The sequence below is a fragment of the Bacillus sp. AG4(2022) genome, from assembly GCF_031844465.1.
Taxonomy (GTDB): Bacteria; Bacillota; Bacilli; order Bacillales; family Cytobacillaceae; genus Bacillus_AB; species Bacillus_AB infantis.
Genome location: NZ_JAUZVH010000006.1, coordinates 1 through 230686, shown reverse-complemented (window position 1 = coordinate 230686; position 230686 = coordinate 1). Strand labels below are relative to the sequence as shown.

Annotated in this window: 188 protein-coding genes, 1 tRNA gene, 1 other RNA gene, 8 pseudogenes and 6 riboswitches (1 of these 204 cut by a window edge); of the genes and pseudogenes, 41 read left to right on the top strand and 157 right to left on the bottom strand. The window is 45.6% G+C overall.

Features of this window, described 5'->3' with window-relative positions; translation table 11 throughout:
- The 6 genes from Q9R36_RS17385 to Q9R36_RS17360 form a co-directional block, all read right to left on the bottom strand.
- On the bottom strand, positions 1-235 hold the 5' portion of the coding sequence (locus Q9R36_RS17385; RefSeq protein WP_009793096.1) for an ABC transporter ATP-binding protein. The gene continues 911 nt to the left of window position 1, outside the view; 235 of the gene's 1146 nt are visible here — the first part of the coding sequence; its start codon is at positions 233-235; its stop codon lies beyond the left edge, outside the window.
- Positions 236-1111: 876 nt separating this feature from the next.
- Entirely contained in the window at positions 1112-2671 is a 1560-nt protein-coding gene (locus Q9R36_RS17380; RefSeq protein WP_311225623.1) for a histidine kinase N-terminal 7TM domain-containing diguanylate cyclase, read from the bottom strand.
- A 171-nt stretch (positions 2672-2842) separates the two neighbouring features.
- On the bottom strand, positions 2843-2995 hold the full coding sequence (locus tag Q9R36_RS17375; protein WP_009793092.1) for a DUF1540 domain-containing protein: 153 nt from the start codon (positions 2993-2995) through the stop codon (positions 2843-2845).
- Positions 2996-3138: 143 nt separating this feature from the next.
- Complete coding sequence (gene opuFB, locus Q9R36_RS17370) at positions 3139-4656, bottom strand: osmoprotectant update ABC transporter permease/substrate-binding subunit OpuFB (protein WP_253618316.1); 1518 nt, start codon at positions 4654-4656, stop codon at positions 3139-3141.
- Positions 4649-5605, bottom strand: a complete 957-nt coding sequence (gene opuFA, locus Q9R36_RS17365; RefSeq protein ID WP_311225622.1) for an osmoprotectant update ABC transporter ATP-binding subunit OpuFA — start codon at positions 5603-5605, stop codon at positions 4649-4651. Before opuFA ends, opuFB begins: the two co-directional genes overlap by 8 nt.
- A gap of 242 nt (positions 5606-5847) precedes the next feature.
- Positions 5848-6174, bottom strand: a complete 327-nt coding sequence (locus tag Q9R36_RS17360) for a thioredoxin family protein (RefSeq protein WP_129613369.1) — start codon at positions 6172-6174, stop codon at positions 5848-5850.
- 130 nt (positions 6175-6304) lie between these two features.
- Between Q9R36_RS17360 and Q9R36_RS17355 the strand changes: the two genes are divergently transcribed.
- Positions 6305-6844 carry a flavodoxin family protein gene (locus tag Q9R36_RS17355; RefSeq protein WP_311225621.1) on the top strand — a complete coding sequence of 180 codons (540 nt, stop codon included), beginning with the start codon at positions 6305-6307 and terminating at the stop codon, positions 6842-6844.
- Between the two features lie 37 nt (positions 6845-6881).
- On the opposite strand, the gene Q9R36_RS17350 is transcribed toward Q9R36_RS17355, so the two are convergent.
- The 7 genes from Q9R36_RS17350 to secG form a co-directional block, all read right to left on the bottom strand.
- Positions 6882-7781 carry a helix-turn-helix domain-containing protein gene (locus Q9R36_RS17350; protein WP_009793087.1) on the bottom strand — a complete coding sequence of 300 codons (900 nt, stop codon included), beginning with the start codon at positions 7779-7781 and terminating at the stop codon, positions 6882-6884.
- Positions 7782-7865: 84 nt separating this feature from the next.
- Positions 7866-8324 (bottom strand): DUF2269 domain-containing protein, encoded by a 459-nt coding sequence (locus tag Q9R36_RS17345; protein WP_311225620.1) that lies wholly within the window; start codon positions 8322-8324, stop codon positions 7866-7868.
- A 287-nt stretch (positions 8325-8611) separates the two neighbouring features.
- Positions 8612-8970: a transfer-messenger RNA gene (gene ssrA, locus Q9R36_RS17340) on the bottom strand.
- Positions 8971-9146: 176 nt separating this feature from the next.
- Positions 9147-9614: an SsrA-binding protein SmpB gene (gene smpB, locus Q9R36_RS17335; RefSeq protein ID WP_009793084.1), complete on the bottom strand. Its 468-nt coding sequence runs from the start codon at positions 9612-9614 to the stop codon at positions 9147-9149.
- Positions 9615-9729: 115 nt separating this feature from the next.
- Positions 9730-12072 (bottom strand): ribonuclease R, encoded by a 2343-nt coding sequence (gene rnr / locus Q9R36_RS17330; RefSeq protein WP_148948926.1) that lies wholly within the window; start codon positions 12070-12072, stop codon positions 9730-9732.
- Positions 12073-12099: 27 nt separating this feature from the next.
- Positions 12100-12846, bottom strand: a complete 747-nt coding sequence (locus Q9R36_RS17325; protein ID WP_009793082.1) for an alpha/beta hydrolase — start codon at positions 12844-12846, stop codon at positions 12100-12102.
- 172 nt (positions 12847-13018) lie between these two features.
- Positions 13019-13252 carry a preprotein translocase subunit SecG gene (secG, locus tag Q9R36_RS17320; protein WP_009793081.1) on the bottom strand — a complete coding sequence of 78 codons (234 nt, stop codon included), beginning with the start codon at positions 13250-13252 and terminating at the stop codon, positions 13019-13021.
- A 250-nt stretch (positions 13253-13502) separates the two neighbouring features.
- On the opposite strand from secG, the gene Q9R36_RS17315 reads away from it, so the two are divergent.
- Positions 13503-14471, top strand: a complete 969-nt coding sequence (locus Q9R36_RS17315) for a nuclease-related domain-containing protein (protein ID WP_009793080.1) — start codon at positions 13503-13505, stop codon at positions 14469-14471.
- A 228-nt stretch (positions 14472-14699) separates the two neighbouring features.
- On the opposite strand, the gene eno is transcribed toward Q9R36_RS17315, so the two are convergent.
- The 10 genes from eno to Q9R36_RS17265 form a co-directional block, all read right to left on the bottom strand.
- Entirely contained in the window at positions 14700-15995 is a 1296-nt protein-coding gene (gene eno, locus Q9R36_RS17310) for a phosphopyruvate hydratase (protein ID WP_009793079.1), read from the bottom strand.
- 25 nt (positions 15996-16020) lie between these two features.
- Positions 16021-17556, bottom strand: a complete 1536-nt coding sequence (gpmI, locus tag Q9R36_RS17305; RefSeq protein ID WP_129613363.1) for a 2,3-bisphosphoglycerate-independent phosphoglycerate mutase — start codon at positions 17554-17556, stop codon at positions 16021-16023.
- Positions 17549-18310 carry a triose-phosphate isomerase gene (gene tpiA, locus Q9R36_RS17300; protein WP_009793077.1) on the bottom strand — a complete coding sequence of 254 codons (762 nt, stop codon included), beginning with the start codon at positions 18308-18310 and terminating at the stop codon, positions 17549-17551. The genes gpmI and tpiA overlap by 8 nt, the downstream gene beginning before the upstream one ends.
- Positions 18311-18337: 27 nt before the next feature.
- On the bottom strand, positions 18338-19522 hold the full coding sequence (locus Q9R36_RS17295; protein WP_101549481.1) for a phosphoglycerate kinase: 1185 nt from the start codon (positions 19520-19522) through the stop codon (positions 18338-18340).
- 196 nt (positions 19523-19718) lie between these two features.
- Positions 19719-20726, bottom strand: coding sequence for a type I glyceraldehyde-3-phosphate dehydrogenase (gene gap / locus Q9R36_RS17290; protein ID WP_311225619.1), 1008 nt, complete (start codon positions 20724-20726; stop codon positions 19719-19721).
- Between the two features lie 57 nt (positions 20727-20783).
- Positions 20784-21806 carry a sugar-binding transcriptional regulator gene (locus Q9R36_RS17285; protein ID WP_009793074.1) on the bottom strand — a complete coding sequence of 341 codons (1023 nt, stop codon included), beginning with the start codon at positions 21804-21806 and terminating at the stop codon, positions 20784-20786.
- Between the two features lie 154 nt (positions 21807-21960).
- Positions 21961-22215: a glutaredoxin family protein gene (locus Q9R36_RS17280; RefSeq protein ID WP_224949684.1), complete on the bottom strand. Its 255-nt coding sequence runs from the start codon at positions 22213-22215 to the stop codon at positions 21961-21963.
- A 17-nt stretch (positions 22216-22232) separates the two neighbouring features.
- Entirely contained in the window at positions 22233-23564 is a 1332-nt protein-coding gene (rpoN, locus tag Q9R36_RS17275) for an RNA polymerase factor sigma-54 (protein ID WP_311225618.1), read from the bottom strand.
- A 193-nt stretch (positions 23565-23757) separates the two neighbouring features.
- Positions 23758-23829: transfer RNA gene (locus Q9R36_RS17270), tRNA-Arg, on the bottom strand.
- 96 nt (positions 23830-23925) lie between these two features.
- A complete protein-coding gene (locus Q9R36_RS17265; RefSeq protein WP_022544379.1) occupies positions 23926-24432 on the bottom strand; it encodes a DUF6241 domain-containing protein in 507 nt (168 codons plus the stop codon).
- 334 nt (positions 24433-24766) lie between these two features.
- Here Q9R36_RS17265 and clpP point away from each other — a divergent pair, with 334 nt between their 5' ends.
- On the top strand, positions 24767-25372 hold the full coding sequence (gene clpP, locus Q9R36_RS17260) for an ATP-dependent Clp endopeptidase proteolytic subunit ClpP (RefSeq protein ID WP_009793069.1): 606 nt from the start codon (positions 24767-24769) through the stop codon (positions 25370-25372).
- 114 nt (positions 25373-25486) lie between these two features.
- On the opposite strand, the gene Q9R36_RS17255 is transcribed toward clpP, so the two are convergent.
- From Q9R36_RS17255 to hprK, 20 genes are all read right to left on the bottom strand, one after another.
- Positions 25487-25744: an HPr family phosphocarrier protein gene (locus Q9R36_RS17255; protein WP_009793068.1), complete on the bottom strand. Its 258-nt coding sequence runs from the start codon at positions 25742-25744 to the stop codon at positions 25487-25489.
- A gap of 30 nt (positions 25745-25774) precedes the next feature.
- Positions 25775-26725 carry a DNA-binding protein WhiA gene (gene whiA / locus Q9R36_RS17250; RefSeq protein WP_009793067.1) on the bottom strand — a complete coding sequence of 317 codons (951 nt, stop codon included), beginning with the start codon at positions 26723-26725 and terminating at the stop codon, positions 25775-25777.
- A gap of 41 nt (positions 26726-26766) precedes the next feature.
- Complete coding sequence (locus tag Q9R36_RS17245; protein ID WP_094768526.1) at positions 26767-27750, bottom strand: gluconeogenesis factor YvcK family protein; 984 nt, start codon at positions 27748-27750, stop codon at positions 26767-26769.
- Positions 27747-28640, bottom strand: a complete 894-nt coding sequence (gene rapZ, locus Q9R36_RS17240; protein ID WP_009793065.1) for an RNase adapter RapZ — start codon at positions 28638-28640, stop codon at positions 27747-27749. Before rapZ ends, Q9R36_RS17245 begins: the two co-directional genes overlap by 4 nt.
- A gap of 29 nt (positions 28641-28669) precedes the next feature.
- Positions 28670-29128 carry an 8-oxo-dGTP diphosphatase gene (locus Q9R36_RS17235; protein WP_094768572.1) on the bottom strand — a complete coding sequence of 153 codons (459 nt, stop codon included), beginning with the start codon at positions 29126-29128 and terminating at the stop codon, positions 28670-28672.
- Between the two features lie 569 nt (positions 29129-29697).
- Positions 29698-30648, bottom strand: coding sequence for a thioredoxin-disulfide reductase (gene trxB / locus Q9R36_RS17230; RefSeq protein ID WP_009793062.1), 951 nt, complete (start codon positions 30646-30648; stop codon positions 29698-29700).
- Between the two features lie 217 nt (positions 30649-30865).
- Positions 30866-32365 (bottom strand): tetratricopeptide repeat protein, encoded by a 1500-nt coding sequence (locus Q9R36_RS17225; RefSeq protein ID WP_311225617.1) that lies wholly within the window; start codon positions 32363-32365, stop codon positions 30866-30868.
- Between the two features lie 467 nt (positions 32366-32832).
- A complete protein-coding gene (gene hisIE / locus Q9R36_RS17220; RefSeq protein ID WP_311225616.1) occupies positions 32833-33468 on the bottom strand; it encodes a bifunctional phosphoribosyl-AMP cyclohydrolase/phosphoribosyl-ATP diphosphatase HisIE in 636 nt (211 codons plus the stop codon).
- A complete protein-coding gene (gene hisF, locus Q9R36_RS17215) occupies positions 33465-34223 on the bottom strand; it encodes an imidazole glycerol phosphate synthase subunit HisF (protein WP_148948931.1) in 759 nt (252 codons plus the stop codon). The genes hisIE and hisF overlap by 4 nt, the downstream gene beginning before the upstream one ends.
- A complete protein-coding gene (gene hisA / locus Q9R36_RS17210) occupies positions 34223-34954 on the bottom strand; it encodes a 1-(5-phosphoribosyl)-5-[(5-phosphoribosylamino)methylideneamino]imidazole-4-carboxamide isomerase (RefSeq protein ID WP_148948932.1) in 732 nt (243 codons plus the stop codon). Before hisA ends, hisF begins: the two co-directional genes overlap by 1 nt.
- Complete coding sequence (hisH, locus tag Q9R36_RS17205; protein WP_311225615.1) at positions 34951-35589, bottom strand: imidazole glycerol phosphate synthase subunit HisH; 639 nt, start codon at positions 35587-35589, stop codon at positions 34951-34953. The genes hisA and hisH overlap by 4 nt, the downstream gene beginning before the upstream one ends.
- A gap of 1 nt (position 35590) precedes the next feature.
- Positions 35591-36178, bottom strand: coding sequence for an imidazoleglycerol-phosphate dehydratase HisB (gene hisB / locus Q9R36_RS17200; RefSeq protein ID WP_094768519.1), 588 nt, complete (start codon positions 36176-36178; stop codon positions 35591-35593).
- Positions 36179-37459: a histidinol dehydrogenase gene (gene hisD / locus Q9R36_RS17195; RefSeq protein WP_101549445.1), complete on the bottom strand. Its 1281-nt coding sequence runs from the start codon at positions 37457-37459 to the stop codon at positions 36179-36181.
- Between the two features lie 27 nt (positions 37460-37486).
- The gene (gene hisG / locus Q9R36_RS17190) at positions 37487-38128 is read right to left on the bottom strand and encodes an ATP phosphoribosyltransferase (protein WP_101549443.1); all 642 of its coding nucleotides are present in this window, start codon (positions 38126-38128) and stop codon (positions 37487-37489) included.
- Entirely contained in the window at positions 38125-39309 is a 1185-nt protein-coding gene (locus tag Q9R36_RS17185) for an ATP phosphoribosyltransferase regulatory subunit (protein ID WP_022544382.1), read from the bottom strand. Before Q9R36_RS17185 ends, hisG begins: the two co-directional genes overlap by 4 nt.
- Positions 39310-39674: 365 nt before the next feature.
- Positions 39675-40208 (bottom strand): acyltransferase, encoded by a 534-nt coding sequence (locus tag Q9R36_RS17180; RefSeq protein WP_009793051.1) that lies wholly within the window; start codon positions 40206-40208, stop codon positions 39675-39677.
- On the bottom strand, positions 40205-40858 hold the full coding sequence (gene ppaX, locus Q9R36_RS17175) for a pyrophosphatase PpaX (protein ID WP_311225614.1): 654 nt from the start codon (positions 40856-40858) through the stop codon (positions 40205-40207). The genes Q9R36_RS17180 and ppaX overlap by 4 nt, the downstream gene beginning before the upstream one ends.
- Positions 40855-41802 carry a nucleoside recognition domain-containing protein gene (locus Q9R36_RS17170; RefSeq protein ID WP_311225613.1) on the bottom strand — a complete coding sequence of 316 codons (948 nt, stop codon included), beginning with the start codon at positions 41800-41802 and terminating at the stop codon, positions 40855-40857. The genes ppaX and Q9R36_RS17170 overlap by 4 nt, the downstream gene beginning before the upstream one ends.
- A gap of 34 nt (positions 41803-41836) precedes the next feature.
- Positions 41837-42655 (bottom strand): prolipoprotein diacylglyceryl transferase, encoded by an 819-nt coding sequence (gene lgt, locus Q9R36_RS17165; RefSeq protein WP_094768515.1) that lies wholly within the window; start codon positions 42653-42655, stop codon positions 41837-41839.
- 57 nt (positions 42656-42712) lie between these two features.
- The gene (gene hprK / locus Q9R36_RS17160; RefSeq protein WP_009793047.1) at positions 42713-43642 is read right to left on the bottom strand and encodes an HPr(Ser) kinase/phosphatase; all 930 of its coding nucleotides are present in this window, start codon (positions 43640-43642) and stop codon (positions 42713-42715) included.
- Positions 43643-43889: 247 nt separating this feature from the next.
- Between hprK and nagA the strand changes: the two genes are divergently transcribed.
- The 4 genes from nagA (at position 43890) to Q9R36_RS17140 (ending at position 47581) form a co-directional block, all read left to right on the top strand.
- Positions 43890-45065, top strand: coding sequence for an N-acetylglucosamine-6-phosphate deacetylase (nagA, locus tag Q9R36_RS17155; protein WP_311225612.1), 1176 nt, complete (start codon positions 43890-43892; stop codon positions 45063-45065).
- Complete coding sequence (gene nagB / locus Q9R36_RS17150; RefSeq protein ID WP_311225656.1) at positions 45065-45790, top strand: glucosamine-6-phosphate deaminase; 726 nt, start codon at positions 45065-45067, stop codon at positions 45788-45790. The genes nagA and nagB overlap by 1 nt, the downstream gene beginning before the upstream one ends.
- Before the next feature lie 12 nt (positions 45791-45802).
- On the top strand, positions 45803-46528 hold the full coding sequence (locus Q9R36_RS17145; protein ID WP_311225611.1) for a GntR family transcriptional regulator: 726 nt from the start codon (positions 45803-45805) through the stop codon (positions 46526-46528).
- Between the two features lie 399 nt (positions 46529-46927).
- The gene (locus Q9R36_RS17140; RefSeq protein ID WP_311225610.1) at positions 46928-47581 is read left to right on the top strand and encodes an N-acetylmuramoyl-L-alanine amidase; all 654 of its coding nucleotides are present in this window, start codon (positions 46928-46930) and stop codon (positions 47579-47581) included.
- A gap of 1142 nt (positions 47582-48723) precedes the next feature.
- Here the strand turns inward: Q9R36_RS17140 and Q9R36_RS17135 are convergent.
- From Q9R36_RS17135 to Q9R36_RS17100, 8 genes are all read right to left on the bottom strand, one after another.
- On the bottom strand, positions 48724-49080 hold the full coding sequence (locus Q9R36_RS17135; protein ID WP_311225609.1) for a phage holin family protein: 357 nt from the start codon (positions 49078-49080) through the stop codon (positions 48724-48726).
- A gap of 65 nt (positions 49081-49145) precedes the next feature.
- Positions 49146-50264 (bottom strand): DUF4097 family beta strand repeat-containing protein, encoded by a 1119-nt coding sequence (locus Q9R36_RS17130; RefSeq protein ID WP_311225608.1) that lies wholly within the window; start codon positions 50262-50264, stop codon positions 49146-49148.
- A gap of 27 nt (positions 50265-50291) precedes the next feature.
- Positions 50292-50612: a magnetosome magnetite crystal formation protein family gene (locus tag Q9R36_RS17125; RefSeq protein ID WP_009793036.1), complete on the bottom strand. Its 321-nt coding sequence runs from the start codon at positions 50610-50612 to the stop codon at positions 50292-50294.
- 376 nt (positions 50613-50988) lie between these two features.
- On the bottom strand, positions 50989-51315 hold the full coding sequence (locus Q9R36_RS17120) for a hypothetical protein (RefSeq protein WP_009793035.1): 327 nt from the start codon (positions 51313-51315) through the stop codon (positions 50989-50991).
- 81 nt (positions 51316-51396) lie between these two features.
- Positions 51397-52116 (bottom strand): SGNH/GDSL hydrolase family protein, encoded by a 720-nt coding sequence (locus Q9R36_RS17115; RefSeq protein WP_311225607.1) that lies wholly within the window; start codon positions 52114-52116, stop codon positions 51397-51399.
- A 126-nt stretch (positions 52117-52242) separates the two neighbouring features.
- The gene (gene uvrA / locus Q9R36_RS17110) at positions 52243-55122 is read right to left on the bottom strand and encodes an excinuclease ABC subunit UvrA (RefSeq protein ID WP_311225606.1); all 2880 of its coding nucleotides are present in this window, start codon (positions 55120-55122) and stop codon (positions 52243-52245) included.
- Positions 55123-55129: 7 nt separating this feature from the next.
- Positions 55130-57109 (bottom strand): excinuclease ABC subunit UvrB, encoded by a 1980-nt coding sequence (gene uvrB / locus Q9R36_RS17105; RefSeq protein WP_311225605.1) that lies wholly within the window; start codon positions 57107-57109, stop codon positions 55130-55132.
- A 500-nt stretch (positions 57110-57609) separates the two neighbouring features.
- A complete protein-coding gene (locus Q9R36_RS17100) occupies positions 57610-57843 on the bottom strand; it encodes a CsbA family protein (RefSeq protein WP_009793031.1) in 234 nt (77 codons plus the stop codon).
- A gap of 239 nt (positions 57844-58082) precedes the next feature.
- Between Q9R36_RS17100 and Q9R36_RS17095 the strand changes: the two are divergent.
- A pseudogene (locus Q9R36_RS17095) lies at positions 58083-58360 on the top strand (alpha/beta-type small acid-soluble spore protein).
- A 42-nt stretch (positions 58361-58402) separates the two neighbouring features.
- Here the strand turns inward: Q9R36_RS17095 and Q9R36_RS17090 are convergent.
- The 4 genes from Q9R36_RS17090 to Q9R36_RS17075 are packed head-to-tail and all read right to left on the bottom strand — an operon-like array spanning position 58403 to position 62175.
- Positions 58403-59614, bottom strand: a complete 1212-nt coding sequence (locus Q9R36_RS17090; RefSeq protein WP_311225604.1) for a M20 family metallopeptidase — start codon at positions 59612-59614, stop codon at positions 58403-58405.
- A 43-nt stretch (positions 59615-59657) separates the two neighbouring features.
- Positions 59658-60488, bottom strand: a complete 831-nt coding sequence (locus Q9R36_RS17085; RefSeq protein WP_009793028.1) for a MetQ/NlpA family ABC transporter substrate-binding protein — start codon at positions 60486-60488, stop codon at positions 59658-59660.
- 15 nt (positions 60489-60503) lie between these two features.
- Positions 60504-61154 (bottom strand): methionine ABC transporter permease, encoded by a 651-nt coding sequence (locus Q9R36_RS17080; RefSeq protein ID WP_009793027.1) that lies wholly within the window; start codon positions 61152-61154, stop codon positions 60504-60506.
- Positions 61144-62175: a methionine ABC transporter ATP-binding protein gene (locus Q9R36_RS17075; protein ID WP_311225603.1), complete on the bottom strand. Its 1032-nt coding sequence runs from the start codon at positions 62173-62175 to the stop codon at positions 61144-61146. The genes Q9R36_RS17080 and Q9R36_RS17075 overlap by 11 nt, the downstream gene beginning before the upstream one ends.
- A 76-nt stretch (positions 62176-62251) precedes the next feature.
- Positions 62252-62354, bottom strand: a riboswitch (SAM riboswitch).
- A 127-nt stretch (positions 62355-62481) separates the two neighbouring features.
- Positions 62482-62581: riboswitch (SAM riboswitch) on the bottom strand.
- A 323-nt stretch (positions 62582-62904) separates the two neighbouring features.
- Here Q9R36_RS17075 and Q9R36_RS17070 point away from each other — a divergent pair.
- The 3 genes and pseudogenes from Q9R36_RS17070 to Q9R36_RS26165 all read left to right on the top strand — a co-directional run bounded on the left by Q9R36_RS17070 (position 62905) and on the right by Q9R36_RS26165 (position 65800).
- Positions 62905-64332 (top strand): PAS domain-containing sensor histidine kinase, encoded by a 1428-nt coding sequence (locus Q9R36_RS17070; RefSeq protein ID WP_022544390.1) that lies wholly within the window; start codon positions 62905-62907, stop codon positions 64330-64332.
- Between the two features lie 151 nt (positions 64333-64483).
- Positions 64484-65038 (top strand): annotated as a pseudogene (locus Q9R36_RS26170) (protoglobin family protein); the annotation flags it as partial.
- Positions 65033-65800 (top strand): methyl-accepting chemotaxis protein, encoded by a 768-nt coding sequence (locus Q9R36_RS26165; RefSeq protein WP_374703157.1) that lies wholly within the window; start codon positions 65033-65035, stop codon positions 65798-65800. The pseudogene Q9R36_RS26170 and the gene Q9R36_RS26165, both read left to right, overlap by 6 nt.
- 61 nt (positions 65801-65861) lie before the next feature.
- Here the strand turns inward: Q9R36_RS26165 and Q9R36_RS17060 are convergent, their stop codons facing one another.
- The 3 genes from Q9R36_RS17060 to Q9R36_RS17050 all read right to left on the bottom strand — a co-directional run bounded on the left by Q9R36_RS17060 (position 65862) and on the right by Q9R36_RS17050 (position 67371).
- Positions 65862-66002: a hypothetical protein gene (locus tag Q9R36_RS17060; RefSeq protein ID WP_306009907.1), complete on the bottom strand. Its 141-nt coding sequence runs from the start codon at positions 66000-66002 to the stop codon at positions 65862-65864.
- A gap of 55 nt (positions 66003-66057) precedes the next feature.
- The gene (locus tag Q9R36_RS17055; RefSeq protein ID WP_306009908.1) at positions 66058-66831 is read right to left on the bottom strand and encodes a class I SAM-dependent methyltransferase; all 774 of its coding nucleotides are present in this window, start codon (positions 66829-66831) and stop codon (positions 66058-66060) included.
- A gap of 87 nt (positions 66832-66918) precedes the next feature.
- Complete coding sequence (locus tag Q9R36_RS17050; protein WP_311225602.1) at positions 66919-67371, bottom strand: GNAT family N-acetyltransferase; 453 nt, start codon at positions 67369-67371, stop codon at positions 66919-66921.
- A gap of 161 nt (positions 67372-67532) precedes the next feature.
- On the opposite strand from Q9R36_RS17050, the gene Q9R36_RS17045 reads away from it, so the two are divergent.
- Positions 67533-67829: a hypothetical protein gene (locus Q9R36_RS17045; RefSeq protein WP_009793018.1), complete on the top strand. Its 297-nt coding sequence runs from the start codon at positions 67533-67535 to the stop codon at positions 67827-67829.
- A gap of 19 nt (positions 67830-67848) precedes the next feature.
- On the opposite strand, the gene Q9R36_RS17040 is transcribed toward Q9R36_RS17045, so the two are convergent.
- From Q9R36_RS17040 to Q9R36_RS17030, 3 genes are all read right to left on the bottom strand, one after another.
- Positions 67849-68832, bottom strand: a complete 984-nt coding sequence (locus Q9R36_RS17040) for a Gfo/Idh/MocA family protein (protein WP_311225601.1) — start codon at positions 68830-68832, stop codon at positions 67849-67851.
- 120 nt (positions 68833-68952) lie between these two features.
- A complete protein-coding gene (locus Q9R36_RS17035) occupies positions 68953-70146 on the bottom strand; it encodes a PDZ domain-containing protein (protein WP_224949641.1) in 1194 nt (397 codons plus the stop codon).
- Positions 70147-70309: 163 nt separating this feature from the next.
- Positions 70310-71764, bottom strand: a complete 1455-nt coding sequence (locus tag Q9R36_RS17030) for a S41 family peptidase (RefSeq protein ID WP_311225600.1) — start codon at positions 71762-71764, stop codon at positions 70310-70312.
- A 194-nt stretch (positions 71765-71958) separates the two neighbouring features.
- Here Q9R36_RS17030 and Q9R36_RS17025 point away from each other — a divergent pair, with 194 nt between their 5' ends.
- Positions 71959-72996 (top strand): STAS domain-containing protein, encoded by a 1038-nt coding sequence (locus Q9R36_RS17025; protein WP_311225599.1) that lies wholly within the window; start codon positions 71959-71961, stop codon positions 72994-72996.
- 52 nt (positions 72997-73048) lie between these two features.
- Here the strand turns inward: Q9R36_RS17025 and Q9R36_RS17020 are convergent, their stop codons facing one another.
- The 5 genes from Q9R36_RS17020 to Q9R36_RS17000 all read right to left on the bottom strand — a co-directional run bounded on the left by Q9R36_RS17020 (position 73049) and on the right by Q9R36_RS17000 (position 77719).
- Positions 73049-74407 carry a murein hydrolase activator EnvC family protein gene (locus tag Q9R36_RS17020; protein ID WP_311225598.1) on the bottom strand — a complete coding sequence of 453 codons (1359 nt, stop codon included), beginning with the start codon at positions 74405-74407 and terminating at the stop codon, positions 73049-73051.
- Positions 74408-74571: 164 nt separating this feature from the next.
- Positions 74572-75465, bottom strand: coding sequence for a permease-like cell division protein FtsX (ftsX, locus tag Q9R36_RS17015; protein ID WP_022544394.1), 894 nt, complete (start codon positions 75463-75465; stop codon positions 74572-74574).
- Positions 75455-76141, bottom strand: a complete 687-nt coding sequence (gene ftsE / locus Q9R36_RS17010) for a cell division ATP-binding protein FtsE (protein ID WP_022544395.1) — start codon at positions 76139-76141, stop codon at positions 75455-75457. Before ftsE ends, ftsX begins: the two co-directional genes overlap by 11 nt.
- A gap of 342 nt (positions 76142-76483) precedes the next feature.
- Positions 76484-76801 carry a cytochrome c551 gene (gene cccB, locus Q9R36_RS17005; protein WP_009793010.1) on the bottom strand — a complete coding sequence of 106 codons (318 nt, stop codon included), beginning with the start codon at positions 76799-76801 and terminating at the stop codon, positions 76484-76486.
- A 45-nt stretch (positions 76802-76846) separates the two neighbouring features.
- Positions 76847-77719 carry a YitT family protein gene (locus Q9R36_RS17000; RefSeq protein WP_180827294.1) on the bottom strand — a complete coding sequence of 291 codons (873 nt, stop codon included), beginning with the start codon at positions 77717-77719 and terminating at the stop codon, positions 76847-76849.
- Between the two features lie 292 nt (positions 77720-78011).
- Between Q9R36_RS17000 and Q9R36_RS16995 the strand changes: the two genes are divergently transcribed.
- Complete coding sequence (locus tag Q9R36_RS16995; RefSeq protein ID WP_311225597.1) at positions 78012-78533, top strand: hypothetical protein; 522 nt, start codon at positions 78012-78014, stop codon at positions 78531-78533.
- An 89-nt stretch (positions 78534-78622) separates the two neighbouring features.
- Here the strand turns inward: Q9R36_RS16995 and prfB are convergent.
- From prfB to Q9R36_RS16970, 5 genes are all read right to left on the bottom strand, one after another.
- Positions 78623-79727 (bottom strand): peptide chain release factor 2 gene (gene prfB, locus Q9R36_RS16990; RefSeq protein ID WP_311225596.1). Its coding sequence is split into 2 segments (ribosomal slippage): positions 78623-79654 and positions 79656-79727, totalling 1104 coding nucleotides; the frame shifts between segments, so codons are not numbered across the junction.
- Positions 79728-79822: 95 nt separating this feature from the next.
- Positions 79823-82336, bottom strand: coding sequence for a preprotein translocase subunit SecA (secA, locus tag Q9R36_RS16985; protein ID WP_311225595.1), 2514 nt, complete (start codon positions 82334-82336; stop codon positions 79823-79825).
- Between the two features lie 650 nt (positions 82337-82986).
- Positions 82987-83271: a hypothetical protein gene (locus Q9R36_RS16980; protein ID WP_148949662.1), complete on the bottom strand. Its 285-nt coding sequence runs from the start codon at positions 83269-83271 to the stop codon at positions 82987-82989.
- Positions 83272-83286: 15 nt separating this feature from the next.
- Entirely contained in the window at positions 83287-85191 is a 1905-nt protein-coding gene (locus Q9R36_RS16975; RefSeq protein ID WP_311225594.1) for a YecA family protein, read from the bottom strand.
- A gap of 96 nt (positions 85192-85287) precedes the next feature.
- A complete protein-coding gene (locus tag Q9R36_RS16970; protein WP_311225593.1) occupies positions 85288-86130 on the bottom strand; it encodes a DUF1028 domain-containing protein in 843 nt (280 codons plus the stop codon).
- A gap of 130 nt (positions 86131-86260) precedes the next feature.
- Between Q9R36_RS16970 and Q9R36_RS16965 the strand changes: the two genes are divergently transcribed.
- Positions 86261-87253, top strand: a complete 993-nt coding sequence (locus Q9R36_RS16965; protein WP_311225592.1) for a BMP family lipoprotein — start codon at positions 86261-86263, stop codon at positions 87251-87253.
- Between the two features lie 13 nt (positions 87254-87266).
- Positions 87267-88925: a methyl-accepting chemotaxis protein gene (locus Q9R36_RS16960; RefSeq protein WP_311225591.1), complete on the top strand. Its 1659-nt coding sequence runs from the start codon at positions 87267-87269 to the stop codon at positions 88923-88925.
- A gap of 44 nt (positions 88926-88969) precedes the next feature.
- On the opposite strand, the gene Q9R36_RS16955 is transcribed toward Q9R36_RS16960, so the two are convergent.
- Together Q9R36_RS16955 and Q9R36_RS16950 are read right to left on the bottom strand one after the other, a co-directional pair.
- Positions 88970-89500, bottom strand: a complete 531-nt coding sequence (locus tag Q9R36_RS16955; protein WP_224902637.1) for a chromate transporter — start codon at positions 89498-89500, stop codon at positions 88970-88972.
- Complete coding sequence (locus tag Q9R36_RS16950) at positions 89497-90069, bottom strand: chromate transporter (RefSeq protein WP_311225590.1); 573 nt, start codon at positions 90067-90069, stop codon at positions 89497-89499. Before Q9R36_RS16950 ends, Q9R36_RS16955 begins: the two co-directional genes overlap by 4 nt.
- Before the next feature lie 710 nt (positions 90070-90779).
- Here Q9R36_RS16950 and Q9R36_RS16945 point away from each other — a divergent pair.
- Entirely contained in the window at positions 90780-91169 is a 390-nt protein-coding gene (locus tag Q9R36_RS16945; RefSeq protein WP_306009926.1) for a sporulation protein, read from the top strand.
- Positions 91170-91626: 457 nt separating this feature from the next.
- Here the strand turns inward: Q9R36_RS16945 and hpf are convergent, their stop codons facing one another.
- From hpf to Q9R36_RS16800, 30 genes and pseudogenes are all read right to left on the bottom strand, one after another.
- Positions 91627-92181 (bottom strand): ribosome hibernation-promoting factor, HPF/YfiA family, encoded by a 555-nt coding sequence (gene hpf / locus Q9R36_RS16940; RefSeq protein WP_094768487.1) that lies wholly within the window; start codon positions 92179-92181, stop codon positions 91627-91629.
- A gap of 238 nt (positions 92182-92419) precedes the next feature.
- On the bottom strand, positions 92420-92806 hold the full coding sequence (locus tag Q9R36_RS16935; protein WP_129613333.1) for a DUF8042 domain-containing protein: 387 nt from the start codon (positions 92804-92806) through the stop codon (positions 92420-92422).
- 8 nt (positions 92807-92814) lie between these two features.
- Entirely contained in the window at positions 92815-93156 is a 342-nt protein-coding gene (gene fliT, locus Q9R36_RS16930; protein WP_311225589.1) for a flagellar protein FliT, read from the bottom strand.
- Positions 93156-93557 carry a flagellar export chaperone FliS gene (gene fliS, locus Q9R36_RS16925; RefSeq protein WP_311225588.1) on the bottom strand — a complete coding sequence of 134 codons (402 nt, stop codon included), beginning with the start codon at positions 93555-93557 and terminating at the stop codon, positions 93156-93158. Before fliS ends, fliT begins: the two co-directional genes overlap by 1 nt.
- Positions 93558-93599: 42 nt before the next feature.
- Positions 93600-95696, bottom strand: coding sequence for a flagellar filament capping protein FliD (gene fliD, locus Q9R36_RS16920; protein WP_311225587.1), 2097 nt, complete (start codon positions 95694-95696; stop codon positions 93600-93602).
- A 16-nt stretch (positions 95697-95712) separates the two neighbouring features.
- Positions 95713-96075, bottom strand: a complete 363-nt coding sequence (gene flaG, locus Q9R36_RS16915) for a flagellar protein FlaG (protein ID WP_311225586.1) — start codon at positions 96073-96075, stop codon at positions 95713-95715.
- Positions 96076-96263: 188 nt separating this feature from the next.
- Positions 96264-96524, bottom strand: a pseudogene (locus Q9R36_RS16910) (flagellin); the annotation flags it as partial.
- A 1539-nt stretch (positions 96525-98063) separates the two neighbouring features.
- Positions 98064-98471, bottom strand: a pseudogene (locus Q9R36_RS16905) (flagellin N-terminal helical domain-containing protein); the annotation flags it as partial.
- Positions 98472-99090: 619 nt separating this feature from the next.
- Positions 99091-99207 (bottom strand): annotated as a pseudogene (locus Q9R36_RS16900) (flagellin); the annotation flags it as partial.
- A gap of 341 nt (positions 99208-99548) precedes the next feature.
- The gene (locus Q9R36_RS16895; RefSeq protein ID WP_396137122.1) at positions 99549-101186 is read right to left on the bottom strand and encodes a flagellin N-terminal helical domain-containing protein; all 1638 of its coding nucleotides are present in this window, start codon (positions 101184-101186) and stop codon (positions 99549-99551) included.
- Between the two features lie 259 nt (positions 101187-101445).
- The gene (locus Q9R36_RS16890; RefSeq protein WP_311225584.1) at positions 101446-102219 is read right to left on the bottom strand and encodes a hypothetical protein; all 774 of its coding nucleotides are present in this window, start codon (positions 102217-102219) and stop codon (positions 101446-101448) included.
- A 14-nt stretch (positions 102220-102233) separates the two neighbouring features.
- Positions 102234-103091 (bottom strand): tyrosine-type recombinase/integrase, encoded by an 858-nt coding sequence (locus Q9R36_RS16885; RefSeq protein ID WP_311225583.1) that lies wholly within the window; start codon positions 103089-103091, stop codon positions 102234-102236.
- Between the two features lie 140 nt (positions 103092-103231).
- Positions 103232-105811, bottom strand: a complete 2580-nt coding sequence (locus Q9R36_RS16880) for a hypothetical protein (RefSeq protein ID WP_311225582.1) — start codon at positions 105809-105811, stop codon at positions 103232-103234.
- A 96-nt stretch (positions 105812-105907) separates the two neighbouring features.
- A complete protein-coding gene (locus Q9R36_RS16875; protein ID WP_311225581.1) occupies positions 105908-106384 on the bottom strand; it encodes a hypothetical protein in 477 nt (158 codons plus the stop codon).
- 652 nt (positions 106385-107036) lie between these two features.
- Positions 107037-107906 (bottom strand): tyrosine-type recombinase/integrase, encoded by an 870-nt coding sequence (locus tag Q9R36_RS16870; protein ID WP_311225580.1) that lies wholly within the window; start codon positions 107904-107906, stop codon positions 107037-107039.
- Between the two features lie 254 nt (positions 107907-108160).
- On the bottom strand, positions 108161-108460 hold the full coding sequence (locus Q9R36_RS16865) for a hypothetical protein (RefSeq protein ID WP_311225579.1): 300 nt from the start codon (positions 108458-108460) through the stop codon (positions 108161-108163).
- A gap of 132 nt (positions 108461-108592) precedes the next feature.
- Complete coding sequence (locus tag Q9R36_RS16860) at positions 108593-108805, bottom strand: hypothetical protein (protein WP_174751972.1); 213 nt, start codon at positions 108803-108805, stop codon at positions 108593-108595.
- A gap of 441 nt (positions 108806-109246) precedes the next feature.
- Positions 109247-109360, bottom strand: a pseudogene (locus Q9R36_RS16855) (flagellin); the annotation flags it as partial.
- Positions 109361-109717: 357 nt separating this feature from the next.
- Positions 109718-109870, bottom strand: a pseudogene (locus Q9R36_RS26220) (flagellin); the annotation flags it as partial.
- A 912-nt stretch (positions 109871-110782) separates the two neighbouring features.
- Positions 110783-111139, bottom strand: a pseudogene (locus Q9R36_RS26215) (flagellin N-terminal helical domain-containing protein); the annotation flags it as partial.
- Positions 111140-111281: 142 nt separating this feature from the next.
- Positions 111282-111515 carry a carbon storage regulator CsrA gene (gene csrA / locus Q9R36_RS16845; protein WP_311225577.1) on the bottom strand — a complete coding sequence of 78 codons (234 nt, stop codon included), beginning with the start codon at positions 111513-111515 and terminating at the stop codon, positions 111282-111284.
- Positions 111516-111947 carry a flagellar assembly protein FliW gene (gene fliW / locus Q9R36_RS16840; protein ID WP_311225576.1) on the bottom strand — a complete coding sequence of 144 codons (432 nt, stop codon included), beginning with the start codon at positions 111945-111947 and terminating at the stop codon, positions 111516-111518.
- 17 nt (positions 111948-111964) lie between these two features.
- The gene (locus tag Q9R36_RS16835) at positions 111965-112525 is read right to left on the bottom strand and encodes a DUF6470 family protein (RefSeq protein ID WP_311225575.1); all 561 of its coding nucleotides are present in this window, start codon (positions 112523-112525) and stop codon (positions 111965-111967) included.
- 52 nt (positions 112526-112577) lie between these two features.
- Positions 112578-113441, bottom strand: a complete 864-nt coding sequence (gene flgL, locus Q9R36_RS16830; protein ID WP_311225574.1) for a flagellar hook-associated protein FlgL — start codon at positions 113439-113441, stop codon at positions 112578-112580.
- Between the two features lie 11 nt (positions 113442-113452).
- A complete protein-coding gene (flgK, locus tag Q9R36_RS16825) occupies positions 113453-115051 on the bottom strand; it encodes a flagellar hook-associated protein FlgK (protein ID WP_311225573.1) in 1599 nt (532 codons plus the stop codon).
- Between the two features lie 17 nt (positions 115052-115068).
- Entirely contained in the window at positions 115069-115551 is a 483-nt protein-coding gene (locus Q9R36_RS16820) for a flagellar protein FlgN (protein ID WP_311225572.1), read from the bottom strand.
- Between the two features lie 18 nt (positions 115552-115569).
- On the bottom strand, positions 115570-115836 hold the full coding sequence (gene flgM / locus Q9R36_RS16815) for a flagellar biosynthesis anti-sigma factor FlgM (RefSeq protein WP_311225571.1): 267 nt from the start codon (positions 115834-115836) through the stop codon (positions 115570-115572).
- Between the two features lie 103 nt (positions 115837-115939).
- Positions 115940-116356: a TIGR03826 family flagellar region protein gene (locus tag Q9R36_RS16810; protein ID WP_311225570.1), complete on the bottom strand. Its 417-nt coding sequence runs from the start codon at positions 116354-116356 to the stop codon at positions 115940-115942.
- 38 nt (positions 116357-116394) lie between these two features.
- Entirely contained in the window at positions 116395-117114 is a 720-nt protein-coding gene (locus Q9R36_RS16805; protein WP_311225569.1) for a ComFC family protein, read from the bottom strand.
- Positions 117095-118588, bottom strand: a complete 1494-nt coding sequence (locus Q9R36_RS16800; protein WP_396137119.1) for an ATP-dependent helicase ComFA — start codon at positions 118586-118588, stop codon at positions 117095-117097. The genes Q9R36_RS16805 and Q9R36_RS16800 overlap by 20 nt, the downstream gene beginning before the upstream one ends.
- A 383-nt stretch (positions 118589-118971) precedes the next feature.
- Here Q9R36_RS16800 and Q9R36_RS16795 point away from each other — a divergent pair, with 383 nt between their 5' ends.
- A complete protein-coding gene (locus Q9R36_RS16795) occupies positions 118972-119901 on the top strand; it encodes a manganese-dependent inorganic pyrophosphatase (protein WP_311225568.1) in 930 nt (309 codons plus the stop codon).
- Between the two features lie 36 nt (positions 119902-119937).
- Here the strand turns inward: Q9R36_RS16795 and Q9R36_RS16790 are convergent, their stop codons facing one another.
- The 4 genes from Q9R36_RS16790 to Q9R36_RS16775 form a co-directional block, all read right to left on the bottom strand.
- On the bottom strand, positions 119938-120777 hold the full coding sequence (locus Q9R36_RS16790) for a DegV family protein (RefSeq protein ID WP_311225567.1): 840 nt from the start codon (positions 120775-120777) through the stop codon (positions 119938-119940).
- 140 nt (positions 120778-120917) lie between these two features.
- The gene (locus Q9R36_RS16785) at positions 120918-121070 is read right to left on the bottom strand and encodes a sporulation histidine kinase inhibitor Sda (protein ID WP_009792970.1); all 153 of its coding nucleotides are present in this window, start codon (positions 121068-121070) and stop codon (positions 120918-120920) included.
- Positions 121071-121195: 125 nt separating this feature from the next.
- Positions 121196-121879, bottom strand: a complete 684-nt coding sequence (locus Q9R36_RS16780) for a response regulator (protein WP_311225566.1) — start codon at positions 121877-121879, stop codon at positions 121196-121198.
- A 178-nt stretch (positions 121880-122057) separates the two neighbouring features.
- Positions 122058-123200, bottom strand: coding sequence for a sensor histidine kinase (locus tag Q9R36_RS16775; protein ID WP_009792966.1), 1143 nt, complete (start codon positions 123198-123200; stop codon positions 122058-122060).
- 412 nt (positions 123201-123612) lie between these two features.
- Here Q9R36_RS16775 and Q9R36_RS16770 point away from each other — a divergent pair, with 412 nt between their 5' ends.
- From Q9R36_RS16770 to Q9R36_RS16750, 5 genes are all read left to right on the top strand, one after another.
- Entirely contained in the window at positions 123613-124248 is a 636-nt protein-coding gene (locus tag Q9R36_RS16770; protein ID WP_224949562.1) for a YigZ family protein, read from the top strand.
- An 86-nt stretch (positions 124249-124334) separates the two neighbouring features.
- Positions 124335-125381 carry an LCP family protein gene (locus Q9R36_RS16765; RefSeq protein ID WP_306009866.1) on the top strand — a complete coding sequence of 349 codons (1047 nt, stop codon included), beginning with the start codon at positions 124335-124337 and terminating at the stop codon, positions 125379-125381.
- Positions 125382-125745: 364 nt separating this feature from the next.
- The gene (locus tag Q9R36_RS16760; protein WP_311225565.1) at positions 125746-126624 is read left to right on the top strand and encodes a helix-turn-helix domain-containing protein; all 879 of its coding nucleotides are present in this window, start codon (positions 125746-125748) and stop codon (positions 126622-126624) included.
- Positions 126625-126776: 152 nt separating this feature from the next.
- The gene (locus Q9R36_RS16755; protein ID WP_311225564.1) at positions 126777-127439 is read left to right on the top strand and encodes a hypothetical protein; all 663 of its coding nucleotides are present in this window, start codon (positions 126777-126779) and stop codon (positions 127437-127439) included.
- A gap of 14 nt (positions 127440-127453) precedes the next feature.
- Complete coding sequence (locus tag Q9R36_RS16750) at positions 127454-128692, top strand: efflux RND transporter periplasmic adaptor subunit (protein WP_311225563.1); 1239 nt, start codon at positions 127454-127456, stop codon at positions 128690-128692.
- Between the two features lie 200 nt (positions 128693-128892).
- Here Q9R36_RS16750 and Q9R36_RS16745 read toward each other — a convergent pair whose 3' ends face one another.
- The gene (locus tag Q9R36_RS16745) at positions 128893-129954 is read right to left on the bottom strand and encodes a glycosyltransferase family 4 protein (RefSeq protein WP_022544412.1); all 1062 of its coding nucleotides are present in this window, start codon (positions 129952-129954) and stop codon (positions 128893-128895) included.
- A gap of 392 nt (positions 129955-130346) precedes the next feature.
- On the opposite strand from Q9R36_RS16745, the gene secA2 reads away from it, so the two are divergent.
- Both secA2 and Q9R36_RS16735 read left to right on the top strand, forming a co-directional pair.
- Positions 130347-132701: an accessory Sec system translocase SecA2 gene (gene secA2, locus Q9R36_RS16740; RefSeq protein ID WP_311225562.1), complete on the top strand. Its 2355-nt coding sequence runs from the start codon at positions 130347-130349 to the stop codon at positions 132699-132701.
- A 15-nt stretch (positions 132702-132716) separates the two neighbouring features.
- Positions 132717-133634: an accessory Sec system S-layer assembly protein gene (locus tag Q9R36_RS16735; protein ID WP_148974093.1), complete on the top strand. Its 918-nt coding sequence runs from the start codon at positions 132717-132719 to the stop codon at positions 133632-133634.
- Positions 133635-134114: 480 nt separating this feature from the next.
- Here the strand turns inward: Q9R36_RS16735 and Q9R36_RS16730 are convergent, their stop codons facing one another.
- From Q9R36_RS16730 to Q9R36_RS16720, 3 genes are all read right to left on the bottom strand, one after another.
- On the bottom strand, positions 134115-137627 hold the full coding sequence (locus Q9R36_RS16730) for a S8 family serine peptidase (protein ID WP_311225561.1): 3513 nt from the start codon (positions 137625-137627) through the stop codon (positions 134115-134117).
- A 290-nt stretch (positions 137628-137917) separates the two neighbouring features.
- Entirely contained in the window at positions 137918-139000 is a 1083-nt protein-coding gene (locus Q9R36_RS16725) for a hypothetical protein (protein WP_311225560.1), read from the bottom strand.
- A 12-nt stretch (positions 139001-139012) separates the two neighbouring features.
- Positions 139013-140458, bottom strand: coding sequence for an MBOAT family O-acyltransferase (locus Q9R36_RS16720; RefSeq protein ID WP_306009861.1), 1446 nt, complete (start codon positions 140456-140458; stop codon positions 139013-139015).
- Between the two features lie 164 nt (positions 140459-140622).
- Between Q9R36_RS16720 and Q9R36_RS26160 the strand changes: the two genes are divergently transcribed.
- Positions 140623-142326 (top strand): S-layer homology domain-containing protein, encoded by a 1704-nt coding sequence (locus Q9R36_RS26160; RefSeq protein WP_396137118.1) that lies wholly within the window; start codon positions 140623-140625, stop codon positions 142324-142326.
- 112 nt (positions 142327-142438) lie between these two features.
- Here Q9R36_RS26160 and Q9R36_RS16705 read toward each other — a convergent pair whose 3' ends face one another.
- From Q9R36_RS16705 to Q9R36_RS16690, 4 genes are all read right to left on the bottom strand, one after another.
- Positions 142439-144445 carry a phosphodiester glycosidase family protein gene (locus Q9R36_RS16705; protein WP_311225559.1) on the bottom strand — a complete coding sequence of 669 codons (2007 nt, stop codon included), beginning with the start codon at positions 144443-144445 and terminating at the stop codon, positions 142439-142441.
- 172 nt (positions 144446-144617) lie between these two features.
- A complete protein-coding gene (locus Q9R36_RS16700; protein ID WP_009792950.1) occupies positions 144618-145886 on the bottom strand; it encodes an S-layer homology domain-containing protein in 1269 nt (422 codons plus the stop codon).
- Between the two features lie 210 nt (positions 145887-146096).
- Positions 146097-146261, bottom strand: coding sequence for a YwzD family small protein (locus Q9R36_RS16695; RefSeq protein ID WP_156917022.1), 165 nt, complete (start codon positions 146259-146261; stop codon positions 146097-146099).
- A 149-nt stretch (positions 146262-146410) separates the two neighbouring features.
- A complete protein-coding gene (locus tag Q9R36_RS16690) occupies positions 146411-148519 on the bottom strand; it encodes an S-layer homology domain-containing protein (RefSeq protein ID WP_311225558.1) in 2109 nt (702 codons plus the stop codon).
- Positions 148520-148750: 231 nt separating this feature from the next.
- Between Q9R36_RS16690 and Q9R36_RS16685 the strand changes: the two genes are divergently transcribed.
- Positions 148751-149554 (top strand): hypothetical protein, encoded by an 804-nt coding sequence (locus Q9R36_RS16685; RefSeq protein ID WP_306009858.1) that lies wholly within the window; start codon positions 148751-148753, stop codon positions 149552-149554.
- A gap of 249 nt (positions 149555-149803) precedes the next feature.
- Positions 149804-150730, top strand: coding sequence for a polyisoprenyl-teichoic acid--peptidoglycan teichoic acid transferase TagU (gene tagU / locus Q9R36_RS16680; RefSeq protein ID WP_306009857.1), 927 nt, complete (start codon positions 149804-149806; stop codon positions 150728-150730).
- Positions 150731-150776: 46 nt separating this feature from the next.
- Here the strand turns inward: tagU and Q9R36_RS16675 are convergent, their stop codons facing one another.
- A complete protein-coding gene (locus Q9R36_RS16675; RefSeq protein WP_022544416.1) occupies positions 150777-150911 on the bottom strand; it encodes a hypothetical protein in 135 nt (44 codons plus the stop codon).
- Positions 150912-150934: 23 nt separating this feature from the next.
- A riboswitch (cyclic di-GMP riboswitch) is annotated at positions 150935-151020 on the bottom strand.
- Between the two features lie 182 nt (positions 151021-151202).
- Here Q9R36_RS16675 and Q9R36_RS16670 point away from each other — a divergent pair.
- Positions 151203-151358 carry a LytR family transcriptional regulator gene (locus tag Q9R36_RS16670; RefSeq protein ID WP_311225557.1) on the top strand — a complete coding sequence of 52 codons (156 nt, stop codon included), beginning with the start codon at positions 151203-151205 and terminating at the stop codon, positions 151356-151358.
- Between the two features lie 112 nt (positions 151359-151470).
- Here the strand turns inward: Q9R36_RS16670 and Q9R36_RS16665 are convergent, their stop codons facing one another.
- Positions 151471-152604, bottom strand: a complete 1134-nt coding sequence (locus tag Q9R36_RS16665; protein ID WP_224949532.1) for a M20 family metallopeptidase — start codon at positions 152602-152604, stop codon at positions 151471-151473.
- 178 nt (positions 152605-152782) lie between these two features.
- Between Q9R36_RS16665 and Q9R36_RS16660 the strand changes: the two genes are divergently transcribed.
- Together Q9R36_RS16660 and Q9R36_RS16655 are read left to right on the top strand one after the other, a co-directional pair.
- The gene (locus Q9R36_RS16660; RefSeq protein ID WP_306009855.1) at positions 152783-153247 is read left to right on the top strand and encodes a hypothetical protein; all 465 of its coding nucleotides are present in this window, start codon (positions 152783-152785) and stop codon (positions 153245-153247) included.
- A 244-nt stretch (positions 153248-153491) separates the two neighbouring features.
- A complete protein-coding gene (locus tag Q9R36_RS16655; protein ID WP_311225556.1) occupies positions 153492-153980 on the top strand; it encodes a sigma-70 family RNA polymerase sigma factor in 489 nt (162 codons plus the stop codon).
- A 214-nt stretch (positions 153981-154194) separates the two neighbouring features.
- Here the strand turns inward: Q9R36_RS16655 and Q9R36_RS16650 are convergent, their stop codons facing one another.
- A complete protein-coding gene (locus Q9R36_RS16650) occupies positions 154195-154926 on the bottom strand; it encodes a glycerophosphodiester phosphodiesterase (protein WP_311225555.1) in 732 nt (243 codons plus the stop codon).
- A gap of 143 nt (positions 154927-155069) precedes the next feature.
- On the opposite strand from Q9R36_RS16650, the gene Q9R36_RS16645 reads away from it, so the two are divergent.
- The gene (locus tag Q9R36_RS16645) at positions 155070-155930 is read left to right on the top strand and encodes a glycerophosphodiester phosphodiesterase (protein WP_311225554.1); all 861 of its coding nucleotides are present in this window, start codon (positions 155070-155072) and stop codon (positions 155928-155930) included.
- 528 nt (positions 155931-156458) lie between these two features.
- Here Q9R36_RS16645 and Q9R36_RS16640 read toward each other — a convergent pair.
- The 10 genes from Q9R36_RS16640 to Q9R36_RS16595 all read right to left on the bottom strand — a co-directional run bounded on the left by Q9R36_RS16640 (position 156459) and on the right by Q9R36_RS16595 (position 184585).
- Complete coding sequence (locus Q9R36_RS16640; protein WP_311225553.1) at positions 156459-156884, bottom strand: hypothetical protein; 426 nt, start codon at positions 156882-156884, stop codon at positions 156459-156461.
- Between the two features lie 345 nt (positions 156885-157229).
- The gene (locus Q9R36_RS16635) at positions 157230-158474 is read right to left on the bottom strand and encodes an exo-beta-N-acetylmuramidase NamZ family protein (protein ID WP_396137121.1); all 1245 of its coding nucleotides are present in this window, start codon (positions 158472-158474) and stop codon (positions 157230-157232) included.
- Positions 158475-158605: 131 nt separating this feature from the next.
- Positions 158606-160690: a glycoside hydrolase family 3 protein gene (locus Q9R36_RS16630; RefSeq protein WP_009792936.1), complete on the bottom strand. Its 2085-nt coding sequence runs from the start codon at positions 160688-160690 to the stop codon at positions 158606-158608.
- A 13-nt stretch (positions 160691-160703) separates the two neighbouring features.
- Complete coding sequence (locus Q9R36_RS16625) at positions 160704-162401, bottom strand: serine hydrolase domain-containing protein (RefSeq protein ID WP_022544419.1); 1698 nt, start codon at positions 162399-162401, stop codon at positions 160704-160706.
- Between the two features lie 546 nt (positions 162402-162947).
- Positions 162948-163035, bottom strand: a riboswitch (cyclic di-GMP riboswitch).
- A gap of 221 nt (positions 163036-163256) precedes the next feature.
- Complete coding sequence (locus Q9R36_RS16620; protein WP_022544420.1) at positions 163257-164426, bottom strand: toxic anion resistance protein; 1170 nt, start codon at positions 164424-164426, stop codon at positions 163257-163259.
- Positions 164423-165079: a 5-bromo-4-chloroindolyl phosphate hydrolysis family protein gene (locus tag Q9R36_RS16615; RefSeq protein WP_094768624.1), complete on the bottom strand. Its 657-nt coding sequence runs from the start codon at positions 165077-165079 to the stop codon at positions 164423-164425. The genes Q9R36_RS16620 and Q9R36_RS16615 overlap by 4 nt, the downstream gene beginning before the upstream one ends.
- Before the next feature lie 276 nt (positions 165080-165355).
- A complete protein-coding gene (locus Q9R36_RS16610; protein WP_311225552.1) occupies positions 165356-176836 on the bottom strand; it encodes an S-layer homology domain-containing protein in 11481 nt (3826 codons plus the stop codon).
- Between the two features lie 295 nt (positions 176837-177131).
- Entirely contained in the window at positions 177132-183692 is a 6561-nt protein-coding gene (locus Q9R36_RS16605) for an S-layer homology domain-containing protein (RefSeq protein ID WP_311225551.1), read from the bottom strand.
- A gap of 215 nt (positions 183693-183907) precedes the next feature.
- A complete protein-coding gene (gene sinI, locus Q9R36_RS16600) occupies positions 183908-184057 on the bottom strand; it encodes a DNA-binding anti-repressor SinI (protein ID WP_224949511.1) in 150 nt (49 codons plus the stop codon).
- Positions 184058-184072: 15 nt separating this feature from the next.
- Positions 184073-184159, bottom strand: a riboswitch (cyclic di-GMP riboswitch).
- Between the two features lie 198 nt (positions 184160-184357).
- Complete coding sequence (locus tag Q9R36_RS16595; protein ID WP_311225550.1) at positions 184358-184585, bottom strand: hypothetical protein; 228 nt, start codon at positions 184583-184585, stop codon at positions 184358-184360.
- Between the two features lie 98 nt (positions 184586-184683).
- A riboswitch (cyclic di-GMP riboswitch) is annotated at positions 184684-184766 on the bottom strand.
- 163 nt (positions 184767-184929) lie between these two features.
- Between Q9R36_RS16595 and Q9R36_RS16590 the strand changes: the two genes are divergently transcribed.
- Positions 184930-186438: an alpha/beta hydrolase gene (locus Q9R36_RS16590; protein ID WP_311225549.1), complete on the top strand. Its 1509-nt coding sequence runs from the start codon at positions 184930-184932 to the stop codon at positions 186436-186438.
- 77 nt (positions 186439-186515) lie between these two features.
- Here the strand turns inward: Q9R36_RS16590 and Q9R36_RS26155 are convergent, their stop codons facing one another.
- Positions 186516-187268: a methyl-accepting chemotaxis protein gene (locus Q9R36_RS26155; RefSeq protein WP_396137120.1), complete on the bottom strand. Its 753-nt coding sequence runs from the start codon at positions 187266-187268 to the stop codon at positions 186516-186518.
- 904 nt (positions 187269-188172) lie between these two features.
- Between Q9R36_RS26155 and Q9R36_RS16580 the strand changes: the two genes are divergently transcribed.
- Complete coding sequence (locus tag Q9R36_RS16580) at positions 188173-189411, top strand: helix-turn-helix domain-containing protein (RefSeq protein WP_009792925.1); 1239 nt, start codon at positions 188173-188175, stop codon at positions 189409-189411.
- A gap of 1 nt (position 189412) precedes the next feature.
- Positions 189413-189565 (top strand): hypothetical protein, encoded by a 153-nt coding sequence (locus Q9R36_RS16575; protein ID WP_009792924.1) that lies wholly within the window; start codon positions 189413-189415, stop codon positions 189563-189565.
- Between the two features lie 111 nt (positions 189566-189676).
- On the opposite strand, the gene Q9R36_RS16570 is transcribed toward Q9R36_RS16575, so the two are convergent.
- Positions 189677-191326, bottom strand: coding sequence for a M4 family metallopeptidase (locus Q9R36_RS16570; protein ID WP_009792923.1), 1650 nt, complete (start codon positions 191324-191326; stop codon positions 189677-189679).
- A 463-nt stretch (positions 191327-191789) separates the two neighbouring features.
- Between Q9R36_RS16570 and Q9R36_RS16565 the strand changes: the two genes are divergently transcribed.
- The gene (locus Q9R36_RS16565) at positions 191790-192452 is read left to right on the top strand and encodes a hypothetical protein (RefSeq protein WP_311225547.1); all 663 of its coding nucleotides are present in this window, start codon (positions 191790-191792) and stop codon (positions 192450-192452) included.
- Between the two features lie 63 nt (positions 192453-192515).
- On the opposite strand, the gene Q9R36_RS16560 is transcribed toward Q9R36_RS16565, so the two are convergent.
- The 11 genes from Q9R36_RS16560 to Q9R36_RS16510 all read right to left on the bottom strand — a co-directional run bounded on the left by Q9R36_RS16560 (position 192516) and on the right by Q9R36_RS16510 (position 205898).
- Positions 192516-193067: a 3D domain-containing protein gene (locus Q9R36_RS16560; RefSeq protein ID WP_022544423.1), complete on the bottom strand. Its 552-nt coding sequence runs from the start codon at positions 193065-193067 to the stop codon at positions 192516-192518.
- Between the two features lie 187 nt (positions 193068-193254).
- A complete protein-coding gene (locus tag Q9R36_RS16555) occupies positions 193255-193494 on the bottom strand; it encodes a hypothetical protein (RefSeq protein ID WP_009792920.1) in 240 nt (79 codons plus the stop codon).
- A gap of 314 nt (positions 193495-193808) precedes the next feature.
- Positions 193809-195485: a DUF4855 domain-containing protein gene (locus tag Q9R36_RS16550; protein ID WP_311225546.1), complete on the bottom strand. Its 1677-nt coding sequence runs from the start codon at positions 195483-195485 to the stop codon at positions 193809-193811.
- A gap of 357 nt (positions 195486-195842) precedes the next feature.
- On the bottom strand, positions 195843-196697 hold the full coding sequence (locus Q9R36_RS16545; RefSeq protein ID WP_311225545.1) for an MraY family glycosyltransferase: 855 nt from the start codon (positions 196695-196697) through the stop codon (positions 195843-195845).
- Between the two features lie 300 nt (positions 196698-196997).
- Positions 196998-198467, bottom strand: coding sequence for a sucrose phosphorylase (gtfA, locus tag Q9R36_RS16540; protein ID WP_311225544.1), 1470 nt, complete (start codon positions 198465-198467; stop codon positions 196998-197000).
- A 12-nt stretch (positions 198468-198479) separates the two neighbouring features.
- Positions 198480-199436 carry a carbohydrate kinase family protein gene (locus Q9R36_RS16535; RefSeq protein ID WP_094769708.1) on the bottom strand — a complete coding sequence of 319 codons (957 nt, stop codon included), beginning with the start codon at positions 199434-199436 and terminating at the stop codon, positions 198480-198482.
- Between the two features lie 200 nt (positions 199437-199636).
- Positions 199637-201307 (bottom strand): glycoside hydrolase family 13 protein, encoded by a 1671-nt coding sequence (locus Q9R36_RS16530; protein ID WP_311225543.1) that lies wholly within the window; start codon positions 201305-201307, stop codon positions 199637-199639.
- 273 nt (positions 201308-201580) lie between these two features.
- Entirely contained in the window at positions 201581-202417 is an 837-nt protein-coding gene (locus Q9R36_RS16525; RefSeq protein WP_311225542.1) for a carbohydrate ABC transporter permease, read from the bottom strand.
- Positions 202417-203298 (bottom strand): carbohydrate ABC transporter permease, encoded by an 882-nt coding sequence (locus Q9R36_RS16520; RefSeq protein WP_009792913.1) that lies wholly within the window; start codon positions 203296-203298, stop codon positions 202417-202419. The genes Q9R36_RS16525 and Q9R36_RS16520 overlap by 1 nt, the downstream gene beginning before the upstream one ends.
- A gap of 84 nt (positions 203299-203382) precedes the next feature.
- The gene (locus Q9R36_RS16515) at positions 203383-204699 is read right to left on the bottom strand and encodes an ABC transporter substrate-binding protein (protein WP_311225541.1); all 1317 of its coding nucleotides are present in this window, start codon (positions 204697-204699) and stop codon (positions 203383-203385) included.
- Between the two features lie 176 nt (positions 204700-204875).
- Positions 204876-205898, bottom strand: coding sequence for a LacI family DNA-binding transcriptional regulator (locus Q9R36_RS16510; protein ID WP_311225540.1), 1023 nt, complete (start codon positions 205896-205898; stop codon positions 204876-204878).
- Positions 205899-206198: 300 nt separating this feature from the next.
- Between Q9R36_RS16510 and Q9R36_RS16505 the strand changes: the two genes are divergently transcribed.
- The 5 genes from Q9R36_RS16505 (at position 206199) to Q9R36_RS16485 (ending at position 213335) form a co-directional block, all read left to right on the top strand.
- A complete protein-coding gene (locus tag Q9R36_RS16505; protein WP_311225539.1) occupies positions 206199-207515 on the top strand; it encodes a hypothetical protein in 1317 nt (438 codons plus the stop codon).
- Positions 207516-207785: 270 nt separating this feature from the next.
- Positions 207786-209084: an amidohydrolase gene (locus Q9R36_RS16500; protein ID WP_311225538.1), complete on the top strand. Its 1299-nt coding sequence runs from the start codon at positions 207786-207788 to the stop codon at positions 209082-209084.
- Positions 209077-210324: a M20 family metallo-hydrolase gene (locus tag Q9R36_RS16495; RefSeq protein ID WP_311225537.1), complete on the top strand. Its 1248-nt coding sequence runs from the start codon at positions 209077-209079 to the stop codon at positions 210322-210324. The genes Q9R36_RS16500 and Q9R36_RS16495 overlap by 8 nt, the downstream gene beginning before the upstream one ends.
- Positions 210325-210360: 36 nt before the next feature.
- The gene (locus tag Q9R36_RS16490; protein ID WP_311225536.1) at positions 210361-211797 is read left to right on the top strand and encodes a M20 family metallopeptidase; all 1437 of its coding nucleotides are present in this window, start codon (positions 210361-210363) and stop codon (positions 211795-211797) included.
- Positions 211794-213335, top strand: coding sequence for an AbgT family transporter (locus tag Q9R36_RS16485; protein WP_101549169.1), 1542 nt, complete (start codon positions 211794-211796; stop codon positions 213333-213335). Before Q9R36_RS16490 ends, Q9R36_RS16485 begins: the two co-directional genes overlap by 4 nt.
- A gap of 215 nt (positions 213336-213550) precedes the next feature.
- Here the strand turns inward: Q9R36_RS16485 and Q9R36_RS16480 are convergent, their stop codons facing one another.
- The 16 genes from Q9R36_RS16480 to Q9R36_RS16405 all read right to left on the bottom strand — a co-directional run bounded on the left by Q9R36_RS16480 (position 213551) and on the right by Q9R36_RS16405 (position 230253).
- Positions 213551-215806 carry an S-layer homology domain-containing protein gene (locus tag Q9R36_RS16480; protein ID WP_311225535.1) on the bottom strand — a complete coding sequence of 752 codons (2256 nt, stop codon included), beginning with the start codon at positions 215804-215806 and terminating at the stop codon, positions 213551-213553.
- A 355-nt stretch (positions 215807-216161) separates the two neighbouring features.
- Complete coding sequence (gene hxlA, locus Q9R36_RS16475) at positions 216162-216797, bottom strand: 3-hexulose-6-phosphate synthase (protein ID WP_311225534.1); 636 nt, start codon at positions 216795-216797, stop codon at positions 216162-216164.
- Between the two features lie 52 nt (positions 216798-216849).
- Entirely contained in the window at positions 216850-217686 is an 837-nt protein-coding gene (locus tag Q9R36_RS16470; RefSeq protein WP_311225533.1) for an SDR family oxidoreductase, read from the bottom strand.
- Positions 217670-218758: a mannonate dehydratase gene (uxuA, locus tag Q9R36_RS16465; RefSeq protein WP_311225532.1), complete on the bottom strand. Its 1089-nt coding sequence runs from the start codon at positions 218756-218758 to the stop codon at positions 217670-217672. The genes Q9R36_RS16470 and uxuA overlap by 17 nt, the downstream gene beginning before the upstream one ends.
- Positions 218755-219390, bottom strand: coding sequence for a bifunctional 2-keto-4-hydroxyglutarate aldolase/2-keto-3-deoxy-6-phosphogluconate aldolase (locus tag Q9R36_RS16460; protein ID WP_009792900.1), 636 nt, complete (start codon positions 219388-219390; stop codon positions 218755-218757). Before Q9R36_RS16460 ends, uxuA begins: the two co-directional genes overlap by 4 nt.
- An 11-nt stretch (positions 219391-219401) precedes the next feature.
- A complete protein-coding gene (locus tag Q9R36_RS16455; RefSeq protein WP_311225531.1) occupies positions 219402-220421 on the bottom strand; it encodes a zinc-binding alcohol dehydrogenase family protein in 1020 nt (339 codons plus the stop codon).
- A gap of 12 nt (positions 220422-220433) precedes the next feature.
- Positions 220434-221708 (bottom strand): TRAP transporter large permease, encoded by a 1275-nt coding sequence (locus Q9R36_RS16450; protein WP_009792898.1) that lies wholly within the window; start codon positions 221706-221708, stop codon positions 220434-220436.
- Positions 221705-222199, bottom strand: a complete 495-nt coding sequence (locus Q9R36_RS16445) for a TRAP transporter small permease (protein ID WP_009792897.1) — start codon at positions 222197-222199, stop codon at positions 221705-221707. The genes Q9R36_RS16450 and Q9R36_RS16445 overlap by 4 nt, the downstream gene beginning before the upstream one ends.
- Positions 222200-222291: 92 nt before the next feature.
- Positions 222292-223293, bottom strand: coding sequence for a TRAP transporter substrate-binding protein (locus Q9R36_RS16440; protein WP_224949436.1), 1002 nt, complete (start codon positions 223291-223293; stop codon positions 222292-222294).
- A 23-nt stretch (positions 223294-223316) separates the two neighbouring features.
- Positions 223317-224327 (bottom strand): ureidoglycolate dehydrogenase, encoded by a 1011-nt coding sequence (allD, locus tag Q9R36_RS16435; RefSeq protein WP_224949433.1) that lies wholly within the window; start codon positions 224325-224327, stop codon positions 223317-223319.
- Between the two features lie 10 nt (positions 224328-224337).
- The gene (gene hxlB / locus Q9R36_RS16430) at positions 224338-224883 is read right to left on the bottom strand and encodes a 6-phospho-3-hexuloisomerase (RefSeq protein ID WP_022544428.1); all 546 of its coding nucleotides are present in this window, start codon (positions 224881-224883) and stop codon (positions 224338-224340) included.
- A gap of 10 nt (positions 224884-224893) precedes the next feature.
- Entirely contained in the window at positions 224894-225850 is a 957-nt protein-coding gene (locus tag Q9R36_RS16425) for a sugar kinase (RefSeq protein ID WP_009792893.1), read from the bottom strand.
- Between the two features lie 12 nt (positions 225851-225862).
- Positions 225863-226873 carry a LacI family DNA-binding transcriptional regulator gene (locus Q9R36_RS16420; RefSeq protein ID WP_224949431.1) on the bottom strand — a complete coding sequence of 337 codons (1011 nt, stop codon included), beginning with the start codon at positions 226871-226873 and terminating at the stop codon, positions 225863-225865.
- Between the two features lie 274 nt (positions 226874-227147).
- Complete coding sequence (locus Q9R36_RS16415) at positions 227148-228080, bottom strand: polysaccharide deacetylase family protein (RefSeq protein WP_311225653.1); 933 nt, start codon at positions 228078-228080, stop codon at positions 227148-227150.
- Positions 228081-228082: 2 nt separating this feature from the next.
- Positions 228083-229432, bottom strand: coding sequence for a glycosyltransferase family 2 protein (locus Q9R36_RS16410; RefSeq protein WP_311225530.1), 1350 nt, complete (start codon positions 229430-229432; stop codon positions 228083-228085).
- The gene (locus tag Q9R36_RS16405; protein WP_306009830.1) at positions 229429-230253 is read right to left on the bottom strand and encodes a glycoside hydrolase family 16 protein; all 825 of its coding nucleotides are present in this window, start codon (positions 230251-230253) and stop codon (positions 229429-229431) included. Before Q9R36_RS16405 ends, Q9R36_RS16410 begins: the two co-directional genes overlap by 4 nt.
- Between the last annotated feature and the right edge of the window lie 433 nt (positions 230254-230686).

Below are 230686 nucleotides of genomic sequence, written 5' to 3'. Positions count from 1 at the left end.
CGATATCCCTGCGCAGCTTCACAGGATCCTTTTTGGATATGTCTTCTCCATTGATAAAAATCTGGCCGCTGGACGGCTCAATAAGCCGGTTGATCATTTTCATGGTTGTCGTCTTTCCGCAGCCGCTCGGCCCGATCAGGGCAACCAGTTCCCCTTCTTCTATATGGAAATCAATATCCTTGAGGGCAACAAAGCCATCCGGATATTTCTTTCCTACATGCTTAAACGTAATCAATAATCAACGCCTCTTTCATTATGTAGTGCTGCTAGGTTTAACATGCCCAAAACAGGCAGCTTGAATGAATGCACAGAAAAAACAGGCTGTAGCATCATAAGCAGCCAGGTATATACTATTGGATTTGCAAAATGGTATTAGACAAGAGTTCTGCGATTAGCAGATGCAGATAAATGCGGGAATTTCAAAGACAGGTAGATCCTGAAAGATTGATTTGCCTTATATGGCGCTGAGGATTTTGGCCATAAAATCGCGGATTCAGCAAATCAATGTATTGAGCAGGCTTTCGCCGTTCCCAAATACTCAGCAGCATGATGCGGTGGAGACCGCCAGAGCTGCCTGCCCTAAACAGGGCTGATGCAAAAAAATGAAATCCCAATAGCAATAATTCTTTGTAGCCTTCCCTCCTTTATATAGTCCAACTTTTTACCCATCTCTATTTAATTGTAAACATAAATGACACAGTTTTTCAAATTTATTTGAAATAACGACTGTTTTAACTTGATGCTGAATTCAATTTTCAGTGGTTTCTTAGTGAATGAAGCTGCGATTTAAAAACACAGCACAATAACTGCCAGCTTACATATTGTTTTTTAATCAAACGGACATGGATTCTACCAAATCCGACTTTAATTTCACCAATTGAGCTTATATTCTACCAAATTGGACAAGGATTCTACCGAATCGGCCAAATATTCTGCCGATTGAATATCCCCCCTGCTAAACAGACTCTTTTTTAACTCATCTGCACGCCACGCCATTTATTTGCCAATTAATCACCATCAGCCAGCTTTTCCATGTTGGAATCCAGCACGTTTTCCGCAATTTCAGTCCCGGCTTAATAAAGCAAAAAAGGCCGCCATTAAGGCAGCCAGGCTAGGATACGGAAACAGGTGATTCGCAGCATGTAACTCTGTTTCTGCCTCCATTTTTTGATTGATATAAAGCAGTGTCTGCATTGTGAAGCAGCCGTTCGAGCGTCATTCCCGGTGCTGCTTCTGCCGCTCCAAAACTCGCGGTCAATGAAATCATTCCCGTTTCAGAAGGCAGAAAAACCTCTTCGATTCCGGCCCTGATTTTTTCCGCCTGATCAGCCGCTGACTCTAGATCGGCACCAGGAAGGCAGATGACAAATTCCTCTCCTCCGTAGCGTGCAAAAATTGAACCTCCCCCCAGCAGGCTTCCGCTGACCCGCGCTATATGCCGAAGCGCTTCATCGCCCTGCAGATGTCCATACTGATCATTGATATTCTTAAAATAATCGATATCAAACAAAATGACTGACATGGTTCCCCCGGCAGCTTCCGCTTCCTTAAGAAGCCTGCCGCTCTGCTCAATGAAATAGGTCCGGTTATAAATGCCTGTCAGCCCATCTTTAAAAGCAAGCTCCTCCAGTTTCTGCCTTAGCTGTACTTCCTGGGTGATATTGCTGAGGATCACCGTAGTACCGGCCAATTCGCCGCTGCTTTTTTTTATCGGGAAAGAATGGATCTGGATATAAGTTTCTGCCTCGCTCTCAAACTTATGGATGCCGGAATAGCTGCCGCCATCAGCCCCGGTCCCTGAATATGCTGCAGCCGGCTGGAGAACTACCTTCATCTTTTCACCGATTGAGCTGGAATCAAGCCCTGGCAGCATTTCCTCTGCAGCCGGGTTAAAGTCCACAAGTCCATCATCCTGGGCAAAAACGAGAACACCATCTCTCATGCTTTCAAAGACCCGTTCCTTTGCGATCGGTGCGGCTGTCAGCCTGTCCATAAAAAAGGCGCGCAAATATAAAAAGGATGTCAGGCACATCACCATCGGAACAGGATCCATGCCGTAAGGGGAATATCCCATTAAATAAAGGAAAGAGGCTGTCATGGGGATCGTCAGTCCCGCGAACATGGTCATCAGCTGCCTTCTGTAGGCGAATCCTGCCCTCTTCCAATACCATACAACCATGCAAGCCCCTGCAAAAAGGCTGCCGAAGGTAAAGCTGCCATGAATCACATACCAAAAGCCAACATCCATATCTACAAGCAGATATGACCCCTCCCGGTGCAGATGATATCCGGTGTAAAAAAGGCCATGCCAATCATTTGTCAGCACCATAACCATGCTGATGAAAGGAATGGTGTATAAAAGAATAAGATTGAGGGTGGTCAAATATCTGTCCAAACCTGTGAATCTCATGATCATGACTAATGTGATAGGGGAAATAAAGGGCAGGCCCGCATATTGAAAGGCAATCCAGAACTTGATTTCTGCCAGCGAATCAGCTGTCAGTTCAAAAGCATGCCCGAATATGTAGATGGCCGAGGTAACCGCTATCCAGACAAAGGTTTTGCCGGCTGAAAAGGTCTTTCTTTTAGCAAAGGCATACATGCCCAAAATGCTTGTCAGGACTCCGGATACAGAGATCAGAACCATATAGCTGAAAATATCTGAGTTCATTATATTCACCAGGTTAATTTTTTGCTTTAATGGTACCATAACCCGGATAGAAAAAGAATATAAACCGGAAAGATGGAATTTTGTTTAGTTGTAATCAGAAAAAACCTGCCTGGACTTTTGTCCGGCAGGCCGTTATGTAGCGGCAGCCTTCATCCAAGGCTGCCATAGTGCTTATTGAGGCTCAAAAGTTTTACAGTCGGTTTCTTCATTGGTGCTCGCTTTCTTTCCGGTGATCGCCCCGACAAAAATCTCATCCGCCCCGCATTTCCTGCCGTTGCGGTTAAACTTGCAATTGACTACTTCACATAATACATCCTGTGCCACTCTAACCACCTCCTGTGAGATTTGTAAAGTGAGACTAGTGTTTCTGATTAAGTAGCACTTAATAGTCTATTCCCGTATAGAGGCATTTTAAACGCTTTTAAACGGAACCCGCGGGGCTGCCGGTCACCTGATTCAGTATGCCGCTACTCTATAAGCCCTTCATTTTTCAGGAATTCCCTGGCTGTATCTTCAGCACTCATTCCATCAACATTGACTTTATAGTTCATTTCCCGCATCTGGTCGTCTGTGATTTTTCCTGCCAGCTTGTTCAAAGCATCCGCGATTTCCGGATGATCATCAAGCGTCTCTTTCTTTAAAAGGGGAGCCCCCTGATAAGGCGGAAACAGATTTTTATCATCTTCAAGCACCTTCAGATTGTAGGCTTCCAGCTCACTGTCCGTCGAATAGGCATCCACCATATTGATATCGCCGGTTTCAACGGCACTATAGCGAAGCTTAGGCTCCATTGTTTTCACATTAGGAAACTCTATGCCATACAGCTTTTGAATACCCCGGTAGCCATCTTCCCTGTCGGAAAACTCCAGCGTAAAGCCCGGGTTGATATTCTGCTGAACCGCTTTTACATCTGAGATCGTTTCAAGTCCATATTGTGCAGCCAGCTCTTCCGGCACAGCCAGTGCATATGTATTGTTATAGTCCATCGGCTCCAGCATCTCCAGTTCAAACTCTTCTGACATGCCGTCCCTTGCCTGCTCATATACTTCCTGCCGGTCTGTGCTCACTGCCGTTTCTTTTAAAAATTCCGAAATGGCTGTTCCTGTGAACTCAGGGTAGATATCAATATCACCTGAACGGAGTGCATTGAACACAAAAGAAGTCTTGCCAAGCCCTGGCTGCAATTCAACGCTCATATCCGTTTCCTCTTCAATGAGGAGTTTGTACATATTGATCAGGATCTCCGGTTCAGAGCCAAGCTTTCCGGCAATCACGAGATCTTTTTCTCCCTTGCCTGAAACAAACGGCAGAACCATGATGATAATGGCTGCAAGGGCAATCGCCCCGAGCGGGATCAGTGATTTTTTGAATGAAATCTTTTCGAACCTTTTCAGCAGCAGGTCAAATAATATGGCCAGCAGCGCTGCCGGGATTGCTCCCAGTACAATGAGGGATGTATTGTTCCGGTCAATCCCGAGAAGGATGATATCCCCAAGGCCTCCTGCACCGATCAAAGCTGCAAGCGTTGCTGTCCCGACGATCAGGACCATTGCCGTCCTGATCCCTGCCATGATCACTGGCATGGATAGAGGCAATTCAACTTTAATAAGCCGTTTCCAGCTGTTCATCCCCATGGCCCTTGCCGCTTCAATAAGCGAAGGCTCCACTTCTTTTATGCCTGTGTACGTATTCCTCAAAATCGGCAGAAGTGCATAGACGATCAGCGCGATGCTTGCAGGCACTTTCCCGATCCCGAACAGCGGGATAAGGAGCCCTAGCAAGGCGAGGGAAGGAATGGTCTGCAGCACCGCTGTAACGCCGATGACTGCCTCAGCTGCTCTTTTATGCCGCGTCAGATAAATTCCGAGCGGGATTGAAATCAGGACAGCGAAGAAAAGCGCAATGAATGAGATTTGTATATGTTCAATGAGTGCACTGAAAAGCTCTGATTGCCTCTCTTTAAAAACACCGGCCAAATCATTCATTTAGAGCCCCCCTTTCTCCTAAGCTTCCCGCCACATGCCTGATGGCTTCCCTGCGGCTGATTGAACCGACGATGGTCCCGTCTTTTTCAACAGGTATCTCTTCCCTGTCAGTCAGCAGTTCCAGCACTTCCTTTAAACTGGCCGAAGCTGCGACCGCTTCAGAAGACACACTTTCGGCATATCCGGCTTTCATCATTTTTTCAGCTGTAATCTCGCGGCCGCCTCCAGCCTGCGCACCGACAAATTCACGCACAAATTCATCTGCCGGATTTGCAATGATTTCCTCAGGCGCAGCCAGCTGCACAATCTTCCCTTCCTTCATGACGCAAATTCTGTCTCCCAGTTTAAGAGCTTCCTGCATATCATGCGTCACAAACACGATCGTCTTCTTAATATTGCGCTGCAGATCCAGAAGATCATCCTGCAGCTTTTCCCTGCTTAAAGGGTCAAGTGCACTGAAAGGCTCGTCCATCAGAATGATTTCAGGGTCGGCTGCGAGGGCACGGATAACACCGATCCTCTGCTGCTGCCCGCCGGAAAGCTCGCTCGGCTTCCTCGTCAAATATACATCCGGCTCCAGCCCGACCATAGTCAGCAGCTCTGCCGCCCGCTTGCGGATCTTTTCCCGCTCCCATTTTTTCAATTCCGGGACTATAGCGATATTTTCTTCGATCGTCATATGCGGAAAGAGCGCGATTGACTGCAGCACATAGCCGATGCTCCATCGTAATTCATGGATATCATACTCACTGATCCTTTTCCCCTCTATCCTGATCGTTCCCTTCGTGAGATCGATCAGCCGGTTGATCATCTTGAGCGTCGTTGTCTTCCCGCACCCGCTTGGCCCGATCAGCACGAAGAATTCCCCTTTCTTTATCGTAAAATCCAGGGACTCTACCGCCTTCGTTCCGCCGGGGTACTCTTTTGTCACACCCTCAAACTCTATCATGGCTTCTCTCCTTTTCATCGTCCTGTTTACTCTTTATGTATAAACACCATTTTTATTATTGCCTTTTTTGAGCTGTCTGCGGCTCCTGCACCCAGGAAAATTTAACCACCTCACTCCATTAACTCTATTACCTACCCTGTTGCCCATTTTTCCAAACATAGCATTTTTCACTGCCAGCTTCAATTCTCAGTTCTCTTACAAAAAGTAAAAAAGCCGGGAGCAGTCTCCCGGCCTTTATTTGTTTATTTGCTATAATACTCGCCAAGGTATTCTGATACCTGTTCCGGTGTCTTCGCATTTGCGCTGTGAAGATGCCCAAGCTTTTCATCGTTCTTGAATACCAGCAGACTCGGAATGCCCATCACATTATATTCGGCAGCCAAATCAGGCAGTTCGTCTTTGTTCAGCTCATATAGAGGAAACTCCTGAAATTCCTCCAGCACGCTCGGCATGAACATATCCATCCGTTTGCAGTCCGGGCACCAGCCCGCAAAAAACTTTACAGTCACTGTTTCCCCGCTGCCGATTATTTCCCTGAATTCTTTTTCTGTTTTGATCAAATTTGCCATTCTCATCAACCTCCTGCCCTCATTATATACAAAACGTTTCTGCTTATCCTCAAACTTGCTTTCCTTCGAAAATAAGGTATTTCCGTGTTACACTTAAGCATAAAAGAACACAAGTGAGGAGCATGTAACGATGAAAACTTTATGCTTGCTGGGAAGCACCCGCAAAAATGGTAACTCAGAATATTTGGCAGGAAAAATTCTTGAAGGAACAGACCATACTGTTGTTCACCTGGCTGATAAGCATATTGAAGCCATCCACGACCAGCGCCATGCTGAAGGCGGTTTTGATCCGGTCCACGATGACTATGACGAATTGATTGAGCTGATTTTCAGCCATGATGTCATCCTGTTTGCTACTCCCCTGTACTGGTATGGTATGAGCGGCCCAATGAAGAATTTTTTTGACAGATGGTCACAGTATCTTCGCGACGAGCGCTTTAATTTAAAAGAAGAGCTTGCCAGAAAAAAAGCTTATGTAGCCGTAACAGGCGGCACAAGCGCAAAAATCAAGGGACTGCCGCTCATCCAGCAATTTGAATACATATTTGAATTTGTCGGCATGGAATTTGCAGACTATATCATCGGCGCAGGCGTCAAGCCCGGCGAGGTGAAGGAAGACCAGATTGCGCTGGCCAAGGCAGAGGTTTGGAATAAAGGATTGCGCTCATAATAGAAAAGGACCTGCTGGGAGGGCAGGTCCTTTTCTGCTAAGATTTCTTCACTGACTTATTAATATTCTCGATTTTGCCTTCAATGAAAGAAACGAATCTATCATCCTTCTGCGCTTTAAAAATGCTAATCGTTATATCATAGTGCTCAATCGCCTGATTGTATTCTTTTAAGCCTTCATAGCTTATGCTCAGATAATAATAGAGCTCCCCTAAATAGTCCAGCAGATTCGCCTTCACGCACCAGTTAATGCCTTTATAGCAGCACTCTATTGCCTCTTTATATTGTTGAAGGGCCCATAAGCTTCTTGCTTGATTATACAGTACTTTAGTTTTCAAATCCTTATTTTGCAGCTGCGGCAGCTCTTTAATAACCTGAGACGCTTTTTTCAGCAAATCATAGCACTGCTGGAATTCTTTTATATCATAGTGGAAAATGCCCATGCTGATATAAATCTCGAGCTCGGATTCCGTCCAGATCGAAGCATTTTTATGGGTAAGATCAATCGCTTCCTGCAATATTGAAATACTTCTCTCAAAATCTTTTTCCAAGTAAAAGGTGTAGATTCCTTTATTCCAGAGAAGCACCTGGTGGTATTCGGGATTTTCCAGAATTCTAGGATTCTTTTCCTCGACTTTAACAATATCCCTTACCTGGTCATACTCCAGCTTTTTCCGGGCATTATACAGCTGTGTCATTACTTCTTCAACATACTCATTGCTGGCAATGCCGTTCATCCCGAAAAAATAGGAAATATCCACTCCAAGCCTCCGGGCGATAAGATAAAGAGTGGAAGAAAGCGGGATGATATCCCCCCGCTCAATCTTGCTGATCTGCGCCTGTGTGCAGATGCCTTCAGACAGTTCACTCTGCTTAAGCCCTCTTGAAACTCTTAAATCTTTAATTTTTTTCCCAAGATTGCTGCCAAAAATATTCAAACTATCACGTCCTGGATTATCTTTTATTGTAGAATAGCAATAAATCCAGCAAAATAGAAATGATTTATCCGCGGTCAGCTCATATTAAAATGGCTTCATTACCATTAGAACAATCAAAACAACTGCTGCTAAATGTGTATATAAGGTGAATGGCTGCTGTTCTTTGTTTATGCGGTGGTAAGAGTCAGGCAGTGATTCGTCCTTGCCTTCATGATTAGCAAGAAGCTCCTGCTGTGCTTTGACTTTCTTCGGCAGTACTGCTGCTACAATCGGCTGAACAGATATAAAGATTATGATGGAAATGATATACCAGACCTGTTTGAATAAAGCAGGATTCAAAGCTCCAAAAATCAAACCGGTGATCAATAGTATAATACTCCCGTATTTTGCGAGCTTCTCTACTCTCTCATTGATTGAAATACAAAGCATAGCCTGTGAAACCGTTTTTGGAGCCTTTGAAATGATGGGCTGCGCAAAAGCAGCGCCAAGGCCGCACACTGCGGCAATGATATGCACTGTAAGCAGGATGGAATAAAAAGTCAAAGATAAGTTCCCCTTTCAAACTAAATATTTTATATCTCTCTTGTATAATAATACATTTTTGTTAAAATATGAGTATTTCTTACCAATTTAATGGGTAATTTTTCTATTTTATTGAGTCATATACATGAACGACCATTATCATGAGGGTGTTTATAAGGAAATTGGCATGTGTTTTCTTATGCGAAGAAGGTATATATGGAGGTTTTTTAAGCAAATAAAAAAGCCTGAATCCTCCATCAGGAAAATCCAGGCTTTATAATTTAAGATTTAATCCACCAAAGTATGTATGGTGGAGACGGTGGGAGTCGAACCCACGTCCAGAAACATCGCCACTTAAGCTTCTACGAGTGTAGTCAGCATATTTGCGTTTCGCTGCATCTTATGCCTGCTGACAGGCGTCCGTGCAGCTAGTCTGGTTGTTCTCTTCCTTCATCCTCAGACGGTGGAATCCGGCGTAGTCCACTTAGAGTGAGTCCCTTACCCTACCACATGGACGATGGAGGGAGGAACCGCTTAGCGCTATTAGGCAGCTAGAGCGAAGTTGTTTTGTTGTTTGCCAGTTATAGGCTTTGACGTTTTAACGAGGCCGATCCCCTCGACTCGCAACCTAAGCTCGAACTATCCCTGTCGAATCCGTAACGTCCCCATATTGGGCAATGTGCATAACGCATCATTTCCGCTGAGAGCCGGTGCGAATCTTATTCTGCTACTCGGTTTGACGCCAGGAGCGCTCGAAATAGAGGAGCGTAAGTCAGATAGCATCGCTGCTACAATACTTATTATATCATATACAGCACGGATATCAATTGTTAAGTCTTGGATTTACATTTTCTGCCGTTCGCGGAATGCCCGCTCAATATCCCGGCCTGCTTCTTTCTTTTTCAAGGTTTCGCGTTTATCATAATTCTTTTTACCCTTGGCCAGGCCGATCAAAACTTTCGCAAAACCATTTTTCAAATACATTTTCAGCGGTACGATAGAATAACCGGCTTCCTTTGTTTCGCCGATCAGCTTGCTGATTTCTTTATTATGAAGCAGAAGCTTCCTGGTTCTGAGCGGATCATGGTTGTACCGGTTCCCCTGCTCATAAGGGCTGACATGCATGTTGATCAGGAATACCTCCCCGCTGATGATCCTTGCATAAGAATCCTTCAGCTGCACCCTTCCTGCCCGGATAGCCTTAATCTCTGTACCTTGCAGGACGATTCCCGCTTCATAGGTGTCTTCTATAAAATAATCATGATACGCTTTTTTATTTTGGGCGATAACCTTGCCCGTTCCCTTTGGCATATGAATTTCCCCCTCGATCTCTTACACTGATTTTAACAAAAATCTCTCCCAGCAACAATCATGACCCTATATCGGAAAGGAGAGCCACTTGGATGGCTCTCCGGGTTCCAGCTTTTTAGCGTTTCTTTTTCTTACGCTTGGCTTTTGGCGCATTTTCAAAGTGCTTTTTCTCTTTCCGGGCAGGTCCGCCGCTTTTGCCTTTCGAGCTGCCGCTGCGTCCTTTTGGGCCTTCGCCTGCTTTGCCTCTGCGCGGCTTCTTTTCTGTGCTGCCCGTCTTGAACACTCGCGGCGCATCCCGATCATCACGCTTCCGGGGGCCTTTCATGCCGACGATTTCAAAATCTATGGAGCGCTCATCTTTGTTGACATTAATGACGCGTACTGTAATTTCGTCGCCAATCCGGAACACATTGCCGGTTTTCTCGCCGATCATCGCGAAATGGCGTTCATCATAGCGGTAATAATCGTCCGTCATATAGCTGACATGGATCAGACCTTCAATCGTGTTCGGCAATTCGACGAACATGCCGAAGTTTGTAACTGAGCTGATGATGCCATCATATTCTTCGCCAATTTTATCAGCCATATATTCTGCTTTCTTCAGCTCATCTGTTTCCCTTTCAGCTTCGACCGCGCGGCGCTCCATATTGGAGGAATGCTCGGCAATATCAGGAAGCCTTGAATTCATCCGCTCTCTTGTTGCCTGGCTTAAATCGCCTTCAATCAGGTAGGTGCGGATGAGCCTGTGGACAACCAAGTCCGGATACCGGCGGATCGGTGATGTGAAATGAGTATAGAACTCAGTCGACAGTCCAAAGTGGCCGAGGCTCTCAGGATCATATTTCGCCTGCTGCATCGAGCGCAGCATGACGGTCGAAATTACCATTTCCTCAGGTGTACCCTGCACCTCTTCAATGATTTCCTGGAGGGCGCGCGGATGCACAGAGTTTGCCGTGCCTTTTACAATGTAACCGAAGTTTGTAATAAACTCGAAGAATCTTCTCAGCTTATCTTCCTTCGGATCTTCGTGAATACGGTAGATGAACGGCACATCCATCCAATGGAAATGCTCGGCGACCGTTTCATTGGCTGCAAGCATGAATTCCTCGATGAGGCGCTCTGCCACAGAACGTTCGCGGAGTACGACATCACTTGGCTTTCCTTCTTCATCAACAAGAACCTTTGACTCTTTAAAATCAAAGTCGATGGCGCCGCGGCCCATCCGTTTCTTGCGGAGCACCGCTGCCAGCTCTTCCATAAGCTGAAACATCGGGACAAGCGGCTCATAGCGCTTCATCAGCTCTTCGTCTTTATCGGTCAAGATCTTGTTAACGTCATGATAAGTCATACGCTCTGTTGTTTTAATGACACTCTGGAAGATTTCATGATTAACCACTTCACCGGAGCTGTCCATTTCCATTTCACAGGAAAGGGTCAGGCGGTCAACCTGCGGATTAAGGGAACAGATGCCATTGGATAATCTGTGCGGGATCATCGGGATGACCCGGTCCACCAAGTAAACACTTGTCGCCCGTTCTTCCGCTTCCTGATCGATCGGTGTATTCTCGCGCACATAATACGTCACATCGGCAATATGTACTCCGAGCTTATAGTTTCCGTTTTCAAGCTTTGTAACAGTTACCGCATCATCCAGGTCCTTCGCATCAGCGCCGTCAATCGTGACGATTGTCTGGTCGCGGAGATCGCGCCGGTTCTTGATTTCACTTTCATCAATGCTGTCAGGTGTATCATTCGCCTGCTCCAGCACTTCTTTCGGGAATTCCATCGGCAGCCCATGTTTGTGGATGACAGACAGGATATCCACGCCTGGATCATTTTTATGGCCAAGGATCTCAAGGACTTCCCCTTCAGCACTCTTGCGCCCCTCCGGATACGTCGTCAGCTTGACAACGACCTTATGTCCTTCTATTGCCCCTTTAGAAGCTGATTTCGGGATAAAAATATCGCTGGTGAACTTTTTGTCGTCCGGGAGCACAAAGCCGAAATTTTTACTTTCAACATATGTCCCGACAATCTGCTGGACACCTCGTTCGAGAATGCGCACGACCGTCCCTTCACGCCTCTGGCCGGAAGATTCAGAAGAAACCCTTGCAAGGACAATATCGCCATGCATAGCATTATTCGTCTCATTCGGCGGTATAAAGATATCATCAAGGCCAGGCTCTTCAGGAATGACAAAAGCAAAGCCTTTTGCATGGCCGGACAGCTTACCTTTGATCAGATTCATCCTGTCCGGCAGGCCGTAGCGGTTGCTCCGTGTCCGGACAACAAGCCCTTTCTGCTCCATGACCACAAGGGCCTTCACAAAGTCTTTAAAATCGGAAGAATCCTCGATTCCGAATGCCTCTTCCATCTCCTGGACGGTCAGTGGCTTATATGCTTCATCTTTCATAAAGTGGAGAAGCTTATCCACGATTTGCTTAATATTATTTTCCATCTATGCTATCCCTCCTAAATAAAGGATTTAAACAGTCCAATCCAGCGATTCCAGGAACTGATATACATCCTCATGCAGCTGATCCTTTTCCTTGTCCAATGTGATGACGTGGCCGGACTCTTCATACCATTTCAGCTTTTTATTATCATTCTCCACTTCGCTGAAGATGATGTTCGCGCTGTCGGTATTGATCATGGCATCATGACGGGCCTGAGCCACAAAGGTTGGGGAATAGATCATATCCACATGATTCCTCACATCGGCGATCAGCTCCTGCAGCGCTTTAAGTGTCTCCATCGGAGTTTTCCTGAATTCAGCCATTTCCTGTTCAATCTGCTCAGGGGATTTGCCTTCAAGCCTCTTATACTCGCTGGCATAGTGAAGGATGCCCTGATACATGACTTCCTCGCTCTTAATATACATTGGTGCACACATTGGAACGATACCCTTTATAGGAACAGTGTAACCTAATTTCAAGGAAAATACCCCGCCAAGCGAAAGCCCGGCAACTGCAATCTCTTCATAGCCCTGTCCCTTCAGCAGCTCATAGCCTTCCATAACATCCTTCCACCAGTCCTCAGGTCCGGTATGGACCAGCTCTTCAGGCGGCACCCCGTGTCCCTTATACTGTGGCGCATGGCAGGTATACCCCTTGGTCTGCAAAAACCGTCCAAGCATCCTGACATCCGCAGTATTGCCTGTAAAGCCGTGCAAAAGCAGGACAGCCCTTTTTCCGCCTTCAAAGGTAAATGGTTTCGGTGCAACAATCTTCATTTTGAAAACTCCTTTTGCTATGTAAATGATTTCTTTGATAAGTTCAGCTTCCTTATTTTTAGCAAAGCCGCGCCCAACAATCCACTAAAACGGCTTATCGGCAGCTGCAGGAAAAATATTCCGTTCAGCGGCAAATAAAAAACCTGACCTTCTGGGCCAGGCAGCAGCTTTATTATTTTACAAAATAAGCGACAGCAATTGTTAAAACAAAAAACAGTACAGATAACACAATCGTCACACGGTGGAGTATAAGATCAAGCCCGCGCGCCTTTTGCTTGCCGAAAAGCTGCTCGGCACCACCTGAAATCGCGCCGGAAAGACCCGCACTTTTTCCTGATTGAAGAAGTACAACAACTATAAGAGCAACTGAAACAATAATCAACAGCGTAATTAATAATGTGTACATGAAGTCCACCTCCTGAAACGTACAATCACATTATTCTTAATTTATCATATTTTGGCGGATTGGACAATAGCAATGTTGGTTTGCGGAAGATTGAGCGGGTGTTATTTGAGAAGGGAAAAGACGGTGCCGGATGAATTGGAGCACGTGGAGGAAGGAGCATTGGGTGTGGGGGATTTAGTTAGCAGCTCAAGAAGGAGGACAGGACATGGGGGACGAAATAATTAAATAATACATTTATAAGGAGGAAGATATGATTGTTAAAGAATTAACAGTACCAAAGCGGATATTAGCCCTGGAAGCTCTGCTGCGCCGGCTGGAGGAAGGGAGTCCTGACTGGCACCGTGTTAAGGAAGATCTTGCGAAACGCTGGGCGGGCTACTATGGTGAATTGTCTTTGGATTATTATTTGCAGATGCTGCCGGAAAAAGAGTATCTGGTACTGCATGATCTGCGACTCGGCCTGTCCGGCAGCTTTTTTCAAATTGATCTACTTGTGCTGCATGCTCATTTTGCATTAATCCTGGAGGTTAAAAACATACTTGGCACCCTTGTATTCGATAAGCAATTCAGCCAGATGATCCGCACCCAGGATGAAAAAGAAGAAGGCTTCCCCGATCCGATCGCTCAGGCAGAACATCATAAAAAACAGCTGGCCCGCTGGTTAGCGGAACGCAGCATCCCTCTCCCCGTCGAATCCCTCGTTGTTATCAGCAAACCATCCACTGTCCTCAAAGCGAACTCCCCAGCCATCAGCAGAACGGTCATCCACAGCCACCGCCTCCTTGGGAAGATAGAAGACTTGAGCGGCCGCTATCAACAAGCGCTCCTGGATGCGAGAGAGCTGAGAAAAACCTCTAGATTGTTGATCAAACACCATACACCTGAAAAAATTGATATTCTGTCCAGGATGAGAGTCAGCCGGGAGAATGTGAGGATGGGTGTCCATTGCGGCGGCTGCGGCCATATTCCGGTTATAAGGGTATATGGTACTTGGTTTTGCCCGAAATGCGGGTTGAAGGACAAGTCAGCGCATATCGCAGCTTTGAAGGACTACTTCCTTTTGTTTGGGAAGGAGATTACGAATGGGGGATTTCGGGAGTTTGCGGGGGTGGAATCCGTCCATACAGCTTCAAATATACTAGCAAGCTCAAATTTAGTGGTCTCAGGCAGAGGAAAAGGGCGCAAATACAGCGCACCAGCAGATTGGTGGAATGGGTAAAAAGCGTTTATTAGCAACTTTTTCCGTATATTAGCAACTTTTCAAATTTATTAGCAACTTTTTTGTTTTATTAGCAACTTTCAGGATATATTAGCAACTTTTGGATTTTATTAGCAACTAGCCCTGAGCGCGGCCACTAAACTCCAACCAGGTACCATGTATCAGCTCGAAAAACCAAAACCCAAAAAAACACCAGCCCCCAAGGCTGGTGTCTCCCCCAAAAAAGAATTACTTCTTCAGGTTATAAAAAGATTTCAGTCCATCATATACAGCCAGATCGCCAAGCTCGTCTTCAATGCGAAGAAGCTGGTTGTATTTCGCGATGCGGTCTGTACGGCTCATAGAACCAGTTTTGATTTGGCCTGCGTTTGTTGCAACAGCGATGTCAGCGATTGTGGCATCTTCTGTTTCACCTGAACGGTGGGATACAACTGCAGTGTAGCCTGCGCGCTTAGCCATTTCGATTGCTTCGAAGGTTTCAGTCAGTGTACCGATCTGGTTCACTTTGATCAGGATGGAGTTGCCAACGCCCTGCTCGATACCTTGTGCAAGCTTCTTAGTGTTAGTTACGAAAAGGTCATCTCCGACAAGCTGAACTTTTCCGCCGATGCGGTCAGTCAGAAGCTTGTGGCCTTCCCAGTCGTTTTCATCCAGTCCGTCTTCGATTGAAAGAATTGGGAATTCGTTTACCAGCTCTTCGTAGAAGTTAACCATATCTTCTGAAGATAAGCCAGTGCGGCCTTCGCCTGCAAGATCGTATTTGCCTGTTTCTTTGTTGTAGAACTCAGAAGAAGCAACGTCCATGCCAAGAAGAATGTCTTTGCCTGGCTCATAGCCGGCACTCTTGATTGCTTCGATGATGACTTCAAGCGCTTCGCGGTTAGAACCAAGGTTTGGAGCGAATCCGCCTTCGTCGCCGACTGCTGTGTTAAGGCCTTTGCCTGAAAGAACTTTCTTAAGCGCGTGGAATACTTCAGCACCCATGCGGATTGCTTCCTTGAAAGTAGGAGCTCCTACAGGAAGGATCATGAATTCCTGGAAGTCAACGTTGTTGTCAGCATGTGATCCGCCGTTGATGATGTTCATCATTGGAGTTGGAAGCTGCTTCGCGTTGAATCCGCCAAGGTAACGGTATAATGGCAGGCCTACAGATTCAGCTGCAGCGTGCGCACAAGCCATGGATACGCCAAGGATTGCGTTAGCGCCCAATTTGCCTTTGTTTTCAGTACCGTCAAGCTCGATCATTGTGCGGTCGATTCCGACTTGGTCAGTTACATCCATGCCGATGATCGCTTCTGAGATCAGGTTGTTTACGTTGTCCACTGCGTTTTGAACACCTTTTCCAAGGTAGCGGGACTTGTCTCCGTCGCGAAGCTCAACTGCTTCATGCTCGCCTGTTGATGCTCCTGAAGGAACGATTGCTCTTCCGAAGAATCCTGATTCTGTCAATACTTCTACTTCTACTGTTGGGTTACCGCGGGAATCTAATACTTCGCGGGCATAAACGTGCTGGATAAATGGCATAGTAAAATCTCTCCTTAAAATGGGATTATTTTTTTAAAATCGTTGTACCGGTCATTTCTACCGGCTTGTCAACTCCGAGCAGGTCAAGCATGGTTGGGGCAAGATCAGCAAGGATTCCGTCCTCGCGCAGCTCATCCCCTTCTTTTGTTACGATGACAGGCACCGGATTCGTGGTGTGTGCTGTCATTGGATTGCCTTCAAGGGTGACAACTTCGTCTGCATTTCCATGGTCAGCTGTGATGATGGCATGACCGCCTTTTTGAATGATCAGGTCAACAATGCGGCCAAGGCATTCATCCACAGTTTCGATTGCTTTCACTGTCGGCTCGAGCATTCCGGAGTGCCCGACCATATCAGGATTAGCAAAGTTCAGGATGATAGCATCAAAGTTATCTGCTTCTATTTCTTTCACGAGGGCATCGGTTACTTCATATGCACTCATTTCAGGCTGAAGATCATAGGTTGCCACTTTTGGCGAATTGATGAGGATCCGTTCTTCGCCTGGGAATTTCTCTTCACGCCCGCCGCTCATAAAGAATGTTACGTGCGGGTATTTCTCAGTTTCAGCGATGCGCAGCTGTTTAAGATTGTTCTGGGCCAAAACCTCGCCGACCGTGTTGTCCAGGTTGTTTGGCTTGAACGCTACATAGCCGTCAACGGTTTCGCTGAAGTGGGTGAAGCAGACAAAGTGCAGATTCTGCGGGTGCCCTGGGCCCCTGTCAAAGGATCTGAAATCTTTGTTTGTGAATGTATTGGAAATCTGGATCGCACGGTCAGGGCGGAAGTTGTAGAAAATGACAGAGTCATTGTCTTCAATGGTTGCCACCGGTTCTCCGTTTTCCCTTGTAATCACGGATGGAATGACGAACTCGTCAAAGATTCCGTTTTTGTAGTTGTCTTCGACAAGATCAAGCGGATCGGAATAAGATGGTCCATCTCCGTACACCATCGCACGGTAGGATTTCTCCACACGATCCCAGCGCTTGTCGCGGTCCATGGAATAGTAGCGCCCTGAGATGGTCGCAAATTCGCCTACTCCATATTCCTTGATTTTTTCCTGTGCTTCTTTGATATATTTCTCGGCTGTTTTCGGACCGACGTCTCGGCCGTCAAGGAAACCGTGGATATATACCTTTTTTAGTCCCTCATCAGCTGCAAGCTTCAGCAGGGCGTACAGGTGGTGGATATGGCTGTGGACACCGCCGTCGGACAAAAGGCCAAACAGATGGAGAGCTTTATCGTTCTCCTTCGCATGGTTAATTGCGTCTAAAAAGGTTTGATTCTTTTCAAACTCGCCTTCACGGATGGCCACATTCACCCTTGTCAGGCTCTGGTAGACGATCCTTCCGGCACCGATATTCAGGTGTCCTACTTCCGAGTTCCCCATCTGCCCTTCAGGAAGGCCGACTGCTTCTCCGCTTGCCTGCAGGGTAGAGTGGGGATATTTGTTCCAATAACGCTCAAAGTTCGGTTTGTTCGCTTGAGCAACTGCGTTTCCCATCCGTTCACCGCGCAGGGCGAATCCGTCCAGGATAATCAGTGCTACTGGGGATTTACTCATTCTTGCCTGCCTCCAGTAATTGAAGGAATGAGTTCGGCTCAAGGCTCGCCCCTCCGACCAGTGCACCATCGATATCAGGCTGGGCCATGTATTCTTTGATGTTTTCCGGCTTAACGCTTCCGCCGTACTGGATGCGGACTGCCTCAGCTGCCGCAGTTGAGAACTCCTCGCCTACCACCTGGCGGATATGGGCGCAAACTTCGTTTGCATCCGCAGAAGTGGAAGATTTGCCTGTCCCGATTGCCCAGATAGGCTCATAAGCGATAACAGTCTGCTTCACCTGGTCTTCTGTCAGGCCGGCAAGGGCTTTTTTCACCTGGCTGCCGACGATTTCAGTTGTTTCGCCGTTTTCGCGCTGTTCGAGCGATTCGCCGACACAAACAATCGGTGTCAGGTTGTAGTTGAACGCAGCCAAAGTCTTTTTGTTAACAGCTTCGTCTGTTTCGTTGAACATTTCACGGCGCTCTGAGTGACCAAGCACTACATAAGATACACCAATGTCCTGAAGGGCTTTCGGGCTGATTTCGCCTGTGAAAGCACCGCTTTCTTCAAAGTGCATATTTTGGGCGCCGATTGCGACGTCATGGCCTTCTGCACTTTCAACAAGTCGCTCTAAGAATAAAGCTGGAGCACAAACGACTGTATCAACATCTTCCTTTGAAGGTACAAGGCCGTTGATTTCCTCTAAGAAGCTTTTCGCTTCAGGCAGGGTTTTATGCATTTTCCAGTTGCCTGCAATAATTGATTTACGCATTCCGGCACATCCTTTCAACTCTTTTGCTTATTTATCATTTAAAGCCGTTACACCAGGAAGCTCTTTTCCTTCGATGAATTCGAGGGAAGCGCCGCCGCCTGTTGAGATATGGCTCATTTTATCAGCAAGATCAAACTTTTCGACTGCAGCCGCAGAGTCTCCGCCGCCGATTACCGAATATGTATCCTGGGATTCAGCAAGGGCTTCGGCTACTGCTTTCGTTCCGCCTGCAAATGCATTCAGTTCAAACACACCCATAGGGCCGTTCCAGATGACAAGCTTGCTTGATTTGATGACATCCTGATAGATGGCACGTGTCTTCGGACCGATATCAAGCGCTTCCCAGTCTGAAGGGATTTCTTCAATGGAAACTTCTTTAATATTGGCATCCTCGGAGAAATCATCCGCAACAAGCACATCGACAGGCATATAGAATTTAACGCCTTTTTCCTCTGCCTTTTTCATGAACGAATTGGCAAGATCGATTTTGTCTTCTTCAAGAAGGGATTTCCCGATTTCATGGCCTTGTGCTTTAACGAACGTATAAGCAAGACCTCCGCCGATGATCAGATTATCTACCTTATCAAGCAGGTTTTCGATAACACCGATTTTGTCCTTTACCTTCGCTCCGCCGACAATTGCCGTAAACGGGCGCTCCGGATTGGACATCGCTTTTCCAAGAACGTCCAGTTCCTTTTCCATCAGCAGGCCGGAAACAGCCGGAAGATGGTGTGCAATGCCTTCAGTTGAAGCATGGGCACGGTGGGCAGCGCCGAATGCGTCATTTACATACACATCCGCAAGTTCTGCAAACGCCTTTGCCAGCTCAGGATCATTCTTTTCCTCACCAGGGTAGAAGCGGACGTTTTCAAGAAGGAGAACATCGCCCTCAGCCATTTCGGAAACCAACCCTTGTACAGCTTCACCGTAGGCTTCGTCTGCTTTCTTTACATCCTTGCCCAACAGCTCTGATAAGCGCTTGGCAACTGGTGTAAGGCGCAGTTCTTCTACTGCCTGGCCTTTTGGACGGCCAAGGTGGCTTGCAAGGATGACTTTAGCTCCCTGTTCAGTCAAGTACTGAATGGTAGGAAGAGCTGCTGTGATGCGAGTTTCGTCCGTAATAGAGCCATCTTTCATCGGCACGTTAAAGTCCACACGGCAAAAAACGCGTTTACCTTTTAAATCAATGTCTTTTACGCTTTTTTTGTTCACGGCAAAGGACCTCCCAGTTTCTGATAGTGTTCAAAAGAAAAGGGAGAGGGAATTGTTTCCCGCTCCCCTTTTCCCCATCATTATAGATGTTCGCTATTTTTTTATCCAATAAAACAGGGTTTTAAAGGAAAGCTTCGGTTCCCGGAGTTCATACAGGACCAAACAATAGCTTATTTATTGTTTTAAATCGTGCCTATTAAAGGCCTTGCTTTCCAATGTAGTCTACAAGGTCTACAACGCGGTTAGAGTAGCCTGACTCGTTGTCATACCAAGAGATTACTTTTACCATGCTGCCTTCCATAACCATTGTTGACAATGCATCAATAGTAGAAGAAGCAGGGCTTCCGTTGTAGTCGCTTGATACAAGCGGCTCTTCGCTGTAAGCAAGGATTCCTTTAAGGTCGCCTTCTGAAGCTGCTTTGAATGCTGCGTTGATTTCTTCAGCTGTTACGTCTTTGTCAAGCTCAGCAACAAGGTCAACAAGAGAAACGTTTGGAGTTGGAACACGCATAGCTCCGCCGTTCAGCTTGCCTTTCAGTTCAGGCAATACAAGGGAAACTGCTTTTGCAGCACCAGTTGTAGTTGGGATGATGTTTTCAGCAGCTGCACGCGCACGACGGTAGTCTTTGTGCGGAAGGTCAAGGATCTGCTGATCATTTGTGTAGGAGTGAACAGTAGTCATCATACCGCGCTTGATGCCGAACTTGTCGTTCAATACTTTAGCGAATGGCGCTAAGCAGTTTGTTGTACAAGATGCATTTGAGATAACGTGGTGGCTTCCTGCATCATATTTGTCATGGTTAACACCCATAACGATTGTGATATCTTCGTCAGAAGCTGGAGCTGAGATGATAACCTTCTTCGCGCCTGCTTCTAAGTGTTTAGCTGCATCGTCGCGCTTTGTGAAGCGTCCAGTAGATTCTACTACTACTTCAACGCCAAGGTCTCCCCATCCAAGCTGAGCAGGATCGAGCTCTGCAAGAACCTTCACTCTTTGGCCGCCTACTACCAGGAAATCTCCGTCTACAGAAACTTCTTCGTTAAGTGTGCCGTGAACTGTGTCATATTTTAAAAGGTGTGCAAGCATGTTTGCATCTGTAAGGTCGTTTACCGCTACAACTTCTACTTCTGAGTTCTTAAGTGCTGCGCGGAATACGTTGCGCCCGATTCTTCCAAATCCATTAATACCAACTTTAACTGCCATGTTAATATTTCCTCCTTTAGATAGTAGGGATATTTGTTAGTTTTATATTAAAGGGGATTACCCTTTTAACAACTGTTTTGCTGCGCCTTCATCCGTGATCAGGATCGTTGAGGACGGCGCCTGTTTCATATAGGCCCTTATTGCCTTTGCCTTCGAAGACCCTCCGGCAACTGCAATAACATGTTCGATATCTGCCAGGTCTTTGAGCTGAAGCCCTATGGTCTGCACTTTATGGACCACTTCGCCCGCTTCATCGAAATAATAGCCGAATGCTTCTCCTACTGCTTTCCGCTCCTGAATCTTCAATAAGTCCTCCGGTGTCGTTTTACGGCGCTCCGCCATTGTTATAGCGTCTCCAATTCCATGTAAAACCATTCCAGCGGATTGTATCAGATTCAATACTTCATTAATAACGGGTTCCTTCATGATTGTCTCGTACATCGTCTTGCTTACCTGATCCGGGACATGAAGGAATTTGTGGCGGGAGGCTGTGTGCTCCGCCATCATGGCGCAGATGGTATTCGCCTGGTTTTTGACCTCCTCGCCGATGCCGCCCCGTGCAGGGACGAACAGCAATTCGTCGTCAAAGAGATTGGGCGTCAGCATCTCCGCCACGGCCGCCATGGTCGATCCGCCCGTTACAGCAACGGTATTCTTCCCTTTAAGCCGCTGTTTCATACTGGCCGCACAGGCCCTGCCAAGCTCGCTTTTCACCCATGGTGATTCATCGCTGTTGCCGGCAACCACAATCACCTGCCGGACGCCAAGGACTTCTTTCAGCCTTGCTTCCAGTATGTCTATACCCGTTATGTCTCTCATTATGCTTTCAAGTCTTTCCAGTAAATCCTTGCCTTCGGCTGTCAGGTTCATACCTGAACTTGCTACAGAGATAAGATTTTGATTCTTTAGGAAATCAACCTCGCTTCTAAGCACTCTTTCCGTTGATCCAAGGCTCACTGCCAGACTTCTTCGGCCCACCGGCTGCATAAAACCTATGTACTGAAGAATTTGGTAGCGTTTTTGCATAACAGTAAGTAAATCAGGCAATAATCTTTTTTGTATATCGATCAATGAGTCCATCGCATGCCCCTTTTTTAGAAGTATTCCACATAGGAACGTTCTAACGTGGTCAATTTCTGTCCCGCATAGACATATTATGTCCCGCTTGAACCAAAAAAAATCACCCCTGTGTTACAATTACATTCTAGCAGGAGTGATTTGCGAATTCAACTGATTAGAACCGGTTTTTTGCTGTAAGCGCTTCATATAGCGTAAATTGATCAATCCGCCCAAACTGGACCTCTTCCCCATCCAGTTCCACGACCGGAATCATAAGCCCGTACCGTTCAGTCAGATCATCGCTGGCGCTGATATCCACTTCCTCAAGCTCAAATTCATGCTCTGCTTGAAGATCCAGGATTAATTTTTTTGCATTATCGCACAAATGGCAGCCTTCTCTTGTATATAATCGCATCTGTCGATCTTTCACTATACTTCCTTCTTTCTTCATTCATATCTTTTGCGTTTCACTGAAGAGGGGATGCCCAGCTGGTCCCTGTATTTGGCGACCGTCCGCCTGGAAATGACGATAGCATCCCCCTTCTCCAGTATGCTCATGATCTCCGAGTCAGAAAGAGGCTTCAGTTTATCCTCAGCTTCTACCATGGCAGCAATCTTCTTCTTCACACTTGCTGACGAAGCACCATCGGCACCGGTAGTCTTTACCGCGCTTGTAAAAAAGGTCTTCAGCTCAAATGTGCCAAAAGGAGTCTGGACATACTTTTCGCGGACCGTCCGGCTTACTGTCGACTCATGGATTTCCAATTCATCCGCGATTTCTTTCATTGTCATCGGTCTCAGCTTTGCAGGCCCTTCAATGAAAAAATCCTGCTGTTTTTCTACCAGCTTCATTGTAACCTTTTTAATCGTATCTTTCCTTTGTTCCAAACTGCGGACAATCCAATTATAGTCCTGCGACCGGTCCTGGAGGTATTTCCTGACCTCTTTGTCGCCAGTGCTTTTAAAGCTTTCATAATACTGGCTGTTAAAGCTGACTTTTGGGAGCAGCTCATCCTGGACGGTTATCAGGAAAGAGCTGCCGTCCCAGCTGACAGCCACATCAGGAACAATATAGCCTGCACTTTCTTTTGAAAAAGCCGCTGCAGGCCTTGGATTGAGCGTTCTGACTAAATCGGAGACACGCTGGATATCCTTCAGCTCCACACCAAGGAGCGAAGCCAGCTGCTTCCACTTTTTATCGGCGAACCATTCGAAATGCTCTTCCATGATCACTTCAGCGAGATCATCCGGGCGCAAAAGCCGCTGCACCTGCAAAAGGAGGCATTCCTGCAGTGTCCGCGCCCCAATGCCCGCCGGCTCCAGAAGCTGAAGCTCTGCGAGTGCTTCAGCTGCATCGCCTTCACTGACGCAGAGCTCATCCGCAATTTCTGTGACACTTTCACGCAAGTAACCGTTTTCATCTATACTTTTAATAATCCTTCTGATGATCTTGTCCATCAGAGGAGATATATATTTAATTTCAAGCTGTGAGATCAAATAATCCTCAAGCAGATTGTCTTTTGCCCTGATCTGCTCGATCCACGATCTGTCATCCTTTTTCAGCTTGCTGCTTGCACCTCTGACTCTGTCGCGGCGCGGATCCATCGCCCTTACATTTTCTGTCTCTATCTGCATAAGGGGATTTTCAAGCGCCCTGCTCTCCAAAAAGGCCGTAAGCTCAAGCGCAGAATATTGAAGGAGCGCAATCGCCTGGGACAACTCCTGTGTCATCGCCAATTTAAGCGACTGCTGCTGAAATAAACCTGCATTCATGTTCATTGCACATTCCCCCTTCTTCTATTTTACATGATGGAAGGGGAATGGTGAATGGGAATATAGATAAAGAAAGCAGAAGCTTTTCGCATTCCGGACTATGGCAGGTGATTCCATGATGTTCATCCCGCGAAGCTGTAAAGCATCTTTCAAACGAAAAAAAGCCTCCAGCCCTATAACAGGCAGGAGGCTTTTGGTACGCCCTCGGCAGGAATCGAACCCACATCTCAAGAACCGGAATCTTACGTGCTATCCGTTGCACCACGAGGGCAAATCATACAAGTCTTCTATAAGACACTAGTATATAATACTAAAGCCGGCCGCTTTTTGTCAATGGTTAAACAATAATTGACTATAGCGGCCGATTTTATTTAAAGTTTTTCTCGATATACTTCTGTTCCTCTTTTTCGCTCAGGAGTCCTTTGGCTTCCCCGACAGTACCGCCCTGGAGCTTCCAGATGCTGTTATGGTCCCTGGCTGCAGACGAAAAGTCGCCCTCACTCCATCTTTTAAGGATATCCAGGTATAAATCTGAATGCTGGTAGTTCATTTCATTGGCTTCCACCACATAGATCAGCCTGCTGATCCTGTCAGGAGTGATCTGCAGTGCGCCCCATTTATTTTCCGCTTTCACCTTTTGATGGCTCATATCATGGATGGCCTGCTGTACAGCTGATTCTTCCATATTGCCCGGGAACAGCTTTTTCAAGTCCTTTTCCCCTTTGGACGAAGCTGACCTTTCTTCCGCAGCCCGTTCTCCCTTTCCTAGTGAAGTATAATTATAGGCAGCATATCCGGCCAGTGCCAGGATGATCAGGCCCAGCCCTGCAAGCCGCAGCTTATTATGAAAAAATGATTTCTTTTTTTTAGACAAAATCGCAGCCTCCAGCATTAATTTACATGCCCGTATCCCCACTTCAATTTTCAGCTTCCTTTGTTTAAAAATAGAAGAGGTGGGTATGATGGTTATGGATAAGGAAATTTTTATCAATGCAATTATTATACCGCATTAAGCAGGTATATCCTGCTAAAGAGAGAATAAAATGATTGCAGCATATATTGGATTTCCATAAGCGATTTGTTTGACCTTTATTGACCATCAGTGTATCATAATGATTACATACAGAACCCAAAATATTTCTTCTTATGGAAGAACATGCTTTAATCCGTTGTATGTTGGATCTTTATCTTGAAGGAGGAACTGACAAATGAATTTAATCCCTACAGTTATTGAACAGACAAACAGGGGCGAGCGCGCATACGATATTTATTCACGCCTTCTGAAAGACCGCATCATCATGCTTGGTAGTGCGATCGATGATAATGTGTCAAACTCCATTGTAGCTCAGCTGCTATTCCTGGAAGCAGAAAACCCTGAAAAGGATATCACTTTGTACATCAACAGCCCTGGCGGCAGCATCACTGCCGGTATGGCGATTTATGATACGATGCAGTACATCCGTCCGAAGGTTTCCACAGTCTGCATCGGGATGGCCGCTTCCATGGGTGCATTCCTTCTGGCAGCAGGCGAGAAAGGCAAGCGTTTTGCCCTTCCAAACAGTGAAGTCATGATCCATCAGCCGCTGGGCGGAGCTCAGGGCCAGGCAACAGAAATCGAAATTGCCGCAAAGCGCATTCTTTTCCTTCGCGAAAAGCTGAACCAAATCCTTTCAGAACGCACAGGCCAGCCGCTTGAAGTGATCGCTAAGGATACTGACCGCGACAACTTCATGACAGCTGAGAGAGCATTGGAATACGGCCTGATCGACCAGATCATCAGCCGCAATGTCCTGGAAGAAAAGAAAGACAAGTAAAGAGAGCAAGAGGGCTGACAGGTTCAGCCCTCTTTTTTATGGTTAAAGAGATTATGGTGTTAAACAAAGAAAAAGCGCCCTGCACAAATGCTCAGGGTGCCTTTTCAGTTTTTTTCAGCTTTCCTGCTGGATATATTGCGAAAGCTCTTCGAGTGCTTCCTCTTCATCACTTCCATCAGCCACCAGGTTTACAACAGAGCCGGTGCTGACTGCAAGGCTCATAAGGCCCATGATGCTCTTCGCATTGACCTTCTTTCCGTCCTTCTCCAAAAAGATATCTGAAGAAAAGCGGTTTGCTTCCTGGACAAACAAGGCGGCAGGTCGGGCCTGCAGGCCGGTCCGCAGCTTTACTTCCACTTGTTTTTCAACCATTTCTCTCTAACCTCCCATATTATCTTATTTCTAATTGCCTGTTATGGATTCACCTAAACGCAGTTTTTCTGCTATTTCATCTATTTTTCTAAGCCGGTGATTAATGCCTGATTTGCTGATATGGCTGCCTGACACCATCTCCCCAAGCTCCTTCAGGGTTACATCCTGATAGGCCACCCGAAGCTCTGCAATTTCCCTGAGCTTTTCCGGGAGTATATCAAGGCCGACCGTATCCTTGATATAACGGATATTCTCGACCTGCCTGAGAGCCGCGCCGATTGTTTTATTAAGATTGGCGGTCTCGCAGTTTACAAGCCTGTTCACCGAGTTCCTCATATCCCTGACAATCCGGATATCCTCAAAGCGCAGCAGCGCTCCGTGGGCACCGATGATGTTCAGGAATTCGGTGATCTTCTCGGCTTCCTTCAAATACGTGATATAGCCTTTTTTTCTTTCAAGTGTCTTGCTGTTCAATCCAAATGTATTCATTAATTCACACAAAGAATCATTATGCTCTTTGTATAGTGAAAAAATTTCCAAGTGATAAGATGATGTTTCAGGGTTGTTCACCGAGCCGCCGGCAAGGAAGGCGCCGCGCAGATAGGAGCGCTTGCAGCATTTCTTTTTCACAAGCTCCTCTGAAATATCATGGGTAAAATCAAATCCCTCTTTCAGGATCTTCAGGTCGGCGAGTATTTCCTGCGCCTGCTGCGCCAGTCTTACAATATAGACGTTATTCTTTTTCAGGCGCATCTTTTTTCGTACAAGCAGCTCCACTTGAACGGTGTAATTCTTTTTCGTCAGTGTATAAATTCTTCTCGCTATAGCGGCATTCTCTGTCTGGATATCCACAATTAGTTTCCGGCTGGAAAAAGAGAGTGATCCGTTCATCCGAATAAGCGCTGATAATTCAGCCTTGCCGCAGCAGTCTTTAACTTCAAGGTTGGTTAGTTCCTTTTTCGTTTCCGAAGCGAAAGACATACCTTCACCCCCCGCCCAGACAAACGCTTGCACATTTATATTTACGCTTTATATCGCTTGCTGGTTTCATTTATTAGTAAAGAAAATAAAATATCTGCTACTTCCTGTGTATCATGGCGGATGACGCCGCCGTCCAGGCTGACGATTTCGCCGTGGACAACCTCGAGGCCCAGCCCCTGCAGGTTGGCCACATCATAATGGACAGGCTTGGCCAGTTCCTCGCTGTACCGCTCCTGTACTTTTTGCGGAATATCTTCCTTATTGACAAGGATCGTATTGATAAAAGAACAGTTCATATGGTCATATATGGCCTTTACATGATCGCTCGCCGTAAAATCAAGCGTCTCCCCTGCCTGCGTCATCAGATTGCAGATATAGACCTTTTTGGCCTTCGCATTGCAGACCTCTCTTCCCAGGTTCGGAACAAGGAGGTTTGGAAGTATGCTTGTATAAAGGCTGCCAGGCCCGATGATGATCAGATCCGCCTGCCTGATGGCCTGGATGGTCTCCGGCAGGGCATTGACATCCTCAGGGCTCAGGAAGACTTTTTTAATTTTTTTCCCTGAGTATGGAATCTTGGATTCTCCCGAAACAATTGTCCCATCCTCCATCTCAGCATGGAGGACGACACTCTGGTCTGCAGCCGGAAGAACCTTTCCCCTAACATTGAGAACCTTGCTCATTTCCTGGATGGCATGAGTGAAATTGCCTGTGATCGAGGTCATAGCAGCAAGGATCAGGTTGCCGAGTGAATGGCCGGAAAGCTCATTCGCGGTGCTGAACCTGTGCTGGAACATTTCCTCGATGAGCGGCTCCACATCAGACAGTGCAGCTAAAACATTTCGAATATCCCCAGGGGGAGGAATCTGCAGTTCATTCCGGAGGCGGCCCGAGCTCCCGCCATCATCAGCCACCGTCACGATGGCTGTGATATCTGCAGGATGCTTCTTCAAACCGCGCAGGAGGACCGGGAGCCCTGTGCCTCCCCCTATGATGACGATTCTAGGCTGTTCTGTACCTGTCATGTTGTTTTATCCTTTCTCCTCTCGATATCGCGATGAGTGATATGTGTATGGTAATCCGCTTCATAAAAGCGGGCAATATACTCAGCTAGTGCTACAGAACGGTGCTGGCCGCCTGTGCAGCCGATCGCGATCACCAGCTGGGCCTTGCCCTCGCGCTTATAGTGAGGGAGCATGAAGCTCAGCAGATCTGTAACCTTTTCGAGAAATTTATTGGTTTCATTCCATTTCAGTACATATGTCGACACATCTTCGTCCAAGCCGGTTTTCGGCCTCATGCTCTCGATGTAATGGGGATTCGGCAGAAATCGTACATCAAACACAAGATCTGCGTCTATCGGCAGGCCATGCTTAAAGCCAAATGACATTACATTGACGGTAAACGTCGTCTTCCGGTTGACTGAAAACTGATCAAGGATTTTTTCCCTCAGCTCCCGCGGCTTCATGTTTGATGTTTTATATATCAGCTGGGCCCTCCCCTTCAGCTCCTCCAGAAGCTCCCTTTCAAGTTTGATGCCTTCAAGAGGCAAACCTGACGGAGCAAGGGGATGGGAACGACGCGTTTCCTTGTAGCGCCTGACCAATGTAGAGTCATCCGCATCCAGATACAAAATCTGCGGAGCCACCCATGAAGTTTCGGCCAAATCGTCCAGCGCCTTGAATAGATGATCAAAGAACTCCCTGCCGCGAAGGTCCATGACCAGTGCAACCTTATTCATCTTATTCCCTGATTCCTTCATCAGTTCAAGAAATTTCGGAAGCAGAGTCGGAGGCAGGTTATCCACACAGAAAAAGCCAAGATCCTCAAAACTCTGGATCGCCACTGTTTTCCCTGCTCCCGACATCCCAGTTATTATGACCATTTGTGTATCAGTCGCCGCACCGCTGCTCATTCCTATTCTCCCCCTGTAATCTATATTATTTAACTCGGGTCCAGCCGGTAGCTTAGAAGCTCGAAATTCGGCGTATACGTAAACGTCCCGTAAATAATTCCATTTCCATGAATCATATATTCAAGAATGTGATAATCGCCGGCAGCCATCGGCAGATTCTTAATATCATCAAAATCATGCCAGGCCAGCTTCCCTTCCTCCGACTCATCCAGATTGATGCCATCAGACTCCCGTGCAAGGAAAGTAAACATCATCCATTCAGAAAGCACCTTATCCCCGTCTTTCATAATGAAGGTAAAGATCCCCTTCAAGCCCGGGTTTCTTAAGTATATGCCTGTCTCCTCGCGGAATTCCCTGATGCAGGAATCCCGGACTGATTCACCCGGCTCCATCTTTCCTCCGGGCGCTACCCACCAGCCACGTCTCGGTTTTTGTAAAAGCAATACTTGATTTTCCTTCAACAGCACACAATTCGTGACCCGCTGCAACAGCCTCACCTCAGCATTTCCTTCTCATGACCGCCGTACAGGCAGTCCTGTCGAATATATTCCTTTCATTATACTATTTTTGTCATGCAGCCACAATGAAATGAAAAAATGAAATGCGGAGGCGGCTCGCCCAGAGCCGACAAGCATAAGACGCAAAAGAATAAAAGGCGTTCTTTGCCTTTAATTCTTTTGTGGCTTATGACTCGAGGCTCCGCCGGAGCTGGACAAATTGAAATGCAAAGGCGTCTTGCCTCCGCCCAAAAAAAAGAGCACAGGCTATGTAGGCCTGTGCTGCACAAAGGATTATATCTTAAAAGGGGGTCAATTTCTATTCCTATATTACCCGATGTTTATTGCACTACTGTTACAGTACGATTAAAACAAAATGACTTTTTAAAATTCTCGTAAAAATCTGCCCAAAACCCTTATATATTGCGGCTTTTGGCCTATTACCCCAGCTGGATGGAAGCGGCATCTTTTTTGCTTTTCCCTCTTTAAAAAATCTTATCCGCCCTGACAGTGAATGAAAAAAACGCCCATCTTAGGAATGGACGTTTTTTCATTCAATATTAAGCTTTCGCCTTTAAAGATTCCATCAATTCTTCCACAAAGTGCTGGGCACTTTGTGCGGCAATACTGCCATCGCCTGTTGCTGTCACGATCTGGCGAAGCATTTTCTCACGGATATCTCCGGCAGCGAAAATGCCGGGAACCTTCGTTTCCATGCGTTCGTTCGTTTCGATATAGCCGTTCTCATTGGTGATGCCAAGGCTTTGGAAAGGTTTGGACAATGGCACCATGCCAATGTAGATGAATACGCCATCTGCCTTGAATTCGCGCTCTTCCCCATTTTCAGTAGAAACAAGCGTGACGCTTCCCACCTTGCCTTCGCTCTCGTTGATTTCTTTAACTGTAGAGTTCCAGATGAAATCAACCTTCTCGTTGTCAAACGCGCGCTGCTGAAGGATTGCCTGTGCGCGCAGCTCGTCGCGGCGGTGGACGATGGTTACTTTTTCCGCGAAACGGGTCAGGTAGACGCCCTCCTCGACAGCAGAATCTCCTCCGCCGACAACAACAAGCTCTTTGCCTTTGAAGAACGCGCCATCACAGACAGCACAATATGATACACCGCGGCCGCCGAGTTCTTTTTCACCCGGAACACCGATTTTTTTATATTCAGCACCCGTTGTAATGATTACAGCACGGGCTTTATATTGTTTTGATCCTGCAACCACGGTTTTGTATTCTTCACCGTCGATGATTTCTTTGATATCGCCATATGCATATTCGGCGCCGAATTTCTTGGCGTGGTCGAACATTTTAGTAGACAGGTCAGGGCCCAGGATATGATCGAAACCAGGATAGTTTTCGACTTCTTCTGTGTTGGCCATTTGCCCTCCCGGCACGCCTCGTTCAATCATCAATGTAGACAGGTTGGCACGGGATGTATACACAGCAGCTGTCATTCCGGCCGGTCCTGCGCCAGCGATGATGACATCATAAATTTTTTCTTCTGTCATCTTGCTCCACTCCTTCACTAGGACTTGCTGATTCCCCCTGAGAAATGCTTTTTCTATAGTATATTACCGCTCTGAAAAAATTGCCTTTACCGCCTCGGCGGGCAGAAGGAACTGATGGAGCAGTGCGTTTATTCCCAAGAAAAACAGCGTTGTTTCAATAGTATTTCCTTACTAACCATATCCTATAAAACAATAAGGATACAGTCCAAGAATCTGCTCATTTCAGAAAGCTGCTGACTGATTTTACATACTTTTGCAGCGTGGAAGCAGAAAGTCCGTACTGTGCTGCGACGCTTTGCTGCGAGACTTTTTCACTGCGCTGCTTTCTCCAGACATATTCCACGGCACCGGCCCATGCTTTTGCATTCCTGGCAAGGAGCCCCTGGCCTTCGGCTTCATTGAAGACAGTAAACCATGCCAGGTACAATCCGGCTTCAACCGTTCCGATCGGCTTGTGGTGTTTGTATAAGAGCTCTGCCGTTTCATGGGCAATATTCACACTGTTTTTTTCTGGTGCGCCCTTTTCAATCAATGATGCATATTCCCTGTCAACGCTGGTGAATTTCGGATTCTGCTTAACATCCTTGCTTGCAAGGATCTCATCTTTGCTGCCTGATTTTGAAGCAAGGAAAAGGGCAAATAAGCGTTCCTCCGCATATTCACTGTTCATTTTTTTATAGATGGAATCCAGATGGTCCTCGAAACCCGCTGTTTCCGGCTTATCTTCATTCCATGGTTCAAGGCCCGCCTTCTCAGGGCTGTATTCCAGCACCCGTTTCCAGAAGTTCCTGGCCTGGTCCTCTTTCCCCGAAAAGTAGGAAGAATAAGAAAGCCAGTAATAAAAGGCGCCATCCCCCTCGTAGCCTGACTTGTGAAGCTTGCGCAGCCACTTGTAGGCAGGCTCATATTCACCGACAAGCGCGAAGGTGGCCCCCAGCTTGAACTGGTGATCAATCAAAAGCGGCTGAATTTTCTTCAGCGTTTCAATTAAAGCCTTTACCTCTTCAAGATCATGCTGATAGTAGGCAAACACAAGCTTATTGCAAAGCGCATGAAGATTGCCCTGGTTGCGTACAAGCACCTCGTCAAGGATATCGTTCGCCTTGTTCACTTCTCCCAGGTAAAAATGGGCAAGAGCCAGGTTATTGTAGGCTGACCAATATTCCGGATAATCCTCAATCACTGTGCTCAAAATTTCCACTGCTTTCGGGAAATGCCCTGATTCAAGAAGCTCTCTTGCCTGCTCCTGCTTGGTGATCAGGTCGTCCTGTTCATACAGCTCTTCATCCAGATCTTCTGCTTCCAGTGTCAAAAGTTCCAAAAGATCTTCCGTATCCTCAATGAACTCTCCATCAGGCTCGAGCTCCAAATACGTATTGGCATGCTGGTAAGCATCCTTGAAGAATCCCAGGTGGGCATAATTATTGGCAAGGAAGTAATGGCATTCAGCCATTTCCTCGTCAAGCTCCTCCAGGACAAGATGCAGCAGCTTATTCGACTTCTGGTATTCATTCAATTCTGTATACACGATCGCCAGCTGGCAGGCAATCATCGGCTCGCCCGGCTCCAGCTGCATCGCACGCTGCAGATATTTGCTTGCTTTATGAAAATCCCGGCGGTGAAAGGATTTGATCCCTTTTGAAAAATAATACTCGCCAGTCGGGATGAATGTAAGTAGTTTCCCCATCGGTTGTCTTGCTTTTGAGTCTTTGCTCATGTAATCCCTCATCTCTAGGCAGCAGGCCAACCACTCGCACACCTGCGCCAGCCTTAACTACAGTAGTATATCACATGTGCAAGCCGCCGGAGAAGAGCAGAATGAGATTAGTATTTTTCAGGGGATTGTATTCAATCGGCGCAGTGCCGGATGCAGTGGAATCAAGGCTAATCCCTGGCGCTCACGACTGTTTGGACCTGCCTTCTGCTGGTTTCTGCCAAATATGGATGAGGTTTCGGACTAAAGGTCAGATTTTCGCAGCAGCTTTGGAGAATTCTGCTGAATTTTTCTATTGTTCTATTTAAAAACAACCTTGATTCTACCTAAATTTGGCTTTATTCTACCTAAATTCCTCATGATTCTACACAAATTTACCGTTTTTCTACATAAAATCGGCTCCATTCTACCAAAAATACATTTTTTCCCAAACCAAAAAGGACCGGCCCTCAGACCGGTCCTTCCTCTCATCAACCTTTTTCATGCCGCTCTTTCAGCACACCAAGCACTTCCTCGAATGGCAGCTTCTGCTCGCGCAATAGGACGAGCAGGTGGTAAAGCAGATCGGCGCTTTCCCATTTGAGCTCTTCCTGGTCGCGGTTTTTTGCCGCGATGATGACCTCTGCGGATTCCTCGCCAACCTTTTTCAGGATTTTATCCACACCTTTTTCAAACAGATAGGTTGTGTAGGCCCCTTCCGGACGCTCTATTTCCCGCTGCTCGATTACCCGCTCCAGCTCGGCAAGGATGCTGTAGCTGTCCTGTATACCTTCTGTCAGTCCTTCTGCTTGATAGACAGTTTCATTAAAACAGCTGACGGCACCTGTATGGCATGCAGGCCCGGCTGGCTCAACAAGCACGACGAGTGCATCCTGGTCGCAGTCATATTTGATTTCAGCGATCCTCTGCTTATTTCCGCTGGTTGCTCCTTTATGCCACAGCTCCTGGCGGGATCTGCTGTAGAACCATGTTTCGCCGCTTTCAATGGAAAGAGACAGTGATTCACGATTCATATAGGCCAGAGTCAATACTTCCTTCGTTTTCCGGTCCTGGACAATCGCCGGAATCAGCCCGTTTTCATCAAATTTCAGTTCTTCCAGATTCATCGGACCGTCACCCCCTTTTCTTTTAAAAATTGTTTTACTTCGCTGACTGATGTTTCTTTATAATGGAAAATCGACGCAGCAAGGGCCGCATCAGCCTTCCCTTCTGTAAAGGCATCAGCGAAATGGGCGCTGTTGCCTGCTCCTCCCGATGCGATGACCGGAACGCTGACAGCCTCGCTCACTGCTTTCGTTAATGAAAGGTCAAACCCGTTTTTACCGCCGTCGGCATCCATGCTGGTCAGCAGGATTTCCCCGGCCCCAAGCTCAACCGCCTGCCTTGCCCATTCAATCACTTCAAGGTCCGTCTCTTTGCGACCTCCATGAGTGTACACTCTCCAGGATCCAAGCTCAGGATCATACTTCGCATCAATTGCGACAACGATGCACTGTGACCCGAAGAAGCTTGCTCCTTCCCTGATCAGGTCCGGATTATTTACAGCTGCCGTGTTCAAGGAAACTTTGTCAGCTCCAGCCCTGAGGATTCTTTTCATATCTTCAAGTGCATTGATTCCGCCGCCGACCGTGAAAGGGATGGCCAGCTCTGAAGCGACCGCCTTCACCACTTCGGTCATCGTTTTTCTGCCTTCATGTGATGCTGAGATATCAAGGAACACAAGCTCGTCAGCCCCCTGCTGGTCATAAAAGCGGGCCAGTTCGACCGGATCGCCGGCATCGCGGAGCTGTACGAACTGGATTCCTTTTACAACCCGGCCTTCCTTAACATCCAGGCATGGAATGATTCGTTTTGTCAGCATCAGCGGGTCACTTCCTTCAAGGCCTGTTCAACCGTGAACCGGCCTTCATAGATGGCTTTCCCGACAATCGCGCCGGAAACGCCCTCAGCCTCATTCTCCTTCAATGCTGCCAAATCAGCAAGGCTGCTTACGCCACCTGAAGCAATGACGCTTTTTCCGGTTGCTGCCGCGAGCTCCCTGACCGCCTCGGCATTTGGTCCGGACAGCATCCCGTCTGTTGCGATATCGGTAAAAATAAAGGTCTCTGCTCCAGCATCAGCAAACCGCTTCCCAAGCTCAACCGCCTTTACACCGGAAGTGTTAAGCCATCCGTGTGTCGCAACATAGCCATCCTTCGCATCAAGACCGACCGCAATTTTATCGCCGTACTTGCGGATCATTACTTCAGCAAATTCAGGATCAGAGACCGCAATGCTGCCGATGATCACACGGGATACGCCATTATCGAGATAGTGGGCGATATCCTCCTCTGTCCGGATCCCCCCGCCTATCTGGACCTTTGCACCAAGCTCCTGCGCAGCCTTAATGACAAAAGAGTCATTCACACGCTTGCCATCTTTTGCGCCGTCAAGGTCGACCATATGTATCCATTCTGCGCCTGCATCGGCAAAAGATTTGGCCATATCGAACGGAGAATCGCCGTAAACCGTTTCCTTCTCATAATCTCCCTGGAGCAGGCGGACACATTTGCCTGCTCTCATATCAATGGCCGGATAGATGGTAAAGCTCATTGAGACTCTCCTCCTTTGCTGGCTATCGTCGTAAAATTCCGCAGCAGCTCCATGCCAAGGGAACTGCTTTTTTCCGGGTGGAACTGCATCCCGAAGACATTGTCCCTGCCGACCACAGCAGGAACTTCCTTATCATAAAAGCTTCTTGCTATGACAACTTCATGATCACCCGGCTCTGCATAATAGGAGTGGACAAAATAAACATATCCTTCTTCCACATTCTTCAGAATCGGTGAAGAGTTGATGAACTCAAGCCTGTTCCAGCCCATATGCGGGACCTTGTATTTTTCCCCTTGTTCATCTTCTCCTGGAAAACGGACAATCTTTCCAGGCAAAAGTTTCAAGCCTTCTGAATAGCCATTTTCCTCACTGTTTTCGAACAAAAGCTGCATGCCTAGGCAGATGCCGGCAAGCGGCTTGCCTGCCGCGGTATATTCCTGAATCATCCCTGTCAGCCCGGTAGCATTCAGCCGGTCCATCGCATCCTTGAAGCTGCCTACTCCAGGAAGGATCAGCCCATCCGCTTTTTTCAGCTCTTCCTGGTCTTCTGATAGAAAGTAAGGGACTTCAAGCCGCTCTAGCGCTTTGCTGACGCTGAACAGATTACCCATTCCATAATCAATGATGCCGATCATTTTATAACATCCCTTTCGTTGACGGAACTCCTTTAATTCTTGGATCGATTGTCGTCGCTTCATCAAGCGCCCTTGCAAGCGCCTTGAAAATGGCTTCGATAATATGATGTGTATTTTGGCCATAGTGGACGATCACATGCAGATTCATCCGCGCTTCAAGGGCCAGCTTCCACAGGAATTCATGGACAAGCTCTGTATCGAAGGTGCCGACCTTCTGGCTCGGGAAGTCTGCCCTGATTTCCAGGTGCGGACGGTTGCTCAGGTCGACAACAACTTGCGCTAATGCTTCATCCATCGGCACAAATGCATTTCCGTAGCGTTTGATGCCTTTTTTATCCCCTAGTGCTTCCTTTAAAACCTGGCCGAGGCAGATGCCGATATCTTCTGTTGTATGATGGTCATCCACCTCTGTGTCGCCCTTCGCATCTACTGTCAGATTGAATTGCCCGTGCTTGGCAAAAAGGTCGAGCATATGTGTCATAAATGGGACAGGCGTTTCCAGCTTGGATTGTCCTTCTCCATCAATTTCGAGGGATAGAGCTATTTGTGTTTCGTTTGTATTCCGTTCAACAGATGCCGTTCTTGCCATTTATTTTTCCTCCTTGTTATTCAAGCGCTCCTCGATTGCCCGCGCATGGGCTTCCAGGCCTTCAAGCCTGGCAAAGGCAGCGATTTTTGCTCCATTTTCCTGAAGCGATTTTTTACTATAATAAACGATGCTCGATTTTTTCTGAAAATCCTCCACATTGAGCGGACTGGAGAAACGGGCTGTCCCGTTCGTCGGCAATACATGATTCGGGCCGGCAAAATAGTCGCCGACAGGCTCAGGGCTGTATCTCCCCAGGAAGATGGCCCCAGCATGCCTGATCTGGCCGAGAAGCTCCATCGGGTTTTCCGTCAGCACTTCGAGGTGCTCAGGTGCCAGACGGTTCACCGTTTCTACGGCTTCTTCCATAGTTTCCGCCACATAAATCATACCGAAGTCTTCAATTGATTTCCCGGCAATTTCCCGGCGGGGGAGATCTGCAAGCTGCCGTTCCACCTCTTCTGCTACCTTTTCAGCGAGAATTGAGGAGGCTGTAACCAGAACACTGCAGGCCATCGGATCATGCTCTGCCTGTGACAGCAGATCTGCAGCCACTTCGTTTGCTCTCGCCGTTTCGTCGGCGAGCACGGCAATTTCACTCGGGCCGGCAATCATATCGATATCAACATCTCCAAATACTTCCCTTTTGGCAAGAGCTACGAAAATATTACCCGGTCCAGTAATTTTGTCTACAGGCTTAATGGATTCTGTTCCATAAGCCAATGCAGCAATGGCCTGTGCACCGCCGATTTTATAGATCTCTTCTGCTCCTGCTTCCTTAGCAGCTACAAGTACTGCAGCCGGGAGCTTTCCGTCCCGGCCTGGCGGGGAGGTGATAACAATCCTTCTGACTCCAGCCACTTTTGCCGGAATTACATTCATCAGGACAGAGGATGGATAGGCTGCAGTGCCGCCCGGAACATACAAGCCTGCTGAATCAAGCGGTGTCACCTTCTGGCCTAGCATCGTCCCGTTTTCATCCGTGGTCATCCAGGATGGCCGAAGCTGCTTCTCGTGAAAGCTGCGGATATTGGCTGCGGCCTCCTTGATTACCTCGAGGATTGAAGGATCAATTGTACTGTAGGCTTCCTCTACTTCAGCAGAAGTGGCCGCGAAGGAGGAAAGCTGGATCCCGTCAAATTTTTCTGTGTAGCTGCGGACGGCCTCGTCACCATTTTTGCGCACTTCGGCAATGATGCTTTTAACAGCATACCTTTGCTCTTCCGTACCGCTATCAACCGATCTTTTAATAGAAATCTCTTCTGATACTCTGATGATTTTCATCCTGTTTCCCCTCCCTGAAGCAGCAAGCTATTGAGCTGCCTGTTCATTCACGACCCTGCTGAGCTTGCCGACAATCTCGCTGATGCGCTTGTCCTTGATCCGGTAGCTGACCGGATTGACAATCAGCCTGGATGTGATGCCGACGATCTGCTCATACTCGACCAGTCCATTTTCTTTCAGTGTCCTGCCTGTTGACACGATATCGACGATCCTGTCCGACAGTCCGATCAGCGGGGCAAGTTCAATGGAGCCGTTCAGCTTGATGATTTCAACTTGTTCCCCCTGCTCGCGGAAATATGCCGCGGCCACATTCGGATATTTAGTTGCCACTTTTGGCGCCACTTCATTCATTTTTGTACCCGGAATTCCTGCTACAGCAAGATAGCAGGCACTGATTTTCAAATCAAGCAGCTCATATATATCACGCTCTTCCTCGAGCATAACGTCTTTTCCTGCTATCCCGAGGTCCGCCACCCCATGCTCCACATAGGTCGGTACGTCCATCGGCTTTGCAAGGATAAATTGAAATCTTTCTTCTTCCACATCAATGATCAGCTTGCGTGAGTCATCAAATTCGGGCGGCAGATCGAAGCCGGCCTGGCGCAGCAGCTCTGCAGCCTCCTCAAATATCCGCCCTTTCGGCATCGCAATCGTCAGCAGGTCCTTCATTGCTGCTCCTCCTTCCCGGCTTTTCCAACTAAAAAGGTAATATCATCATATTGGCTTGTGCACGCATCCAGGTTTTTGACGCCGCTGATATCCTGAAGCACAGCCTTGATCCCTGATTTCCTCATAACCTTTGCTTTTTCATATGCCTCGCGCCTGCGCTCCGAGCTGAAGATGATGCAATGGAGCGGCTCTTTTTCCCCTGCTCCGCCTAGAGCTTCAAGCAGGCGGTCAAGCCGGATGGCAAAGCCGGTCGCCCCTGAAGATTTTCCGAACTTTTTCAGCAGAAGGTCATAGCGGCCCCCATTGCCGATCGGAAAGCCGACATTCCCTGCGTATACTTCAAATAAAATTCCGGTGTAATAGCTCATATGGCTGACAAGCGTCAGATCAAGCTTGATTTTTTCACCTTCGCCAAAATCGGCCATCGTGTCCCACAGACGTTCAAGCTGGACGATCGCTTCCCTGCCCTTATTATTTTCAATAAGGCTGAACGCCTGCTCAATCGCTTCGCGGCCGCCCCTGAGCTGAAGGAAATCCAGGAGGCGCTGCTTATCTATAGAAGATAGCGGGAGATTCTTCACATGCTCCCGGTACCCGACATAATTTTTTTCATAAAGAAATCTCGTTAATTCATTGGCCCTTTCTTCTGTTCCAAGAACCTGGCGGAAAAACTCCTGTACAAAGCCGATATGGCCGACAGACAGCTGGAAGTCCTCCAGGCCCGCTTTTTTCAGCGAGCTGATGAGGAGAGCCAGGCCTTCGCCATCCGCGCTGATTGAATCATCGCCAATCAGCTCGACGCCGATCTGTTCAAACTCAGCCGGGCGGCCGCCTTCTCTCTGCTGGGCCCGGTATACATTGGCTGAATAGGCGAGTCTCAATGGAAGATCTTCTTTCAAAAGCCTGGATGCAGCCACCCGGGCAATCGGGGCTGTCATATCCGGCCGCAGCACAAGAGTATGGCCCTGCTGGTCCAGGAGCTTGAACAGCTGCTGATCAAGTGTCGCCGAAGCTGAGCCGACGGTTTCATAATATTCTAGCGCCGGTGTTTCCATAAATTGATAGCCCCAGCTCTTCATCTCCTCTTCAATGGAAGAGCGGACCCTGCTTTTTGTTTCATATATTTCAGGCAATGTATCACGCATGCCTAATGGCTTTTCAAACATAAATAAACGGCTCATCGTATTCCACCTCTAAATCAAAAGTTCCGAATCCTTTAGTTCGCTAATATGTTATCGAATTGAAGTTATTAGTAGTTTATCGCTGTTTCCAGCATGCGTCAACCATTAATGCTTATTTTCTGAAAATCGGGGGGATGTATCCGTGGAAAAGCTTTTGAGGCAGTTGAGTACTGGGCTTGGAACCGGTATATGCAGGGGTTCTATGGTTTTTATTTGCGGGAATCTGATTATATTTGCGAGTTTCCAATTTTATTTGCGGCTTTTCCGATATATTTGCAAGTTCCCATTTTTGCAGCTTTCACGATTATACCTGTCCCCTTCTCCTATCAAAAAAGCTCCATCAACCGAAGTTAATGGAGCTTTTCTCACTCAGCCTGGCCGTAGATCGGATCATCCTGCCAGCGCTTTTGCAGTTCTTCTTTTGTATAAATGACGCGCATCGGGTTTCCCCCGACGAAACTGCCGGGCGGGACGTCCTTGTGGACAAGGGTGCCGGCGGAGACGATCGCACCGTCGCCGATCGTGATTCCGGGCAGCAGAGTTGAGTTGGCGCCGATCATGACCTCGCTGCCGATTTTCACCTCACCGAGGCGGTATTCGCGGATTAAATATTCGTGCGCCAGGATGGTCGTGTTATAGCCGATGACCGTGTTGCGTCCGACGCTTATTTTTTCCGGGAACATCACATCCAGCATGACCATAAGCGCGAACGAAGTCTGATCGCCGACCTTCATTTTCAGGAATGTACGGTACAGCCAGTTTTTCAATCCGAGAAAAGGGGTGTACCGGGCCAGCTGTATGACGATGAAATTTTTTACAACCTTCGCGAACGGGACCGTTTTGTACACATGCCAGAGGGAATTGGCGCCCTCAACCGGATGCCTGACTGTCTTCCTCATCCTTTATAATCCTCCAGGATATCAAGGAGGTCAGCCATATTCTCCAGCATAAAATCAGGCTTGTACTGCATCAGATGCTCCCTGCCCTTAGCAGACCAGGCGACAGCGGCTGATTTGGTGCCTGCATTATGCCCGGCAAGAATATCATGGTGGTTATCCCCCACCATGATAGCTTCTTCCGGACGGGAGCCGAGGAGCTCAAGCGCCTTGTAAATCGGCTCCGGATCAGGCTTAGCTTTTTCAACATGGTCCAGTGCCACGACAACTTCAAAGAACTGGTCCAGATTCGTCAGCTTCAGCCCTTTTTCCACGACTGGCATAACCTTCGTCGTAACAATCCCAAGCTTGTAGCCTGATTCCTTCAGGGTCCTGACTGTATCAAACACACCATCAAACTCTTTGACAAGCACATCATGGTTCGCAAGATTGAACTCGCGGTATTTGCCGATCATCTCTTCAACCCGTCTTTCATCAATGCCGGCAAAAGTCTCATGCAGGGTCGGACCCATGAACGGAAGCACATCCTCCCGCTTGTATTTGTTCGGATAATACGCTTCAAGCGTGTGGAGGAATGAGCTGATGATCAGTTCATTTGTATCAATCAATGTTCCGTCCAGATCAAATAAAATCGTGTTTATGTTTTTGTTCACAAAGCAGCTTCCTTTCTATTGCTGGCCACTTGGGAGCGGCGGTTCCAGAAAAAGGCGACCGCCAATGTCAGTATAATGGCTGTGCCAAGGCGTATCAGGAGCAGCGGCAGCACCGGAATGCCCAGCGGGAGGAAAATAAGTGTATCTTCGATTACCGCATGGCATGCGACCAGGAAGATGAACGCGATGGTTACATCCTTCCTGCTGACTCCGTCCTCTTTGACAGCCTGTATCATGACTCCCGCCCCGTATGCCAGGCCAAAAATCAGGCCGGCAGCCAAAGTGGTCGAGGTATTCTCTCTCATTCCCAGCGCCCTTGTTGCAGGCGCCATCCATTTTGAAAAAACATCCAGCCATTTCAAGTCTTTCAGCAGCTGTATCCCAATCATCAGCGGAATGACGATGATGGCGAGCTGCAGAATCCCGAGACCCGCCTTGGTTACCGCTTCTAAAAGAATGGCAGAAACACCTGATGCCTGTTCTTCCTTGGCCGGGATCAGGCCGTACTGTGCAAGCTCAGAGCCGCCGCGCCATACCAGATTGATCACAACGGCAGACAGGATGGCCAGGCCGAAACGGACGGCCAGGATAATCCAGAGCTTAACGCCCACCTTGAGCGCCACACCGGATTCAATCAGGATATTATGCGAGAAGGACAGCATAACCGCAATGATGAATACTTCCTTCACCGAAAGATCCAATGTCAGGATGGCCCCGATGGCTGCGTACAGATTCAGGAAGTTCCCGAGCACAAGCGGAATGGCGGCATCACCGGATAGTCCAAGCAGTCCCATCAGCGGCGTTATCACCTTAATGACCCAGGGAAGCACAGGCGTATATTGAAGCAGCGCAACGATCAGCGTGACAGGGAAAATGATTTTCCCCAGTGACCATGTCGTTTTAAGCCCTGCAGCTAATCCTCGTTTGAGCGTGCCGAACAGCATGTTTCTCTCTCCCCTTTGTTTTTATACTATGAGCTTAAGCACTCTTATCCAAATACCTTTTATCTGCATAACCCTTTGTTCTTCTGATAACGATGAGCACTATGGCCCCGATGACCAGGACGATGGATATAAACTGCGCCATGCGGAGACTCTCAGTCAGCATCAGGCTGTCCGTCCTCATCCCTTCAACGAAAAAGCGGCCGATGCTGTACCAGATCACATACGTAAGGAAAAGCTCGCCCCTGCGCAGATTTACTCTTCTTAAAGACAGCAGGATAACAAATCCGGCTATATTCCATAATGATTCATACAGGAAGGTCGGGTGGTAATACGTTCCGTTTATGTACATCTGATTTATGATGAACTCCGGAAGATGAAGATTTTCCAAAAACGAACGTGTCACTTCACGGCCATGTGCTTCCTGATTCATAAAGTTGCCCCAGCGGCCGATGGCCTGGCCAAGGATGATGCTCGGCGCGGTGATGTCAGCCAGCTGCCAGAAAGAAATGCCTTTTTTCTTCGCAAAAACATACGCAGTGATGACAGAGCCGATCAGTGCCCCGTGTATAGCGATTCCGCCATGCCAGATCTTTATGATTTCGGCAGGGTTTTGTGCATAATAGTCCCATTCAAAAATGACATAATACAGCCTTGCAGACAAAATTGCGATCGGAATCGCCCACAGCATCAGATCAGCAAACAATTCCTTCTGCAGCCCGCGCTTTTCCCCTTCGCGCATGGCCAGCCATAAAGCAAGCGCAATCCCCGTACCGATGATGAGCCCGTACCAGTGAACCTGGATGGGACCGAGCGAAAAAGCAATCGGATCAAGCGGCTGGATATTTTCTTCCATAATCATTCTCCTTTTTGCAGAATCCCCTTACAGAAACTCTCTATTTATTTGGGTATACTAGTCGTTGTCCCCGTCCTCGATCACATCAGAAAGGCGGCTTGTAAATTGTTCTGCGGCATTGACGCCCATTCGCTTCAAGCGGAAATTCATCGCCGCCACTTCAATGATGACAGCCAGGTTCCGCCCCGGACGGACCGGGATGGTCAGCCTTGTGATATCTGTGTCAATGATCTTCATTTTCTCTTCATCAAGGCCAAGACGGTCATATTGTTTTTTCTGATCCCACAGCTCAAGATTCATAACGAGGGAAATGCGTTTATTGCTGCGGACAGCACCTGCACCGAACAAGGTCATCACATTGATGATGCCCAGTCCCCTGATTTCAAGCAAGTGCTCAATCAGTTCCGGCGAAGTACCGACAAGATAATCTTCATCTTCCTGGCGGATTTCCACGCAGTCGTCAGCAACAAGGCGGTGGCCTCTTTTCACAAGCTCAAGGGCCGTTTCACTTTTACCGACGCCGCTCTTGCCCGTAATGAGCACGCCAACTCCGTATATATCGACTAGCACGCCATGCACCGCGGTCGTCGGGGCCAGCTTGCTTTCAAGGAAATTTGTCAAAAGGCCGGAGAACCTCGTCGTTTTCTGCTTGGAACGCATGACAGGCACCGCTTCCCTTTCCGAAGCCTCAATCAGCCCTTCCGGCACTTCCATATCCCTTGTAATGATGATGCCTGGCGTGATATCAGTGCAGAGGGATTCCATCCTGTTCTGCCTGTCTGCATCACTCAGCTTTTCCGCAAAGCTCATCTCTGTCTTCCCTATAAGCTGGATGCGCTCTGCAGGGTAATAGTCGAAAAAGCCCGCCATTTCAAGCCCGGGTCTGGAAATATCACTGGTGGTAATCGGACGGCTGATCCCTTCCTCCCCGCTGATCAGCTCTAAATTAAATTTCTCAATGATGTCTTTTGTTCGCACTTTTGCCACGCTGTTGTCCTCCTTTTGCGGAATGCGCCTGATAAGGTCTATTATAATGAATGGTTTCTTTCGATTGGAGAAACTAGACAATAAAGTTTCATCTTATTGTAGCATTTTTCCCCGCAGAACCAAATTGTGCTATCTGATTTTTTCAAAAACCTTTACATAAAGGATACAAAATTGGTATAGACAACTATATGTGTTTATTTTATCATGGAAATATAAAATATCAGGATTCAGAACGGAGATGTGAGGCATGAGTTCCCTACTTTTAAAAAACAGCAGAGTGCTGACAGAGGATGGAATAATTGATAAAGGATATATATTGGTTGAAGACGGCAAGATTAAAAGCTTCGGCCCGGCGGATGAGCTTGGCGGCCAGTCTGCAGACAAGACGATAGAGCTGGATGCCGGTGCAACCCTGGCGCCGGGCTTTATCGACCTTCATATCCACGGTGCAGGCGGGGCCGATACGATGGACAGCACACCTGAAGCATTACAGACAATAGCCCGGACCCTTCCCGCCGAAGGGACGACAAGCTTCCTCGCGACCACCATTACACAGGAAAGATCCTTGATCGAAAAGGCATTGGCAAATGCAGCGGCATACAAGCCGGAAGGAACTGAGGCCGAAATGCTCGGCATCCACCTGGAAGGCCCATTCATCAACGAAAAACGAAAAGGCGCCCAGCCGCTCGAGCATATCCTGAAAAGTGATGTCGAGTTATTCAAGGCTTGGCAGGAAAAATCCGGACAGCTGATCAGGCTCGTCACCCTTGCACCTGAACTCGAGGGCGGAAAAGAGCTGGTCCGCCATCTGGCCGAAACAGGCGTTATCGCTTCCATCGGGCATTCTGATGCTGACTATGAAGAAGTCAGTGAGGCTGTTGAAGCAGGTGCGACCCATGTAACCCACCTGTTCAATGGCATGAAGGGACTTCATCACCGTGAACCAGGCACAGCAGGCGCAGCTCTCCTCTTCAAAGAACTGATTGTGGAAATGATTGCAGATGGAGTCCATGTGCGTCCAGAAATGATCAAACTTGCATTGAACAGCAAAGGCATGGACGGAATGGTGCTGATCACCGACTCAATGAGGGCAAAATGCCTGAAAAACGGCACCTATGATCTCGGCGGCCAGGATGTTACTGTCAAGGATGGGATGGCCTTGCTTGAGGACGGCACACTGGCGGGAAGCATCCTGAGAATGAAAGACTCTGTTAAAAATATGACCAAGTTCGCGGATATCACATTGGCTGAGGCAGTCAAGCTCGCCAGCGAAAATCCGGCAAAGCAGCTGAAAGTATTCGACCGCAAAGGCAGCATTGCAGAAGGAAAAGATGCAGATCTTACTGTACTGAACGAAAACATGGACATCGTACTGACGATCTGCCGCGGAAAAGTCGCATATAATCATTTGGAGGTAGAATGATGAAAATCGTCCAAGCAAAAAACTACCAGGATATGAGCTCGATTGCCTGCCAGATCATCCTGGAAAAAATCAAATCGGCTCCTTCCCTCACACTGGGCCTTGCAACCGGCAGCACACCGAAAGGGCTTTACGATTGCTTAGCAGCAGATTATAAGGAAAACCGGACTTCTTATAAAAATATCCATACCGCCAATCTTGATGAATATATCGGCTTCCCGAAGGAAGATAAAAACAGCTATCATACCTTCATGAATGAAAACCTGTTCAAGCATATCGATATACCTTTGAGCCAGACTTATATTCCGAATGGCCTGGCTGCTGACCTGACAGAGGAATGCAGGCGCTATGACAGGCAGATCAAAATGCTTGGCGGAATTGACCTTCAGGTGCTTGGCATCGGCCAGAACGGCCATATCGGCTTCAACGAACCAGGAACCCCCTTTTCAAGCAGGACCCATGTCGTAGACCTTGATAAAAGCACAATCGAAGCAAACAGCCGATTTTTCTCCAGCATAGAAGAAGTTCCGAACCAGGCCATCACAATGGGCATTGCCTCTATCCTGGACAGCAGGGAAATCCTGCTGCTTGCTTCCGGAAAATCAAAGGCCGAAGCCGTCTATCACCTATTGAACGGAAAGCCGGATGAAAAATTCCCTGCCTCCGCCCTCCAGCTGCATCCGCAAGTGACAATCGTGGCTGACGCAGAGGCACTGCAAAAGGTATAAGGAGACATTCATATGATTGATAAAAATTCACCGATCCCCATCTATCATCAGCTGGAAGAACAGCTGAAAAAGCAGATCAGGGAAGGCCTCCTGCAGGAAGAAGAAGCCATCCCATCTGAACGGGAATATGCCGAGCAGTTCCAGATCAGCAGGATGACCGTCAGGCAGGCCATCAGCAATCTTGTGAGGGAAGGCCTCCTATATCGGGAAAAAGGCCGCGGCACATTCGTCAACAAACAAAAAGTAGAGCAGGAGCTTCAGGGGCTAACAAGTTTCACGGAGGATATGCAGATGCGCGGGATGAAGCCGAGCAGCCGCACCCTTTCCTTTCAGACACTGCCGGCTCCAGGCGGCATAGCATCACGCCTCCAGATTGCCGAGGGCAGCCCAGTCTATGAAATCTCCAGGATCCGCCTGGCCGACGGACTCCCCATGGCACTGGAAACCAACTATATCCCTGAAGCGCTCATGCCCGGCCTGACCGAAGAGGACCTGGGCCATTCCCTTTACGAATACGCTGAAAAACGCCTATCCCTGTCCATTGCAGAAGCAGAACAGGAAATCGAAGCAGCCGGCGCCAAAAACCGGGAGGCAGGACTTCTCTCCATACAAGAAGGCTCCCCCATCCTCCTCATCCTCCGCACAACCCGGCTCTCCGACGGCACCCCCTTCGAATTCGTCCAATCGGCATACCGTGCTGACAGGTATAAATTTATCCATACAATGCGGAGGGTGTGAGGGTTCAGCGGTTATTAAATCAGTATAGAATGGGGAGGATGTGCTTCTTCATGGGGGCGGGTTAAGTTACTCAACTCGGAATGCTGTCATATTTAAGGGAGTTTAAGGGAGCCTTTGAAAGCAGCTTTAGGTTGCCCAATCAATTTCAGAAGCTCTGTTGATCGGAGTGGAAGGCACGAAGACTCCTGCGGGATTGCAGCGGCAAAGCTGACACCCCGCAAGAGCTCGCTCTGAGGAGGCTCAGCGCCGCTTGAAAGTGAAGTGCCTGGAACGCAGATCAACAGACTACATCCAAAGAACCAAACTACATAGTTCCTAAAAATTTTTTCTCCCTCACCATGTCCTAAATCCCCATTTCCCCCTATATAGTAAATGAACAAATTATTAGGAGGGAAACAAATGAAAATCATACTCGACGCAGGACACGGCTACGAAACCCCTGGAAAAAGAAGCCCCGAAGGCTTCAGAGAATACGAATTCAACCGCCAGGCCGCCCACCACTGCCGCAAACTCCTCGAACAGGCCGGATTAACCGTCATGGACTCTCATTCCGACGAATGGGACATCCCATTATCCGAAAGAACCGGAATGGCCAACCGCTGGAAAGCAGACTGCTATGTCTCCATCCACGCCAACGCCTACGGAACAGGCTGGAACAGCGCAAACGGAATCGAAACATACGTCCACACCTCCCGCCCTGCAGAAGCAGTAAAGCTAGCCCAATCCGTCCAGGCACAGCTCGTAAAAGAAACCGGCCTGGCCGACCGCGGCGTCAAAACTGCGGACTTCCATGTACTAAGAAAAACCACCATGACAGCCATCCTCATCGAATGCGGATTCATGACCAATAAAACAGAATGCAGTCTGCTGCAATCCAAAGAATACCAGCAGCTCTGCGGAGAAACCATCGGCATGGCACTCCTATCATTTTACAAACCAGCCGGCGGCCTCTACAAAGTCCAGGCCGGAGCCTTCTCCCAACTAAAAAACGCCCAATCCCTCGTCGGAAAACTAAGAGAAAACGGGGTACCGGCTTATATTACTTATTCCTAGGAATCAAAATAAAGAGCGGGCCCACATGGGAAGACCCGCTCTTCTCAGTAGAAAAAGGGTACGGTGTTAGGAACTTCGGCACCCTTCAAACTTTACATCTATTTATTACAACTAACTGTGTAGTTAATGGTTATACGACTGCTAGGAGTGCCAATAAAGTTTAAAACCCTGTTGATTGGAGTGGAAGGCACGTAGACTCCTGCGGGAAATAGCGGCAAAGCTGAGACCCCGCAAGAGCTCGCTCTGAGGAGGCTCAGCGCCGCCCCGCGGAAAGCGAAGTGCCTGGAACGCAGATCAACAGCCCCAAATCAAAGGGAGCATGGGTCTCTTTCTATGATCTTATGCACCACATAAATTTTAAAAACCCTATTGACTGGAGTGGAAGGCACGCAGACTCCTGCGGGAAATAACGGCAGAGCTGAGACCCCGCAAGAGCTTGCTCTGAGGAGGCTCAACTCCGCCCCGCGGAAAGCGTAGTGCCTGCAGCGCAGATCAACAGCCTCATTCAAAGAGAGCTAAGGTCTCTCCTTTTTGCTAATGAAATAAATTTTAAAACCCCTGTTGATCGGAGTGGAAGGCACGCAGACTCCTGCGGGAAATAACGGCAGAGCTGAGACCCCGCAAGAGCTTGCTCTGAGGAGGCTCAACTCCACCCCGCGGAAAGCGAAGTGCCTGCAGCGCAGATCAACAGCCCCGTTCAAAGAGAGCTAAGGTCTCTCCTTTTGCTATTACAAATAAATTCTAAAAACCCCGTTGACCGGAGTGGAAGGCACGCAGACTCCTGCGGGAAATAGCGGAAGAGTTGAGACCCCGCAGACGCGCAGCGGCGAGGAGGCTCAACTCCGCCCCGCGGAAAGCGAAGTGCATGGAGCGGAAATCAACAGCACCATTCAAAGAGAGCTTTGGTCTCCCCCTTTGGCTAATGCAAATAAATTCTAAATCCCTGTTGACCGGAGTGGAAGGCCCGCAGACTCCTGCGGGAGATAGCGGCAAAGCTGAGACCCCGCAAGAGCTTGCTCTGAGGAGGCTCAGCACCGCCCCGCGGAAAGCGAAGTGCCTGCAGCGCAGATCAACAGCCCCATTAACAGCAGCAACCTAACTATTTTTCATAAAAAGACGGGCTTATGGCCCGCCCTCTTTAGCTAGTTTTCCTTCCGATCCATAACCGTCCTCTGAATAACCAAATTAACAACCGCCATAATCACAGCCAAAAAAAAAGCCATCCCAAACCCATCAATCTCAAAAGAGCTCCCCATAATTCCATCTGTCAGAAGCAAAGTAACAGCATTGATAACAAATAAAAACAAGCCAAGCGACAAAAGCGTCACAGGCAAAGTCAAGATAATCAGAATCGGCCGCACCAGCACATTCAGCAGCGACAAAATGAAGCTTGCCCCCAATGCTGCACCAAAGCTTTCTAAATAAAACGAATCACGGAAAAATCCTGCCAAAGCGGCAAATAAAACAGCATTGATCAAGATGCCTATCAGCCATCTCACAGTCCATCACCTCTTTTATGGATAAAAGCCAGAAGCATCGCTTCTGGCCGCAGCTTATTCTTATATTATTTAACAAAATCACCAGTTTTAACAGCAATTGAACCTGTCTTGGTCTTAGCCCTTAAATCAATGGCAGCTGCAGGATCTTTAACAGACTGAAATTTGAGCAGCTTCTGCACCATTTCTGATTTTTCCTCTACTACCTGGATTCCATCCAGCTCAAGCTGGAAGCCTCCAAGATTGGTTCTCAGATCACCATTCACAGGCGTTCCGGATGGAAGATACACGTCGACTGTACCGGTGACAGCTTCCGCTTCGAGCCGTTCACATCTGTCGCCTTTAACATGAACCTGGATATTACCATTAAAAGATTGAAGATCAGCACTTTTATAATCACCAGCAACTTTTATCGCCCCATTGACGGTCTCTGCTTCAATATGATCCAGTGTGCTGCCAGTCACTGTGATCTGGCCATTTCCTGCCTCAGCTTCAAGATGGCTGGCATTAAGCTTATCCAGCGTAATTTTTCCGTTCGCTGACTTGACCTTCAGTTTTGTCACGGCCAGGTCGCTGCCTTCTACCGGCCCATTGAACATCCTGATTCGGATGCTGTCATACTGCTCCTTTGGAATATGCACAGCGGCCTCAACTTTCATCCACTTCTGCTGCGCAGAAAACAGCAGCCGGCCATTGTCCGCCGTAAAAAGGACATCCCTTAAAAAGTTCTGGCGGGCTTCATCTTGGGTTTCACCGCGGTACACCTTAGCCCAGCAGTCAATGCGGACATCATTCTGTTCCCAGGGAATCAGCGTCAGTTTCCCATTCGCCACTTCCATTTCAATTTCAGACAATCTGACATCGTTCTGCTGGAACACATGAGATATTTCAAATGCAGGGCCGAAATTAAAATCCAGATCGGCATCCTTAATCTTCTGGAAAGCAGTATCTACAAACTCAATGATTTTTTCTTTGGCATAGTGGAATTTATATTGGGCCGTGTCCTGCTGCTGTTTCTTCGCTTCTTCAAAATAGGTCTGGTTTCCCCATTCACTATGCAGCTTTTCTTCTTTTTTCTCCATCGTTTTCGACGCCTTTTCAAGCTCCTCAAGCAGAAGAAGTGCCTCCTCAGCACGCAGGCTTCCGTCCTCGACCATTTTTAAAATCCTTTTTCTTTCATCTTTCATGTTATTGCCTCCTCGATATAGTATTCACTATTCACTTGCAGCCAATATCTGAACGCCTTTGACAATATTCCAGACTACAACAATCAAGCTAAGAATTACGGAAAGGCCGATTCCAATCAGGAAAAAGACCGGAACTTCGTTTGGATTGGAAAAAATCTCAAAAGGGATGGCCAGAAAAATGACCGGCAGCGCAATCAAAGGGATCAGATGCGACAAAAATGCCTTTTTAGCATGCACTTTTACAAAAGGATTTTCAGATGCAAAGAAAACCACGAGCGGAAAAATAAATCCTGCAAAAAACACACTAAAATAACTTAATGCCGAAAGCACCTTTTTAGAATCCATCATTTTCAACTCCTTGATAATACTTACGCACGGGCGCTTTAAAAGTTTCACTGAAGCTGAAAATAATGAGGGTAATCATAATTTATAAAAAAGGAAAGAAATGAAAGAATTCGTAGTACTTTCATAAAATTAACCCTAAAAGAGGATAAATTAATGTACGTTTGCAGTATCGTAATACCTGGAGTAATATTTATTAGCAGCTTTTTCTTTTTATTAGCAAGTTTCCCAATATATTAGCAACTTTTTCTTTTTATTAGCAAGTTTCCCGATATACTAGCAACTTTCACGTTTTATTAGCAACTAGCCTAAATCAACACAGTCCCAGCCCCAGCTGACAAATAAAAAAGCACTGATTACCAGTGCCCCTTCGAAAGTCAGCTTAAACCGTTTTCGCTGCTCCCTTCCTGCATACTTCATCAATTTTATGGACAAACATCTGAAATACCTTGCGCTTTTCTTCCAAATCCCGGATTGAGCCCTTCAGCTCATTATATTTTTCTTCAAATGGGCGGTGGTACTGCTCGCGGATGGTTTCAATGATCTCATCATTGACCGTTGATTGTATAACCTGCTTTGTTATCCCGTATTTGTATGTATACACCTGCAATTCCCTTTTGACCTCTTCATAATCCTGATTAATCTGGTCCAACACCTTGGAAATATCTTCTTTCCATTCATTAAGGGAATCTTCGATATAAGAATGCATGGGCTGCCCCCCTGAAACTCTTTTTCTTTATTATAAAGGCTGCAGTTTACAGCCCTTTTTCTTTTCGTTTACAGAGTGGTGTCAATCTTCCTGCAGCCTGGCATATTCCTTGGCAACCCGGTCTGCAATCAGGTCATATCCGCGGTCATTGGGATGCAGGGAATCATAGAAAAAGAGATTTTTCTCCTTGCCCTTAAACAAATCGTCAGTAGGAACCCATCTTACCTGATGATTGCTCGCAGCTGCTGCTTTTACTTTCTCGTTCCAGCCCTCTATGATGCTGCCGATTTTTTCATTGCCTGGATAGGGATTATAGAGGCCAAGCAAAAGGATTGGACTCTCAGGATTATTCCGCTCTGTCCACCGGACTATTTCTTCCAGGTTTCCCCTATAAATTTCTTCTGCCTTCTTAAGCCTTTCTTTGTGTAGTGGTGCCAGATCCCCGCCATTTGCATGAAGCAGGTCATTTGTGCCGATAAAAATGATGATTGTGTCTGCCTCCTGCACCTCTTTTAAAACAGCCGGGGTATTCAGCTGTTTTTTGACGTTCAGTGTATCCTGTCCATAGATTCCAAAGTTTTCAACTTCAACGTTTTCCTCATAAATCTTGTCCAATCTTCCCTCAAGCCTTCCGGTATACCCTTTTCCGTTTTTATCGCCATACCCATAGGTGAGAGAATCCCCGAGTGCCACGATTTCTTTCTCGCCATCATGCGAAACAGTATTTTTTGCCTGGATGGCGACAGCAGAGCCAATTAACAGTATAAAGCCGATAATAATCCAAATATATTTTTTCATCATGAACCTTCCTTTTCTGATTAAGGTTCATTTACCCGATTCAGCGGCAGGCAATCTGGCAATATTCAGCAGGAATTCCATCATCCTAAAAAAGCGAGCCCGCAGTAAATGCGGAACTCGCTTTTGGGTTTATGCTTTTGATACGCTTGTTTCTCTTTCTTTGACCAGCTTCTGCATGCGAATGCGGTCTCTGTCCAGGATTGGCTTTAGATATTTGCCGGTATAAGAGCCTTCTGCTTCAGCCACTTTTTCCGGGGTGCCCTGGGCAATGATGGTTCCGCCTTTATCGCCGCCTTCTGGCCCAAGATCGACAATATAGTCGGCAGCCTTGATGACATCGAGATTATGCTCGATGACCAGGACTGTATCCCCGTTTTCGACAAGCCGCTGCAATACAGTGAGCAGCCTGGAGATATCATCGACATGCAGTCCGGTCGTCGGTTCATCCAGTATATAGAAAGAGCGGCCGGTTGACCTGCGGTGCAGCTCTGAAGCCAGCTTCACACGCTGAGCCTCCCCTCCGGACAATGTGGTTGCCGGCTGGCCGAGCGTGATATAGCCCAGGCCAACATCATAGATTGTCTGGAGCTTTCGGCTGATTTTTGGAATATTTTCAAAGAATTCAAGTGCATCCTCGACTGTCATATCAAGGATATCTGATATATTTTTCCCTTTATACTTAACTTCAAGAGTTTCGCGGTTATAGCGTTTCCCGTGGCAGACCTCGCATGGGACATACACATCAGGAAGGAAATGCATCTCAATCTTAATGATTCCGTCTCCCCGGCATGCCTCGCATCTTCCGCCTTTAACGTTAAAGCTGAAGCGTCCCTTCTTATATCCGCGGACCTTTGCTTCATTCGTAGAGGCGAAAACATCGCGGATATCATCAAAGACACCGGTATAGGTGGCTGGATTGGAACGCGGTGTACGTCCAATCGGCGACTGGTCGATGTCAATGACCTTATCAAGATGCTCAATTCCTTTGACATCTTTATGCTCGCCTGGCTTTGTTTTGGCTTTATGGAGCTTTTGCGCCAGGGTTTTATGAAGTATTTCATTGATCAGCGTACTTTTTCCTGATCCTGATACACCAGTGACGGCAGTAAACGTGCCAAGCGGGAATTTGACATTTACGTTTTTCAGGTTGTTTTCCTGTGCACCCTTGATTTCAATGAAGCGCCCATCGCTTTTTCTCCGTTCAAGCGGCAGCGGGATAAACTTCTTCCCTGACAAATACTGGCCGGTCAAGGAATTCGGATCATCCATTACCTCTGCCGGTGTCCCCTGGGAAACAATCTGGCCGCCGTGGACGCCGGCTCCCGGGCCGACATCGATAAGGTAGTCGGCTGCAATCATCGTATCCTCATCATGCTCTACGACAATGAGCGTATTCCCGATATCACGCATATTCTTGAGTGTATCGATCAGCCTGTCATTGTCGCGCTGGTGAAGGCCGATTGACGGCTCGTCCAGGATATACAGGACACCAGTCAGGCGGGAGCCGATCTGAGTGGCAAGACGGATGCGCTGAGCTTCCCCTCCTGACAGCGTGCCTGCTGCCCGGCTTAGTGTCAGATAGTCCAGTCCCACATTGATGAGGAATCCGAGCCTTTCTTTTATCTCCCTAAGAATCAGGTTGGCAATCTGCCTTTCTTTCTCAGAGAGAATCACATGTTCAAAGAAGTCTTCTGCCTCTTCAATGGACAATGATGTAATCTTCCCAATATGCTCCCCTGCAATCAGGACAGCAAGACTTTCCTGTTTCAGGCGGTTTCCTTTACAGGCCGGGCAAGGGTGCTGGGCCATATACTTTTCCATCTGTTCGCGGATATAGTCAGAGCTTGTTTCCTTGAAGCGCCTTTCCACATTGCGGATCACACCCTCAAACTCAATAAAGTTTTCCCTTACCTGGCCAAAGTCGTTTTCATAGCGGAAATAGATTTTTTCCCCTTTTGCTCCGTAAAGAAGCTTGTCAAGCAAATGCTTCGGTATATCCTCTACAGGCATATCCATGTCAATTCCCAAATGGCTGCTGACTGCCTCAAGCAGCTGCGGATAATACTGGGAGCTTGTCGGCTCCCATGGTGCGATGGCATGCTGTCTTAAAGATAGTCCGCGGTTTGGGATGACAAGGTCAACATCCACTTCAAGCTTGCTGCCAAGACCATCGCAGGATGGGCAGGCGCCGAATGGGCTGTTGAAGGAGAACATCCTCGGTTCAAGCTCGCCGATGGAGAAGCCGCAGTGCGGGCAGGCATGGTTTTCGCTGAAGAGGAGCTCTTCCTCTCCGATTACATCAATGATGACTTTGCCTTCACCGAGCTTAAGCGCTGTTTCAAGGGAGTCAGCCAGCCTTGCTGCTACGCCCTCTTTTACGACCACGCGGTCAATGACCACTTGTATGCTGTGTTTCTTATTTTTTTCCAAGGTGATGTCTTCGCCCAGGTCATGCATTTCGCCGTTGACTCTGACACGGACATAGCCTTGCTTTTTCACATCCTCAAGAACCTTGACGTGGGTCCCCTTCCTGCCCTCAACGACCGGAGCGAGGATCTGCATCTTCGTTCTTTCCGGATATTCCATGATCCTGTCGACCATCTGTTCGATTGTCTGGGAGGATATCTCCACATTATGAATCGGGCATGTCGGACGGCCGACCCTGGCGAACAGCAGCCTCAGATAATCATAGATTTCCGTCACGGTGCCGACAGTCGATCTTGGGTTCCTGCTTGTTGTTTTCTGGTCGATGGAGATTGCCGGCGACAGCCCTTCTATGGCATCGACATCAGGCTTATCCATCTGGCCGAGGAACTGGCGCGCGTAGGCGGAAAGAGATTCCACATAGCGGCGCTGCCCCTCTGCATATATCGTATCAAAGGCCAAGGATGACTTCCCGGATCCGGAAAGCCCCGTCAGCACCACAAGCTTATCCCTCGGGATGGTGACATCAATATCCTTCAGGTTATGGGCCCTGGCGCCTTTTACAATCAGTTTTTCCATTGCCATCAGTTCGTCATCCTTCCGCTTTCAGCTCTAATAATAGATCACGAAGCTCGGCCGCCCGCTCGAAATTGAGCGCCTTGGCAGCTTCCTTCATTTCCTTTTCCATATTTGCGATCAGTTTGGCGCGTTCTTTCTTCGTCATTTTTGCCGGTTTGGCTGGTGCAGCATAGTCGGCCTGCTCCTCGGCAGCGTGGGTGGCGCGGATCACATCGCGGATTTCCTTCTGGATCGTCTGCGGTGTGATGCCGTGCTCCTCATTATAAGCTTCCTGGATTTCCCGGCGCCTTTTCGTCTCGCTGATCGCCAGTTCCATTGAATTGGTGATCTTGTCTGCGTACATGATGACATGGCCGGAAGCATTCCGGGCCGCGCGCCCGATTGTCTGGATGAGGGACCTCTCTGAACGGAGGAAGCCCTCTTTATCTGCATCAAGTATGCTGACAAGGGAAACCTCCGGTATGTCGAGCCCCTCCCTCAGGAGATTGATCCCGATCAGTACATCATATTTTCCTAGGCGGAGCTCACGGATGATCTCAATCCGCTCCAGCGTCTTGACCTCTGAATGGAGATATTGCACCTTTATGCCGATTTCCTTCAGATAGTCGGTCAAGTCCTCTGACATTTTTTTCGTCAAGGTCGTAATGAGGACCCTCTCATTCTTCTTTACCCGATCATTGATTTCGCCAATCAGGTCATCAATCTGTCCTTCAATCGGGCGCACCTCGATCGTCGGATCAAGCAGCCCTGTCGGCCGGATGATCTGCTGGATCATTTCCGGCGTATGCTCTATTTCATATGGACCCGGGGTTGCGGAAACATATACAATCTGATTGATATGCTTTTCGAATTCCGGGAAGGTGAGCGGCCTGTTATCCATCGCGGATGGCAGCCTGAATCCATGATCCACAAGGACTGATTTCCTGGCCTGGTCCCCGTTGAACATCCCCCTGACCTGAGGGATCGTTACATGTGATTCATCGACGACCATCAGGAAATCGTCAGGGAAATAATCAAGCAGCGTATACGGCGTTGATCCGGCCGGACGGAGAGTCAGATGGCGCGAATAGTTCTCGATCCCTGAGCAAAAGCCCATTTCCCTCATCATCTCCAGGTCATAGCGCGTTCTCTGCTCCAGGCGCTGAGCCTCAAGAAGCTTGCCGTTTTCACGCATTTCCTCCAGGCGCTCTTCCAATTCCTTTTCGATATTCCCTATCGCAATTTTCATCTTTTCCTCGCGTGTTACGAAGTGGGAGGCCGGGAAGATGGCAACATGTTCGCGCTCGCCCATGATTTCTCCGGTCAGTGCATCCACCTCCCGGATCCGGTCAATCTCATCACCGAAGAATTCCACCCGCATGCAATGCTCATCCCGTGAAGCCGGGAAGATTTCCACCACATCGCCGCGGACTCTGAAGGTCCCCCTCCGGAAATCAATATCGTTCCGCTCATACTGGATATCAACAAGGCGGCGCAGAAGCTGGTTCCGCTCAATTTCCATCCCTGTCCTCAAAGAGAGAACAAGCTCCTTGTATTCCTCAGGTGAACCGAGGCCGTATATGCAGGAAACACTGGCGATGATGATAACGTCCTTCCGTTCAAAAAGCGAAGAAGTTGCTGAGTGGCGCAGCTTGTCAATCTCATCATTGATGCTTGCATCTTTTTCGATGAATGTATCTGTCTGGGGCACGTATGCCTCAGGCTGGTAGTAATCATAATAACTGACAAAATACTCTACAGCATTGTTCGGGAAAAAATCCTTGAACTCACTGTAAAGCTGCCCTGCCAGGGTTTTGTTATGGGCTATGACCAATGTAGGCTTGTTAACCTCTTTAATTACATTGGAAATGGTAAACGTCTTACCAGTACCAGTTGCACCCAGCAGGGTCTGGTGCCGCTTGCCGGAGCGGATGCCCTCGACAATCCTGCTGATGGCCTCTGGCTGATCGCCCTGCGGCGAATATTTTGAGACTAATTCAAATTGGTCCTTCACAAAAAAAGCCTCCTGTTCAAGAAGTTGATTTTAACATTTTATCTATATTTGCAGGCAGGCATACCAGTAAGCAAGCACCTTGCTTCTGTTGCCCCTGTTCTTTTAATGGTTAAGCGGTCCTGAATGCACGTGATGATCCCTGCTGAAGTTATATTATAGAAGAAAAAGGTCTGAAGCCTTGTACGAAGCTGAAAAACTCATATCCTCATTCTACCACAAAGCACATGAAAGAAACCAGGAATATGCGAACGGATATTCGTTTTTCATGAAATAGCATGTGATGAGTAAAAAGGCTCCTGCCAGGAACGGCTCGATTCCTGCCGAATAAAGGTTAATCAAACGTTTGATTAAATGGTGGACCGGCCCTTTAAAGCTGGAATATTTCCCGCGAAATATGTCGGCAGGAAATATGGATGGAGATGACAGCTGAAAGTCTTGCTTGCCAAATAAAATAACCTGCCCGATTAAAACCAGGCAGGTTTTTGAGAATCATTATAAAATCAAGCTCGCTTCTTTGCTCTTTGTTTCATAATCTGCGCATACCAGAAACCGGCAGTCAAAGAAAAGGCATCAACAACAATAAGCCCCCAGCTGTCTGTATAGCCCTTGTAGACGGAGGCGGCAATCAGGGCGACTGTCAGAATGAGCCCGATTACATGATTATACGTCACCCTCGTAAAGAACATGACAAGCAGTCCGGGCAGCAGCAGGGCTGAAAGATACTTTAGCGCCACTTTTTCACACCTTCTTTATGATAGATTCACTATGAATTGCGGACAAGTATAACATTAGAATAGCGGTTCAAACTATATGATACAAGCAATTTCAAAAATATGCCGCTGTATTTTTTTGCTTAGGGCATTGTTGTCCATTCATCGATTTCTGTTTGCAGCTGATTATATGGACGGGCTTCGCTTAGAAAAAGGCTGTTTGCAAAATACTATCCATAATGAACGGAAAGGAGGTTTGCATAATGTCCAGAAGAAGGAGGCGCCCCCTAGTTCCAGAATCCCGTGAAGCCCTCGACACATTGAAGGCACGTGTTATGGCTAACCAGGGCTATAAGGTCGGACCGGATGCGCCGGAGGAAGTAAAATATGAGGTGGCCAGGGAAAAGGATGTTCCGCTTCAGCATGGATATAACGGCAGGCTGACATCGCGCGAGGCCGGCAAAGTCGGCGGCCCGATCGGCGGCAGCATGGTGAAGGATTAATCCGGCTGGCCCAGGAAAGCCTCAACAAAAAGCAATAGTATAATGGAAAAATGGAGCCGCCATATAGGCGGCTCCATCCTTTATTTTTGCGCTTCTTTGTTCCTAGCGAACTCTTCTTTAATGGAAGCAAGCAGTTCAGGCTCCGTGATAAGCCGGAATGCGGTTTGTGCCAGCGCCTTTGCACCTGTGAGCAGGGCTTCATCGCCTTTTTCCGACCGTGCAGCTTCACGGAAAGGTACAGTATGGGCAACAAGATCATCGCTGCCGATCTTGATATAAGGGTGGATCGTCGGTACCTGCTGGCTGATGTTGCCTGCATCTGTTGAACCGATTCCTTCCCTTCCTGACTGATCGACCTCTTCCCCCAGTTCCTCGATGACTTCACGGAACGCTTCATCATACGCTCTATTTAATAGGAGATTATCGACTTCATTCTGGAATGCAATTACATTCAATTCAGCGCCTGTTGCAAGGGCGGCAGCTTCTGCCACCTTCTTCACTTTTGCTGTAACTTCATTTAGATAGGTTCTTGTCGCTGCCCGGATGAAGAAACGCGCTTTGGCATATTCCGGAATGATATTTGGTGCGTCTCCTCCATGGGTGATGATGCCGTGGATCCGCACATCATCCTTCAGCTGCTGTCGCAGGGCATTGATGCCGGTGAAGAGCTGGATGACCGCATCAAGTGCATTGATGCCTTCGTGCGGTGAAGCCGCAGCATGGGCAGGCTTGCCGATATACTCAAAGTCCAGCGGATCCACCGCCAGGGAGGAGCTTGTCAATGCCGTCCTGCTTGAAGGATGGATCATAAGCGCCGCATCAATTCCCTCTGTCAGGCCGTGCTTCACGAAGCTGCCCTTTGCACTGCCGTTCGGACCGCCTTCCTCGGCGGGGGTTCCGAATACGACGACCTCTCCGCCTGTTTCTTCAATCACCTTGCTTAAAGCAATCGCTGCCGCTATGCTTGTTGTGCCGATGATATTATGGCCGCAGGCATGGCCGATTCCCGGCAGTGCGTCATATTCGGCAAGGAAAGCGATGGACGGTCCCGGTTTGTAGGATTTTTTCCTTGCAGCAAAGGCTGTTTCATGGCCGGCAACAGCACGCTCAACCTCAAAGCCCTCTTCTTCAAGAATTCCTGAGAGCAGCCCGGATGCGAAAAATTCCTGGTTGCCGATTTCCGGCTTTTCATGAATCTGGTGGCTTGTTGAAAGGTAAAGCTCCCTTCCAGCTTCCACACTTTGATTGATTCTTTCCTTCAGCTCGGTTACAGATTTAGCAGGTGCTGACATAATGATCTCCTCCTTGGGTTATAGCGGTGCCAGGCACCGGTTATTATTCTCCGATTTCACTAAGCGGAACGAATGTCGGGATTGTGCTGCCTTTGTATTCTTTTTCAATGAATTCAGCTACATCATCTTCCTGATACAGTTCTCCGAGGCGCTTCAGTGTCTCATTGTCTTTGTCTTCTGTTCTGGCGGCAATGATGTTGATATATGGAGTTGCTGTTGCACTTTCATGGAAGATAGAGTCTTCTACAGGGTTGAAGCCAGCATCAACAGCGATTCCATTATTGATGATGGAGGCAGCTACATCCGGCAGGACGCGTGGTGTCTGGCCCGCTACTACAGGGACGATTTCCAGGTTTTTCGGGTTGTCGACGATTTTGTCGATGCTGCCATTTCCGTCAAAGTCTTCAGGCAGCGTGATCAGGCCGGCTTCCTGCAGAAGCAGGAATGATCTTCCCATATTGGTTGCTTCGTTCGGCACGGCAATCTTTCCGCCTTCCGGGATATCTTTTACATCTTTATATTTTTCAGAGTAGATCCCCATTGGTGCAATAACGGTTGTCGCGATTGGTGAAAGATCCAGATCATGCTCCTTTTTAAAAGCGTTGAAATAAGAAATGGTCTGGAAGGCATTGGCATCAAGCTCTCCCTCTGCTAGAGCGATGTTTGGCTGGACATAATCAGAGAAACGGACGATTTCCACTTTGATTCCTTCTTTTTCAGCCTTCTTGGCTACAAAGTCCCAAATGCGGTTGTCTGACCCGCTGACCCCGATTTTCACTTCTTTTTCTTTTTCCTTGCCGCTTGTTGATGATGAGCAGGCTGCACTGAAAACCGCCAGTGCGAGGATGATTGCCGTTAATAATAGTTTTTTCATGGATGATTCCTCCTGTTATCGTCTTCTGATTTTTTTGGATAAAATATTGCCGAAGCTTTGCAGCCCCTGGACCATAATGACCAGGATAGCGACTGTTATGAGCATGACCGTTGTATCAAAGCGCTGATAGCCATAGGTAATGGCCAAATCGCCAAGCCCTCCGCCGCCGACAGCCCCTGCCATGGCGGATGCTCCGACAAGTCCGACGGTTGCAATGGTCAGTGCCAGGACAAGTGAGCTGAGTGCTTCCGGTACGAGAAACTTAAAGATGATCTGTGCCGGAGTCGCTCCCATCGCTTCCGCTGCCTCGAGGACACCAGGATCAACCTCGAGGAGTGAGTTCTCGATTAATCTTGCAATATATGGGCCGGCATAGAATACTAGCGGTACGACAGCAGCCGCCGTTCCGATTGAGGTGCCTACTAAAAGGCGCGTCACCGGGATGATTGCGACCATCAGGATGATGAATGGAACAGAGCGGAATATGTTAATGATCCCATTCAGCACGTTAAAAACGGGCAGATTCTCCAGCAGATGGCCTTTTCTCGTAATAACCAGCAGGATGCCCAGCGGCAATCCGAGGATGGTTGAGAAAAGAAGCGAGAAAGCCACCATTTGAATGGTTTCGATGAGTGCTTCTATGATTTGCGTGTGATCAACTAGCATGTGCTTTCACTTCCTTGATTGAGACTTTTTCCTGATGAATATACATAAGCGCGCGCTGCACTTCCTGGTCGGTTCCCTGGAACTCGACAACAAGGTTTCCAAAAGGGATTCCCTGAAGCTCGGTTATATTCCCGAACAGCACGTTGATATCAATATCGAACTTCTTGGCAAGTCTGGAAAGCAGCGGCTGTCCGGCTGACTCGCCGACGAAATTGATCCGGAAGATCCTTTCCTTTCCATCGTTTTTCTCTACAAGCTGCTTTACAGATTCAGGGATTGAATCATTCATGACAGAGCTGACAAAGTTCTGGGCCGTCTGTGTTTTCGGCGCCGAGAATACATTGAACACTGACCCTTCTTCAATAATTTTTCCTGCCTCGATCACTGCCACCCTGTCGCAGATTTCCCTGATGACCGTCATTTCATGGGTAATGATCAGGATGGTGATGTTGTATTCTGCATTAATTTTTTTCAAAAGCTGAAGGATGCTGCTCGTCGTCTGTGGATCAAGGGCCGATGTCGCTTCATCGCATAGAAGAATCGATGGCTGTGTCGCAAGCGCCCTGGCAATCCCGACCCTTTGCTTCTGGCCGCCCGAAAGCTGATCCGGATATTTATCCGCTTTATCGGCAAGGCCGACAAACTCAAGCAGTTCAGCGACCCGTTTGCGGATCTGCTCTTTCGGCAGCTTTGCCAGTGTGAGCGGCATGGCTACATTGGCGAACACCGTTTTTGAGTTGAGCAGATTGAAATGCTGGAACACCATGCCAATATTCCGTTTAACTTCCCTCACCTCTTTGGGCGAAAGCGAGGTTAGATCATGGCCATCGACGATCACCTTGCCCGAGGTCGGCCTTTCGAGCAAATTCACACAGCGGATCAGCGAGCTTTTTCCCGCTCCGCTAAAGCCGATGACACCAAAAATTTCTCCTCTTTCTATTGCTAGATCAATCCCGTTGAGTGCGGCAACCTGCTGCCCGCCGCTTTCATACACCTTTCTGAGATCCTGAAATTCTATCATTTTGCTTCACCCTCCATATCAAATAAAAAACCCTCTTCTGAGAACAGAAGAGGGCATGCATCATCAGCATTCGCTCTTCTTATCTCCCAGGCTCACACCTGCTGGAATTGGCACAGTACTCATAAGAGTCCGCTGCCGAGGCTTCATTGGGCCAGTCCCTCTGCCTCTCTGGATAAGAAATTATGGTTTTCCTATAAAATTAATTGGTTTTAACACTATAGCTATGCAGCATCACGCACTTTTATTCCGGAAAACAAGAAAGCCCTCTTCAAAAAGAAGAGGGCAGAATAATAGGCGTTCGTCCTCTTCTTATCTTTCAGGCAATCTGCCTGCTGGAATTGGCACGGTTCATCAGTCCGCTGCCGAGGTGTCATAGGGCCAGTCCCTCTACCTCTCTGGATAAGAAGCTATCGTATTAAGTTTATTTGCTTGATTAATTGTTTTTTACTTTACACGCGTTTCAAAGTTCTGTCAAACCCTTTTTTAAATTTTTCGGATAAAAATTCTTATCCACAATTTTTGAAAACCCTTACTTATTTTTGTAGAGTTTTGAAAAAATAAAACTCCATCTGCTGTGGATAAAGGAGGTTTTCCACATTTTTTCCTCCCCTTATCAACATTCTCCCCAGACTTCACACAAGAAGAGGGAGTTTACTCCTATATTTATGCCCGCTTGTCTATTGTATAATAGTGGAAAAGAGCAAATTGAACTGCATTCCGGGAGGGAGAATGGTTTTGATTGCAACAAACAGAGACTATCAATCTGAATTATTTGTGGACAAAGTTGAAGCAAAGAATCTCGAACTGGCTCTGAAGCATTCGGCAGACCTGATTTCAAGGCATACAAAAGAAGGCATCTTTTTATATGTTTCCCCATCCTGCAGCACCCTTTTGGGCTATTCACAAGAGGAACTGTACAAGGACTGCATTCTGGCCTACTGCCACCCCCAAGATAAAGAAATCCTCAAAAAAGAATTCCGCGGGCTATCCCCGGGCAGCAGCTCACGCATTTCATTCCGGTTCCGCCGCAAGGAAGGCGATTATATCTGGCTGGAGACCAGCATCAGCACACTCGGCGACGGCCAGGAAGCTATGTGCATATCAAGAGATATGACCGAGCGCGTCAATATGGAAGAAGAAAACATGGAAACCCAGGAAAAGTACCGTTTCCTTGTCGAATACAGCAGGGATACCATTGGCATGACAACCGAGAAAGGCATATGGACCTACATGAATGATGAAGGCAAGAAGGTGTTCGGCTTTACTTCAAGCAAGGAAATTATAGGCGCTTCTTTGTATGACTATGTTTCACCTTCTGATCATGGCTATCTGAAGGATTTTTACCAGGCGAACCAGACTGTCTCTTTTGAATTGAATATCATCAGGAGTGACGGGAACACCCGGAAGGCCGCTATCCAGCTGATCCCCACCGTTTTTAAGAACCGGAAGCTTTTCCAGATCATCATCAAAGACGTCACCGGCCAGAAAAAGACCGAAGAAAAGCTTCATAATGCAGAAAAGCTCTCTGTCGTCGGGCAGCTTGCCGCAGGAATCGCCCATGAAATCAGAAATCCCCTTACCGCCATCAAAGGCTTTACCCAGCTTCTTACAGAGCGTAAAACAGAAAAATATGCAGATGTAATCCTTTCCGAGCTCGAACGGATTGAAGAAATCGTCAATGACCTCCTTGTCCTCGCCAAGCCTGTTGTGACAGAGGCTCAGGAAACCAATCTGGTGAATATAGTCAAGAGCGTCGTCACCCTTTTAAACACACAGGCGCTTATCTATAACATCATGATAGATGTAAAATACTCTCTATCTGAAATCAGCGTCCGCTGTGAAATCGATAAAATCAAGCAGGTGCTTATCAATGTGATCAAGAATTCAATTGAAGCCATGCCCCATGGCGGAAAAATCAGCATTGAGGTCAGGCAGGATAACAGCTTTGCGATGATCAGCGTGAAGGATGAAGGGATCGGCATTCCCGAGGAAAGGCTGCCGAAGCTCGGTGAACCGTTCTACAGCACGAAGGAAAAGGGGACAGGCCTTGGGCTCATGATCTGCAACCGGATCATTAAGAGCCACGGCGGGAATATATATATAACAAGCAAAGAAAATGAAGGAACCATCGTGAAACTGCTGATTCCTGTGGTCTGATTGAAGCCTCCGGCGTTCCTGCCCGGGGCTTTTTTGATTCTGCTCCAGCTTCTCGCTGCAGACCTTCTTGAAAACAATTGTACTTCTGTTTAAACAATAGTAAAAACTTCCCCTATATTGCCGATATAAAGCAGGATAATAGATATAGAAAATGGGAGTGTTTCAAGTGCTTTTTACGAAAACAGCAAAACCGAAATCGTTTGACCTTGAAAGCCTGATTCAGAAAGAACTGGAACATGCAGTACAGGAAACTGAATTTGATCAGGATTTAAAGCTTCAGATTGAAGTGATGGGCCTGACAAAAGAAGATTTGGCTATTTTGCGGGCAGTGCGCCCGATTGCCGAAAAGCATATCAGCGCCGTTTACAATAAACTTCTCACTTATGAACAAGAGGATGTCAGGAAAATAACCGATATTTCGAAAATTGGCGTGACTACAGAGATGAGCCAGCAGTATATCCTCAGTCTGTTCAATGGCATAGTTGACGGCGAATTCGTTGAACGCCGCAGAACAGCAGCAAAAGCTTATGTGCAGATCGGGGTGCAGATTCACTGGTATATGTCCATTTACCAGCTGCTTATGAAAAACATCTTGGAAATTGTCCTGCAGGAGCTGGAACTGTCATCGAAAGATCAAAGCCGCGTGACTTTTGCGATGGCGAAGATTTTCAATCTTGAAATCCAGCTATGCATTTCCATCATGCAGCAGACGATGGAAGCATTCTCAGCCGAAAGGGAGAATCAAGCGAAGGTCGAGCTGAAAAGCTATGTCGGGGAAATCGTTGAAAATCTGGCTGCCATGTCAGAGCAGACAGGCGCTTCTGTAGAACAGATTGTGCATCAGTCCCGTCAGATATCCGGCAATGCAAAAGATGGCGCCGCTTCTTCGACTGAAATGGAATCTCGTTCATCCAAAGGCCGCGACCAGCTGAATCGGGTTGTCGATAATATGCATGAGCTGAAAAGCAATGTGAATGAAATTACCAGCACCATCAGCAGCCTGGAAAAAACCTCGAACCAGATCGGCGAGATTGCCGGCGTGATTACAAGCATTGCAGACCAGACCAATCTGCTCGCCCTTAATGCTGCCATTGAGGCGGCCAGGGCAGGCGAGCATGGAAAGGGATTTGCCGTTGTTGCCGATGAAGTCAGAAAGCTGGCAGAACAGACAAAAGACTCATCCTCTAACATCACCTCACTGCTGAACAGCACAATCAGGCAGATTTCAGAGGTGATTTCGCAGATTGGCACCATTGATGGAATAGTCGTGAACGGGAATAAAGAGATCGAAAACACAGGAAATGTCTTCAAAGAAATCCTGTCGGCAAGCACAGAAAGCAAAGATAAAAGCCGCCAGATCGAAAAGGACATCGAACTTCTTACCGGCCTTCTTTCCGAAATCAGCAGTGCAGCTGCCAAATTATCCGATTCCGCTGAAGAACTAAGCTTAACAGTGGCTAATTTTTAAAAATGCAAAAGAGAAGCATAGGCATCACCGCTTCTCTTTTTTTATGTTGATAGCTTTCTGTTCACTGCACAAATTTAAATAGGGAACGGATGAGAAACCGGGACAGAAGGTATATCGGCTCTATCAGATCGATTGCAGCATCAATCGCTTCAAGCTTGTTATTCTTTTTCTTTTCTTTCTTCCGCTTTATTCTGAATTTCAAAATACCGCCCCCCCGCCTTTATTTGTATATATTTTACAGCAATACGTTTACTTTGTCATTTCACAGCGAGCCAGATGGTCCAGCAATCCTGCTCCGTAATTTTCCCTGCATCTGTCAGCCTGCTTTCAATATGCTCCACGAGCTCTGCCAGCTCGCTGTCATTCAGCTCATGAAGGATGGAGCGCCCTGTCCTTTCAAGGAGATCATGGCGCAAACCGCTGATATCGCTGTACGTCTTCCTTACTTCCCATAAGGAAATCTCTTTGACGGATGAGAACCCTGCCTCCTCCAGCGCCGATTGTACAGCTGAACTGCTATATCTCCGGGATATCTCTTTCTCCGCCAACTCCGGGAATTTTTCAAAAAAGAACCCTCTGATATGTGTCCTGCTGCCAGGAAGCAGGCAGTCCTCCGGTGTCCGGTCCTGAATCAGGCAGAATCCGCCTGGGCGCAGCACCCGGAAGCATTCAGCAAAGGCGTCCGGAAGCCGGTCGAGATGATGGATGACAGCCCTTTCAAGCACCATATCATAAGCATCTCCCTCCAAAGTGGTTTCGTACGCATTTCCATGCACAAATTCTATTTGCGGATAACCATCTGAAGCCCGGTCTGCCGCCTCAAGCAGCTCCCGTGAGAAATCCAGTCCTGTCACATGTGAGGCTCCCATATCGGCCAGAGCTCTTGAGTAGATTCCCCCTCCACATCCAATGTCGAGAACACTTTTTCCCCTTAAATCAAACTCTTTCCCAACCGTTTTTATCCAAGTTGAGTCAGCTTTCCGGGAAGAATAGGCATCCTGATTCATTTTATCGTGAAAATTGATTGGCATTGGAATCCCCTCCTTATTAGTTTTATTATAAGGCAGGGTGATGAAAGGAAAAATATTGAAATTCCGATCGTATGTGATAGGTTTTGCTTATTCTTTTTCCAGGACCGTCAGCTGCACGCCTGGTTCAGGCTCCAGCTCACCTTTTTCTTTAAACCCGAAACTTATATACAATTGAAGGGCTGGCATATTCCCCTTCCCGGTCAGTACCCTCCATTTTCTGCCGGTAAATTCACTGGTTAAATGAGCAAGCAAACTCTTTGCAATCCCTCTCCGGAAAAACGATGGATGAACGGTCAAACGGCTGATGACCACCCAATTTTCATCCTCTTCATAAGCAAGAACGCCGGCCAGCCTGCCATCCAGGCACATTCCAACAAAACTTTCACGGGAGGCCATCAAGCTTTCAGCTGTATCAAACAGCTGCGGGATAGCATCAAAGCCTATAATCTCAGCTTCTATTTTATAGGCTGGGATCTGGATGCCAAGGACCTCTTCTGCTGTCCTTCTGTCTTTAATATTAAGAACCTGGATATCTCCCACTTTCCCTATTGCCCCCTTTCATTGCCAATCCGCTAGAGGAAGCTAGCCAATATGACCTATGATAATAGCATCCTTTTAAAAAGGAATTCCAAACCGCCTCTTTATTAAAAGATAATCGGGTATATTACAATAAATCCCTCTTTTAGAAAGGCGGAATAACCATGAAAGAAACTTCTGGAATCCCCTATGAAAGCATGCTGACGACCAATGAGATTAAAGATTTGCTCTCCATGTATATCACGCCTTTTCGGGACATGTGCATCAGAACATCAGAACAATCTGAGGTGAAAATCAGCAAAGGCCGCGCCATCAGCCTTATGCTAGACAAGCTGAGCAAGGTCCAGCTTAATGAACTGATCAACCAGCTTTACCTTATGCGCAAGAAGAGGCAGAATGAACTCTGTTATATTCAATATATTTTAATAGCCATTTTGGGCCGAGAACGCCAAACCGGGTAACCTGGCGCCAGTGACTTTTTCAAAGGTCTGCCGGGTATACGACGCCCATCTGTTTTCTGGCTTCATCCAGCATTTCCATGACCAGCAAGCTGTTCTGGAAAGTGTTAATATCTGATTCTGTTTCCCCCGCCTTTACGAGGCGGATAAATTCCTGGAGCTCATAGAAAAGGCTGTTATTATTCTGGGCAACAGAGATGATTTCAGGCTCCTGATTGCGCAGCTGCAGCTCCACTACATCCATTGTGGAAATCCGGTCTATTTTTATTGAGCCTTTTTCACCCTGTATTTCGGCCGGCAGGGAGGAATCGGTGATTTTTGAAAAAAGGACAGCCGCATCCATATTTTCATAGGTAAACACAATGCTTCCGGACGCATCTGATCCGGTTTCCAGCAGAAATCCGCTTGCCTGGAGGCTTTTCGGCTTACCGAAAAGAACCAGCATCGGAAAGATCGCATACACGCCGACATCCATTAAAGCGCCGTTCGACAGCTTCGGATCAAAGGCATTCGCCTGCCTTCCTGCCTTGTAATCTTCGTACCTGGAGTCATACTGGCAATAGTGGGCGAAATATTGCCTCACCTTCCCGATTCTCGGCAAATGCTCCCTGATCTGCTGGAAGTTCGGATAGAATGTCGTTTTCATCGCTTCCATGAACAGCACATGATGTTCTTTAGCAGTCTGGATCATCCTTTTCAGCTCAGCCGTATTTGAAGCTGCCGGCTTTTCACAAAGCACATGCTTCCCATTTCGCAAAAACAGCTCTGCCTGACCGCTGTGAAGCGAATTCGGGCTTGCAATATACAGCGCATCAATCACTTCGCTTTTGGCCATATCCTCTAAATCTGTGAATATATGCTCTGCACCAAATTTCTCTGCGAACCTCTCGCCTTTATCCCGTGTTCTTGAATAGACTGCTGCCAGCTGAAAATCCTCCAGCTCTTTCCCGGCAAGAACTAATTTTTCCGTGATCCAGTTTGTACCGATGACGCCGAATTTGACCATGAGCAGGACACCCCTTTTCTTTTTTTGATAAACTAATTCCAGTGTATACCAGCAGGGAGAATGGAGTCTATGCAAAAAAGCCGGCTGCGTTAAAATTGCAGCCGGCTTTTTATTTGGCCATCAAACGGCCCGCTCATCTTTCTTCCATTCATCCTGCACAAACAGAATGCCGAGCTCATGATGGTCGCCTTCATATAATGCCTTCTGGACAAAGCGGATCTGTCCATTGACGTCGAATACTTCCAATTTGCAGTGGGCTCCGTTGCGCTGAAGGGCATTGTATAAATCATTTTCATCGTGAACCTTCAGTCCATTCACCTTTGAAACCAGTTCACCAGTTTTAAGGCCCATCGATTCTGCGGGCGTGCCAGGCTTCACTCCTAGAACAACAAGGCCCTCGTTCCTTCTCGAGAAAAAGAAAGACTGGTTCCTGTCATATACCTTTTGGCGGTATGTGATAAATTCCCTTCCAATCACAGCCAGTGCAGCAACCCCGATCGATGCCAGCGGATACCAATAGCCTGCTGCCGAAAGCAGGAGTAGGATGATAGAGAAGACCAGCAGCCTTCTGCCTGTCCGCTTGGCAGCCGTATCCGGCAGCATGCCCTGAACCTGTTGAGAGAACCCAACTGAAAATGGAACTAAGATGATTGCATAAGAGCTGTCTCCTATGGAAAACAGCGGCCACCAGCCAAACAACCCAGAGATTGCATCACCAGGGATAAGCAAAAATAACGGAAGCAGCCAAAGCCTTTTCGTTTCATGGACACCGATGGTCTGTCCCCTCTTGCTTTTAATGAGCTTCGGAGACGTTGCCCGGCCGCCGTTCCGCAGAATTAGGTAAGCTTCACCAATCATCAGAAGAGCGAGCAGAGATGCACCTGCGGGGAACAGCATCTCCGCCGTCCAATTGCCTGTCCCTTTAATGAGCGGGATACTAAAACCCCTGTCGATGATATAAATGCTTGCGAAAAATGCTGCGCCCACTGTGTAAGCCGGGGCAAGCAGCCGTACCTTTCCTGTCAGACTCCAAAGAATGGTGAATGCAGCTGTCAGCCACACAAGCTCTATCGGGATCACCATGCCGGTTCCCAGAGTAATCACGGAAAGAACCAGACCTGCTGCAAGTCCAGCAGGGATCAGCTGGCGAAGCTCAAAGTAAGCATTTTCCACCCTGATATGAAAATTCTTGCGCTCTCGCTTCACTCTGGAAACCCCAAGCAGCGCCGCTAAAAAGAACAGATAATAAAACACGGGATTCAGCAAAAGCTTTCCCGCACCCTTTGCCAGCTCCAAAAGCCACTCCTGAATCAAATCCTCCCACCAACCTCTAGTATAAAAGTTTCTATTACTTCTATTCTATCAAAAAAACAGGGCAGCAGGCACCTGTTATATTCGATATGGCGAATATTACTGATGCCTGCTGCCCTTTGATAAATTCGACAAAAATTGGGAGGTGCCTGTCACCGCTCTGCGGTCACCTGCTTAGATAGCGGATAGCGGCCTGCAGCTGAATATCATTTTCTTCTTTCTTGGTTTCCGCGATGATAGCCTGCTCAAGCGCGGCAGCAGTTTTGCTGTCAACCTTGCCTGTTGCCTCCAGTCCCTGATGCTGCTGGAAGGCTTTGACCGCCGTTTCGGTCGCTTCACTGAAATAGCCGTCCTTCCGGCCTGGCGACAGCCCGAGTCCATCAAGCATGATCTGTGCATTTTTGACCTGCTCATTATTCATATCCAGCACAAGCGGCTTTTCCAGATTAAGCGGGTGGGTATGGAAGATTTCCGGCTGGACGACTTCAATCGTCGGCTTGATCCCTTTCCTATGAATCCAATTTCCATCCGGCGTAAGCCATTTAAACAATGTCAGTTTAATATTGCTTCCATCTCCCATCGGAACGGGCTGCTGGACGGTCCCTTTTCCAAAGGTGGATTCTCCGATGAGCGGGTAGCCTGCCCCTTCCTCCAGCGCTCCGGCAAGAATTTCAGACGCAGATGCACTGCCTTTATCAATCAAAACGGCTACCGGATAGTCTTTTTCTTTCTCAAGCTCTGAGAAATATCTTGTTTTATCTCCGTTTCTTTTTTGAATCTGAACATACGGCTTTTCTTTAGTAACAAGACCTTTCAGAATTTCCTCGACGCTGGACAGCAGTCCCCCCGGATTGCCGCGCACATCAATGATCAGTCCATCCAGTCCCTCTTTCTCAAGCTTTTTCAGCTCCCTGGTGAATTCCTTTGCTGTATCCTCTGAAAAAGTCGTAATTTCAATATGTCCGATTCTTTTATCGTTTTCTTCTTTCATTTCCGCATAGACAGTAATCTGCGGAATTTCATCTCTTTTCACCTTTACCGAAAGCGGCTCCTGAAGGCCCTGCCTCCGTATTTCCAGCATAACATTGGTTCCTTTTTCACCGCGGATTTTCAAAGTGGCTTCATATAAATCAAGGCCATCAACGCTTTCACCATCCACCTTCAGGATCTGGTCGTTCGGCTTCAGGCCGGCTTTTTCTGCTGGTGAATCTTTAAATGGAGATACAATGATCACCTTGCCATCTACCATGCTTACTTCCGCTCCGATCCCTTCAAACGATGACTCCAGTGTTTCATTGAATTGCCTGGCCGTTTCCTCGTTCATATATACCGAATAAGGATCATCCAATGTTGAAAGCATCCCCTGGATGGCCCCTTCTGCCAGCTGCTCTCCCTCTACCTTCTCTACATAGCTTCCGAGGATCAGCTCATACGCCTGGCCTACCTTCCCGAGCTCCTCGGGTGCTCCGCTGCCTGGATCTTCCTTGCCCTCCAGCCCGGCTTTAGGCTCAAGGCCGGCCTCTTTTTGCGAATGATAGAACCACTGCATCCCTGCATACGTTCCTCCCGATCCGGCCAGCAGTGATCCGGCCATAAAAAAAGCGATCACTCTTCGATTCATAGGTATCTTCCTTTCATAAGCCTGTTAAGCTTGATACTTCACTATATGAAAGATAGGGACAGGTTATGATGGAATCCACTTTCCCCTTAGATTTAAATCGCATTCTTTCCCTTTTTATTGGTATTCACCCCCGCTAAAGGGTAAAATGGTAACGAAGTTTATGAATAACTTGCTGGCTGAAGGAGGAAAGGTTTTTGGAGGAGAAGACTAATAATGAGTATAAAATCGGGCAAACGACCATCCAATGGAATGAAAGCAGCGGTTCCCTTGATTTTGAAGGGGATGATGCTATTCTCCTTTGGACCAAAACAGCCCTGAAAACCTTTATGAATACAATTGAAGAAATAGCTGGAGACGATTCCGCCAGGCTCGTGCTTGAAACAGCAGGCTACAGGACCGGTGAGGATGTAAGCAGATTTTATAAAAGCACAGGCAAAAGTGTAGAAGCAATCATTGAATATCTTCCGCCGCTTTATAGCAGTGCCGGATGGGGGCAGGTGGAAATTACCGAATATTCCATGGATAAAAGAACGGCTGCACTCCGGCTGAAAAATGATTGGGAAGAAAGGGTCATCCGCGCCCAGGGAAAAAGCACGGCAGGAGCCTTCATTCCTGGCCACTGGGCAGGAGTGCTGTCAGGCCTTTTCGCTACAAGCATCTGGTATGAAATCACAGCGAGCACCTTTGAAGGAAGCACCTATACGGAAATCAGCTATTTCCCTTCTCAAATCACTCCAAAGGACAATATCCATGACAGCATCCGAAAGAAAGAGCAGCAGGCAATTCTCGAGCTGGAAAGAAAAGTCGATCAGCGTACAAGAGAATTGAGCGAGCTGGTGAATGATCTGTCTTCTCCGCTTATCCCCGTAATAGATGGCATTACAGTCCTTCCTTTAATGGGCAAATTTGAGGAGAACCGTTCATCACAGCTCATCGAAAAGGTTCTTTCCGGCCTTTTGCTTCATAAGCCCTCTACACTGATTGTGGATATTACGGGCATCAACTCAGTTGATGACTATATTCTGGAGCTAATAAATAATCTGACAAAAACAACCACCCTGATGGGGGTTAAGCCTTTCATTGTAGGCATCTCCCCGCAGATCAGCATCCAGCTGACCGAGCGGAATATCACGCTGAATGACCAGCACTGTTTTGCCACACTCAAGCATGCCATCAATGAGGCACTGAGCATGGAAGGGCTTGAGATTGCACCTGTAAAAAAGACTGACTGATCTTTTTGCAGATAAAAAAAAGGAAGAAGCATCTAAGCTTCTTCCTTTTTTATTACATCGGTACGATCCCGATCGGATTGATTGCATTGGATTTAGATGCGTTCCAAGGGCCTCTGTGCAGTTCGAAGTGCAGATGCTGTCCTTGTGAATCACCGGTGTTGCCCATGATCCCGATCTGTTGTCCTTTTGAGACAGTCGCTCCAGTGCCGATTGAGCGGCTGCTCATGTGAGCATATACTGTCGTGTAGACTTGTCCGTCAATGGAATGGGCGATGAATACAGCATTGCCATAGCTGCTGGAGAAATAAGATCTGATGACAACACCATCTGCAGCTGCTACGATTGGAACTGTCCCGCTCTTAGCAATATCAACACCCGCATGGAAGGTTCCCCAGCGCTGTCCAAGTCCTGATGTCACAACCCCTGCAGCAGGCTTCGTAAAGTTGCCTCCCGAAATCGAAGGTGCGGATGATACTGGGCCGCCGCCTCCACCGCCGCTATTGCTGCTATTACTACTACTACTACTACTACTACTACTACTTCCTGATGAGCTGTTTTTCTTGGCAGCCGCTGCTGCAGCCGCACGTCTTTGACGCTCAAGCTCAGCCTGCCTTGCCAATTCTGCCTGGTGCTTTTTCTCAAGCTCTATTGCCTGCTTGATGGCAGCTTCCTGGGCAGCAAGCAGTTCATTTTCTTCTTCAAGGTTCAGCTTTTCAGCATGCTTGTGTTCTTCCTGATTCTTTAAGCTGGCCATCAGCTTGTTCTTTTCAGCCTTCTGTGCATTCAGCTGCTTTTTCATGCTCTCAAGGTCGGTGCGCATCTTCTCCAGGGAAGAAAGCTCACTTTCCACCTTTGCCTGAGTCTCTTCAAGAAGCTTTTTGTCTGCCTCATGCTCGCGCAGGATATCCTGGTCTGCTTCAACAATCGTAGCGACTGCTCCTACACGGTCAATGAAATCGCTGAAGTTCTGTGCTCCCATCAGGACATCCAGATAGCTGACCATCCCGCCATTTTCCTGGAAGGAGCGGGCGCGGTCCTTCAGCATTTCGTTCCGCTTGTTGATGCGGTCAGTGATGACAACGATCTCTGCCTTAAGTTTCTCTATTTCTTCTTTCGTTGCTGCAATCTGCTCTGTTTTTTCCTTGATTTTCGTTTCTGTATCGGAGATGGACAGGCTCAGGCGCTCAATCTCCTTGCTCACCTGATCCTGCTCACCCTGAAGTCTATTAATCTCTGAATCTGCGCTGTTAATCTTGCTGTCATTACCGGAGCGCTGCTCCTGAATTTGATTTTTCTTGCTTTCCAGATCACTGATTTTGCTCGCTGATGCCTGGCTGGCAGGGATGCCTCCAAAGATGCTTCCCAGGCCGACTGCCGTGGCAACAGAAAACGCCGCTATTGATTTTTTCAAGTTCCGATTTCTCCTTTCCAATGGGGCCATATGTACGGGTTAGATCGTCTTCTATATGTTTTTGAAACTTTTCATACTATTCATACGTCTATTCTATGACGCATAAAGGGCCCGGAGTATGGTTCCCCCCTGCAGGGCCCTTCCATGCATCTTTTCTTTTATACTTATACTTTAAGGAATTTGCGGACACTCATCAGGCTGCCCCAGACTCCGATCAATGCTCCCATCAGAATGAGGAGTGCGGAAACCTGGTAGACAAATGGATTGAATTCCAGCAGCTGGATGAAATGGCCCTGAAGCCTTGGCGAGATATAATCATAGGCATAATTATAAGTGGTTGCAACCAGCACGATCGGCAGGATCGACCCCAGCACGCCCAGCCACAGCCCTTCAAGGAAGAACGGCCAGCGTATAAAGGCATTGGTCGCCCCTACCAGCTTCATAATCTCAATTTCTCTTCTTCTTGCTACAATTGTAATTTTAATCGTATTCGAGATCAGGAACATGGCGGTGAACAGAAGGCCCACTACCAGGACAAGACCGACATTCCGGCTTGTATTGATAAAGCCGAACAGCTTCTCAACCTGTCCCTGTCCGTATTTAACCTTTGTGGCATACTGCAGCTTCTCGATCTTTTCTGCCGTCTTCATTGTATCTTCCGGGTTTTTCGTTTTTACGATAAATACATCGTTCAGCGGATTGTCCTGTTCAAAAAGTTTGAAGGCCTGGCCTTCATCTCCAAGACTATCTATCAGATTGGTCAATTCTTCTTCCTTGGCTGAATATTCGACACTCCCCACTTCGGGTATCTGTTCAATCTTACTCCGTAAAACCTGCTGATCCTGCTCATTTGCAGCAATATCGATGTGAACGCGGATTTCCACGTCCTCTTCAATGGTTGTAGCCACTTGATTAAGATTCATCATAATAACGAAAAACACACCTACCAGGATGAGAGTGACCGTTACCGCACTGGCGGAGGCAAAAGTCATCCATCCGTTCCGGCCGAGGCTCTTGAAACTCTCCCTGATGTGACGGCGAAGGGTTCTAGCTTTCATAACCGTAATCTCCCCTTTGCTCATCACGTATGATTTTTCCGCCTTCAATGGCAATTACACGATGCTTGATTGTATTAACGATTTCTTTGTTGTGCGTCGCCATCACGACTGTAGTGCCCCTCGTATTGATCTCATCAAAGATATTCATGATCTCCCATGAGGTATCAGGATCAAGGTTCCCGGTAGGCTCGTCGGCGATGACTACCTTCGGCGAATTTACAATGGAGCGGGCAATGGATACTCGCTGCTGCTCTCCGCCTGACAATTCAGTCGGCAGCATGCGCGCCTTATGCTTCAAATTGACCAGCTCAAGGGTTTCCATAACCTGTTTTTTAATATATTTTGGCTGCTCCTCGATAACTTCAAGGGCAAATGCGACATTCTCGTAAACTGTCAAAGTAGGAAGCAGCTTGAAATCCTGGAATACAACGCCGATGTTTCGGCGGAGCAGCGGAACTTTGTTAGGCCTCAGCTTTTCAAGATTCACGCCATTTATCGTAATTGTGCCGGATGTGGGCCTCTCTTCCCTGTACATCATCTTGATGAAGGTCGATTTGCCGGCTCCGCTCGGACCTACAACATATACAAACTCTCCTTGCTTGATGCGTACGTCTATCCCGTTGGCAGCAGTTACTCCGTTGGAATACTTCTTATATACGTCTTGCATTTCGATCATTTATATCACCTGTAGTTTAGTGTTAAGAATAGAATTAACTTTTCGCTAGAAATCGACAGCAATTCGACAACAGTGTTTATTAAATCGTGACAAAATTAAACACAAAACTACTAAAAGCAGCTTGTTCGTATTCTCACTCAACCCATTATAACATCATACTTTGTCAAAATAACGGAAAAAAATATTACAGTTTCTTTTCATTTGTATAAAAAACGGTTCTTTTTACCCAAAATCGGGTATCGTAATTTGTTAAAATACGACAAAAACATTGGAAAAACCTTCATATTTATAAATTAAAAAAACCGCCATCCTACTAAAGTAGGATGAAACGGTTTCTCCCTCTTACTTCTTAGCTGCCAGCCATTCTGCCACCGCAGCGGCATCCTCGCCTTCAAGAAGCCTTGGCGGCATGGCACCTTTACCTTCTGCAATCGTCTTTTCAATTTCTTCCTGGGAAAGCTGTGATCCGATCTTCTCAAGGCTCGGCCCAACCCCGCCCTGCAGATTGTCGCCATGGCAGCTTGAGCATTTCTGGGTGAACATTTTTTGCGGATCGCCCGCTCCTGCCGATTCACTGCCTTCATTCGCTTCTTCCCCGCCGCCGCACGCAGCAAGGACTAAGGAAGCTCCCATAAAAATCATCATCAATTTCTTCTTCATTATAAATACCTCCTATATCCGGATCATTTCCGGACATCTGCAAGCCTAGGCACGTTTGAAGCCTTCGCCGAGCACTTCAGATGCATCCATTACTATAATAAACGCTTGAGGATCTATGGTCTTGACGAGTTGTTTCAATTTAGTGAACTCCGTCTGATCAACAACACACATCAGTATAGGGCGTTCATGGTCGGTATATCCGCCATATGCTGATAGTTTTGTCACTCCGCGGTCAATTTTATTCAAGATGCCTTCCCTGACAGCTGCCTGATTGTCCGTAATGATCATGGCCATTTTCGAACGGCTGAAGCCGACCTGGATTAAATCGATCGTCTTGGTTGTCACGTAAAGGGCAATAAGTGCATACAAACCTCTTTCAATATCAAATATGACCGCTGCAGAAAGGACGATCAATCCATCAATGATGGCCACACATGTCCCAAGGGTCAGCCCTGTATATTTATTGATGATCTGGGCCGCAAGATCAGTGCCTCCCGTTGAAGCCTTCCCGCGGAATACAATCCCAAGCCCAAGTCCGACCCCGATTCCGCCGAACAGGGCGCCAAGAAGCGGATCCTGTGTCCATGGGTCTGCATGGCTCGTCAAAAAAACAACAAGCGGCAGGAATATGGTTCCCGCTAAGGTCTTTGCCCCAAACTGCCTGCCCAAGAATATCAGCCCTGCGATGAACAGCGGAATATTAAAAGCCCACTGCACATAAGCCGGCTCCCAGCCAACCAATGCGTCCAATATCGTACTGATCCCGCTCACTCCGCCGGAAGCAATCCGGTTCGGCAGCAAAAACACATTGAACGCCACCGCCACAATCCCGGATCCCACCAGCACAAACAAATACTCCAGCGCCCGCTCCGCCCCAGGGTTATATGTACTGCCTCTCTTTCTCTTGCTCACTTGCATCCTGCTCCTTTATTGGTGACAGGCACCTCCCGAGATTTGTCGAAAGTTTCCTGTTTACTTTTTTTCTTTCATGGGCTTTTCATAGCCGACAGTGAGTATAGCATGTTGAAAAAAGGCTGTAAATGCCAATAAAGTGACGTATTAAAGGAGTGGAGCGGAAGTGTATGGAACTGCAGAACTCAGATAAACTAAACTAAAGCTATACTTAGTTTTTATCCTTTTTACAAAAATATACAAAAAGGATTCCCGCACACAGAAAAGTGGTATAATGTCGAAAAGGAGGTGAAAAAACATGGAGAAGTCACTCGAGCAAATCCTGGTCAGCATGCAGGAGCAGATAGCGGATCTTGGATCACAGATGAATAGCCGGTTTAATGCAATGGAGAAAAGGCTCGACGGGATGGATGAAAGATTTGACGGAGTGGATAAAAGATTTGACGGAGTGGATAAAAGATTTGTCGATGTGAATAAAAGATTTGACGGTGTGAATGAAAGATTTGACGGTGTCGATAAAAGATTTGATGGTGTGGATGAAAGATTTGATGGTGTGGATGAAAGATTTGATGGTGTGGATGAAAGATTTGACAGTGTGGATAAAAGACTCGATGCTGTGGATGAAAGGTTTGACAATCTGACCACCGAAATGAGAAGCCATTTTAAACATATTGAAACAAAGCTTGATCATCATGAAAAGCTGTACCAGGTTGTTTCCAATGAACTGAACGCAGCAAAAATTGATATTGAGTACTTAAGCAAGAAAACCGGTGTCCATGATAAGGAGATCAACCAGCTGAAAAAGACGATTAAAGTATAGAAGCCTCCCGAAAACCTCATCACTGGCCTCACACATAATTCCGCATAAAAAAGCCTTTGCCATTTCCGGCAAAGGCTTTTCCTTCAATATTATAAGCTCAGTCTTGAACGCAGATAAGCATTGATGAACGGATCGAGATCGCCGTCCATCACGCCCTGGACGTTTCCTGATTCCGTGCTTGTGCGGTGGTCCTTGACCATGCTGTACGGATGGAATACGTATGAGCGGATCTGGCTTCCCCAGCCAATTTCCTTCTGCTCGCCGCGGATTTCCAGCAGCTCCTGCTCCTGCTCTTCGATTTTCTTTTGATAGAGCTTGGCCTGGAGCATTTTCATGGCGCGTTCACGGTTCTTGATCTGGGAGCGCTCGGTCTGGCAGGTTACCACGACATTTGTCGGCAAGTGGGTGATCCGGACAGCAGAATCGGTTGTATTGATATGCTGTCCGCCGGCGCCGCTTGCCCGGTACGTATCGATTTTCAGGTCTTCTGTACGGATATCGATTTCGATTTCATCATTGAACTCCGGCATCACCTCACAGGAAACGAAAGAGGTATGGCGGCGGCCTGAAGAATCGAACGGCGAAATCCGGACAAGGCGGTGGACGCCTTTTTCAGCCTTCAGATAGCCGTAGGCATTATGCCCTTTGATCGCGAGTGTTACGCTTTTGATCCCGGCCTCATCACCTGGCAGATAATCAAGTGTCTCAACCTTGAAGCCTTTTTTCTCTGCCCAGCGTGTGTACATGCGCAGCAGCATGGAGCCCCAGTCCTGTGATTCCGTACCGCCCGCTCCCGGGTGGAATTCAAGGATGGCATTGTTTTTATCATATTCCTCGCTCAGCAAAAGCTGCAGCTCGAATTGCGCAAGGCGCTTTGTCAGCTCAGTCAGCTCTTCGGCAAGCTCATTCTGGAGATCCTCGTCGCTTTCTTCCTTCACAAGCTCATAAGTGAGCTCCAGGTTTTCAAACGTTTCAAACAGGTCATGAAATTCATGTACCTGGTCTTTAAGCGCATTCGACTCACTGATAACAACCTGCGCCGCTTTCTGGTCATCCCAGAAGTTCGGGTGCAGCATTTCTTCATCAAGCTCGGCGATGCGCGCCTCTTTGTTTTCTAAGTCAAAGAGACCCCCTGAAGTCCGCTAATACCTTAGCTGTTCTCTCTAACTCATTGCGAATGTCTGCTAATTCCATTCCAGTCACCTCTAAATAGTTTTTTTTCAGTGTATCAGGAAAAAGAGAGCAGGCAAAGCTGATCGAGCTTTACCGGCCCTCTTCATTTCTTATACTTAAGCTTCTTTGCCGCAGCAGTTTTTGTACTTTTTGCCGCTTCCGCAGATGCAGCTGTCATTGCGTCCGACATCCAATTGCTTTACAGCCGGCTTTTTCTTTACTTTACCGCCCTCGTTTTCCTTGGGGTTGACCGCCTGGCCTTTGGCCACTTCTTCACGCTGAAGGTTATTGCGGATTTCTGCCTTCATGATATACTTAGCCGCATCTTCTTCGATGCTGGCAATCATGTTTTCAAACATTGCAAAGCCTTCATGCTGGTATTCGCGCAGCGGATCGATCTGGCCATAGGCGCGGAGATGGATCCCCTGGCGCAGCTGGTCCATTGCATCGATATGGTCGATCCACTTACTGTCGACAGCACGGAGCACTACCACTTTTTCAAACTCGCGCATCTGTTCTTCCAGTATGTCTTCTTTTTCATCATAGCGCTCTTTCACCTTCGCATAGATGGCTTCAAAGATTTCTTCTGTATCCTTGCCGCGCAGGTCGTTGACAGTAAGGTCGCCTTCATTGAGAAGGTTGCCGTTCACATAATCAATCAGGCCTTCCAGATTCCAGTTCTCTTCATCCTCGACAGCAGGGGCAAATGCCTCAACATTGCGCTGCAGGGCAGCACTGATCATTTTCTCGGCGATTTCGCGGAGGTTTTCAGACTCAAGCACTTCATTCCGCTGTGCATAAAGGATTTCACGCTGCTGGCGCAATACATCATCATATGACAGAAGCTGCTTACGCGCATCAAAGTTATTGCCCTCCACGCGTTTCTGCGCAGATTCAACCGCTCTTGATACCATCTTGCTCTGGATCGGCTGAGTGTCATCCATGCCAAGGCGCTCCATCATTGATTTCATATTGTCAGATCCGAAGCGGCGCATCAATTCATCTTCCATGGAAAGATAGAACTGCGTCACACCCGGATCTCCCTGGCGTCCGGAACGTCCGCGGAGCTGGTTGTCGATCCGGCGGCTTTCATGCCTTTCCGTACCGATGACCGCAAGGCCGCCGACTTCCTTCACGCCTTCGCCAAGCTTGATGTCGGTACCGCGCCCCGCCATGTTCGTGGCGATGGTAACAGAGCCTTTTTCACCGGCGTGTGCGATGATTTCCGCTTCGCGCTCATGGTTTTTCGCATTCAGGACATCGTGGCGGATGCCTTTTTTCGTCAAATATTTAGAAATGATTTCAGATGTCTCGATGGCCACCGTACCCACAAGCACAGGCTGGCCCTTCTGGTTGCGCTCGGCGATATCCTCGACCACCGCGCGGAACTTTCCGTCCATGCTCGCATAAATCAAATCTGCACGGTCGTCACGGGCAATCGGCCTGTTCGTCGGGATGACCGTAACATACATATTGTAAATATTGCGGAATTCCTCTTCCTCTGTCTTCGCTGTACCTGTCATACCGGCCAGCTTTTCATACATACGGAAATAGTTCTGGAAAGTGATCGTCGCAAGCGTCATGCTTTCGTTCTGGATTTCCAGGCCTTCTTTCGCTTCGATCGCCTGGTGCAGACCGTCACTGTAGCGGCGCCCCTTCATCAGACGGCCAGTGAACTGGTCAACGATGACGATCTCGCCGTCCTGAACGACATAATCGACATCAAGATGCATGCTCGCATGCGCCTTCAGAGCCTGTGTGATATGGTGGTTGATCGCCACATGGGAAATATCGAACAGATTCTCGATGCCAAAAGCCTTCTCAGCCTTCGTCATCCCGTCCTCTGTCAGCTGGACTCCCTTTGTTTTTTCATCATATGTGTAGTCGTCTTCTTTTTTCAGGTTGCGGACAAAAGCATTTGCCTGGATATAAAGCTGGGCAGACTTTTGTGCAGACCCGGAAATGATGAGCGGTGTACGCGCCTCATCGATCAGGATGCTGTCGACTTCATCGATTACCGCATAATACAGCGGGCGCTGGACCTTCTGCTCTTTATAAAGGACCATATTGTCACGCAGATAGTCAAAGCCAAGCTCATTATTCGTACCGTAAGTGATATCTGCCGCATAAGCAGCCTGCTTTTCTTCTTTTGAAAGTCCGTTCAGATTCAGTCCGACAGTGAGGCCCAAGAATTCATAGAGACGGCCCATCTCCGTCGCATCACGGCTGGCCAGGTATTCGTTGACCGTTACAACATGCACGCCTTTTCCTGCCAGGGCATTCAGGTACACAGGCATGGTTGCTGTCAGCGTTTTACCTTCACCGGTTTTCATCTCGGAAATATTCCCCTCATGAAGGGACACGCCCCCCATCAGCTGGACCGGATAAGGATAAAGGCCAAGCACACGCTTAGCAGCCTCGCGGACAACAGCAAATGCTTCGACAAGGATGTCATCAAGCGTCTCGCCTTTTTCCAGGCGCATCTTAAATTCAGCCGTCTTGTCGCGCAGCTGGTCATCAGTCAGTTTATCTATAGTGGAAGCCAGGGCATCAATCTGATACGCCTTCTTCGACAGTTTCTTTAAATCGCGTTTATTTTGATCGAACACTTTGTTTAAAATCCCAAGCATCAAAAACGCTCCTTTATATTGGATATGGGCTCGTCAATTGGCCTCAGAGCTTTTTATGAAAAATAAACAGCAGCCTCTATGGCAACTGCCGCTCCTGTACCTTTCGCTATCACAGCAGCTATCTCCTCCTGAAAAAAATCGCAGGTTTCCTCCTTAATTCTACCACTTCCTCTATAGAGTGACAACAATTGTGAGAAAGTGCACGAAGTGTGGCAGGGTTCTGCTGCAGCGAGAGCTTGGAGTTTGAGATTTGTGAAGTAGATTATTGCTAGATTTGCAGGTGGATCTCGAACACATTTATTTTGGCGGCAATGGAATATTGGGGTCAATGTGCACGCTGAGGGTGGTGGTTCTCAAGGTATGCAGCAATATTTACTGCAATGTTGAACTGAATCTTAAATAAATGGGTTCTAGACCATGTTCCTGCTTTAATAATCCAGCCTCCCCGATGCGGATTATTCCTGAATGAGAGTTTTTCTGCCCAAAATTGAATTTTTTCTCCCCAAATCCTCAAGGATTCTACCCAAAATCCCATTGATTCACCCCAAAAAGAGCAATAATTTTTCCTTTTTACATTTTTTACAATAGACCAACAACCGAAGTACTCAAAATAAAAACCGGCATCCCACCAAAGGAGCACCGGCCCAATTTCAAAACCTCAACAAAGACGTAACAACCACAATCCCCAGCACCGAAAAAGCGAATGTGCTGTACTCCAGCTTCTTATTCTGGTCGCCAAGGAATTTAGCTGTGATGGTTTCCAGCACCCTCACCAGGACAAATAGCACGACCAGCACCGGAATCAGCAGATAGATATTTTCCCGCACCGGGCCAAAGTCAATCAATCTTACTAAGAGCAGGAGCACGCCTAGAGAGACCAGGTCGCTCAGATTGCGGTAATTCTTTTTAAACAGCCATCCGAAAAATGTATTCAATATGTCGCATCCTTTTTAGTTATTTTGCAGCCATGTCTGAATCCCGGGAATTTCCTGCCATAAGTGAAGATGCCCATCCGCATAGGTGACGGCTTCATTTTTGTCGCCCCAGCTGTAATAGTCTGGAACCTCGCGCGGCATTTTCTTTTTCCCTGAAAGATAATCGGCTGCATATGGATTCTGCTTCTTTGCTTTCTTCCGCAGCACAGCCGCTTCGCTTGTAAAGCCTTTTTCCAGCAGCTCCAGCAGAACCTGATTGAAGAGGCCTGCAGCCATTTCTTCCGGATAAGCTTCCAATAGCTTCCGTGCTTTCTTATATTGCCTGCTCTCACAGTAAGCCGGGAACAGCATATACCTGATACCCTGATTGTCATACGGATTCAGCTCCAGCAGCTCTTCAAAATGCCCAATCGCTTCCGGGAGACTGCCAAGCGCATGAAGCGCCTGCGCATAATTGGCTTTAGCCCTCATAAATGGACGCGTTTCAACCAAGCCCCAGAAGTGGCCTTTGTTTTCCTCGAAAAAGCCGTTGCCGAGATCCTTCTGTCCAGCGTCCATCCCCTTTTTAAACAGCTTAGCTGCTTCCGGGAGATCTTCCTTTTCGGCAAGGATATTATAGGCATCACTATTGAGCGGATTCAGCTCAAGCGCTTCCTTGGCAAGCTTGTATCTTTTTACTCCTGTAGCTTCGAATGCTTCATACATGATCTCCTGAGCTTTCCCCTTATTCGTGGCAGAAGCTTTTTTCGGCAGCGGTTTATCCAAAAGTCCCTGAAGGAAAACATCCAATTCCTCTTCGTTCTCGAACTCCTGCTCCCCGACAAGCCCCATCAAATCATGAATCATCATCTCTGATTCCATCAGGGAAGCCGGCTCCTGGAGCTCAATGTGTGAAATCTCCTCCAGCACTTCCTCAATCGCATGATAGATTTCCCCATAAGCATTCGAGATACTGGCTGCAGAAACACCGTAGAGGGTTCCCAGCTGTTTTTGCGTATACGCAGGGCCTGACGGATTGGCCAGAGTGCCGACAAGATAGCGGAGGCCCGCCACATAAATCCCGGCCTTCTTCGGCTTCTTGCCGGTTTTCTCGATATACTTCATCCAGAGGGTAATCCCCAGCTCAATGATCAAGCTGTCCTCGCCTTCCTGCTCCATATCTTCCGAAAATAAATCAGCAACCTCCGCGGCCCCTTCATTCGGCCACTCATAAGCACTCATAGCAGCAGCCCTTGGCGCTTCTTCCATCAGCTCAAGGAAAAACTCCTGCAGAAATTCCTGCGGATCCTCCATCCGGGTGTCCCTATATTCTTTTAAAAGAAAATCATTGTATGAATCATTGAATTTCCCGTCCAAGTCAAATGGCGCCGGGAAAAATACGTGATGATCCAGATAAGGAAGCAGCATAGCGAATGCAAAGCAGCCAGCCTCTATGTCTCTGTAAGATTCAAGGATCGTCACTGTAAAAGCTTGTCCGCTCAGCGCATCCTCAATCAGAAGCTTGTTATCGGCCCGCTCCTTAATAACACCGGCAAAGGCAAACGGCTTGTCCCATTTTTGCAGGATATCCTTCAGGTAGGAATTCTTCAATACAGGGAGCATTTCTTCTATAAATAAATCCATGATCCTCTCCCCGGAATCGAGCTCCCCAAAAGCTGTGAACCAGAACATATGGACAAATTCATAAAAGTCCCGCTCTTCCTTATCAAAGTATGGAAGATCCTCTAATTCGAAAGACTCCTGAAGCAGTTCTCCGTATACATGCTTGGCAAATTCAATCGCTTCTCCCTGGAGAGCAATGATTTCCCCTTCCATCCTGTCCGATATCACAATTACATCCTTGCTGCCGCAGCATTTTTTATATTTTTTTCCGCTGCCGCATGGACAAGGATCATTCCGATTGACTCTTCCGCTCAACATCAATCTCTCCTTCCGGACATTCATTCTATCTCCTTTTTAGCATAATCCCTGCATAATTGAAACCACTTATAAAAAACAGCCGCCAAACGGCAGCTGCTATTCTTGTTTCTTCATATATTCCAGTATATCCAGATCTATCTTCCATTCATCCTGCTCGCGCTCTTCGAAGTTTTCTGTATGGATATAGGTTTTCAGCGCTTTGTATAACTCCCCGCCGGATGCCTTTTCTTCCAGATAGCCGAGCCTCACCAGCTGGCTGCCCAATTCTGCCTCGACATCTCCTTCAATGTCAGCGACCCTGCCCTCTTTGCTTGGTGCAAAATAAAGCTGCTGCAGATGGTAGATTCGGATCAGTTCCGTGATCGGGTCAGGATGGTCATCGACACGCAGATCGATATAGCGGTCATTAAAGCCGCCATACCCTCCCTTTTCTTTTACCACCAATAGAGCTGCTGACTGCTGGCCGCGGCTGTCCCCGCCCGCTTCCTGGCCGGCGTTAAGAGAGGCAAGCAGACGCTCAGCCAGGTTGCCTTCACTGCTGGTAAAAGTATCAGCCATCGCCTTTACTGTATTTTCATCTACTAAAATATTGCCCTGTGCTGCGAAAAACTTGCCTGCAGTCCCGCCAGCCCAGTCATAGCAGCCGTTTCCAGTAAAAGTCGCCCCGTTTCCCTCAAAATCAACGATTCCGACCTGGCGCAGTTCCTTGTCAGGGTCTTCGGCTGTAATAAGATCAAGCGCCTCCTGGGCAGTCTTTCCCTGCTCCATTAATTCTAATGCCTGTGGACCGTAAGCTGTATTGGCATAAGACTGCGTCGCCACTGCACCAACGCCTGCCTTCGCAAAGGGCACGACCGCACCAACACCTAAAAATTTGGATTGGACCGCAATCCCCCATTCCTTTTCCTCCGGATCATAGCCAACGATTGAAAATGTCATATTCTATTCCTCCTAAAAATCTCTCTTTATATTCTTTCGCTTCTCTAAACGTTTTCTCCTTTTTCTTCCTTCTAAATAAATGTCACAATCTGTCGATATACTTCACGTGAGAATTTTTTGATAGAGGTGAATGGAATTGGTGAAAAAGTTAGGCCTGCTTCTGCTGGCCATTCTGCTGCTGGCAGGATGCTCGCTGCCGGGTGATGCAGCGGAGGTTAAGCAGGAAAAGGAATATAAGATTGGCATTTTAATGTCCGAAACAGGATTGGGGGACGACTCCTTCAATGACTCGGCCTTCCGCGGCCTGGAAAGGGCCCGTGATGAGCTGGGCGTCCTGTTTGATTATAAAGAAGCGCCAGACGGAGATTCAGAAGAAAAGCTGACAGCGCTTGTCGAGGAAAAAAATGACCTTGTCATCGGCCTTGGTTTTACAGCACAAGAGCCGCTTGAAAAAATCGCTAAAAAATATCCAAAACAGCAATTTCTGCTGATTGATGCCGTATCAGAATTGCCGAATATCGCTTCGATCACATTTAAGGAGCATGAAGGCAGCTTCCTGGTCGGAATGGCAGCAGCCATGGCCAGCAGATCGAACACACTCGGCTTTATCGGCGGTGAGGATGCAGAAGTCATCCACCATTTTGAACAGGGCTTCATCCAGGGTGCCAGGCATGTAAAGCCTGATATCAAAATTTTAACCGAATACGCAGGCTCATTCAGCGTTGCTGAGCTCGGCGGAAAGATTGCAGAATCACAGATTAACAAAGGTGCGGATTTCATTTATCCAGCAGCCGGGTTTACCGGCTATGGCGCGCTCCAAAAAGCCCAGGAAAAAAGGGTTCATGCAGCAGGAGTCGACTCTGATCAGTTCTTTGTCGCGGAAAAAGCCATTGTCACCAGCATGCTGAAAAATATTGACGTTGCAGTGTATGACATCGCGAAGATTTTAAAAGAAAAAGGTAAAATTGAACAGCATTCTTTTGTACTCGGCCTTGCTGAAAACGGCGTCGGCCTTGCAGAACTGCGTGCCTTCCCATTCTCGGAAGAACAGAAAAAAGCCCTTATTGCCGCCAAGGATGAAATCATTGCCGGCGACATTACCGTAAATTCTACTAAACCATAAAGGAGGCTGCACCATGAGATTGCGCAACCGACTGATGATGATTGCCATCATCCCCCTTATCTTATCAACTGTAATCATCGGTTATATGATCAGCCAGATCCTTGAGCTTCAGAGCTCCTCCAGGGAGGATGTAGAGGTCCTGCTGCAGATAGAAACCCTGAACGGTGAATTTGTCAGTGCCAGGCAATCACTGGCGAGCGCAGCGGCGACCGGCACGGACGCTAATAAGCAGGAAGCTGCCGGAATGCTCGGGAAAATTGAAGAAGACATGAAACAGCTGAAATCTGCCATAAGTGAAGCAGACCAGAAAGCCACTTTCACAAAAGCGGAAAATAAATTCAGCACCTTAACAAAAGAAGCCGGAGACGCCCTTACAAGCGGGAACCAGCCGGAAATCAAGCGGCAGTCCATCCGCATTGCAGGCATCATGAATGATTTTTACTTTTTGGATAAGCAGGCAGAAGAGTGGTATGAAGCAAAGACAGCCCATATGGAAAAACAGATCGGCTTCATCGTCACATCATCCCTGATCGCCAGCATCCTGCTGATTCTTCTGTCCGGAGGATTTTCATGGCTGGCAGCCAAAAAGATTACAATGCCGCTCAATGAAATCGTCCAGCAGGCAGGGCGGGTCGCCAAGGGAGATTTGACCATCGAGCTCCAAAGAGCAAAGCCTGCGAGCAAATTTGAAATAGACCTTTTACGCTCAGCTTTTGCCGACATGATCGGGAATGTAAAATCAACCGTAGAATCAATAGATAATGTTGGAAAGCAAGTGTCCACTTTTTCAAAAGAAGTATCCGGCTATATGGAAAGTGTGACAGAAAGCAGCAGCCAGGTTGCTGTTTCCACCGAGGAGCTCGCTAAAGGAAGCCAGGCGATATCCGAGGATATCCAGTCAACCGCAGAGCTCATGCGTAGCATGGGCGACAACTTTACAGTGGTCCAGCAGGAAAGCCAGAACTCACTCCAGGCGAGCATGGAAGCAATGAGCTCCATCGATGACGGCCGCAAGTCACTCGAAAAGCAGGCAGCCTTCGCCGGACAGCTTTCCAGCTCATCAGAAGGAATCAAGACTTCTGTCCAGGAGTTCGCTGAGTATACCGGCAAAATCGAGAATGCAGCCAATACAGTCAGAGAGATTGCAGAACAGACCAATCTGCTCGCACTGAATGCAGCCATTGAAGCGGCCCGTGCCGGCGAGGCAGGCAAAGGCTTTGCCGTGGTTGCGGAAGAGGTAAGGAAGCTCGCAGATGACAGCTCGAAAGCAACCGTCCTGATCACCAGCATGGTTTCAAGCATCAAGCAGGGAGTTTCCACCATACTGAATGCAACAGAGCTGGGCAGCAAGCTAACCGATGAACAGCTTGGGTCCATAAAAGAAACAGAAGACAGCTTCTTCACCATCGCCGGACATGTGGCCGGAATCTACGACCAGCTCACAACACTTGCGGAAGGAACGGAAAAATCCGCAGGCATGAGCCAGCAGGTTATCGCGGCCATTGAGAATGTGTCTGCTGTTACAGAAGAAACGGCCGCCGGGACAGAAGAGATTTCTGCGTCCACCGATGCCCAGCTCCGCTCCTTCGAGCAGGTCGGCGATAAGGTCTCAGCACTTGAAGCATTGACTGAGGAAATGAAGCGTGAGCTTGGAAAGTTCAAAGTAAATTAATTAAAAAAAGAACCGAATCCATTTGGATTTGGTTCTTTTTTCTATTATGCTAAAAATATCCCGCCATAAACAAGCGAGCCGGCAATCACATATGCAGGGTGCACCTTGAACTTCTCCATAAGCACCAGGCTGACGACACCGATGAAGAGAGTCTGCCATATGCCGGCACCTTCGTAAGAGGAAAACAGGAAGTCATACGTCATGACCCCAAGAAGAACGGCAATGACCGGTCTGATGACGACCGTCATCCGCTTGACGCGCGGCGATTCCTTGTATTTCATCAGCAGTCCGAGAAGGCCGATCATCAGGATCAGCGACGGGGCAACGGTGGCAAAAACACCGACCGCGGCACCCAGAACACCTGCCTGGTCATAGCCAATATAGCCGGCCATCTTTGTGGCAATCGGGCCGGGAAGTGTGTTTCCTAAAGCAAGCATCTCACTGAACTCACTTGTGCTGAGCCAGTCATAGCGGTCGACCACTTCATTCTCAACCAGCGGGATGGAAGCCGGGCCGCCGCCATAGCCCAGGATTCCGGGGATGAAAAACGCTAAAAATATCTGGATATAAATCATGCTGAGCTTTTCTCCTTTTCCGCATTTTTGCCAGCCCTATCCTTTTTAAGGAGCGCCCCGAGCAATAAACCGATAATAATGATTGCAGGATGAACGTTCAGGACCTCTAATACAACCAGGCTTCCGGCCACAAAAAGCAGTGTCCAGCCCCAGCCGAGATTCGATTTGACTGATTTTTTCACAAAATCCCAGGTCAAAGTGCCGAGCATCACAGCAACGACAGGCACAACCGCCGTTGACATCCCCTGCACCCAAGGCTGATCTTTATAAGAATTCAATACGGTCAGGAGCAGCACCATCAGGATGATCGTCGGCACGATCGTCGCAATGATGGCATTCAGCATTCCCCAAACACCCGCAACCCGAAAGCCAATATAGCCGGCCATCTTCGTGGCAATCGGTCCCGGAAGCGCGTTGCCGAGCGCAAGCACATCGCCGAACTCATCTGAATCCATCCATTTATATTTATCCACCACTTCTTTATGGACGAGCGGAATAGAGGATGGTCCCCCGCCATAGCCCAGGATTCCAACTCTGAAAAAGGCTAAGAATATGTCTGCATGCTTCATGACTGATTCACCTTTTCATCCTTTCCGGCCTGCCTGACGAACAGGCATCCGGCAGCCCTCCCGGCACAATGTCAGGAGGGCTGCCCTAATTATTATTATTTTCTAATTATAACGCTCTATAACTGGTTTGCCTATCCATTTACTTTATTTCATTACCATGCAGCAATGGTTCCGTTGACCAGGACAAGGCTGGTAAATAAAAAGGCTGCCATTTGCACATACTAAGCTCGATTTCCTAAATAGAATTAAAAAATCATTAGAACACCTGGTGAAAACAATTGATTTTCCCGGCGATATTTTGTACAATAAACCTATAAATTCATAGCACGTCTCCCACAAAGGGGAGTAGCTTTTACAGCATAGTCGTCATTACAGAGCGTCCGCTCTCGGCTTTGCTGGCAGAATTGATTCTGTTAGCCAGACCTTTGCCTGAACGGCAAAGGTCTTTATTTATGCACTCAAAGAGGCCTTTGCCGCGCTGGATGATCCCAGCATGGCAAAGGCCTCTTCTCATTGCAGGACAGGCGCCTTTTTTGGCAGACAAGTGTGGTAAATCCCTGCTGGTGTGCATATGAAAAGAAAAGAGCTTTGTGGCTGGAATGCCAGAAGGAGCAGAGAATGTAACCAGAGAAATTTCCAAAAGAAGTTTAAACAGGACATCCAAAGACTAACAAAATAATAAAACACAAAAAAACTAATAGGAGAGATTTATGTTGCTTTTACGAAAGTATATGTCATTGATCGGTGTCGGGTCGGCGAGGATTGACCTTATATTGCCAAAGCTGAGCTACCATCCGGGCGAGAGCATTTGCGGTTATTTCAACATTGAGGGAGGCACAATCGACCAGCAGATCAAACGTATTGAGTGCGACCTGGTTGTCACTGATGAAACTGGAGAGAGTGTAGTAGACTCTACCACCATCCTGACTACAAAAAAAATTGAATCGGATGAGTGCAACCATATGCCGTTCCACTTCACTCTGCCGGAGACCCTGCAGCCGTCCGGCAAAAAGCGCTCATACCGTTTTAAAACGCGGATGATCTTTAACGAAGGCGTTAAAAGTGCAGATTTAGATGAAATCACTATTATTCAAGCTTAATGGAGGAAAACGTGAATATAAGGCACATAAAACAGCTCATCATGGCCGCGGCCCTTGTGAGCATCGCCGAAACCGGCTATCAGGCTGCATCCGCACGGGAGATTAAAAAACCGCCGCGGGTATAGCTCGTTCATTCCAGCTTTCAAAAAACCTCAAAATTCGACATAAAGAACATTTTGACTTTTTCTTTATAAAGAATATTTATCCACTTAATGTAATTTTTTTAGGATAAAAGGAAGGTTTTTTCCCGGTTTTATAGTATAGTAGAGGGTATAACATTCGAAGGAGTGAACGGCCTTGAAGTTGAAGTCCCTCTATTGTTTCTTTTTAAAGAACCATAAATACAGCTATTATAATGATCAATGTGTCAGGTGCGGGAAAAAGAGAAAGCGTACCGCTGCCTAAGTCATCTAAATAATAAGACCCTGCTCCAATCGGGAGCAGGGTCTCTTTATCATTATTGAGCTTCAATCAGGCCGTAGCGGCCGTCTTTACGCTTATAGACAACATTGGTGCGATTCGTTTCCGCATTCGTGAACACATAGAAGCTGTGGCCGAGAAGGTTCATCTGCAGGATGGCCTCTTCGTTGTCCATCGGCTTCAGGTCGAAGCTCTTCTGGCGGACAACTTCAAGCTCATTATCCTCTTCTTCCAGGACCGGCGCCTCCGGCTCATCAAAAGAAGCAAACATCAGCGTCGGGCTTCCCTTCTCACGGAACTTGCGGTTCACCTTCGTTTTGTGCTTGCGGATCTGCCGTTCCAGCTTATCCACAATCAAATCGATGGCCGCATACATATCTTCATGATCCTCCTCAGCGCGGAGCACCAGATTCTGCATCGGAATGGTCACTTCCACTTTGGAGCGGTTATTATTATACGTTTTTAAGTTTACATGTACATTTGCATCAGGAGTTTCAGTAAAATATTTTTCCAGTTTCGCAATCTTCTTCTCTACGTATTCTCTAATCGCTGGAGTTACCTCAATGTTTTCACCACGAATGTTATAATTCATAGATGAACTCCTCCTTTTCATTATACAGTAAAGCTCTCACAGGCGTCCGCGGCCTTTAAGCTGCCGCTCCCTGAAAAAGCCTAGCCTTAAAATTTTATTAAGACTATGTAAATATAATTCTACTGTACCCCAGAAAAGTCCTGCAAAAACGTTCAGATAATTTGAAAACATTTGTCGAAAGCGTGTCGATTCAGCTACCATCTTATCTAAAAGAAAAAAGACCGCTCCATTATAGCGGTCAGGATTGTGTATAAGGCTTAAGCTCCTGCTGGATCATGACGCTCCAGGCGGCAAAGGCAGGATAAAGCTGTTCACGGATGATCTGCTGCTTTTTCTCCGCATTCTCGAAATTCCCTTCCAGGAGCTCCGCTTTTTCAGCCACCACATCAAACACAGCAAGCACTTTCTCAATCGAAGAATGATTCTCGAACAGCTGGCTCAGCTGCTCATTGACAGAGGCAATCTGCGGCAGGGCGTGAAAAATATCAACCAGCAGTGTATCGCCTTCTGTCTTTTCTAAATTCGTGAAGCTTTCAACTATGTATTCGAAGGCTTCTTCAACGGTATCAAGCAGATCCTGGTATTCCTTTACCAGAATATGCTGTTCTTCTTTCAGCTTTAACATGGGGTCACCTATTTTCGTTTATCGTAAAACATACCGTCCGTTGCCATCGACTGATATGGATTCACATATTTATTGTTCGATTCCTTCTTAATGGACAAGCCTTTGATATCCTTCTGGATCATCGCCTTTTCCTTCTGCAGCAGCTGTGACAATCGGATATTGAGGTCAAGCAGCTTTTTCCCGAGTGCCTTTTCCCCTTCTGAATACGGCGGCTGGACCTCCTTCATCAGCTGCTCCCGCTCTTCAAGGGCAGCTTCAATCCAGCCTATCTTTTCGTCGCGTTCGTCTCCCTGCTCCAGCTTTTCAATCAGCCCAGCCGTTAAAACATACAGCCGTTCAACAGTGCTCATTAAATCTGCCCCGCCTGGCTGAACTGCTTCTGGCGGTTCACCTGGATGACCTCTTTCCAAGTATCACGGAACTCAGTCACAAGGCCTTCCACCTCATCTAAAATCGCTGCATCACTTTTCAAATTCGCCTCAATCAGCTGGCGGTTCATATAGTCATAGAGCGACATCATATTCTGAGACACTTCCTGATCCATATTGAGCGTCACCATCAATTCCCTGATGATGTTCTGCGCCTTCTGGATATTTGTATTCTTCGCTTCAATATTCTTATCAGCAATCGCCTTCTTCGCCTGAACAATGAATTTCAGGCAGCCATTATAAAGCATAAGCGTCAGCTCCCCAGGCGAAGCCGTCGTAACCGAGTTCTGCTGATATGATTGATATGGATTCTTTGTGGCCATTAAGGACACTTCCTTTCAAAACTGTATTCCCAGTGGCGGTGATTATCCTCCGAATTGCTGCATTAAGTATGCCATCTGCTCGTTGGAGCGCTGGATGGCTTTTTCCATGGCTGTGAATTGGGACCAGTAACGGTCCTCAATTTGCGTCAGCCGGTCTTCGAAGCGGTCAATGCTCTGGTTAAGACTATCAAGCTGCTTGCCCATCGTAAACTGCTGATTCGTGGAAAAAGAGTTTCCGGCTTTCAGCTTGACTTTCTCCATTGAAGTATTCACTGTATCATACAGTCGCTGAACGATTCCCTTTTGATCATTAGTTGTTCCAGATGCGTTAAATAGCTTTTCAACTGAAGCTGGATCTGCCTCAATCGCCTTTTTAAGTTCCGCCTCATTAATCTCGAGCTTACCACCTTCGAGATAGTTAGCTGTCGTTTTAATACCAATAGCCGAAAGCTGTTTATAAAGTGGGTTAATTCCTTCACTGTTGACAGAAGTGTAAAAGTCCGTCCTCATTTGTGTAAGAAGGCTTGTAAGAGTTGGATCTCTGCGCAGTGTACCGCTTTTCGCTTTCTCTTCCCACTGTTCCTGCTGCTTATCAGATAGCTGCTCTCGCTGTTCGTCAGTGAGCGGTGTGTAGGATTTATATTTCTCCTCAGAAATCTCACCCTGAATTTTTCCAATTAGTTCATTGTACTTGTCTACAAAACCTTTAATATTCTCATAGATATCATTCGTATTATTGCTGATAGTAATATCAACTGGCGCATCTGAGAAGATCTGCTTTAAAGTGAAGGTGACTCCGCTGATATCGAAGGTGTTCGAGTTTCGTTCTGTTTCAAGGCCGTTAATAGTGAAGACTGCGTTGTCCCCGCCTTTTTCTGGTGCTCCAGAGAACTTAAGAACATTTTCGATGAACTGGCCGGAAGTGACAATCTCTTCATCCGCTGACGTTCTTGTAATTGGGTTCCCATCCTTATCAACCGGATTTGATTCCAAGCCATGGAAGTTGCCAGTTTCCGTCCGAGTTAAAGTGACTTTATCTGTATATGAATCATAAAACATAGTAACACCTGCAGATGAGGTATTTACTTTGTTAATGACATTATTAAGGGACTCTGAACTCTGGATGTTAAAGTTCTCAGAAACATATCCTTTAGAAGTATGTGAGCTAACATTGAAATTAAAATAATTTTGCTGATATTCTACTTTAACACTAGTATCCTTTAAGTTGATTCCGTCGAACATGACTTTTCCGGTAGCAGGGTCAACAGAGCCAACTTTCTTATCTGAACTATCCGTAATGGTCCATAAACCATTATTTCCATCAGTTACTACATTATAAGAAGAGGCTTGCAGATCTTTATTGGTTATGACAATGGATGATATAGAGCTCGGCTGTCCCTTTGATAGAGTAAAACTGCTTGCATCATCCGTAAAAGAAAAAGTATCAATCTTTTTATCAGCGATATAATCCACCTTAATGGAGCTGCTTTTATCAATAGAATTCTTGAAGGTTAATTTCCCATTTTCTGTGTCGACATAGACATTATTCTCGTTTAATTGATTAAGGTCTGTTACGACTCCATAGGATTTTCCATTAACCTTAACATTCATAGAGCTTGTTGTACCTGTAGCAAGCTTAACTCCTTCTGCCAGACCCAGGGAAAATTCTTTTCCTGCTTCTGTTGGAGTGATGTTTTTCGTTTCAACACTGCCTGGTTTCCAATCAATAGCTTCTGCAAAGCTGCCGGAACTTTCACTCAGCGATTTGCTTGCGTCGATCTTTTTACCGTCCGCAGCAAGTGCCCCTGTATTAACCTTTGTAGCAGCCGATGCTAATCTCTTCACATTTGATATCGAATAAGAAGCCAATGCTGCTGCACTTGTTGCCGTTGCTGTCACTTTCGATTCATTTGTTGAAGAAGTAGAGCGCGCCCGATAACTTGTTGAAAGCTTCATTTGCGTAAGCTCTGTCCTAAAATTAAGAAGGAGCGTGTTCATTGAGCGGTAATCATCCCGCTGCCATTCCATCACTTGCTTCTTCTGCTTCATCTTATCCAAAGGCATCCGCTCAGCCTTCATTAAATCCGACACAAGCTGATCTATGTCCATGCCACTTGCCAATCCACCGATCCTAACCAAGATTGGTCACCCGCCTTTATATCTTTTTATCAACCACCAGCCCGACAAACTCTGTCATGGCAGCATACATATCAAGCATTTTTTTTGAAGGAATCTCCTTCACAACCTCGTGAGTATCATTATCTACAATTGTAACGTAATACTCATTTAATTTTTCATGAAGCTCGAATTTAAGGGAAGTATTTGAGGGCTGTAAAAACTCATTCATTCCCTCGATAATATCACCGAGCTTTTCTTTGCTATCTTCATTTCGATAAGTATGTTGTTCTGTTGAAATAACAATATCTTGTTCTATATTTACCTGCGTTACCGCTTTGTCTAAAGATGTTGTTCTAGGTGAATAGGGGACAACGCTTTGCCCTGAAAGCCTCTCGATCATGGAGGATCCTCCTATTCTAGTGTTCATGGTAATTATATCGGCAGGAACAAACAATATTTTAGGGTAAATACTCCCCTTTTCTAAGGTAACTACCCTAGGAAAAGTAAACATCGGTAAAATATATTAACCTCATAGCTGAAATAAAGAGACCCTAGTACAAATAGAGTCTCTTTTACATAAAAATTAAACTAACGGAGAAGCTGAAGAACCCCTTGTGGCACTTGATTAGATTGAGCCAGCATTGCCTGTGCTGCTTGAGAAAGAATAGAATTCTTTGTTTGTGCCATCATTTCCTTTGCTAAATCGGCATCTCTTATGCGAGATTCTGCACCTGTTAAATTTTCAGAGTATGTTTCTAAATTGTTAACTGTATAATTTAAACGGTTATGGTAAGCTCCAATCAAGGAGCGTTCAGATGAAATCAACCCAATAGCATAATCGATTATATTTAAAGCGCCACTTCGAGCATTAGCCTCAAGCACCGACAAATCCTTCAAACCTAAAGCAGCGGTTTGTGTATCCATGAGTGTTAACGAAAAACTTTGTCCCTCATTTGCTCCGATTTGCAGTTGCATAGTTCTGGGTTCACTCAAAACCTCATCCGCACCTTTTTCTTGTGAAAGAAAAAGCGATGTAAATGCATTCCCAGCAAGCCGATTTATCTTATGGTTAGAGCCTGGAGTATCATGGTTCAATAATAGCTGACCATTTTCATATAATGCTGTTACTCCTGAGTTCACTTCCAATAACTTGGCATTAAGTTCAACTAAAAGCTCTTCCGATGTATAATTACCTGATTCCATTAGGATTGTCTTTTCGTTCTCATCTACATAAAAACCCAAAGTATCATTTACACCTTCCTCGATCAGTAACCCCGAGGATAGGTCGGAATTTCCTAAAATGCTGAAAGATTGTTCTGGTATTTCAGTACCCTGGTTTATATTCATAAATAAACCAGTAAACGCACTTCCCGCGAACTGAATGGCGTTAACATTGCCAGTGCTGGCAGACGTTCTTTTAATTTCAAGAACTTTGATATCATAACCATCAACAGCTAATCTCTCATCTGAGTACCCTTGCTCAATAGATGCTTTTAACTTTATGTTTTCACTAGAAAAATGGCCGTTCAGCTCTTCTATTAGCTCTTGCGAGGAATAAGTCCCTGCTTTCAATTGAAATACATACTGACTGTCATCTATCTTAAGTTCCAGAATATCATTTTGTCCTTCATTAATAATGATGCCATCACTTAAATTGCTATTTCCTCGTAACCACTCGTCACTCCATTTATAGTTAAATAGAAATGAAGCAGCATTCCCACCAATATTACTTATTTGCTTCTCTCCCCCGGCAATATGTTCTAACTGATTAATAGCTAAGGTACCTCCTGGAATCACATAGCTAGAAAACTGGACCTGCGCCCCACTTTCACTTATTCTTACATTTATTTCATCTTTTATTTGTTGCCTATTTCCGTATGTACCAGCTGTAAGTGTAATTTCATAATTCTCATTATCAACGTTAAAAGTAAGAGTGTCATTGACTCCTTCAATAATGGTGCTATAAGCAGGATTGGCATTGTTGAAATTGCTTTTGCTTGTCACTGATACTCTAGTGAATGCCTGAAAATCTTGACCTGGTTTAACCGATAAAAAAATACTCTCTACAAGATTTCCGGATAAATTTGTAATTTTAGAGTCTTTGCCGGGGATCATATGATTTAGAATTAATTGTTGTTTCTGATAAGAAGCTGTGACCTTAATATTTTTATCCATGAATTTACGATTTATTTCATCCAGTAACTCATCTGCCGTATAAGAACCTTCTTCTACTTGAACAAACGTTGAAACATCATCTATATGGATGTCTAATCTATCATTATCCCCCTGGACGATTGTAAATCCATGTGAAAGATCAACAGAGCCAAAGACTTTAGCAGGTTCCGCTTCCCTTAAAACAGATTTTTCCCCATTGAAACTGCCATCAATTAAATTTTTACCATTAAAATGAGTATTTTGGGATATATCATTGATACTGCTTTTTAGCTCATCAATTTCCTTTTGTATTTCCATGCGATCCGATTTTGTGAGGGTATCATTTTCTGCTTGAATTACTAGTTCTCTTATTCTTTGCAAAGGGGGATTTAATATTTGTGATAATGCTCCTTCAGCTGTATCCAGCAATGCAAGTCCATCTTGAACATTCCTTTGAGCTTGTCCCAGACCGCGAATTTGAGCACGCATTTTTTCGGAAATTGCTAGTCCTGCCGAGTCATCAGCTGCAGTATTTATTCTCAAACCTGATGACAGCTTCTCCATATTCAGGGCAAGCTTTCCCTCCTGATTCTTAAGGCGATTTACACTGCGCAAAGCACTAATATTATGGTTTATGATCATTTTAAACACACCTATTATTTTTAGATTCTCTTATATTTATCGGATAAGTTTGGGGAGAGTTAAGGGGATTGATCAATAAATAAGTGTTTAAATAGGGTTGGAGTTATTTTTGTAACTAAGAGGAGATAGATACAGAACTGTGGATTATTAACAATATTGTTGTATCATGGGGCCGAACATAAATTTATCATTACCTTTATTGAAAAAGAGACCCTAGCAAAACTAGAGCCTCTTTCAATAATATTAATATTAACGAAGAAGTTGAAGAACTCCTTGTGGTTGTTGGTTGGCTTGCTTTGCCGCTATGCCTTTCAGTCATAGAATAGACTATATCTTCATCCATGTTTTCATGGAGCTGGGCACTTCGAACAGCATTTGCTGCCCTACGAGATTCATAATCTTAGCATCCGCCTTAGATCGTTTTCCCTAGTCGTTGAACCTTCTCCAGAGTTTCCTCACAGGAGCTTGGCTGCTGATTATCCATTGTTTCATCCTCATCATTTTCACACCATCACGCTGACCGTTTCCAGTTACGTTGTGGTTGATGAAGCTTTAGGAAGTTCCAGCAATTCACCCAGTTATACTCTAACTCGTTACCAAGCTAGACGCCCTCTAATCATTATCTCAAGAGTTGTAAAACTCCTTGAGGCATCTGATTCGATTGAGCCAACATTGCTTGTGCTGCTTGAGAAAGAATAGAGTTCTTAGTTTGGTTCATCATTTCTTTCGCCATCGTGCGAACATTTACTTTCATAAATGACCAGACTATATCTTCACCCTCTAGCGAACTAGTAGGGGCCGGGCACTTCGGATTCACAATGCTGATGACCATTGTTTCACCTACGGATTTCATCACCATAGCTTTTGCCTTAGATGGTTTATCCTAGTCGTTGAACCTTCTCCACTCTTTCGAGACAGGAGCTTGGCTGCTGATTGCCCAATCTTTTCTTTTATCAAACCATCACGCTTGTCGTTTCCAACTACGTTGTGGCAAGAAAAGCTCTAAGGGGTTTCCAGCAATTCACCCGATAATGATCTCTAGCCGTTACCAGCTAGGACGACTGTGCTTGTCACTGCCTAGGCAGCTAAAGCATAATCTACGTCACGGATACGAGATTCCGCAGCTGTTAGGTTTTCAGAAGATGTTCCTAAGTTGTTGATTGTGTGCTCTAAACGGTTTTGGAATGCACCAAGTTTAGAACGTTCAGCAGATACTTGAGAAATTGCCTTATCCAAGATATCAGTAGCTTGTTGAGCTCCTTCTTCTGTAGATACATTAATGTCACTAACAAATTTCTCAACACCATTAAATTTAGTGCTACCGATTGCTTCTGATCTCATATCGCTAATGTCAATTTTCATTGCTTGACCAGAGTTAGCTCCAATTTGAAGTGAAATACCAGAGTTTTTAATATCAGCATTTACATTGGTTAATCCAAGAGTATTAGCTGCATTTGAAGTTTCATCAATCTTCATTTCTGCGCTATTGCTAATAGTTAATTTTCCTTCATCATTAAATGCTACTTTAAGGTCAGCAGTTGTAAGTGATGCTTTATAATCATCAAGTGCAGAACTTCCTCTAAAACCTTTCGCTTCTAATTGTTCAGTAGATATTTCGCCTTCTCCAGACCCTTGAGTTATAGCATTTACTGCAGCCACAATAGAATCCTTAACAGCTGTAGCCAATGCTGCTTCAGTATCATAAGAACCCTCAGCAATTGAAGCAGTTAGATTTATACCGTCCATTGAAAGTTTAAGCTCATTATTTACTTTTTCAGGCGAAGCAATACCATCTTCTAATTTAACTTTAAAATTATCTGATAAGTTTTTCACACTATTTTCACTTGAAGAAGAACCTGCGGGAACAACAGTAGGTTTAGTTGCATCAGCAGTTTTAGCAACCGATACTGCAGAAGTTCCAAACCTTAAATTTTCTGAAAACACATCATTTCCTGCTGTTGTACTACCACTCAGTGAAAAATCATTGGTTGTACTTTTATTAGAAAACGAGAAAGTTACTTCACCAAATGCTGTATTTGGTGTAGTTCCATCTGCCTCAAACTTATCAGTATCTACTTCAAAGTTTAATTTTAAATCCTTAACAGCAGTTGTAGCAGCGGTACCACCATTCGCATCATCGTATGCCTTAGCTGCGTCTTTAATCGCTTGTTCTACTGCTACAGTAAATTCTACAGCATCCTTATAATTTCCTTCTTTAACTTCTACTGAAAGATCCGCAGTCTTTGTTGCCCCAGCACTAATTGTTAATGAAAATGAATTATTTTTTACTTCTGCGCCGTCTCTAAGGTTTATGCCTCCAGTTACGTCAACAGCAACACCACCAGTTAAATCAGCACTAGTAGTTTTTGCACCCTTAGATCCATCCAGTAATTTTTGGGTGTTAAACTCTGTAGTATCACCAATACGTGTAATTTCTTTTTGAAGTTGAGAAACTTCTTTTTGGATTTCTGCACGGTCATCTGCAGTGTTAGTATCATTTGAAGATTGCACAGAAAGCTCACGCATACGTTGTAGGATATCGTGAGTTTCGTTTAATGCTCCTTCAGCAGTTGAAATTAGAGAAATTCCATCTTGAGCATTTTTAGAAGCCATATCCAAACCGCGTATTTGTCCACGCATTTTTTCAGAGATTGCTAAACCGGCTGCATCGTCTCCAGCTTTGTTGATACGAAGACCTGAAGCTAGTTTTTCCATAGATTTAGATTGGTTAGTTGAAGCAGTGTTCAACTGACGAAAAGTAACCTCGAAAATCAAAAATCTCCCTAACCAAGAAACCCATGTAACTCAAAGAATTTGCAGAAAGTGAAGTTGCATCATTAGGAAAACCAAATAGAATGGAAAGAACTCGTTCCAAAACATTAGGGAATCATAAAAAAATGGAAGAACGAAAAACAGCAGGTCATTAGGAAACCATTAGCACTGTTCTTCGTTTCTTCCATTAGAAACCCATTTGCTAGGCATTTTGCTGTAACAATGTCTCGACTTCTCGCTCATAACCGTACTTCTGAAAGAACTCAATCAAAGCGACTTCGAAAATTTCCCGCTGATTGATGTTCTTTTCCTTGCTAAAGTCTCGAACCATTTGGTCAAGTGTATTCGTCATGTGGACTGATTTTGTCACAAACAACCCTTGAAGAGTAAAGCGGGGAATTTGTCCTGTCGCTACTGACGCTCCTAAAAGATTTTGCAAACCATCCTTGTTCGAAGCTAACCATTCAAGTAAAGGCAGAAAATGTTCGATGCCACCATTCCCGATAGAAAGAGAACTCTCCAGTGAAGCGTCAGTACTGGCAACAGCAACCTCTTCCCTATTATTCGGCATTGTCGGGGAAGTAGGAAGATAATTCCCTGCTTCCTGTGACCATTCAAATCCTTTTGATTTCATATAAGAAGCCATTTCCAAATGATTTTCGAATCCTAGCTTTAATGCAACCTCCTTCAAATCTGCTCCTTCCTTGTTCAGTTCCATCACAATTCTTCGGACTCTGTCCGATGGGAAATTTACCATTGTTTCCATTGAAACTTTCAAAGCATCCGCTGGTACATAGGTTCCTTTTCGCTTGTCCCAAACAAAATTCTTACGACTCATATAGCTATCCATCGAACGATAGGTTGAATAGCGATACTGTTCAGCCACCTCTTCCCTTGAAAATCCTTCTTCTAGCAGTTTTAAGATTCCTTTAACCTTGACATCGTAAATAGGTTGCAACGGTTCCGCTTTAGCCATTCTCACCCTCTCCTTTACAGCGTATTAACAGCATCTTTCAAATCATCCATATTACTATGGACATAGATACTTGTTGTTTTCAGACTACTGTGTCCTAATAGTTTTGAAATCTTGACTAAATGAACATCATTTTTTACTAACTTAGATGCGAATGAATGACGAAGAATGTGTGCAGTCACATTCTTTTTCCATCCTAATGCCCGATTCGTATCTTTAAAAATCTTGGATACTCTCGTTTTTGAAAATGTGCCTGTGTTTCTCGTAGCAAAGAAATAGTTAGAATTCACTCTCCAGTTCTTCGTGTAGTCCACAAGCAACTCCTTCAATTTTGAATTGATTGGAACAAAGCGGTCTTTGTTGCCCTTTCCATGCCTAATGTGAATCAGATTCTCTTCCAAATCCACATCGTCACCTTGAAGGTTCAAGCATTCAGAAATACGCATTCCTGTGTAATAAAGGGTTTGTGCGACTAAACGGGCAAGGTCATGTTGGATGGCATTCACAAATTGATTAACCTCTTCCTCAGAAAGATACTGCCGCTCCTTTTGTTGGCATTTGATTGGCTCAAGTCTTACGGTAACATTCTTGTCACACCATTCGCTTTTGTAGGCATAGCCAAAGAATGACCGCATACTTCCTAACACACGTTTTCGGCTAATGGGTTGATAACCCTTAACATCCTTAAGATAATAAAGATATTCCTCAACATCTTCTTGTGTAATGTCCTCTAAATAAACTCGACTGTTATATTTCTCTTCTAGGTAACGGTTCAGAAGTGATAAATCTTCGTGATAGGCTTTTATCGTAACTGGGCTTCGCTCAATGTTTGCTTGGTACTTTCCAAACAGTTCAACTGATTCCATAAATAACATGTAAATATCCCCTTTCCAATTCATTCAAGTTAATAATATATTTTTGGATTCTTGTTTTGATTCGGGTAGAACTAACCTCACATAGCGTCAGTAGCAACCCTTCTTTCGCTACTGACACTACTGTTGGGACAATAGGATGATTACCATCCCGCAAATTCATCGTAATCCTTCGACAGTTCGGCTTCTGTGGCTTCATTTGAATCGGTTCCTGTCAGTTTTAACGTTCCTTGTTGAGGACGAATTGGAACAACATTACTACCAGACTTTTGAATGGTTACCTTTTTGGAATCTCCTGCATGGCGAATTTCAAAAGTAATCCCTACATCTTCTAAATTGGACTTCACTTCCTTTAGCCTTCTGCTTAAGATGTGAGCCGCTTTTGGGAATGTTTTGACCTTGGTATTAATTTTTTCTTGTTCGGCTACACGTTCCAGTTCACCAAGCAAACTAGCAACGGAACCTGACCACGATTGATTTTCCTTCATAAGAGCAACAACTGTAGCGGCTACTGGATGTGAAGAAATAGCTTCTTCATTGGATTGATTACGATTTTTACGGTAGGCTTGTAAAAAGCGTTCTCCTCCATAGCCTAAGACTTCTGCAATCGCATAACCCCATCGAGTAAAATCAGCCATCCGTGGAAGTTTGTTCAATTTCACGCTTGGATAGATAGCCATTGCGTTTGCTAATGCCTGTAAAGCTCCGCCTACTATGGATGCTCTATCTTTTTCAAATGCTTCCCACACATCACGTTCTTCTTTCCGTTCATCTTCTGGAATACGGTCTAACTCAATGATGATAGAACGGTCAATCAAATCTGCTCTTGTGACCACTACATTGATACCAGTCAATCCAACACATCTGCGAAGGTCTAAAAGAGTTTCATCATCATCTGTAAACAATGTCCTCTTACTAAAACCACCACCAGTAGAAGCAATACATAATAGGTCACTTTTTTCGGCTGATAAACCATCCAAATTATCAAAAGATGGCATATAGTTGTTAGACAATGCCAATGACAAGTCTTGCAAACTATTAGGCATCGTCAATAAATCTTGTACAGCAGGGTCAACTACTTGTCTTGTCAATCGCATAGAAGTAGACTTGGACGCTCCCTTTTCACCACTGAATACTAGTACAGAATGCGGAATACTCGGAATAAGGCATGTGACAACATAAGTAAGATACAGAATTTGGTCATCTTCATTCTTAATTCGTATGTGATTTAGTAATAGCTTCAAGTCACCAGCAAAATCAGGCATAACTTGAGCTTTTGTATTCTTATTGCGAGTAAATAGGATAGGAGCGTCTTTCAATACTTGGCAAGAATGGGGCTCCACCTTTACAACACTCCAATCCTCATTCGCTAAGTCATAGTAAAATGCACCTTCTTTTTCTGCCACTCGTAACTGTAAACTATGTTCGTCTCCTTCGAAGGCTGCTTTCATTTCCATGACTCCAAGTGCTTGATTCATGGCATCGCTTGTTGGAGCTTTTTTCGTAGAATCATAGAATTGCTTCGTAAGCCACATTTTGAATTTCTTACTTTTCACCTTTAATACTTCTTTATGACTATTGATAGTTACGGCTGCAAAGGCTTCTCCCAAATCATTTTGAAAGAACTCGGCTGTATCACTCGCTCGAATTAAAATATCTGCTTGCGATTCCTTTTTTGATTCTTCATTATGGGATGATGGATTCCAATTTGGTTCAAACTTTTTTCGTAATGTTTGCCAGTTTTCTTCTGAACAGCTGTTATGATGGCATCCTGCTGCAATCCCACCATTAGCAAAACGGATGATAAAAGCACTTTGATTTGTATGACTTTCATTCCAAGGACAAGTGGACAATACATACTTAGTTGCTCCATCCTTCCAAGGAGAGGAAAAGGCAACATCTAATTCATGTTCTTCAATGAATTCTTCCAGATTGAACCCTTCTTCGGTGTTGCTCTTTTTGAAAGATGATTTCCCCTTGGTCTGCATTTTTGGACATAAATCTGCTAATGCCTTTAACTGCTCCAATGACACTTCTTTAAGTTCTTCTGGATAAGTTAAGATTTGAGACAACCGATGTGGTCGTTCCTCCGTGTGGTCACCTTTACAAGCCATTGTTCCATAAAGCTTCCAAATTCGAGCGGCATTAAATACACTCTTATCGACATTGACTGATTCGTTACTGAATTTGAAATCCAATGCTTCTAATGCTTGTTTGATAAGCATGGTACTCTCATCATCGTTTGGTAGGTTAATAGGATATAAGAGATGAGCACCATTGCCGCTATCCGCTACAACAGGTTCACTCCAACCTCTATCTGTAAAAAAATGTTGTACCTCTTTTGCCAGCGTATGAGCAGCTTGATGTTCTTCATCCGTTGATGAAATACCAGACGGACGTACTGGGTCAAAATCAATCGGAAACCATCGTCTGCATTCAATGTCGGCATCAGATGTTGTATGTTTAGCACGATGAACAATTCGGTTTGCCGCTCTTGAAAGTAGGTCAGGTTTTACTGGATTGAGTGTGAAATAGATTGCAGGAATCTTCCCATCGTATTCCACTGCAGCATCCGCCAATTCTTGATAATCGTTGAAGTAGCCGCTAACTGTACCTTTTGCTGTTTTCAAAATACGTAATTCTATTGCATCCCCATCTCGTTTCAACATAGAAAGAGATTCCATAATCATTTCTTTGGTCGCTGCCGCTTCTGTCTGTGTCATTTTGTTCGTCTCCTTTTTGTTTTTGTCGCATGTAGCGTCATTAGGGACTATAGCAACAATTGCCACTATAGTCGGTACTGTTGCTTCGTTAGGGTATTACATGTCTTCAAAGACAATGTCATCAACATCAAACAGTTGATTCATCATTTCACTATCCTCTTCATTCGATGCCATGGATGGAATGCTAGTTGTTCTTTTCTGGATTCTTACAATATTGCTATAAACAATGTTGTCACGTTCCACGTTTTCAATCGTTGCTGTTACGTCCATACCGACCAGCCCATTAGTATCTAGTTCTTCCCCTTCCGCTGGAACAGCATCTAAGTCATCTAGCAATCTCATAAGTCTTCCTTTCGGTGACCATGTAATGGTTGGTGCATAGTACAAATGGATTAATTCACCATTCCGGGTAATAAATTCTACTTTAATATTTAGGGCATCTCTCTTACCTGAACCATGATAGATACTATCAAACTCTTTAACTTCTACCGAAAGGATTTTTCCCTTTTTTGCACCCTCATCTAAAACATTTTTGTTTGAAGGACGAACTAATTTGGATTGACGTTTACTCATTTATTGACCCTCCTAATAGGCTTCATTTTTTTGAACTATTTTTGTCTGTCTTGGTTACAAGGAACATACTAAGGCACCAGAAAAAATAACACAAATCGACAAAAACCTTATTTACCAAGGGTTTGAAGCACATCAAAAAAATTTTTCTTTAGACGTTTGTACTCGGTCGCTAAGCCTCTACGTTTGAAGTTTTTGTTTTTCCAATCATGATTTTTAAACTTTTTCTGTTTGAAAATTCTTACTATTTATCATTCAGACGTACAGACTAAGGGACTAACTAATCCCGGCTGACACATTTTAGACACATCTTGGAGACGACCAAAATACCCATCCATTCATATGAACCCCCTAATTAGCTAGAGTAGCGTCAGTAGCATCAAAGTTTCCCTACTTTCACTTCTGACTCTACATTGGGAAGTCAGTGGGCTTCAAAAAAAAAAAAAAAACAAGAACCTACAATGGATTCTTGTTCATTCATAAGAAAACAAATCACAATCATTTACCTTTTATGTTTCTTAGACAATTCTTCTAATGTAATTACTAAAATTGCACATACCACTTTTTTGATGATTAGGATTTGCTTAGTATTCATCGTTTTCACTCCAATCAAAAGTCATTTAGGAACAACATTGTGCAGTGGATGCCGCCATCCTCATAGTAGATTGACCGCATCCATCTTCTCTTGCTTGGTTGTTTGAATGTAGAATCTTGCTGTCATATTCACAGTAGAATGACCTGCGATTTTACTAACCGTTGTAAGGTCTACACCTTTTTTCAACAGCCTTGTACAAAACGTATGACGAAACAAATGAGGATATAGCTTGAACCCTAGCTCTTTTGAAATCTTCGCTAGCCAATCCCTAACTGCATCACGATGCATTTTTTCTGCTCTCTGGCTTACTAACAGATATTCGCTATGGCTGAAATTAGACCTAGAACGCTCTTCCTTCATGTAGTCCCTTACTAATTGAAGCACATCTTGTCTAAGACCGATTTCACGCCTCTTTCCGCCTTTTCCAATCACCGATAATTGATTCGTCAGAAAGTCAATATCTACAATCTTGATTGAAACTAATTCACTGACCCTTACACCCGTATATAGCAACAAATAGACAATCAGCTTGTTACGAGTGCTAACCTTGTTTCTGTTTTCAACGAAAAATAGAAATTCTTCCACTTGTTCATCCGAAAGGGCATCCACATTGTCCTCACTTCCAGCAGCAATTTTAATTCTATCCCGTTTCAACTGAATGAATGATTCACTTAGAAGTCCTTTGGTTCTTAGAAAGTCGTTGTAAACTTTTAGGCTATTAATCTTTTTGTTGATGGTTGAAATGGCATAGCCCTCCTTCATCAAATGTTCCTTGTACCTAACAAATGAGAAGCGGGATAGAATTGGTACATCCTTCAATTTCTCTTGCAAATATGATTGAAATCCTTTGACATCATTCACATAGGATTCGATTGTTTTGGCTGCTTTCCCCTCTGTAAAGAGCCATTGCTCAAACTCCGCTATCTCCAAGAATGATTCACCTCCAAAATGAAAAAAGGCTATTGATGTATGTAGTTACACACCAATAGCCTTTTACGTTTTCTTTGTATTCATTTTCCAGTCCCTTTCTTAATCGCTCACGACAGTTATATAATAATGTCGGCAGTTTTTTCATTCAGAAAGCATTCTAATTCTTTGCCACTCATCCATTCTACGAAACTAGATACACGTCCAATAAGTTTTGTCGTGAGATTGCAGAAAGAAATGTCGTGAACCTCGCTTAGTCAACCATAAATCTCATAGGCAATTTGTTCCCCATTTTTTATCCATACTTCATACAGTTTCTCTCTTGTTCCCTCTTTCAACACATAACCAGCAATCCACTCATACCCTTTTTCATCTACATACGAAATTGCTTCAATGAGCAATGGGTTGGGTAGCTTTTCTAAGTGTTCCGCTGGGATGAGCAAATCATCAATTTCTTCATGATAGAAATCATGGGCTTCGTAGCCTACATCCTCTCTTTTGACTTCAATGTTAAATGTCTTTTTCATTGTTCTTACAAACCAGTCTAAGTGCATCATCTTTTCTCCTCCTCCAAAATAGAAAAAGACTTCCCTCCAAAGAGAGAAGCCCCAGTATGACGAACATCAAGTACATGAATGCTCAATATTATGATATATGCTTGATTTTATTATTAATGCGGTTACTCCAATTTAGTTAGTGAACAATAGTTCTATTTCATCATCATATAATAGAACCAATTTCCCATCATCAAGCTTTATGTTATAAGCGTTATCTTCCATTAAACTAGGCTTAAGAACGGTACCATTCATACCTAAAATTGAAGGCATCGGTTTGTTAACACGTTTGCTATGATTATAATTTATATGTACTATTTTAACCCTATCACCTTTTGAAAATTCCATATCACTGATACCTCCCAAAATAGAAAAAAGACCCTAGCGAAGCCAGAGTCCCTTTCAAATAATCTAAAATTAACGAAGAAGTTGTAATACTCCTTGTGGTTGTTGGTTCGCTTGCTTAGCGACTGTATCTTTCGATTACAGAATAGACTATATCTTCATCCATTATTATCATGGAGCTGGGCACTTCGAACAGCTTATACTGCCCTACGAGATTCATAGTCATAGCCTTTGCCTTAGACCGTGTTCTCTAGTCGTTGAACCTTCTCCAGAGTTTCCCCACAGGAGCTTGGCTGCTGATTATCCATTGTTTCATCCTCATCATTTTCACACCTTCACGCTTACCGTTTCCAGTTACGTTGTGGTTGGTGAAGCTTTAGGAAGTTCCAGCAATTCACCCAGTTATACTCTTATCCATTGCTAGATAAGACGCCCTTCGAATATTTACCTTAGAAGTTGTAAAACTCCTTGAGGTGCGCTATTCGCTTGAGCCAACATTGCTTGTGCTGCTTGACTAAGAATAGAATTCTTAGTTTGGTTCATCATTTCTTTCGCCATCGTGCGAACATTTGCTTTCACAAATGACCAGACTATATCTTCACCCTCTAGCTTTCTAGTAGGGGCCGGGCACTTCGGATTCACAATACTGATGATAAATTGTTTCACCTATGGATTTCATCACCATAGCTTTCGCCTTAGATGGTCTATCCTAGTCGTTGAACCTTCTCCACTCTTTCGAGACAGGAGCTTGGCTGCTGATTGCCCAATCTTTTCTTTTATCAAGCCATCACGCCTGTCGTTTCCAACTACGTTGTGGCAAGAAAAGCTCTAAGGGGTTTCCAGCAATTCACCCGATTATGATCTCTAGCCGTTACCAGCTAGGACGACTGTGCTTGTCACTGTTTAGGCAGCTAAAGCATAATCTACGTCACGGATACGAGACTCCGCAGCAGTTAGGTTTTCAGAAGATGTGTTTAGGTTGTTGATTGTGTGTTCTAAGCGGTTTTGGTATGCACCTAGTTTAGAACGTTCACCAGATACAGATTCAATAGCATTATTAATAACAGTTACTGCATTAGCTGCATCCGAATGAGTTGCAACACTTAAGCCACTAAATTGATTATTGTTAGATGTTCCATTTGTAACACCTGCATTATTTGTATACCCGCTACCTGAACCTGTTAATTCAAGTGCACCAGCTCGCATATCTTGGATATTAATTCCAAAGCTTTGATATTGATTAGCACCAATTTGGAACTGTTTTCCTGTACCTTCAGCTACGGAAAGAGCAATTGTTTCAGTATTTCCTGCTGTTAAAGCCGCTAGGTTTCCAGAATCAAAAGATACTGAACCACCGCCAGCAACATTTACTGTCACGCCGTCGGTACTATTACTAAATGATGTAGCCGAACCCCCACCAATAGATGCCTCATAGTGGTCTTGTGTATCAGCTTTTGTAATTTCAAAAGTAAACTTATCCCCAGCTGCTAATGAGTTAGCAGCTAAACCGTTAGTTAGTGTGAATTCAACGCCATCAGCATCACCAGTTAGAGCAATTGCAGTACCGGATGTAGCCCAAGAAATATCTTCACCTAGGTCATTTCCACCTTCTGTTGTTCCGAAGCTTAAGGTAGCGGCGCCCGCTGCTCCTGCACCTGTTACGGTAACATAAACAGTACCTTCATATGCGATATCCCCTGCTGTACGACCAGCATTTACTGATGATGCGAAAGTGATATCTGCTCCACTAGCATTATTTCCAGCATTCTTAGCATCGTTTCCAACAGTTGCATCTTTAGCTGCTGCTACATGTTCTACACTTAGAGTATAGTTTCCATTGTCTACACCACTTGCAGTAATATTGTCCACATTAACTAAGTTTGAACCAGTAGTTCCTTGTGTTAAAGCTTTAGAACTAGCAGAACCGTCTAATAACTTTTGGGTATTAAACTCAGTAGTGTTACCTACTCTGTTAATTTCAGATGTTAATTGATTAATTTCTTTTTGAATTTCTTCACGATCTGTTGTGGTGTTAGTATCGTTACCAGCCTGAACAGCAAGTTCTCTCATACGCTGTAGAATATCATGAGTTTCGTTCAAAGCACCTTCAGCAGTTTGAATCATAGAGATTCCGTCTTGGGCATTTTTAGATGCTTGGTCCAATCCACGAATTTGCCCACGCATTTTTTCAGAGATTGCTAGACCTGCTGCATCATCTCCAGCTTTGTTAATTCGAAGACCTGAAGAAAGCTTCTCCATTGATTTACCTTGTGCAGTTGAAGCACTATTCAACTGACGATAAGTATTCAAAGCAGCAATATTATGATTAATTCTCATTACTATTTTCCTCCTTGAGTGTTTGTCCCACATCCATGTGGTTAATTTTTCAGCTGGTCTAAAGTCGGCCGCCTTTAGGTTAGCTGGTTACATAGTTAATATCGGCTAGTTAAGACAATGTTTAACAAAAAATAAAAGTTTTTTAGTTTTTTTGTCTAAAGAAGGAGGTAAGGCTGCCCAGTAGCTCGCTTTCTGTTTTGGTGGCGCTGCTATTTTCCTGCTGGATGGAGAGATAAATCTCTTTTCTGTGTATCTCTACGTTCCTAGGGGCATTGATGCCGAGTTTGACCTGATCACCGTCAATCGACACAATCGTGATTTCTATATCGTCATTCAGCATGATCGATTCTTTTGTTTTGCGGGTGAGGACGAGCATTTATTTCCCCTCCTTGGTTATAAGCAAATGTTTAGTTGTGTAGGAAGTTCCATTCAGGATGACTTGCTTGCCTTGTTTTTCTATCTGGTTAATGATGACCGGCGCCTGGAGGTTGGCGGTTGTTTTTTCAAAAGGCTCCTGAACGGTTAAGATGGCAAATACGGCAACGTCCTTATCAGATGAAATGGATAATGCCTCGGTCACCTCTTCCGGCAGATTAAATTCATAGTCTGTAAAAAAGCTGAAGGGGTCTGTCAGGATAAAGGCTGTTTCAGAAGACTTTACAGACTGCAATACGAATAGTGGTGTTTGTTCTATCGGCAGGATGCAGAATTCCTTCTCCTCGACAAACCCTGGTATCCCAGCATTAAAATGAATGACTTTTTCCTCGTTTATTTCTAATTCTCCATGAAATTTTGTTAGCAGTTTCATGCTATCACCACTTTCCTTTATACATTGCTGACAAAGTCGATTGTCAGGCTGTTTTTTTCGAGTACCTCGGGTATGACTTTCCCAGGTGTATAATGATGAATTGGCTTTTGAGTTTCTGCGCTGATGACCGGCTTTTGCGGTGTGGCGTTAATTTTGACTTGTGCCGGCTCATATTGCAGCTTCACACTGAAATGGGACGGCAGCCAACCGATATTGAACTGCTTTTCCGGCCCTTCACTGTTCGCCTTCGCCTGTCCTGGAATAGGATTGCCTCCATTTTCAATTTTCATCAGTTCACTGCCTTCTGCCGCTCTCCGCTCAAGGCCTGACAGCCAGTCCTGATAGCCGTTTTGAGCAGACTCGGCGACTCGTACACTGAGCGACTTGAGATCCACATCTTCCCTTGCTTTTGTCTGATCAATGGTCAGCCTTCCCGGGATCGTTTCAATCTCCAGCTTTGCCTGCGGCTGTTCAATCGACTGAATTGCCTGCGGCTGTTGTATTTCCTGTACAGGTTTTTCAATATTAAGGCCAAGCCTTATAAAGCTGGATTCCAGCCTTATTTGAGGCACATTCATCTTCTCCGCTCCTCTCTATGAAAAAAAGCTATCACTGGGATAGCTTTCATTTTTATCTTAAAAAGTCCATCAGTGATGGCTGAATAATTCGCGAGCCTATACTCAAAGCAGCACGGTGGACGCTTTCCTGGGTGGTCATCTCCATGATCACTTTTTCCATATCCACATCTTCGTTGTCAGACAGGATGCGGGTGGAGAAGACTTCCTGCTGCTGAAGCCGGTCATCCATCAGTTCGATCCTGTTCTGCTTGGCTCCTATTTTTGCCCTGCCGGCAAGCATTTGATCGATATACTTGTCGACCTTTTCCAGGTATCCGCCGATTTCGGGGCTGTCTGCATCCAATGCATTAATCAGCCCCTGGATGTCACCGCTGTCTGTCAGCATATCGCCAAAGACTTCATTGCCGTTCATATTCACCTGGATTTTAATATTGGAAAAAACCTCGAGATTAATGGCCCCTTCGCCAAACTGCCCATTTCCTTCAGGCTTTACATTGGTCTGGGTGCCGTTGAAGATATATTTTCCGCCGACCTGGGTCTCCCCAATATCGATCAGATGCTCCTTCAACTCCTTAATTTCTTCCATAATATTCTTCTTCTGATCGCCCTCAAGCGTTCCATTGCTAGCCTGAACAGTAAGCTCCCTGATCCTCTGAAGTGCCATGATTCCTTTATCCATCGCATCATCCGTGCTGTCAATCCAGTTTTTCGCTTCCCCGATATTCCGCTGGAACTGCTCAACCCTGTTCAGATCTGTCCGGTAGTTCATTGCCAGCATCGCAGAAACAGGATCATCAGAAGGCTTTGTGAACTTCTTCTGGGTGGCGATCTGGTCCTGCAACTTACCAAGCTTTGTGTAGCTGTTGCTCAGGTTGCGGAGCATATTATTGGATAGCATTGATTGCGTTACGCGCATCTTTTTTCACCTTACCTTCCGACGACGCCCATGCCGTTGATGATTTTGTCGAGCATTTCGTCCACTACGGTTATATTGCGTGCAGCTGCGTTATAGGCATGCTGGAATTTGATCATATTGGTCATTTCTTCATCAAGAGAGACGGCACTGACTGACTGCCTGCTTTTATCAACTGAGTCTGCCAGCACTATAGAGTTATTCGCATTCTTTTGGGCGCTTTGGGAATCGACGCCGAGGCGGCCGATGATTCCGGAATAGTAGGTATCGAGATTTCCAGACGTCATAGAAGCTGGGAATCCTGCGTCACCCTTTGATAAAAAGCTGCCAAATGCCTTTGTCTTTATTTGGGACAATTCATGGGCATTGTCATTATCTCCTGATCCGCCAGTGCTGGTTGCCGCTGCCGCGATCAGGCTGGAATCAGCTAGTATATCTTTGTTTACTCTGATTTGCTGGGCTGGGTTATCCCCTTGAGACGGGTCAAATTCAAAGAATGCTTTTCCTGGATTGCCGTTCAGGTCGAATCCTGATTCATGGATCTTGTTGAATTCCATTGCAAATGCAGTGGTAAAGTCATTGAGCTTCTGCAGCATATCCGGGTAGAAGCCTGCTTTATTTCCGGAATTATCAATATAGCCATAGCTTTTAATCAGACCAGACAGCTCACCTGAAAAGTTCATGCTAGGTAATGCTGCACCGCCGACCCGAACCTCGGTGATCAGTCCGCTGACCAGCTCAAGATCTTCATTTGCAGCATCTGTTGTGTCAATAACCTCAAGAAGGTTGGGATCCTTAAGGCCATCCTCCTTGGTCACATCAAGCAGCACAGCAGGGGGAGCAAATGACTTCCCGTCATCTCCGACAATCTCAATCTTATAAAGTCCTTCTGAAATGTCCTTTGCATGTCCGTAGTTATCCGGTTTTACATTGGTCACTTTTATATTAACCAGCTGTGAAAGCTGATCCACATATAGATCGCGCTCATCATAAAGGTCATTCGGCAGGTATCCATTCGGCTCTACACTGGCGATCTGCTTGTTGAGCTCATTAATTTGCGAGACAAGGCCATTGATTTCTTTTACCTTGACGCTGATTTCGCTGCCGATGTCCTGCTGGACTCTTGATAGAGAGTTATAGTAATAGTTTAAAGTGTCAGCCACCATCTGTCCGCTGGCCGCTGCTACATCACGGGCACCTGTGTTTTCCGTATGGCTGGCGATATCCTGAAGGGAATTCCAGAACTTCTCCATTGTCGCATGAAGACCGCTCTCTGATGGCTCGTTCATGATTTCCTCCATCTTGGTGAGCGATTCACTCATGGAGCTGTAATAGCCAACCTTGTTGGCTTCAACACGGTACTGAAGATCAAGGAAGCCTTCACGGATCCGCTGCACAGAGCCTGCCTCAACACCCGTTCCCATTTGCCCCGGAATCTGCGGACGGTTCATAGATGCTGCCGGGTATGGCGATGTCTGTTCAAAGTTGATGCGCTGGCGTGAAAAGCCTGGCGTGTTGGCGTTGGCGATATTGTGTCCTGTTACATATAAGGCGCTTTGCTGGGTGAACATGCCGCGGCGGGCTGTTTCAAGTCCCATAAAGGTTGAACGCATGGTAGTTCCTCCGTCTCTTAGGCTTTCGAGTTAAACAGCCCTTGAGAAGGAAGCTGTTTGTTCTGCTGGCCGGCTGCCGGTCCGTAGTTAATATTGTCCGGCTGCGGCCTCATCAGATTCATGGATACATTGATATACTGCAGGCTCTGGTCCAGCAGCTGCTGGTTCAGGTCATTGGCTTCTTTTATATGAAGGATGGCTTCCGCCAGCTCTTCCGTCAGACTTGCCAGTTTTTTCTGGTCCGGGAGGCTGAGAACCTCCAGGCAGTCTGATATAGTTGGAGTCGCTTTCCCCGGTACCAGGGCCGCTGCTGTTTTCTGCCTGTCATTTTCAATCCTTCTAATTGCAGCCACATGGGTCTGTTCTTCTTTTAAAATCTGGCTGAGGGCTTCAGTGTCCCCTGCCTTGATGATGCCGGTTTTCCGGGCTGACAGCTCAGAAAGACTTTTATGGAGCCTGATCAGCTTCGTCATACTCTCGAGCAATGCTTCAGCGGACATGAAGTCCCCTCCCTTCTGTTAATTCTTTGTATAATAATCAAGAAGGCTTTTCGCCACTTCTTTCGGGTTTACTTTATAGTTTCCGTTCTCGACCTGAATGCGCAGCTCCTCAACTCTTGCCTGGCGCTGCTGGTCGATTTTGGAGGTTTGCTGCATTTCCTTGGCAGCAGACGAAATCTCCACCTTATCCGCGGCTTTTTTCGCCTGGGCATTGGCAGTGTCCAGCTTGTTCTGCTGGCGTTTGTATGGGTTAATTCCTGAAGGTCCGAAATTATTAATCTTCATTGTTTTCCCTCGCTTTCGACCGAACTAGTCTTTCCTTTATTATCGGCTATACATGGGGATTTTTTAATAAAAAGAAGAAAATACTTCTTTATGCCTATATTATTTACTTGTCATTGATTAAAAAATAGGTCCCTTGCTTCTCTTTAAGCGCCATCTGCTTTTTCCGCTCTTCTTCAGCCTGTAAGGTATTTATATCCTTGCGCAGCTCTTTTGCACATTTTTGGCAGATTTTCCCTTCTCGGATGTACGCTCCGCATTTATCACAAGGATAGCCAAGATTCGGGAATTGGGCCAGCTTCAGCTTGCCTGTGCGGATGAATTTCAAAATCAGCGCTTCTTCAATCCCTGTCGCATCGACAACTTGCTGCATCGTCGCGGTCCGGTTCTCTCTTTTGCGGATATATTGATAAACCGTTTCGTACTTCAGCTCCTCTTCCTTCCAGCAGTCATTGCATATATCACGGAATTGATTTTTTACAAATACCTTGTCGCATTGCGGGCAATTCGCCAGTTCAGCCATGATAATTCTCTCCTAAATAGCGTATATAGTGGTCACGGTCATCCTCTTGCCAGTGTGATAGACATGATGTTAGCCGCTCCCGCCTGTTTCAGCGGCAGGGCGGCATGCCGGAGGGTGCTTCCTGTAGTATATATATCGTCAATGAGGAGGAAATTTTTAGCCTCAATTGTGGCAGAGGTGCTTATTTGAAAGATTTCGCTGAGATGGATTCTTTCTTCGCGGGATTTTTTGGATTGCTTTTCGGTGTGGATTCTGGTGAGAAGATGGGATGGTGCATGGCCTGCGGTGATAATGAGGGCTTCGGCCTGGTTGAAGCCGCGCTCGTAGAGGCGCTCGTTGCTGAGCGGGATGGGAACGATTAAATCTGGCTTGAGGGTTTCTATGTTTCTTTTTATCTTCTGTTTGAACACATTGGCCAGGATGTAGTCTCCTCTGTATTTAAAGCGGGCAATCAGCTCCTGTAGATAGTCATTGTAGGTGTACAGAGAGATATTTCTATTGAGGATGCCTTCCCATTTGGGGTCTTTTTCCCAGCGGATGCAGTCATAGCAGCAGTCGTTTTCAATGAACTGTGGATTTAGCCCCTGCAGCTGCCTCCCGCAGATATGGCATAGCGCTCCCTTTATCTCTTCGAAGCTTTCTTCACACTCCCTGCATATTACCTTCTCCTCCGTTCGTGTAAACAGCTCCTGCCAGCCGATTTCCGTATCGTTCTCCTTGTGGCAGATCAGGCAATGATTAGCTTGAAAAAGATTCATACAAGATTAGCCCCCTTCGTTTCGCTTCCCTGTTCATTCTGGTGATCTGGTTTCTTGCTTTAATCATTTCTTCTGTTTTGCCGAAGTGGAAAAAGGTGATGGTGCCGCTCGGGTAATCTGCGCTCCTGCCGACGCGGCCGGAGATTTGGACGAGGGCGCTTTCGGTAAAGACGTGGTGATCGGCTCCGATGACGGCTACGTCGATGTTCGGGAAGGTTACGCCTCTTTCCAGGATGGTGGTGGTTAAGAGGATTTGCGTTTCTTTGCTGCGCATTTTTTGTACTTTGGCTTTGCGGTCGGGATCTTCTGCATGGACAGAGTCTGTGTGTGGGTGGAGCTTTTGTATAAGCGGGAGGGCTGATTCCATGGTGTCGATGCGGGGGAAGAATAGGAGAATCTGCTTGGAGGTTTGGATGCGGATGTTGATCCAGCGGACGAGTGGAGCGGGTAGCTTGTTTTTCTTTAAAAGCTTCTCCCAATTTCCGCACCAGCGGTATTCCGGGACAGGGAGTGGATGGCGGTGATAGCGTGCTGGAATGGTGACGTGCTCCCTTTTGCCTGAGGAGCAGTCTTTCTGCCATTTTTGGTTGGGTGTGGCGGTCAGATAGATCATCGAAGACTCCGGCTTCCTTGCCTGCTGGACCGCATATTGAAGGGTCGTGTCAACTGAATAGGGAAAAGCGTCGACTTCATCCAGGATGACAGTGTCGAATGCCTGGTAAAAGCGGAACAGCTGGTGGGTGGTGGCGATGGTGAGCGGGGCATAGAGATGGCGGTCTTCGCTGCCTCCGTAGAGGGAAGCTACCGTTATTCCTGAGAATACCTTTTTCAGGCGCGGAGTGAGTTCAAGGACTACATCGGTTCGCGGTGTGGCAAGGCAGACTCTTTTCCCGGCTTGGAGGGCATGGTTTATGCCTGCGAAAAGGACTTCGGTTTTTCCAGCACCGCATACCGCCCAGACCAGGAGTTCTTTGCTTTGATGGATAGCTTGTGCTGTGCGGTCGGAGGCAGTCTGCTGGCCGTCGGAGAGATTACCTGACCAATTGAGATAGGTTTTTGGCTGGGGCTGGATTGGTTCCGGGCCTTGCCAGCTGACGAGCGGGGTGCAGGAGCTTACCCGGCCCATCATGATGCAGCTCCGGCAGTAGAGGCAGTCTTCTTTGCATCTGGCGCAGGGTAATTTTGCTATTAGGTGAGTTTGATTGTTGCCGCAGCGGACACATTTGGGCTTTATGCCGGTGAGGAGGAAGCCTGGACGGTAGAGGATGTGGCCGTTTTGGTAATGCTGGTCGATTTCTTGTGCTGTGAAAGGGAGTTCGTCTGTGAGGAGCTGCTTGCCGGTGAGCATTTCGGCCAGTTGTTTGTCCGGATTGAAGGCTGGATTGAGCGGAACTGTAGGAATTTCTGCTATTTTGGAGATTTGGGTGCCATTTGGGTCCTGAATGAGGAGCCCTTTTTGGGTTTTGAACTTCAAACTAATCTTCCTTTCCTGTTTATTTGCGACTTTTTCATTTTATTTGCGAGTCCAAGCCATTTATTTGCGACTTTCCCAATATATTTGCGACCTCGCCCTTGGGCAGCCTTCCCTGCGAGATACCGCATCCCCCCTTATTAGCAACTTCCCCGATATATTAGCAACTTTTTTCTTTTATTAGCAACTTTCCCCATATATTAGCAACTTTCCATTTTTATTAGCAACTTCCACCATATATTAGCAACTCGCCCCCTTCCCACAATCTGCCCTATCCAAAATCCGCCCACCCAACCCGCCACACCCCAAACTCTCCCCCTAGATTCCCCCCACAATTTCCTCTATAATAAACCATGAAGAATCCACCTAAAAAAGGAGATCTACATATGGAAAAAACCTTAATTTTCGGACATAAAAACCCAGATACAGATACAATCTGCTCAGCAATCGCCTACGCCGACCTAAAGACACAGCTGGGCCAGGAAGTAGAAGCTGTGCGCCTAGGCGAAATCAACGGCGAAACACAGCATGCTCTGACAAAGTTCAACGCTGAAGCTCCACGCCTGATCAGCAATGCAGCAGATGAAGCAAAAACTGTCATTCTTGTGGACCACAACGAGCGCCAGCAGAGTGCGGATGGAATTGAAAGTGTGCGTGTCGCTGAAGTTATCGACCACCACCGCATTGCCAACTTTGAAACGAGCGATCCTTTGTACTACCGCTGCGAGCCTGTCGGCTGTACGGCGACGATCCTGAACAAGATGTATAAAGAAAACAATAAGAGCATTCCAAAAGAAATCGCCGGCCTGATGCTGTCAGCAATCATTTCTGACTCCCTTCTGTTCAAATCGCCAACTTGCACAGACGAAGATGTGAAAGCTGCACATGAGCTTGCGGAAATCGCGGGTGTGGATGCGGAAGAGTATGGCCTTGAGATGCTGAAGGCTGGTGCCGACCTGAGCGATAAATCAGCTGCACAGCTTGTCAGCCTGGATGCGAAGGAATTCCAGATGGGTTCTGCTAAAGTGGAAGTGGCGCAGGTAAACGCCGTTGACACGAATGATGTGTTTGCGCTTGAAGAGGAACTGCGTGCGGTGATCAACAGCACAATCGAGGAAAAAGGCTTGGATCTGTTCCTGTTTGTTGCAACGAATATCCTGACGAATGATTCTGTTGCACTTGCACTAGGCAAGGAAACAGCTGCTGTCGAGAAAGCATTCAATGTAGTGCTTGCTGATGAGAAGGCTGTCCTGCAGGGTGTTGTTTCACGTAAAAAGCAAATCGTCCCTAACCTGACTGATGCACTGACAAAGTAAAAACCAGCCGCTCCGAAAAATCCGGAGCGGCTTTTTTTATTTCTTATACCAGCCAAGCCCCATAGAGCCTTCGCCAAGATGTGTGCCAATGACCGGGCCGAAGTAGCCGATCATGAATTCAACGTTCGGCAGCTCTTTTTCCAGCTCTGCTTTCCACTCGTCAGCTTCCTTCTCACGATTCGCGTGGATGATGACGGCGCGGTAATCACCGCCGCCGGCAGCAGCATCGCCAAGAAGGTCGGCAATCCGCTTCATCGCTTTTTTGCGTGTGCGGATTTTTTCAAATGGCACGATGACCTTGTCCTGGAAATGGAGAAGCGGCTTGACCTGAAGCAGGCTCCCGATCAATGCCTGGGCGCTTGAAAGACGGCCGCCGCGCTGGAGGTGGGAAAGGTCGTCCACCATGAAGTAGGCGCGGACCGTCTGTTTCATTTCCTCCAGGCGGGACATGATATCCTGCGGATCCTTGCCGGCAGCTGCCATCTCTGCCGCTTCAATGACATAGAAGCCCTGGACCATGCAGCTGATTTCAGAATCAAACGGATACGCCCTGATTCCTTCAACCATGCTCCCTGCAGTGACGGCTCCCTGAAAGGTTCCGCTGATGCCGCTCGACAGATGGATGCTGATGACCGCATCATAGTCAGCCGACAATTTTTCAAAAAGCTCCACGAATTGGCCAGTCGATGGCTGTGAGGTCGTCGGCAGCTCCTTATGCTTTACTTCTTCATAAAATGCTTCTGCTGTAATTTCTACCTCTTCCTCGTATGTTTCGTTTCCGAAAATGACGCTGAGAGGAATCATATGTATGTTCAGTCGATCCCGCAATTCCTTCGGGATGTATGCAGTACTGTCTGTTACTACGGCTGTTCTCATATAAAGAGTACCATCCTTTGTTTTTTCTCTACTATATGTCCAATTTATATTTTATATGAAAACAAGGGAAAATCCTAGGGAGAAAAGAAAGCTTAATATTTGAGGATCACAATTGTAATGCGGCGAAAAAGAGAGGGGCATTAATTAGAAGCTACGGGCAGGAGATGCGAGAGCTGCCTCCGGTTGATTTCATCAGCGATCAGCCGAATAAAATCAGTATCCACATCACAAAGCAGGGCATCCTCGAAAACTTTAAACAAATTCTCATCAGATAAAAGCAGCAGGCTGGACATATGTTCAAAACCTCCATCTATTACTTTTATCCTATTTTTAACACAATATTACATATATTGTAAACTAGTATTTTTCATATATCTATTATGCATAAAAAAAGAGCACGCTAAGGCGTGCCCCTCCATTATCTCACTTCAACCCAGCCGTTCTTGATGGCTACAACAACAGCCTGGGTGCGGTCATTCACATTCATTTTCTGCAGTATGTTACTCACATGGTTCTTAACCGTTTTTTCACTGATGAACAATGCTTCGCCGATTCCTCGGTTGCTTTTTCCGTCAGCAAGGAGCTGAAGGACTTCGCATTCCCGGCGCGTGAGCAGATGCAGCGGACGGCGGATTTCCACTTGTGTGTATCCTTCGCTGCTGCCATTTTCATCAGATGCCAGACGGCGGTATTCTTTGACAAGATTATGGGTTACCTTTGGATGCAGGTAAGAGCCTCCATCAGCCACCACTTTGACCGCTTCAACAAGAGCGTCGGCATCCATCTCCTTAAGCAGATAGCCGCTTGCTCCTGTTTTCAGTGCATGTGTTACATAGTTTTCATCATCATGGATGGAAAGGATGATGACCTTTGCTTCGGGATATTTCTCAACTAATTGCTTGGTCGCCTCCACGCCGTTGATTGTCGGCATGTTGATATCCATGATCACGACATCCGGGTTATATTCTTCAACAAGACCCAGCGCTTCATTTCCGTCATCGCCTTCTGCGACAACTTCAAATGTCTTTTCAAAATCAAGAATACGTTTAACCCCTTCTCTAAACAACTGATGATCATCGATAATGACGATTTTTGTAGTCAATTGCTTCGCCTCCCAAATTTCCGTAAGTTTATCTCTTTTTTTATACTGTTAGTTTTAAATAATAGGGATCTCTATCATTATAGCTTTTTCAAGCCCTATTTGAACCTATCTTTTTTTCACAACTCTCTTAGAATATTGCTTCTTCGCTGCTGGCATTTCTATTAAAGGAGAAAGCGGCTTATTCCATGAAAGGAACCTGAATCAGCACGATAGTCCCGGCATTGATTTTGGAGTCGAAGGATATCTGCCCTTCCAGCAGCTCGACTCTTTCCCTCATACCGATCATCCCAAAGGATTCGGGCTTCTTCTGGCTCGTGTCAAATCCTTTGCCGTCATCCCTGATGACAACTGAAATAGAGTCATTGCGGATTTCAAGCTTCACTTTGATCTCTTTTGCCTCAGCATGCTTTAGAGCATTCTGTACAGATTCCTGGACAAGCCGGAACAAAGCTACCTCATATTTTGGCGGAAGCCGCTTTTCATCACCAACATTGCTGAAATAAATTTTCACCGTATTATGGTATTCTTCAATGGTCTGGAGATATTTCCTTAAAGTCGGCACCAGTCCAAGGTCATCGAGAGCCATGGGCCTGAGGTCATAGATAATCCTCCTGACCTCATAAAGCGCATTTCTGACCATTTTTTTGAGGCTTTTTATTTCGGTGATGGCTTCGCCTGCTCCCCGCTCCTTATAGATTCTTTCTATCAGGTCAGAGCGCATCATCACATTGGCCATCATCTGGGCAGGCCCGTCATGAATTTCCCTTGACAGCCTTTTGCGCTCTTCCTCCTGCGCTTCAATGATCTTAAGGCCGAAATCCTGCTTAAGCTTTGCATCCTCCAGGACTTCTCCCATCCTCTTCAGGTCACTCATCAAATAGTTCATGACAACCGAGATCTGGGAAACGAGATGTTCTGCGCGGTCGATTGTTTCCTGGATGCCGAGAAGCCTTCGTTCTATATCATCCCGCCGTTCGCGGAGCTGCTTTTCCTGCTGGCGGTTCATCGAAAGCTTCATCTGCAGCTGATGCGCCTTTTCATACGCCTCCCTTACCTGGCTTTCTGTATAGTCCTTGAAATGCATGCTTACTTCAGAAAGCCTTTTTCTGGCAAAGCGCGTTTGTGCTTCCAGCTGGTCTCCCTCATCAATGGTCAGGACAACTGCCTGTTTTACTTCCTTCAGATCACTTGTCAAGCTTTCAAAATCCTGCCGGCATTGCTCGCTTATGCGGAAGATCTCATCCTTGCTGTTTCCAACAGTGGATACCATCTTTTCTAATATAAGATCGAGTGTCTTCGTATCGAATTTTTTTCTAGTCATAAAGATTCCTCCAAAGAGACTGAAAACCCTTCCGTAGCAGTATCTGACACTATTTTAGCTTGAAAATAGAAATTATGTATGAAAAATATACTAAAAAACGAAAAATTCGGCAAAAAGGCACAAGAATTTATAGTATAATCATGTCTAATATCCTATTTTCTTATAATCAGCTGCAATTTATGCCTTATTTTTAAACATAGGACTTTTATATATTATCTCGCAATAATATGTCGATTGGCTTGAAATTATTTTTTAATTATATCATGCGAGAAAGGTACCTATATTAAAGTTTCATTACAATCCATTGAAGAATTGAAGTTACTGAACAAGTCGCTTTATAATGAAATTTGGCAAGCGACGATGACAATCAACGACAAAAATCGATAAAATGCACAGGAAAGGAGCGGGATGCATGCTGCCCTCTTATAAAACAGTCAAGGGCTTTGCCGAGCATGAAATTATTATTCAGAAATCAAGATTTATTGCTCATATATCAAGGGCCGAATCAGAAGAAGAAGCCCTGGCATTTATACAGGAAATCAAAAAAGCACACTGGAATGCTACCCACAATTGCTCAGCCTACCTGATCGGGGAACATGATCATATCCAGAAAGCGAATGATGACGGTGAACCCAGCGGCACTGCCGGGGTCCCGATATTGGAAGTCTTAAAAAAGAAACAGCTGAAAGATACAGTTGCAGTAGTAACAAGATATTTTGGAGGCATCAAGCTTGGAGCCGGGGGTCTCATCCGCGCTTATGGAAAATCAGCCTCTGAGGGCATCAATGCGGCTGGCATAGTCACAAGAAAGCTGATGAAGATTTTATCAGTAAAGGTGGAATATACTTGGCTCGGCAAGCTGGAGAATGAACTCCGTGAATCTGTTTACTCCATAAAGGATATACACTACCTGGAAAACGTAGAGTTTGAGGTGTTTGTTGAAGAAGCTGGCATAAACCTATTCTCAGAATGGATCACTGAGCTCACCAATGGGCAAGGACTGATTGATGAGGGAGAATTGCTGTATCTGGAAGAAGATACGGCTTGAAAAATCTATATCCGGAAATGCATAAAAATTGTAAAATAAAGCTTGATCTGAAGATTTTGCCAAACCTACATTAAAGGAGTACAGATATGTCTGCTAATAGACAAATGGTAAAGGTTCAAAAGAAAAGAAAACGCCGCAGGAGAGTCGTGATGTGGATCATTGTGCCTCTTCTCGTGCTCGTTCTTGGGGCGACGGCTTATGGCGCTTTTCTGTACAGCAAAGCGCAGACGGTCATTGAAAAATCCTATGAGCCGGTTGAGAGGGAATCAACAAAGCGCGATACAGCAGTTGATCCCGGAATAGATAATGTGTCCATCCTTTTTGTTGGGGTGGATGACAGCAGTACCAGGAATTTCAGCAGCAGCTCCCGATCAGATGCCCTGATGCTCGCAACCCTGAACGAAAAGACCAAATCTGTTAAGCTGCTCAGCATTCCCCGGGATTCTTATGTTTATATCCCTGAATTGGGCTATAATGATAAAATTACGCATGCCCATGCCAATGGCGGGGTTGCCACAACAATTGAAACAGTCGAAGAAATGCTGGATATCCCTGTCGATTATTATGTAAAAATGAACTTTAACGCGTTCATAGATGTTATTAATGCCTTGGAAGGCATTGAAGTAGAAGTCCCCTATGAACTTAGTGAAAAAGATTCAGAGGACCGGAATCATGCGATCAATCTTGAACCTGGCCTGCAGGAGCTTAACGGAGAGGAAGCCCTGGCTTTAGCCCGTACCCGCAAACTTGATAATGACATTGAGCGCGGAAAGCGCCAGCAGGAAATCCTTAAAGCAATTGTAAAAAAAGGCTCCTCTGTCAAGTCTGTCTCCAAGTATGCAGATGTGATGGAAGCTGTCGGAGACAATATGTCTACAGATCTCTCCTTTGATGAAATGAAGTCATTCATCAATTATGCGGCTGCTGGAACATCTCTTGATATTGAAACATTGAATCTGGCCGGGCAGGATGCCTATATTGATGGAATTTATTATTACCAGTTAGATGATGAGGAACTTGATCAAACGATCCTCACCTTAAAAGAACATCTTGAACTCGTCCCGGAAGGCAGCTCTGAAACGGATACAGACAGCACTGTCTCTGATGATACAGGCGAAGATTCCAGCTATTAACCATAGAAATGATACCCGCTGCGGCCATGAAAAAACGTTCATCTTTATAGATGGACGTTTTTAACTGCTTAAAAAAAGGACCGCCCGGAAACGGGCGGCCAAAAGTGGAGATATTAAGGTATTGTCCGTATTTCATAGCCAATAGGAAATGGACAAGTGAGTTAACGCTGAACAGGACATCTAAACCGCTGTTCAAGTCCGTTACGGAATTCCTTATAAATTGATTAAATCATAAACAGGATAAGTCTGCTTTTTTTGTCTGCTATCTATATCTTTTGATAATCTATTAAAAACGATGGTTTTTAGTCACATATCCTCCACTATATAACTATAGGAATATTTTTTTGCGAAGGGTGAATGATAGATGGATTTCTCAGCAATCGGACAAAAAATAAAGGATCTCAGGAAGCTGCTGGGATTATCTCAGAAAGAGCTGGCAGAAGGCATATGCACCCAGGCACAGATAAGCAAAATAGAGAAAGGGGATGTATACCCGTATGCGTCTACGCTTTACCTGATTTCCCAAAAGCTTGGTGTGGATGTTAACTATTTCTTTCATATTGGCACAACGCCGAGGCTGGATTATATATTGGAGGTCGAACGCCAGCTGGAAATCACCAGGCGCAGCTTTGATTATGAAACTATGCGTTCTATCATTAAAGGGGAAGAGAATAATCCTTTATTTACACAAAATCCTGTGAACAGGCAGCTGATCCAGTGGCATAGAGGCATATATGAATACCACCTTAATAAGAATCCGATTAAAGCGCACCAGGTCCTGAATGAGGCCATCGCTTTAACGCACGGGAAGCTGTGGACAGAGCGTGAAATTGAAATTCTCCTGAGCAAGGGCATCATACTCTTTGAAGAAAATGAGCTTGAAGAGGCCCTGGCCATTTACAGGGATGCCAAGCGCTTCATTGATTCACTGGCCACTCTTCAGGATGTTATGCTGATGACGAAACTGCACTATAACATTGCGCGGGTGCTCACCAGACTTTCAAGATATGAAGAATCCATTGAAAGCTGCACAAAAGGGATAGCGTGGTGCCTTGAGAAAGATCATCTCTTCCTTCTCGGTGAACTCCATTATCATACAGGCTATAATTATGAGCTGAGTCACCAGCTGGCGGAGGCGAAGAAATACATGGAAAAAGCACTTCTCATATTTGAACTGCAGAACGATATGAAATACCATTCTTATATCAATTACAAATTGAAGACCTGGAATTTACCGATCTAGCCATTAAAATCGAACTATTATACCGATAAAATAATCCTCCTTTTTTCATAGGCATTTCCACCGGTTATTACTGCCCTTTTTCCATTATTTGCGATAGAATGATAGTTGAGATATTTTGTCTATATTTAACAGACTATGGAGGAAACTATTCTATGATTTATGAAGTAAAGCTGTTAATGGCCCTGCGTTCTCCCGGGGTAAGCCTTTATCAGCTCGAAAAAGCGGAGGATCTCCGGGGGCTCCGGAAAAGGATTTGGCTCTTGGCACTCCTGAGCAGCATTATTTATGCAATAAGTTCCTACTTTGGAATCGGGACAGAATTCATATCAAAAGAGCTGAGCAATCTGTCTGCAGGTGAATTTGAGGCAAGAAAGGGGCTATTTGTTCTTGGAAAGGCAGTCTGGGGGCTGCTGTATGCTGCTATCTACATCTTCCTGCCGGCTTTATATTTCTGGACCCTGACAGATTTGGAATATAAAAAGCTACTAGTGGTGCAGCTTTTTGCTTTTTCCATTCTGCTGATTGAAAAGGCTTTGCTCATCCCGATCAGCCTGACATGGGGAATCTCTCCTTCATCCTCCCCGTTTTCATTGGGCATCCTGGCTCAGTACGCCACATCCAATGGACTGATTGTGCACTTTCTGGGAGCCATAACACTTTTCCAAGTCTGGATCATATATGTTCAAACCTATTGGATCAAGAAGCTGACCGGCAGGAAAGGATGGGTCATATTCCTGATTGTCCTGTCACTCCATATCGTGTTTTGGATCTTAACAGCATTGGGAACACATATCAAAATGGAAAAGATATTTTAAAGGTGTTGAGTGAAATGAAAAGTTGGCAAGCGGGTCTACTGGCAGCAGGTGTTATCGCTTTTACAGGCGCAAATACATACCTGATCACAAAAGAAGACAGTAAAATCGATAAATCAGTTTATATAAGCGAGTGGCAGCGTGCTGCCCAGGGAGATTTAAAAGAGATCCTTTCGAAGCCTGGGGTAGCCATCCCCCAGTCTGAATATCCCGTTTATTTCAGCGAAGAGGACGGAACATTCTCAAAGTTTCTGGTGAAGCCAGGCGATAAAGTAACGCCAGGAACCCCTTTGTACGAATATGAATCGGTCAATCTGGACAGGGACAGGAACAGGATTGAATCCGAAATTGAACAGCTTACAAACCAGATTGACTCGGTCCAGAACCATATTTCCAGCCTGAACAACTATTTATCTGCTCTTGAAGCCGAACAGGCATATACTTCCACTGATGCTGAAAAAGAAGAGAAAGATCTTTCCGTAAGCATCCATGATACAGAAAAAGAAATTCTGCTCCAAGAGCTTGAAGCTGACCTGCTTGAAGACGAAAGAGATAAGTACGAAGAGCAGCTCGATTATGTCAATGAACAAACGGGTGTGATGAGCTATCTGAGCGAAACAGACGGACAGATCGTATCGATAAGCGAAGACCTGGACAATCCAGTGCTCATGATCCGTTCTGAAGCTGCTGCAGTAAAAGGCAAGCTGGATGAGAAGGAGCTGCAGAAGGTTGTTCAGGGCCAGGAAACGGCTGTAGAGTCAGGAACACTTAAAAAGGACTTTACAGGAAGAGTAGCAATTGTCCAAACGATGCCTGAAACACCTTTATCGACTGAAACACAGGCAAGCTATCCATTCACCGTAGAATTGGATCAAGCCCAGGAGAAGCTCGAAAACCTTCACCCGGGAATGCAGCTCAATGTTGAAATCACAACAGGCGAAGCAAAAGATGCTGTTGTGGCTCCTTCTAAAAGTATTATGAAGCAAAATGATAAAGAATATGTCATTGTTCTGAACAGCGTGGGGAAAACAGAAAAACGGGAAGTACAGGAAGGATTGAAGGTCAAAGGCAGCAGCGAGGTTGTCTCAGGACTGGAACAGCAGGAACCGCTGATGCTGCATCCAAAACCTGCAGCTGAAATCAGCCGGGAGTTCTTCACACCATTTACTATGGATAAATTCTACCCAGGTGCACTGAAGCATATGACCAACAGGGAAAAGTTAAAGTATTTCCTTCTTGGTATGTTTAACCGCTAGGACATAAGAAAAGCGCAAGCGCCTTATTCACCCCCGACAAGCACAAGACGATCCTCCCGGAAAGGCGTTCTTTGCCTTTTTGGGAGGTTTGGCTTGTGATCTCGAGGGGGTAGGCGCAGCTGCTAGACAGTAATCCAAGTTAAAAAATATACTTTCTTATCTGCTAAAAAAAAGAACACTCCAGCTGGAGTGTTCTTTTCTTATCTGTCTTTCGCCGTCGAATACCGGATATCGCGCATGACCTTAAGCAATGGCCTGTGATCCTTGCCCATCAGACCGACTTTCTCAGCGAATACTTCGATGAGCAGCAGGAGGACTCCTATCACAACGAATGATCCCCACACCTTAGCCTGGGAAAAGATGACCGCCGTTAGTCCGAAAAATGCAGCCATCGCATATATCAGGATTACTGTCTGGCGATGGGAGTAGCCAAGGCGCAGCAGACAATGGTGAAGATGGGATTTGTCCGGAGCTGATAAAGGCTTTTTCGTGACAATCCTGCGAATAATCGCAAAGAATGTATCAGAAATTGGAACTCCGAGGATAATAACAGGAACGATGAAAGAAATCATGGTTACATTCTTAAATCCAAGCAGTGATAATACAGAAATGATATAGCCAAGGAAAAGGGCTCCTGTATCCCCCATAAATATCTTTGCCGGATGGAAATTGTAAATCAGGAATCCGAGTGTGCTTGCAAGTGTGATGCTTCCGATCGCCACTACATAAGGGTCGCCCATAATGATGGCCATCCCTGAAATAGTAATCAGGGCAATTGATGACACACCTGCTGCCAGGCCATCCAGACCATCAATCAAATTGATGGCATTGGTGATGCCGACAATCCAAAGAATCGTGAGCGGTATGCTCAGCATCCCAAATTCAAGCATGCCTCCGAATGGGAGGTTGACGAACTCAACATGCACGCCTCCCCATATAACAACGATGGCTGCTGCAGCCAGCTGACCGGCAAGCTTAACTTTTGCTGATATTTCGATCATATCATCCAGAACCCCGGTTGCAATGATGATCAGGCTTCCCAGGATGATCGCCATATTGTAAGGTGCTTCAGGCTGGAGAATCAGCAAGCCTGCGATAAAACTTATATAAATGGCAAGGCCGCCCAGCCGGGGCATAATCTTTTGGTGGACCTTCCGCTGGTTGGGCTTGTCTGTAGCGCCAATTTTAAAGGCAAGTTTTTTTACTAAAGGTGTAATAAGAATGGAGGTGATGAAACAAATTAACATGGTCAAGTAAATCATGTAGAGCCTCCTTAATAAATAGCATATCCATTCAGCTTTTATTTTACTATCCAAAAATGATGCATATTTCGTCATTTATTTACACAGATACTATTATTGCCACAATGCATTATAGCACATCAAATTCAATTAATATATTAATTTTTTATTTCTTTTCATGTACTTATACAGGCATGTATGTAATATTTCCAATCTTTCAATATGTAAAACTTCTGACTGCAGACTTCCCCCTCTCTCCTCATCCTCCAATAAATCATTAGACGGAGAAAAAGCAGGCGAGGTTTCAAATTCAGACAGAATTTTATAGAAGATTTTGTCATTCCTGCAAGTATTACTATAATAGGAAAATACATGATATACTAGTAGGGAATTTGCATAAGGAGCGTCCCAATATGCTGACAATGTTAAAGAAATTTGGCGACACAAATGACCGCCGCTTGAAAAAATACAGGAAAATAGTCGAAGAGATAAACAGTTTGGAGCCGAGCTATCAGAAGCTCAGCGACCAGGAACTGCAAAATAAAACAACTGAATTTAAACAACAGCTCTCCAGCGGGGAGAAACTTGAAAATATACGCCCTCATGCCTTTGCTGCAGTCAGGGAAGCTTCAAGAAGGGTGCTTGGGCTCAGGCATTATGATGTGCAGCTTATCGGCGGACTTGTACTGTCTGACGGCAATATTGCTGAAATGCCTACAGGTGAAGGAAAAACCCTGGTAGCATCCCTTCCTTCTTATCTGAGAGCTCTTGAAGGCAAAGGGGTCCATGTCATAACAGTTAATGACTATCTCGCTGCCAGGGACAGAAATCTTGTTGGAAAAATCCATGAATTTCTCGGTCTTACTGTCGGCTTGAATGTACCTATGCTTTCCCCTGAAGAAAAAAAGGCTGCATACCAGGCGGATATCACTTATGGGATTGGAACGGAGTTCGGCTTTGATTACCTGCGGGACAATATGGCAGCGTCGCTTTCCCAGAAAGTTCAGCGTCCGTATCATTATACAATTATAGATGAAGTGGACAGTGTTCTCATAGACGAAGCAAAAACACCGCTTATCGTAGCCGGAAAAATGGAATCGAGCTCAGAGCTTCATTATATTGGTTCAAGACTGGCGAAAAGATTCAAAGCTGATGTGGATTATACATTTGATGTAGAGACGAAGGCGACAAGTTTAACTGAAGAGGGAATCGAAAAAGTTGAAAAAGCCTTTGGGATCGACAATCTTTACGAGCTGGAGCATCAGACGCTGTATCATTATATGATCCAGGCAGTCCGTGCCCATGTGATGTTTGAAAAAGATGTTGACTACATCATTAAAGACGGTGAAATCAAGCTCGTTGATATGTTTACAGGCCGTATCATGGACGGGCGGACATTAAGCGACGGACTCCATCAGGCATTGGAAGCAAAAGAGGGCCTTGAGATTACAGAAGAAAATAAAACTCAGGCATCCATCACCATCCAGAATTACTTCAGGATGTATCCATTGCTTTCCGGTATGACCGGCACAGCTAAAACGGAAGAAAAAGAATTGATGGAAATCTACGGGATGGACGTCATTCAGATTCCGACAAACAAACCGATCATCCGGGAAGATCTTTTAGACAAAGTATATAAAACAGCAGAACAGAAATATAAAGCAATGGTTGAAGAGGTTAAAGGCCGTCACAGCAAGGGGCAGCCTGTCCTCATAGGAACAGCCTCTATCCTGCAGTCGGAAAAGGCTGCTGAGTATTTGAAAAAGGCCGGCCTTTCATTCGAACTCCTTAATGCCAAGACAGTGGAGCAGGAGGTCCGCCTTATTGAAATGGCCGGACAAAAAGGAAGAATAACAATTGCAACCAATATGGCCGGCCGCGGAACGGACATCATGCTCGGTGAGGGAGTCCATGATCTTGGCGGACTTTTTGTACTGGGTACTGAAAAACATGAAAGCCGCAGGGTTGATAACCAGCTGAAAGGAAGATCGGGACGCCAGGGCGATCCCGGGAGCAGCCAATTCTTCATTTCGCTTGAAGACGATATGTTCAGGCGCTTTGCCAAAGAAGATGCGGAGAAGCTTCTTGCCTCTATCCAGGCTGACGGAACCGGGTTGATCCAAGGGAAGAAAATCCATGAATTCGTTGACCGGATTCAAAGGATTGTGGAAGGATCCAACTATTCTATGCGGGAGTACAATCTGAAGCTTGATGATGTGATCAACGAGCAGCGCAATGTCATTTATCATCTACGGAATAAGGCATTGAGCGATGATAATATTCTTCCTGTCATCCTGCCTATGGTCCAATCTGCCGCCGGTAAGCTTATTGCCCATTATGAAGAAGAGGGGATCCAGCAGGAGTCCTTGAATATAAAAGGCCTGGCAGAAGAACTTAATCTGCTGCTAGCGGGTGGATCGATAGACTTGAGTGATGACCAGTATGAGATCCTGGATATCAAAGAAATAGCCGGGCGCAAGATCAAGGACTATCTGGCCTATGCAGGTACACTTGGTGAAGATGAAATGCTGCAGAATGCCCTTAAGCACCTGCTTACTGCCATCATAGACCGCAACTGGATTATTCACCTTGAAAATATGGCCAGGCTTAAAGAAGGAATAGGCATGAGGCATTACCAGCAGGAAGATCCTATGAGACTCTATCAGAAGGAAGGCCTTGAGCTATTTGAAAGCACCTATTTCCTGATAGAAAAAGAAATCAGCCGAAAGCTGGCTGAGATCATCAGATCCATTAGCCAAGACTCATAAACGAGGAGACAAGCCATGTTATCTTTCTTTAAAAAGAATAAACAGGAAAAGCCTGTCAAACAAGGCACTGACAGTACGATATCTTCAAAAGAATTACTGAATGAGACAGGGAATGAAGCGGCTGCAGAAGAGGTGGAAACTGCACTATCCCTCCACCCGGCCACAAATATTACAGCCGAGCAGCAGTATGTTTTAAGGTTCCTTAATAATGAACTGCCTCCCCTTCTGCCCAATCAAATCTCCCTGGCAGGAATTGAGCTGCAGCAGGATGGCGGATCTGTGACAGTTGCCGCATTTGTCCGCAGCAGCCTTTCAAAGGCGGTTGAGTTCAAGAAGACCCACTTATTGCTTGTGGGGCCAGATGAGGAAATTCTAGCACGGAAGGAATTTGATCTTACAGAAATAGGTGAAATACCTGCAAAAAGCAGCCGTCCGTGGAATTTTACTTTTAACAGTTCTGATTTACTGACAGATTCGATCCCTGCAGAAGGCTGGAAGCTTGCTTTTGAAATTCGGAATAATGAGGAGCACAGGCTGGACCTGGATGAGGCCTGGGAGAATAGCTTGAGCAGCAGCGACAAAGAAAAGCTTAAAAAGATGGTTGAGCAAATGGACCCGCCAAAGGTCGGGGAAATCAACTTTATGGGCATCCAGGCAAAAGTTGCTGACAATGAAGATCTGCAAGTCACACTCCTGATCCGGAATGGAAACGACCAGAATGTCATGCTTCAGCAGCTGCCGCTCCAGGTGGAAGACGCCACCTCCGAAGTAATTGCAAAAGGCGGCTTTCAGCTCGACAAGTTTGAACTCAAAGCCAATACAAGCAAACCATGGACATTTATTTTTCCGAAAAGCCTACTATTGAAAGAGAACCCTGACTTAAGCAGCTGGAAGGCTTATCCCCTTCAGCAGCAGGTTCAAACGGAAATTTAAGGTAACCATAAGAAAACCCTCCCTGCCTTCTTTCCCGGCCGGGAGGGTTTTTTCAGCTGACTGTAAGAGAATGCGGTGACTATGGCATGTCCATCAGCACATTTATTGCTATATCCTCCACGGGATGATGGTCAGCATTCTGGCCGAAGATGTCAGGCTGCAGCTCTTAACCTTATGGTTTTTTTCACACGCATTTGTATTAAAAAATATTCAAATAAAAGAAAATGAGCACCCATTTAAAATAGGTACTCATCCCCGGCCACAACCATTTATAGTAGTTTACAAAACAGGTTTGTTACATATTTATTTTAACATATAACTTATCATATACAAGTTAAAATATGAAAATATTAGTCCTTATACCATAAAAATGAAATAGGGCCGCAGCTGATGATTACTGGGATTTAACAAGATTTTCAAGTCCGTCTCCTCATGAGGGAAAGAATAAAGCGGCTTTGTTTCAAAGCCGCTTTCCATCACTTATTTCAGATGTACTTTCAGCTTATAAGGCTTAATGGTGGCCCCTCGGAAATAATCATTTACTTTGATTTGATAGGTTCCTTTTTTCAGGTTCACGCTCAGTACCTCTGCATCTCCCTCAGGATAAAAATCAGCAGATGATACCAGCTTTCCATTCTGATAAAGAGCAATTTTTCCGTCAGATTCTATTCCGGTTTCCAGCTTGATTCTTCCGCTGCTGTCCTTTTTGAGGGTAAACTCATACCAGTCTTCATCTCCATTTGGCACGCCCGCATTCAAAAATCCGCTGGCCTCCCACATATTGCCCTTTTGCTTCAGTTTAACCGGCTTAGAGGCAATATTGTTCCGGACCTTGTTTCCTGCATCTTCATCCTTCTTATTTGTCGAGGCCAATGTCAGCTTATACGGGACAAGGCTTAACGGAACAGCAGAATCTGTGAAGCTGGAGAGGGCCAGAATATAGTTCTTGCCTTTTTCCGCTTTAAAAGAACCAAACGTGTTTCCATAATCAATGCCTTTTTCGATATATTGGATATAATTATACTCTTCTTCATCCACTTTTCGGTTCTTATTCTTGTCTTCAATGACTGCAACAAATCCATAGAAGCTGCCAAGCAGTTCCTTCGGATATTTCTTCAGGCTTGCCGGCACCTCTTCTTTTTCCAATGTGATTCCATAGATTTGTTCTGATTTGGATTGCAGATAGAATACATCCTGGTCACCCGGCATCGCAAAGTTTCCTTGGACCGTCATGCCAGGCAGATCTTTCACCTTTTCCATCTTATCATTATCCTCATACTTATCCTGAGGATTTTTTACAATCAGCTTTGAAGTGAACTGGAATGGAGAAAAAGAAATCTGATTGCTATAGTAATTTGTATTCACTTTAACCAGATAATTTTCACCTTTTTTCAAGCCGGTATACAGAGATTTATCTGTATCAATGAACATATTATAGCTGATATTTGATCCAATCTGATTCAGATACGTATGCTCTGTTCCTTCTTCATCCTTTTCCTTCACAACCTGATAGATTTCAAGCATCGGTATGTCAGTGCTGTTCAGCATACTAAACTGGTAAATGCCTGTCTCTGACGGTTCGAGCTTAAACCAGTCTTCATCCTCGAACGTCTGCAGGTATCCTGAAGCCGTCCCTCCGATTTTATATGGCAGAGCCATCTCTTGTATTGCTGCCACATAATTTTCGTAAGAATCCTCTTCCGCTGCTGCACGGAAGATATTCCGTTTCTGTTCCAGTGTGCCCAAGCCGCTGCTGGCAGATCCGACTTTCTCTTCAGTGCTTCCTTCATCATAGAATGGCAGGCCGTCTTCATCCGGAGGAAGAACTTTTCCTTCAATCTTCACTGAATACGGATAAATGGAAGATTCTATTTCATTATCCTCTTCGAACAGCTCATAGTTCATATAGTAATCATATATTCCATAGTAATTGCTTTTTTTGCTGGAAGTTTTGATTAGATACTCCATGCCAGGATCCGCTGTAAAGGTAAGGACCTCCCCTTCACCGCGCCCTTTCGAATTGACATAATGCATAGGCTCAACAGGTTCCTCGCCTTCAAGGAGTTCATAGATATACTGTTCCTTCTCCTCCTCGCTCATCTCCCCCATATCCCCGGGGAAGATCATGTCAAGAGGATACACGCTGATGGTTGAGTCTATTCCGGCAACACCTGTCGACGTAATTTTAATCACCTGCTGCTCTTCCCCTTCAGCTTTGAAGCTTAAATAGTCATCATCTCCGTTTTCGCCTATGAAGGTCAGGCTTTTCTTGGAGTCATAAGGCAGAGTATCCACTTTTAATGGATTCGCCGCTGTCGACTCGTCCTCCGGAAGGACCGTAAGCTTTTCCACACTCAGCTCGTATTGCGAAAGCTTTTTAGCCGAATCATCATAGCTTCCATTTGCATCTTTTACGCCAATTGCCACAGTTCCTGTGAAAGGCGCTTTTACCAGCTTTCCTTCCGTTTTATTTTCTCTTACTTTATTAACATCTATTATTTCTTTCCCGCCTTTTGGAGAATAGAAATGGATCATCATTTTATAATCATACTGGCTGGAACCGAGCAGGGAAGCCTGGATGTATTCTCCCTCTTTTACATTGAACTTGATCCACTTTTCTTCATTAGGCTTGGTTAAGGCCCCTTTTTTCACAATTTTTTTGCTGCTGTCTATGGTTTCTGCAGCCGTCTGTACTTCTTTTGGCGTTTTTGCTTTATTCACAATGGAAGGAACCTTCTTGATATCAAATTGAAGCGCCTTAACCGGGTTGATTAGACCGCTTCCGAACTTAACATCGTAGCCTGCTGTTCCAAGATCATCGGCCGTGTGCTCCAGGATATATTCGACCTGGGACGGGGTGAGATTTGGATGCTTGGACAAAAGAAGTGACGCAGCTGCAGCTACCATCGGTGAGGCCATTGATGTTCCGCTCAGCGTTCTGAAGGTTGACTTCTTCTCCGGCTCGTAGATGGTGCTGTATACATCAGCCCCAGGTGCAGCTACATCAATCGATGGGCCATAGGAAGAAAAGTCTCCTATTTTTTTGTACTTATCTACGGCAGATACGCTGATGACCCCTTCATAAGCCGCAGGGTAGCTGATGGTATCATCACCGGTATTCCCGGCAGCCGCCACAATGGTAATATTTTTTGCGAGAGCTTTTTTCACAGCCTCCTCAATGATTGGTGACTTCATCGGGCCGCCAAGGCTCATGTTGATCACTTTGGCACCACTTTTGACAGCCTGCATAATGCCCTGGGCAATTGCATAGTCGGAAGCACCCCAGCCCCTGTCAAACACATCGATCGGCAGAATTTGAGCATTCGGATTTATCCCATATGCACCTATTCCATTATCTTTTTTGCCGGCAATGATCCCAGCAACATGTGTCCCGTGAAAATCTGGCATTCCCGGATTCATTGGATTGACCGTATTATAGCTTGACAGGAGCTGTCCCTTCAAATCAGGATGGCTGCTGTCAACACCCTGGTCAATGACTGCTACCTTTACTTTATTTTTACCGGCAAGTTTCTGGGCTTTTTCTGCTTGAAGCATTGTTAAATGATAAGACTCCCCAAGCTTAGGATCCTGAAGCCCGAGAGGCTTGTACATAACAGCAGGGCTGACCGACTGGACCTTGCTGTTTTTTTGATATTTGCCAATCACTTCATGAAGCTTCTTTTTATCCTGAACCTTGACCACTGAATAGTTTAAATCAGCTATCTGTTTTATCACAATTGAACCCATCCGCTTGTGCTCTGCCGCTGAGATGGTTCCCTTATATTTAATAATAAGCGTATCTTCACTGACCAGCTGCTTTTCCCCGGCTTCCAGCTTGTCCTTAAGCAGTCGATGATCTTTCAAGCTTGAAGCGATGCTGACCTTTTGGCCCCCGTTAGATTCTGCAAGCACGTTAACCGGAGCAATAACTGCACCCGCCAGCAAACCTGCACTCAGCCCAATCGAGGCAAAGCTTTTCTTCCATTCTCCCATCACTCTTCCCCCTAATAGCTTCTGATTTCTTCTAAACTCTCAACCCTGAATCTGCGCAAAACAGGAATACAAGATTCTTATAAAAAGCTTCATCAGCAGTAAACTGCACAATAGTAAATATATACATACTAAACCAATATATTCCTACTATATAGACGGATGGAAATGAAAAATGTTTCATTTTAAAAATATTGTTATCAGAGAATGGATAGTGAGCGCCGGGCTGCTTTGTTCCGCTCTGCACTTAATAGTACTTTCTAAAAAAAAGAAGCACCCGAATGGATGCCTTCTTATTTATTCATAGCCGTTTCACTGCTATTTTCTTTCAGCTGTGCATATTTGAAATTTTTGATCTGCTCTCTCATATTGCTGATTTTCTGGTCGTATTCTGCCAGGGTTTTAATGCTGTTCCCCTTGCTCATTTCGTCAAGCATCCAATCGTTTACATAGGGGAAGTAATGCGATCTGTCCATATAATTGGATACATTGAAGGTTATCTCTGATTCATCCTGGAAATCATAAACTTCCACATTTCCTAAAGAATCAAGTTCTTTAAAGATATCCTTCTTGACCTGAAGCCTGTCTGCTGTAATAACTGGCTTCCCTTCATCTACAACCACATGCCGTGTGATTGGATATGGTGTATAAAAAAAGGTGAATTCTATATCCGGATGCTTCTTTGCCATGGACAGCATGTTGGTCCGGAAGCTTTCCATATAGCTCTCTGTATTATGCGATGCGGCCGGCGGAGCGGATATTCCTTCCAGCTGCTCCTTCATCCCGCTGACTGTAAGAGGCGGCCTTTTCTCACCAAATTTGTAATAGGACCGCGGATCAGCATCCATATTCACTTTATCTTGGTTATGATACTGATAGTCTATTTTCTTCAAGGCATCATAGCTGAGCAGGTACGGCAGATCATTGATGATATTTCTGTCATAAAGATATTCGGGAAAAGTAGCATCCTTCCTGTCAGGTTCGCCTGCCAGAGAATCATAATTGATTTCCCAATAAATCTTTTTAATGTCCTTTGATTTGACGGCGAGCTCTGCAGCTTTTTTCTGCTCATGAGCCGAAGACCCGGATATGGAGGCATTGAGGGATGCTGCATCGAGCTTCCTGTCGATGGTTTCCTCCTTGAAATTATGCGCCATTGAGGTACCGATAAACACGGTATCATAATCGAGATTGCGGATCATCCCTGCCATTTGGTATCTCATATTAAAATTTTTTATGAATGTACGTTTATAGATGCCTTCTTTGTGGTAGTAGACATAAGGATCTGATACATATACCAGTCCCATCAGAATGACAGCCAGGACAATAAATATAAGAGAGAAACCTGTTATAAATCGCTTATACGACATTTCCACTGTCATTGCTCCTTAAAAGTTGAAATATAGGAATTCAGAGATTTTGCCGAGCTGAAGGATCGACACAATTGAAATGATGGCCAGAAAAACCATATTGAACGCTGAAGGCTTGAATCTGTGCATCATTTCAAAGGAATTATGTCTTAAAGTCACAATGAATAAGGCCAATATAATCATGATGAAGCTCGGAAACGTGTAAAACATAGCCCTGTCCGGCATGAGGTTCAGCCCTGTCAACGGCTCGAGCACTGCTGCAGCTCTTGTCGGCAGCTCAAAATTGATGAACCCAAACATGATTTTCAGCATAAGGACAGCCTGAGCAAAGCTTTCGGCCCGGAAAAACACCCAAGCCATATTGACAAAATTGAAGGTGATAAACCAGGCGAGGATTGCCGGCATCTTGAAGCCCTTCCTGCTCCACCACCTGTATACCACAGAGGCAGCCCCGTGAAGGAATCCCCAAAAGATGAAGGTCCACCCTGCCCCATGCCAAAAACCGCTCACTAAAAAGATGATCATAATATTGATATAAGTCCTGAACGGCCCTTTTCTATTCCCGCCAAGCGGAAAGTAGATATAGTGCGTCAGGAAACGGCCCAGCGTCATATGCCATCTCCGCCAAAAATCCTGGATATTAAGAGACTTATACGGAGAATTGAAATTAATAGGGAGCCTGATATTGAAAAGCAGGGCAGCACCCGCAGCCATATCGCAATAGCCGCTGAAGTCAAAATAAAGCTGGAACGTATAAGATAAGGAGACGATCCATGACTCCGCAAAATTCAATTCGGAAATCCTGCTGTAGCCATCATTGGCCCATACTGAAAAAGAATCGGCAATCATGACTTTTTTGAATAGTCCAATCCCGAAAATAAAAAGGCCAAGTGCTATATTCTTCGCCTGAAGGCGGCCGCTTCCCTCTTTATGGAACTCTGACATAATTTCACTGTGGTGCACAATCGGACCGGCAATCAGCTGCGGGAAAAAGCTCACAAAAACCATATATTCATGCAGTTTATAGCCCTTCGTTTCATAGCGGTAGCTGTCAACCAGATAGGCGATCTGCTGAAAGGTAAAAAAGCTTATGGCAAGCGGAAGAGCCAGATGAAGCAGCGGGAATGCATCTCCTGCAAATGTATTGAGAGAGGATAGGAAGAAGTCTGTGTATTTAAAATAGCCGAGCAGGCCGGCATTGAATACAATTCCCAGGGTCAATACAATCTTTCTTTTCTTGATCTCTTCCATTCCCCCAAGACAGGTCCCTATTGCAAAGTTAACCAGCATGGATATCAAAATCAGCGGCAGATAGCTTATGTTCCACCAGGCATAGAAAAACAGGGAAGCTGCGACAATCCACAACTTGGCTGCTGTCCCTTGCTTCATATAGTGAAGAAAAAAATATCCCAAAAAAGCAATTGGCAAAAAATAAAAAATGAATTCATAAGAATTGAAAAGCAATTTGCCTGCACCTCTGTTAAGTTGTAAGTTTTACTGGTCAATTATACTAGATATAAAGGCAGTTGTCATACTTTGCCGAAAAATGCTACGATTCCTATGCTCGTTGATAAAGCCTGCTTAAAAAGCTTTCTCATCAATGCGCTAAAACATTTAAGGAGGCTGTAATGCACTTAAGAAAACTATTTTTTACGGTGTTGATAGGATTTATTTTCACTCTTGCCCTCCTGGAGGAAGAGGCTTCAGCCAAGAAGCTGCTGGATGCCCCCCATATAAAACAATTGCCGGAGCTGCCAAGGGGCTGTGAGGTGACAAGCCTTGCCATGATGCTGCTGGATGCAGGTGCCAAAGCGGATAAAATGACATTGGCCAAGCAGATCAAAAAGGTTCCATTTAAACAGAACGGGCTCCACGGAAATCCATACGACGGCTTCGTTGGAAACATGTATACATATTCCCTTCCCGGCTACGGCGTATATAACGGCCCTATAGCAGAGCTTGCAGAAGATTATCTGCCAGGAAGAACCGTTAATTTAACAGGGCTTTATCCTTCTTACATATATAAAATGATAGATAAGGGTTCTACAGTCTGGGTCATTACCAACTCACGCTTCAGAGCGCTTCCCACTTCGCAATTTCAGACATGGAACACCAGCACAGGGAAGGTCAGCATTACATACAGAGAGCACAGTGTTCTGGTGACAGGCTATGATTCACAGTATGTGTATATCAATGACCCGCTCTATAAAACCAAAAACCGGGCGGTCAGCCGTAAAAACTTTGAAGCTTCCTGGGTGCAGATGGGCAGACAGGCGATCAGCTATTATCCTAAGAACCAACATTTTTTTGCCGATACAATTGGACATTGGGCAGAAAATGAGATTAATAGATTTTCAGAGCTTGAATACATAAACGGCTATAAGAATGGATTGTTCAAACCAAATGACAGCATTACACGCAGCCAGCAGGCCATCATGACAGCACGGGTGCTCAATCTTCCTCTCGAGAACAGGAAGATTCCTTCGTTTAGAGATCTTTCAGTTACGAATACAGAGTACAAAGCTGTTTCAGCACTTGTAGAAGAAGGGATCCTCCAGGACGGGGCAGCCTTTTCCGGCACGAATGCCCTGACCCGGGCAGAGATGAGCAAGATATTAACAATGGCATTTAAGCTCCCGCTGTCTGGAACAAAGCAATTTACTGATGTTTCGGATGCAAGCTGGGCACTGCCATATATACAAACGATTTATGAGTACGGTATCACTTCCGGCTATTCTAATGGCACCTTCAAGCCTAACGACCAGGTGACAAGAGCACAGTTTTCCGTCTTCCTGACCCGAGCGATGGAAAAACTGTGGTTTACAGATATATATAAGCATTGGGCAAGGGATGATATCAGCATGCTGAAGAGAGAAGGAATCATAAAAGGTGAAAGCAACGGCTCCTTCAGGCCGAATGCCAGCATCTCAAGAGCGGAAGCAGCAGTCATGCTGGACAGGTCAATTGACCTCCCTGAAGCGGGCGGGTTCCAGGCAGCCTTTAAGGACCTCCCTGCGAATCATTTTTCTTACAGTTCCGTGATGAAGCTTGTCCAGGCTGGCATTCTATCAGACTCTGAAGCTTTCAGGCCATATGACGAAATGTCCAGGCAAGAATTCGCCAGGGTTATTGCCCTGGGGTACAAGTTAAACTACACGCCCGCCGATCCCGTGTTCACCGATGTTCCGCCCGATCATGGATTTTATGAGGCGATTCAGGCATTGGCACAGAATAATATCACAAAAGGGAATGGCAGCGGCCAATTCTCCCCCGGAAGCTCGATTACAAGAGCGGAATTCGCAAGTCTCCTGGCGCGCGCCTTTAGGAAATAAAAAAAGGAACACCTCTATTATATTTGGGAGGTGTTCCTTTTTTAGGTTTTTTTATGTTGCTGCAGTCTATTTCCGGCTGGGCCAGCTGCTTAGCAGAGCATTAACGACCGGCTTATCTGCTTAAAATCCTGTACAGGAATAATGCATACTGTCCTCTGTTTACCGTGTCGCCAGGCCGGAAGGTATTGTCTTTAAACCCTTCTGTCACCTTATTGGCAATCAAAGACCCCACTGCTTCGTAAGCAAAGCTTGAAGGAGGCATATCAGAGAATCGGATAGGGGCATTGCCTGTCAGCTTAAAGGCCCTTTGGAGTATTACGGCCATTTCAGCCCTGGTCAGGTTGGCATTCGGATCAAATAGATTTCCTTCCTTTCCTTTTATCACTCCTGCAGCTGCGACAGCTGAGATTTCCTTGGCATAACGGTATTCCTTCGGTACATCCGCAAAGCCTGCGTATGGGGCATTGGCAGTATCCAGCTTAAGTGCCCTTGCTATCAGCAGCGCTGCATCCAGCCTTGTTAATGATGCTCCCGGCCTGAAAGTTCCATCATTATATCCATTAATGATTCTCCCATCTGTCAGGAAAGCAACAGAATCAAAGTATGGTGAACTGTAGCCGACATCGGAGAACTTGGCCAGCTCTTCCACTACAGTGATCGGGATTTGCTTCACTGCGTTCCCATAAGAAGCTGTTATCACTCCGGTTCCCGCTGTCGTTGCTTTTACTATATTCCCAGAGACTTCACCGATTGTACTGCTCAGTTTCAGTTTGGAAGGATCTTTCGGAAGCGGATTATAAAATTGGTCAAGAACACTGGTTATATTGACAGCTAAAGATGATCCTTTCACAATTTCCCCTGAAGCGGATAATGCCGCATTCAAGAATTTTGGCTCTGAAAGAGGAGCTGTGCTGATTGCCTGAAGGGAAGTGGATACAGCCCTTTCCCTGCCATCAGACGGCTTATTCATCAGTGTGGCCAAGTCATTGCCGTTTTTGCGGGCGATGATGGCCGTACTCCCGCCTCCATCCAAATTAAGAGCTTTATAGGCTCCCAGCTTCACAAGATATTGAGCGAACTCGGTAAGGTTCATCCCCTTGCTTTCTGCTAGCCTTCCATCCACAGTCACCAGGAATACTTTACTCATCGTTTTATCGATGGCTACAGCGGTTCGGGGGGCCCTTTCCCTTGCCCTTGTGCTGTTAGGATCCATCCCCAGATCGACCTTGCCATTATTGACAAGAAGCGGGCCGCTCGCCAGCATATATTCAGAGTTCTTCCATTTATCATCAATATTGATGGCAATCTCTACGGTATCACCGGGCTTCATTTCTTTTAACGCCGGCAGGCTCGTACCGTGGGCAGAAAGAACAAATCCGTCTTCCGGGATTTTGGTGTTCGTGATGTCGCCGTGTGCGCGGATCTGGCTGACTGTGCCTGTAATCACATCACCGAACTCAAGGTCCCTGTTTTTAGAAGCATTGGAGAAGACGACTTCCATCCCATATTGGTTTGTATTCGTATAGCCGTTTGCGTATTCCGGCGTAAACAAAATAAGGTCATCATAATTCCTTATTTTATTCATGCTGGTAATATTCACTGTACGATTATTATGAACAGCAGACATCGAAAGATTGAAAGACTCAATCTGCGGCTTGCCCTGACTGTTGATGCCAAAAGCCACCGGCTTGTTGACATACTGATCAGAGCCTGTAGCGATGATCCCTGTATTCATTACTTTATTACGGTATGAAATCAAGTACATCGGCAACTTTGTGCTCATGTCAAAAAACGATCCATTAACCGCACCTACCACACGATTTCCTTCTCTATGATTAAGCTTCGCCTGAGCAGAAACAGTTGAGATTGTATTGAGCGGCAAAGGTATGGAAAGATCAAGCTTTGTATATGGATCTGCCATATTTACTTCAAGAAATTTAATAGATTGATTATAGGAATTAATAACCTCACGATTTTCCTTATACTTCACTCCAGGTGAAACCTGGAATTGTTCAGCCTCTGCGGCCGAGGCAGCCATGCCCGGAGCCAGGAAGGAACCAGCCTGTACAGCAAGCGCGAATGACAAACAAACAGAAATCAACTTCTTTTTATTTAACACAATTTGCCCCCTTGATTTATAAAATGTACCAATTTATGTATCTACCATATAGTTTTACCATATTTTCATAGATTTTGTCGATTGAACTCGGAAGAAAACAATTGGTATATTATGGTTCTACAAGCGCAATATGATGTCAAAAAAAAAAGCCGCATCGGCGGCTTCTTTCTTGTTACTGAACTTTTACATTTAAAGTAAGAGTTGTTGTGTTGTTAGACTGATCTGTAAACGGAGCCTCCAGAACATAATTTCCGGCAGGAATAACATCATATTTTGGGTGATCGATCAGCTTCCATTTGCCGTCCGTATGAGTCAATGTCCCCCAGTTGGCTCCTATGCCAGCTTTCACAGACTCTACATCTGTGCTTTTCAGCGTCACTTCAACCTGTGTTGCAGAAATGCTGTCGACAACTGTCATTTCCATAGCATTAAGATTAGCAGTACCGTTCGATGCAGGAAGAACAACTGAGGCAGCAGTGCCCCCATTAAAATCGAAAACTGCCGGAGCTGTTACGCCTTCAAGCGTGATAGAACCAACACCTGCTGCCGGCGGCGCAAAATCAAATGCGGTTTCCACGTCATCAACATACAGCCATCCCTGCTTCCCTGCCAAATCGTTATGTTCTACTGTTAACGTCTTGCGGTCTGCCGATAAACTCAATTTTGAAGGCTTTAACTCCATGACGAAGTCACCAGCGAGCTCAACATCTACATAGAAAAGGCTATATACATCTTTAGCAGTATAGTCCTCAGGAGCGGCTTCATCCAAAGCTATAGTAAATGAAGTGGAATTAATTACAGTGACTTCCTCAGCAAGCGGCATGTACATATTCTCAAATACCGCTTCGTAGGTTTTATATAGCAAGTTAACGAACTCGCCCCTCGTAATCTTCAAGTTGGTTCCGAATGAATCTTTTGTTTTCCCGTTTGTAATTTCAGCACCGTAAATGGCTTCAATATAAGGGCCGAAGACACCAACAGCATCCGTGAATGGAGTGTCAGCCGCAAAATCCTCCAGTCCAAAACCGAGCACAAGAATCTTCGCCATAGCTCCTCTTGAAAGCGGTTCGTTCGGAGCAAATGTCTTTTTATCTTTTCCAGAAATGATGCCTTCAGCAGCTAAAGCGTTGACAGCGCCTTCAATCCTTGGAATTAAATCCGTAAATCCTGCATCAGGTGCATTGTTTGTATCTAAATCCAGGGCATTAGCCATGATGACTGCAGCATCGCCTCTGGTAAGGTTCAGATTTGTGCCAAACTCAGTATCAGACTTCCCCTTAATAATGTCCGCTAAATAGAAAAAGGTAACTGCTTCATCATAATTAGAGCTGACATCCTTAAAATTATGAAATTCTGATGCTGAAGCTGCCGGAGCAACTGCTGCTACTGCTATTGCAGCAGTTGTACCTGCAGCAGCAAATTTTTGAAATGCGTTTGCCATGTTCTTGTTTCCTCCTGTTAGAAACTATATAAGTATGATTGCGCCCTCGTGCTTTATATAAGCATAAAAGGGTTTGCAATGATATCTTAACAAATTTAAAGATTTTGTAATACATGTAAATAATACCTATTATTTATTCCAGTATTCTCTCGGATTAATTAATTATGGCAAAAAAAAAGACAGTTCATTATAATCTTGAACTGCCTAAGCTTAGCTGGAGGTATCACTTCTGTTTCCAGAATCCAGCGGAAAAATTTCAATTAGTTTTTTTTGGAGATCCTTGATAAATTCTTCTGTCGAAAGCTGGCTGTCGCTTGTCCCGCTCTTATGCGCCTCTTTCAATATATCAAAGAAGTATTTTTGTTTTTCAGACATTTCCATATACCTTCCAATTCGTAATATCTATTACTATAAAGGAACAGCGCGGCAGTGTAAACAACAAACAGATTACAAGTGTATATTAAATAGATTACTTGTATAAAAAGACGCTGGAAAGTTAAGATTCCTTCCAGCGTCTCCAGTGATTATTTATTGATTGTATCGTTCATCAGATTGGCAGAGATCAGGAAGTTAGCCAGAATCTTAGCCATTTGGTCACGCTGGGTATATCCGTTAGGATCATAGTTTCCATCCAGCTTACCTGAAACGATGCCAGCCTGGTAAACGGCTTCTACACCTTTTTGAGCCCAACCGCCGACTTTCTTCGCATCTTTAAAGTCAGACAGCTTTTTCGACTTATCAAGCTGAGATTTATCATAGTTCAAGAATTTAATGTTCATGGCACGCTCAATCATGGCTGCCGCCTGGGCACGTGTGATTTTTTCATTAGGAGCAAAAGTGCCGTCGCCGATGCCTTGAATAACGCCATATTTAACTGCCGCCATCAATTCGCCTTCTTTGTTGAACCACTCTTTTCCGCTTACATCCTTGAAGGTATGATCATATGCTTGTCCGGGAAGACCTAATGCACGGACCAGGAGAACGGCAAATTGCGCTCGTGTCATATGCTCGGCCGGATCATACTTGCCTGTTTCTTTCCCTTTAATGATGTATTTCGAAGCAAGGGTTTCAATATACTCCTCTGCCCAGCTCTTATTATTAACATCAGGGAATGTAACATCGTTTTCCACAATTGTATATTTAGAGTTCGTCAATGACTTCACTGTTGCAGTTTTGCCGTCAAACAGTGTTGGGACAGCTGAGAATGTTCCATTGTCATTCAACTTAACTGCAACAGACTTTTCAGCATTAAACGTCTTGCTTCCAACAATGTTTCTTTCTACATAAGAACCGAAGACAGAAATCGTTTCAGTTTTGCTGCCTGATACAGCCTGAACAGAAAACTCGATAACATTTGATGCAAGCTTCAGGCTGTTCTTTGAAACTGTACCGCTTACTTTGCTTAGGTCTACCACGTTGACAGCTACTGTAAGGCTCAAGCTGCTTTCGCTGACACCAAGCTTTTTCGCAAGGGCACTGACATTGATTTCTGATACCGGCAGATTATATGAAGCTTCCTCTGTACGGACAGCAACAACCGCTTTGACATTCTTTTTCAATGCTTCGCTGAAAAGGGAAGCAGGAACTTCTGCTTTAACATCCTCTCCTGCACCAACGCTCTCAAGTGTAATTGGTACGACGCTCTTTTCAGAAGTAATGGCAGCCACGATTTCCTGCACCTTCTCAGGTACAACCTTTGTCACAACCTCTGTCACACCTGAAGAGTTCGTCACCTTTTCAATGACAGACGAATCAGCCGGGAGGGTTACGTCGTTTTGGCCAGGGTTAGACGGCTGGGTTGGGACTGGGCCGCCTCCGCCGATTCCGCCTCCAGACGATGGTGTGTTAGGGTTACCAGCCTTTTTGGCAGCCATAATGAATGCCCCTCTTAATGTATCCAAATCATTTGAACTCAGAATACTTTTCGAAACTAACTTATTATTAATATTATCTTTAATATCAAAGATACCTTCAAGACTAGTTCCCATCTTTGAAGCTAGCTTATTATTCAATTCTTTATACTTTGTATTAGAATTTAGCAGTTCATCCCTTATTTCAGCGGTAATACCTTCAATAGAACCTGTTAGTATTACTTCAAATAAGTCTGCAAGGTTCTTGCTAAGGTATTTTTCCCACAGAAGTTTCTCCGAATCAACAAGGAACTCAAGAACAGTGTCAATAGAGCCAGTTCCGACAATTTCCTCAAACGCACGGCCTTCATCAGACTCCTTAAAGTCGTTTAACTGTGTATCAAGATTAGCAGAATTAGCGGTAAAAACAAGCAAGGATAATTCTTTTGCAATGCCCTCGGCTGTAACTTTATTCAATGGTGCGTCTAAATCACCTAATTGGTCATTAATCTTTTGAGCTGTTGCTGGAGTCAGCACAGCTGTCCAATCTCCAGCTCCAAAAGAGCTAAGTCCGTTAGCAGCCTTATTAAAAACAGCTTTCTCTTCGGTTGAGAAATTGCTGTAAATCAGCGTCATTCTGTTCAAAGCATCAGTGGATGTAGCTTCGGCAGCCTCAACTTTTTCTGACGCTGTGAAAATGCCTGTTGTGACAACCGGTGAAAAAGCGATAGTCGCAGCCAGGATGGCTTTGACGGTTTTATTGCTGAATGGATATTTCTTCATAAAATACTGCACCTCTTATTTTTTACTTCCTATGTAAAATATGTATATATTTTGAAGGAGCGGAAAATCTAGTACTATCATACTTTATCGGTTTAACTTATTCAATGGTTCTGGTTATATTTATCTATATAATATTGTAAAACACTTTATATTTTACAATATTTTTCTTTTCTTTCCTATTTTATATGGTAAGATTTTATTATTTGAATCTGAAAGGAGAACTTCACGTTCATGGAAGGTAAGAGAAAAAGAAAGAGAAAGAAAAATAGCAGGAGCAAGGTTTGGAAATATATATTCATCACTTTTCTAGTTCTTCTGATTGGCGGAGGCGGGACGTTACTTTATTTTCTAAAAATAAAAACGTACGATGTGGCTGATGCAAAAGTCGAGGAAATAGTTGATCAGGAATACGATATTGTCCTTCCTGGTGAAGATGGGGAACAAGCCAGTACTGATAATGAATCAACTGCTGATTCCAGCGAAGGCAGCGATGGCGGGGCTGCTTCTGGCACTTCCACCAGTGCAGAAGCGGGGACTTCTTCTGGAACAGCCGAGAAGGCCGGGAAACAGGCACAAGCTGCTCAGAATGGATCTAAGCAAGCTTCGCCTAAAACCCAATCACCCGCCACAGCTGGAAATAAAGGTGCCGGCACAGAACCTGATGCTAAAAAAGATAATCCAGTAACCGTAGCAAGCATAAAGCAAAAATACCAGCCGACCTTTGAATCGCTCGAAAGCCAGGCAAATGAGCGGCTTAATTCACTGGTTTCACAGGCAGTGAGCGAATATCACACAAAGAAAGCGAACGATGAATCCATATCTGTTACTTATTTTTACCGTAAGTACAGTGAGGCTGGCCACGCTTTAGAGAATAGTACTGATGGAGCTTTCCAATATGTTTATGCGGCATTAGAGCAGGACTTGAAAAAGAACGGATTCAGTTCTTCCCATGCGGCAACCTTTAAAACCAAATATGAGAATGCTAAAAAAGCAAGAGAGAGCGCACTGCTTGATAAAGCGAAAAGTGCACTATAAAATTGGAACAAACCACACAGGTTTGTTCTTTTTTCATTGGGAAAAAGGTTTGCAGGATAACTTTTTTCCATTTTAGTATTTTTATGTATCCTAATTAGGTGATTAGACACATTTACAAATAATCTTCAGCATAACAATATAAGAAAGAGCTGGGAATAAACTGCTATACAGATTAGTCCTCTATAATGTTATGCTATCGTTTATGACATAGTTAAACCATTCAATAGACTCGGCTGAAAGGAAAATGAAATGAAACCAACTAAAAAGCAAAAGAAAAGAAAGTGGCTACAGATTACGGCAATTGCTGCTGTCATCCTGGCGGCTGCAGTTGGCGTCTATGCATATTCTGTTTATCATTCGCTGACTTCTGCTGTAGAAACGATGCATCAGCCAATAGAACGGGAAAAGTCCGAAAAGCGCCAGGAGACAGTCACTCTTGAAAAAAGAGATCCCTTTTCAGTTCTCATGCTCGGTGTAGATGAACGTGACGGAGATAAGGGCCGTTCAGATACGATGATTGTCCTGACAGTCAACCCTGAAAAGAATTCGGTTAAAATGCTGAGTATTCCCAGGGACACTAGAACAGAAATTATCGGACATGGTACCACTGATAAAATTAACCATGCCTACGCATTCGGCGGGGTACCTATGGCGATGGATACTGTTGAAAACTTCCTGGACATACCGATTGACTATTATATGCAGATCAACATGGAAGGCTTCCGCGACATTGTCGACTCTGTCGGCGGCATTACTGTTAACAATGATTTAGATTTTGATTCTGGCGGGTATCATTTCCCTGAAGGTACTGTAACAATGGATGGAAAAAAGGCACTTGCCTTTTCAAGAATGCGATATGAAGACCCTAGAGGCGATTTCGGCCGCCAGCTGCGCCAAAGAATGATTATCCAGGCTGTACTTAAAAAGGGAGTAAGTGTTTCTTCATTAGCCAATTACGATGAGATTTTCTCAGCACTGGGTAAGAATGTGAAAACAAATCTTGCCTTTGGTGAAATGGTTGACATTCAGAAACACTATAAAAATGCAGCTAAGGATATTGAACAGATTTCCATCGAGGGAACCGGAGAAAGAATTGATAACATATGGTATTTAATGGTTTCAGATGAAGAAAAGGGCAGAATTCAGTCGGAAATGAAGAACCATTTAAGCTTATAAATGATAAAGGGCCGGTATCCAAAAGATATCGGCCCTTTTTATCTAGTTAAATCTGGTTGGCGAGTATCGTTACAACTGCACTGGCCAGTACGGTTACTACAGGGATTGAAATGTAGAGCAGTCGCTTTTTCAGCTGTTTCTTCCTCTTGATTTCTTCCGGTGTGGTCCAATTTCTTTTCAAGGTTTGACATCTCCTTTACAAGTGATGGCAGCTGGCTGGCCTTATCGACTGAATAGAGGCCCCTTTAGCTTTGCGTCATCATTTTTCAATGATTTTGCCTTTGGTATTTATATCGGAACTATCTGCCCTTTATTAAACAGGACTTTTATATCATAAACAAAATATCTTGGCAATTCCAGTAATCCTTAAGATTTCATTTAGGTCTTTATGCTCATTTCTGAACATTCCATTGTATCTTCTTTCTTGATAAATTTCTTGAATCCTGTATGATTCCTATGAGGTGCTATTTACATGAAGGATTTTGACAGACTGCCTAAATCAATAAAAAAGACTATCCGTTATATTAATCAGGATGTTAAAACAATCGAACAGCTTGATAGAATAGAGAAGAAGCTCAATCAACAGCTGGCCGACAGAAGAAAGAAGCTGATGGTGAAAGAATTGTAATGCTTTCAAATTCTCCAGGCCTATAAATGGAACAGGAAAGACAGCCACAATAGGACTCCTCACTTCTGTCAGGTTAATTTCTGACTGCAGTTCCGTAATGGCTGTCTTCCTTCTATTCCGACAGCCGCTGGATCGTCTTCGCCAGAAGCAGCGTCCTTTCCGCAAGCGTCGGAATTTCTACATATTCATTTTCGCTGTGGGCATTGCCGCCGACAGGCCCGAGCCCATCCACTGTCGCAACGCCATTGGCAGAGGTGAAGCTGGCGTCAGATCCGCCGCCTGTCGCCGTATCGGAAACCTCAAGCCCAATTTCCTTGCCGACCTCCTGAATGACATGAAGAAGCGATTCATTCTGCTCATTCTTCTCCATCGGCGGGCGGCTGATTCTGCCCTTGACCTCCACCCTTGTGCCAGGAACATCGGTGTGGGAGCAGATTTCCTCAATTTTTTCCTGAAGGAATCTCGCCTGCTCCATATCGGTGATGCGGATGTCCACATGGGCGACCGCGCTTGGCGATACTGTATTGACGGCCGAACCGCCTTCGATCAGTCCGACATTGACGCTGATTCCCTTTTCATGATCGTTAAGCTCATGAAGCTGGATGATCTTATGGGCCAGCTCCTCAATCGCGCTGCGCCCTTTTTCCGGCTCAATCCCCGAGTGGGCAGCTCGACCTTTAACGATCACTTTGTAGCGGCCGCCTCCCCTCCTTGAGGAGACAAGCGACCCGTCCTTCCTGGCAGGCTCCATAATCAGGGCATACTCCTTGCCTGCCGCCTGCCCGATGATCAGCTTCTTGGATGCCGGTGAGCCGATTTCTTCATCTGTGTTCAGCACGATCAGGACATTTTCATATCCCTTTGTCCCGCTCGCTATCAATGCCTTCAAAGCATATAAAAGCTCAGCCTGGCTGGATTTCATATCCGCCACACCCGGCCCCAGCGCCCTGTTCCCCTCGATCCGGAACGGCCTTTTGGCTGCTGTTCCGTCAGGAAATACCGTATCCATATGGGCAACAAGGATGATCTTCGGATCAATGGCATTTTTGTGCCTGATGATCAGATTATTGCCATACTTCTCCTGTTCGTCGACCTGTACCAGGAACCCGAGCCTTTCGTACTCTTCCTTCAGGATAGAGCCTACTCTATCTACCCCCTCTTTATTGTGGGAACCGCTGTCGATATTGACGAGCCTTTCGATCAGCTCCAGCATTTCCCCTTGCCTGCTTCGTATAAAAACCTCCACTTTTTACCCCTCCATAAAAATGAGCCGCAATTATGCACTTTTGTTATGTATCGATTATACCTTACTATTTTGTTTATGTTTCACAATTGGAGAATGTTAACAAGATAAATTTGTCCGGTGATATTTTTCCTCACTGGCGAATATCTTTTTATAACTTGTCTAAAGGAGGCCGGGCGCAATGAAAAAACGCGGCAAATTCCCTGTTAAGCTCATCGTGATTCTCATTGCCTGTGCAGCCCTCTTTTTCCTTATCCGGCTCGTCCTGCCTTCCGCAGAAAAGCGGGCCATCAGCACGGTGGATGAGTTTTATACATACGAGCAGAAAGGCGATTTTTCAGCTTCCTGGGAGCTTTTCCATCCGGCAATGAAAAAGAAATTTGATAAAGGCCCCTATATCCAGGACCGGGCTCACGTCTTCTTGAACCATTTCGGGGTCAATACCTTTTCCTATGAGCTTGGCAAGGCGGAGAAGCTTGAGAACTGGAGGATGGCAGATGGCGGGGAAGCCTTTCCTAAGGTTTATAAAGTCACGGTTACCCAGACATACAAAGGGAAGTACGGAAATTTCAATTTAGTGCAGGATGTGTTTGCGGCCGAGATGGAGGATGGCTGGCGGATCCTTTGGGATTATAAGCAGAAATAAGAATTCTCCTGCAAAACCTTTCTTATTTAAGGATGGTTTTCTTGATTTTCTGATAAATTGGCATTTTTTCATTTTTTCTTATTTCCCATGATTTTTATACGAATTTTTTATAAAAAATATCATTTTTAAGATAAAAAAGTACTAAAAAAGAAATTTTCCCTAATTCGCAAACAATTTATTTCCCAACTATGCTGAACTTACCCGGGAATACCTGGCAGGCGCGCCGCCCGATAGGAAAGTCCGCATGGAAAACTTTGAAATGCTTGCAGAACAATACCAGCCGATGATCCGGAAGATCATCCGCACACTATCCATCTATAAAAATGAAGATGAATTCCTGCAGATTGGCCTGATTGCCCTTTGGGAAGCACATGAAAACTTCCGGCCGGAAAAAGGCGAGTTCACTAATTTTGCCTACACCACTATCAAAGGCAAGTTCCTGACAGAAATGACCCGAAACAATAGAGAGGAAGAACAGAAGGTTTATGCGAAGGAAGAATTCTGGGAAAATATCGAGGATGCTGATTCTAGAGTGCCGTTCGAGAAAAAACTGATCCTCTCATACTGCGGGGAACTGACAGATAATCAGACAAAATGGGTGATGTACACGGTGCTGGAGGACTTGACTGTTCCGGAAATTGCAGCAAGGGAAAAGGTTTCTTTGTCTGCAGTCAAGGCATGGCGGAAAGGCGCTAAGGAGAGGCTTAAAGGAAACCGGGAAATTTTTAGTTGAACTGTAACTTTTCTGTAACCATTTTTAACCAGACTATAACTATTTCATAGACGGGGAACTGTATAGTAGAGCTATACCAAGGTTTATCATCGTTTTACCCCATTTTTGAAAGTCCGGCCTGCTGACTGGCACCAGCACGCCCGGCTTTTTTTTGGGGATGGTGACTGGCACCCCAAACAAAAAACAGCCGCCCAACAAACAGCGGCTGTTTAACCTATCTCGCATCCCGAACCTGCATCGCCTTTTCCGGATAATCCGTCATGATGGTGTCCACCCCGAGGTCAAGCAGCTCACGCATCTGTTCTTCTTTATTGATCGTAAACACACGGACCGGGAACTGGTTGCGTTCCGCCTCCCTGCTTGCCTCCGCATAGGCAACCGGCGCATAGACATGCAGTGCTGATGCACCAATTCCAGCAGCATACTTCCACGGCTCATACAACACCTCCATGAACAGGATGGCCGTTTCAATTTCAGAATCCAGCTGATGGACTCTCTTGAGGCTGTAATGATTAAAGGATGAAATAATCGCATGGGATTTATATTCATATTTCTCGAGTGCTTCGAGCACCTTTTCCTCAATGCCCTCATAAGGAATCGCATCACTCTTGATTTCAACGTTCAGCCTGATGCCTGATCCCTTGAGCAGCTTCAGCACCTCGCCAAGAACAGGAATCCTTGTTCCGGCGAACTCTTCCCTGAACCAGGAACCGGCATCCAGCCGTTTAAGTTCTTCAAGAGTCATATCCCGGATATTCCCCTTGCCATTAGTCGTCCTGTCGACCTTCTCATCATGGATGACAATCAGCTCGCCGTCCTTTGAAAGATGGACATCCAGTTCAATACCGTCGACTCCGAGCCTCACTGCTTCTTCAAAGGCCGGCATCGTATTTTCCGGATATGTGCCCTTGCTGCCGCGGTGAGCGTAAATTTTAGTTTTTGACACGCTTTCCCCTCCTCTTTCTTCTTATTTCGTTATACCACAAAAAAACAATCTAAAAGAAAAATCCGCTAAAAATTACAAACAACTTTTACAACCGGACAGAATCAGGCATACCGATACGAACGAAAAGAAAAAGGTGCTATCGTGTGAAAACATTTCTTGTTTCCTTTAGTTTACTACTGATCATATGTGCATGCTCAGCCAGTGAGCATCCATCAGACAGCTTTATTGTCATCGGCCACCGCGGTGCCTCGGCCTATGCCCCGGAGCATACGATTGCTTCCTATGAAATGGCCGCCCAGCTTGGCGCAGACTATATTGAAATTGATCTGCAGATGACGAAGGACGGCAAGCTCGCTGCCATGCATGACCAAAAGGTTGACCGCACGACGAATAGATCAGGTGCCGTCCAGTCTTTTACATTGGAGGAGCTGAAGCAGCTTGATGCGGGTTCCTGGTTCAACCGCAAGCATCCCGGTTATGCCGACCCGGCATACAGCCGCCTGAAGGCTCCTTCGTTAGAGGAAATCTTTCAGCATTTCGGAAGCAGTGTGAACTATTATATAGAAACCAAGTCTCCTGATTTATATCCCGGAATGGAGGCAGAACTCTTAAGGCTATTGCATGAGTATGGCCTGATAGGCAGCAAAAAGGACAATGCCCGGGTAATCATCCAGTCTTTCAGCAGCAAAAGTCTGAAAAGGATTCACCGGAATGAACCTGACATCCCTCTGATCCAGCTGATCTCCTACAAAGAAAAGGCTGTGTTGACAGATCAGGACATCAAGAAGCTGCAGAAGTACGCAGCCGGCATTGGCCCGAATTATAATATGATCGATGAAGAATATGTAAAAAAGGCGCGGGCAAATGGACTGCTTGTCCATCCTTATACTATTAATAAGCAGAATGAGATGGAAGAAGGGGTCTCTTGGGGAATAACAGGGGCGTTCACGGATTTCTCTGATACTTTGACAGAGGTGATCAGTAATTCTGACCTGAGAGAATAATCAGCAAAAACCTAAAAAAACTTCCTTCGACGGGAAGTTTTTTTATCTTCTTTTCGACATACCCTTATTGCAATCAGCCACTAATCTCCGTGATTTTGGATTCTCTCTGGCAATCAGACAAATATTTCTCAGGAAATAAGAAAAAGCCCCGTGAATAGAGTCGTATCTTGTCAATATTTCTTTTGTTTCATTTACAATAAATGGCGGTATAAAGATAATAAGAATTTAGGGAAAACTATCATAGAGAAAAAAGGTCTTGCTGTTACATTGTTGGTTTACTCATCTAGCTGCCGCAGAATATTCGTTTTTTTATCAATCAAAAAACACAAGGAGTGGTACTAATGAAAATCAAAGCAGGAAGCTGGGCCATGCTATCCCCACAGGACAAATTCCTTCTACTGAAAATTATCAGCGAACGTTCTAAACATACAGATCATGAATAAGCCATAAAAATAGCTTAGAAACCGGGAGCGGCTTCTAAGCTATTTTATTTATTTCCGGGCATAAAACGAAGATGCAGGAAGAATTCTATGTGTTTATATAATGCCTTGTAATCTCATCCCAAATCCCTTTCCCGCTTTCTGCTTTCACCGGTGTCAATGTCTGCCCGAACATAATCTTATGCCCGGCAGTCTGACAGATATTGGCCGCCGGCATAGGGGAAGACAAAATATCAAAATCATAGAGCTTCATATAAAATTCCTCATCCCAGTGAATGCCGTTCTCATCTTCATGATCAGCAGCCTGGACAACCCCTGTCGCCACACCACGTGCGATGATTCCCCTCTTGTTGCTATATAAAAATACGAGATCCCCTTCCTGCAGCTTCTTAATCTTTTCTTTCCATGGCGAAAAATATGCCGCGCACTTCGCATTGGCCAGCATATCCCTCTCATCCCTGCCATTCGGGCAGCCTGAACGGTTTGTATTAATCAAATAGGCTTTCTGCGGCATGGTATCACATCCTTGGTGTTTGTTTTTATTATTTTTACCCGGTTTCGGAGGTTGTAAAAGGGGGCGTGTTTTTGGTAAAGGGCTAGGGAGTGGAGAGTGCTAATGAGGGAAAGGGTTTGGGATACATGATTTCCTTTCTAAACGCCCTCTTATGTATCCCATCTGGCTCTTCATATACATGACTCACTTTCTAAACGCCCTCTCATGTATCCCATCAGGCTCTTCGTATACATGACTCACCCTCTAAACACTCACTCCTGTATCCCATCGCTCCAATGCAGGCAACATCTCCCCGCAAAACACAAAAACACCGCCGCATCAAAAGCGGCGGTGCCTGGCACCAGCTTAGTACATCAAATAATCCTTACGCACTTTAGTAAAATCTTTGAGCTCATCCTTCCACTGCGATTCAATCCACTCAACAGATTTCCCTTCTTCAATGGCATCGCGGACCCAGCCGTTTCCAATGAGCTGGTCGAAGAAGGAGATGCCGCGGCTGTCTTCAGCACGGAATGCAAAGTCCTCCGGATACAGGTCATGGATGCTTTTGACGATATGCAGTCCGGTTTTAACTGGTTCAAATTCATCAGGGTCTGTGATGTGGATCTGAATGCCGTGGGACAGTTTGCCGGCGTGCTTGGAAATCGATGGTGTGAAGGATGCTGCCCGGAAGCTGACACCCTTCAGGTTCAGGCTGTTGAGCTGCTGTGCCAGATTATCGGCATTGATGAACGGTGCTCCGATCAGCTCGAATGGCTTCGTCGTTCCCCTGCCTTCCGATACATTGGTGCCTTCGATCAAGGCAGCTCCCGGATATACTAGGGCGGTATCCAATGTCGGCATATTCGGTGATGGCATGACGAATTGGAGACCCGTTTCGTCATAAAGCATATCCCGCTTCCAGCCCTTCATTTTGACGACTGTCAGGTCTGCGCCGATCTTGAATTCCTCATTGAACAGCTTGGCAAGCTCGCCGACGGTCATCCCGTGGCGAAGCGGGATTTCGTAATTGCCGACAAAGGATTTGTACGGTGTTTCCAAAACTGGCCCTTCCACCTCAGTGCCGCCAAGCGGATTCGGGCGGTCAAGGACGATGAATGGGATATCGTTCTCTTTTGCGGCTTCCATTGCATAGGCCATGGTGTAGATATAGGTGTAAAAGCGGGTTCCGACATCCTGGATGTCAAACAGCAGGACATCGACGTTTTCCAGCATTTCCGGGGTCGGCTTTTTGGTTGCTCCATAGAGACTGTATACGGGAAGACCCGTTTTTTCATCTGTATAAAACTCGACATATTCCCCGGCTTGCGCGCTTCCCCTTACACCATGCTCAGGTCCGTACAGGGCTGTAAGCTCTACTTCGGGATCATTATGAAGGAGGTCTACAATACTATTAAGCTCTTGATCGACGCCGGTTGGATTAGTGATCAAGCCGACGCGCTTTCCTTCTATTAATTCCTTCTGATCATCGAGCAGCACCTCGATGCCCAGCTCGAATTTCTTCGCTTTCTTATCTTTGCCTTTATGCTTTCCGTTATCTGCGAAGGCTGCTGCAGACAGGGCGGAAAGTACGAGAATCAGTGACAGCATAATGATCAAGCGTTTTTTCAATGTGACCCCTCCCTGGTTTTGAGAAAAGCCCCAGCCCTGGAATCCAGGCACTGGAACCCTTCATATTGAAAAAATAGTCCAGCAGGAAGATTGCCTTCCTGCCGGCTGCTTTAGTAGCTCAGACCGTGGCCGTATTCATACAAAGTTCCGCCTTCAAGCGACGGGATTGTCACTGGAAGCTTTCCTGCTGGCGCGAACTCTCCGAAAATCGCACCTGCAGTTGCTTCAAAGCTTGCCGGGCGGAATCCGTACTGCGCAAGATAGGCATCTGTGCCTGGCACGGCCATGATGTCATAAGGATTGCGGATGGCTACCGTGATGACTGGTGCATCTGTTTCGCTGATCAGCTTGTTGATCATTTTCATTTGTGCGCTGTCAGGCGAGCGGCCGGAAACATTATACGTGTAGGAGCCGACGATGACTGCTTTTGCTTTTTTCGCTTTTTCCAGCTGTTCTGCCGTGAGGCTGTAGTCAGCTGATACTATGATTTCTGTATTAGCGTGGCGTGCTTTTACTGCGTTCCCCAGGTCATTGATATAGGTGCTGCCGATAACGAGGATAGAATCACTGTCTGCCGCTGATAGCGGAAGGGCTCCTTCATTTTTCACAACGGTGATTGATTTCTGTGCTGCTTCCTTTTCAATCGCTTTATGTTCGGCAGAGCCTACGACATTAAGGGCATTGGCAATCTTATCGTTCAGGTCCTCCGGTGTTTCTTCTTTGATGATTCCCCGCTTGAGCTTCAAAGTCAGAATTCGCTTAACAGAAGCTTCGACCCGTTTTTCCGAAATTTCTCCTGACTTAACAGCAGCCAGCAGCCCTTCAGCGACTGCTTCGAGTCCGACCGGCATCAGAACAATGTCTGTTCCTGCTTTGACGGAGCGGATCGCTGCGTCAACAGGCCCAAAGTGCTCTGCGATGGCATTCATGTTCATCGCATCTGTTGTAATGACTCCCTCATAGCCCATTTCCTCCCTCATCAGCTCTGTGAGCACTTTGTAGGAAAGGGTTGCCGGGAGGGCAATTTCTTCACCTGTTTTTTGTGAAATTACTTTTGTATCATCGATTTTCGGGAAGGTGACATGTGCCGTCATGATGGCATCAATGCCTGCTTCCATCCCCTTTTGGAATGGATACAGCTCCACTTCCTTCAATCGCTCTTTATCATGCGGGACCTCAGGCAATCCAAGGTGGGAATCGACTGCTGTGTCGCCGTGGCCAGGGAAGTGCTTCGCTGTTGCCGCGACGCCTGCAGACTGCAGCCCCTTTGTATAAGCTACCCCCATCTCAGCTACAAGCTCAGGGTTTTCCCCGAAAGAGCGGACGCCGATGACAGGATTGTCCGGATTGTTATTCACATCCATGACAGGCGCGAAGTTGGTGTTGATGCCGAGGGCAGCAAGCTCTTCACCAATAGCTTTCCCCACCTTTTCGGCAGTTTCAGGGGAACGGGCGGCACCAAGGGCCATGTTGCCCGGCATATCAGTTCCCGACTGCAGGCGGGTGACAATGCCTCCCTCCTGGTCGATTGTCATCAGGAGCCCGTATTTTTCTGATGCTTCCTGGTATTGTGAGACCAGCTTCGTTGTCTGCTCGGTTGTCACGACATTCTCGCGGAAAAGAATGACGCCGCCGAGATGGTATTTTTTCACAAGCGCTTCAATTTCCGGCTGGATTTCTGTTACGTTCTGGCCTTTCCAGGTCCGGAAATCCGGCATAAGCATTTGCCCGACTTTTTCTTCAAGCTTCATTGCTTTGACAGCATCATCGACCAGCTGATAGCGCTTTGATTTTTCCTTGCGGATTTCTGCCTGAAACCCGGATTTGCGATTTTTTGCGTCAATGGCGATCCGGTCTTTATTTTTTCCATCTGTTACGGTAATAAAAGTACGGCCATTTTTTCCTGACAGTGTTACAGTTCCGTCATCAGATACCCTGGCGACCGTTTTATTGGAGGAGTTCCAGTCAAGATTCTTGGAGACTCCTAGAAAATGCCCTTCCTTATAGACATGCAGTGCTTTAAGCTGCAATGTTTTTCCGCTGAACTGCGTCTCGGATTCCGGCAGGTTCTGCAGGAGGACGAGATCCTTCACCTTATTTTTGCCGGCTGCCGCTGCAGGCTGAAGCCAGGCGGAGAACCCAAGGATCAGAACCAGAAAAGTCATTACAATCGTTTTGAGCTTTTTCAAAGCCATTCCTCCTCAACATTTAATAGCTGCGTTTTTGCCATTCTTCACTCGCAAACTCAGGCTTTATGTCTTTACCTTTCTCAGGAGAGATTTTTATATTATCCAGGTACCAGCCTCTGCCGTTGACGGTTGCATCGGTTTTATAGCGGAAGCGAATGAGCTTAGTATCTGCAGGAAGCTCAGCTTTAACCGTGCTCCAGCTTTCGCTGTTTCCGGTAAAAGATTTGACTTCAGTCCAATTTGTGCCGTCTGCTGAGATTTCCAGATAGCCATAATCGCTGTTTTCCTCAATCCGGTGCCAGGTTTCAAAAGAGAGAACCGCCTGTGAATGCAGATCGACTTCAGCTGTCAGGCTTTTTTCTGTATTATCGCCATAGCCCGAGAACCAGGCCGGCTGCTTGCCAGGGATGCTGACCGGAATGCTGTCTGCCACCTGTCTTGCAAATGCCCTTCTTGCTCCATTCGTTGAAACGGTGTTCCTTGTCGGATGGACCCGGTTGGTCAGCAGGATGGCAATGGTGTCATTTTTCTGGGAGATGACAACTGAAGTGCCTGTGTAGCCTGTGTGGCTGAGTGAATCTTTATCTGTCAGCGCATCGCCGAGCCAGCCCTGGTTCAGCTCCCAGCCTAGTCCGTGGTCATCGCCTGGAAACTGCGGGATCTGATTTTCCGTAAGCGTCCTGACTGTTTCTTTTTTCAGGATGCGCTTTCCGCCATAGGTACCTTCATTTACATACATATGTGCAAACTTCGCCAGGTCTCCAGCTGTGGAAAAGACACCGGCATGACCGGCGACGCCATCAAGCGACCAGGCATTTTCATCATGAACCTCTCCCCAGACAAGGCCGCGCCCAAGGGCAGGCTGATATTCAGTGGCTGCTATCCTGTCCTTCAGACTTTCGGGAGGGTTATACATGGTATCCTTCATGCCAAGAGGCTTGGTAATATGGTCTCTCACATATTCATCCAGGCGCTTGCCTGACAATTTTTCAATAAGGGCTCCGAGGGCAATCATGTTGAGGTCGCTGTATGTATAAGTGCTCCCCGGTTCATTGGCAAGCGGATATTGCAGAGCGATTGAGATACGGTCTTCGCGGCTGTTCCCTTGTGAATAGAGAGGAATCCAAGCCGTGAATCCAGAAGTATGGGTCATCAGCTGCCTGATGGTCACCTCTTCCTTGCCGCCGGCTGCAAACTCAGGCAGATAATCAGCCACCGGATCATCAAGATTGAAGAGGCCTTTTTCATAAAGCTGCATCGCGGCTGTTGTTGTAAAGATTTTGCTGATGGAAGCAAGGTCAAAGATGGTGTCCTTCGCCATGGAGATAGGCTGATCGGCTTCTGTCAATCCGTCATCTTTGTACTGATAAGCCATGCCATAGGCTTCATGCTTGACGATATGGCCGCGCCGGGCCACAAGCGCCACTGCACCTGGCATCACCCTGGAATCAATCATCTCCTCCATGATTCCATCGATTTCATTGAGCGGGCCTTCAACCATGCCTGCACCCCTGGCAGATCCCGGATGAAGCACCGGCGATGATTTTCCCGGATGATCCCATGGAAATGGAACAGGAGGCATAAACTTTGAAGAACTCATTTCCGGATCCCCCGCTTTTTCTTTTGCTTCAGGACTGTCGCTTGCCATAACTGCAGGAGCCACAGCGCTTAGGCTCAGGATGGCAGCCAATGTCACTTTCACAGACTTATTCTTCATCCTATTCCTCCTTTTATCATCTCTGAACACGAACCGGACTATCTCCTTCCCTCCCTTTAATTTAAAAATTCAAATAATTACATCTTTAGGTTAGCGAAATAAGTGTATAGATGTCTATACCAAAGAGGACCTAGTCAATGCTGATTCGACGTCAGAACCGTGACTTTAGGCATGGACAGATGGGAGGATTTGTTCGACAAATGTTTTAAATACAATAAAAGGGACAAATCTTCTTTTTTTATTTACTCCGCCTATTAACAAACGAAAGTCTTCAACATTAAACCTGCCGAAAGCAATTTTGAAAACGCCGCGAATCAGGAAACAGGTACATGGCGGGCTATGTCTAAAAAAAGACGGAATGCCCGCATGGCCTCCGTCTTTTCCTGCTATACCTGACTCATTAAAACTGTTGCCAGCACACTTGAAACAATAGTAAATACAAAAATTGATATGTACAATATAATTTTGTTTCTTTTTTTTCTCCGTTTTATAACTTCAGGCGTGTCCCACTTCATTTTTGACATCAAATAGTCCCCTTTTCTGTTTGATGGCAGCTGGCTGGCATTGTTTTTTTTCCACATAAGCCCCTATAGCTTTGCGTCATCACTTTTCAGTGATTTTGCCCTTGATATTCACCCTCTCATCCTGTATTTACCAGATCATGCACTAAAATTTAATACCACACTAAAAATTAAATAAACATGATTTTCAAAAAAATATTTTTTAAATATAGGTGCCGGCCATTCTACTAAAGGAGGTCTTGCAATATCACTTTGTTTAAACCAGTCCATTTTATCCGGAGCGTACTCCTTAAAAATAAAAAGATGCCTCCTATCGGGAAGGCATCTCTATTACTTATCCTTTGATTTCAAGCAGTTTCTGGCGCAGTTCATTTTCCATAGAAGCCAGGTCACTTTCTGCCTGGCGCCGCTTATTGCGGCCCTCCTCCTGGATCCGGAGTGTTTCTTCCAGAGTGGAAATGAGATTTTCCTGGGTTTTCTTAAGCGTCTCAATGTCCACTAGGCCGCGCTCATTTTCCTTGGCGGTTTCAATGGTATTGGTTTTCAGCATTTCCGCGTTTTTCAAGAGCAGCTCATTGGTTGTTTTTGAAACCTGCTTCTGCGCTTCAACGGCATGGCGCTGACGGATAAGGGTCAGGGCAATTGCCACCTGGTTTTTCCACAGCGGGATGGCAGTGTTGATGGATGCCTGGATCTTTTCGACAAGGGCCTGGTTCGTGTTTTGGATCAGGCGGATCTGCGGGGCGGATTGGATCGTAATTTCCCGGCTCAGCTTTAAATCGTACAGCCTCTTGTCCAGCCTGTCCGCAAACTGAAGCATATCGTTGACTTCCTGGAATTTCATCTGGTCGCCTGATGATTCCGCTTCCTTCCTCATCTGCGGGATTGTCTGCTCATGAAGCTCCTCGAGCTTGATTTCGCCCGCTGCAATATAGACATTGAGAGCGTGGAAATATTCCTTGTTCGTGTCATATAACTTCTCCAGCATATGGATATCGGATAAAAGGACATTTTTGCTGCGGTCCAGCTTTACGCTGATCCGGTCAATCTGCGCTCCTGTTTTTTGATATTTGGAGAGGATCTCCTGGACAGAATCGGAGATTTTTCCGAACATGCGGGAAAACAGCGACTGCTTGCCCTGCTTCAGTTCATCCGGATTCATATCATTGAGGCGCTTCATCAGGTCATTGATGATATCACCGACCTCTCCGATATCCTTTTTCTGGACATGCTCGAGCATGCTGTGCGAGAAGGTGAGCAGCTTCGTCTGAGCCTGAGTCCCATAAGCAATCATGGCCTGGTGGTTGCGCGGGTCGATCTGCTCGGCAATCTGATAAGCCCGGGCGCGGTTTTCCTCCGGGATCACGTCTATGAGCTTCACCGGTTTCTCTTCTTTCGCTAGCTCCAGGACAGGTCCGCCATTCATGTCGCCGAACGGGTCGGCAAGGATATCATCCATAAGACTGCTCGTCTTTTTCGTTAATGATGGGTTTTGTTCGCTCATTTCAGCCTCCTGCTTTCTTCAGGTAATCGGTTTTCCTTCCACGTTTTAATCGAGTTTTTTGCCACGTCTATTTCAAAATTAAGATTATCAATATCATCGGAAATCACTTCGTACAAATCCTTCTCAACCGTCTGGGAGAGTTCATTGATGGTCCTTCGGGTTTCCAGCAGTGACTGGTCGATTTCAAGGTTCTTCTTCGGCTGGGTGGAGAGGAAAACATATTTCTCCGTCATTTCCACCAGAGAATCAAGATGGGAAAAATAAAACCGCTCCGCCTGGTAAAAACGCTTCGGCTCTTTCTTCGTCAGCCTGTAAATCTTCCGTGTGATCCTCATCAGTTCAATCCGCTGCTTCAAAGAAGGAAGATGGCGGATCGCAAACAATGATTTGTGCAGGCGGGAAATTTTCTTTTTCCCTTCTGCAAGATTTGTCTTGATATACTTGTATTCCCTCCGCGTCAGCCCGTGCTTCCTGAGGAAACGGACACGCCCGATCTGGAATGCGGCCAGATATACTAACGCAGCCGCTCCGCCTGCTATCAGCCCGGATAAGAAAAACGTCTGGTCAAATCCGAAATAGCTGACCGTCCAGACCGACCCGGCGAACGGGACAGCCAGTACTGTGCCTATAAGAAACGAAACAATCCGGTTCATTCATATCGACTCCTGACATAAAATCCTGCTTTATCTACTCATACGATTTAAGACAGAATAGGTTTCACCCAATCTCCCCGCTTGACAGAAAAAGTAAGATTATCTTATTTAATTCAACAATACACGATAAAACTCCTCTTTTCCATAGACCAGGACTGTAAGATTGGGTAGGTCTTGAGGCGTAGAAGATGGTGACAGGCACCTCCCGAAATTTGTCGAATCAATACCAAAAGAACCGCTAAGAGCAAAGCGCTCTCAGCGGTTCAAATGCTTGTATTATTTAGTTTTCCCGAAGGGGATTGTGATGGATTGGGCAGCTTCTATTTTTTTGCCTTCTGCATTTGCTTCATCTGTGTAAGTAATGGTGACTGTATCTCCATCTGTTATGGTCAGCATTTCTTCACTTTTTTCAGCAGACAGGTTAAGCATAACCGTTCCAACAAATACATTCGTATCAGCACCAGTCTCAGTCAGAATAACTTCCAGCAGCTCTCCGTTATCATTTACAGCCTGGGCAGCTACTGTGTCGGCTGCATTGCTGTTCAAATTAAGATGCTGATCTTCAACCGTAACTTCAATGGAGGTTTCATCCTGCAGTTTAATGCTAACAGTTCCGGATGAAGTTTGCTTTACTTCCTCAACAACGCGATCCTCCGCCGGCTTTTCTTCTTTTGTCTCAGGAAGGCTGTTTACACCTTCCCCTGGGTTTTCTGCTCCCGCATCAAGATGGATCGTATTGGATTTTCCGAACACCCCTGAACCATTATCTACTAAGTAAACGGCATAATCTCCAGCCGGGAGACCCGCAGTGTCAATCAGCGTATTCTCTCCGTTATTAGGCGGACCAGCTGAAACAGCGACACCAGATTCAACCAGATCATATAGCTCCTGCTCGGTAATATCCTCGGAACCATGGCTGACTGGAACAAGGAATACCTGGGACAGCTGGTAATCGCTTGTCGCAACATCCAGGATATCGCCTGATTTGTATGACTCCTTTGCTAAAATATACGACCAAATTGTATTATAGTTCGCATATACATCCTCAGAAATCTTCTTGATATCATCCCTGGAGAGAGGAGCACCGCCTGCTGCGAGATGTTCCGTAAACAATATTTGATATAGCTTGAATTGTTCCCAAGAGAAATAAACATTTTCTGAATAGGATTCTTCAAAAATACCTAAATCATATTCTTGAAGCTCTTGAGGATTTTGGGTGATCTTATCGAAAATCTCCTCATAGATTCTTTCGTTCGTATCCTCTACTGCTGTTTTCACATCCTCGAGTAATAAATCCCGCCCCATCTCTGCTTTCATTTCAGCAAACTGGTCGTGGTAATAGCTAACATAAGGATCAAATACAAGATGAGCGATCTCATCAGGAAGCAGGGAATAAATCTCATCGCGGGTCACTTCGCCAGGACTTGAATTAATCTTTTCTAAGATTGAATTCGTTTCTGCGGAGTTGACCTGCAGCAGAATATCACGAATCTCCTCATAGGAAAGCGGCTCGCCGTTATTGCTTTGAATGGCCTCATTTAAGGCGCTGCGGTATCTCTCCATATTTCCCCATATAACGATGTCATATCCATACAGCTCTTCAAGAACAGAGGAATCAAATCCATCAGGGCTGTCATTGATCTCGGCAAGCCTTGTTTTTACCGCCAAGGCATCCCCTTCCACTACAGCTTGCTTTATTTCTTCTTTGGTTAAAGGTGCACCCTTCACTGAAAGCATGGCTTTAATAGCTTCACGGTAATATTCAAGGTTAGACCAATTTATATTCCCTGCAACTTCTTCAAGATCTGAGAGTTCAAAGCTGTCAGGATTAAGATTAATTGCATCCAGATTTGCCTTATCTGCCAGTTCATTTCCTAATTTAACTGCCTCCAGGATTTCTTCGGCAGTCAGGTCACGCTCAAGTTCCGCCAGCATTTTGGCAACTGATTGCTGGTAGAAATCAAGGTTTGAATAATTAATAAGTTCATAGCCTATCAGCTTTCCGAGGTCATTTATATCAAAGCCTTCAGGATTCTTGTTAATTGCATCAAGCCTGCTACCATCAATCTCAGCATTTGCTTTTGTGATTGCCTGTTTAACTTCTGAAATTGTGAACAACTCACCCTCATCTTTTTCTGCCTTCAGCTGTACAAGTGTTGAGCGGTACAGCTCCAGATATTCATAATCAGACCGTACCAAATCGTCCTCTTGTAAAAGGAGGCGAAGCTGGTCCACTTCGGCAGACTGGGGATCGGCTGTTATTTGATTCAGGAAATGAGCTGAATTAATTCCAGCAGCTAATTCATTTAATAAAACAATCGTTAAGGTCTGATTTGTTTCAAGTAAGTCTATAACAGCTTCCCGATAAGCATCCATGAGCTCCCAGCTATAATATGGAAAAACAACATGCAGGAGGGATTGATCTTTAAATCCTGCACCATCCCTGATAATCTCAGCCAAACCATATTCCCGGCCCACTTGATTGATCAGTTCTACAACCCTTTGGGATGTCAGTTCTCTGCCAGAGTCAACCTCTGCTTTTATGCTTGTCCGGTATCCTTCTAAATACTGTACACTTATTGCCCAATTACCCGCATCCATAACAAGGTACTCAACATCTATAATGGTCAATGACAACGGCGCTTCTTTAGCTTTCTTGAAAGTTGCAGCTTTATCGGTTTCCAAAATCAGACTCTCTAACTGATATAGCCCCATCTGCCCATTATTCTCATCCAGGAAACTGGCCACTGCTTTTCTATACAAATCAATTCTGTCAGCACTTATAGCAAGGTTTCTTGTTGCCTGCTGCAGCACCTTAAATGAAAATCCTGTTGGGTCACTTTTAATTACATTCAGCATTTCTGCAGCAGCATTTTCTCTAACGGCAGAGTCCACTGCCCAGACAATTTGGCGGATTCTATCAACTGTCAGTCTATCCAGCTCTGCTTTCACCTTTTGCCTGTAATCAGCTATCTTATCTTCATATTCGGGATATATATTGAGCTGATTCAGATCATCTATTGTAAAAGTATCTGGATTTTCGATAATCCGTTTAAGCACTAGCTCCTCAATATACTGCCTATAATTAGCATTTACATCCTCAATGACAGCCTCCAGCTCCGTCAGGCTCAAGTCCTTTTCAAGTTCAGCTTTTTTCTTAGCAATCGCTTCACGATACAACTGGAGGCGGTCAGGATAAGGATAGGCAGTAACTCCGGCTTTTCTCAGCAGCTCGGCTGTGACGGCTTCCGGATTGGCATTAATTTCTGTAAGGGCTCGTGCTGACACTTCGCTGTTTACTGCCAGCACAAGATCCAGCAGGATATCCCTAGTAAGCTGTGTGCCGGAATGAACTGCGTTTGTTATGGCTGTCCGGTAATCAGCAATATTCTCATCGACCACGTTTTCAGAACCTAAGATCATCCTAAGATCAGAAGCTTGGATACTCTCGGGATTGCTCTGAATTCTTGGGAGAGTTTCCCTTCCATTTACCTCTTCAAGAATCTCGATGATTTCCTCAATGGTTATCGTGCCATCAGCCTCTACTGCTTCTGCTATTTTCAAACGGTATTCTGCCAGGTATTCCTGCTTAAAGGAATAATTTTCATTAAACAGCGCATCGGTCAGCTGCTCAATAGTCATTGAGGCAGGATGATCATTTATTTCTGCAAGAGCCAGTGCCTTATTCTTCTCTGTTATTGCGTTTTCGACATCCCATTCATTTAATTCTCCGACACTGTTTGCTTTTTCAAGCAATGCCGCCCTATACGCTTCGAGTCTGTCTTCCCTTGCATTTGTAAAAAACAGCTTAATATCCCAAATAGAGGCTCCTTCAGGATTCTCATTAATACGTTCAAGTGCAGCAGCTTCTTTCAGATTTTTCGCTTCATTAAGGATCTGATTTACAGTCTGGAAGATTTCTTCAAAGGTCAAGTCCCTGCCTTTAGTCAGCTGTTTTGCCCCTACCGCTGCACGGAATTCCGGTAAAAGATGCTCATATTCAGGCTCGATATAAATGCCTGAGCTTCTGAGATCTATAATTGAAAAAGCAGCAGGATATTCATTAATATAATCAATCGCATCTTGTCTTTCTCTTTCATTTTCCTGCCTGTTTACGTCCTCCAGGATGGAAATCAGCTCAGCAGCTGAAATATGGCCCCCTTTGGAATCCATATACATTTTTATCGCCATGCGGTATGGTGAAAGCCTCTCTTCTTTAACATATGTGTCAGCCGCCCTCAAAAGAGTACTATAGCTGAACCCTTGTGGATTCTCATTTATTTCAGCCAGAGCTTCCTGTTGATCCTGCTGGTTTACATCTTTTATTACCGACAGCAACGTTTCAAAGGTTAATTCTCTTCCAGCATCCAGCTCTGCCCGTGCTCTGCCGATATAGCCCACCAGCAATTCCTGGTCAATAAAGTTCCAGCCATATAAAGCAGCCAAATGATTGATAGTCAAACCTTCAGGATAAGCATTTACCTGTTCTATAATTTCCCTTTTATTCACTTGAAGAATCACTTCTGCCACCCTGCCGGCTGACATTGGACCGGAAGCTTTGATATCGTCCGAGAAAGCCTGCTTATAATCATCAAGGAATTCCTCACTGAATGAATGGATCTCGACAATGTAGCCAAGCTCCCGCATTGAGATAATGAATGGCGTGTTGTTCAATGTCTCTATTGCATACGTTTTGTTGATATTATTAATCACTTCAGCAATATTTTGCTGGGTAAATACCATGCCATCATCAAGCAGAAGAGACAACTCATCTATATACCTGAATATCAGCCGTTCATCTGCACTTGGAGAAATTCTCCATAAATGATCAATATTAATGAGTTTAGGTTCTGTCATTAACAAATTAATAGTATATGCAACTTCTTTTTGGGCCATTTCCTGGTGAACCCTTGAAAGGGCAGAAAGAATTTCACTATATTGAAGGGCTCTGCCGTTTCTTTCTTTTAACGCTTTTAGCTCCTTGCGATATTCTTCTAAATACTCTTCCCATACATTATAGCCTTTTGAAGCACTCACAAGAGCAGCGTACTCAAAGCTGTCAATATTATCGCTGATATACTGGACAGCTGCATCGGAAACCCTGTCATTTACCTGATTGACAATTTCACTGAGTTGTACAGCCGTCAGCTCTGCCTGAAGTTCTTCCAGTCTAAGTGAGACAGACTCTCTGTAATCAAGGATCAACTCTTTATCAAGCCAAGTGCTGGATAAAACTTTCCTGAGATGGTCCATAGTAAAAGTTTCGGGATTGTTATTAATATAAGCTAATGCCAATTGACTGTTAATATCCTCAATCAGCTGCCTGATATCATATTCCGAAAGGTTTCCTGAACTGATATTAACAGCCTCTACCAATGCGGCACGATAGAACTCCAGGGCATTGCTATCGACCAGCCCATAATGATCTACTGCATCCGAAAGCTGGAAGTACGTCGATTCCTCCGGATTCATGTTAATCGCAGCAAGAGCACTGCCTCTTATATCGGAGTTGACAGCCCTGACAATTGCTATAACTTCTTCCTTTGTGAGATCCCCTTTTTCATTTTGCTTTCTTTCAAGAGCTGCTTGATATTCAGATAGCTGTTTAAAGGCAAAGTCTCCGATAGCTACGATGCTCAATGCATAATAGTAGTCCCTATCTGTATTTATTTCATGCAAGTACGCCTGATCATTTATATCTGCGACCAATTTCGAGATAGCTTTGGCTGAAAGCGGCGCTGACTGGGAAGCTTTATAGTCTGCAATAGCTTTCCGGTATGAATCAATCAGCTGGTACTCTAAATTAGTACTAGAAACAGCACTCAATGCTTCGGTTGAGAAATGTTCAGGATTGGAGTTAATCTCCTCTAAGAACACTTCATGGATGTCAGCAGTACTCAAATTCTTTATGATCTCTACAATTTCAGTGGCAGTTAAAGGGCCTTCTTGAGCGATAACCCTCTTTAACTCTGTCCGGATCACTTCAACCGGTACATTAATAATGTGATATCCATACTCTGCTGCCAAAGTATACAAATCCATCATCTCGGCAGATTCCGGATGGCTATTAACAGCATTTAATGCTGCTTCTTTTTCCATACTGAAAATAGTATTGGAGATTTCTTCGCTGCTTAAGTGTCCATACTTACTATAGGCTGCAGTTAAGGCATCGCGGTAATCCTGAATCCTGAAACTGCCAAAAACATACTGTACCTTATTAAGATCCTCAAAGGTAAACCCTGATAGATTAGAATTGATAGCCTCTATCCCTTCTTCTATCAATACACCATTCAGTCTGCTTACAGCTAATCCAACATCACCAAGGGTGAGGTCTCTATTATTTTCCGACAACACCTTCTTTAGTTCTGCTCTATACCGTTCCAGCTCTTTTTCTTTGACTCCGGAGTCGGAAGCTCCCATCAAATCCTCTGCTGTGAAACCGTCTATGTTCTGATTGATTTTAGCCAGGGATTCCAGGGGGTTTTCATAATGTTCCAGATCATACCCTGACTCAAATTGCTTCAGTGCAGCAAGAGCCTGATTGATTTTTTCCTGTCCAGTAAAATCACTGTCTTCTGCCCCCAGAAGCCTTGCCTGTGCTACAAGCATTTGGGCAATTTGGACTTTGGAACGCACTTCGGCTGCATTTTCTTCGGTAATAAATTCCGCATTCGGTATGGCAGCAAGTGCCTCATTGGCGGATTCAATCGCCTGCTCTTTCAGATCTCCAAACTCAGCGATCTTCGTTTCTACTGCCTCGAGCTTTTCAATACCGGTAAAGTCTGAATCCGCTGCTCCCTTCTGCCTGGCTGCTTCAATAGCATCAGCAGCAGCCTGCAGCTGATCTTTGGCGCTCTGCAGTGTATCCCTCGAAATGGACTCAGGTTCCGGCAGCAGTGCAATGGCTTCATTGGCAGCAAGGATCGCTTCATTAAGCTGGTGTTCAAATGCAATTACTTTGGCCAAAACTGCTTGAAGCTTGGACAATCCCGTGAAATCAGCATCAGTTGCACCCTTTTGGCGGGCAGCATTAAGTTTTATATTGGCTGATTCTGCATCTGCCTTCACTTCTTTGAAATTGGAAACAGTAACCTGGTCCGCTTCAGGCAGGCCGGCAATGGCTGCATTGGCTTCTGAGATGGACTGTTTTTTCTCAATCTCAAGAGAACTGATTTTCTCTTTCACTTCAGACAGTTTGCCGAGATTAGCAAAGTCTGCATCCTCTGCCCCTTTTGCCCTTGCTTCAGCGATGGCTGATTCTGCATTTGCAAGCTTTTCTTTTGCTTCCGAAAGTGTGCTGAAAGAAATATCTGCTGGAACAGGAAGATTTGAAATTGCTTGATTTGCTGCTGAAACAGCTTCGGTGTATTGCTGTTCCAGTTCGGCAATTTTCACTTCAGCGGAAGAGATCTTCTCCAGTCCAGTAAAATCGCTGTCCTCAGCACCTTTTGTTCTTGCAATTGCTACGGCATTCTTGGCAGCAGCTGCAAGGATTTTTACTTCTTTAAAGTTCTGTGCAGTAATGTCTTTCGCTGCAGGTATTTTTCCGAGCGCTTCATTTGCAGTAAGGATCACTTCCTCCAGGGCAGTCTCCATCATTTCAATCGCTCTTTCAGTTTCATCCACCCTGTCAAGCTCAGGGAAGTCAGCATCCACTGCTCCTTTTGCCCTTGCATCAGCAATGGCTTCCACAGCTGCCTGCCATTTTGCCTTTACTTCATCGAGATTTTCTGTCCCTATTTCTTCTGCTGCAGGGAGAGCAGAAATGGCCTGGTTGGCAGCAGTAATAGCTTCCGCGCTGCTATTCTCAAGTTCCAATACTTTTTCATCAGCTTGCAAAAGTTTTTCTATATGTTCAAAATCGGCCTCAGCAGCCCCTTTTTCTTTCGCATCAGCAATGGCTAGCTTCAGTTTGGAAACATCAGCTTTCACCTGTTTGAAGTTGGCAAATGTAATGGCCGATACATCCGGAAGGTTTTGAAGCATTTCATTTACCAGTTCAACTGCTTCAGCTTTTTCACCGAGAAGCTCTGCCATTCTCTCCTCAATCTGATCAATTTTCTCCAGGTTTACAAATCCACTGTTTTCTGCGCCTGCCTGCCGTGCTGCCTCTACTTTGGTCTTAACTGCATTGAGCTCTGACTGCAGTGCTTCAATCATCTCAACCGTAATGCTATCTGGCTCAGGAAGGGAAGCGATAGCTTTATTTGCAGCATCAATCGCAGAAATTCGCGCATCATCCAGCAGGGCAATTTTTGCTTCCACACTAGCCAGTACACTCAATAGTGCAAAATCTGAATCTGCAGCTCCTTTGATTTTTGCCTGTTCAACGGCCGTCCTTGCTATATTTGCAAGCTTACGGACTGACTCTAAGTTTCCTACGGTAATATCATCGGTTTCCGGAAGTGCTGCCAGCTTTTCTACCGCCATACTGATAGCAGCTGCCTTTGCTTGGAGCAGCTCAGAAACAGCAGATTCAACTGCATTCAATTTTGCCAGTAAATCTTCCCCATCACGGATGAAGTCAGAAGGCACGGCTCCTTTTAACTTTGCTTCTGCAGCAGCACGCTTAGCTTCTTCCATTTGCTGTATGATTTCATCAATTGCCTCAATGGTAATGGCATCAGGCTCAGGCAGCTCTGCCAGCTTTGCAAGGACGCTCTCCAGGACTGCTTCCTTCACGCCTTCAAGCTTTTGAATATGCTGCAAAGCGTCGTTCAGACGGCTGTAGTTTTTCACATTTGCATCTTTCTCAGGATTGGCAATCCCGGCTGCCTTGGCCTTATCTGAAGCTGCCTCTGCTGCGGCTGCATCATTTTTCAATTTAGGCAATCCGGCTGAGGTAATATAAGGTAAATATTCCTTCTTAGGCAGTTCAGCCAGCTTTTCGTTCAATTCCTTAATTGCATCCATCTTTGCTGACAGCTGTGTTTTCAGCTTATTCAACTCATCAATCAGATTCTTGCTTCCCTCAATAAAATCCGTTTTAGCTGCTCCAAGCGAGATAGCAGTTACTACATAAGCATCTGCTTTTTGGATGCTTGCGAGGTCCTTTTCCGTCTGTTCGAGCACCTTCTTAATCTCCGCTTTTGCCAGGTTTACACTGGTGTTCCTGACCTTCTTCAAGTCTTCATTCACTTCTTCTGTTGCACCCTGGATCTTACCGGCATTCCCGATTGTTTCAAAGTTCTGGATAGCCCCAGCTTTTCCGCCTGATAAATGAACAGCCGACTTTGCTGAGAGCTTTGAGATTTCTGCTTCAACCTTTAAGGAAACTGCTTTCTCTGCTAAGACTTCAGGCTGTCCAAAGCTGCCATTGATCTCAGTCTCCCCTGCTGTCATACCCCCATTAGCGAGGATAATTTTCGGGATGGAAATGCTTCCCGCTCCTGAGCTTAACTTCGCAGGACTCTTAAATGTAACAGAGGGAAGATCAGCTGCACTTCCTTCTTCAGCCTGAAGGGTAACATGAAGATTTTGCTGCCCTTCAATGGTTATGCTGCCTGCTGAAAAGTCAGGCTTAGCCGTTACTGTTACATCCTTTTCGAGAATGATATTGGTGCTATTGTAATTTCCCGCGAGCTGCACTTCGGACGCGCCGGTTGGATTGGAAGGTGAAATCCTTAAGCTGCCGATTGTGCTGCTGCCATCGCTTTTCAGCCTGATTCCATTATCATCACTGACAAAGACAGAATCTGCTTTAACATGATTGAAAACAATAGTGCCTACTTTACCTGATAACACTTTGATGGCTGATGCTTCGATATTATCAAGCGTTACCTCGCCTTCATCCCCTGGATCAAGAATGAGGGTGCCTGAAATCACCAGGTTTTGAAGAGCCGCACTTCCCTTGACCGTTACATTCCCATTGACAGCTGCACTGTTTCCAGTTGTCGGTGCTCCATAAACTGCTCCTGCTGCCGGATTGATTAAGTAGCTCCTGGAGTAGGTGCGATTGTTTTCAAAGATGTTCTCAGAAACAGCCTGTTCCGCAGCTGGAGCCGCTGCTGCAGTAGCTGCTGTACTGTAATTTCCGGAAGAGTCAACTGCATAAACAGCAAATGCATAGTCCACATCATTTGACAGGCTGGCAATATCAAAAGAAACCCGGCCTGAGCCTTTTTCTTTCACAATAGCCTTCTGGGCTCCTGCAGATTCCCTGGAAACACTTTTCCCTGCAAGATAATAAATCTCATAATGGCTGAAATCAGCTTCGCTGCTGGCATTCCAGGATAATGTCACTTTTGTATGATCAGAGACAGCAGAAAGGCCTGTTAAGCCTTGCGGCGGCGTCAGGTCGGAAGGAATCGGACTTCCTGTGTTAACCGGTGCAGCTGCAGCAGCATCAGGATTATCCTTTCCATTTAATTTAGCGATATTGCCTTTAACTTGATTATAGTTTGTGATAACATCTGCAACTTTGCTGGCAGCAGAGTAATGAAGATCGCCAATTTTCAAACCATTCTCCAGCGTTATAGCTGCACCTGATGCCTCCAGCATCTCAATCTCGCCTGCTCCCTTCAAGTGGATCGGCTTTTCATTCGCAAATGATGCCTTTTGTACCTTGCCGTTCAGCTCTAACTTTGCTGCCTGTCCTTTTACCATCAGCTGCGGGATAGTATTTTCTGATGATAAAACTGCATCTGCAAGAACCTCAGCAGAACGAACAGCTGTCGGTCCTTTCAGCTCAATCCGGCTGCCCATTGCGGCTGCTTCAAGGGAATTCAGTTTGGAATCATTAAAAATAGCCATAGCCTTCCCATTGATAACTGTACTCTTTTCTACAGACAGACTTTTGCCGATAAAAGAATTGGCCGTTTTTGAAGTGATCGTTAGACTGCCTTTAATATTGAGTTTCTCAACAGTGATAAAATCTCCGTTAATGACCATGTCTCCATTAACAATCCCGCGTTCTCCTTTAAGAACGACATTGCCGGAGTTATCCTGTTTCTCTTTTCCTGATGCATTAATCTCCAGGTATGTAATCTCTGTAATTTGGCTGTTGTCCTGATTATATTTAATGCCTGCACCTAATAGGGCATTTTCATTTTCCTTGCTGAAGAAAGGTTTTAGCTCTTTAGAATATGTATAGGCCTTACCATCGATATAAACTTTGCTTTCCGCCAGTTTTTCTATAGTGGCTGCTTTTTCCCCGATCACTTGCCTGAAAAGGAATACTGAAAATTCAGCTCTGGACACATTGCCTTTGGGATCAAATAAGAATCCTGCTTTTCCTTTTGTGACCCCTGCCTGGTAAAGAGTCTTCACATTTTCCAAGTGGGCTGGAGAAATCTCTTTTAAATCCTTAAAGGGAACTTGAGCGCCGCTGGATTTTAGCTTAAACGCCCTGACTAAAGCTGTAGCCATTTCTTCCCTTGTCAAGGTGGCGTTAGGATTGAAGTATTCCCCTGTCCCCTTGAAGATTCCTGCCTCCTGCACAGCAAGAACTGATGAATAAAAGGCAGACTCCGGACTCACATCTTTAAACCCTTTGCCGCTTGACGGCGCTTTGAGGTTCAAAGCACGCGTGAAAAGCTTAGCAGCCTGCTGGCGGGTGATAGCTGTTCCCGGTCTGAAAGTGCCATCGCCAAACCCATCGATCACCCCGGCCTTTACAAGATTTGAAATCTCTTCATAACCGAAGCTCCCCTTCTTTAAATCCGAAAAGTCTGCCGCTTCAACTGAATTGGCAGCTGCTGATGCAACAATTGAAGTAGTGACTGCAGCAGCTAAGATCTTTTTCCTATTATTTTTCATATATTAACCTCCAATGGTAAAGTTATACATTTATATTATACTAGTAAATTAGTCTCGATTCCATAAACTTCTAACAAAAGTAGGTCTTTTTTCATTCGTCTTGTTCAGCATAATAAATTTATATGATTAGAGCTTATAAATTATATATCAACATAGAAAAACTAAATTTCACTTTTTCACAATATGGTAGAACAATACTTTCTAACCTTGTATATCGTTATTCTAAAATAATTATCAGCTACCATTCAGTATAGTAAGAGCACAAAAAGCAGGCTGCTTCAGCAGCCTGCTTTTTTCACTTTGTAATTGTATCATCCATCAAACCGGCGGCTATAAGGAAGTTCGCCAGAATTTTGGCCATATGATCTCGCCTTGTATAGCCATTCGGGTCAAAACGGCCATCCTCACGCCCAGATACTATACCAGCCTGATAAACAGCTTCAATTCCTTCTTTCGCCCATGGTGCAAATTGGGCGGCATCCTTGAAATCTGAAGCTTTCTTACTCTCTTCTAACACATTCTTGTTAAAGCCAATGAACGGAATGTCCATAGCACGGCTGATCATGGCAGCGGCCTGTGCCCTTGTAACCCTCTCATTCGGGGCAAAATTCCCATCCTCTTTGCCCTGAATGATGCCCGTTTGAACAGCTGCCATCAATTCACCTTCGCTGTTGAACCATTCAGTCCCTTTTACATCCTTAAAGCGATTGTCATAATCCACAGCCGGAAGGCCGAGGGCGCGGACAAGCAAAACAGTGAATTGTGCCCTGGTCATCTCTTCTAGCGGTGCGTATGTTCCATCTGCTTTTCCTTTAATGATATGTTTGGATGCGAGGGTCTCTATATAATCAGCCGGCCAGCTTTCCCTGTCTACATCCGGGAAGGATACCTTATCTTCTGAAACTGCAAAGACAGTTCCGGCCAATGATTTAAATTCTGCTGTTCTGCCCTTGAACAGTGCTGGTACTGATGAAATGGCACCAGTGCTGTTAAAAAAGATGACAGAAGCGGTTTTAGCATTGAATTCTTTGCTGCCTGCCAGCTCATAGTTTAAATAACTGCTGAAGTTTTCCAGCGCCTGCTTCTTCTCTCCAGCTGCCGCTTCTGCAGTAAATTCCATCACCTTTGATGCCAAAGTCAGCTTATTCTTTTCTGCCATTTCTTTAAAAGCAGGTTCAGCTGCTTCATTAACAGAGATGACGATGGATAGATCCTCGACATTAGTCCCCATTTTTTCCGCCAGCTCTGCTGTCTGAATCTGGCTGACTGGCAGGGTAATGCTTGCTTCACCATTCTTTATGCGGATGAATGCATCTTTCTGCTTAGCTGCGGCATCCCTGAAGAGAACTACAGGAATGCTTGCTGCTGCTGTTTCACCCTTAGCCGTCTTCTCCAGCATGATAGGAATTACTTTCTTTTCCCCATTCAGCATGCTGACAATTCCCGGAACCTGGCTGCTCTGGACAGCAGTGACAATACCGTTCTGCTTCCGTTCAATCTGCACTGCACCGGATGGAAGAAGAATTTCTCCCGGCTTTTGCTCTGCAGGAGGTGCTGCAGGCGGCTGCGATGGCTGGGCTGGACCCTGGTTCCCATTGTCTCCCCCGCCAGTTCCATTGCCGGTAGTGAATGACCAGATATCTGACAATGCTTCCCCTGAGAATTCATCATTCACCCGGACATACCATCCGTACAGTTTATTGGCCTCCAGGCCGGCCCATCCTGTTTCCGCCGCTTTCTTTCCTGACAGGGTCTGAGTCTCCCCGATCTGGCTGTCTGTATAAACCTTCACTTCAAGCCTGTCAGTGGAGACGACCTTCTCCTTCGGCTCCAATGGAAGATCGATAACAAACTCATCTTTGCCCGGATAAGAATCTGCATCGTAGAAATTATAATCGTTCAGATACGGAGAGTAAGTTTTTACATATATCTTATTTTCTGAAGGATTGACATGCAGGAGACGCATATATCCCTGTCCGCCTTCAGGCCCTCCCTGGTAGTCAGCCAGCATTTGGTACACTTTCCGGTCAGGTGTGCCATCCCCGTCATCATCAATCTCATCAACGAGCGTTTCGCTGTCATGATAATGGCCGCAAAGGACGGCCAGCACGTTTTTATTTGGCTTTACAATTTCTTCAAAGAATTTGTTTCCAAGCGGACTTCTATTGCCCGAAACAAGAAGGTATTCATGGAAGTTCAGGAACGCCATCCGGTCCGGATATTGGGCAAGCACATCCTTTAGCCATTCAAGATCAGCATCCTCAACGCCCCAGCCCATATAGACCATAATATAATCATTGCCATTTACACTGATAAGGTCGTAATGACCGCGATTGTCTTTATAAGATCCTCCATAATACGGCTTGTCTGCAAATCTCTCTTCTCCAAAATACTGGGAGTATTGGGTATAATCATTGGTTTTATGATCTACATCATGATTGCCTGCCAGGACCCCGTAAGGTATATTTGCATCTTCGAGCACGTTCATATACTCATCGGCATATGCCCATTGCTGGGGATCTGTGGAAACATCAACCAAATCTCCTGTATGGAAGACATAAGGGATTTTCAGATTCTCCTTGTTGGCTGCCACCCAGTCTACCATTTTTTTATAAATATGCGGGTAGCTCTCTGAATAATATTGCGTATCCGACATCCAAACCATTGTATAATCAAATGGCGTTTCTGCTGAAATTTCATCCTGGACCATCACTTGTATCTTTTGGTCCTTCATATATTGTTTGCCCTGCACGGAAGCAGTCAGAGTGAAATCATCCTGATCTGCCACCTTCCACTGCTGGACCTCCCACTTTTCACTATCAAAATTCCAGACATACATGCTGACTTTTCTTCCCAAAAGGGATTTCCCTTCCCAGTCTATCTGGATGATGTCTGTTTCATCTACTTCCGAATCTACCTTAACTTCGAATCGCTGATAAGGGAATTTTTCTACAGATGACGTTGTTACATACTCGCCATCCTTATCGTTCATTTTATCTTCCTCTGCTGCAGCCAGCAAAGTCTCCCCTGCCGGAATCATTTCTGCCGGAGGCTCCCTGTCAGCTGAGTTGGAGAAGACACTTACTTCTGCATCTGCCGGCTTGTATTCAAAGCCTTTGTAAAATCTCACAGACAGATCATCATTAGTAGGGTCGGAAACCTCTACTGACAGCTTCGCATCTGTTTTTACATCTTTTGCCCCGTCTTCGGGAGAAAGTGCCTTCGGCTTGGCAGGATGTTCATCAGCAGTTTTAAACACTACAGATTCTTTACCTGTATTGCCGACCAGGTCGATTGCAGTGATTTCAAAGGTATGTGAGCCCGGATCCAGCTGGGCAGAGCCAGTTTCATATGGCAGGGTAACTTCCTTGCCATCAAGAGTGGCTGATACGGTGGTTACCCCGGACCATTCATCTTCTACATCCGCGTCCAGTGTAAAGCTGCCTTTATATTCCTTGCCATTTTCTACAGAAGCTGAGATGACTGGTGCAGAATTATCGACAATCACTGTCGATGATGCTGAGTCAGCCCCTTCGGTGGCTGTTATTGTATGCTCGCCCTCTCCGGCTTCAAGGGTATTCCACTTATAAGCTTTGGCAGCGAATTTTTCTTCCGGCACCTCGAAAGAGAAATCATATACAGGCTTGGCAGAGCCTGCGTCTCCGACAGTCAATTCCTTTTCCTTGTCACTGTATGCCGGGTCATATATGACAGTCCCGTCGCTTAGGACAAGTCTGGCATTTTTAATATAAAAGTCATCACGGTTTTCCTCTGATTCCTGATCAAAAGGAGACACCTTTGTGCCTGAGCGGACGGAAATGACAGCCGGTTCATTCAATGAAAGCTTGTCCGGTTCAATAGGAACAGTCATTGTTACATATGAATTGATCGTATCGTCAAATATCTTTAAAACTTCATCACCCATCGTAACACCATTTTGGAAAAATAAATTTGTCTTTTTAACATCAAATGCAAAGTAGGCCTGTTTTTCCAGCGCTTTATAGGTTTCTGCTGCAACACTCTCTCCATCGATTTTGAGTTTGATATTTTCATAACTGCCCGAAGCAGAGGCTGCTTTAAGAATTGTCTCTTTTGTAACAATAGAGTCATTCTTAACATTCAGGCGCAGTCCTGTTTCTTCTTCTCCGCCTGTTATTTTAATCTCTGCCGGCTCTGACTCGATTGTATGGTTTCCATCTGAAACGAGCGTATAATACTCGACTTTATCTTTTCCAATCAGCTCCGGAGAGTAGATTTTGAAATGATAGAGGCCATCATCATAGCTTGGCTGCAGATCAGCCGATCTGTATGCCCCATTGCTGTCCGTTCTGTAGAAGAGGCGCATTGTTTTTACATCCTGGTCATCTGCGGCGTCAAACAGGAGCTGCAGATCTTCCTTCTCGTTTACTTCTGTGATACTGGAAAGATCCTCAACGGCCGGTGCTTTTGTGTCTTCCTTAAGCTCTGCCTTTGCTGCCGGGACCTGGGTCTTCATGACCGCAACAGGGGTTGCATTGTCTGCCCCCGCACTGATTTTGACCATTTTGGTTGTTTTATCAGTAGGAAATGCATAGAATATGCCCTTATTGGCAGCAGTATCCTTCTTATTCGGCTCATCATTATAGAAGGACGCTGCTATTTCCCGGCCGGTATTAGTCGCAATGATAATGCCCCTGTCCCCTGTATTGGCCATCCCATTGGAAACCATTTTAAAGAGATTCTTATTTTCTTCGAGATTGGAAGAGTAATTGCTGTTAAAGTCTTTTGCTGTTTTATCAGTATTTCCTGTGTTGATAATCCAGAAAACAACAGCTTCACCTGAAGGTATAATAATATCCTCTTTTTCCGGCCCCCAGATCAAGTCTGCTTCGGGCCCTTCCATCGGATAGCGGTAGCGGATTTTATAATCCTTAAAGTTAATAGGTTTATCTGTATTGTTATATACTTCAATAAATTCATAGCCATCAAGAGCATTCACATTGGTAGAATCAGGTACAACCTCAGTAATGAGCAGCGGCGGCACTTCATTCTTTGCGTATTGGGCCGGTGTGATATTTGCTATAGCCTCACCGGTGCTGCTGGAGTTGATTCCGTCGGTTGCTTCTATTTTGTAGACAATCTGTTTTGACCGCAGATCCGCTTCAGGGATGACTGCTTCATAAACATATTCAGCTTGCCCGCTTACAAGCATTTTAACCGTTTTCCATTCAGCTGCTTCTGAAGCCCGGTAAGAGAGGGAAACAGCCTGCACTTCTGTGTTATCTGTAACGGTTGCTGAAATCACCGCATCCTGTCCGCCTTCAATTTCAGTCTGTACTTCATGGGTAATGACTGGAGCTTCACTGTCATCTGACAGCTTCACCGGTTCTGAAGGTACCTGTCCAGGCAGAACTGACCCTGGTGCTGCTTTTTCGCTGATTCCAGCCTTCACCATATCTCTGCCGGCTGCTGGAGTTTTATAAGTGATGCCGCTATTCTGGTATACATCAGCACTGCTGTTATTATAGGACGCTTGCGCAATCTCTGTGCCAAGATCATCGGCTATGATCAGCGTGCGTTCCGATCCGTTTGCCATCCCATCATTATGGATTTCAATGACCTGGCTGGCATCCAGGCTGGTGCCGTAATTCTCATTGAAGCTTTCCAGCCTGGTTTCATCATTGGCCCCATTTTTGATCCAGACCACGGCAGAACTCTGCGGCTCTACCATTTTATCTTCAGCAAGATCCCAATTTAGCTGGGTATTATTCGGGTATCGGTAAATGATTTGATAATCTTTCAGGTTTATTGCCTGATCGGCATTATTATAGATTTCAATAAACTCGTACCCATCCTTGCCATTAACATCTGAAGTATCAGGAGTGATTTCCGTGATCATCAGCCTTGGCTTTGACTGGGGATCTGCTTCTTGAACAGTTTCTATCTTTGTTTGAACAGGCATTGATTTATCTGCCGGAAAGGCAGTTGTATTCATTCCATCTGCTGCCTCAATATAATAGGAAAGTGTACCGCCCAAATAGTCGGCAGCCGGTATTGCCGCTGCATATGTATTGTCACCATTTTTAACAAGAGGGACAGACTTCCACTTCATGCTTGCATGGCTCTGATAATAAACCACGGCCGTCAGCCGATCCTGGTCATCCTCTATAACTGCTTCAATCTGCAGATCCATGCTGCCTTCCACCGTTTCGGCAGGAGTATGGGTGATGACTGGAGCCGTATTATTTTCTCCCTCTGGCACGGAAATTTGACCAGCACTAATTATTCCCGGTGAAGGTGCTCCTTTAATCTGAAATGGGAGCATTTCTGCTGATTCCGGCTGGCTTTTAAAATGCTTAGAGAGCCCTTCTCCTGTTTCATCCCTAACATAGCTGGCAAAAGAAACCTCGGCATTCTGGCCGTCGACAATTTTTATTCCCCTATTGCCAGTGTTGGCCATCCCTGTGAATCCGCTTCCTGTGAACTCAAGAATTGCTTCATCCGGCAGCTCAGCTTCATAATGGTCCCGGAAATCCTCTTTGGTTTTGGAACTTTTGTTATACCAGAGAACGACGGTTTCATTCGGCTTCAGTACATACTCTCCAAAAGATAAAGGCAAATCTCCGCCTTTCCCGTCTGTATATACATAGTAAAACTGAAAGTCTTTAAGGTTTATCTCCTGAGCTGTTGGATTATGCAGCTCAAAATACTCATAATCCTCTGCCCCCTTAATGTCAGGAGCAATTTCCGTAATCAGCAGCCGATCAAGCTTCAGCGCTTCCTCTGCCTGAACTGCCGACGAAAAAGGCGCCAGCATGCCGCCCGTAAGCATTGAACTCATCAGCAAATGACCAAATTTCGATCTCTTTTTCCCCATCCCTCAACAAACCTCCCCAAATTTCTCTCAATCCAATTGTAAAAATGGAACATGAAGGAATTGTTGGAAAATTGTAAAGATAGAGTAAAGTGGTTAAAGTGGTGACAGGCACCTCCCGATATTTGAAGATTTTTGTCGAAAAAAAGAAACGCCATACCGGAAGGGTAGACGTTTCTTGGTTCTATGTATGTTCCTGTTGTTCTTAAGTAAAAATTTCAATCAGTTTCTGTTATATTTTCCTGCCTGGTCCAAAAATCATGTTCTCCTCTAAAAAAGCTCTCTACTTCTCCCAAGGTCAAACCAACATTTCTTGCTTCCAGCAATAATTCGATCCACTCTTTTTCTACTTCATTACTCATACCCATAACCGTTTCCCCTATTGCGGCAGCCCAGCCGTCTTAACCATACATGGCCTTAGACCTGAGGCTTTGCGCCCTTATCTTTCAATAAGTTTGCATTTCACAGAAATGTAGTACAGGTATAAAGTACCCCGTAAAATGAAAAAATAACCATTTTCTTTACGACAGAAACCTACATAGATTTGTCGAATTCTTGAAGCTAATCTTCAAAAACTTCTATTATTCTCTTTTGATTTCCCAGTTGTATAAATGAATGACAACAACAGCAAGAAAGCGAAGGAATTTTCCCTTCGCTTTCTTTTAATGCTACACTACAGCAGCATGTCTCCCGCTATATGATGGAAGATGATGCTCGAGCTTCCTGCCTGCTGCCTCAAGGTTAGCCAGGCATTCTCTCCGCAGGCTGTCCGTGCAAATAAAATTATAGTTTAGCTCCCGCTCCAACTGAGAAAAGCTGGCTGATAGATTCTTCCCGCTTTCAACAGCTTTACTTAACTGCTCCTCAAAAAATTCTTCCGTACCAAAAAAATACATGATTATGCACCCTTTCCTTTCAGTCACTATGCCAAAAGGTTCGGCCGTATAGCTCTGAAAGGACTAAGCATAAAATCCAAAGCTATCCGCGTTATCACCCTGGCAGCCCGACGATCATAGCTTGCGCCTTAGACTCGCGGCTTTGCGTCCTTATTTTTCAATAAGTTTGCCTTTTTCAATATTCATACTATTATCATATTACTTTTGTCCTCTTTTATCAATTGCTGCTACAAAATTTATAGCTTCTTATATTAAAAAAATGTTTATTTTTTCCTAATAAAAGGGACTTCCCTGCCGATAATAATGTAAATGGCTTTTGCCAGAATGAATTTTCGGAGGGCAACATGAAAACGACTAAACGAGGAATAAGCTATAAGTCGATTAAATCAGCCAATCCTGATGCAGAGACTCTTGTCCTCGCACATGGACTGGGTCTGGACAGCACTGTATGGAACCTTATTCTTCCTCAGTTAGCAGATTATCATATTCTACTATTTGACTTTAGGGGGCACGGATACAGCAGTGCTGCAAATGGATCTTTATCCTGGAATATACTGAATGAGGATTTTGAATCAGTACTGGACGAGGCAGGGTGCTCCTCTTTTCATTTTATCGGTCAGGGCTTGGGGGCTTATTTCGGCTCACAGTGGCAGGACCGGCACCCTGACAGCATCCTGTCGTTCATTGTCTTTTCCACACCAGCCATCAATTTGGCCGATTGCATAAGAAAATCACCTTCAGAGAAAAACTTGCCGCTAATTGATAAAGAGGGGCTGGCAGATTTTTGGATCACACATCTTCTTTATAAATCGATCGGCCCCAATTCTTTTCTTATAAGAGATGCTTGCTCAAGGCTTGATTTGCCATCTTATTTTTTGGCAAGGGAGTTGATCTCCGGTTCTTCAATTATTCATTTTAAACATATGGATATACCAGCCTTGTTTTTAGCCGGGGAATTTGATCTCTTTTATCCGGCCTCCGTTGTCATGCTGAGCAGCGATTATATCAGAAAAAGCAGAAAATACATCATTCCTTCAGCATCCCATTTAATACAGCTGGATCAGCCTGAATTGACACTATCCAAATGCCGGGAGTTTCTAGCCGATCCGGCAGTGATGGCGGAAGTGAAGCCCGATTCGGGAAGCTCTTATACGCAAAAGCTGCTTCTCCAATTGGAGGCAGCTTTTGAGACGCCTCCTCCAAATGAAGATAAGATTGAAGTTTTTATGCTTGATGAGTTTAAAGTGACAGCAGGAAATACGATAATTGAAGGAAAATGGAATCAGCGCAAGGCGAAAGAAATTCTCGCTTACCTGTGCCTGCATGGACCAGTTTCCAGGAATATTATTGCGGAGGTCTTCTGGCCTTCCCTGCCTGTAGCCAATGCCCAGAACCAGCTGCGCGTCAGTTTGACGCACCTGCGTAAAATTTTTCAAAGCGGCGGGATTCCTGACCCCTTTACGATTGAAAACAACATCATCTCCATAAATAGAGCCATAGAAATCGACGCCCTGAAATTCTTCCACCTGTTGAATCAGGCGCTCGAAACAGAAAACTGGGCTGATATAAAGCTATTAAAATCAAAGGTATCAGGCAAAATTCCGCCGAAGCTTATGCCGCAGTTCAAAGCCAAATGGGCAGATGACTACAGGAGGGACTTAGAGCTCTCCATCATCAGACTGCTCAATCTAACTTATAAGAAGCATATGCACATGAGGGAAATTTCTGAAGCATTAAATGATATGCAGCTGCTCCTGAAGCTGGCTTCAGAGGATACAAAGCTATATAAGGAAATCAGCGATCTATACCAGAAAGTCAGTATGGCTCCTATTGAAATCTGGGAACCTGCTTAAAACTCCAGAAGATTAGACTAAGCAATTATAAAAAGAAAGGACAGCGGCAAATTAGATTGCCGCTGTCCTTTCTTTTTTCAGCTTTCAACCTTAAATTTTTGAAGCAGCCCATTAAGGTTTGCCGCAATATCATTAAGGGCTTCCGATTCTTCTTTGACTGTCTCCATATCCGCAGTTTGGCCGTCAACATGGCTGACAACTTCCACCAGCCGTTCATTGACATGCTGAAATTGAGAGGATAATTCTTCAACACTTGCTGCCACCTCTTCACTTCCTGCTGCCATTTGTTCACTGACCGCCGATATTTCCTGGATGCGCCCGTTCACGTTATCTACAGATCCCAATATGTTTTCAAAGGATTGTACAACAGCCTCGATGGATAGCTTGCCGCCTATTACATCCTGATTGGTCTTTTTCATCGCAGCGGATGTGGCATCCGCATCCCCCTGGAGCTGCTGGATGATGGCTGATATGTTGGAGGCAGACTGATTGGTCTGGCTGGCCAGATTCCCTACTTCATGGGCGACGACCGCAAACCCCTTCCCATGCTCCCCGGCCCTGGCCGCTTCTATGCTTGCATTCAGTGCCAGCAGATTTGTCTGCCCGGCAATGTCCGATATTTCCTTCGTTATAACGGCAATTCTTTTTGAACCTTCAAGGAAGCTGTTAATGGCCTCTTCAAGTGAATTGAAGGACTGGTCGATACCATGCATTTTTTCAGCAGCCTCAAGCACCTGATGCTTTCCTGAAATGGCAAGGCTGGCCGTTTCTGCTGAAGCCTGATTGACTAGGCTTGAGGTTTCAGCTGTGTTGCTGACGCCTACCGACATCTCATCCATCGTGACAGCAACTTCATTGGCTGATTGCAGCTGCTGATAGACAGTCTGCTGAAATTCCATGATCTGCTTTTTGATTCCCTGGAGGCTCTCATTCGTCTCTGCGACTCTTTGCTCTAATGAACCTGAGGACCTGGATACAGTACCTCCCGTATCCTTGACACGGGCAATGAGCTCCTGAAGGCCGGCTCTCATATGCTCAAGCGGTGCACTGATGCTTTTCAGCGGTCCCAGCTGCTTAATGTCAGCCGGCTTTGACAGGTCTCCCTTGCTCACCCGCTCCACAAAACGCTGGATTTCATTGAACGGCTTTGCATACGAAGCAAAATTAATAAATCCTGAGAGGATAAATGCTATGATGATCAATCCCAGCAAAGCAGCTGATTCTGCCGAGAACACCTGCTTTTTGAAAATCAATGAATAGATGGCTATGATGATCATGCCTGAGACAGCAGCCTGCATTGCGACATTCAGCATATAAACCATTATTTTTTTAATGACATCATTCTTTTTATTCCCCATTATACTCCCCTATTCCCATTTTCATATAGTTCCTTTAATGGATATATCGGTATAACAGCAGGGAAATTTAGCTTCATACAAAAAAAGGCAGCAGACGATATCAATTTTTTACAAGGCTGCAACTGACAAGCATTTTGTTAAGAATTCTTTCTCCTGTTAACGTAATGCATTATTCCAGGAGCTGATTATTGAAAAATTTTCCCAACTTTATGCAATTGTAACTTTTTACCTATTATTGTATGATGATACCAAAGACCCACCAACCCCTCTTCAACCGCACCCTGCTATTAATCAAACGTTTGATTAATAGAATATTCTTACACTTATTCCCCTTTGCTGGTATACTATTCCTACGGGAAAAGTAGGAGGTAAAAGCATGAGAACCGGAGCGCTTATCAAGTATTACCGGACAAAAAAAGGGATGACACAGAGGGAATTGGCCCAAGGTGTCTGCTCCATCTCCCACCTTAGCAAAATAGAAAACAACTCCAAAGAAGCCCATGATGGCACGATCGACTTATTGCTGAACAAGCTTGGCATCACTTTACAGCAGGCAGAAGATAAGCAGGAACAGTTCGGGAGTATGATTGAGGATTTTATCACCAAGCTGATCTACTATCAAAAGGAACAGGCAGAAGCAGCATTCCAAACCCTGTCTAAAGCAGAAGAGCTGATCACCTTTACTCCTTACATAAACTACTATTCTCTCTGGAAATACCGCTATCTTATCTTCGTCGGAGATATAAATGGAGCAGCGGCTCAGAGAGAGCATCTAGGCAAGATAAAAAAGAATTTTTCCCAACATGAAACCTATTTATACAGCTACTTTAATGCGTTATCTTTAATACAGACAGGTCAGCTGGAAAAAGCAGACAATATCCTCAGCACCCTGATCGAGGATAAAGTGAAGGAAAGCGCCATCGGAGCCGGGGATTTGTTTTACCATTACGGACTTGTCAAAAGCATGAAGGAAGAGTCAGGGGCAGCCGTCCACTATGGAAAGAAAGCACTGGGACATTTTTCAGACCAGTTCAATTTCAAGCGGATTCTGCACACCCTGATGCTGCTGGGCATCAATTATACCCACGCAGGCATTTATCATGAGGCAGCCGAGTGCTTCAGGCATCTGCTCAGGAACATTGAGGCGCTGAAGATCGAGACAGCCCTGCTGCCGCAGATTTACCATAATATGGGCTATCTGTACAGAAGGACCAATGAACTGAAGAAGGCATCATTGTATTACAAAAAAAGCCTGGCCCTTCATCCGGTCGAGTCGTCCAACTATTTGATCAGTCTGTATTCATATGCCGAGACTCTTCACAAGCTCGGCGACAATGACAGCAGAAAGCATTTTGAAAAACTGAAACTGCTTGCACAGAAAGCCAGCTCCAGAAAGTATGAGCTGATGTCCCATTATCACCTCACCAGTTTTGCAGATGAAAGCAAGGCTGTAGAGTTTTTGCAGGAAAGGCTCCTGCCTTTTCTTGAAAAGACCGATGAGCACGAGAATGAGCTGGAGGAATTCTATCAGGTGCTTGCAAGGCATCTGATTCATCATGGCGAGTACGAAAAGGCAATCCAATATATCTCAAAGTACAGGGAGGAATTACAGTAAAATGAAGAAAAAATATCTGTTTCTGCTGATTGCCGCTTTGGGTTTGCTGGTTCATTACGGTGATGCAGCTCCCCCGGACGCTAAAAGCTCCTTTGCTGCATCTGAAAATCCTGATGATCGTCCCATTCAGCCTCCTTTGAAGGAAGACAGCTGATACCCCCTCTACTATCTTCCCCAGGCATATCCCTCAAGTCACAGGAAAAGAGCTGCTTCTCACTGGAAGCAGCTCTTCTTCTTGTTAAGAAAACTAACCGGTATTCGGCTTTTAATAGACCCCTACATTGTCCCAGGCAGTTCTGACTGCATTATAAGCAGAGCTTCCGCTTCCATATAAATCTGCGGCAGACTGCAGGAGCGCTGCGCGTGCATAGCTGAAATTGCTCGTCGGTGTCAGATAGACAGTCAGGGCACGGTAGTAGATTTTTTCGGCCTGGGCCTTGCCGATGCTGCTGATTGTATAGTAGGCAGCTTTATTCGGGATTCCGCTGTTGATATGGACGCCTCCATTATCGGAGCTTGTGTTCACATACTGGTTCATATGCTCAGGCTGCCCGTACAATGTCGGGTTGGACATGCTGCGGAGGGCATCGCCGGAACGGCCAGGGGTGTACACATCCTCACCCATCAGGAAGTCGCCTGGATCAAGGAAATATCCAAACACATCGGAGAAGGACTCGTTCAGAGCACCAGACTGATACTGGTACTGCAGATTGGCCGTCCTTTCAGTGACCGCGTGGGTGATTTCATGGGCCACTACATCAAGGGCTCCGGAGAGAGATGTAAATTGGGAGCCATCACCGTCTCCATAAACCATCTGCGAACCGTTCCAGAACGCATTATTATAGCGTGATCCGTAATGGACCGTTGATCGGATGGTTGCCCCATTATTGTCGAAACTGTTGCGGTTATGCGTGTTTTTAAAATAGTCATAGACCTTTCCGGCGTAATAATGTGCATCCACATCCGCCCTTTGATTGGTCGCAGTCCATGCATTATTGCTGTCGGCGGAACGCGAGCCTGGCAGGGAGGAACCGTTATTGGCAGTGAAGGTCTCAATGACTCCATTCATTGGCTTTGTAACATCATATAAGTAATAAGTTCCGCCTGAAGAATAAGTATTCAATGTTTTGGAGCCGCCGGTCACGCCTGTGCCTGTCCCGGTTGCAGCCGCATCTGCCACAGCATTATAAGCTTCGACAATATGGCCGTTCTTCGCGTCGACAAAGATCTGCCAGTTCGCCCCATACGGCTCAATGAACTGCAGCTGGACCTTGTAAGCGAGCGTATACTCCCCGTCCTTTTCATGGATCACAAGGTCATTTTTCACATGCGTATTTTTCACTTCACTCTTTTTGCCGGCTTTCTCGAGGTCAGCAGGCACAGCCTGGTCGCTGCCTTTTGTATCCTCTTCTGTCAGATTGATATTTTTCCAGGCAAGATCAACCGCTTCTTTTTTACTGATGGCTGCTTTTGTATCAGTTATTTTTTCTGATGCATCAGCATATAATTGTCCTGTCGCAGCCGTTACATCACTATTTTTATCTGTATGGACCTTAAAAATAGCCCCTTCCACCGGGACCCCATTAATAGACTGGGAGAATTTATAATGCTTCATTCCAAGGTCATCTATTTCAGCATTCAACAGTATGAGCTCCTTGAAAGGATCTACTTTGAATAAGTCTTTATTATCTTTGAGGAATTTTTTTATATCATCATCATTTTTGGCTTTGTTTTTTGATAGCTTGCCAGCCAAAAATTTTGGGGCATGCTTCTCTTTTTGTTCGAGCTTTTGCTGCAGCTCCATTTGATTGAGCAATTTTTCTGAAGGAGATAAACCGTAGGCAGTGGCTGCCGGAAATGCGGCACTGAGAGCTAAGGAAGTTCCGAGTACGAGCGTTGCTAACTTTTTTGTCATTTTAATATCCCCTTTGGCTATTTTTAGGACTAGCTAATCCATATCTACACGTGTTAAGGATAAGTGTAGCCAGCGAGCAGGCTAATCACAATAAATCTATATACCCAGCAGGCCCAAAAAAGATAAATGAAGGAGTCTGATAGAGAAATGGGCAAAAACTTTCCCAATCCCTATGATGTCTAACGCCAGGAAAAGCTAGGGAAGTTTCGATGCAATTTTGCTTCAGCTTCGTAAAAAGGTGAAATCTTTACTATTACTCTTTTTATTTTTCCCAATATATTTTATCTGAATATATAGTTTCCCTTTTACAATCCTATGTAAATAAGCATAGGCTAATAGACACTTATTTTTACATATTACCCCAAGATCAGATGACCTTTGTAACATTTCTGAAATATTTCCACTCTTCTGTAAACCTTTAGGTTATCTTGATCGTCTAAAGAGGAAAAAAGGAGGCATTAAAATGAAAAAAATCTATGCCATTATTTTTACGGCATTATTCCTTGCTTCAGCAGGAGCCTTTTATATGGAGGGAGCCCCTTTGGATGCGACTGCTTCTGATAAGAAAGCTGACGAAGTTCAAAGTGAGAAGCAGGAAGAAACGGCAAACGCCAGTCCCAAAGCTGAGGAAACTGTAACTGTAGAAACAGAGCCTTCCAAGGACAAGGAAGAGCCGCTGCAGGATCTATCCGAAACTGAGAACGGCGCCTCTCAAGAACCGTCGGAAGAAAGTGAAACAGATTCTCCACAATCACAGAATCAGGATACAATTAAAATCGAGAATAAAGTATACGTCAATATTATGGATAAAGAAAAATTTGCCCACATGAGCAGAACAGCCGCTAAATACGGAGCCAAGTTGTACGCATTGCCAAATTCCGACCTTTTTGTCATAGCCAAGGATGGCAAACCGATTGTTTATATGAGTACAGGAGTCAAAAATGCACCTGTGGCCTATGCCGATTTGCTGGCTGAGCTTTTCGCTGAAGGCTTTAATGAATACAAAAAACTGTCCGAAAACATCCTATTTTCCGCTGAAACGGGAGCTGAAGTATCTGTTGATTTTGGGGGTTATATTGCCTATGGGATTGAAACAAAAGAGGGCTGGATAAAAGTTTCCTGGTGATATGCGGGGGGCAGTCTGGATAATAGCAAAAAAAACGGCTCCCTATGTGGAAGCCGGTTAGGATCATTTATAAACTTTGACAGTGATTGTTTTGTTTCCCCACTGGAGGGCACGCTGTTTATTAGGGATAAAGACATCAATTTTATTTCCTTTAACAGCTGAGCCTTTGTCCGCTGCAATGGCCATGCCATAACCGGGAACATATACCTTAGATCCCAGCGGAATGATTCTTGGGTCGACAGAAATAGCCTTGATGTTTGGATTCTTTTTCAGGTTTAAGCCGGTATACGTAATTCCGCTGCAGCCTTTGCAGCTTGCTGTATATGCGGTAGCTTTCACTTTTATTTCTTTGTAGGCAGCAGCAGGAGCTTTTGCTGTTTTTGCACTTTTTACTGCTGTACCTGCTGTTTTAAGCGTTTGATTTATCTTTATATGATCTGAAGTCAGTTTGTTCCAGGTTTTTAATTGCTGTACTGTTACATTATGTTTCTTGGAGATTGACCAGAGGGTGTCTCCCTTTTTTACCTGATATGTAGTTCCAGAGGCGAAAGTGGCGTTTGAAAATCCGAAAAGCAATAACAATGCTGCACTTACATTTAGTAGTAATTTCTTCAAAACGTACTCTCCTTTGTCTTCTATCATAGGAACATGTTAACAGTTTAAGATAACAATAATGTTTCAATAGGTTTCTATTTATGTTACAAAACAATTCATTTAAACGTCATTTTGTAATATAACAAAAAAAACAGCTTATTTAACCAAAAGAAAAAGGAGTTTTTCAACTCCTTTTCTGTTTATGTAATTAAAATAATTGCCCCGGCTTCAGCCTGCCCTTTTGCAGTAAGTTTCTTCGTTTCTTCACTCTCCAGGCGTCTATTATGATGATAAGAATAAGAGTTCCTGAAAAGATCGCTCCCTTTCCTTCTACCAGGTTAAATACCAGGGCAACCCATCCTTCACTAATTAAAGTAAATATGGACGTAAACAGCATGATCATCGCGTAAATAATCAGGATTATTTCTGCCAGAGTCAATGCCCTCATTTTTTCAACCTCCCAGGTATATAAAAATACACTAACTCTTACCCTATGACCAGTGGTATAAAACCTGGCCCCTTTTTCTTAGAAAACAAAAGTGCCAGTACTTTGAGTCAAAAGGAATGATGCAGATTAAAAACGTCATAGCATAACCTCCGTCTTTTGGGTGCCGAGGAGATCCACCCGGATGCTTTTGCGGCATTGCGGGGGCGGGACTCAGCTGCTGTAGGTAAATCGGAAATTTATGATTTTTCACAAGCATTTTTTTCACCGACTAAAATAGGACTGCCTATTCAGCAGGCAGCCCTCAACTTTATATATCATTGCATGATAGAATATGACAAACTTTTCAACTGTTCGTAGGCTTCCATATAATAAGGTGTTCCATACTGGATCATCCTGTCTACCATGCCAATCCCCTGGTAGAAAATGAGACTTTGCCCCGGAAGACCATACCGATGTGACATCTCAATGTATTTTTTAAAATTTACAACACCCGCTTCAATTTGATGCGGTCCATACTGATCTATTTCAATATTGATTCCGCTGCCGTAAATTTGAGCATTAAGAAATGCCCGGTGAAGCCGTTGGTCTGCATCTGTCAGTTTAAGGCGGAACGCATTTGGCTGAAGGTAGGCCCCATCAAACCCGTATGTTTCCCAGCGTTCAAAATTAGTAGATAAAGCATGCGGCGAATAGATCAGGAACTTACCTTTTTGATGGATCCTGGCAGAAATTTGTTCTACAAGCGGTCCATCCTGGGGATAGCCCATTGTCTCACTCATCCAATAGTATCCTTTAAAAGTAAGGTTGGAAAAGCCCCTTTCCTCCCAGACAGCTTCAACAGCTTCCATATACCACGCCGCCATTTTTTCCCGCTCTTTCGGGCTGTTCTTCAGCACTGCTCCATCAAGGCCAATAATATCTTCCTGAAGCTTCGGATAAGGAATCGCTAAATAAACATTGGCCTTTTTCTGCAGCTGTGCGGCTGAAGCATTCAAAGCCTCAAGGACTCCATTCTCAGAAAAAGTCTGATCAATATACCATTGGAAGTCTGAGTAATTGGCGTAATTCTTAGAAGAACCCAGCTCGCCCCCAGGATAGCTTCTTCCAAGTATGATAAATGTATCAAACAAAGTTTGGTTTGTACCCCCCGGTGTTAAATAGGGTTTGAAATAATTGGCGGTAAAGTCTGTGTTCTGTTCTGCCCCATTATAAATGAGTACTCCGTTCCTGATTCCAGTTTCACTAAGAAGTCCTGTATGATCTGAAAAGGATTGAAGTGTATTGTCAGCAGGATGAACAGTCCCATCAGGATATTGCATGGCCAGATTGATGGCCTCTTCTGCAGATCTGACAGTATGTTTAACCTCCCCTGACGCTTTCACATTGTATTCAAGCGGCTTGGTATAGATCCTTGAAAGGAACACGGCGAATTGAAGACGGTCAACAGTCAGATCCGGCTTAAAAGTGCCGTCCCCGTAACCGGTTGTCACTTTATTCTCGGCAATCGCATCTACGAATGGATAGTATGGATCATCGGCTGGCAGATCTTTAAAGCTTGATTTTCCAGAACCTATGTATTCAAATCCCACAGCCAATGCCATGGCCATATCTTTTCTTGTTAATGGTTTTGCCGGATCGAATTTATTGTCGGTCAGTGAAAACATGCCTTTATCAAGCACAGCCAAAACCTCATTATAACCCCTTGTAGAAGGGTTCATATCGGCAGGAATCACCTGCGGTTCTGCCGGGGCTTCCAGGTTCATTGCCCGGACAAGCATGATGGCTGCGTCATTCCTCGTAATAGAAGCACTCGGGCTGAACTTCCCTAAATGACCTTTGATTACTTCTTTATCAGATAAGAATTTTATGTCCTGGTAAGCCCAATGGTAGCGTGACACATCACTGAACTCATTGGCCTTAACAAGTGCAGGCGACAAAAACACTAGCAGCAACATTAGAATACTGGACGAATAGATTGATAGTTTTTTCATAGTAATACCTCTGATGACCATTGCCTCCATTTTTCTACTTATTTACAGATATATCTTTTATCGTCAGCAACCTGCCCATTTTTACAAAAATAGCAAAATATGCTTAAAAAGTTCTGCACATCCATTTTATACTAGAAATTACCATTCAGGAAGGTTTTTTTGGTGACAGGCACCTATACCAGTTTTAGATCCCACGGTATCATCTCTTACGGAAACAACACCAGACAGTTGCTGATTTCAAGCCTTCTCCCAAATAAAAAAACGGAAAATGTCTTATCTTTCCGTTCAAATGGTGACAGGCACCTATACCAGTTTCTTTATGAAATGAATTTTTCGACAAAATCCGGGAGGTACCTGTCACCTATACAACCATTTCACCCGAATAAAATGGGTTAGGATAAACAGGATGGCGGCTAGTATGACGGCTCCCCAAATGAAGGCGGGAGATAGGAAAAATAAGGGCAGGCTGAACAAAAGGGCGACGATCATGCTTATATTAATGGATTGTTTCGTTACTGCTCCTCTGCGGATAAGCAGGCTGCAGACAAAACTTGGAACTCCTATAAGGTAGAAAGGGATGTAGACAATTTCTACACCTTTAAAACAGAATAATGTGATTATGGCAATGATGAAACCTGCTAGTGAAGAACTGCCGCTTCCTGCTTCATTGCTGCCGGATAACTTAGCAATAATGCAAGCTAAAAGCAGTACACCCATAGCTGCTGAAGGGTTATCCCCCTTAATGGCAGAAAGGCAGGTAAGAACCGCCAGAACCAGCGCTGACAACGGAAGGACTAAAGCATTGGATTGTCCGGGATAGTGAACACTATTAGTCAATGATAGAAGGAACAGCAATGTTAAAGGAATTGATAAAGCATAAAAGTTAACTACCCCGCCTAAATAGGTATTTATGAAGCTGATTTCCACTCTTCCCCAGTAAATAACAATAAGGGCGGCTATCACCTGCGCCGGCAGCATCCACCAAACGGATATTCTTTTCTTATCAAACCACCATCCGGCGATGACTACAATGGCTCCCCCAATTAATATGGCAGAAGTATTGTAAAATACTCCTTTGACCAGTAACATGCCAATGGCAAACGGAACAAAAACTGCAATACCTTCAACTATAGAATCATTACCTTTTCTTCTTATAATCTGACCTAAAAGAATAGTACAAATAAAACACACTAATGCAGCCACAACCAGCATAGATCTCCCCCCCTTTAATTAAAATTAATATGGTCTGCTCACCTCAATTCTACCACAATTTTACAGAAGGGTGACAGGCACCTATACCACTTCTATACCAGCTAAAATTAAAACAATCATAGAGGAGTTGTTTTACATTTAAACACGGCAGGGAGCAGTGGATTAAGACACTTTCGACATTATCCGTCAAATTTCTGGAGGTACCTGTCACCAACATAAAAGCACCAATAACAAAAGGCAGAGCCGCAGCTCTGCCTTTTGTTCGCAGTACCAGGTACCTTAGCGTACCTCGCACCCATATTAAATGTTATACTGTGCCATTTCCCCGCTCTCACCAACATACTCAATAGTACTCTTGTTCGTTTCCAGATCAATGAACAGTGAACAGTGTTTGCTGCCGTTTCGCCAGGAGAGGCGGAGTTCGCTGTCTGGTGAGTCGAGGACCTGGAATTCGCCGCTGAATGCTTCATAATCATTGCGGAAGCGGATGAGCTTCAGGAGTCTCTGGACAACTGGCTTTTCCAGGGATTCTTCAATTTCATCCAAGCTGAAGTTATGGCGGTTGATTTCGCGCCCTTCACCGGTGCGTGCTACATTTTCCACATCATTTTCACCGGCAAGAAGCCCGACATAATAGACCTGCGGGACGCCCGGCGTGAAGAACTGGATGGCTCTGGCAGCAAGATAGGCATCATCGTCGCTGTTCAGGACGGAATAGTAGGAGCAGCGGATCTGGTGGACATCAAACCCATCCTCTGCTTTATGTTCGTCAGAAAGAATCAGGCTCAGATTGGATCCCCTTTCAAGGCAGACATCCACAATGTCTTTCGCTTCCTTTGTATCGATGAGGCCGTCAAGGTCTGGCTTGACCGGTATGCCGTCATGGCAGTCGAGCATCGTGAACTGCTTGTGCGGGCGGTTCTTCAGGTAATCAGCCAGGTTCTTGCTTGATTTGTTGATCAGCGTCTCGAGTACACGGTATGGCAGGATAAAGTCATAGATCCAGAAGCCGTGTTCGGCTAGCTTATACTGAATGGAATAATGGGAATGAACCTCCGGCAGTAGCTCGATGCCCAGAGAAGTCGCCAGCTCCATGATCCAGTCAAGGAACTCATAAATTTCCGGTTCAACAAAGAAGCAGCTGGTGCCAAGCTTTTTCACGACATAGCCGACCGCATCAAGGCGGACAATTTTGACGTTCTGCTCTTTGAAATTACTGAAGAAGTCGGTTAATAGCTGCCTGACCTGCTCTGATTTGATATCAAGGTCAATCTGTTCAGAGGGGTCTGTTTTGCCAAAAGTGGTCCATACTGTCTCCTGTTCGCCTGTTTCTTCTATTGTGAAGGTTGAATATGGGAGCGGCCTCCGCAGGAACATCTTGTCAATATCCTCCTGTACAGGCTGTCCGTCTTCCCAAAGCTTGTCAAGGGTGATGAACAGATCTGCATACTGGGACTGGCGGCCTTTTGCCAAAAAGTCCTGGAAGTACTCGGATTTCTGCGAGATATGGTTGACCATCAGGTCGACAAGGATATCAAAGTTTTCGCCGATCTTCCGGATATCTTCCCATCCCCCGAATTCCGGGTCGATTTCAAGATAGGTAAGCGGGGCAAATCCCCTGTCACCTGAGGATGGAAAAGGTGGGAGGATATGCACGCCGCCTTTGAAAATATCAGCAAAATGTTCTGTCATTACTTTGTTGAGCATTTTCAGATCTCCGCCGAGGGAGTCCGGATATGTGATAAGCTGTACTTGATTTTTAACTGCCATTTCTAAAACCTCCTACAGTCCGTACATTTCTTTTAGTTGTTCCAGCGGGGGCATGCTGCAGACCGCACCTGTGAATTTTAATTTATAGGCGCTAGCTGCCGAACCCAGCTCCAGGGCTTCCTTTACGGAAAAGCCTTTTACCAGTGCCGTATAAAAACCTGACCAGAATGCGTCTCCTGCACCGGTCGTGTCGATCACATCAGTCGCAAGCGGCTTGATTCTGAAGGTTTCTTCTCCATTGGATACGATCGCTCCATCCTTGCCGATCGTCAGGATGACAAGCTTTGCGCCAAGATCAAGGAATTTGCGGATCTGATTTTCATGGGTGTCCTTCCCGAACAGCCGCTCCGCATCGTCCTCAGATGGCTTTATAATATCGACCATCCCAATGATTGATTTAACGTACTCAATCCCTTCGGCCCCTTTTTTCCATACCATCTGATGGTAATTCGGATCCAGGCAGATCAGGATATTTTGGCTGCGCGCCTGTTCAATCACTTTTTCAATCGTATGGCGGGCCGGTGCCATCGAAAGGGGCCAGCAGGAAAAGTGGACGATTTTTGAATCCAGCAATGCCTTTTCAAGCTCTTCCGTATATTGGAGCTGATAGTCTGCCCCGCGGTAAAAGATGGGATCGGGCGTTCCTTTGCTTTTTGCGACCACAACCATACTGGTGGACGAATCCACGCGCTGAACCAGTCCCGGGTCGATCCCTGTTTTGCGGAGATGGCTGATAAGAAAGGTTCCCAGCCTGTCTTCCCCTACTGCAGACGCGACCAGGGAACGGATTCCCAGCCTCTTTACATTCATAGCAATATTGGCCGGTGATCCGCCAAAATAGTTATGATAAACTGCCGGCTCATCTGCAGGACTGTATTCTTCTGAAATCATATCGATCAGGATTTCGCCTATCGTTAAAATATCATTGCCTCTCGGCTGGAATTCAATTTTCTCATCTAATTTAAGCATCGTAATCCTCCATCGCTGTACTTGCCGCAACTGATATTAAGGGAAAATCTTTCTGCTCCTTTTTCCGGCAGACATGTCCAGTGCTGTCAGGCAGTCTGTACCGTTTTATACCGTCAGGCAGCCTCTATGACTCTACCTTCTGCAGGAGAAAAACTTTTACAAATATTGAGTGCAAAAAGAAAGGGGCAGGTGCCCCATTCTTACTTTAAGAGATACACCCTTGTTTCATAAGGGCTTAAAGTGAATTCCTTTTCCAGCTTCTTTTCAGGAACATCATAGTTATTTAAAACCAGTTCACTTGAAGCACCCCCGATTGCCGACGGCAGCTCTATTTTTTCAGGTTTGTCATGGAAATTGCAGATTACAAGAGCCTTGTCGCTTCCCATTGTCCTGGTATAGACAAAAAGTTTCCCATGGTCAGGAAGGATAAGCTCGTACTTTCCATATACAAAGACTGGGTTCTCTTTGCGGATGGCGATTAGTTTTTTATAAAAATGAAGAATCGAATTTTCATCCTTCAGCTGGCTTTCAACATTGATGGTACGATAGTTCGGGTTCAGGCCCAGCCACGTTTTGTTTCCTTCCGTGAAGCCGGCCATATGCGAGGCATCCCACTGCATCGGAGTCCGTGAATTGTCGCGGCCCTGTTTCCAGACGACCTCCATTATGTCAACGTGCGGCACGCCCTTTGCGGCTTCCACTTTGTAATAGTTCACCATTCCAACATCGTTATAATCTTCAATTTCAGGGAATTTCACATTGGTCATCCCAATTTCCTGGCCTTGATAAATGAAAGGTGTGCCCTTCATCAGGAAGTAAAGCGCCCCAAGCATTTTTGCGCTCTCTTTCCAGTACTGCTGGTCATTGCCCCAGGATGAAACACGGCGCGGCTGGTCATGGTTTTCGATAAACAGGGCATTCCAGCCTCGTCCTTCAAGGCCTTCCTGCCATTTGGTCAATGCTTTTTTCAGCGCTTTGACGTCCACAGCATCTTCTGTGTCCTTGTCCCACAGGTCAAGAAATTCAAATTGGAAAATCATATTAAAATAGCCATTTTCCTCGCCGACCCATCTGTCAGCATCAGGAATGCCGACTCCGTTGGCTTCACCAACGGTCATGACATCATAATTGCGGATCGTCCTGTCCGCAAATTCTGTAAGGAAATCATCAATCCCAGGGAAATTCATCATTTTCGGAAAAGATGGGACCACATCCAGATTGTCCGGGTTTGGCATATCCGGGAAACCGGGCTCTTTTTTGATATGCGAAATCGCATCGATCCTGAATCCATCAATTCCTTTTTCAAGCCACCAGTTGACCATTTCATAGAGAGCTTCCCTGACCTCAGGATTCTCCCAGTTCAAATCCGGCTGGCGTGCAGAGAATATATGCATGAAGTATTGCTTTGTTTCTTCATCATATTTCCACGCAGGCCCGCTGAAAATGGATTCCCAGTTATTCGGCTCCTTGCCATCTTTTCCGTCACGCCAGATATACCAGTCCCTTTTCGGATGATCTTTTGAAGAGCGGGACTCTAAAAACCATGGATGCTCATCACTCGTATGATTAATCACCAGGTCCAGGATCAATTTCATTCCGCGCTTATGGACTTCTTCAAGCAGAAGATTAAAATCTTCCATTGTGCCGAATTCATCCATAATATCCTGGTAATCAGAAATATCGTAGCCATTATCATCATTAGGCGACTTATACATCGGGCAGATCCAGATCACATCAATTCCCAGATCTTTAAGGTAATCAAGCTTCGTAACAATTCCTTTTAAGTCCCCGATGCCGTCTCCATTGCTGTCCATAAAGCTCCGCGGGTAAATTTGATAGGCTACTGCTTCTTTCCACCATGCTTTTTTCATCTCTGTCAAAATCCTTTCGTTGTGCCTTCATTTTTTCCGGCTGAATTTAGCCTGGTTCAGGTGTGAAATCAGTGTTAATGGCGTTTTTTTAAAAAAACTATCTGGTATTGCCGCCGCTTAACACTGATTCAGCCCACTTTTTCAATAATTCGGCCAGTTTTTCTATTTTTTCTCCCTAAAATTGCGGGGATTCACCCCAGAATCCGGGATATTCGCCCCGCTTTACATTTTTTACCAAAAATATAACCTTATGTCACTTAGCCGGACTCCAGCCTATTTAATAGACCCCTGCATTACGCCATTAATAATCGCACGCTGGCCGATCATGTACATGATGAGAATCGGGATGACGGTTAATAAAATCGCCGGGATCAGCAGTTCCCAGTTATTCATATATGTGCCGTTGAATACTTTCATCTGGACCGGCATGGTATAGACAGATTCATTGTTCAGCACCAGTGACGGCAGCAGGTAATCGTTCCAGATCCACAGCACGTTCAATATTGAAATCGTAACTGCGATAGGCTTCAGCATCGGAAGGACAATCAGGAAGAAGATCTGCAGGGAATTGCAGCCATCGATTCTTGCTGCTTCCTCAACTTCTATCGGGATCGACTTGATAAAGCCATGGAACATGAATACGGAAAGCGCACTGCCGAACCCAAGGTAGAAAATGATCAATAGCGGAATAGGAATCGCGTCAATCAGCTGCAGTTTCGCCCCATAGATATAAATCAGCGGGATCATGAGCGACTGGAACGGGATGACCATTGATGCAACCAGCACGGTGAAAAAGAATTTATTGAATTTGGACGGCCTTCTCACAAGATGGTACGCCGCCATGGCAGAGAAAAAGACAATGAACAGTGTGCTCAGGGTGGTAACGATGAACGAGTTCCTGAAGGTGACACCAAAGTTCATCATGTTGATTACATCAGCAAAATGGGCGAAATTCCAGTTTTCCGGAAGGGCAAAAGGACTGGTCAGGATTTCCCCATTGGTTTTGAATGAGTTGATGATGAGCAGCACAAAAGGAAAAATAAAACTTATTAGGGCAATGATTGCCAATAGGTATAGAAAAGTGGTAGTGACAATTTTTTGCCTGGCCATTATGCTTCGACCTCCATTTTCTTGCTGGTATAGACTTGAAAACCGGTTACAGCGGCTACAATCACAAACAGGATAATGGCCTCAGCCTGTCCTGTTCCATAGTTTGATTCAATAAAGGCTTTATTGACAACATGCATGGAGACCATTTTCGTGCTGCCAAAAGGGCCGCCATTTGTGAGGGCAAAATTCAAGTCATACACCATGAATGCATTTTTTAAAGAAAGGAACCCGGTCACTACGAATGAGGGAACCATTAAAGGCAGCGTAACATTCAAAAGCCTTCTGAACGGGCCGGCTCCATCGATTTTGGCTGCTTCAATCAACTCTCTTGGAACACTGATCAATCCGGCGATGAAGATGATCATCATATAGCCGGCTGTCTGCCAGATGGTTACGATGACGAGCGACCAGAAAGCCATGGTCGGATCCCCGAGCCACCCGAGTTCAAGCCAATCTATGCCAAGTTTGGTGCCTAATGCAGGGAGTGACTGAACGAAAATGAATTGCCATATATAACCAAGTACCAGTCCGCCGATCAGGTTAGGCGTAAAATAAGCTGTCCTTAATGAATTCTGGATCTTCAAGCCGGACGTAACCAGGTACGCCAGACCGAAGCCGAACAAGTTGACAAAAAACACGGTTGCCACGACAAATTTAAGTGTCAGCCAAAGCGATTTCCAAAATTCCGTATCTTTTACAGCTTCCAGATAATTCGCCATGCCTGCAAACACCACCGGATCAGCCGGAGTCTGCATCGTATTAAAAGTGAGGAAAAGGCCGTATCCAAATGGGACCAGTACGGTGATACAGAAAAAAAGGAAAACAGGGCCCAGGAATAAAAGCGAATTGCCGATATCACCTATTTTTTTATTTTTCTTCATGCTTCCACATCCTGTCTGTTAGGTAAAAAAAGCAGGCAGGATAAGTTCTCTCCGCCTGCTTTTTTGTTTTCACTTGAGTCTGGATTATTCTTGGTGGGTCTTATAATAGGTTTCAAAAGCTTTTGCAAGGTCTTCTCTTTTGCTTTGATTCGCAATGTATTTCTGAACCTCAGGACCAAGGATAGTAGTCCAATCCCCTGTATTGATATAGTTGGTGCTGAAAGGCATTGTCTTGCCGGCAGCAAGTGCATCACTGATGGCAACGCCGAGCGGGTTGGTTACTTTGTTTGGATTGTTTTTGAATGCTGAGATGATTTGAGATTTATTAACGATAAAGTCTTGTCCTGCTTCATCGTATACCAGCCAATTCAAGAATTCTTTCGCAGCGTCCTGTTCTTCTTTAGAAGCCTTCTTGTTCACAACAAATGCTTGAGTAGGACCGGCTGCAATCTTGTTGTTCAGCGGGTTATCAGGATTGTTGTCGACAGGGACAGGCATGAATCCAAAGTTTGTACCTTCAAGCGCTTTCAAAGAATCAAAAGCCCAGTTTCCGTTGAAAAGCATCGCAGAATCGCCTTTTCCGACAGCTACATGCGCAGCATCATAATATTGGCCAGTCGGACGTGCACCGAACATATTGTAATCCTCTGTAATCAGCATATCCAATGTGTCATAATAGCCGTTCCAGGCTTCATTCTTGTTATAATCTAATTTTCCGGCTTGCACTTCTTTCAAAGTTTCCGTTGGATCTTCTGTCTGATTAAGAAACAGAGAGCTGTAATGGTTCGCAACTGACCATGCTTCAGTCTGATAAGCCACTGGCTGCTTCACACCAGATTCCTTGATTTTATCCAATAGATCTGCCAGCTTGTCGCGTGTATTGATTGAGAATGGATCAAAGCCTTCGCCTGCTGCTTCTTCAACTACTGTCTGGTTGTAAACAAGTCCCATACCTTCCAGGGCGAACGGGAAACCAATTACATTTCCTTCTTCATCTTTAATGGCATCGCTTGTTTCTTCATTCCATTTTTCATCAGACATATCGATTCCTACATCTTTATATTTATGAGTGGCATCATAAGGAGAAAACATTGCCAATGTAACCGTTTTCCCAGAGGCGGAAAGCTTATCATAAACGTTCAATGCGTCTCCGACTGCCACTGATTCAACCTGTACATTGATGTCCTTATGATCGGCCATAAAATCCTTTGCGGCCTGCTTAAACTGGGCATCAATCTCACCCTTGCCGTTTGTAACAATAATGTTTACTTTCCCATCTTTTGAGCCTGTATCTCCTTCAGAAGAATTGCCTGAGCAGGCTGCAAGAGAAAAGGTTAATGCGGCTGCCATGCCGGCAGCGGCCGTCTTTTTGAACATTCCTGATTTAGAGAAATTGAACATTTTTTTACTTCCCCTCTGTTTGAGAATAGTTTTAGCAGATTAGACCATTAAGCTCTTCTGCATGAATTTGTGAAAAGGTTTTCCTAGCTCTTACAATTATGATTATATTAAGTTATTAATATTTTGACAAGTACTTTTGAAAACGATTTCCTAAAAGTATTAATTTCAGCAAAAAATCACAATTCCCTATCTGCCTGCATCATTTTCTTGACACTGTCCCTCAGGCTCAGCCGGTAATCAATATAATGCTCTTGAGGCGCAGTTCCGGGCTGGCCAATGTTTTGAAGCAGAGCCTCCATCGCTTTGGACCCCATGGCTTCGAAGTCGACCCGGACCGTTGTCAGCTGAGGGCGCACAAGCGTTGCCAGTTCAATATCATCAAATCCTGCAATTGAGATATCGTCAGGAACCCTGTATCCCTGGTCCTCTGCACAATTTTTGGCACCGATGGCAATCGTGTCAGATGCGCAAAGAAGGGCGGTCGGAAGATTCCTTTTTCTAAGCAGGGCTACCATTGCCTCATATCCATCCGCGGAGGAAAAATTGCTTTCAGCGAGGAAATCCTGATTGACAGGAAGCCCTTGGCGCTCCATTTCATCAAGAAACCCTTTATAGCGTGAATAGCCCGCCGACTGATCATGCAATGGCCCGTGGATCATGCCAATTTTATCATGGCCGCAGCGTACCAGGTATCTGACCATTTCCGTAATCGGCGTGTAATTGTCCACATCGACCCAGGAGATATTATGACCTGTTATTTTCTGCCCAACCACTATAACCGGAATTTTATTCGCTTTTATCCAATCTATATGCCGCTCGGTAGTATGGATGGCGGACAGGATAATGCCATCCACCTGCTTCTCCTTGAATATTTCAAGCGATTTCAGCTCCATTTCCGGATCCAGCCTGGTGTTGCTCAGGATGATATTATAGCCATTCCTGTTGGCCACCTCTTCAATGCCATTGATCAGCTCGGCCGATGTATAGTTGATTTGCGGAAAAATGACCCCGATTAAATTCGTAGACTTGCTGATCAGGCCCCTTGCAAGCGCATTGGGGCGGAACTGGGTTTCACGGATGACCTTCTCGACTTTCTCCCTTATTTCATCATTAACCGGCTTACTCTTATTGATCACACGTGAGACGGTTGCAACAGAGACACCTGCCATCTTGGCAATATCCTTTATCGTTAACTTCATTATTATTTCCATTCCTCCAGGAAAACGTTTTCTTTTTACTTTGAATCTATAATTACACAGCGTGTTTGTCAATATGAATATTGCTGGGTGCCAGGTACCATCAAAAGACACTTTTGCCCCTTTGTCCACGGATGGTACCTGGCACCACAAAAAGACACTTCCACCCTTTTTGTCCACGGAGCGTACCTGGTACCACCAAAAGACACTTCACCCCCTTTTGTCCACGGACGGTACCTGGCACGGAATTTTTGGTATATAATAGGCAGAAGATTACAGCTGATGCGGAAATAGGTGAATGGAATGGAGATTACATTAGGGGTTATCGGGCCTGAGGATTCGGTCCGGCATATTATGGATTCGGCGGAGTCTTTTTCGGATTTGCGGCTGGTCCCTTTTTATTATGGGAGCCTGGAGGATATTGACGGGATCATCGGGGAAAACCAGCAAAGGATCGATCAGTGGTTTTTTTCCGGTCAGGTCCCTTATACATATGCTTTATCAAAGGAGCTGATCTGTGAGGAGAACAGCTTCTATCCTCCCCTGTACGGCGCGAGCCTGCTTGGAAAGGTGCTGGAGTCTTATCTCGATAAGGAACGGGTGATTAAAAGCATCAGCCTGGATACGATCCAGGAAGAGGAGCTGGAAACGACGAAGCGCTATTTTTCTCTGCAGATCCTGGAGATCCATTCTTTTTCTTATCCGGATTTCCGCCCTGTTGAGGAGCTGGCCGAGTTTCATATTAAGCTTTACCGTGAGGGCCGGACGGAGGCTGCTTTTACCTGCCTGCGGGGAGTCTATGACTATCTCAAAGAAATGGATATTCCCTGCTATCGTGTGTATCCTTCCCATCTATCGATTCAATTTGCGCTTAAAATTCTGAAAGAACGCGGCCACTCATCCTGGTATCAGCGTTCGCAAATGGCGCTTCTCGGAATTGAACTTATCCAGCCTGATAATGAGGGGGAATTCTTTCATTCCTATGAACGGAAGCACAAGGAGCTTGCCATGAAGAAGCTTCTCATCGAGCTTGCAGAGCATGTGAACGGTTCATATGTGCAAATTGGGGACGGCCTCTATTTTATCTACACAACGCGCGGCGAGGTTGAAATCAAACTTGATAAAAAGGATCTTTACGGCCTGATTGAAACGGTCTATGCCCAGACCTTTTTCCGCCTCCGCATCGGCCTTGGCTACGGAATCACAGCCCTTCAGGCGGAGGAAAATGTGCAAAACGCACTCAGGAGCGCCCGCCAGAAGGCCAAGCCAGCAATCGTTCTCGTTGATGAAAATGAGGAGCTGACAGAGTTTCATCCGTCCGGCGATTCGGTTACCTTTCATTCTAAAAAATGGAGTGACGAAGGTTGGGCAAACACGCTGAAAAAAGCGAATATCTCTCCTGTCGCGCTTTCGAAAATCCAGACATTGTCCAATTTTTATAAAAAAACCGAAGTGAATTCCCGCGAGGTGGCAGGCTGGCTGGAGAGCACTGAGCGGAATGCGCGGCGGATCCTTTCAGAGATGGAGACTATCGGCCTCGCTGAAAGCAAATCAGTCCAGACTGGCCAGTCAAAGGGCAGGCCGAGAAAGGTTTATAAACTTTTATTGAACGGTAATTAATAGCAAGCCAGCAGGAGTCTTCTGCCGGCTTGCTTTTTATTTTGCTTTCGAGCCCTGCCCTGCCCATTTTCTCACTATCTTTACATACCCTGTTTGTGAATTATTCTACAAAGTATCAATTTTCTAAATATTGTAGTATACTCCCCTTTAAGGAAAATAAACGGCAATTATCCGAAAACCAAAACTCTGATGATTGCACCAACTTAATGTCTCTATAACTTTTCTAAATTAGGAAACAACCAAAATTTTACATACAGGGAGTGCTGAAATATGACCAGCGAGTTTGTCAAAAATCTTACTCCGCAGCTAGTGGAATGGCGCAGGACGCTTCATAGCCTGCCGGAATTGGGCTTTATGGAATATATCACAACCTACCGGATCGGGAAGGAACTAGAGAAGATGGGCTTTACCCTCCATATCGGGAAGGATGCCCTGCAGGAAGATGCCCGCCTCGGCGTGCCGAAAAAAGAAGCTCTGGATGCACACGAAGAAAAGGCAGCTGCTTGGGGAGTCGAGAAAGAATGGCTTGAAAAGTTGTCAGGCGGCAACACCGGCCTAGTGGCAACATGGGACACAGGAAGAGCTGGAGACCATATCGGATTCCGCTTCGATATCGATGCCCTGCCGATCCTTGAGTCTGCCGATGAGTCCCACCTTCCATGCAAACATGAATTCTCATCAGGCGAACCTAATGTAATGCATGCCTGCGGACATGACGGCCATGCAACGATCGGCCTCGGCACAGCGAAATATATTGCAGAGCATACCGATGAACTCAAGGGAAAATTCACGCTTCTTTTCCAGCCGGCAGAAGAAGGCGGCCGCGGCGCAAGGGCAATGGTGGCCAAGGGCTGGCTTGATGATGTTGATTATTTCTACTCCGGGCATATCGGGATCCACTCCTACCCGGTCGGAACCATCGCCGCAACAACGACAGGATTCCTTGCATCAACAAAGTATAATATTTCATTCAAGGGAGTTTCCTCCCACGCAGGCATGCATCCGGAGCTCGGCAAAAATGCTCTGCTTGCCGCAACCACTGCAGCCAACAATTTATATGCAATCCCCCGCCATTTCGACGGCGTCACCCGCGTGAATGTCGGGCGCCTGACTGCCGGGAGCGGACGCAATATCATCCCAGAGGACAGCTATATGGAGATTGAAGTCCGCGGTGAAACGCATGCTATAGGTGACTATATGGCAGAGAGTGCCCTTCGGATCATCAAGGCGGCGGCCGATATGCATGATGTCACCTGTACAATCGAGCCTGTCGGGGTCACCGAAGTGATGACCTGCAACGAAGAACTGATTCCGAAGATCCAGGAATGGTGCGCTTCAAGCGAGCTTGTCACAGAGGTCATCCCTTCAGTCCCTGTCTCCGGCTCTGAGGATGCAAGCTTTATGATGAACAAGGTGCAGGAGCATGGCGGCAAGGCGACTTATATGCTGTTTGGCACTAAGCTTGACTTCCCGCACCATCATCCTCAGTTTGATTATGAGGAAGGAGTGCTCGCGGCAGCGGTCGATACATTCGCCAGCATCATTAAAGGCGGCTCTTCTAATGGCTGATTTGGACAGCTGGCTTGAAAAAAATCTGGCCATCCTGAATACAGTCTCTAGCATGGACCAGCCGGAGGGCTTCACCCGCCTCAGCTTCACCGCCGAAGAAAAAGCTGCCCATGCTGCTTTCAGAAAAGTGGCGGAGGAGCTCGGGCTCCACACCCTTCAGGATGCGGCCGGCAATCAGTGGGCCATATGGAAAACAGACAGCAGACTGCCTCCTGTGGCCGTCGGCTCCCATCTTGATACAGTTGTGAACGGCGGCGGCTATGACGGTCCAGCCGGGGTGCTCAGCGCCCTGGCCGCCATCAAAACACTGAAGGATTCAGGGTTCCAGCCAGCGAGAGATATTGCAGTCGTCTGCTTTGTCTCAGAAGAGTCAGCGCGATTCGGCCTGTCGACCATCGGCAGCAAAGCCGTTTCCGGGAAACTCAACAGCCGGGAAGCCGGCAGGATGACTGACCGCAATGGTGTCACTGTTAAAGAGGCTGCCGAGGAATTTGGGCTTGACTGGTCCAGGATCGAAGAAGCTGAACTGCCTGCTGAGAAGCTTGCCTGCTTTTTGGAGCTGCATATCGAGCAGGGAACCCATATTGAGGAGCATGGCGCAGAAATCGGGATTGTAAACGGCGTCGCCTGCCCGGTCCGGCTGAAGGTTCACGTCAAAGGAATGGCCGGCCATACCGGAACGACCCCAATGCATAACCGAAAAGATGCATTCGTCGCCATCGCCCCGCTCGTCACCTTTGTGCATGAAAGGGCTTCACAGTTAAGTGAAGAAAGCATCCAGCCGCTCGTCGCTACAGTCAGCACCGTTGAATTGAAACCGAACAGCATGAACGTTATCCCTGGAGAAATCGAGCTTGGCATTGACATCCGCAGCGTTGATGACATGCTGAAAGGTTCTTTTGCTGAAGAAATAAAGGACTTTTGCCAAAAGGCCGCTGCAGACAGCGGAGTGAAAATCCACGTTGAAACCCTAATCAACAATGATTCCATCATGCTTGATCCCAACATGCAGCAGAAACTCACCGGTATATGCGGAGAGCTCGGCCTGAAAGCCCACAGCATGAACAGCGGCGCCGGCCATGATGTCATGAATATGGCAGCCAAATGGCCGTCCGGATTGATTTTTATCCCCTGCAAGGATGGCATCTCCCATCATCCAGATGAATTTGCCTCCATTGAAGACATGGCCAAAGGTGTCCGGGTAATCACAAGATTCCTGGAAAAAGAGGCTTCCTTATAACAGCCGATATTTGACTTATTTTAAAGGAGTGACCTGATGACATCCCCCGTAAAAACGTATTTATCTGAAAATAGACAAACTTTCGAAAAGATAAGCGAATACATCTACCATCATCCTGAAACACGCTTTGAAGAATATGATTCTGCTGAGTTCCTCGCAGCGGAATGTGAAAAAGCCGGATTCCAGGTTGAACGGAATGCCGGGAATATTGAAACAGCCTTTGTTGCCTCTTATGGCAGCGGTTCGCCTGTTATCGGCTTCCTCGGAGAATTTGATGCCCTTTCCGGCCTTGCTCAGGAGCCCGGCAAATCCTCTCCGGAGCCGACAGGAAAAAATGCCGGCCACGGGTGCGGCCACAATCTGCTCGGCACCGGTGCTTTTGCAGCAGCCTGTGCAGCAAAAAACTATCTAGAAGAAAACAATCTGCCGGGAACCATTAAATTTTTCGGATGTCCCGGTGAAGAAGGCGGTTCAGGCAAGACCTTCATGGTCAGGGAAGGTGTTTTTGACGGAGTGGACGCTGCTCTTACCTGGCACCCGTCACCGGCCAACAGCATCATGAGCTTATCGAGCCTTGCAAACTATCAGGTATTTTTCCGCTTCAAAGGGCTTTCCTCCCACGCGGCCAACTCCCCTCATCTTGGGCGGAGTGCACTTGATGCAGTCGAGCTTATGAATGTCGGGGTCAATTACCTCCGTGAGCATGTGATTCCGGAGGCGCGCATTCATTATGCGGTCACCAATACGGGCGGCATTTCCCCGAATGTGGTCCAGGCGGATGCAGAGGTTCTGTATTTGATCCGCTCTCCGAAGGTCAAGCAGGTCGATGATATTTACAAGCGGGTCTGCAAAATTGCGGAAGGTGCCGCTTTGATGACCGAAACGGAGCTGACCATCGAGTTTGATAAAGCCTGCTCCAATTACATCCCGAACCGCAGCCTGGAGCGCATCCTCCATGAAAGCCTGCTGGAAGCCGGGATCGAAAAGCCGGACGAGCAGGAGGAAGCATACGCAAAACACCTGTGGGACACGCTCTCTGAAGGCGAAAAAGAAAGCTATATTGATATTTTAAAAGGCTTCGGCTATATCGGGGACGGAAGTGAATTTGCCGGAAAATATCTCGCAGATACCATATCTCCGTATGAACCGTCAGACGGCGTCCTTTCCGGCTCGACCGATGTATCGGATGTCAGCTGGGTCATCCCGACCGCACAATTGACAGCTTCCACCTCTGCTCTCGGAACGCCGCTGCATACGTGGCAGATGACCGCCCAGGGAATCAGCAGCTATGCCCATAAAGGCATGCTGCGGGCAGCGGAGGCGATGGCATTGACCTCCATCAGGCTGCTGACGGAAAAAGAAGAGCTTGAAAAGGTACAGCAGGAGTTTGCTTTATTCAGGGACGGAAATCCCTATACATGTCCAATTCCGGAAGGTGTTAATCCTTCCAAGCTATCGGAGGGGTCCTCATGAAACTTGAAAACCAGCCTGGAACAAGTCCACAGAAGAAGGAAGGCATTTTTCAGAAATTCCTGAACGGAATTGAAAAAATAGGCAATAAGCTGCCAGATCCATTTATTTTATTCGTCGTCCTGACGCTTCTTGTCATTGTCGCTTCAGCCATTTTTAAAGCGTTCGGTGCTACCGTCGTCCACCCCGGAACAGGGGAAGAGCTGCCCGTCAAGAGCTTAGCATCAGGTGAAGGTCTGCAGTATATCCTCAGCTCGATGCTCGATAACTTTACAGGCTTCGCACCGCTCGGCCTCGTACTGGCCATGATGCTTGGTATCGGCTTGGCCGAGAAAGTCGGTTTGCTTGATTATGCCATCAGGAAAACCATTCTGAAGTCACCGCCGGTATTGATCACTTATACTGTCGTATTTGTCGGAATCATGGGGAACCTGGCCTCAGATGCGGCCATGGTACTGATTCCGCCGCTAGCCGCCATGGTTTTCTACAAGGTTGGGCGCAACCCGATCGCAGGTCTCGCAGCCGGGTATGCTGCAGCCGGTGCCGGCTTCACAGCCAACCTTGTCATTACCGGGACAGACACATTGCTTGCAGGGATCTCCACGGAAGCTGCAAGGATCATTGATGACAGTTTTACCGTTTCACCTGTTGATAACTATTATTTCAATATTGTTTCCGTCTTCCTTCTTACAGTAGTCGGTGCCCTTGTCACTACTAAGTTCATCGAACCTCGCCTTGGCAAATATAAAGGTGATGTCGTCGAGGAAGCAGTCACTGAGGACCACCCGAAAGCAGGCAAAGGACTTCGCAATGCCGTCATCGCCGGGGGAGTTTATTTAGCCATCATCCTAGTCACTCTCTTCCTGCCTGACAGCCCATTGCGCGGCGAAGGCGGAACCATTGTCCCGTCTCCATTCATTGACGGCATCGTTCCTATTACCCTAATCTTCTTTATTGTGATCGGGGTTGCTTACGGTATGACAGTTGGAAATATCAAAACAAGCGGAGATGTTGCCAAATATATGGCTGAATCCATGAAGGATATGGCAGGCTATATCGTCCTGATTTTTGCCATCGCGCAATTCATTGCCTATTTCAGCTGGTCCAATATCGCGACATGGGTAGCTGTAAACGGCGCCGAATTCCTGAAGGACATCGAGTTCACCGGAATCGGACTCATTATCGGATATATCATCTTTACCGCCTTGCTGAACTTCCTGATCACATCAGGTTCAGCCAAGTGGGCGCTTGAGGCTCCTGTCTTCATCCCAATGTTCATGCAGCTGGGCTACAACCCTGCATTCACCCAGGTTGCCTACAGGATCGCCGACTCGTCCACAAACATCGTCACACCATTGATGCCCTATATGGTCATCACCTTATCATTCATGCAGAAGTACGATAAAAAAGCCGGCATCGGAACCTTCATCGCCCTCATGCTCCCGTACTCCATCTGCTTCCTGCTTACCTGGATCATCCTGATCCTGGTATTCTACTTCTTCGGCATTCCGTTTGGGCCGGGGATTGGGCCGATGCTGTAAAAGAGCTTACTTGGCACCAGCAAACGAATTAACAGAAAAAGGCCCGCAGCCAAGCTGCGGGCCTTTTCCTCAATAAGAAGTCCGTTGGGATCATTCGTAGTTCTTGTTCTGCTCCCATTCAATTATATCAAAGTTGATGGTTCAGCAAGCTGCGTTTTCCACCTTAAAAGCTAGCCTTGTGGGATATTCTTCCACAAGGCTTCATTCTTTTTTCACTATTTCACGTTGCCCGACATAATAAAAGTCTTCCAAATTCCTGTACTCTGAGAAACTTCTTCTCCTAAAACCACCAGTTTGCCTTTGTGGTTAAAGAGGAAATATCCTTCTCCACTCATGCTGTATGTTTTGCGAAGTGTAAAGGTCTCATAGTCATAAACATAGATTCTATCGCCTATTGTTAAATAGAACTCTGTCAATTCAGGATTGAAGGCAACATCACTGAAGCCTGTTCTCAGGTCAGTGAAATACTTCATATTTGTTTCTCTTAAACTGGTTGATCTGAATACTGTTCCAGCATGGTTAAACAGATAACGGCCATCCGGAGAAATGGTCATATAGGTATCTAAATTATAATCACCATGATAAGGAGAATCATAGCCTCCGGTGAATATACCATTTTCAACAGTGAAGACTTCCATATCCCGCGGACTGGTATCTGAGTTTACCGCATATATTCTCTTTTTATCAGAGTGCATAAAGAGCTCGCTTTGCTGGCGGATTGATTTTGAAGACACTTCTATACCGGTTTCTTTATTGTAGCTTTTTAAGTATGTCCACTGGCCGGAACCTGAAGAAACATAAAAATAGTTTTCATCAGCAACAATGTCATACGGGTCCACATTGATATCAAAGTACTTTTTAATCTTTAATGTCTGGGGATCTACAATTGCGACTGCACCGTTTTGTGTTTCATTCCACCAATAAGAGCTGTGTTCTCCTTTTAACAGGGTGACATAAAGCTCTCCATTCGCATAAAAAACACTCTCAGCAGGCAAACTGAATGGCAGCCGCTTAATGGATTTGGTTTCATAATTAACAGCGATCAGCGCGCCATCTTCGTTTATTCCATACACAACCGGCAGTTCACTGTCATGTACAGCATCAAGGAAGATATCAGACAATGTTTGCTTTGTGCCTTGAAGAGGTTCCATATTGATTGGTTCCGGACGCTCTTCTTTTACCTCATCCTCTTCCCATTCATCATCTTCCTCAAAGTCTAAAACAGGCATTGCAGAAAATTTCTCGGTGCTGATTTTTTTAAAGTCAGCCTTCTTATAATCTTTTAGAAACTCATTCACATAGTCTGAAGAAATAGCAAAATTAATATCTTCAAATCCAAAGGAATTCAATCCAAGTACATAGCCCTTCATGTTTAAAAGAGGGCCGCCTGAGCTTCCAAAAGTAATTTGAGCAGTTGTTTGTATGGCTTTTAGGCTGCCCATTTCATCCTCAAAGATTTGCTTTCCAGACACAATTCCTTCTGAAATTGTATTTTTCAAACCAAACGGGCTGCCGATTGCTACTGCTTTTTCACCTTTAACAGCTGAACTAAAGCTCGCCAATGGCAAAGAAGGAAAACCAATTCTCTCTGCTGGCTTCAGAATCGCTAAATCAAGATAATCATCGTATTTAACTACCCCTTCCAGCTCAAATTCCTTGCCGCTTTCTGTAATGACAACAGCCCTTGTTCCGCCGCTGATCACATGAAAGTTTGTGGCTACAAGCTGGTTGGCCACAATAAATCCGCTTCCTTGTGAAACAAGTTCATCATTTTCATCATATAACTCAATAACAACAACACTCTGCTCATTCTTTGCAATTTCTTCTGTACTGCGAACTGGTGCTTTTGCCATGTCGAACGGTTTAAAGTCCTCATTTAAAAAGCGGGACATGAACGCTGCAAAGTGTGCCCTGACCATGGTCTCATTCGGACGGAAAGTTCCATCCGGATAGCCTGTGGTGATATTGTGTGCTGCCAAAGACTGTACAAATGGATAAATGCTTGCTGTGGCCGGCACATCTTTAAAGCTTGAATAGGAAGTGCCTTTAAGCTTATAGGCGTTAACAAGAATAATCGCCATCTGGCCTCTTGTCAGCGTACCATTGGGATCAAAAATCCCAGCGCTTTTACCTGAAATGATGCCCAGCTGTTTTGCTTTGGCAATCGCATCATATCCAGAACTGCCCGGGGGAACATCTTTAAAATTAGGGTTTGGCGCATCTCCCGTTTTGATGCCAAGTTCCCTAATAATCATGTGAACGGCCTGTACCCGTTTAATCGGATCCTGAGGCCCAAATTTACCGTTTGAATATCCGTTGATAATTCCTCTGTCTGATAAAAATAATATTTCATCACGAAAGGCAGTTACGTCTGGATATAATATACTTCCCTCCGCCTTTTTAAGGTCAATCGACACCGGAATAGTCAACAAGAGAAATAAAGTTAAAATAATCTTAAATGCCCGCTGCAAGTGCGTTCCTCCTTCATGGTTATCAGATAGATTTTAATGGAATTGGAGGAAAATAGCTTGTTGTAAAATATGGGATTTATTTCATGGTGACAGGCACCTCCCGAATTTTGTCGAACACCCAGCTAGCAGCATTCTCCCTCAACGTGTATTTGTAGACTATTCAATTTCCCCTATCCGTAGATAGCCAGCAATATTTAGCATTTTCTAAGACAGCTGTATTCCCGGGGACAGCTTTATTGAGGAATGGAAATGCGTACACGCTTAGCAGAGAATACGATAATTTAAGGAATTTAAAAAATAGACCTGTGCTAAAAGCACAAGTCTATTCTAAGAACTGAAAATGGTTAATACTAGTTTACAAATCGGCCCCTATCAGCCTTTTCAGTGAAAGACTGCTGGCCCCCGGCTTTTCACTGCCCGTAATGGCACTTCCAACAATGGCAATGTCCACAATACTATTTTTCAATGTACCAATTGTTTTTTCTGAGATTCCTCCTGCTATGGCAATCTCTGCATCCTCAAGTCCTTCTGCCGCCTGAAATAACGCCGGGTCTGCCAGCTGCCCCTCCTTCTGCATGTCTTTCCCAATATGGAGACAGAACAGGCGGGCTCCGAGCTGATTAATTTCCCTCGCTCTGGCAGAGTCGTGTATGCCCAATAGATCAATCATGATTCTTTTTCCATGTGCCTCTGCTGCTTCGAGTGTTTCCTTAATCGTTCCATTATGCGAGAAGCCCATTACGGTGACAATATCCGCTCCTGCCCCGAAAGCCTGATTAGCTTCGTGCCTCCCTGCATCACATGTCTTCATATCGGCTACAAGCACTTTTTCAGGAAATTCCTTTTTCATGCTGCGGATGATATCCATGCCATATTCTTTAATCACGCCTGTCCCTATTTCAATCCAGTCAATATTTTCATAAGCTTCCTTAACGATGCGGAAGCACTCCTCATTTGTCAGGCGGTCAAGAGCCAGCTGTACTTTCATCATTATCCCTCTTTCGTTAAAAATCCACAGGATTTCTCCTGTGGAAAGTTAAGTATTAAACTCCTGAATAGGCCATGAAACCGCCATCTACAGGTATGGTCACACCTGAGACGAAGCCGGAGTATTCCCCATCGGCGAGCCATAATAGCGTGCCAAGAAGATCATTGGGCTTGCCAAATCTTTTCATTGGTGTATGTGCGATGATTTTTTCTGATCTCGCAGTATGTGACCCGTCCTCCTTCAGGAGCAGATCACGATTTTGTGAAGTTAAAAAGAAGCCAGGCGCGATAGCATTTACCCTCATTCCTGTCTCAGCAAAATGAACAGCCATCCACATGGTAAAATTGTTTATGGCCGATTTGGCAGCGCTATAAGCAGGCACCTTTGTCATTGGGGAATACGCACTCATTGAAGATATATTGATAATGATAGGCGAATCCTGCTTCAGCAGTTCCTTGCCGAACACTTGGCTGGCCAGGAATGTCCCGGTGAAATTGCTCGCAAAGACCTGTGAGAACCCCTTTTCGTCCATATCAAAGAAGGTTTTGCCGGAAGATTCCGGGTCAAAAGTTTCGGCTGCCGTGATGGCATCCGGATGGTTGCCGCCTGCGCCATTGATTAAGATATCCACACGGCCAAAACTCTTTAATACTTCTTCTTTAGCACTTTCCAAAGAGGACCTGTCCAGAACATCTGCGGCAGCCGCTATGGCTTTACCGCCTGACTCATTTATTTCAGAAGCGATGGCCTCTCCTTTTTCTGCAGTCCGGTTCAAAATAGCAACATTGACTCCATGCCTTGAAAGCTCCCGTGCCATTTCTGAGCAAAGCACCCCGCTCCCGCCTGTTATAACGGCGGTTTTCCCATTAAGGTTCTCATGAATTGGAAACATTAGAATTCCCCCGTTTTTCAGATTGATAGGCATCCCACAGCCCGTGAAGGTACATGATGCCAAGCGCCCTGTCATACAGTCCGTATCCCGGCCTGCATTTCTCATCCCAGATATGCCTTCCATGGTCAGGCCTCACATATCCTTCATACTGAATATCGGACAGTTCTTTGACAACCCCTTTAATATTGATGGAACCATCTGACGTCAGATGGGAGGTTTCAATAAAATCGCCGTTTTCAAATATTTTTACATTGCGGATATGGGCGAAAGGAGACCTTCCGGCAAACTCCGCAGCAAGCTTCACCATATCATTTGCCGGATTTGCCCCAAGCGAGCCGGTACAGAATGTAATGCCATTGGAAGGTGAGTCAGAAATGGCAAGAAGCTTTTTAAGGCTATCTCTGCCTGTCATGATGCGCGGCAAGCCAAAGATGGACCATGGCGGATCATCCGGATGAATCGCCATTTTGATCCCTGCCTCCTCGGCTACAGGCAGAATTTCATGCAGGAAGTACCCAAGATTCCTCCACAAGTCTGACTCTCCTATCTCTTTATAGGCTTCAAACAGCTCCTTGATCCGCGCAAGCTTTTCCGGCTCCCAGCCTGGCAGCGTCAGGTCAGAAGCAGCAGAAACCGTATCAATCAATTCCTGCGGATCCAGATTGTCCACCTTCAGCTTTTCATAAAACAGGGCTGTGGATCCGTCCGGCAGCTCTTTATAAAGCTCTGTCCTGGTCCAGTCGAATATCGGCATGAAATTATAACAGATGACCTTGACGCCAAATGTACCAAGATTGCGGATGGTCTGTTTATAATTTTCTATATAAAAATCCCGTTCTTCATTTCCAAGCTTTATTGATTCATGGATATTCACACTTTCGACCACTTCACCATGGAAGCCGAAAGATTGAATATATTCCATCTCGGATTGAATTTCTTCCTTCTCCCAAACTTCCCCGGCAGGCTTATGGTGAAGGGCCCACACTATGCCCTTTACATCCGGGATCTGCTGGATGTTCTCCAGGTTTACCGTATCATTATTCCTGCCATACCAGCGGAATGTCATGTTCATTTCTGTCCACTCTCCTCTGCAGCAGCTATGTATTTCCGGCAGAGTTCTGTGACTGCTGCCTTTCCTCCAGATTGATAGGCTTTATTCAGGTCGCTTCCAATCCCGGCAGCAACAGCTCCAGCCTTCAGCCAGCTGCCAATGTTTTGAAGATTTACTCCTCCTGTCGGCATGATCTTCACCTGCGGAAGCGGGCCATTGACTGCACCGATGAAGGATGGATCAAAGCGGTTGGCAGGAAAAAGCTTCACGATGTCAGCTCCGCTTTCAAGGGCTGACACAATTTCCGTAATGGTCATACAGCCTGGCAGGTATGGCACGCTGTATCGATTGCATATGACAGCTATGTCTCTATTAAAATTGGGGCTGACTATGAAGCTTGCCCCGTTAAGAATGGCATGCCGGGCTGTCTCCGGATCCAATACTGTCCCGGCGCCTATCAGCCCGCCCTCACTTCTCACAGCTTCAAATACCTTTGCCACATCAGGCGTCGTGTACGTCAATTCTATTGCCTGGAAGCCGCCTTCTAAAGCTGCGGCCGATATGTCAATAGCCTCTTCGGCAGTCCTGCCCCGCACAACGGCAACAACCTTTGAATCTGCCAATTTATTCAACACTTCTATTTTTCCGTTCATTCTATCACTCCTCATTCAAAGACAATGACTGCTTTGCGCACCTGGTCCGGATTTTCCTCAACAAAGTTGAACGCTTCCTGAACTTCATCAAGAGTAAATTTATGAGTAATAAATCCATTTGCTTCAAGCTTTCCTTCGTTCAGGAGGGAAATTACTTTTCCAAACTGGTTTGTCTGTAATCTTGAACCGACAATGGTAACTTCCTTCTTGGTGATAGGAAGCTGGGAAATGGGCGATGGCTTCTCGTCAAAGCCCAACACAACCACCCGTCCTGCCGGGGAAACCACGTTTACCCCCAGCTCAAAAGTAGATGGCAGGCACACAGCGTCAATGACAATATTCGGCCCCTCTCCTCCAGTCAGCTCCATAACTCTATCTTCGACGGACTCTTTTCCGGCATCAATGACTTCATCAGCCCCATTTTCCTTGGCAAACGCAAGGCGCTCTTGTTTTAAATCAGTCATGATGACATGCGCGCCGCTGAGCTTCGCCATCTTCAGGATGCAGATGCCGATTGGGCCGCAGCCCTGGATGAGGACAGAGTCACCTTCTTGAACATCACCTCTCCAGACAGACTGGGCACCAATCGTATATGGTTCGGCCAGAACGATTTCATCCCAGTCAAGGGTTGGGTCTGCCGCATGAAGCTGCTTTTCCGGCAGAACGAAATATTCCCGCATGCCTCCATCCTCATGTACGCCGAACACAGACAGGGTGCTGCAGACATTAGGTCTGCCTGTCCGGCATGCGTAGCATTCTCCGCAATAGCGGATCGGCTCAACCACAACATGGTCGCCAGGCTTTACGCCCGTAACGCCTGACCCTATTTCAACGACTTCTCCCGCGACTTCATGCCCGGGAACTCTTGGATATGTGGCCAGCGGATTGGTTCCATGATAGATATGCATATCCGAGCCGCAGATCCCTACCCGCTTTACTTTTACAAGTACTTCTTCAGGATGGGAGATGGCCGGTTTTTCCGTATCAATAATTTCCATTTCCATTGCTTTTGGTATTTGTACTGCCTTCATAATTTTCTCCTCCTATTCAAATAAGCTTGGCAGGAACAGTGAGATTTGCGGCACGAATGCTACAAGCAGCAGGACCGCCAGGCTGACGCCAAGGAATGGCACCAGCTCCTTCGCTGTTTTTCCAATGGATACCTTGCCGATTTGAGATGCAACGAAGAGACATACACCGACTGGCGGTGTTACAAGTCCAATGACAAGATTCAATACCATCATGACTCCGAACTGGACTGGATCCATGCCGACCGAAGCGGCAACCGGCAATAATACCGGGAACAGGATCACAAGAGCTGCGATTGTTTCCATAAAAGTACCGACAAACAGCAAGAGCAGGTTAATCAGCAGAATGACTACAATTGGATTGCTTGAGATACCAAGAATGGTATCGGCAACCATTTGCGGAATCTGTTCGCTGACCATGATCCACCCAAACAGATTCGCAAAGCCGACCAGCAGCATAATGGAGGCTGTGCTCGTCATGGAGGACAGCATAATTTCCGGGATTTTTCTTACAGGAAGCTCCTTATAGACAAAAATTCCGATGACAAAGGCATACAAAACAGCAATGATGGAGGCTTCTGTTGGTGTGAAATATCCGCCAAGGATTCCATAAAGGATGATAACTGTCATGAACAGCGCCCAAAAGGCACCGGTAAAGCTTTTCCAAATCTCCTTCAGAGATTTTCTTTCCCCCTTTGGATACTTGCGCCTTACAGAAATGATGTAAGTAGGAATCATAAGTCCCACACCGAGCAGCAGACCAGGCAGCGCTCCGGCAAGGAAAAGGTCTCCGATTGAAACCGATGCCAGCGTCCCGACAATGATCATCGGCAGGGATGGAGGAATGATAGGTCCTACTGTAGAGGATGATGCTGTTACTGCAGCAGAAAAGCCGGCTCCGTAGCCTTCTTTCTTCATTGCTGGAATCAACACTGCCCCAATGCTTGCCGTATCTGCCAGTGCAGTTCCGGAGATTCCCGCAAATCCCATGGAGGACCCGACATTAGCAAGTCCAAGGCCGCCGCGGATATGGCCAAAGCAATTATTGGCAAAATTGATGATCCGATCGGTGATGCCTCCAGCGTTCATCAGGTTCCCTGCAAGAATGAAGCCCGGGATACATAACAGAACAAAAGAATTTAGTCCCCCGAACATTTTTTGAGGAATGATATTCAGCGGAATATCGCCAAGGATCAGGTAAATGAGCGATGACAGGCCAAGGCTGAAGGCAACTGGCACGCCAAGGAAAATCAAGATGATAAAAGAAAAGAACAGCACGGCTGCCATCATAGTTCTCCACCGCCAATCTGTGAATTAAAGTCTTCTTTATTGCGGATAAGCCTAATGATTTTTACGATAGAATATAACACCAGGAAGATGCTCATAATCAGGATGGATGCATGAATGGCAGACATCTGGAAAGGCATGGTCGCTGACGTCTGATTTTTCCCAAGCTGATAAAAAAACCACCCTTCCTTCACCAGGATTACCCCAAGGAAGAGAATGAGCAAATATATAAATACCTCATAAAATCTGCGGACATTATGGGACATCTTTGCAAAGATCAAATCAACATTTATGAATTCCCCCCGCAGCAAAGCAAGCGGAGCCCCAAAGCAAATTGCATACAAGAACAGATAGCGGGTAAGTTCTTCAGTCCAGATGGCTGTATAAGGGAGATACCTGGACATAATCTGGATCATAACAACGATGATGACACCTGAAAAACTGGCAACTGTCAGAAAAGATAATGCACGGTCCAGCCAGATTCTTATTTTCATCGTTATACCTTCCTTTCTCTATAGCTGATAAAAGGTTTGAAGAAAGGCACTGCGGGCAAGATTCCCGGTGCCTTTCCCAATCAGCCGATCTATTATTCTACTTCAAGGATTTTCTCATAAAGCTCATACTGTTCAGGCTTCAGGCTGTCTTTGATTGCAGGCTGCATCTTTTCGCGGAAAGCATCCTGGTCTACTTCGATAAACTCCATGCCTTCATCTTCCAGCTCAGACTCGATTTTGGAAATCTCTTTGTCATAAAGCTCTTCCCCAAAGGCTTGAGCCTCTTCAGCCGCTTCCTTTACAGCTATTTGCTGCTCTTCATTCAGCGCTTCAAACTGTTTGTTTCCTACAAGAATATAAATCCATGAATATACATGCTCTGTACGGTTAACATACTTTTGAACCTCGTAAAGACCGCCGCTCTGAATTAAGTCGACCGGGTTTTCCTGCCCTTTGATGACTCCCTGCTGAAGGCCTGTGAAGACTTCGTTAAAGTCCATAACCTGTGGTTTAGCACCCGCTTCCTCCCAAACTTTGAGGAATAAAGGAACATTCGGCACACGCATGGAGAAGCCCTTCAGATCAGAAGGTGATTCAATCGGCTCTGATGAAGTTAGGTTTCGAGGAGCCCTTGTATGATAGTACAGCGGTGTTAATCCAGCTTTTTCCGTAATTTCTTTTTCAATCTCTTCACCAATTTCGCCTTCTACGACATTTTTTACATGCTCCAGATCACGAAACGCATATGGAACTGCCATCAAAGCTGCTTTTGGCGCCCAGTTCTGCAGGGTTTCGCCCGAGATAACCATATCGGCTGTGCCTGCCTGAATCGCATTAATGGTATCGGTTTCTCCCCCTAAAGAGTTATTTGGAAAAATTTGAATTTCAATCTGTCCATCTGTTTTCTCTTCCACAAGGCTTGCAAATTCTTCTGCCGTTTTATGCCAGATATGATTCTCATCTGCAAGATGGCCGAATTTCCACTTGATTACTTTTCCATCACCATCTCCGCTGGCCCCGTTTGAACCTCCGGAACCGCATGCACTAAGAAGTAATGTTGCAGCCAAGACGCCTGATAACCACTTTGCTTTCATTTGTAATTCCTCCCAAGTTTGTATTAGTTGGTTAAATATTCGTGTACAGTTGAGGCAATGGTAATGCCTTCCTTTAGGTTCTTCTCTTCATTTCTCTGCTCGATTTCCCCTGGAACCAGTACGCTTGAATACCCTGGTGCAGGAGGCGATTGCCTGATTTCGTCCATCATGCGGTCCATATTTTCGAGAAACGCTTCTTCATCAGTGAAAAAGGCAGGATTAATGGCACAGAAATAATGGCCAAGCTTTCTTTTTTTGTCCAGGTCGCCATACATTTTTGCAACATGCGGACCAAAAGCCGCTCCTGCAAGAAGTCCTGAAAAAATGTCGACGATCATGGAAAGGCCATATCCTTTAGGTCCTCCAAACGGCAGCAGTGAAACCACCTTGCCGGGATCCGTTACGGCTGCCCCATTTTCATCTACTCCCCAGCCTTCAGGAATATCCTTGCCTTCCTCTTTATGCTGGAGCACCTTGCCGAAGGCTACATTGGATGTTGCCATGTCCAGGATGAATGGCTTATTCATCTTTGCAGGGACTCCATAAGCAATCGGGTTTGTGCCAAGGAAGGCCTCTTTTCCGCCGAAAGGCACCACAATTTTGTCAGTATGAGTCATGGCGATCCCAATCAGATTCTCTTCCGCTGCTTCCTGTACAAAATAACTGAGCGCACCGCAGTGGCTGCTGTTAATGGCTGTGACCATTCCAATGCCGTTTTCCTTTGCCATGGAAATCGCCTGCTTCATGGCCTCATCACCGATTACATGCCCGAAGCCGTCATCGCCATCCACTACACCGGTCACCGGTCCTGTTTTGTTGAATGTGATATTGGCATCCGGATTGATCCCCCCCGCATTCAGGCGGTTCACATAATGCTCCGTTCTTAGCACACCATGCGAATTTACGTTGCGCAGATCGGCATGGACGAGTATTTCCGCTACTTTTTCTGAATGCTCCTGATTCAAGCCGGCTGCAGTCAGCTTTTGTATAACGAGCTTTTTAGCTTCTTCGTGAGAAATCGTTATTGTTGACATGATGGGCCTCCTACTCAAGATTGGTATGGTTTTTTTTCATTTCATCGTTTACATCATTTTCATCAAGACTGTCTATGATGGCTGCATCGAGCAGAAGGTGAGCAGCCTGATCAAATTGATTGCCCAAAGGCTGAATAGTCTTTGGCTCTCCGGGCAGGCGATATTTTGTCGCAGCCGGAATAACTAGGCATCCGGCAAAAACAGGATTCTGGACAGCCTCCTTGCTTGTCGTGACTAGAAATACCTTAGACCCTGTCTTTGAAGCGTTTTCAGAAACGGACATAGCCTGGCCGGTTTTTCCGGATCCTGATAAAACAATAAGAATGTCATTTTCCGAAATTGCAGGTGTTGTTGTTTCACCTACAACATATACGGTTTTACCGCTGTGCATCAGGCGCATGGCAATTGCTTTGGCAACGAGCCCGGATCTGCCTTCTCCCGCAAAGAAAAATCTTCCGTCTCCTTTTAGGAGTTCAACAAATGACTGATATTGTTCAGCATCAACTGCTGTACAAACCGCTCTCATTTCCTCTAGAATGGCAGCTGTAGTTTTCATAGGCTCCCCCTCAGCGTTCAACGATTTCTTCTTTATTTATAAATGCCTTTACTTCCTCCAGGTATGGCAGACCTTCATTATCCCCTGAAACGGTTGTAACAAGTGCCCCTGTACCATTGGCAAAGCGGAGAAGCTCTTCCGGGCTGTAGCCATGCAGCCAGCCGTATGTATAGCCTGCATCAAAGCCGTCTCCGGCTCCCACTGTATCAACTGCTTTTACCGGAAAGCACTCTGCCTTTGTCCAGCTTCCATTTCTCAAAAGCTTCGACCCGTTGGCCCCGTCCTTTATAACCAGATCCGCAATGCTGTAATCGCTTGCAAATAACGCCAAATCTTTCTCAGAATCACTGCCGTTGATCTGTCTGATCTCATCGAGCCCTGTCAGGAGGATGTCTGTATATGGAAATATGGCTTTATAAGCTTTTCTTGCCTCTTCGATCGTCCAGAGCTTAAGCCGGATATTGGGATCGAAGGAGACTGGTATTTGTTTTTCCCTTGCCAGTCTGGCAAGCTTTAATGAAATACCCGGATTTTTTTTGTCTATTGCCATGAACACGCCTGTCAGATGAAGGAGGTCTACACCTTCCAGAATCTTTTCATCAATCATGTCTTCCGATAAGGCAAGAATCGGCGAGTTGTATCGGTAATAAAAGGTCTTTCCTGACCCATCCTCGTTTATCTGCTTAAAATTCAGCGAGGTAGGGCTGCCTTCGACAAAATCCACTGCGGCTGTGTCGATTCCTTCACCGCGGGCGAAGTTATAGATGACCCGGCCAAATTCATCATTGCCAAGCCGGCTGACCCACTTGCTGCTGAGGCCAAGCCTTGCGCATCCAATTGCATAATTCAGCTCAGCGCCTCCTATCTTTCGCTCAAAGCTTGTCACGAACCTAAGCGGGCCTTTCGCCGATGGATTAAGGGTAATCATGGCATCCCCTATGGTTAAGACTTTTTTCGGTGATGTCATTTGCTTTCTCTCCTAACTCTTTATCGACTCCCGCTCAACCAGGAGCGGAGCGTATCTTTTTACTTCATATGATTCTGCCATTTCCTGCTCTCCTATAAGCCTCAGAAGCTCTACGGCCGCATCCTTGCCAATCTCAAAGGTTGGCTGTTTAATAGCTGTGATTGGCGTGGCTGCGATCTCAAGGAAATCAGAATCGTCTATTGCTACTACACTGACATCCTCCGGTATACGAAGCTTCTTTTTTCTTAGAAACTTCAGAAGTTCGATAAGGGAAAGATCATTTGTAGCAAAGAAACAATCGGGCATCTCATCTGCAAGCCAGAGATTTTCCAGCTTATCAAAAATTTCATGCCGTTCTGCTGCAATGATCCATTCTTCATTTGGGGTAATGCCATTAGCTTTAAGCTTCTTCCGGTACCCTTCAATCCGCTCTAATCGGGGGGTTACTTTCTGGGCGGTCGACATGGACACTACCCCAATTTTCCTTTGTTCATGCCTGAGCAGCTCTTCAACAGCAATCTCTGCAGCTTTTACATTATCAAGGAGGAAAGTGGGATAAATGGGTTTTACCGGCTTTCTGTCCACGAAAACAATGGGAAAATTCGAGCGCTTTAGCTGTTCATAGAGCAAGGCATTTCCTTTTGTAGGAAAGATGATCAAGCCATCCACCTGCTTTGCCAGGAGCATATCAATATATGCACGCTCCTTTTCCGGATTTTCATCCGAATTGCAGACAAACAAGTGAAAATGATTCGTTTCGCAGACATCCTCTATCGCCCGGATAATCTCTGTCGAAAATGTATGGAGAATATTGGCGACAATCACCCCTATTGTGGAGGACTTTTTCTGCTTGAGGCTTTTAGCCACAAAGTTGGGTATATAGCCCAGCTCACTGATCGCTTCCTGAATCCGGATCTTCGTAGCCTCGGCCATATACTCATAGCGATTATTGATATATTGCGAGACTGTGCTCTTGGAAACGCCGGCCTTCACCGCAACATCTTGCATTGTTATTTTATTCATTTTATGGTCCCTCTCTATAAACCGATTTAGTAAATCGGTTTAGTAAACCGGTTTAGGGAAAGTATAAATGAAAACCCTTTCAAAATCAAGGTTAATTCTGAAAATTTTTATATTGGTGACAATAGTGGTGACAGGCACCTCCCGAATTTTGTCGAATCTCAAACTTGATAATCGGGCTGAGCAAAGCAGCGCAACCCATGGGAACATATTAATATACGGGTAACTGCACGAAAATAGGAGGCGCTTTTCAGCACCTCCTTTCCCAATAAGTATCCTATGGCTTCACATACTCTATAAACTCCTCCATAGTCGTTTCCGCCACCACCGGCAGCCTCGGGATCTCATAAATGCGGTCGCCCCTCTCTGCCGCTTTTTTCTCTACAGTAAATGCCATTCGAAACCCTAGATTGATTAGGGAGTTTATCGTATTCGGAGAGTATTCCCCGTAAGGATAGGCAAACGCCTTTTTTCTGCCTTCCAATTGCCTGATGCTGGTTCTTAGGTCTTTTTCAATCTGATCTGCCTCTTTTGTCAGCAGAAAGGAAGCATCCTGATTAAACCGGTTTTTTTCCCTCTGGTGAAGATTGTAGGTATGGCTCTGATAGTCGAATACATCACAGCCTCTTTCTATTTCATGAAGGCTGAGATACTGGATTTCCTCAGGCACATAAGGATGGAGCTTGCTTGTCACATACCCGGTTATGATAAAGCTGACAGCTGTGAAATTGTATTTTTTTAAGATAGGATAGGCTTCCACATAGTTATCCTTATAACCATCATCAAAGGTGATAACAACGCTCTTAGCAGGAACATCCTTTTTCCTTGCTAAAAAATCATATAGCTCAGATAACGTCAAAGATGTATAGCCTTTCTCTTTTAAATAGGCCATTTGCTTTTCAAAGTCTTCCTTTAATACAACCATTGGATTCAGTTTACCTTTGATATAGTGGCTTTCAGACAGGTCCTCTCTGCTTACAATATGATGGTATGACAAGACAGGAACTTTAGCTGCCGCCTCTTTTGGAGGCTTTTTTATCGTAGATTCCTTGGTGCAGGCATCCAAGTGAAAGGATTGGTCTGCGGGATATAATCCCTGATGCTCAACAGCGAGAATATCATATTCGTCAACGACAAAACTGAAACCTGATATCATCAGGGTCAGCAGCACCAGAAAACCAAAAGCAACCGCTCCCTTTGCAGCCTTCATGCTCACGCCTTTTCCGCCCCTTTCCATGCCAGATTTCCAGACCTCTCAAGCTTATTCCAGCTTTTAGATTTATGAAAAAAGGACAGCGTCCCGTAAGCGACAAACAATAGATTCATAATGCGGTAGAATAATATATCCGCCGGCAGAAAGATAAGGATCCTGAGTATATCCCTCTTCCGAAAGGAAACCCCATGCAGATGGCTGATAAACAATGTTGTAAAAAATTGATAGATATACAGGAAGACGGCCCCTGAACCGAGCATGAGCACAAGCAGAAGCTGGCCCTGATTCAACAGCAGCATCGCCGGTATGGCCAGCATTGGAAAGGCATTCAATGTGCCGACAAGGAATTGGTCAAACAAAAAGACAGTAGAAAAGCCAAAAGGCAGTTTGCGGAAAAAGGATTTCCGGTATTGTATCAGGCAGTCAATAAAGCCTTTTTGCCAGCGGACCCTCTGCTTGAACATGTCCCTTAGCGTACTGGGGCATTCAGTATAACAGACAGCGGCTGGGACGTAGGAAATTCTGTGGACACAGCCATGTTCTTTGATCAGCTTCTGGATCTTAAGGGTAATATCCATATCCTCGCCAATCGTTTCCCGAAAACCGCCAATATTAAATAGGACCTCCCGGCGGAATGCTCCAAATGCTCCTGCTATGACCGTCATGGCTCCGAGCGATGCCTGGGCCCGTTTATGAAGATAAAACGCGGTTAAATATTGGAGGAACTGAAATTTAATGATCCCCTTTAGCTTAAAAGTAGGTTTAAGATGATGGACGTGCCCACTGAAAGCCTGTGCGATAAGGACGTTTCCACCGCAGGCAATAATGCCTGATTCCTGGAATTCAGCATTCATTTCTGAAAGGCTGTTCCTCTCCAATATGCTGTCCGCATCAAGCGTAACAACAATGTCATTTTGGCTGAAGTTGATTCCGGCATTCAAGGCATCCGATTTTCCGCCATTTCGCTTGTCAATGACAAAGATATTGGAGTACCGCTCTGATTGAAATACAGCTGTTATCTCTTTATGCTCTAATTTTCTTGAAAAAGCCCTTCTGCATGGAACCAGGGACAATAGCTCTGTAAGCATGCCAATTGTATGGTCAGTTGATCCGTCATTTACAATGATCAGCTCTGATTCCTGATGCCTCTGGCCACTGTAGCCAATGATACAGGACTCAAGCACTTTTTCTTCGTTAAAAGCAGGCACAATGACGGAAAAGCTGTACATTTTCCTGACTTCCTTGCGCTTTTTTTTCTCTTCCTTGAACAATGGAATTAAAATATACAGGGACTGCATAATTACAAAGGCAAAAAAGATGGCAAAAGATACATACAGCAGTACTATCACTGGCCTATCCCTCCTTGTTGGTATACCCTGACATAGTCAATCAGCAATTCTTTTGGAAAATCATCCTGCGGATCCGGCGGTCCCGGCCAGTTTCCGCCAATGGCCGTATTTATATACAGAAAGAGAGGCGAATCCGGCGAAAATTTATCTGTTTCAAAGACGTTTCTGCCGTCCAGTGTCCATATGATTCTTCCCGGTTCCCATATTAGACCGTACAGATGGAAATCCTCAGAGAAATCAATATCCTCCGTTATCTTTGTGTAATCCCTTTTTTGTTTGCCGGCTTCGTCCTTCCAATGAACAACATAATAAAGCTCGTTCGGAGCCTGGCCAATATTCTCCATGATATCTATTTCCGGCAGCCAGTCTTCGTCGGAATTCACAAGCCAGAAAGCGGGAAATATGCCTCTTCCCTTCGGCAGCTTCGCTCTGATCTCAATTTTTCCATAAGTGAACTCAAACTTGCTTTCAGTCGTAACAGCACCAGAGGTATAGCTTCGTCCCTTATAAGACTCTTTTCTGCTTGAAATAACCAGGAGATCATCCCTGACATCAATATTTTCCGGAAGGTAATACTGCCATTCTCCATTTTTTTCTGATGGCCAATTTTGCGGATTCCACTTTATGAATGACTTTTCATCGTGAAATTCATCATTCCAGACAAGATGCCACCCATCTTTCTTTGTCATATCCACTGAAGGGGCAGCCATTTCTTCTTTACCGAATACTCTTTCTGGCATCTTCGCAGCCGTTTGCTTTTCATGTATAAATTCACTGCCTGGCAAAGCCAAAATAAGAAGAAACAAGAAAAAAATCTTCATGGACGCACACCTTCTTTTTAAGATATTAATTATTCTTTATTGAGAACATAAAGATAACACTAATTTGTTCTTTTTAAAGAACGATATAGTTTATATTAACAAACAGCTATATATTCGTCTAGTAATAACTAAAGTTATAAAAAAATCTTGCAGGAAAACATCAAAATATACAGAATATTGACAATAAAAGGAGATGATCATATGGAGCAGGCTGTCAAAGAAAAATGGATTTGCTCTCAATGCCAATCTGAAATTACTGACTACACGGAGTTTGTCGATAACGATGGAGTTTGTGATGATTGCTATAGCATCCCTTTGAAGAAGAGACGGGGGCTGGTTATTCGGTGACAGGTACCTCCCGATTTTTGTCGAAGTATGAAATGAAAATTGCATTCAAAAAGCCGGCTGAATTTTCTTCAGCCGGCTTTTATTT

Coding starts and splice junctions, on each gene's coding strand:
- Q9R36_RS17380 (WP_311225623.1), bottom strand. CDS start 2,671: ATGAACTCAGATATTTTCAGCTATATGGTTCTGATCTCTGTATCCGGA.
- opuFB (WP_253618316.1), bottom strand. CDS start 4,656: ATGAATGATTTGGCCGGTGTTTTTAAAGAGAGGCAATCAGAGCTTTTC.
- opuFA (WP_311225622.1), bottom strand. CDS start 5,605: ATGATAGAGTTTGAGGGTGTGACAAAAGAGTACCCCGGCGGAACGAAG.
- Q9R36_RS17360 (WP_129613369.1), bottom strand. CDS start 6,174: ATGGCAAATTTGATCAAAACAGAAAAAGAATTCAGGGAAATAATCGGC.
- Q9R36_RS17355 (WP_311225621.1), top strand. CDS start 6,305: ATGAAAACTTTATGCTTGCTGGGAAGCACCCGCAAAAATGGTAACTCA.
- smpB (WP_009793084.1), bottom strand. CDS start 9,614: ATGCCAAAGGGAACGGGCAAGGTTATCGCCCAAAATAAAAAAGCGTAT.
- rnr (WP_148948926.1), bottom strand. CDS start 12,072: ATGGAAAATAATATTAAGCAAATCGTGGATAAGCTTCTCCACTTTATG.
- Q9R36_RS17325 (WP_009793082.1), bottom strand. CDS start 12,846: ATGAAGATTGTTGCACCGAAACCATTTACCTTTGAAGGCGGAAAAAGG.
- secG (WP_009793081.1), bottom strand. CDS start 13,252: ATGTACACATTATTAATTACGCTGTTGATTATTGTTTCAGTTGCTCTT.
- Q9R36_RS17315 (WP_009793080.1), top strand. CDS start 13,503: ATGATTGTTAAAGAATTAACAGTACCAAAGCGGATATTAGCCCTGGAA.
- eno (WP_009793079.1), bottom strand. CDS start 15,995: ATGCCATTTATCCAGCACGTTTATGCCCGCGAAGTATTAGATTCCCGC.
- gpmI (WP_129613363.1), bottom strand. CDS start 17,556: ATGAGTAAATCCCCAGTAGCACTGATTATCCTGGACGGATTCGCCCTG.
- tpiA (WP_009793077.1), bottom strand. CDS start 18,310: ATGCGTAAATCAATTATTGCAGGCAACTGGAAAATGCATAAAACCCTG.
- gap (WP_311225619.1), bottom strand. CDS start 20,726: ATGGCAGTTAAAGTTGGTATTAATGGATTTGGAAGAATCGGGCGCAAC.
- Q9R36_RS17285 (WP_009793074.1), bottom strand. CDS start 21,806: ATGGACTCATTGATCGATATACAAAAAAGATTATTGCCTGATTTACTT.
- rpoN (WP_311225618.1), bottom strand. CDS start 23,564: ATGAACATGAATGCAGGTTTATTTCAGCAGCAGTCGCTTAAATTGGCG.
- clpP (WP_009793069.1), top strand. CDS start 24,767: ATGAATTTAATCCCTACAGTTATTGAACAGACAAACAGGGGCGAGCGC.
- Q9R36_RS17255 (WP_009793068.1), bottom strand. CDS start 25,744: ATGGTTGAAAAACAAGTGGAAGTAAAGCTGCGGACCGGCCTGCAGGCC.
- whiA (WP_009793067.1), bottom strand. CDS start 26,725: ATGTCTTTCGCTTCGGAAACGAAAAAGGAACTAACCAACCTTGAAGTT.
- Q9R36_RS17245 (WP_094768526.1), bottom strand. CDS start 27,750: ATGACAGGTACAGAACAGCCTAGAATCGTCATCATAGGGGGAGGCACA.
- rapZ (WP_009793065.1), bottom strand. CDS start 28,640: ATGAGCAGCGGTGCGGCGACTGATACACAAATGGTCATAATAACTGGG.
- trxB (WP_009793062.1), bottom strand. CDS start 30,648: ATGACAGAAGAAAAAATTTATGATGTCATCATCGCTGGCGCAGGACCG.
- Q9R36_RS17225 (WP_311225617.1), bottom strand. CDS start 32,365: ATGAGCAAAGACTCAAAAGCAAGACAACCGATGGGGAAACTACTTACA.
- hisIE (WP_311225616.1), bottom strand. CDS start 33,468: ATGAATCTGGAAGAACTGAAATTTGATGAAAACGGGCTGATTCCGGCG.
- hisF (WP_148948931.1), bottom strand. CDS start 34,223: ATGCTGACAAAACGAATCATTCCATGCCTGGATGTTAAGGAAGGCCGG.
- hisA (WP_148948932.1), bottom strand. CDS start 34,954: ATGAGCTTTACCATCTATCCGGCCATTGATATGAGAGCAGGCAAATGT.
- hisH (WP_311225615.1), bottom strand. CDS start 35,589: ATGATCGGCATCATTGATTATGGAATGGGTAATCTGTTCAGCGTCAGC.
- hisB (WP_094768519.1), bottom strand. CDS start 36,178: ATGGCAAGAACGGCATCTGTTGAACGGAATACAAACGAAACACAAATA.
- hisD (WP_101549445.1), bottom strand. CDS start 37,459: ATGAAAATCATCAGAGTATCAGAAGAGATTTCTATTAAAAGATCGGTT.
- hisG (WP_101549443.1), bottom strand. CDS start 38,128: ATGAAGGACCTGCTGACGATTGCGATGCCGAAAGGGCGGATATTTGAG.
- Q9R36_RS17185 (WP_022544382.1), bottom strand. CDS start 39,309: ATGAGCCGTTTATTTATGTTTGAAAAGCCATTAGGCATGCGTGATACA.
- Q9R36_RS17180 (WP_009793051.1), bottom strand. CDS start 40,208: ATGAGGAAGACAGTCAGGCATCCGGTTGAGGGCGCCAATTCCCTCTGG.
- Q9R36_RS17170 (WP_311225613.1), bottom strand. CDS start 41,802: ATGCTGTTCGGCACGCTCAAACGAGGATTAGCTGCAGGGCTTAAAACG.
- lgt (WP_094768515.1), bottom strand. CDS start 42,655: ATGGAAGAAAATATCCAGCCGCTTGATCCGATTGCTTTTTCGCTCGGT.
- nagA (WP_311225612.1), top strand. CDS start 43,890: ATGAGTTCCCTACTTTTAAAAAACAGCAGAGTGCTGACAGAGGATGGA.
- nagB (WP_311225656.1), top strand. CDS start 45,065: ATGAAAATCGTCCAAGCAAAAAACTACCAGGATATGAGCTCGATTGCC.
- Q9R36_RS17145 (WP_311225611.1), top strand. CDS start 45,803: ATGATTGATAAAAATTCACCGATCCCCATCTATCATCAGCTGGAAGAA.
- Q9R36_RS17140 (WP_311225610.1), top strand. CDS start 46,928: ATGAAAATCATACTCGACGCAGGACACGGCTACGAAACCCCTGGAAAA.
- Q9R36_RS17130 (WP_311225608.1), bottom strand. CDS start 50,264: ATGAAAGATGAAAGAAAAAGGATTTTAAAAATGGTCGAGGACGGAAGC.
- Q9R36_RS17125 (WP_009793036.1), bottom strand. CDS start 50,612: ATGATGGATTCTAAAAAGGTGCTTTCGGCATTAAGTTATTTTAGTGTG.
- Q9R36_RS17120 (WP_009793035.1), bottom strand. CDS start 51,315: ATGCATTCTTATATCGAAGATTCCCTTAATGAATGGAAAGAAGATATT.
- Q9R36_RS17115 (WP_311225607.1), bottom strand. CDS start 52,116: ATGATGAAAAAATATATTTGGATTATTATCGGCTTTATACTGTTAATT.
- uvrA (WP_311225606.1), bottom strand. CDS start 55,122: ATGGCAATGGAAAAACTGATTGTAAAAGGCGCCAGGGCCCATAACCTG.
- Q9R36_RS17090 (WP_311225604.1), bottom strand. CDS start 59,614: ATGTCAGCACCTGCTAAATCTGTAACCGAGCTGAAGGAAAGAATCAAT.
- Q9R36_RS17085 (WP_009793028.1), bottom strand. CDS start 60,488: ATGAAAAAACTATTATTAACGGCAATCATCCTCGCACTGGCGGTTTTC.
- Q9R36_RS17080 (WP_009793027.1), bottom strand. CDS start 61,154: ATGCTAGTTGATCACACGCAAATCATAGAAGCACTCATCGAAACCATT.
- Q9R36_RS17075 (WP_311225603.1), bottom strand. CDS start 62,175: ATGATAGAATTTCAGGATCTCAGAAAGGTGTATGAAAGCGGCGGGCAG.
- Q9R36_RS17070 (WP_022544390.1), top strand. CDS start 62,905: ATGGTTTTGATTGCAACAAACAGAGACTATCAATCTGAATTATTTGTG.
- Q9R36_RS26165 (WP_374703157.1), top strand. CDS start 65,033: ATGCAGCAGACGATGGAAGCATTCTCAGCCGAAAGGGAGAATCAAGCG.
- Q9R36_RS17055 (WP_306009908.1), bottom strand. CDS start 66,831: ATGCCAATCAATTTTCACGATAAAATGAATCAGGATGCCTATTCTTCC.
- Q9R36_RS17045 (WP_009793018.1), top strand. CDS start 67,533: ATGAAAGAAACTTCTGGAATCCCCTATGAAAGCATGCTGACGACCAAT.
- Q9R36_RS17040 (WP_311225601.1), bottom strand. CDS start 68,832: ATGGTCAAATTCGGCGTCATCGGTACAAACTGGATCACGGAAAAATTA.
- Q9R36_RS17030 (WP_311225600.1), bottom strand. CDS start 71,764: ATGAATCGAAGAGTGATCGCTTTTTTTATGGCCGGATCACTGCTGGCC.
- ftsX (WP_022544394.1), bottom strand. CDS start 75,465: ATGAAAGCTAGAACCCTTCGCCGTCACATCAGGGAGAGTTTCAAGAGC.
- ftsE (WP_022544395.1), bottom strand. CDS start 76,141: ATGATCGAAATGCAAGACGTATATAAGAAGTATTCCAACGGAGTAACT.
- cccB (WP_009793010.1), bottom strand. CDS start 76,801: ATGAAGAAGAAATTGATGATGATTTTTATGGGAGCTTCCTTAGTCCTT.
- Q9R36_RS17000 (WP_180827294.1), bottom strand. CDS start 77,719: ATGCAAGTGAGCAAGAGAAAGAGAGGCAGTACATATAACCCTGGGGCG.
- Q9R36_RS16995 (WP_311225597.1), top strand. CDS start 78,012: ATGGAGAAGTCACTCGAGCAAATCCTGGTCAGCATGCAGGAGCAGATA.
- secA (WP_311225595.1), bottom strand. CDS start 82,336: ATGCTTGGGATTTTAAACAAAGTGTTCGATCAAAATAAACGCGATTTA.
- Q9R36_RS16975 (WP_311225594.1), bottom strand. CDS start 85,191: ATGTTGAGCGGAAGAGTCAATCGGAATGATCCTTGTCCATGCGGCAGC.
- Q9R36_RS16970 (WP_311225593.1), bottom strand. CDS start 86,130: ATGACATTTTCAATCGTTGGCTATGATCCGGAGGAAAAGGAATGGGGG.
- Q9R36_RS16965 (WP_311225592.1), top strand. CDS start 86,261: ATGGAATTGGTGAAAAAGTTAGGCCTGCTTCTGCTGGCCATTCTGCTG.
- Q9R36_RS16960 (WP_311225591.1), top strand. CDS start 87,267: ATGAGATTGCGCAACCGACTGATGATGATTGCCATCATCCCCCTTATC.
- Q9R36_RS16955 (WP_224902637.1), bottom strand. CDS start 89,500: ATGATTTATATCCAGATATTTTTAGCGTTTTTCATCCCCGGAATCCTG.
- Q9R36_RS16950 (WP_311225590.1), bottom strand. CDS start 90,069: ATGAAGCATGCAGACATATTCTTAGCCTTTTTCAGAGTTGGAATCCTG.
- Q9R36_RS16945 (WP_306009926.1), top strand. CDS start 90,780: ATGTTGCTTTTACGAAAGTATATGTCATTGATCGGTGTCGGGTCGGCG.
- hpf (WP_094768487.1), bottom strand. CDS start 92,181: ATGAATTATAACATTCGTGGTGAAAACATTGAGGTAACTCCAGCGATT.
- Q9R36_RS16935 (WP_129613333.1), bottom strand. CDS start 92,806: ATGTTAAAGCTGAAAGAAGAACAGCATATTCTGGTAAAGGAATACCAG.
- fliT (WP_311225589.1), bottom strand. CDS start 93,156: ATGAGCACTGTTGAACGGCTGTATGTTTTAACGGCTGGGCTGATTGAA.
- fliS (WP_311225588.1), bottom strand. CDS start 93,557: ATGGCCACAAAGAATCCATATCAATCATATCAGCAGAACTCGGTTACG.
- flaG (WP_311225586.1), bottom strand. CDS start 96,075: ATGATCGAGAGGCTTTCAGGGCAAAGCGTTGTCCCCTATTCACCTAGA.
- Q9R36_RS16895 (WP_396137122.1), bottom strand. CDS start 101,186: ATGGAAAAACTAGCTTCAGGTCTTCGTATCAACAAAGCTGGAGACGAT.
- Q9R36_RS16890 (WP_311225584.1), bottom strand. CDS start 102,219: ATGGCTAAAGCGGAACCGTTGCAACCTATTTACGATGTCAAGGTTAAA.
- Q9R36_RS16885 (WP_311225583.1), bottom strand. CDS start 103,091: ATGTTATTTATGGAATCAGTTGAACTGTTTGGAAAGTACCAAGCAAAC.
- Q9R36_RS16880 (WP_311225582.1), bottom strand. CDS start 105,811: ATGACACAGACAGAAGCGGCAGCGACCAAAGAAATGATTATGGAATCT.
- Q9R36_RS16875 (WP_311225581.1), bottom strand. CDS start 106,384: ATGAGTAAACGTCAATCCAAATTAGTTCGTCCTTCAAACAAAAATGTT.
- Q9R36_RS16865 (WP_311225579.1), bottom strand. CDS start 108,460: ATGATGCACTTAGACTGGTTTGTAAGAACAATGAAAAAGACATTTAAC.
- Q9R36_RS16860 (WP_174751972.1), bottom strand. CDS start 108,805: ATGGAATTTTCAAAAGGTGATAGGGTTAAAATAGTACATATAAATTAT.
- csrA (WP_311225577.1), bottom strand. CDS start 111,515: ATGCTCGTCCTCACCCGCAAAACAAAAGAATCGATCATGCTGAATGAC.
- fliW (WP_311225576.1), bottom strand. CDS start 111,947: ATGAAACTGCTAACAAAATTTCATGGAGAATTAGAAATAAACGAGGAA.
- Q9R36_RS16835 (WP_311225575.1), bottom strand. CDS start 112,525: ATGAATGTGCCTCAAATAAGGCTGGAATCCAGCTTTATAAGGCTTGGC.
- flgL (WP_311225574.1), bottom strand. CDS start 113,441: ATGCGCGTAACGCAATCAATGCTATCCAATAATATGCTCCGCAACCTG.
- flgK (WP_311225573.1), bottom strand. CDS start 115,051: ATGCGTTCAACCTTTATGGGACTTGAAACAGCCCGCCGCGGCATGTTC.
- Q9R36_RS16820 (WP_311225572.1), bottom strand. CDS start 115,551: ATGTCCGCTGAAGCATTGCTCGAGAGTATGACGAAGCTGATCAGGCTC.
- flgM (WP_311225571.1), bottom strand. CDS start 115,836: ATGAAGATTAATAATTTCGGACCTTCAGGAATTAACCCATACAAACGC.
- Q9R36_RS16810 (WP_311225570.1), bottom strand. CDS start 116,356: ATGGCTGAACTGGCGAATTGCCCGCAATGCGACAAGGTATTTGTAAAA.
- Q9R36_RS16805 (WP_311225569.1), bottom strand. CDS start 117,114: ATGAATCTTTTTCAAGCTAATCATTGCCTGATCTGCCACAAGGAGAAC.
- Q9R36_RS16795 (WP_311225568.1), top strand. CDS start 118,972: ATGGAAAAAACCTTAATTTTCGGACATAAAAACCCAGATACAGATACA.
- Q9R36_RS16790 (WP_311225567.1), bottom strand. CDS start 120,777: ATGAGAACAGCCGTAGTAACAGACAGTACTGCATACATCCCGAAGGAA.
- Q9R36_RS16785 (WP_009792970.1), bottom strand. CDS start 121,070: ATGTCCAGCCTGCTGCTTTTATCTGATGAGAATTTGTTTAAAGTTTTC.
- Q9R36_RS16775 (WP_009792966.1), bottom strand. CDS start 123,200: ATGACTAGAAAAAAATTCGATACGAAGACACTCGATCTTATATTAGAA.
- Q9R36_RS16770 (WP_224949562.1), top strand. CDS start 123,613: ATGCTGCCCTCTTATAAAACAGTCAAGGGCTTTGCCGAGCATGAAATT.
- Q9R36_RS16765 (WP_306009866.1), top strand. CDS start 124,335: ATGTCTGCTAATAGACAAATGGTAAAGGTTCAAAAGAAAAGAAAACGC.
- Q9R36_RS16760 (WP_311225565.1), top strand. CDS start 125,746: ATGGATTTCTCAGCAATCGGACAAAAAATAAAGGATCTCAGGAAGCTG.
- Q9R36_RS16755 (WP_311225564.1), top strand. CDS start 126,777: ATGATTTATGAAGTAAAGCTGTTAATGGCCCTGCGTTCTCCCGGGGTA.
- Q9R36_RS16750 (WP_311225563.1), top strand. CDS start 127,454: ATGAAAAGTTGGCAAGCGGGTCTACTGGCAGCAGGTGTTATCGCTTTT.
- Q9R36_RS16745 (WP_022544412.1), bottom strand. CDS start 129,954: ATGATTTACTTGACCATGTTAATTTGTTTCATCACCTCCATTCTTATT.
- secA2 (WP_311225562.1), top strand. CDS start 130,347: ATGCTGACAATGTTAAAGAAATTTGGCGACACAAATGACCGCCGCTTG.
- Q9R36_RS16735 (WP_148974093.1), top strand. CDS start 132,717: ATGTTATCTTTCTTTAAAAAGAATAAACAGGAAAAGCCTGTCAAACAA.
- Q9R36_RS16730 (WP_311225561.1), bottom strand. CDS start 137,627: ATGGGAGAATGGAAGAAAAGCTTTGCCTCGATTGGGCTGAGTGCAGGT.
- Q9R36_RS26160 (WP_396137118.1), top strand. CDS start 140,623: ATGCACTTAAGAAAACTATTTTTTACGGTGTTGATAGGATTTATTTTC.
- Q9R36_RS16700 (WP_009792950.1), bottom strand. CDS start 145,886: ATGGCAAACGCATTTCAAAAATTTGCTGCTGCAGGTACAACTGCTGCA.
- Q9R36_RS16695 (WP_156917022.1), bottom strand. CDS start 146,261: ATGTCTGAAAAACAAAAATACTTCTTTGATATATTGAAAGAGGCGCAT.
- Q9R36_RS16690 (WP_311225558.1), bottom strand. CDS start 148,519: ATGAAGAAATATCCATTCAGCAATAAAACCGTCAAAGCCATCCTGGCT.
- Q9R36_RS16685 (WP_306009858.1), top strand. CDS start 148,751: ATGGAAGGTAAGAGAAAAAGAAAGAGAAAGAAAAATAGCAGGAGCAAG.
- tagU (WP_306009857.1), top strand. CDS start 149,804: ATGAAACCAACTAAAAAGCAAAAGAAAAGAAAGTGGCTACAGATTACG.
- Q9R36_RS16670 (WP_311225557.1), top strand. CDS start 151,203: ATGAAGGATTTTGACAGACTGCCTAAATCAATAAAAAAGACTATCCGT.
- Q9R36_RS16660 (WP_306009855.1), top strand. CDS start 152,783: ATGAAAAAACGCGGCAAATTCCCTGTTAAGCTCATCGTGATTCTCATT.
- Q9R36_RS16655 (WP_311225556.1), top strand. CDS start 153,492: ATGGAAAACTTTGAAATGCTTGCAGAACAATACCAGCCGATGATCCGG.
- Q9R36_RS16640 (WP_311225553.1), bottom strand. CDS start 156,884: ATGCCGCAGAAAGCCTATTTGATTAATACAAACCGTTCAGGCTGCCCG.
- Q9R36_RS16635 (WP_396137121.1), bottom strand. CDS start 158,474: ATGCTGTCACTGATTCTCGTACTTTCCGCCCTGTCTGCAGCAGCCTTC.
- Q9R36_RS16630 (WP_009792936.1), bottom strand. CDS start 160,690: ATGGCTTTGAAAAAGCTCAAAACGATTGTAATGACTTTTCTGGTTCTG.
- Q9R36_RS16625 (WP_022544419.1), bottom strand. CDS start 162,401: ATGAAGAATAAGTCTGTGAAAGTGACATTGGCTGCCATCCTGAGCCTA.
- Q9R36_RS16620 (WP_022544420.1), bottom strand. CDS start 164,426: ATGAGCGAACAAAACCCATCATTAACGAAAAAGACGAGCAGTCTTATG.
- Q9R36_RS16615 (WP_094768624.1), bottom strand. CDS start 165,079: ATGAACCGGATTGTTTCGTTTCTTATAGGCACAGTACTGGCTGTCCCG.
- Q9R36_RS16610 (WP_311225552.1), bottom strand. CDS start 176,836: ATGAAAAATAATAGGAAAAAGATCTTAGCTGCTGCAGTCACTACTTCA.
- Q9R36_RS16605 (WP_311225551.1), bottom strand. CDS start 183,692: ATGGGGAAAAAGAGATCGAAATTTGGTCATTTGCTGATGAGTTCAATG.
- sinI (WP_224949511.1), bottom strand. CDS start 184,057: ATGGGTATGAGTAATGAAGTAGAAAAAGAGTGGATCGAATTATTGCTG.
- Q9R36_RS16595 (WP_311225550.1), bottom strand. CDS start 184,585: ATGTATTTTTTTGGTACGGAAGAATTTTTTGAGGAGCAGTTAAGTAAA.
- Q9R36_RS16590 (WP_311225549.1), top strand. CDS start 184,930: ATGAAAACGACTAAACGAGGAATAAGCTATAAGTCGATTAAATCAGCC.
- Q9R36_RS26155 (WP_396137120.1), bottom strand. CDS start 187,268: ATGTCGGTAGGCGTCAGCAACACAGCTGAAACCTCAAGCCTAGTCAAT.
- Q9R36_RS16580 (WP_009792925.1), top strand. CDS start 188,173: ATGAGAACCGGAGCGCTTATCAAGTATTACCGGACAAAAAAAGGGATG.
- Q9R36_RS16575 (WP_009792924.1), top strand. CDS start 189,413: ATGAAGAAAAAATATCTGTTTCTGCTGATTGCCGCTTTGGGTTTGCTG.
- Q9R36_RS16570 (WP_009792923.1), bottom strand. CDS start 191,326: ATGACAAAAAAGTTAGCAACGCTCGTACTCGGAACTTCCTTAGCTCTC.
- Q9R36_RS16565 (WP_311225547.1), top strand. CDS start 191,790: ATGAAAAAAATCTATGCCATTATTTTTACGGCATTATTCCTTGCTTCA.
- Q9R36_RS16555 (WP_009792920.1), bottom strand. CDS start 193,494: ATGAGGGCATTGACTCTGGCAGAAATAATCCTGATTATTTACGCGATG.
- Q9R36_RS16550 (WP_311225546.1), bottom strand. CDS start 195,485: ATGAAAAAACTATCAATCTATTCGTCCAGTATTCTAATGTTGCTGCTA.
- Q9R36_RS16545 (WP_311225545.1), bottom strand. CDS start 196,697: ATGCTGGTTGTGGCTGCATTAGTGTGTTTTATTTGTACTATTCTTTTA.
- gtfA (WP_311225544.1), bottom strand. CDS start 198,467: ATGGCAGTTAAAAATCAAGTACAGCTTATCACATATCCGGACTCCCTC.
- Q9R36_RS16535 (WP_094769708.1), bottom strand. CDS start 199,436: ATGCTTAAATTAGATGAGAAAATTGAATTCCAGCCGAGAGGCAATGAT.
- Q9R36_RS16530 (WP_311225543.1), bottom strand. CDS start 201,307: ATGAAAAAAGCATGGTGGAAAGAAGCAGTAGCCTATCAAATTTACCCG.
- Q9R36_RS16525 (WP_311225542.1), bottom strand. CDS start 202,417: ATGGCCAGGCAAAAAATTGTCACTACCACTTTTCTATACCTATTGGCA.
- Q9R36_RS16520 (WP_009792913.1), bottom strand. CDS start 203,298: ATGAAGAAAAATAAAAAAATAGGTGATATCGGCAATTCGCTTTTATTC.
- Q9R36_RS16515 (WP_311225541.1), bottom strand. CDS start 204,699: ATGTTCAATTTCTCTAAATCAGGAATGTTCAAAAAGACGGCCGCTGCC.
- Q9R36_RS16510 (WP_311225540.1), bottom strand. CDS start 205,898: ATGAAGTTAACGATAAAGGATATTGCCAAGATGGCAGGTGTCTCTGTT.
- Q9R36_RS16505 (WP_311225539.1), top strand. CDS start 206,199: ATGGAGATTACATTAGGGGTTATCGGGCCTGAGGATTCGGTCCGGCAT.
- Q9R36_RS16500 (WP_311225538.1), top strand. CDS start 207,786: ATGACCAGCGAGTTTGTCAAAAATCTTACTCCGCAGCTAGTGGAATGG.
- Q9R36_RS16495 (WP_311225537.1), top strand. CDS start 209,077: ATGGCTGATTTGGACAGCTGGCTTGAAAAAAATCTGGCCATCCTGAAT.
- Q9R36_RS16490 (WP_311225536.1), top strand. CDS start 210,361: ATGACATCCCCCGTAAAAACGTATTTATCTGAAAATAGACAAACTTTC.
- Q9R36_RS16485 (WP_101549169.1), top strand. CDS start 211,794: ATGAAACTTGAAAACCAGCCTGGAACAAGTCCACAGAAGAAGGAAGGC.
- hxlA (WP_311225534.1), bottom strand. CDS start 216,797: ATGATGAAAGTACAGCTGGCTCTTGACCGCCTGACAAATGAGGAGTGC.
- Q9R36_RS16470 (WP_311225533.1), bottom strand. CDS start 217,686: ATGTTTCCAATTCATGAGAACCTTAATGGGAAAACCGCCGTTATAACA.
- uxuA (WP_311225532.1), bottom strand. CDS start 218,758: ATGAACATGACATTCCGCTGGTATGGCAGGAATAATGATACGGTAAAC.
- Q9R36_RS16460 (WP_009792900.1), bottom strand. CDS start 219,390: ATGAACGGAAAAATAGAAGTGTTGAATAAATTGGCAGATTCAAAGGTT.
- Q9R36_RS16455 (WP_311225531.1), bottom strand. CDS start 220,421: ATGAAGGCAGTACAAATACCAAAAGCAATGGAAATGGAAATTATTGAT.
- Q9R36_RS16450 (WP_009792898.1), bottom strand. CDS start 221,708: ATGATGGCAGCCGTGCTGTTCTTTTCTTTTATCATCTTGATTTTCCTT.
- Q9R36_RS16445 (WP_009792897.1), bottom strand. CDS start 222,199: ATGAAAATAAGAATCTGGCTGGACCGTGCATTATCTTTTCTGACAGTT.
- Q9R36_RS16440 (WP_224949436.1), bottom strand. CDS start 223,293: ATGAAAGCAAAGTGGTTATCAGGCGTCTTGGCTGCAACATTACTTCTT.
- allD (WP_224949433.1), bottom strand. CDS start 224,327: ATGTCAACAATAACGATTTCTCACGAAGAAGCTAAAAAGCTCGTTATA.
- hxlB (WP_022544428.1), bottom strand. CDS start 224,883: ATGAAAACTACAGCTGCCATTCTAGAGGAAATGAGAGCGGTTTGTACA.
- Q9R36_RS16425 (WP_009792893.1), bottom strand. CDS start 225,850: ATGACATCACCGAAAAAAGTCTTAACCATAGGGGATGCCATGATTACC.
- Q9R36_RS16420 (WP_224949431.1), bottom strand. CDS start 226,873: ATGAATAAAATAACAATGCAAGATGTTGCGGTGAAGGCCGGCGTTTCC.
- Q9R36_RS16415 (WP_311225653.1), bottom strand. CDS start 228,080: ATGAAGGCTGCAAAGGGAGCGGTTGCTTTTGGTTTTCTGGTGCTGCTG.
- Q9R36_RS16405 (WP_306009830.1), bottom strand. CDS start 230,253: ATGAAGATTTTTTTCTTGTTTCTTCTTATTTTGGCTTTGCCAGGCAGT.